The 181,859-nt window shown below is 38.5% G+C and carries 152 protein-coding genes, 1 other RNA gene and 3 pseudogenes; 100 read left to right on the forward strand and 56 right to left on the reverse strand.

Features of this window, described 5'->3' with window-relative positions:
* Nucleotides 1-851, forward strand: an 851-nt coding sequence (locus R3F25_11210) for a hypothetical protein (GenBank protein ID MEZ5497373.1), incomplete at its 5' end; no start/stop codon positions are given.
* 147 nt (nucleotides 852-998) lie between these two features.
* On the opposite strand, the gene rlmD is transcribed toward R3F25_11210, so the two are convergent.
* Nucleotides 999-2,333 (reverse strand): 23S rRNA (uracil(1939)-C(5))-methyltransferase RlmD, encoded by a 1,335-nt coding sequence (gene rlmD, locus R3F25_11215; protein MEZ5497374.1) that lies wholly within the window; start codon nucleotides 2,331-2,333, stop codon nucleotides 999-1,001.
* A gap of 75 nt (nucleotides 2,334-2,408) precedes the next feature.
* Entirely contained in the window at nucleotides 2,409-2,990 is a 582-nt protein-coding gene (locus R3F25_11220) for a DUF1318 domain-containing protein (GenBank protein MEZ5497375.1), read from the reverse strand.
* A gap of 233 nt (nucleotides 2,991-3,223) precedes the next feature.
* On the opposite strand from R3F25_11220, the gene R3F25_11225 reads away from it, so the two are divergent.
* Entirely contained in the window at nucleotides 3,224-3,661 is a 438-nt protein-coding gene (locus tag R3F25_11225) for a nuclear transport factor 2 family protein (protein ID MEZ5497376.1), read from the forward strand.
* A gap of 110 nt (nucleotides 3,662-3,771) precedes the next feature.
* Here the strand turns inward: R3F25_11225 and R3F25_11230 are convergent, their stop codons facing one another.
* On the reverse strand, nucleotides 3,772-5,427 hold the full coding sequence (locus R3F25_11230; GenBank protein ID MEZ5497377.1) for a hypothetical protein: 1,656 nt from the start codon (nucleotides 5,425-5,427) through the stop codon (nucleotides 3,772-3,774).
* A 219-nt stretch (nucleotides 5,428-5,646) separates the two neighbouring features.
* Here R3F25_11230 and R3F25_11235 point away from each other — a divergent pair, with 219 nt between their 5' ends.
* Together R3F25_11235 and R3F25_11240 are read left to right on the forward strand one after the other, a co-directional pair.
* The gene (locus R3F25_11235) at nucleotides 5,647-7,494 is read left to right on the forward strand and encodes a tetratricopeptide repeat protein (GenBank protein ID MEZ5497378.1); all 1,848 of its coding nucleotides are present in this window, start codon (nucleotides 5,647-5,649) and stop codon (nucleotides 7,492-7,494) included.
* A 267-nt stretch (nucleotides 7,495-7,761) separates the two neighbouring features.
* Entirely contained in the window at nucleotides 7,762-8,358 is a 597-nt protein-coding gene (locus tag R3F25_11240) for a hypothetical protein (GenBank protein MEZ5497379.1), read from the forward strand.
* Between the two features lie 274 nt (nucleotides 8,359-8,632).
* Here R3F25_11240 and queG read toward each other — a convergent pair whose 3' ends face one another.
* Together queG and R3F25_11250 are read right to left on the reverse strand one after the other, a co-directional pair.
* Nucleotides 8,633-9,586, reverse strand: coding sequence for a tRNA epoxyqueuosine(34) reductase QueG (queG, locus tag R3F25_11245; protein MEZ5497380.1), 954 nt, complete (start codon nucleotides 9,584-9,586; stop codon nucleotides 8,633-8,635).
* Entirely contained in the window at nucleotides 9,573-10,553 is a 981-nt protein-coding gene (locus R3F25_11250; protein MEZ5497381.1) for a serine/threonine protein kinase, read from the reverse strand. The genes queG and R3F25_11250 overlap by 14 nt, the downstream gene beginning before the upstream one ends.
* Before the next feature lie 51 nt (nucleotides 10,554-10,604).
* On the opposite strand from R3F25_11250, the gene R3F25_11255 reads away from it, so the two are divergent.
* Nucleotides 10,605-11,387, forward strand: a complete 783-nt coding sequence (locus tag R3F25_11255; GenBank protein ID MEZ5497382.1) for a tellurium resistance protein TerC — start codon at nucleotides 10,605-10,607, stop codon at nucleotides 11,385-11,387.
* Here R3F25_11255 and R3F25_11260 read toward each other — a convergent pair.
* Complete coding sequence (locus R3F25_11260) at nucleotides 11,384-12,373, reverse strand: NAD-dependent epimerase/dehydratase family protein (GenBank protein MEZ5497383.1); 990 nt, start codon at nucleotides 12,371-12,373, stop codon at nucleotides 11,384-11,386. The genes R3F25_11255 and R3F25_11260 overlap by 4 nt on opposite strands.
* A gap of 49 nt (nucleotides 12,374-12,422) precedes the next feature.
* Here R3F25_11260 and R3F25_11265 point away from each other — a divergent pair, with 49 nt between their 5' ends.
* The 6 genes from R3F25_11265 (at nucleotide 12,423) to R3F25_11290 (ending at nucleotide 19,935) form a co-directional block, all read left to right on the forward strand.
* The gene (locus R3F25_11265) at nucleotides 12,423-13,763 is read left to right on the forward strand and encodes an MATE family efflux transporter (GenBank protein MEZ5497384.1); all 1,341 of its coding nucleotides are present in this window, start codon (nucleotides 12,423-12,425) and stop codon (nucleotides 13,761-13,763) included.
* A gap of 637 nt (nucleotides 13,764-14,400) precedes the next feature.
* A complete protein-coding gene (locus R3F25_11270; protein MEZ5497385.1) occupies nucleotides 14,401-14,703 on the forward strand; it encodes a type II toxin-antitoxin system HigB family toxin in 303 nt (100 codons plus the stop codon).
* Between the two features lie 12 nt (nucleotides 14,704-14,715).
* Nucleotides 14,716-15,075: a transcriptional regulator gene (locus R3F25_11275; GenBank protein MEZ5497386.1), complete on the forward strand. Its 360-nt coding sequence runs from the start codon at nucleotides 14,716-14,718 to the stop codon at nucleotides 15,073-15,075.
* A gap of 17 nt (nucleotides 15,076-15,092) precedes the next feature.
* Nucleotides 15,093-15,347 carry a hypothetical protein gene (locus tag R3F25_11280; GenBank protein MEZ5497387.1) on the forward strand — a complete coding sequence of 85 codons (255 nt, stop codon included), beginning with the start codon at nucleotides 15,093-15,095 and terminating at the stop codon, nucleotides 15,345-15,347.
* Between the two features lie 353 nt (nucleotides 15,348-15,700).
* Nucleotides 15,701-18,511, forward strand: a complete 2,811-nt coding sequence (locus R3F25_11285; GenBank protein ID MEZ5497388.1) for a ribonucleoside-diphosphate reductase subunit alpha — start codon at nucleotides 15,701-15,703, stop codon at nucleotides 18,509-18,511.
* Nucleotides 18,512-18,765: 254 nt separating this feature from the next.
* Entirely contained in the window at nucleotides 18,766-19,935 is a 1,170-nt protein-coding gene (locus R3F25_11290; GenBank protein MEZ5497389.1) for a ribonucleotide-diphosphate reductase subunit beta, read from the forward strand.
* Nucleotides 19,936-20,537: 602 nt separating this feature from the next.
* Here R3F25_11290 and R3F25_11295 read toward each other — a convergent pair.
* Both R3F25_11295 and R3F25_11300 read right to left on the reverse strand, forming a co-directional pair.
* Nucleotides 20,538-21,737 (reverse strand): 2-oxo acid dehydrogenase subunit E2, encoded by a 1,200-nt coding sequence (locus R3F25_11295; protein ID MEZ5497390.1) that lies wholly within the window; start codon nucleotides 21,735-21,737, stop codon nucleotides 20,538-20,540.
* Nucleotides 21,737-23,827, reverse strand: coding sequence for a thiamine pyrophosphate-dependent enzyme (locus R3F25_11300; GenBank protein ID MEZ5497391.1), 2,091 nt, complete (start codon nucleotides 23,825-23,827; stop codon nucleotides 21,737-21,739). Before R3F25_11300 ends, R3F25_11295 begins: the two co-directional genes overlap by 1 nt.
* Nucleotides 23,828-23,968: 141 nt before the next feature.
* Here R3F25_11300 and R3F25_11305 point away from each other — a divergent pair, with 141 nt between their 5' ends.
* A complete protein-coding gene (locus tag R3F25_11305) occupies nucleotides 23,969-24,430 on the forward strand; it encodes an Lrp/AsnC family transcriptional regulator (GenBank protein ID MEZ5497392.1) in 462 nt (153 codons plus the stop codon).
* 15 nt (nucleotides 24,431-24,445) lie between these two features.
* On the opposite strand, the gene R3F25_11310 is transcribed toward R3F25_11305, so the two are convergent.
* Nucleotides 24,446-25,165, reverse strand: coding sequence for a DUF481 domain-containing protein (locus tag R3F25_11310; protein MEZ5497393.1), 720 nt, complete (start codon nucleotides 25,163-25,165; stop codon nucleotides 24,446-24,448).
* Nucleotides 25,166-25,289: 124 nt separating this feature from the next.
* On the opposite strand from R3F25_11310, the gene R3F25_11315 reads away from it, so the two are divergent.
* The 4 genes from R3F25_11315 (at nucleotide 25,290) to R3F25_11330 (ending at nucleotide 30,374) form a co-directional block, all read left to right on the forward strand.
* A complete protein-coding gene (locus R3F25_11315) occupies nucleotides 25,290-25,643 on the forward strand; it encodes a rhodanese-like domain-containing protein (GenBank protein ID MEZ5497394.1) in 354 nt (117 codons plus the stop codon).
* Between the two features lie 24 nt (nucleotides 25,644-25,667).
* Nucleotides 25,668-27,542: a signal peptide peptidase SppA gene (sppA, locus tag R3F25_11320; protein MEZ5497395.1), complete on the forward strand. Its 1,875-nt coding sequence runs from the start codon at nucleotides 25,668-25,670 to the stop codon at nucleotides 27,540-27,542.
* A 146-nt stretch (nucleotides 27,543-27,688) separates the two neighbouring features.
* Nucleotides 27,689-29,518, forward strand: coding sequence for a Na/Pi cotransporter family protein (locus R3F25_11325; protein MEZ5497396.1), 1,830 nt, complete (start codon nucleotides 27,689-27,691; stop codon nucleotides 29,516-29,518).
* A 256-nt stretch (nucleotides 29,519-29,774) separates the two neighbouring features.
* Nucleotides 29,775-30,374, forward strand: coding sequence for a hypothetical protein (locus R3F25_11330; GenBank protein ID MEZ5497397.1), 600 nt, complete (start codon nucleotides 29,775-29,777; stop codon nucleotides 30,372-30,374).
* 85 nt (nucleotides 30,375-30,459) lie between these two features.
* On the opposite strand, the gene R3F25_11335 is transcribed toward R3F25_11330, so the two are convergent.
* Entirely contained in the window at nucleotides 30,460-31,737 is a 1,278-nt protein-coding gene (locus R3F25_11335) for an FAD-dependent oxidoreductase (protein MEZ5497398.1), read from the reverse strand.
* A 149-nt stretch (nucleotides 31,738-31,886) separates the two neighbouring features.
* On the opposite strand from R3F25_11335, the gene R3F25_11340 reads away from it, so the two are divergent.
* The 4 genes from R3F25_11340 (at nucleotide 31,887) to R3F25_11355 (ending at nucleotide 34,552) form a co-directional block, all read left to right on the forward strand.
* Nucleotides 31,887-32,657 (forward strand): sulfite exporter TauE/SafE family protein, encoded by a 771-nt coding sequence (locus R3F25_11340; GenBank protein MEZ5497399.1) that lies wholly within the window; start codon nucleotides 31,887-31,889, stop codon nucleotides 32,655-32,657.
* A gap of 64 nt (nucleotides 32,658-32,721) precedes the next feature.
* The gene (locus tag R3F25_11345) at nucleotides 32,722-33,198 is read left to right on the forward strand and encodes an isoprenylcysteine carboxylmethyltransferase family protein (GenBank protein ID MEZ5497400.1); all 477 of its coding nucleotides are present in this window, start codon (nucleotides 32,722-32,724) and stop codon (nucleotides 33,196-33,198) included.
* The gene (ubiG, locus tag R3F25_11350) at nucleotides 33,198-33,908 is read left to right on the forward strand and encodes a bifunctional 2-polyprenyl-6-hydroxyphenol methylase/3-demethylubiquinol 3-O-methyltransferase UbiG (protein ID MEZ5497401.1); all 711 of its coding nucleotides are present in this window, start codon (nucleotides 33,198-33,200) and stop codon (nucleotides 33,906-33,908) included. Before R3F25_11345 ends, ubiG begins: the two co-directional genes overlap by 1 nt.
* Nucleotides 33,905-34,552 (forward strand): HAD-IA family hydrolase, encoded by a 648-nt coding sequence (locus tag R3F25_11355; protein MEZ5497402.1) that lies wholly within the window; start codon nucleotides 33,905-33,907, stop codon nucleotides 34,550-34,552. The genes ubiG and R3F25_11355 overlap by 4 nt, the downstream gene beginning before the upstream one ends.
* On the opposite strand, the gene R3F25_11360 is transcribed toward R3F25_11355, so the two are convergent.
* Nucleotides 34,545-35,465, reverse strand: a complete 921-nt coding sequence (locus R3F25_11360) for a pyridoxal-phosphate dependent enzyme (protein MEZ5497403.1) — start codon at nucleotides 35,463-35,465, stop codon at nucleotides 34,545-34,547. The two genes, R3F25_11355 and R3F25_11360, sit on opposite strands and share 8 nt — an antisense overlap.
* Before the next feature lie 220 nt (nucleotides 35,466-35,685).
* Here R3F25_11360 and R3F25_11365 point away from each other — a divergent pair, with 220 nt between their 5' ends.
* From R3F25_11365 to R3F25_11380, 4 genes and pseudogenes are all read left to right on the forward strand, one after another.
* Nucleotides 35,686-37,641: a lamin tail domain-containing protein gene (locus R3F25_11365; GenBank protein MEZ5497404.1), complete on the forward strand. Its 1,956-nt coding sequence runs from the start codon at nucleotides 35,686-35,688 to the stop codon at nucleotides 37,639-37,641.
* Nucleotides 37,642-37,731: 90 nt separating this feature from the next.
* A complete protein-coding gene (locus R3F25_11370; GenBank protein ID MEZ5497405.1) occupies nucleotides 37,732-39,003 on the forward strand; it encodes a nucleotide sugar dehydrogenase in 1,272 nt (423 codons plus the stop codon).
* A gap of 3 nt (nucleotides 39,004-39,006) precedes the next feature.
* Nucleotides 39,007-40,009: pseudogene (locus tag R3F25_11375) on the forward strand (NAD-dependent epimerase).
* Between the two features lie 4 nt (nucleotides 40,010-40,013).
* The gene (locus R3F25_11380) at nucleotides 40,014-41,045 is read left to right on the forward strand and encodes a nucleotidyltransferase family protein (GenBank protein ID MEZ5497406.1); all 1,032 of its coding nucleotides are present in this window, start codon (nucleotides 40,014-40,016) and stop codon (nucleotides 41,043-41,045) included.
* On the opposite strand, the gene R3F25_11385 is transcribed toward R3F25_11380, so the two are convergent.
* From R3F25_11385 to zntR, 3 genes are read right to left on the reverse strand one after another with little or no spacing between them, the layout of a single operon-like run.
* The gene (locus tag R3F25_11385; protein MEZ5497407.1) at nucleotides 41,038-42,447 is read right to left on the reverse strand and encodes an aminotransferase class I/II-fold pyridoxal phosphate-dependent enzyme; all 1,410 of its coding nucleotides are present in this window, start codon (nucleotides 42,445-42,447) and stop codon (nucleotides 41,038-41,040) included. The genes R3F25_11380 and R3F25_11385 overlap by 8 nt on opposite strands.
* 14 nt (nucleotides 42,448-42,461) lie before the next feature.
* A complete protein-coding gene (locus R3F25_11390) occupies nucleotides 42,462-43,607 on the reverse strand; it encodes an SO_0444 family Cu/Zn efflux transporter (protein ID MEZ5497408.1) in 1,146 nt (381 codons plus the stop codon).
* Complete coding sequence (gene zntR, locus R3F25_11395; GenBank protein ID MEZ5497409.1) at nucleotides 43,600-44,004, reverse strand: Zn(2+)-responsive transcriptional regulator; 405 nt, start codon at nucleotides 44,002-44,004, stop codon at nucleotides 43,600-43,602. The genes R3F25_11390 and zntR overlap by 8 nt, the downstream gene beginning before the upstream one ends.
* A 762-nt stretch (nucleotides 44,005-44,766) precedes the next feature.
* Between zntR and R3F25_11400 the strand changes: the two genes are divergently transcribed.
* From R3F25_11400 to R3F25_11440, 9 genes are all read left to right on the forward strand, one after another.
* On the forward strand, nucleotides 44,767-45,192 hold the full coding sequence (locus R3F25_11400) for a hypothetical protein (GenBank protein MEZ5497410.1): 426 nt from the start codon (nucleotides 44,767-44,769) through the stop codon (nucleotides 45,190-45,192).
* A gap of 156 nt (nucleotides 45,193-45,348) precedes the next feature.
* The gene (locus R3F25_11405) at nucleotides 45,349-45,630 is read left to right on the forward strand and encodes a hypothetical protein (GenBank protein MEZ5497411.1); all 282 of its coding nucleotides are present in this window, start codon (nucleotides 45,349-45,351) and stop codon (nucleotides 45,628-45,630) included.
* Nucleotides 45,631-47,479: 1,849 nt separating this feature from the next.
* Nucleotides 47,480-47,683, forward strand: a complete 204-nt coding sequence (locus R3F25_11410) for a helicase-related protein (GenBank protein MEZ5497412.1) — start codon at nucleotides 47,480-47,482, stop codon at nucleotides 47,681-47,683.
* Nucleotides 47,684-49,212: 1,529 nt separating this feature from the next.
* The gene (locus R3F25_11415) at nucleotides 49,213-50,280 is read left to right on the forward strand and encodes a DNA-processing protein DprA (protein ID MEZ5497413.1); all 1,068 of its coding nucleotides are present in this window, start codon (nucleotides 49,213-49,215) and stop codon (nucleotides 50,278-50,280) included.
* Nucleotides 50,281-51,199: 919 nt separating this feature from the next.
* Nucleotides 51,200-51,382 (forward strand): hypothetical protein, encoded by a 183-nt coding sequence (locus R3F25_11420; protein ID MEZ5497414.1) that lies wholly within the window; start codon nucleotides 51,200-51,202, stop codon nucleotides 51,380-51,382.
* Nucleotides 51,383-51,636: 254 nt separating this feature from the next.
* Nucleotides 51,637-53,631, forward strand: coding sequence for a transketolase (tkt, locus tag R3F25_11425; GenBank protein ID MEZ5497415.1), 1,995 nt, complete (start codon nucleotides 51,637-51,639; stop codon nucleotides 53,629-53,631).
* Nucleotides 53,632-53,633: 2 nt separating this feature from the next.
* Complete coding sequence (gene fba, locus R3F25_11430; GenBank protein MEZ5497416.1) at nucleotides 53,634-54,674, forward strand: class II fructose-bisphosphate aldolase; 1,041 nt, start codon at nucleotides 53,634-53,636, stop codon at nucleotides 54,672-54,674.
* Nucleotides 54,675-54,717: 43 nt separating this feature from the next.
* Complete coding sequence (locus R3F25_11435) at nucleotides 54,718-55,470, forward strand: HAD-IA family hydrolase (GenBank protein MEZ5497417.1); 753 nt, start codon at nucleotides 54,718-54,720, stop codon at nucleotides 55,468-55,470.
* On the forward strand, nucleotides 55,463-56,350 hold the full coding sequence (locus tag R3F25_11440) for a phosphoribulokinase (GenBank protein MEZ5497418.1): 888 nt from the start codon (nucleotides 55,463-55,465) through the stop codon (nucleotides 56,348-56,350). Before R3F25_11435 ends, R3F25_11440 begins: the two co-directional genes overlap by 8 nt.
* 35 nt (nucleotides 56,351-56,385) lie before the next feature.
* Here R3F25_11440 and thrA read toward each other — a convergent pair whose 3' ends face one another.
* The 4 genes from thrA to R3F25_11460 all read right to left on the reverse strand — a co-directional run bounded on the left by thrA (nucleotide 56,386) and on the right by R3F25_11460 (nucleotide 60,978).
* Nucleotides 56,386-58,845 (reverse strand): bifunctional aspartate kinase/homoserine dehydrogenase I, encoded by a 2,460-nt coding sequence (gene thrA / locus R3F25_11445; protein ID MEZ5497419.1) that lies wholly within the window; start codon nucleotides 58,843-58,845, stop codon nucleotides 56,386-56,388.
* A 75-nt stretch (nucleotides 58,846-58,920) separates the two neighbouring features.
* On the reverse strand, nucleotides 58,921-59,769 hold the full coding sequence (locus tag R3F25_11450) for a hypothetical protein (protein ID MEZ5497420.1): 849 nt from the start codon (nucleotides 59,767-59,769) through the stop codon (nucleotides 58,921-58,923).
* A 142-nt stretch (nucleotides 59,770-59,911) separates the two neighbouring features.
* A complete protein-coding gene (locus tag R3F25_11455; protein ID MEZ5497421.1) occupies nucleotides 59,912-60,370 on the reverse strand; it encodes a DUF6491 family protein in 459 nt (152 codons plus the stop codon).
* 20 nt (nucleotides 60,371-60,390) lie between these two features.
* Nucleotides 60,391-60,978, reverse strand: a complete 588-nt coding sequence (locus R3F25_11460; protein ID MEZ5497422.1) for a nitroreductase — start codon at nucleotides 60,976-60,978, stop codon at nucleotides 60,391-60,393.
* A gap of 90 nt (nucleotides 60,979-61,068) precedes the next feature.
* Between R3F25_11460 and R3F25_11465 the strand changes: the two genes are divergently transcribed.
* The 4 genes from R3F25_11465 to R3F25_11480 all read left to right on the forward strand — a co-directional run bounded on the left by R3F25_11465 (nucleotide 61,069) and on the right by R3F25_11480 (nucleotide 64,265).
* Nucleotides 61,069-62,184: an NAD(P) transhydrogenase subunit alpha gene (locus tag R3F25_11465; GenBank protein MEZ5497423.1), complete on the forward strand. Its 1,116-nt coding sequence runs from the start codon at nucleotides 61,069-61,071 to the stop codon at nucleotides 62,182-62,184.
* A 1-nt stretch (nucleotide 62,185) separates the two neighbouring features.
* Entirely contained in the window at nucleotides 62,186-62,494 is a 309-nt protein-coding gene (locus tag R3F25_11470) for an NAD(P) transhydrogenase subunit alpha (GenBank protein MEZ5497424.1), read from the forward strand.
* Nucleotides 62,494-63,882: an NAD(P)(+) transhydrogenase (Re/Si-specific) subunit beta gene (locus R3F25_11475; protein MEZ5497425.1), complete on the forward strand. Its 1,389-nt coding sequence runs from the start codon at nucleotides 62,494-62,496 to the stop codon at nucleotides 63,880-63,882. The genes R3F25_11470 and R3F25_11475 overlap by 1 nt, the downstream gene beginning before the upstream one ends.
* Before the next feature lie 161 nt (nucleotides 63,883-64,043).
* The gene (locus R3F25_11480) at nucleotides 64,044-64,265 is read left to right on the forward strand and encodes a hypothetical protein (GenBank protein ID MEZ5497426.1); all 222 of its coding nucleotides are present in this window, start codon (nucleotides 64,044-64,046) and stop codon (nucleotides 64,263-64,265) included.
* A gap of 349 nt (nucleotides 64,266-64,614) precedes the next feature.
* Here R3F25_11480 and R3F25_11485 read toward each other — a convergent pair.
* Nucleotides 64,615-65,594, reverse strand: a pseudogene (locus R3F25_11485) (IS5 family transposase).
* Between the two features lie 99 nt (nucleotides 65,595-65,693).
* On the opposite strand from R3F25_11485, the gene R3F25_11490 reads away from it, so the two are divergent.
* Nucleotides 65,694-65,948 (forward strand): GFA family protein, encoded by a 255-nt coding sequence (locus tag R3F25_11490; protein MEZ5497427.1) that lies wholly within the window; start codon nucleotides 65,694-65,696, stop codon nucleotides 65,946-65,948.
* Here the strand turns inward: R3F25_11490 and R3F25_11495 are convergent, their stop codons facing one another.
* Nucleotides 65,949-67,892, reverse strand: a complete 1,944-nt coding sequence (locus R3F25_11495; GenBank protein ID MEZ5497428.1) for an acetoacetate--CoA ligase — start codon at nucleotides 67,890-67,892, stop codon at nucleotides 65,949-65,951.
* A gap of 196 nt (nucleotides 67,893-68,088) precedes the next feature.
* Between R3F25_11495 and R3F25_11500 the strand changes: the two genes are divergently transcribed.
* The 16 genes from R3F25_11500 to R3F25_11575 all read left to right on the forward strand — a co-directional run bounded on the left by R3F25_11500 (nucleotide 68,089) and on the right by R3F25_11575 (nucleotide 83,958).
* Nucleotides 68,089-68,313 (forward strand): hypothetical protein, encoded by a 225-nt coding sequence (locus R3F25_11500; GenBank protein ID MEZ5497429.1) that lies wholly within the window; start codon nucleotides 68,089-68,091, stop codon nucleotides 68,311-68,313.
* A 569-nt stretch (nucleotides 68,314-68,882) separates the two neighbouring features.
* Complete coding sequence (locus tag R3F25_11505) at nucleotides 68,883-69,983, forward strand: pre-peptidase C-terminal domain-containing protein (protein ID MEZ5497430.1); 1,101 nt, start codon at nucleotides 68,883-68,885, stop codon at nucleotides 69,981-69,983.
* Nucleotides 69,984-70,117: 134 nt separating this feature from the next.
* Entirely contained in the window at nucleotides 70,118-71,764 is a 1,647-nt protein-coding gene (locus R3F25_11510; GenBank protein ID MEZ5497431.1) for an electron transfer flavoprotein-ubiquinone oxidoreductase, read from the forward strand.
* A 5-nt stretch (nucleotides 71,765-71,769) separates the two neighbouring features.
* On the forward strand, nucleotides 71,770-72,300 hold the full coding sequence (locus R3F25_11515) for a chalcone isomerase family protein (GenBank protein MEZ5497432.1): 531 nt from the start codon (nucleotides 71,770-71,772) through the stop codon (nucleotides 72,298-72,300).
* Between the two features lie 3 nt (nucleotides 72,301-72,303).
* On the forward strand, nucleotides 72,304-75,276 hold the full coding sequence (locus R3F25_11520; GenBank protein MEZ5497433.1) for an amidohydrolase family protein: 2,973 nt from the start codon (nucleotides 72,304-72,306) through the stop codon (nucleotides 75,274-75,276).
* Complete coding sequence (locus tag R3F25_11525; protein ID MEZ5497434.1) at nucleotides 75,273-76,541, forward strand: amidohydrolase family protein; 1,269 nt, start codon at nucleotides 75,273-75,275, stop codon at nucleotides 76,539-76,541. The genes R3F25_11520 and R3F25_11525 overlap by 4 nt, the downstream gene beginning before the upstream one ends.
* Nucleotides 76,542-76,570: 29 nt before the next feature.
* On the forward strand, nucleotides 76,571-77,665 hold the full coding sequence (locus tag R3F25_11530) for a DUF2066 domain-containing protein (GenBank protein MEZ5497435.1): 1,095 nt from the start codon (nucleotides 76,571-76,573) through the stop codon (nucleotides 77,663-77,665).
* Nucleotides 77,662-78,240 (forward strand): CDP-alcohol phosphatidyltransferase family protein, encoded by a 579-nt coding sequence (locus tag R3F25_11535; protein ID MEZ5497436.1) that lies wholly within the window; start codon nucleotides 77,662-77,664, stop codon nucleotides 78,238-78,240. The genes R3F25_11530 and R3F25_11535 overlap by 4 nt, the downstream gene beginning before the upstream one ends.
* 5 nt (nucleotides 78,241-78,245) lie before the next feature.
* The gene (locus tag R3F25_11540; protein ID MEZ5497437.1) at nucleotides 78,246-79,370 is read left to right on the forward strand and encodes an AI-2E family transporter; all 1,125 of its coding nucleotides are present in this window, start codon (nucleotides 78,246-78,248) and stop codon (nucleotides 79,368-79,370) included.
* On the forward strand, nucleotides 79,336-80,067 hold the full coding sequence (locus tag R3F25_11545; GenBank protein ID MEZ5497438.1) for a DnaA/Hda family protein: 732 nt from the start codon (nucleotides 79,336-79,338) through the stop codon (nucleotides 80,065-80,067). Before R3F25_11540 ends, R3F25_11545 begins: the two co-directional genes overlap by 35 nt.
* A gap of 34 nt (nucleotides 80,068-80,101) precedes the next feature.
* Nucleotides 80,102-80,197: signal recognition particle sRNA small type (gene ffs, locus R3F25_11550), an RNA gene on the forward strand.
* Nucleotides 80,198-80,313: 116 nt separating this feature from the next.
* Nucleotides 80,314-81,339, forward strand: coding sequence for a low specificity L-threonine aldolase (locus tag R3F25_11555; GenBank protein ID MEZ5497439.1), 1,026 nt, complete (start codon nucleotides 80,314-80,316; stop codon nucleotides 81,337-81,339).
* On the forward strand, nucleotides 81,336-81,803 hold the full coding sequence (gene ybaK / locus R3F25_11560; GenBank protein MEZ5497440.1) for a Cys-tRNA(Pro) deacylase: 468 nt from the start codon (nucleotides 81,336-81,338) through the stop codon (nucleotides 81,801-81,803). The genes R3F25_11555 and ybaK overlap by 4 nt, the downstream gene beginning before the upstream one ends.
* A gap of 105 nt (nucleotides 81,804-81,908) precedes the next feature.
* Entirely contained in the window at nucleotides 81,909-82,298 is a 390-nt protein-coding gene (locus R3F25_11565) for a hypothetical protein (protein MEZ5497441.1), read from the forward strand.
* Nucleotides 82,295-82,483, forward strand: a complete 189-nt coding sequence (locus R3F25_11570) for a helix-turn-helix transcriptional regulator (GenBank protein ID MEZ5497442.1) — start codon at nucleotides 82,295-82,297, stop codon at nucleotides 82,481-82,483. Before R3F25_11565 ends, R3F25_11570 begins: the two co-directional genes overlap by 4 nt.
* A 170-nt stretch (nucleotides 82,484-82,653) precedes the next feature.
* Entirely contained in the window at nucleotides 82,654-83,958 is a 1,305-nt protein-coding gene (locus tag R3F25_11575; protein ID MEZ5497443.1) for a hypothetical protein, read from the forward strand.
* A 190-nt stretch (nucleotides 83,959-84,148) separates the two neighbouring features.
* On the opposite strand, the gene R3F25_11580 is transcribed toward R3F25_11575, so the two are convergent.
* Nucleotides 84,149-85,150, reverse strand: coding sequence for a hypothetical protein (locus R3F25_11580; protein MEZ5497444.1), 1,002 nt, complete (start codon nucleotides 85,148-85,150; stop codon nucleotides 84,149-84,151).
* Nucleotide 85,151: 1 nt separating this feature from the next.
* Nucleotides 85,152-86,573: an MBOAT family O-acyltransferase gene (locus R3F25_11585; protein ID MEZ5497445.1), complete on the reverse strand. Its 1,422-nt coding sequence runs from the start codon at nucleotides 86,571-86,573 to the stop codon at nucleotides 85,152-85,154.
* 382 nt (nucleotides 86,574-86,955) lie between these two features.
* Here R3F25_11585 and R3F25_11590 point away from each other — a divergent pair, with 382 nt between their 5' ends.
* The 7 genes from R3F25_11590 (at nucleotide 86,956) to R3F25_11620 (ending at nucleotide 91,357) form a co-directional block, all read left to right on the forward strand.
* On the forward strand, nucleotides 86,956-87,651 hold the full coding sequence (locus R3F25_11590) for a hypothetical protein (GenBank protein ID MEZ5497446.1): 696 nt from the start codon (nucleotides 86,956-86,958) through the stop codon (nucleotides 87,649-87,651).
* Complete coding sequence (locus R3F25_11595) at nucleotides 87,641-88,387, forward strand: sulfotransferase (protein MEZ5497447.1); 747 nt, start codon at nucleotides 87,641-87,643, stop codon at nucleotides 88,385-88,387. The genes R3F25_11590 and R3F25_11595 overlap by 11 nt, the downstream gene beginning before the upstream one ends.
* A complete protein-coding gene (locus R3F25_11600) occupies nucleotides 88,387-89,199 on the forward strand; it encodes a polysaccharide deacetylase family protein (GenBank protein ID MEZ5497448.1) in 813 nt (270 codons plus the stop codon). The genes R3F25_11595 and R3F25_11600 overlap by 1 nt, the downstream gene beginning before the upstream one ends.
* Before the next feature lie 138 nt (nucleotides 89,200-89,337).
* Nucleotides 89,338-89,775, forward strand: coding sequence for a 30S ribosomal protein S6 (gene rpsF / locus R3F25_11605; GenBank protein MEZ5497449.1), 438 nt, complete (start codon nucleotides 89,338-89,340; stop codon nucleotides 89,773-89,775).
* Nucleotides 89,775-90,008 carry a 30S ribosomal protein S18 gene (gene rpsR / locus R3F25_11610; GenBank protein ID MEZ5497450.1) on the forward strand — a complete coding sequence of 78 codons (234 nt, stop codon included), beginning with the start codon at nucleotides 89,775-89,777 and terminating at the stop codon, nucleotides 90,006-90,008. The genes rpsF and rpsR overlap by 1 nt, the downstream gene beginning before the upstream one ends.
* Before the next feature lie 14 nt (nucleotides 90,009-90,022).
* Nucleotides 90,023-90,475 (forward strand): 50S ribosomal protein L9, encoded by a 453-nt coding sequence (gene rplI, locus R3F25_11615; GenBank protein MEZ5497451.1) that lies wholly within the window; start codon nucleotides 90,023-90,025, stop codon nucleotides 90,473-90,475.
* A 219-nt stretch (nucleotides 90,476-90,694) separates the two neighbouring features.
* Nucleotides 90,695-91,357, forward strand: coding sequence for a sterol desaturase family protein (locus R3F25_11620; GenBank protein MEZ5497452.1), 663 nt, complete (start codon nucleotides 90,695-90,697; stop codon nucleotides 91,355-91,357).
* Here R3F25_11620 and gspF read toward each other — a convergent pair.
* From gspF to gspD, 3 genes are read right to left on the reverse strand one after another with little or no spacing between them, the layout of a single operon-like run.
* Complete coding sequence (gspF, locus tag R3F25_11625) at nucleotides 91,347-92,558, reverse strand: type II secretion system inner membrane protein GspF (GenBank protein ID MEZ5497453.1); 1,212 nt, start codon at nucleotides 92,556-92,558, stop codon at nucleotides 91,347-91,349. The two genes, R3F25_11620 and gspF, sit on opposite strands and share 11 nt — an antisense overlap.
* 10 nt (nucleotides 92,559-92,568) lie before the next feature.
* The gene (gspE, locus tag R3F25_11630; GenBank protein ID MEZ5497454.1) at nucleotides 92,569-94,029 is read right to left on the reverse strand and encodes a type II secretion system ATPase GspE; all 1,461 of its coding nucleotides are present in this window, start codon (nucleotides 94,027-94,029) and stop codon (nucleotides 92,569-92,571) included.
* Nucleotides 94,029-95,879: a type II secretion system secretin GspD gene (gene gspD, locus R3F25_11635; GenBank protein MEZ5497455.1), complete on the reverse strand. Its 1,851-nt coding sequence runs from the start codon at nucleotides 95,877-95,879 to the stop codon at nucleotides 94,029-94,031. The genes gspE and gspD overlap by 1 nt, the downstream gene beginning before the upstream one ends.
* A 290-nt stretch (nucleotides 95,880-96,169) precedes the next feature.
* On the opposite strand from gspD, the gene R3F25_11640 reads away from it, so the two are divergent.
* The 3 genes from R3F25_11640 (at nucleotide 96,170) to R3F25_11650 (ending at nucleotide 101,372) form a co-directional block, all read left to right on the forward strand.
* Nucleotides 96,170-97,150, forward strand: coding sequence for an IS5 family transposase (locus tag R3F25_11640; protein MEZ5497456.1), 981 nt, complete (start codon nucleotides 96,170-96,172; stop codon nucleotides 97,148-97,150).
* 385 nt (nucleotides 97,151-97,535) lie between these two features.
* On the forward strand, nucleotides 97,536-99,335 hold the full coding sequence (locus tag R3F25_11645; GenBank protein MEZ5497457.1) for a S8 family serine peptidase: 1,800 nt from the start codon (nucleotides 97,536-97,538) through the stop codon (nucleotides 99,333-99,335).
* Nucleotides 99,336-99,464: 129 nt separating this feature from the next.
* On the forward strand, nucleotides 99,465-101,372 hold the full coding sequence (locus R3F25_11650) for a hypothetical protein (protein ID MEZ5497458.1): 1,908 nt from the start codon (nucleotides 99,465-99,467) through the stop codon (nucleotides 101,370-101,372).
* Nucleotides 101,373-101,404: 32 nt separating this feature from the next.
* On the opposite strand, the gene R3F25_11655 is transcribed toward R3F25_11650, so the two are convergent.
* From R3F25_11655 to leuS, 5 genes are read right to left on the reverse strand one after another with little or no spacing between them, the layout of a single operon-like run.
* Complete coding sequence (locus R3F25_11655) at nucleotides 101,405-102,118, reverse strand: 2OG-Fe(II) oxygenase (GenBank protein ID MEZ5497459.1); 714 nt, start codon at nucleotides 102,116-102,118, stop codon at nucleotides 101,405-101,407.
* 5 nt (nucleotides 102,119-102,123) lie between these two features.
* Nucleotides 102,124-103,347: a phosphopentomutase gene (locus tag R3F25_11660; GenBank protein MEZ5497460.1), complete on the reverse strand. Its 1,224-nt coding sequence runs from the start codon at nucleotides 103,345-103,347 to the stop codon at nucleotides 102,124-102,126.
* A gap of 15 nt (nucleotides 103,348-103,362) precedes the next feature.
* On the reverse strand, nucleotides 103,363-104,367 hold the full coding sequence (gene holA, locus R3F25_11665) for a DNA polymerase III subunit delta (GenBank protein ID MEZ5497461.1): 1,005 nt from the start codon (nucleotides 104,365-104,367) through the stop codon (nucleotides 103,363-103,365).
* Nucleotides 104,364-104,834: an LPS assembly lipoprotein LptE gene (gene lptE, locus R3F25_11670; protein MEZ5497462.1), complete on the reverse strand. Its 471-nt coding sequence runs from the start codon at nucleotides 104,832-104,834 to the stop codon at nucleotides 104,364-104,366. The genes holA and lptE overlap by 4 nt, the downstream gene beginning before the upstream one ends.
* Before the next feature lie 19 nt (nucleotides 104,835-104,853).
* Nucleotides 104,854-107,310, reverse strand: a complete 2,457-nt coding sequence (gene leuS / locus R3F25_11675) for a leucine--tRNA ligase (protein ID MEZ5497463.1) — start codon at nucleotides 107,308-107,310, stop codon at nucleotides 104,854-104,856.
* A 155-nt stretch (nucleotides 107,311-107,465) separates the two neighbouring features.
* On the opposite strand from leuS, the gene R3F25_11680 reads away from it, so the two are divergent.
* From R3F25_11680 to R3F25_11710, 7 genes are all read left to right on the forward strand, one after another.
* The gene (locus R3F25_11680; protein ID MEZ5497464.1) at nucleotides 107,466-107,852 is read left to right on the forward strand and encodes a DUF1304 domain-containing protein; all 387 of its coding nucleotides are present in this window, start codon (nucleotides 107,466-107,468) and stop codon (nucleotides 107,850-107,852) included.
* A 72-nt stretch (nucleotides 107,853-107,924) separates the two neighbouring features.
* Nucleotides 107,925-108,764, forward strand: coding sequence for a 23S rRNA (adenine(2030)-N(6))-methyltransferase RlmJ (gene rlmJ, locus R3F25_11685; protein MEZ5497465.1), 840 nt, complete (start codon nucleotides 107,925-107,927; stop codon nucleotides 108,762-108,764).
* Nucleotides 108,765-108,880: 116 nt separating this feature from the next.
* The gene (locus R3F25_11690) at nucleotides 108,881-110,449 is read left to right on the forward strand and encodes a type I restriction-modification system subunit M (GenBank protein MEZ5497466.1); all 1,569 of its coding nucleotides are present in this window, start codon (nucleotides 108,881-108,883) and stop codon (nucleotides 110,447-110,449) included.
* Between the two features lie 10 nt (nucleotides 110,450-110,459).
* Complete coding sequence (locus tag R3F25_11695; protein MEZ5497467.1) at nucleotides 110,460-111,497, forward strand: virulence RhuM family protein; 1,038 nt, start codon at nucleotides 110,460-110,462, stop codon at nucleotides 111,495-111,497.
* Nucleotides 111,494-112,258, forward strand: coding sequence for a restriction endonuclease subunit S (locus R3F25_11700; protein MEZ5497468.1), 765 nt, complete (start codon nucleotides 111,494-111,496; stop codon nucleotides 112,256-112,258). The genes R3F25_11695 and R3F25_11700 overlap by 4 nt, the downstream gene beginning before the upstream one ends.
* Nucleotides 112,248-112,787: a restriction endonuclease subunit S gene (locus R3F25_11705; protein ID MEZ5497469.1), complete on the forward strand. Its 540-nt coding sequence runs from the start codon at nucleotides 112,248-112,250 to the stop codon at nucleotides 112,785-112,787. The genes R3F25_11700 and R3F25_11705 overlap by 11 nt, the downstream gene beginning before the upstream one ends.
* A 68-nt stretch (nucleotides 112,788-112,855) precedes the next feature.
* Nucleotides 112,856-115,969 (forward strand): type I restriction endonuclease subunit R, encoded by a 3,114-nt coding sequence (locus R3F25_11710; protein ID MEZ5497470.1) that lies wholly within the window; start codon nucleotides 112,856-112,858, stop codon nucleotides 115,967-115,969.
* A 37-nt stretch (nucleotides 115,970-116,006) separates the two neighbouring features.
* On the opposite strand, the gene R3F25_11715 is transcribed toward R3F25_11710, so the two are convergent.
* Entirely contained in the window at nucleotides 116,007-117,209 is a 1,203-nt protein-coding gene (locus R3F25_11715) for a diaminopimelate decarboxylase (GenBank protein MEZ5497471.1), read from the reverse strand.
* Nucleotides 117,210-117,211: 2 nt separating this feature from the next.
* Nucleotides 117,212-117,682 carry an SET domain-containing protein-lysine N-methyltransferase gene (locus R3F25_11720; GenBank protein MEZ5497472.1) on the reverse strand — a complete coding sequence of 157 codons (471 nt, stop codon included), beginning with the start codon at nucleotides 117,680-117,682 and terminating at the stop codon, nucleotides 117,212-117,214.
* 373 nt (nucleotides 117,683-118,055) lie between these two features.
* On the opposite strand from R3F25_11720, the gene R3F25_11725 reads away from it, so the two are divergent.
* Nucleotides 118,056-118,382, forward strand: a complete 327-nt coding sequence (locus tag R3F25_11725; GenBank protein MEZ5497473.1) for an iron-sulfur cluster assembly accessory protein — start codon at nucleotides 118,056-118,058, stop codon at nucleotides 118,380-118,382.
* A gap of 12 nt (nucleotides 118,383-118,394) precedes the next feature.
* Here the strand turns inward: R3F25_11725 and R3F25_11730 are convergent, their stop codons facing one another.
* The 4 genes from R3F25_11730 to R3F25_11745 form a co-directional block, all read right to left on the reverse strand.
* Nucleotides 118,395-121,424, reverse strand: coding sequence for an efflux RND transporter permease subunit (locus R3F25_11730; GenBank protein MEZ5497474.1), 3,030 nt, complete (start codon nucleotides 121,422-121,424; stop codon nucleotides 118,395-118,397).
* A 21-nt stretch (nucleotides 121,425-121,445) separates the two neighbouring features.
* Nucleotides 121,446-122,165 carry an efflux RND transporter periplasmic adaptor subunit gene (locus R3F25_11735; protein MEZ5497475.1) on the reverse strand — a complete coding sequence of 240 codons (720 nt, stop codon included), beginning with the start codon at nucleotides 122,163-122,165 and terminating at the stop codon, nucleotides 121,446-121,448.
* Nucleotides 122,162-122,803, reverse strand: a complete 642-nt coding sequence (locus R3F25_11740; protein MEZ5497476.1) for a TetR/AcrR family transcriptional regulator — start codon at nucleotides 122,801-122,803, stop codon at nucleotides 122,162-122,164. Before R3F25_11740 ends, R3F25_11735 begins: the two co-directional genes overlap by 4 nt.
* 95 nt (nucleotides 122,804-122,898) lie before the next feature.
* Entirely contained in the window at nucleotides 122,899-123,852 is a 954-nt protein-coding gene (locus R3F25_11745; GenBank protein ID MEZ5497477.1) for a YafY family protein, read from the reverse strand.
* Nucleotides 123,853-124,056: 204 nt separating this feature from the next.
* Between R3F25_11745 and R3F25_11750 the strand changes: the two genes are divergently transcribed.
* A complete protein-coding gene (locus R3F25_11750) occupies nucleotides 124,057-124,593 on the forward strand; it encodes a DUF924 family protein (protein MEZ5497478.1) in 537 nt (178 codons plus the stop codon).
* Nucleotides 124,594-124,605: 12 nt separating this feature from the next.
* A complete protein-coding gene (locus R3F25_11755) occupies nucleotides 124,606-125,034 on the forward strand; it encodes an HIT domain-containing protein (protein MEZ5497479.1) in 429 nt (142 codons plus the stop codon).
* Between the two features lie 47 nt (nucleotides 125,035-125,081).
* Here the strand turns inward: R3F25_11755 and R3F25_11760 are convergent, their stop codons facing one another.
* Both R3F25_11760 and R3F25_11765 read right to left on the reverse strand, forming a co-directional pair.
* Complete coding sequence (locus tag R3F25_11760; GenBank protein ID MEZ5497480.1) at nucleotides 125,082-125,561, reverse strand: glutathione peroxidase; 480 nt, start codon at nucleotides 125,559-125,561, stop codon at nucleotides 125,082-125,084.
* Between the two features lie 84 nt (nucleotides 125,562-125,645).
* Nucleotides 125,646-126,062, reverse strand: a complete 417-nt coding sequence (locus R3F25_11765) for an OsmC family protein (GenBank protein ID MEZ5497481.1) — start codon at nucleotides 126,060-126,062, stop codon at nucleotides 125,646-125,648.
* 93 nt (nucleotides 126,063-126,155) lie between these two features.
* Here R3F25_11765 and R3F25_11770 point away from each other — a divergent pair, with 93 nt between their 5' ends.
* The 5 genes from R3F25_11770 to R3F25_11790 all read left to right on the forward strand — a co-directional run bounded on the left by R3F25_11770 (nucleotide 126,156) and on the right by R3F25_11790 (nucleotide 135,112).
* Entirely contained in the window at nucleotides 126,156-127,523 is a 1,368-nt protein-coding gene (locus R3F25_11770) for a CPBP family intramembrane glutamic endopeptidase (protein ID MEZ5497482.1), read from the forward strand.
* Nucleotides 127,524-127,831: 308 nt separating this feature from the next.
* A complete protein-coding gene (locus R3F25_11775) occupies nucleotides 127,832-129,007 on the forward strand; it encodes a DUF3667 domain-containing protein (GenBank protein MEZ5497483.1) in 1,176 nt (391 codons plus the stop codon).
* Nucleotides 129,007-129,966 (forward strand): threonine/serine dehydratase, encoded by a 960-nt coding sequence (locus R3F25_11780; protein MEZ5497484.1) that lies wholly within the window; start codon nucleotides 129,007-129,009, stop codon nucleotides 129,964-129,966. The genes R3F25_11775 and R3F25_11780 overlap by 1 nt, the downstream gene beginning before the upstream one ends.
* 78 nt (nucleotides 129,967-130,044) lie before the next feature.
* Nucleotides 130,045-132,501, forward strand: a complete 2,457-nt coding sequence (locus tag R3F25_11785) for a choice-of-anchor Q domain-containing protein (GenBank protein ID MEZ5497485.1) — start codon at nucleotides 130,045-130,047, stop codon at nucleotides 132,499-132,501.
* A 97-nt stretch (nucleotides 132,502-132,598) separates the two neighbouring features.
* Nucleotides 132,599-135,112, forward strand: a complete 2,514-nt coding sequence (locus tag R3F25_11790) for a choice-of-anchor Q domain-containing protein (GenBank protein ID MEZ5497486.1) — start codon at nucleotides 132,599-132,601, stop codon at nucleotides 135,110-135,112.
* Nucleotides 135,113-135,125: 13 nt separating this feature from the next.
* On the opposite strand, the gene mnmC is transcribed toward R3F25_11790, so the two are convergent.
* Genes mnmC through R3F25_11810 form a run of 4 tightly spaced genes read right to left on the reverse strand, consistent with a single transcriptional unit; the run spans nucleotide 135,126 to nucleotide 140,962 of the window.
* A complete protein-coding gene (mnmC, locus tag R3F25_11795; GenBank protein MEZ5497487.1) occupies nucleotides 135,126-137,066 on the reverse strand; it encodes a bifunctional tRNA (5-methylaminomethyl-2-thiouridine)(34)-methyltransferase MnmD/FAD-dependent 5-carboxymethylaminomethyl-2-thiouridine(34) oxidoreductase MnmC in 1,941 nt (646 codons plus the stop codon).
* Nucleotides 137,059-139,404, reverse strand: coding sequence for a hypothetical protein (locus R3F25_11800; protein ID MEZ5497488.1), 2,346 nt, complete (start codon nucleotides 139,402-139,404; stop codon nucleotides 137,059-137,061). Before R3F25_11800 ends, mnmC begins: the two co-directional genes overlap by 8 nt.
* Before the next feature lie 12 nt (nucleotides 139,405-139,416).
* Nucleotides 139,417-140,514, reverse strand: coding sequence for a TRAP transporter substrate-binding protein (locus R3F25_11805; protein ID MEZ5497489.1), 1,098 nt, complete (start codon nucleotides 140,512-140,514; stop codon nucleotides 139,417-139,419).
* 4 nt (nucleotides 140,515-140,518) lie between these two features.
* Nucleotides 140,519-140,962, reverse strand: coding sequence for a DUF4124 domain-containing protein (locus tag R3F25_11810; GenBank protein ID MEZ5497490.1), 444 nt, complete (start codon nucleotides 140,960-140,962; stop codon nucleotides 140,519-140,521).
* A 164-nt stretch (nucleotides 140,963-141,126) separates the two neighbouring features.
* On the opposite strand from R3F25_11810, the gene R3F25_11815 reads away from it, so the two are divergent.
* From R3F25_11815 to R3F25_11825, 3 genes are all read left to right on the forward strand, one after another.
* The gene (locus R3F25_11815; GenBank protein ID MEZ5497491.1) at nucleotides 141,127-142,863 is read left to right on the forward strand and encodes a DUF885 domain-containing protein; all 1,737 of its coding nucleotides are present in this window, start codon (nucleotides 141,127-141,129) and stop codon (nucleotides 142,861-142,863) included.
* Nucleotides 142,864-143,317: 454 nt separating this feature from the next.
* On the forward strand, nucleotides 143,318-143,518 hold the full coding sequence (locus R3F25_11820) for a hypothetical protein (GenBank protein ID MEZ5497492.1): 201 nt from the start codon (nucleotides 143,318-143,320) through the stop codon (nucleotides 143,516-143,518).
* A gap of 117 nt (nucleotides 143,519-143,635) precedes the next feature.
* Nucleotides 143,636-143,824: a hypothetical protein gene (locus tag R3F25_11825; GenBank protein MEZ5497493.1), complete on the forward strand. Its 189-nt coding sequence runs from the start codon at nucleotides 143,636-143,638 to the stop codon at nucleotides 143,822-143,824.
* 1,066 nt (nucleotides 143,825-144,890) lie between these two features.
* On the opposite strand, the pseudogene R3F25_11830 reads toward R3F25_11825, so the two are convergent.
* Nucleotides 144,891-145,896 (reverse strand): annotated as a pseudogene (locus R3F25_11830) (transposase).
* Between the two features lie 47 nt (nucleotides 145,897-145,943).
* Nucleotides 145,944-146,201 (reverse strand): hypothetical protein, encoded by a 258-nt coding sequence (locus R3F25_11835; protein ID MEZ5497494.1) that lies wholly within the window; start codon nucleotides 146,199-146,201, stop codon nucleotides 145,944-145,946.
* A gap of 171 nt (nucleotides 146,202-146,372) precedes the next feature.
* Between R3F25_11835 and R3F25_11840 the strand changes: the two genes are divergently transcribed.
* On the forward strand, nucleotides 146,373-146,762 hold the full coding sequence (locus R3F25_11840) for a hypothetical protein (protein MEZ5497495.1): 390 nt from the start codon (nucleotides 146,373-146,375) through the stop codon (nucleotides 146,760-146,762).
* Between the two features lie 258 nt (nucleotides 146,763-147,020).
* Nucleotides 147,021-148,889 (forward strand): hypothetical protein, encoded by a 1,869-nt coding sequence (locus R3F25_11845; protein MEZ5497496.1) that lies wholly within the window; start codon nucleotides 147,021-147,023, stop codon nucleotides 148,887-148,889.
* A 32-nt stretch (nucleotides 148,890-148,921) separates the two neighbouring features.
* On the opposite strand, the gene R3F25_11850 is transcribed toward R3F25_11845, so the two are convergent.
* The 3 genes from R3F25_11850 to R3F25_11860 form a co-directional block, all read right to left on the reverse strand.
* Complete coding sequence (locus tag R3F25_11850) at nucleotides 148,922-149,347, reverse strand: histidine phosphatase family protein (GenBank protein ID MEZ5497497.1); 426 nt, start codon at nucleotides 149,345-149,347, stop codon at nucleotides 148,922-148,924.
* Nucleotides 149,348-149,428: 81 nt separating this feature from the next.
* Complete coding sequence (gene trxC, locus R3F25_11855; protein MEZ5497498.1) at nucleotides 149,429-149,854, reverse strand: thioredoxin TrxC; 426 nt, start codon at nucleotides 149,852-149,854, stop codon at nucleotides 149,429-149,431.
* An 11-nt stretch (nucleotides 149,855-149,865) separates the two neighbouring features.
* On the reverse strand, nucleotides 149,866-150,510 hold the full coding sequence (locus tag R3F25_11860; GenBank protein MEZ5497499.1) for a response regulator: 645 nt from the start codon (nucleotides 150,508-150,510) through the stop codon (nucleotides 149,866-149,868).
* Between the two features lie 254 nt (nucleotides 150,511-150,764).
* Here R3F25_11860 and R3F25_11865 point away from each other — a divergent pair, with 254 nt between their 5' ends.
* Both R3F25_11865 and R3F25_11870 read left to right on the forward strand, forming a co-directional pair.
* Entirely contained in the window at nucleotides 150,765-152,225 is a 1,461-nt protein-coding gene (locus R3F25_11865; GenBank protein MEZ5497500.1) for a glyceraldehyde-3-phosphate dehydrogenase, read from the forward strand.
* A gap of 18 nt (nucleotides 152,226-152,243) precedes the next feature.
* The gene (locus R3F25_11870; protein ID MEZ5497501.1) at nucleotides 152,244-153,455 is read left to right on the forward strand and encodes a patatin-like phospholipase family protein; all 1,212 of its coding nucleotides are present in this window, start codon (nucleotides 152,244-152,246) and stop codon (nucleotides 153,453-153,455) included.
* 77 nt (nucleotides 153,456-153,532) lie between these two features.
* Here R3F25_11870 and R3F25_11875 read toward each other — a convergent pair whose 3' ends face one another.
* Nucleotides 153,533-154,324 (reverse strand): MBL fold metallo-hydrolase, encoded by a 792-nt coding sequence (locus R3F25_11875; protein MEZ5497502.1) that lies wholly within the window; start codon nucleotides 154,322-154,324, stop codon nucleotides 153,533-153,535.
* A gap of 225 nt (nucleotides 154,325-154,549) precedes the next feature.
* Here R3F25_11875 and R3F25_11880 point away from each other — a divergent pair, with 225 nt between their 5' ends.
* The 3 genes from R3F25_11880 to R3F25_11890 are packed head-to-tail and all read left to right on the forward strand — an operon-like array spanning nucleotide 154,550 to nucleotide 162,028.
* Nucleotides 154,550-155,662 carry an efflux RND transporter periplasmic adaptor subunit gene (locus tag R3F25_11880; GenBank protein ID MEZ5497503.1) on the forward strand — a complete coding sequence of 371 codons (1,113 nt, stop codon included), beginning with the start codon at nucleotides 154,550-154,552 and terminating at the stop codon, nucleotides 155,660-155,662.
* A gap of 1 nt (nucleotide 155,663) precedes the next feature.
* Entirely contained in the window at nucleotides 155,664-158,912 is a 3,249-nt protein-coding gene (locus tag R3F25_11885; protein ID MEZ5497504.1) for an efflux RND transporter permease subunit, read from the forward strand.
* Complete coding sequence (locus R3F25_11890) at nucleotides 158,909-162,028, forward strand: efflux RND transporter permease subunit (GenBank protein MEZ5497505.1); 3,120 nt, start codon at nucleotides 158,909-158,911, stop codon at nucleotides 162,026-162,028. The genes R3F25_11885 and R3F25_11890 overlap by 4 nt, the downstream gene beginning before the upstream one ends.
* A gap of 58 nt (nucleotides 162,029-162,086) precedes the next feature.
* On the opposite strand, the gene R3F25_11895 is transcribed toward R3F25_11890, so the two are convergent.
* A complete protein-coding gene (locus R3F25_11895) occupies nucleotides 162,087-162,449 on the reverse strand; it encodes a response regulator (protein ID MEZ5497506.1) in 363 nt (120 codons plus the stop codon).
* A 229-nt stretch (nucleotides 162,450-162,678) separates the two neighbouring features.
* Here R3F25_11895 and R3F25_11900 point away from each other — a divergent pair, with 229 nt between their 5' ends.
* Genes R3F25_11900 through R3F25_11915 form a run of 4 tightly spaced genes read left to right on the forward strand, consistent with a single transcriptional unit; the run spans nucleotide 162,679 to nucleotide 166,982 of the window.
* Complete coding sequence (locus tag R3F25_11900; protein MEZ5497507.1) at nucleotides 162,679-162,900, forward strand: glutaredoxin family protein; 222 nt, start codon at nucleotides 162,679-162,681, stop codon at nucleotides 162,898-162,900.
* 42 nt (nucleotides 162,901-162,942) lie between these two features.
* Nucleotides 162,943-165,483 carry a M14 family zinc carboxypeptidase gene (locus R3F25_11905; protein ID MEZ5497508.1) on the forward strand — a complete coding sequence of 847 codons (2,541 nt, stop codon included), beginning with the start codon at nucleotides 162,943-162,945 and terminating at the stop codon, nucleotides 165,481-165,483.
* Nucleotides 165,484-165,487: 4 nt separating this feature from the next.
* Entirely contained in the window at nucleotides 165,488-166,393 is a 906-nt protein-coding gene (locus R3F25_11910; protein ID MEZ5497509.1) for an esterase-like activity of phytase family protein, read from the forward strand.
* A gap of 1 nt (nucleotide 166,394) precedes the next feature.
* On the forward strand, nucleotides 166,395-166,982 hold the full coding sequence (locus R3F25_11915) for an NUDIX domain-containing protein (protein MEZ5497510.1): 588 nt from the start codon (nucleotides 166,395-166,397) through the stop codon (nucleotides 166,980-166,982).
* A 2-nt stretch (nucleotides 166,983-166,984) separates the two neighbouring features.
* Here R3F25_11915 and trmL read toward each other — a convergent pair whose 3' ends face one another.
* Nucleotides 166,985-167,449 carry a tRNA (uridine(34)/cytosine(34)/5-carboxymethylaminomethyluridine(34)-2'-O)-methyltransferase TrmL gene (gene trmL / locus R3F25_11920; protein MEZ5497511.1) on the reverse strand — a complete coding sequence of 155 codons (465 nt, stop codon included), beginning with the start codon at nucleotides 167,447-167,449 and terminating at the stop codon, nucleotides 166,985-166,987.
* Nucleotides 167,450-167,513: 64 nt separating this feature from the next.
* On the opposite strand from trmL, the gene ubiA reads away from it, so the two are divergent.
* Nucleotides 167,514-168,383 carry a 4-hydroxybenzoate octaprenyltransferase gene (gene ubiA, locus R3F25_11925; protein ID MEZ5497512.1) on the forward strand — a complete coding sequence of 290 codons (870 nt, stop codon included), beginning with the start codon at nucleotides 167,514-167,516 and terminating at the stop codon, nucleotides 168,381-168,383.
* 3 nt (nucleotides 168,384-168,386) lie between these two features.
* Here ubiA and R3F25_11930 read toward each other — a convergent pair whose 3' ends face one another.
* On the reverse strand, nucleotides 168,387-168,761 hold the full coding sequence (locus R3F25_11930; GenBank protein ID MEZ5497513.1) for a hypothetical protein: 375 nt from the start codon (nucleotides 168,759-168,761) through the stop codon (nucleotides 168,387-168,389).
* A 194-nt stretch (nucleotides 168,762-168,955) separates the two neighbouring features.
* Nucleotides 168,956-169,402, reverse strand: coding sequence for a DsrE family protein (locus R3F25_11935; protein MEZ5497514.1), 447 nt, complete (start codon nucleotides 169,400-169,402; stop codon nucleotides 168,956-168,958).
* A gap of 86 nt (nucleotides 169,403-169,488) precedes the next feature.
* Here R3F25_11935 and R3F25_11940 point away from each other — a divergent pair, with 86 nt between their 5' ends.
* From R3F25_11940 to R3F25_11965, 6 genes are read left to right on the forward strand one after another with little or no spacing between them, the layout of a single operon-like run.
* Nucleotides 169,489-170,484, forward strand: a complete 996-nt coding sequence (locus tag R3F25_11940) for a MoxR family ATPase (GenBank protein ID MEZ5497515.1) — start codon at nucleotides 169,489-169,491, stop codon at nucleotides 170,482-170,484.
* Nucleotides 170,485-170,493: 9 nt separating this feature from the next.
* Nucleotides 170,494-171,435 (forward strand): DUF58 domain-containing protein, encoded by a 942-nt coding sequence (locus R3F25_11945; protein ID MEZ5497516.1) that lies wholly within the window; start codon nucleotides 170,494-170,496, stop codon nucleotides 171,433-171,435.
* Nucleotides 171,428-171,943 (forward strand): DUF4381 domain-containing protein, encoded by a 516-nt coding sequence (locus tag R3F25_11950; protein MEZ5497517.1) that lies wholly within the window; start codon nucleotides 171,428-171,430, stop codon nucleotides 171,941-171,943. Before R3F25_11945 ends, R3F25_11950 begins: the two co-directional genes overlap by 8 nt.
* Entirely contained in the window at nucleotides 171,936-172,904 is a 969-nt protein-coding gene (locus R3F25_11955; GenBank protein MEZ5497518.1) for a VWA domain-containing protein, read from the forward strand. Before R3F25_11950 ends, R3F25_11955 begins: the two co-directional genes overlap by 8 nt.
* Before the next feature lie 8 nt (nucleotides 172,905-172,912).
* The gene (locus tag R3F25_11960; protein ID MEZ5497519.1) at nucleotides 172,913-174,751 is read left to right on the forward strand and encodes a VWA domain-containing protein; all 1,839 of its coding nucleotides are present in this window, start codon (nucleotides 172,913-172,915) and stop codon (nucleotides 174,749-174,751) included.
* Nucleotides 174,752-174,754: 3 nt separating this feature from the next.
* Nucleotides 174,755-176,443: a BatD family protein gene (locus R3F25_11965; GenBank protein ID MEZ5497520.1), complete on the forward strand. Its 1,689-nt coding sequence runs from the start codon at nucleotides 174,755-174,757 to the stop codon at nucleotides 176,441-176,443.
* A gap of 55 nt (nucleotides 176,444-176,498) precedes the next feature.
* Here the strand turns inward: R3F25_11965 and R3F25_11970 are convergent, their stop codons facing one another.
* The 4 genes from R3F25_11970 to dnaG all read right to left on the reverse strand — a co-directional run.
* The gene (locus R3F25_11970) at nucleotides 176,499-176,669 is read right to left on the reverse strand and encodes a hypothetical protein (GenBank protein ID MEZ5497521.1); all 171 of its coding nucleotides are present in this window, start codon (nucleotides 176,667-176,669) and stop codon (nucleotides 176,499-176,501) included.
* 161 nt (nucleotides 176,670-176,830) lie between these two features.
* Nucleotides 176,831-178,210 carry an L-serine ammonia-lyase gene (locus R3F25_11975; GenBank protein ID MEZ5497522.1) on the reverse strand — a complete coding sequence of 460 codons (1,380 nt, stop codon included), beginning with the start codon at nucleotides 178,208-178,210 and terminating at the stop codon, nucleotides 176,831-176,833.
* A gap of 137 nt (nucleotides 178,211-178,347) precedes the next feature.
* Entirely contained in the window at nucleotides 178,348-180,291 is a 1,944-nt protein-coding gene (gene rpoD / locus R3F25_11980) for an RNA polymerase sigma factor RpoD (GenBank protein ID MEZ5497523.1), read from the reverse strand.
* Between the two features lies 1 nt (nucleotide 180,292).
* A partial coding sequence (dnaG, locus tag R3F25_11985; protein ID MEZ5497524.1) for a DNA primase occupies nucleotides 180,293-181,859 on the reverse strand: 1,567 nt, incomplete at its 5' end.

Below are 181,859 nucleotides of genomic sequence, written 5' to 3' on the forward strand. Positions count from 1 at the left end.
GTCCTGTGGCTCCTTGTGTGGACTGTGAGTCTCTATCAAAACGAACCGAACCTCATAATGGGATGTGGTATAATCCGGATCAATCAGGAAGCGGAATGACTCTTGATGTTCAGGATGGCAAACTGTTTGGCGTGGTTTTTGGATACGATGATGATGGAAAGTCCAGATGGTGGACATTTGTAAACGATTTATCACCTTCTAATGAACCCAATATCATGTGGACACTCAATGCTGATTTGATGCAGTTTGAGAATGGCAATAGTTTCAATAATGATTATATTTTTCCCACTCAAACCAATTATGAGGGACAAATTTCACTCAAGTTCACACAAAAAAATCATGCTCTGTACAGTATCAATGGTGGTGAAGAGCAAAATATCGTGCCAATTATCTTTGGTGTTACAAAAAGCAGAGATTTTCCTGAACAAACATCCTATTTAATTCCAGAGCTAGAGGGAGTTTGGACTTTTGTTTATCAATACAATGAGAGTCATCCAGATGTTCCTCCAGAGCCATATAATATATTTTCAGAAGCGGTAGTAATATCTTCTAAAAATATTGGTGATATCACACAAGATGGTATTATTGATATTGGGTTTTCTGTCAGTAGATATGACTTTTTCCCAAACAGTCACCATATTGGCTTTATTTATTGCTATGTTACTGAAGAAAGTAATGAGGTTGTCGGTCCATCATGTGAGTTTCTGGACACAAGAGGATTGTTGGGAGATATTGAAATCAAACCCGTTTATAAAATGAAACTTGGTGGAATAGGTGCATTTAGATTGTTTGGTGAAGATGTTGGAGGCCATACATTTGAAGGTATAAGAATTAATGCTAAAGACTATTAAAATTGATAATATAAAATATTGTCTCTGAAAACAGCTATGAATGATGAGTTTTCAATACTGCTACAATCATTGTAATACCGATTATAAATGATGTTGGCTCATTTGGTCAGAGCCGACATCATGAAAGTTGAAGAAATTATCAATATCTTATCTTTTAAATAATGCCATGGATTCAACATGTGAGGTGTGGGGAAACATGTCCATCACGCCGGCACTGATGAGTTTAAAACCAAGTTCATTCACCAGATAATCCGTGTCTCTTGCCAGACTTGCGGGATGGCAGGAAACATAAAGCAATGTGTCTGCTTTGGTTCGTGCAATTAATGGCAGTATTTCAAAGGCTCCACTGCGAGGCGGGTCAATCAGAACTTTGGTGTATTCTTTTTGAAACCAGTCAGAACTTTCATGATTTAAACGCAAATCAGCAACGTGAAATTCGATATTTTGCAAATTGTTAATTTTTGAGTTGTGCTCAGCTCTTTCAACCAAAGACTTTTCACCTTCAACACCAACCACTTGTTTCACCTTTGTTGCCAACGGCAATGTAAAGTTGCCTAAACCGCAGAATAAATCCAGAATCACATCGTTTTCAGAGATTTCCAATAATGATAATGCCTGCGCAATCATTTTTTCGTTCATTCTTTTGTTAACCTGAATGAAGTCGCTTGGCAAGAATTCCATCTTTATTTTGTATTCAGGAATTTCAAAAAATAATGGTTCGGACTTTTCCGGATTGTCGGTTAATTCGATGATGGTTTTTGGACCTTTGGATTGCAGGAAAACCCTGACTTTGTGGTTGCTGGAAAAATTCAAAAAGACACTTCTGTCTTTGATTCCAATTGGTTTGAGGTGGCGAAAAATCAAAGCTACATCATTGTCGGCAATAGATGCTTCAACTTGTGCGATATGCTGTTTGATATCCAGCTTTTCAATCATTTCAGCGATGGGTTGCAGCAATTGATCTAATGGTTTTTGCAGAATTTTGCATTCATCCATTTCCGCAACATAACGTCCGTTTTTCTCTCTAAAGCCAACTAAAACCTTATCTTTGGCAATCACCCAACGCACCGATAAACGAGCACGACGGCGATAATGCCATGAGGAGTCGGTTAATGGCGACATCCAGTTTTGTGGTTGAATCTTTGCCATTTTTAACAGATTTTGTTTGAGGGTGTTTTGTTTAAACTCAATCTGTTTGTCCGGATGCAAGTGCATCATACTACATCCATTGCAGAGGTGATAGAACTGACATTCCGGCTCGATTCGATCGGCCGATGGAGTAATAACTTCTGTTGTGATTCCTTCTTCAAAATTTTTATTGCCACCGGTATGTTTGACGACGACTTCTTCACCCGGCAAAGCACCATTGACAAACATTACCTTGCCATTCACGCGAGTAATGCCACGTCCGTCATGGCTGAGATCTTCGATTTTTAGTGTTATAGGTTGTTCGATGAGTTTTCTTTGGCGTCTTCTGGACATTTTCTAAGGCAATAAAAAAAGTGGCATTTTAGCTGAAAACACCACTTTTGTTGATTAAACTTTGTTTAAAATGGCCTATTTCGTTTGCCAAACACCTTCAGCATCCTGATATTTCCAACCGCTGTGTGCTTTTTCTTTCCAAAGTCTGATGAAAACATTGGTGATTTCTTCTTCCCAATCCGCATGACCATTGGCAACTGCCAGTTCACGATAAAGTGCTTTGCGATCACGATTTTCATCAGCAACCAGTTTTTTCAGTTGTTGTCTGTCTTTCAAACCAAGGCTGTCAGTTGCTAAAATATCAATAAATCCTTCATTGGTGAAACCGATTATTGCAGTATCTAAGTAAGCTTGCAGACTTTCATCAAATCGTTGCTTCATGCGATCAGTGATTTCTACAATTGCAGGTGATGAAATATTGATGTTCACTTCGGCGTGAGCGGACGAAATAATCCAGTTTAAAGGATTTAAATCAAAACGATGGCTTTGCGGGTTATTTCCTTGTGTCTCTTCAGAATTCTCATCACCAATAATTTTATTGATGATTTTTTCAGCAGCATCTTCAGCTTCAGCGGCGGGGAAATAAACATTAATCGTGACGCAAGCCGTCATGAATAACAAAATTGATGATAAAACAGGGATTTTTAGCTTTTTCATAAAAGTTTCCAAAAGAAATAATGACTGCTATTATACAACTGAAAAATAAATATTAGCTGAATTAAATGTAGATTGAACAATCTTGTTAAATATTGCAATTGCATTTCTTTGATGAGGCTTTGGAAATAGGATCTCTAAATCTCTGTATTTTGATGTAAAATGTATTTATGATATTCGTATTGGCATTTTTTATTAATCCGTTTAACTCAATAATACCGGAACATACAATAACTATGAAACTATTAAAAATAATAAGTCTCCAGCTTTTTCTGTATTCGCAGTTTGGAGTCGCTCAAGAGACTGCCTACACTGAGCAGGAGCAGGAAGTTCTTAAGGCTCAATCTGACAGAATTTCCGCAATGATTATTGCAGATGTGGAAACATTGAATCTTCTGCTCGCAGAAGATCTCTCGTATGCGCACACAACCGGCTGGACTGAAACAAAGTCCGGGTATCTTGAAACTGTAAAATCCGGAAAAATTGATTATCAAAAGTTTGTTCCAGGAGATATAAAAGTGAGGTTCTATGGAGAAACAGCTGTGTTAACCGGAAAAGTCGATGTCAATTTAGGGAGAACAGACTTTACTATCAGGTTTTTGGAAGTTCAACGAAAGGTGAACGGAATATGGAAGTTAGCCGCCTGGCAATCAGTTTTGAGTAAAGTGGATTAACATAACTAACTGGTAGTAGATATATCTCCGAAACCTTAAATTCTCAAAAAGATATATGAATCTGTTTCTGAGGTTAACTTAAATTTTCCACACTTGTTCTGTTATCTTCATCAGCGATTTTTCCAATAGTTATTACAAGTTTGCAAGGCACCTTTCTTTCTAACACTGTATTTCAAAGCTCTGAATTTATCTACTTTAACACTAAAAGGTGTTGCATTGCCTGTACTGCCTCCGCCTTTCCATGATGCTATTCCCGAAAAACTTCCCTCCACAAAACCGGATTTGCGATCGTTGTCAATTGCCGTGATTTGTATTTGAGCATCATCACTCTCCCAGTATTCTACACACCCCCCGGGACATTCAGGACGATCGACTTTAATAGCGACTGCCTCAAAGGTAGTTTTGAAAGTCCCTGTCGTTTTTGCCGGTATTTCAACATGTGCTTCCCATCCGGTTTTAGGGTCGCTTAAAACCATCAAATTTCCGATCATGCGTGCCGGACCTTCGTGATAACCTGCCATTGGGACACCTGATCCTACTTCGGCTTTAAATCCACAAGGTAAAGGCTGTAATTCCCTGAGTGTGACTTTCATTGTAAAGTCTCTATTTTTAGACAATTTAACATCTTTTGCTACTTCGGCAACAACCACTTCGAAGCTTTCCATGTTTTCATTAACTTGCTGAACAAAGACATTGCGTTGTGGTTGTTGTTGATTCAGTTGCAAGGTTTTATCAACAATAAGGTGTAAATCACTGTCATTACCAACAAATTCAATTCGAACCTCAACAGGTAATTCGGACTGATGAGCTACTGTTAGCATACTTGCGGTAGCTGCAATTTGTTGAACGGAACCATTGAAGTTTTTACTTATCTCCTTTTGGTTTGGTGGTAATTTAAGTTGCCATTGACTGGGTTCACCAAAGGATATGTCAAAATCAATTTTTGCCATATAGAGTGGAAATATCTTATACATACCTCCATGGGGTTTGAGGAAATCATCCACGCCAGCTATACCGGTGTCTTTAGCCAATAATTCATTCTGAAACATTTCATGCAAATAAACTGTTCGGGGGCGTGCCCCCAACTGATTTCCGACGAATATCCAAAAGCCGGCGGTTAAGTAGTTGTCCATTAATTCAAAGGGTTGATCAAGTGGACGAGTATGATTCCCTCTCATGTACAATGCATCCGTATCAGTTTCAATTTCTATTGCATAATCCAACTGTACGGCAACGGCAGTACCTTCACGTATCCACCTGTGTTTTTCATCAAAAGGTAAGTGATACTCACTGGCGTTTTGCACAGCATGAAACAGTTCATGAACACCAACAACTGTTTTTAAATTATCCAGTTTATAATATGGATCATCATGTGTAGAACCCGATGCTCCTACATTAAAGTAATGATTGCTGGTTAACCAAATCAACTCCTCATCGGTATCGTAACGCCCGGTGAAGTCCACGCCCAATTGCGATACTTTTTCATCTGATATGTTCGCAATCCAATGCGTTAATTCAGGTTCTCCCAGTTCGAGGTTACTAAAAGACGCTGGACCTTCAAAACCTAAACCCTTCAGCCATACACTGCCTTTTTTTAATTGACTCGCCAATACCTCATTGGCAGGTTCACAATTGACAGGATCAATGCACTCAACCACCCAGTCGGTGGTTAACCAACGTCCTGCATAGCTGTTGGAAGAGATTAAAGCAATAATCAGCAGCAATAATAACGTGTTGATTTTAAGTTGATGTCTTGGTTGCTGCATATTGAGTTCCCTAGTTTTTATATGAATGTTTAATCAATATAGCATCTTTCTATGTTGTTAACAGTAAATTTTCTACATTCTGTGAGTGTACTTAATCTTTATTGTTTTCTCGGGTGAGTTTTTCTTTTGCAAAGGTCTCTTTTATTAACAAAAATCAAAGTATATATCTTCATGATAAGTTATATTTGAAAATTCGGATGAGAGTGTATAAGCAAATTAATGAAATTTAAGTTACTTGATGCGGTTTTTAAAATCAATGGCGATCAGCTGGAGGTAAACAACCAACCGTATGAGTGTAAAAAGAATACATTAGATACTCTATTGATATTCTTGCAGAGTGACGGAGAAGTTATCAGCAAGGATGATATATTGAGTCAAGTTTGGAAAGATGTGATTGTCAGTGATGCTTCGGTTTTTAAACAGGTTCAATTGGTTAGGGAGATTTTTGTTGATTCAGGGATTCCGCGAGATGTGATTGAAAATGTTTATGGACGTGGTTATAAAATCAAATACACTATTGAAACAACTGATGATATCAACACAACTCATCATAGCTCTTCGCAGTTCAAAAAAACAAAATCAGGAAAGAAATGGTTCGTTGCTATAATAGCATTATTAGTGTTGGCAGTGACCGCCTTTTTTTATATCAAACCGCAGGATAAGCAGGATTTTTTTAACGAAGCAAAGAAAGAATCGCTCAATAAAATGCTAAGAAGTGATTGGGAAGGCGGGCTAAAACATTTTCAGGAATTACTGAAAAATGATACCGATAAGTATTCAAAAAGAGACTTGGCTTTTTTGTATAATAAAATTGGATTAAGTCAATATCACTTGCAAAACTTCAAAGAAAGTAACGAAAATTATCTGAAAGCACTAAAGTTGTATCAAGAAACCAATCGTCCTGAATGGGTTGGACAGATTCATTTGAATCTAGCGACCAATTACGGTTATTTAACCGACGAGCCGGATTTCATTGAGAAAGAGAAATCACATATTTTCTCAGCAATCGAAATTCTTAAAGAGGCCAATGACACAATTAAATTAATAGATGCCAAGATGGTATTGGCAGCATTTTATAAAAAGCATTCAAGCATTAAAGAGTCGATGGATTTGTATGAAGAAATTATCAATGATGCCAAAGATGCCCGAGATAATGTCGGTGAAATGATTGCTATCAATAATCTGGCGGCGACGTATGTGATTGTCAATGATTATGACAAGGCCATTGAGCTGGGACAACAAGGTTTGCAAATGGCTTTAGCAACAGGAACGGGTCGGTATATAGCGAATTCATATAGTTTTTTGAGTGATTTGTACCAAAATCAATATCAAAGTGAAAAAGCACTGGAAATGATTCAACAAGCAATCAAGCATCAACTGGCAAATAATGAATTTTCCTATCTCAGCCCAAAAATTTTCACCTTGGGATTTGTGTTGGTTCAAACTTTTCAGTTTGAAAAGGCAAATGTGCTTTTGGACACTTTATTGAACTATCTGGAGGTCATGAAAAACACAAAAACACAAAGTGTAGCCTATTTGTATAAGGGCATGAATGCAGCTCGCCAAGGTGATTGGAAAAATGCAGAAGATTTTTTCAAACAATCAAGAACCATTGCTCAAAAAGGCAATTTTATTTATAAACAACCACTGAATTTAGCATACTTATCTCTGTCTCTCTATTTCAATCAAAACTACATCCAAGCCATAGAACCGGCAACCGAAGTTGTCAATAATGAAGAAAGCGATGAACAGTCCAAAGCGATTGCGGCACTATCTCTGGCATACACCTATTTTCTGATGGAAAGGCAAGAACTTGCCGATAAATGGTTTTCACAGGCTCAAAACGAACTCAACCCTAAATGGTTGTTTGAGTATAAATTATTTCTACAATTAAAACTCGAACGTCAGCATCAAAGCAATTCGGTATTAATCCCTCAAACCGAACAGGAAATTGCTGACTTGGATTTGCAGATACAGAATTTGTCTCAAATCATCAAAGTTGATGAGGAGATTTATCAGAATTTGTTAAAACAGATTGCGAAAAAGATGACATCAGAGGAAAAATAAAGTTTTGTCATCCACAGGTAAGTACAAAATATTTGGACTCACATCGAAAAAGTTTTAAAACTCCTCATTCTTGCGGTTTGCTTAGTTGAGAGTTAAAGGAATAAGCTGCTTTCCAGTTGTATATTAAATCAGAGTTTGTTTGACTGGTTAATTGAGTTCTCTTAAACTTAACTTAAGAAAAAACGGAGCAAATTATATGATTGAGCGTTTAAATCGTCGTTCCACTTGTTAAGAAATCAATACACTACCTAACACAAAAGTATGTCTATGTCGGAGTATAGTCGAGAAAAAGCCCTTCAGGCTAGAATTAATGAGTTTTTAACTGAGCAATTCGATCTTCCTGCTATCGATTATTACAGCAAGTTGGATATTACCGGCTTTCTGAAGTTTAAGCTGGCGCTATCGGATATCAACAACATACTTACGTTGAAACTTACGAGTGTTTTTGCGGAGATGCTAGGGGCGGCATTGCATTTTGATGCAAAGCAAATGAGTGCAATTCGGAGTCAAATTGACTTAACGAAGCCTAATGCAAACGGATTTGATATTGAACTATCATCACCGTTCTCTGTTGTGGTAGAAGTAAAGTGTGTCATTCCAATCAATCAGGGTGAGGTCTATGGTTCGGCTCAACGAAAGGGGATAGAAAAGGATCTGGATGCACTTAGTAAAGGAAAATCGAAATCTCCAATTGATGTAACAAAAGCACTTAGATTTATGGTGTTTCTCGATATACCAAAAGTGCGTGCTGCAACTAGACATTTTCTCGCATCTTCAGTTGTAGATTCCAGTCTTATAGAAATCGTTAAAAGCACAACAAATTTCGTAGTTGGGAAAATCTATATATGGTTCATTAAGATTTAGACATTACAGATTTATTGTACTGCAATAAAAATTCCAACGAAGGAATAACCTCCCTTAACTCTCACCGAGATATTTTTGAAAAATTTGGAAATAAGTTTGCAAGTGTTTGAACATTGCTTGCAATGTGATTTTTTGCAAACGCCAAATTTAAGAAAATATTGAGGGTAGCCAAAGGCTGAGAGTTTGGGGCGTGCTTTTGAGTTACTTTTACACGAGTAAAAGTAACAAAGAAAAGATGCTGAAATAACGGCACGACTATAGATATAATCTAAAACTATAACTCAGAATTCTTTTTAGCTATTCTCAAATTCCTTTGCCAAGATTCAAAACCAATTCGCCGAATCGGCGAACCTTCGGTATTTTTTAAGAATGTTTTTTCATCCCATGATAACAAATCCTCAATATCAGGTTCATCAAATTGATGTCGGGGCATGAAGTCCAGTGTTTGCGATTCGCAGGTGAACTTGTTCCATGGACAAACCATTTGGCAGTCATCACAGCCGTAAATGCGGTTGCCCATAGCTTCGTGGAACTCTTCCGGAATTTCTCCTTTATTTTCTATGGTGAGGTAAGAAATGCAGCGGCGGGAATCGACTTGAAAAGGTGCGACGATGGCTTTTGTCGGGCAAGCATCAATGCATTTGGTGCAGGTTCCGCAATGAAACGTGGCTTTTTCACTGACAGGCAACGGAATATTTGTGTAAATCTCTCCCAAAAAGAAATAACTCCCTGCTTGTGAATTTATTAAGTTGCTGTGTTTGCCAATCCAGCCTAGACCGGCTTTTTCGGCGATGGCTTTCTCCATCACCGGAGCGGAGTCGGTAAATACCCGATAGTCCATGTCTTGTACTTCAGTTTTGATTTTTTCAGCGAGGAACTTTAGTTTTTTTCGGATAATCTTGTGATAATCTTTGCCCATGGCGTAGCGAGAAATAGCAGCTTTGTTTTTCTGTTTTAAAACCTCTTCATAAGGAACTAAAGATTTGTAAAAATAATCAAACCGCAAGGAAACAACTCGAACTGTTCCCTCGACCAACTCTTGTGGATTGGTTCTTTTGCTTCCATGTTTGTGCATAAAGTCCATGTCCGCATGAAAGCCTTTAGCTATCCAGTTTTTTAAATGTCCTTCCGCTTCCGATAAATCAACGTCAGAAATTCCGACTTGGGAAAAGCCTAGCTCACTTGCCCAGTCCTTTATCTTCTCCAATAAATCGCTATAGAGTCCCATTGTTTTGCTGTAGAGCATCTAATTGATTTCTCAAGTCCTGAATGTGTTGAAGCCAGTAACTGTTTTCATCAAACCATGGAAAAGCAGTTTCAAAAGCCGGGTCGTCCCATCTTCTGGCGAGCCATGCACAATGGTGTAGCATTCTGAGGGTGCGAAGGGATTCAATCATTTTGATTTCGTGATGTGGAAAATCTCGGAATTCGCTATAAGCACTAATGATTTTATGCAGTTGATTTTGTTGTTCATGGGATTCTCCGGATAACAACATCCAAATATCCTGTATTGCAGGAGCCAGACGAGTGTCATCAAAGTCAACCAGAAAAGGAATATCATCCCGCATCAAAATATTGCCGATATGCAAGTCGCCGTGAACTCGAATATTATGAGCGTTTTGCAGTCTGGACTCCATGACTTCCAAGAGTTGTTTGGTTACAGAGTCGTAGGATGATTTATGCTCAAATGGAATAAACTCGTTGCTGATAAATTCAACTGAATATCTACCAAAAGTCTGAATGTCGAGTTTGGGTCGATGTTTAAAGAGTTTCTTCTCGCCAATGTTATGCAATCTTGCCAGCATTCTCGCCATAATTTGCAAGTTATCTTTGTGATCTAATTCAGGAGTATATCCACCTATTTTTGCAAAAAGGGCAAAATAAAACCCTTCATAACAATGAAGACTTTCACCATTTGTGTTTTTTATCGGCATAATGGCGGGAATTTCATGTTCTGCCAGTTCAAAACAGAAATCATGTTCTTCCTGAATTTGTTCCAAACTCCAGCGATTTGGTCTGTAGAATTTAGCGATAATTGATTCTTGCGAATCTTCCACACCAATTTGATAAACACGGTTTTCATAACTGTTTAAAGCGAAAACGCAACCATCGCACTCAAAGCCGTGCTCTTCAACTGCATCCATTATGAGCTCAGGAACCAGTTTTTCAAAAGGGTGTAATTCTGAATTTGTCATGCCAGCATTATAATGTATAATCAGTTTTTTTAAACAAATGTGTGTTTGGGTATGGAATTATTGACGATTGAAAATCTTTTGACTTTAGTGATGCTGATTATGCTTCAGGCCGTTTTGGGTTTTGATAATTTGCTTTATATCTCACTGGAATCTCAAAGAGTGGAAAAGCCGAGGCAGGCTTCATTGCGTCGTTTGGGAATTGGTTTGGCGGTGATTTTACGTTTGATTCTTCTATTCGCTTTGATGAAGTTAGTCGCATATTTTCAAGATCCATTTGCGCATCTCAGTTGGCTTGGTGTGGTTGAAGGAACTTTTAATGTTCACAGCACGATTGTTTTATTCGGTGGTGTCTTTATTATGTACACGGCAATGAAAGAAATCTGGCACATGCTTTCTTTAGAAGATGAAATGCACGAAGAAAAAAAGCCACAGTCATTCAATAAAGTATTGACGATGATTGTGGTGATGAATCTGATATTTTCATTCGATTCCATATTGTCGGCAATGGCATTAACAGATAGTTATATCATAATGGCAACAGCGATTCTTATCAGTGCCGCTTTGATGATTTGGCTGGCAGACAGAGTGGCTGAGTTTTTGCAGAAAAACAGAATGTACGAAGTATTAGGACTTTTTGTGTTGTTTATTGTGGGAATCATGCTGATTACTGAAGGTGGTCATTTGGCTCATTTGAAATTCTTTAATCAAGCGATTGTACCAATGAGTAAAACAACATTCTATTTCGTATTGGGAATATTAGTCATTGTGGAAATTGTCCAAAGTCGTTATGCCAGAAAATTATCAAAATTGAAAATTCAGGAAAAACAGGATTAAATCAACTTTTCTTTAGTTAAAAAATCCAGAGTATCGGTGAGTGTTTCGTCGATGCTTCTGGTTTGATAATGGAGCTCTTTTCGGGCTTTTCTGGCATCACATCCGTACAAATCTGAAATTAATGCAACCGATTCGGGCGTGATGTTGGGTTCTTTGTTGTTGATGCGGGAAATGCTGTTTTTAATATGAGCCAGAGCTTTCAACAGGAAGTTGGGCAACTGAACTTTTGTTGGTTTGACCTCCAGTTTATCTGCAACTGTATGAACAAATTGTTTGAAGTTCATGTCCGTTCCACCCAGTAAATAATTCTCACCTGGTTTACCATGATGAAAAGACTGAATGATTCCTGCAGCAACATCTCTGACATCAACAAAAGAACCGGCTCCATTGGGAATACTGGGTAGCTTGTTTTTTGCAATCATTTGAATCAATCTCGCCCAATTGTGTGTATCGCCGGGTCCGATGATATGTGTCGGATTGATAATAACAGAGTTTAGTTTGTTCTGAGACAGTACATAATTTTCCGCAGCAGTTTTGGTTTTAACGTAGTTAATCCAACTGTCAGCACCTGATTTTGACAGATTCTCAGTGATATTTGTCAGAGTTTTATGGATTCCAAAAACCACAACCGAAGAGATGTGAATGTATTTTTCGACACTCTTTTCCTGAGCCAGTTTTAAAATATTTTTTGTTCCCTCAATATTCGTTTTTGTCTGCATGTCATTGTTTTTAAACCAGGTATTGGTACTGGCAGCGGTATGAAAAACAGCCGTTAAATGTTCCGGAAGGTTATTTGAGAAACTATCAACATCCAGAATATCGCCTTTAATCAGAGTGATTTCTTTGTTAAGTTCGGTTGCTTTCTGTGGATTTCTGCAAAGAGCAAAGACTTGCCAGCCTTGTTCTTGTAATTGATTGCATAGATGAGTTCCCAGAAATCCGGTGGCACCTGTGACGAATGCTGTTTTTGAGATTATAGCTGTCATTTGTTTTTTTTTTCTTTACATTAACTTCATGATTATAAATGATAGCTCCATGCAAGAACAATCAATAAAACATCATATAAAACAAACGATTAAATTATCCACTCCTTTGGTGATTAGTCAAATTACTGTCATGCTGATTGGAGTGGTTGATACCGTCATGTCCGGTCGTCTGGGAACAATTCCGTTGGCGGCAGTTTCCATTGGAGGTGCTATTTGGGCGATTGGAATAATGTTTGTTTTTGGAATTTTGATGGCAACCCCGCCGATGGTTTCAGAATTGGATGGTGCCGGAAAACGAAAAGAAGTTGGTCCATTGGTACGTCAATTGTTATGGTTGGCACTGTTTATAGGAATCATTTTCTTTATTGTTTTAAGGAATTTAACGCCATTATTCAAACTTTTTGGCACCAGACAGGAAGTTATACCTGATGCCATCAACTATTTGTATGCAATATCTTGGGGTATTTTAGTTTTTCCGTTTTTCCTGGTGTTCAGATATGTCGCCGATGGTTTATCTCACACTCGTATTACGATGTATATTAGCTTTTTGGGTTTGTTTTTGAATATTCCGTTCAACTACATTTTAATGTTTGGTAAATTTGGTTTTCCTGCACTTGGAGTTCAAGGTTGCGGATATGCTTCTGCATTGGTCATTCTGATTCAAACTGTTGCTTTTGGCTTGGTTATGTTGAAACACCGATGGTTTCGTGATTTGGAAGTCTTTTCGCACTTTGAAAAAGTGGATAAACAAGTAATTTTTAAGGTTCTGTCGATTGGAGTTCCAATTGGAATTGCGCTTTTTGCTGAAGGTGGTTTTTTTTCCGCTGTGACAATGATAGCATCCAGTCTTTCACCGGACGTGATAGCAGCTCATCAAATCTCACTTAATTTTGCCTCGTTCATGTTTATGATTCCTCTAGGGATGTCAATGGCGATTACTGTTCGGGTTGGGAATGCTGTCGGCAGAAAGTCAGCGATCGAAACAAGAAGAGCCGGTATGATTGGAATTGGTATGATTTTTATCGTTCAGATCATTACAGCGATGACGATTTTTTTGTTTAAAGGGTCGATTGTAGAACTTTATACAGGAGCAGAATCGGTTCAGGTTGTCGCAGTGCAATTATTGCTTTTCGCGGCGGCATTTCAGATTTCTGATGGAGTGCAAGTTGCCGGAGCCGGAGCATTGCGCGGAATTCAAGACACAACATTTTTGATGTATGCAACAACAATTGCTTACTGGGGATTTGGGTTGGCCTGTTCATGGTGGTTTTGTTTTGAACAAAACATGGGCGCTGAAGGTCTTTGGTTGGGTCTGATTTTAGGATTGACTGTTGCTGCGATTTTAAATTTTGGGCGTTTCTATTTCAAAACAAAAATAGATGAAAGTTAGAGCCAAATTTGCCCATATCACGCGAGAAAAATCAGCTAACCTGTTGATTGCATTTTGAATTGACAGCTATTTAAAAAAATGCCAAAAATTGATTCAAAAAAGCACATTAAATTAATAGTTCTTTATCTTCAATTTCAACTTGATTTAGTCCAATTTTATCATTAAGATAAAAGCGGATTGAGCCGAAATTACTGGCTTTATCTCACGAACTGAAACTTGTGTAGCAGGTATTAAAAAAACCTGCAAGCTGATCGTTCAAATAAGCTTACAGGTTTTAGATTTTTTTTAAAAATTGGCTATGAACCAACTGGATTTAGAATAAAAGCACAGCTTTGTTTTGTCAAGATAAGATGTCATAAATAGATCTATTTTCTGGCTCTGGTGGACTTTCAGTTGGTTTCATGGCTATCCATAAAGGTGAAACAAATGGAAGAAAAAAAAGCAAAGTCCTTCAGGGACTATATTTTCATCTTAGGTCAGTCCATTGACTGGATGATAAGATTATTTAGGTTGCATCAGATACTTAAATAGCAATGGTGATCGAGACTGTATTTTTAAAGTCTCGATCACTAAACCCTCAAAATTATAAAAACAAATACCCCTTGCATTAGTCCCGATACGGGACTATAATCACCGTATGAGAATAATTGCACTATCCACACTTAAGTATTTTTGGGAAAATGCTCCTGAATATTTGGATGCCAAGAAACAGACATTAGCTTGGTATAGATTTGTAAAAAAAGCTGACTGGTCGGTACCGGCTGATGTTAAAGCTGACTTTGGCAATGCCAGTATTCTTAAAGATAGCAGGGTGGTATTCAATATTGCCGGCAACAAATATCGTTTAGTAGTGAAGATTAATTACCCCTATGGTGTGGTATATATTCGTTTCATTGGTACACACGCTCAATATGATGCAATAGACGTACAAAGTATTTAGAGAATAGAGATTATGAATATTAAACCAATAAAAAATGAAAGTGATTATCGGGAAACTCTTAAAGAGATTGACAAATTAATGATGGCAGAAAAGGATACGCCAGATGGTGATATGCTAGACATCCTGGTTACGTTGGTTGAGGCTTATGAAGCACAGAATTACAGTCTTGAGTTGCCTGATCCAATTGAAGCTATCCGATTTGAAATGGAGCGACAAAATTTAAGTGTTAAAGACCTCGTTCCTATGATTGGAAAATCAAACAGAGTGTATGAAATACTGAATAAGAAAAGATCTCTTACGCTCCCCATGATTCGCAATCTTCACAATAGTTTAGGAATACCGGCTGAGTCTTTGATTAGTGCAACTAAATAATAGAGAGGAGAGACCTAATGTTTGAAATCATTCAATTACCCATAGCAGTTGCCGGAGCCGGAGCATTACGCGGAATTCAAGACACAACATTTTTGATGTATGCAACAACAATTGCTTATTGGGGTTTTGGGTTGGCCTGTTCGTGGTGGTTTTGTTTTGAAAAAAATATGGGTGCTGAAGGTCTTTGGTTGGGTCTGATTTTGGGATTGACGGTTGCGGCGATTTTGAATTTTGGGCGTTTCTATTTCCAAACTAAAATAGATGAAAGTTAGAGCCAAATTTGCCCATATCACATGAGAAAAATTTGCTAACTTATTGATTGCATTTTGAATTGATAGCTATGTAAAAAAATGTCAAAAATTGATTCAAAAAGGCACATTAAATTAATCGTTCTTTATCTTCAATTTCAGCTTGATTTAGTCCAATTTTATCATTATGATAGAAGCGGATTGAGCGAAAACTTTTCTATAAAATAATAATAAAAAAACAGTTTTGAAATGGTGAGAGATTCATCGCTGTTTTTTATTTTTGAAAGTTTTTGTGATAAGAATGGGTCAATACAAACGCTTCCGGAGTCAAAATGCAAAATACTGAAACACATGGGTCAGATACACCAAAAAATCAAATGATTGAAGACAAAAAATCTGTACAAAATGATGTAAAAACATCAGCACCGGGAGAATACAGAGTCATTCGTAGAAATGGGATGATTACCGGTTTTGATAAGTCCAAGATTTCAGTCGCAATGACAAAAGCATTTTTGGCGGTCGAAGGTGGTCAGGCAGCTGCTTCACGCAGAATCAGGGAAATTGTTGAAAAACTGACTGAAGATGTGGTTCGTGGTTTATTCAGAAACCTAGATGACGGCGGAACCATTCATATCGAAGATATTCAGGATCAGGTTGAATTAGCATTGATGCGAGCCGGTGAACACAAGGTCGCCCGTGATTATGTTTTGTATCGTGCCAAACAAGCCGAGAAAAGAGAAAAAAATAAAGCCAAATCCAAGAAAAAATCAACCGGTCCTGCAATTCATGTTATAGGTAATGATGGTGAGAAAAAACTTCTTGATGCCGGTCGTTTGGAAGTCATTATTTCAGAATCTGTTGAAGGACTTGCCGGCGTTGATAAAGAATTGATTCTGAAAGATGCTTATCGCAATATTTTTGATGGTATCGCTGAAAAGGACTTGAGTTCGGCAATCATCATGAGTGCCAGACAACACATCGAGAAAGACCCGAATTATTCACGAGTTGCAGCCAGATTGTTGCTAGACAGCCTTAGAAAAGAGGCATTATCTTTTCTTTATGGGGAAGAAAGAGAAGCGACTCAATCACAAATGGTTGAACTTTATCCGTCCAGCTTTAAAAAATACATTCACAAAGCGGTTGAATTGGAATTATTGTCGCCTGAATTGACTAATTATGATTTAGATAAACTCGGTCAGGCTATCAAACCGGAACGAGATTTGAATTTCACCTATTTGGGTTTTCAAACTCTGTATGACAGATATTTTATTCATAGTGGCAAAAATCGTATCGAGCTTCCGCAAAGTTTCTTTATGCGCGTGTCCATGGGACTGGCAATCAACGAAGTTGACAGAGAAGAACGCGCCATTGAGTTCTACAACTTGCTGAGTTCGTTTGATTTTATGAGCTCAACGCCGACTTTGTTTAACTCGGGAACTTTACGTCCACAGCTATCAAGCTGTTATCTGACAACTGTTCCTGATGATTTGAAAGGAATATTCAGTGCGATTACCGATGATGCTTTATTGTCTAAATATGCCGGTGGCTTAGGAAATGACTGGTCACGGGTTCGTGGTTTAGGGGCTCGTATTAAAGGTACAAACGGCGAATCGCAAGGGGTTGTGCCATTCCTTAAAGTGGCGAATGACACAGCAGTTGCTGTTAATCAAGGCGGAAAACGCAAAGGTGCTATGTGTGCTTATTTGGAAAGCTGGCACATTGACATCGAAGAGTTTCTGGATTTACGTAAAAACACCGGTGATGATCGTCGCAGAACTCATGATATGAATACAGCCAACTGGATTCCGGATTTGTTTATGGAAAGAGTGGCGGAAGAAAAAAGCTGGACATTGTTTTCGCCGGAAGAAGTTCCGGAACTGCATGATTTATACGGTCAGAAATTCCGTGAAAAGTACGAAGAGTATGAGCAAAAAGCTCAAGCCGGAGGAGTTACAAATTTCCGAGTGATTCAGGCGAAAGACTTATGGCGTAAAATGTTGGGAATGCTGTTTGAAACTGGTCATCCTTGGTTGACTTTCAAAGACCCTTGTAACATTCGTTCGCCACAGCAACACATGGGTGTGGTTCACAGTTCCAATCTCTGTACTGAAATTACATTAAATACTTCAGATGATGAAATAGCAGTTTGTAACTTAGGTTCTGTCAATTTGCCACATCACACAACTGAAAACGGAATTGACTATGAAAAGCTGGAAAAAACCGTAACAACAGCCATGCGTATGTTGGACAATGTGATTGATTACAACTTCTACAGCGTGCCACAGGCGAGACGTTCCAATTTGAGACACAGACCGGTTGGAATTGGTTTGATGGGTTTTCAGGATGCATTGTACAAACAACAACTAGCCTACACATCAGAACAGGCGATTCAATTTGCTGATGAATCAATGGAAGCAGTTTCATATTATGCTTTATCCGCATCCAGTGATTTGGCAGCAGAAAGAGGAACTTATCCCAGTTATGAAGGTTCATTGTGGTCGCAAGGAATCTTACCGATTGATTCCATAGATATGCTGGAAAAAGAAAGAGGACATTTTATTCAAATGGATAAATCCTCGACAATGGACTGGGATCAATTGCGCAAGAAAATTAAAAAACAAGGAATGCGTAATTCCAACACCATGGCGATTGCACCAACCGCGACCATTTCCAATATTTCCGGTGTTTCGCAATCAATCGAACCGATTTATCAGAACTTATTTGTTAAATCGAATTTATCCGGTGAATTTACCATTGTGAACCCATATTTGGTTCAGGACTTCAAGGATTTGGATATCTGGGATGATGTGATGATTAATGATTTGAAATATTTTGACGGTAGCGTGCAGAAAATTGACCGGGTACCGGATCATTTGAAACAGAAATATGCCACAGCTTTTGAAGTGGATGCGGGTTGGTTGATTGAAGCGGCTTCGCGCAGACAAAAATGGATTGATCAGGCACAATCATTAAACATCTATATGAAAGAGCCGTCAGGCAAGAAATTGGATGCCATTTATAAACTGGCATGGGTGAGAGGACTCAAAACCACTTATTATCTGCGTTCGCTGGGTGCAACTCAGGCAGAGAAAAGTGTCGATGAGAGAGGGGACAAGCAACAACAACTCGGATCGGTCGCACCGGCAGCGTGCTCGATATTGGATCCGGACTGTGAAGCCTGTCAATAGAGAGACCTATGTCTCGATTCGTATGACATGAAAAACATGACACTAAAACAGCATCATTGCGTTATAAATCTTGTTAATAATTGATTATTAACTGCGATTTAAGCCTTAGTCTGCTGCTCTATCGTCAGTTTTGTCAAAGTCATAGAATCGAACATAGCTCTCAAAATTTAAATTTTAAAAAATAAATACTATTACTATTCGGTAGCCTCTGATATGATGCTACGGATGTTTTGGCAACTTCGTGGGAGTGATAAATGTATAATTGGGATGATCCTTTAGGTCTTGGCAAAAAAGAAACCAAAGAACAGAAACAGGAAGTCAAAGCTGCTGAAAAGTTTGAATCTAAGCAGCAAAAAGAGAAACAACAACCGGTGGTTAATCACACTCCTGAAAACAAGGAGATTAATGCCCGTGTTGCGGTTGAACCTGTTCATGCCGAAGACAAAAGAGTCATCAATGGTCAAACTGACATCAACCAGTTAGCTCCTTTCAAATATCCTTGGGCTTGGAAATACTTCCTGAATGCCAACAAAAATCACTGGACACCGCTGGATATCAACATGACTAGCGATGTTCATGACTTTCATCACAAACTCAATGATGATGAACGCCATGTTTACACCAATGTTTTATCCTATCTGACAACCTCCGATGTCCTCGCTATGCGTAATATCGGCTTGGCGGTAATGGAAAAAATGTCAGCTCCTGAGTTGCAAATTTATCAGGCAAGACAGGTTTATGAAGAAGCCTTACATACCTGGACTTACCAACATTGCATCGAAACCATTGGTTTGGATCAAGGTGAAATCTATAATCGCTATCGCGTTGTCCCTGAAATCAACAAAAAAATTCAAATCGCCAATCGCAGACTGGATTCTGTTTTGCGTGTTGATATGGATTTAAGTAAAAAAGAAAACCTCCATGAATTTGTTATGGCCTATATTTTCTTTGCGGCCATTTTTGAAGGATGCTGGTTTTACAATGGCTTTTCACCTATATTCTCGCTACAAAGACGCGGTTTGATGAAAGGCACAGCCGAACAACTGCAATACATCATGCGTGATGAAGTCATGCATGCCAGTTTCGGAATTCGCGTGGTGAAACAAATCTTCGCCGAAAACGACATCACCCTCGATCCGAAAGAAGTCAAAGACATGTGGGAAGAAGCCGAAGCCGCCGAAATGGGTTATGCCAAATACATTTTGCGTCGTCCGATTTTAGGCTACTCTGCATCCGATCACAGTGAGCAATTCCGCTATATCGCTAACAGAAGAGCCAGAAGCCTTGGTCTGGAAGAACCATTCCCGGGAGCTGAATCACCACTCAACTGGTTGGACGAACAAGCTAACTTACGGAAAGAAAAGAACTTTTTTGAAACTAGAGTCACAGAGTACCAAACCGGCGGAGCATTAAGCTGGGATTGATGTTTGTCGTGAATTGCCAACAAGATTGGGATTTTTGCTAATGCGCAAATTTAAACAAAAAAAAGCCTGCCGAGAAGCAGGCTTTTTTGTATGGCTCTAAAATCAATGACTCCGACCCTATTGAATAAAACAGATGCCCAAGACATTGATACCTGGGAATCCTGGTCGATTAAATTTTATAAAGCCATCACCCGATACAATTAAAAATTTTCAAAACTTAACTGCTTTTGGAATGACTTTTGAAGTAACTGTTGCTGGTGGAGCAATATATTCTTATTTTGAAGAATTTTATTTTAAGTGATAAATGAGGTAAATATGAAAATCATCATTACAGTTTTTCTATTTCTATTTGTAGCTATCTGTTTTATTTCAATAAAATATAATAGCAATAAATTTAATTTAACCAAACGAAAAAAGTACCTAAACTTGGTTCTATTTCTCGTTATATTATCGACGGTTGTACCTTTTTTTATAACTTATAAGATTTTACCTGAGTCATTAAATCATCCACTAAATGGGTTGCTTTCTTTGATTGTAATCATTTTTGGATGGACATTGATTCCAAAGGGAAGATAAATCAATGGAGTCAGAGTCATTGATTATTATTTCCAATTCTCCAAAGTCTCTACAAAAACGCTTAAAAACTGATTGCATTGATGTGCATCGAGAACGCGATGATCGATGGTGAGTGTGACATAGCACATCGGTTTAATGGTGATAACATCTTCACCGGCTACTTCTTTGACAATCACTCTTTTTTCCATTTTGCCGATTCCAAGAATTGCGGATTGAGGTTGATTGATAATGATTGGTGTCGCAATTAATGAGCCACTGACGCCGTGATTGGAGATGGTGAATGTACCGTCTTGCACATCACTTGGTTTGAGTTTATTATTCCGAGCTTTATCAGTCATTTCAGTGAGGTTTCTTGAAATTATCAATAAGTCTTTGTTTTCACAGTTTTTTATGACTGGAACAATGAGTCCTTTATCTTCAAGGGCTGTTCCAATACCAATGTTGATATGATTAAAAATCTCGATGCTGTCTTTATGCAATTGTGAGTTGATTAACGGTTGTTGTTTGATTGCGGCAACAGATGCGGCGATGAAATAACTGGTGAATGTCAGATTTGCACCTTGTTGTTTAAAACTTTCCTTGTTGGCTTTTCGATGGGCGATAATGGATGACATATCCAGATTAAAAACTGAAGTGACATGAGGTGCAGTGTGAAGCAAACTTTCGACCATGTGGTCAGCAATGCTTTTGCGCATGTTGCTGATTGGAATATGCTTACTGGGTTTTAAATCGTTTTGATACTGAGGGTTTTTCAAATAAGCCTCAATATCCCGACTGGTGATCCGACCGTCTTTTCCTGTGCCTCTGACCAAATTCAAATCAATTGGATGTTGGCTGAGCAAACGACGGACAGAGGGGCTGATAAATAGGGATTTTTGAGAATAATCGAGCTTGTTATTTGATTCAATTGGCTCATCATTGATTGGTTGTTTTTCGGCAATTGACTCAATCGGAGTTTTTGGAGATGAGCTGGTTGCGGTGGTATTGTTTTGATCAATAATTCCTAAAATAGTTGAACCGGAGACCTCGTCACCGGAGTTGAGTTTGATTTCAACCAGCTTGCCAGTCGCCGGTGCGATGATTTCCATCATCACTTTGTCGGTTTCAATTTCCACGATGGGTTCATTCGCGGTCACAACATCACCAACCTGATAAAGCCATTGGCTGACCGTTGCTTTCGTGCCTTCGCGTTGCTCTTCACTGAGCGTAATGTTTACATTTGACATCAGGCTTGATCCAGATTTTTGATGGCTTGATGAATTTTCTCCGCTGTGGGAACAGCAGCGTTCATCAATCCGGGTTCGTGCGGATTGGCAATATCGGGCATTGTCAGTCTTTCAATCGGAGCATCCAGATAGTAAAAAGCCTCTTTTGCTAAAATTGCAGCAATTTCTGCACCGAAACCGGCTGATAAATTGTCTTCATGAACAATCAAAATACGATTGGTCTTTTTGACCGATTCAATCACCATCTCTTTATCCCAAGGCTTAATAGTACGCAGGTCAATCAAATCGACACCCAGTTTGGAATCTAAAACCGCTTGATGGCAACGTGAAACCATTCCTCCCCAAGTCACCAGTGTGAGGCGATCACCTTCGGTGATTTTCTTGCCTTTGCCAAACGGAATAATGTATTGATCTCCGGGATATTCACGGCGTGCCCAGATATCATCGAGCATTCGACGATGTTCAAAGAATATGGTCGGGTTGTTATCACGCAACGCATAGCGTAACAAGCCAACAGCATCTTCGGCATTGGATGGCATGGCAACTTGCCAACCGATTGCATGAACCCATTTGGCCTCGGCAGTTTGAGAATGCCAAGGATCGCCGCAACCGAAATATCCACCCGCCATCCGAACCACCATTGGTGCGGCGAAGCGATTGTTGGTTCTCCAACGCATGGAGCCAATATCGTTGAGTTGTTCTTCGGCCGGATCGGCATATTTGCGGAACTGAATTTCTGGTACGGGAAGTAATCCGGCAAGTGACATGCCAAGTGAGCGACCGATGATGCCTTCCTCAGATAAACTCGTGTCGAATACACGTTGCTTGCCGTATTTTTCCTGTAGCCCCAATGTCACCGCATGAACACCGCCTTTGGCTCCGACATCTTCGCCAAAAACAGACATTCTTTTGTTGTGTTGTAGTTCAAAATCAAGTGTTTTGCGAATCGCTGTCACCATGTTAATTCGACCCGGTTGAGCAATCACTTCCTGAGATGATGGGGGAAATAGGGGTTTGGAAAGATGAATTCCACCTTGTTTTTGCAAAATCATTTCGCCATTTTCGTCATATTCGCAGAACACATTTTTTGTGATATTATCAGGATTGGCAAAAGGCTTATTATCAGCTTTGATAAAGGCTTTATTGACGGTACTTTTGGCATTTTTTTGAATCTCATGCCATTTTTCTTCGGTTAATATCGAATTGGCCAGCAGGAATTTCTTCAACTTTGGAAGCGGATCATGTTGTTGTTCAAAGGTGATTCTTTGTGATGATTTATAGGCTTGAGTATCCTGTGCCGAGTGTCCGTTGAGTCGGGGAACTGTTAATCGCAATAAGACCGGTTTTCTTTCGTAACGAACAATAGAATGAGCCTGTGCGACCAATTCGCTGGCTTGTTGCGGATTGGTTCCATCACCACTGATAATGGTTAATCCTTTGAAACTTGCCAAATTGGCAGCAATATTTCCACCCGGAGTTTGAAATTCTGAAGGAACAGAAATTCCATAGCCATTGTCTTCAATATAAAAAAGCTGAGGAAGCTGTTGGGTGGTTGCTATTGTGAGTGCCGACCAAAAACCATTGGTTGCCACCGAACCATCACCACCTAAAACCAAACCGATGGCATCTTTCCAACGATTATCTTTTAAAACTTCAGTATGATATTTTGCAGCCTGAGCCCAACCCGAAACCGGAGTGTATTGAGCGCCAACTGCACCTGACATAGGAAAAATACAAGCACCGTCTGTTTTTGGATTATTGAAAACAACGCCAATATCACGACCATCTGAAAAACCACCTAGTTTCATCATTGATGCTTCTAATGCTTGTTGAGGTGGCAGTCCCATCGCCAAAAGCAAAGGTCGCGATCGGTAATAACCGGAAACCGCATCTCGTTGACCAATAATACACTGTCCGAGAATAATCTGTGCCAAATCATGTCCGCGTGCGGAAAATTGATAAAGAACCTTTTTGTTCTTAACTAAGGTGTATTCTTCCAGATCGTCCAGTTCTCTGGAGATAAAAAGTTTGAAAGCGATTTCTTCCCAGTTGAATTCAAATTTGGCTTCAATATTTTCTGCGGTATTCATGATGGTTTGGTAATTATTATAGACCTGATACATTATGCGATAGTTTTGCTGAAATGTGCTTGCTAAATAAACTCAAAATTTATACTATTAGGCAATAAAAAAGTAATATATGGTATAAATAAGAAATTAAATTTTAAAATTATGGATTTGCACGATATAAAAATTCTACAAGAGATTCAAAAAAATGGTCGTGTCAGTAACAAAGAACTTGCTGAGAAAGTAAATTTGTCACCGGCTCCATGCTGGCGCAGGATGAGTGCCTTAGAGGAACAAGGCGTGATAAAAAGCTATACAGCTTTACTCAATCACGAGAAAATTGGTTTGACAATCACCGCTTTTGCTCATGTGAGTCTGGAAAATCATCACACCGATACGGTGAGATCATTTGATAAGGCAATTTCTGAATGGGCTGAAATTCAAGAGTGTCATGCGACATCAGGATCCTATGACTATTTGCTGAAAATTGTCACGGTTGATATGAAAGCCTATAACAATTTTATGTATGAGAAATTACTTCGGCTGAAAGCGATACGTTCAGTCAATACCAGTTTCTCCATGATGCAGAAAAAGGTATCGACTGAATTGCCATTATCACATTTGTGATCAGATTGGTTTGATTTAGAAGTCGTAAACCAGATTGGCAGAAACTAAAGTATCAGTTTTTTTCTTACCTGCAGGAACATCGGTATTGTGACGATATTGATGAGCGAGTTTCACTTTGAATTTATCAGAAACCGTAAAAGCAAAACCGGCATCGTTTTGTAAAAACGTATTGTAATCAGTTGATTCCACCGTCAGTACATTCTCAAAGTTGGTGGTTTCAGTCACTTGTCTCATGTAGTCCAATTTCCCCAAAAAGACTGCACCGGTATTCTTTGAACGATCAATATCCAGAGCTTCTGTTTTATAGCCAACCCCTAACTCGGTAATTAAACGGCCTGTCTCGGTATCTTCAAATTTATGACCCCAACCAAAACCATTGGACATCACATAATCAAAGCCTGAGAAATTATCATTTTCATAACGCGATCCGTAGTAAATGTAATTTTTCTCATCAAATTTATAACCGGTTTTCGTTGTCAGTGTATAGCGCTCAGCAGTATCAACTCCATCGCTAGAAGCATTTAACAAGTCCAAGCCCATATCGCTCACCCATTTGCCGGTTTCCAGTTTAATTTTTAATCCGGCAGTGAGTGATTCAGAATCACTATTCCCTGAAGCTGAAGTAAATCCCAATTGTCCGGAACCTGACCATATACGGCTGCTTTCTTCTTCCCCTGCAAACGCACTTGTTGATAGTGCCAAAATCAAGGAAGTTGTAAGTCCAATTTTTTTCATGTTAGTCTCTCTAAATTATCCAAATCGGCAATATTAATGATAATTTCGCTGTATTTCAACCTTTTAACCTGATAGAAATCTTTTAAAATCAGTATAATAACGAACTTTTATTGAATTCATGGCTATGGCAGAAATAGGAAACCTATCACCTCAGCAGTTAATTGATGCAGAAGCACGAGGTGTGAAAATCATTGATATCCGAACAAGTCCTGAGTGGCAACAAACAGGAGTGATTAAGAGTGCAAATAAAATCACATTTTTTAATGCTTCCGGCACGCCAATGGTTGACTCTTTTATGTCTGAGTTTCAAAAAATTGTAAGTGATAAAAATCAGGAGTTTATATTGGTTTGTCGCTCCGGTGCCAGAACGGCTGCGGTAGCAAACTTTTTATCCGAACAATTGGGCTATTTGAATGTCTCACATTTAGCACATGGTATGAATTCTTGGTTAGCATCTAACTTACCGGTCGAATACTAAAAGAAAACCCGAAGGAAAATATTTATGAGTGGAAATACTGTAAACACACAATCTTCTTTTTTATCGAAATTATTCTGGTTGATTCCTAAATCTTTGGTCAAGGTGGCGAACTTTACCAGGCATATTTTATTGTTGCTTGTATTTGTGTTTATAGTCTCTTTTTTCATCGGTGATGATGGTATTGAATTGAAAGATAAAACAGCATTAGTGATTGCTCCTAAGGGTGTTGTTGTAAATCAATATACCGGAACACCATCAGAAAATTTCATTCGTGAATTACAAGGCACGGACGTTCCTGAAACGCAAATGCGTGATATTCTCAAAGCAATTAACTATGCAGCTTCAGATAATCGAATTAGCGTATTGGTGTTGAATCCGGATTATATTTGGGGTATTGGATTAGCAGATTTAAAGGAATTGGAAACGGCTGTAGATAATTTCAGAGAAAAATCAAACAAACCGGTGATTGCTATTGCCGAAGGAATGTCGCAGAATCAGTACTATTTTGCAAACTTAGCCGATGAAATCATTCTTGATCCTCGGGGAATGATGTTTTTTGAAGGATATGGAAATTACCGTAATTTTTTCAAAGATGGTTTGGATAAACTGGGCGTGGATGTTCACCTTTTTAGAGTCGGAGAATATAAAGCGGCTGCCGAACCTTTTATCCGAAATGATATGTCCCAAGAAGCCAAGGATGCTTCATTGCATTATATGAAAGACTTATGGGAAACCTATGTAAAGGGAGTTGCAAAGCATCGCAATATTTCAGTTGAGGATTTCAATTCGGTTGTGGAAAACCAAGCCTCCTTGCTCAAAAATGTGGAAGGAAATATGGCACAAATGTACAAAGATGCAGGAATGGTTGATCAGTTGATGAACAGCCATTTCAAGGGCAAATATCTGGCAGGGTTGTCCACATCTGAAAAAACTGAATCCGGTTTCAGAAATATAGGCATGCACGATTATTTGACAGTTGTCAAAAATGAAAACAGTAAAGTCAATGCGGATAAAATAGCTGTTGTTGTTGCCGAAGGAACTATTCTGGACGGCGAACAAGAACCCGGTGCTATCGGAGGAGTCAGTACCAGTCAGTTGTTGAGACAGGCGAGATTGAATCCTCAAGTCAAAGCAGTAGTTTTGCGAGTGAATTCCGGCGGTGGTTCCGTGTTTGCATCTGAACAAATTCGCAGAGAAATTGATGCTCTCAAGGTTGAGAGCAAACCTGTTGTCGTTTCTATGGGAAATGTTGCTGCTTCCGGAGGTTACTGGATTTCAATGACATCCGACAGAATTTTTGCCAGTGAGGCAACGATCACCGGCTCAATTGGTATTTTTGGCTTGTTTATGACGTACCCGAATACACTTGAAAAAATTGGGGTTCACACAGATGGAGTGGGAACATCATCTTGGGCAGGAGCTTTTCGAGCCGACAGAAAGTTGAATGAAGATTTGGCAGAATTGATTCAATCCAATATTGAATATGGTTATCAACAATTTATTTCTGCGGTTGCTATGTCACGAGGACTTGAGGTGGAGATGGTCGATACCATTGCCAGAGGCCGAGTTTGGACTGGCAGACAAGTTAAAGAGTTTGGTCTGATTGATGAAATTGGTGGATTGGATGATGCCATTCAATATGCGGCTGAAAAAGCCGGGATTGCCGATAAATATGATTTGGTTTGGGTTGAACAAGAGCTCAGTTCTCTCGATCAATTTCTAATGAGTGGTGTTGCAAAAGCAGCAAATTTCGCCGGGATAAAGTTATTCAACAATCAAACTCAGTCCATAGAAAAAATCATAGAACCCATGAAACCAGCGCTTAGTTTAGTTATGAACACAAAAAACGGAGTCCCCACTCCTTATGCTCATTGTTTCTGTGAAGTGAATATGAAGTAGGGCGATTTATTACTCTTCCTTGTTATCTCCTTTATTCAATATCAGTTGAATAATATTACAAAAATTACAAACTTAATGAAAAATATGACTATTTTGTAATTTTTGTAAAATGTTACAATATCCGCAGTTATCTATTGGTTGAAAAAATGTTCAATAAGTTGTTATTGCCATTGGTTTTGATTCTTCTGGGTCTTGTTTTCTGGTGGAGTCCGAACTTTAAAGACATTGCTGCAGGAGTTGCTATTCTTCTTTTTGGCATGTTGTCGCTGGAAAAAGGTTTTAAATCTCTGACCGAAGGTCCGTTGCAAAAACTGCTGTCAATGATGACCAACCGATACTACAAAAGTTTTCTTTTTGGCGTGATTTCAACTGCAATCCTGCAATCCAGTTCTTTAATTTCGGTGATTGCAATTTCCTTTCTTAGTGCCGGAATGGTTCAGCTATCCCAAGCAGTTGCAATCATCTTTGGTGCGAACGTCGGAACAACGGCAACGGCATGGTTAGTGGCATCTTTGGGATTGAAAATTAAAATTTCGGCTTTTGCAATGCCGATATTGGTTTTCGGTACACTTCTGGCCTTTCAAAAAAATAAATCACTTAAAGGCATTGGCAATGTTTTGGTCGGATTGGGATTTATATTTCTGGGAATCCACTTCATGAAACTGGGATTTGATGCTTATAAAGATGCAGTGGATATTACTCAATACTCAATGGATGGTGTTGACGGTTTGCTGGTTTATACCGGTTTGGGAATGCTAGCCACCATGATTTTACAATCCAGTAGCGCGACGATGGCGATTATATTGACCGCTTTAGCAGCCGGACAGGTGAGTTATGCCAACGCACTTGCTTTAGCAATTGGTGCCAATATCGGAACGACAATTACAGCAATAATTGGCTCAATTGCTTCGAATGCAGCCGGAAAGCGTCTGGCTGGAGCTCACTTGGTCTTTAATTTGGTAACCGGATTGATTGCATTAATCTTTATCAATCAGCTCGCTCAGTTAGTCAATTATATTGCTGTGCAGATGAACATTGCAGACACAAATTACACCATTAAACTCGCTATTTTCCATACCTTGTTTAATATGGTAGGGGTGATTGTAATGTTTCCCTTTATCAATTTACTTGTTAGATTCATGGAGAAAGTGATTAAGGATGAGAAAGCAGATGTCCTGGAACCCAAGTACTTGTCAATGGCTGCTATCGCTTTTCCTCAGTCAGCAATGTCAGCATTGATGAAAGAAACCAAGTTTTTATTCGATAATGTGTTTGAAATTGTGTCTCATGGTTTGGGATTACACCGTCGTGAAATTTTACGGAAAAAGTATGGAAAATTAAACTTGAAACCGATTCCACGAGTCGATATTGATGCCAGTTATTACAGAAACGTAAAAACAATTTATGGAAAAATTCTGGAATATGCAACTCTGGCGCAAGAGAAACATGCCAATGCCAATTACATTAACAATATTGATAACATCAAACAAGCCAATCGTTATTTCGTGAATGTTGTAAAAGATATAAAAGATTTGCAATCCAATGTTTTGAAATACACAAATTCGAGTAATGAATTTATTAAAACCGAATACAATGAATTGAGAATGAGGATTGGCAAAGTACTCAGGCAAGTCATCAAATCGCAGAAATTTGAAGTTTCTGATGAAAATGCGGATAAGAGTTTAAAAGAAAGAGCAAATCACCATATTGAAAAGCGCAAAAACAAACTGGAAGCCTTGTTACAACTAACCAAATCGGGCGATGTGCTTTTTAACGGCATATTGGATGATTTGATTCGCCATCATAAAATCACCAACGAAATGGCGTCATCACTCATTAACGATAGTGCAACCGTGGCATCAATTTGTAAACACTTGATTTATGCCGCTGAGCTTTTGTATTTAAGCGAAGAAAACTTGTTGGCTGATGTTCCTTCGCAGCATGAATTGCTCAGCCTTGAATATACTTTGAATTGATAAGAATCACAACTCCAAGGTCATTTCGTTGCTTTAATAAAAAGTAAAGGCTGTTGGAGTTTTTCTTGTGGACAAATTCCGTCCTAAAGATTTTTTTACCATGAAGAACATGAAGCTCATGAAGGTAATTCAAAAATACTTATCAACCTTTATACTCTTCAATCCATAAAGGGATAATCCATCAGTATTCTTCCACATTTGACACTTCTTCTATTCTTTGGTATTTTATAGGTTCACATTAATTGAGGAGTAACCCATGAAGAAAACATTAATCTTGTTTGTTCTATTGTTTTTGTCACTTGCCACTTTTGCAAAACCATACAAACTAAAAATTGATGATTTTAACAACCAGAAAACATACATTGGAAATAAATTTGCTGATGCAGGTTCTGCTGCTGGTGCAAGGATGTTCGGCGGTCAAGATGGTAAGTTGTGGTCTGCATATATTATTCCTGGGGATGATTTTGAAATCGAAGAAAGTCCCGAATTACTAGAAAAATTAGAGATTGAATCATTGTCAGATGGTTTTTTTGCCATCATGGGCGAGTATTACACTAAAAAAATAAATACTATCAATGATAAAGACTCTCTTATTATCAAAATTAACAAAGACTTTCATAAATTTGATTTGATTTATCAGGATCGTGTAGCTGAAGTTCAATCTGAATTTGGGGGTTGGAGAACTAAATTCGGATTCATGGTGCCAAAAAGCATATTATTAAAAATGATAGATGAAAAAAACAAATCAATGATTCGTGTCAAAGGCGATGCCAAAGACCTTACTATTGAAGTGAAACATAAAAAACTCAAAAAACTGTCTGAGTTTATAAAAGCAGTTGAAAAAGATATTAAATAACTATGGCTAAAATCTTGGAAATCAATATGACAACTCCAAGGTCTTTACTGTGAATAAGCGTAAAGACCTTGGTAGTTGTGAGGGTTTATTGGTTTTTCAAGCGTTTGATTTTTAACATTCCAAGAATGTAACGCTCAAATAATGAATCGGTTGAACCAGATTTCACTTTGCGTAAGAAATATTTTTCAAAAGCAATTTTCGCCAGATGCACCCATTTACCTTTTTTCGCCCAGGTTGTATTTCTTGGCGGAATTTGTGGCAGAGCAACAAATGCCACGCCGGTATCACCCAAGTCCGCCAGACAGATTGCGTTCCAGGTTGCTTTCGCATAAGGTTCTTCACCAGCCAGTTCTGCTTTAATGTTTTTCATAGCGGCAGTGACCATGGATTCAATCATATAACCGGTTTTTGGTGCACCGGTTGGAACAGGCGTTGCTTCTACGGGTGGAATTGCCACACAAACGCCGGCTGAATAAATGTTTTTGTACTTCGGATTGCGTTGATGTTCATCAACAACGACAAAACCACGAGGATTGTTCAATCCTTCAACTGCCATGACAGCATCTACACCAAGGAAAGCAGGAAGCATCATGGAGAAACCAAAGTTCAACTCGTGTGACATGTATTTTTCACCTTTGTCATCAACTTGAGTGACAAACATTTTGCCTTCTTCCACTTTGTCAACTTTTGCGTTGGTTATCCACTTGATATGGCGGTTGCGCATTTCTGACTCTAAAAGACCTTTTGAGTCACCGACTCCTCCTAGTCCTAAATGTCCGATATATGGTTCAGCGGTTACAAAAGTCATAGGAACTTGGTCTCTAATGCCTCTTTTACGCAAATCGGTATCGACAATCATGGCAAACTCGTATGCCGGACCATAACAGCTGGCACCCTGAACCGCGCCAATCACAATTGGACCTGGGTTTTCGAGAAATTTTTGATAATCTTCATAAGCAGTCATTGAATGTGCCAATGTACATATCGAGTGTGTGTGTCCACCTTCAGGGCCTAAACCTTCAACCTCGTGAAATGCCAGTTTTGGACCAGTAGTAATGACTAAGTAATCATATTCGACAACTTCACCATCTTCTAATTCCAAACGGTTGTTTTCAGCATCAATTTTCTTGGCACCGCTTGTTTTAAAGTCGATTTTCTTTCGTCCCAGATATTTTGTTAAATCCAAAGAAATTTTCTCAGGCTTTGACCAACCCACAGCAGCCCAAGGATTGGACGGAGTAAAGAAGAATTTTTCTCCTTTGTTGACTAAAGTCACTTTATGCTCTTTGCTGAGCTCTTTGCGTAAATCATAAGCAGCAGGAACTCCTCCGATTCCAGCTCCTAAAACTACAACGTGTCCCATAACTTTTACCTCTTTATTGATTTTTGTTTTTGATTTAATCTCAACTCGGGATTAAACATCTTTTTGAGTATATCACAGAATGCTAATTTATGAAGTTCTAATATTGGAATTTTTTCAGTAGAATAACGCTTTTTTTTAAACAGGTTTTTATGACTTTAGGAATTATAGGTGCAGTTTTTATTGGTCTCTCACTGGGTTTAATGGGTTCGGGTGGATCAATACTAACCGTTCCGGTTCTGGTTTATCTTTTTGGACAGGATGAAAAGGTTGCGATTGCGGGTTCTTTAGCTATTGTCGGAAGCATCGCTTTGGCAGGAGCTTTGACCTACTTAAAGGATAAGTTGATAGACTGGAAAGTGGCTTTTCTGTTTGGTATTCCAGGAATGTTGGGAACTTATTTGGGTGCGTGGATTGCTGTGTATATTTCCGGAATCATTCAGTTGGTTTTATTTGCAATGGTAATGGTCGTTGCTGCCGTTATGATGCTTCGCAAAAGTAATCAAATCCCAAACGATTCTCAAAGACATTTGACCAAAATTATGGTTGATGGCTTGGTGGTGGGTGTGATTACCGGAATTGTCGGAGTCGGAGGAGGATTTATGATAGTTCCGGCTCTGGTATTGCTTGGCGGATTAAACATGAGAAACGCCGTTGCGACTAGTTTGATGATTATTGCGATGAAATCATACTCCGGGTTTTATAAATATTTGAGTGTACTGAAACAACAAGGTTTGGAATTAGACTGGAAAGTTATTGGTCTGGTTACTTTTATCGGAATTTTAGGAACATTTGCTGGAAATTATTTGTGTCGGATTATTCCGCAAAATAAGTTGAAGAAATATTTTGCCTACTTTTTGATGTTGATGGCGGTTGTGATTTTTTATAAAGAAATACCGAATGTTGTGAATTCTTTTCAATAGTTCTGTCAAAGTCCTAGAATCGAGCCAAGGTCTCTACTAAAATGAAACCAAAAAGTGATGCTTCATGACAGAGATAGAAAAAGATAGTGCTAAAGTAAAAACGATACCACCGTTGATTCCTTTGTTTTTTATCGGGATTTCGTGGTTGTTGGATAAATATGTTTATCATTTAGGCATCAATATCAATCAACAGGTTCAAACTTATGTTGCTTATGTTTTAATAGCTATTGCTGTGGTGTTATTTAGCTTTAGTTTGTATTTTTTTGCTAAAACCCGACAGAACCCAGAACCTCATACCCCCACAAATGCACTTTACACCGGTGGAATCTATCTCATCACTCGTAACCCGATCTATCTTGGTTTTTTAGTTTCTCAAGTGGTTGTTGCGATTCATTTGAACAATTTATATGTTATTTTGACCATGCCTTTTGTTTGGTGGTTTCTGGTGAAATGGGTGATTGAGCCGGAAGAAGACTATTTGCAAAAGTTGTTTGGTCAGGAATATCTGGATTATAAGAAAAGAGTAAGAAGGTGGATTTAATGTCTGAAAAGAATCTGAATGTTGCCCAAAACGAAATCGAGCATTTTAACGAGCAAGCCTCGTTCTGGTGGGATGAAAATGGTCCTTTTAAAACTTTGCATCACATCAATCCTGTCAGAACAGAATACGTTAAACAATTTGTTGATTTAAAAGGCAAAAAAGTGCTTGACGTGGGATGTGGCGGAGGAGTTTTTTCCGAAGCGATGGCACAATCCGGTGCCGAAGTGACGGCGATTGATTTGGCAGAAGATGCTCTGGAAGTAGCAAAGCTGCATTTGCTCGAAAGTGGACTGGATGTGAATTATTTTTGTCAAAGTGTTGAGGAGTTTGCCAAAGATAACGAGGAAAAATTCGATGTTATTGTTTGTATGGAAATGCTGGAGCATGTTCCTGATCCTCAGTCAATAGTTGATTCGTTTGCGAAAATACTGAAACCTGATGGTTTTCTGTTTTTATCAACTATAAACCGTCATCCAAAAGCGATGATGTTTGGAATATTTGCTGCTGAGCATGTTTTGGGAATTGTTCCGAAAGGCACGCACCATTATGAGCAGTTCATCAAACCTTCTGAACTTGTAACCGGTGTGGAAAAAGCGAATTTACAAGTGATTGATGTGAGTGGTATGAAATACAATCCAATTTCCCAAAAAGCATGGATTGACAAAACAGACGTAACTATTAATTATCTTGTGGCTGCAAAAAAAGCATGAGTGGAGTTTTATTCGACCTTGACGGAACCTTGGTTGATACCTCGATTGACATGGTTTTGGCATTACAATCTCTGGCAAAGGAAAATGGCATCGAAATTGAGGCTGATTTTGTTAAATACAGAGAACTGATTACTTATGGTTCCAGAGCTTTAGTCACATCAATTTTCGGAGAGATTGATAGAAACGAATTGTCGCAACTGCAAAAACGCTATTTGGAGATTTATGAAAATTGTTTAACTCAAAACACCATTCTTTTTGATGGTATGAAAGAAGTGATTCAATATTTGGATAGCAACCAAATCAGTTGGGGAATTGTCACCAACAAGCCGGTATTTCTGGCGCAACCTTTGGTTGAGAATATGCCCGAGTTGCAGAATTGTAAGGTTCTTGTGGGCGGAGGAATGACCGAACATGCAAAGCCACACCCGCAATCCATATTGTTGGCAATAGAAAAATCTCAAATCAAACCCGAATATTCATGGTATATCGGTGATGCTTTAACAGATATTCAGGCAGGAAGATCGGCGGGTATGAAATCAGCCGGAGCGTTGTGGGGTTATATTGCAGAAACAGACAATCCGAATCTCTGGCAGGCTGATAAATTGCTTAATCACCCAACTGAAATTTTAAATTTTTTTAAGTAACTATTCCCCCTTGTAAACCTCCCGTGTGTAAAATCACAACTGTACTATTTGCGGGGATAACTCCTCTGTCAATTAAGTCAAAAGCAGCATAAAATGATTTGATAGTGTAAATCTTATCTAAATCTATCTTTTTGTTTTTAATAAAATTTCTTGCAAAATCAATCATTCTTTCATCATTGAGTTTTGCATATCCACCGGCGTGATAGTCGTGATACAGTTTCCATTGAACAGAGCGGTTGTGATTTGTTAGTTTGGCAATATCATCGACTAAGAATTCCGAACCTTTAAGTACCGGAATGCCGATAACTTGGGTATTCCAGTTCGCCTTGTTAACTCCCTCAATCAAACCGGCAAGAGTTCCACCGGTTCCACAAGCAGAAATGATATGAGTGGGTTCGGATGTTTGTTGAGTCAGTTCGCCAATAACTTCGGCAACACCTTTTAAAGCTAAAGAGTTGCTTCCACCTTCGGGAATAAGGTAACAACTTTCATCAACAGTTGATTTAACAAAGTTTGAATTGGCTTTTTTACGATATTCTTCACGGTTAAGAAAGATAAACTTCATGCCATAGGAATGTGCTTGATGAAGTGTGTCAGACCATTTTTCAGGTTGGGACTCTAGCTCGTTTCCACGAATAAACCCAACGCTCTCGAAATTTATTAGCTCCGCACATTTTGCAACAGCAATTAAATGATTCGAGTATGCGCCACCAAAGGTTGCAATTCCTGTAAATCCATTCTCAATGGCGTATTTGATATTGTATTTTAACTTCCTGAGTTTGTTACCCTGAATAATTGGATGATTTAGCTCATCACGTTTGACCAAAATTTTTATATTCTTATTGTTCAGAACTTCTGTTAGTGGTGTCGAGTCATTGCAAAATATTTTGGACCAATTATCAAAGTGTTTCATTTCAAAGAATGCAGAATTTGTTGTACAAGAATTATAGTTGGATTCTCATATTTGGTGCAAATTTCTGTCATATTCAATTTGTTCTTGTCATATTAGTTAAGCATCCATAATAAAAAAACAGTCAATTTGATTAATATGTTGAAACTAAATGCAAAATTGTAATAAGATGTGCATGGGTGCATCTATGCCTGATGCATAATGGGAAAGTGGGATTATCATTATGAATAAACTTTTAAATGTGAAACTATTCTTGGTTTCGCTCTTAGTTATTACAAACTCAAAATCTTTAGCTGATGACTATCAAGGTGTTCAGGCTGATTTGAATAACGGTTTGTTGCCTGTTGAGGCGGCAAAAAGAGCGCATGAAAATGAATTGTTTTCTGCCGATGTTGTTCAACAAATGGTCGACTCTGATGTTGATATTGTCAAAGCGGTTCAAACTGTCGCTCGTGAGTGGTCATCTTGTGATGATACTTATGCTTCTGTAAGAAAAGGTGTGCAACTTTCTTCAGACAGAGCGGATGAGATTGTCGCATCAGTCGCAACTATCAATGGATGTAAATGTAATGCTCAAAGTTTTTGGGCGCGCTCCAGACTGGAACAGCGTTTACGTCCGAGAATTCAAAGAGCATTGGCTGAAATCAGTGCCAGTTGTAGCTGTGCATCTGCCGGCATAGAAGCTGCGATTGAAATTGTTCCTGATAAAGTTGAAGACATGGTTGATGCTGTCATCGTGGCTAAAAACAGAGCCGAACGTACAATTGACTCTATCGGTCAGGTTGGTGTGCTTCCGGAGCAAAAATTCTGGGGTGATCAAATTGTCAGAACTAAGGATACAAACCTTATAAGAAATACCGAAGTCTGTTCAGGTGACTACAATGAATTGGATGAATTTGATCCAAACAGCAGTTGGTCCAATCAAGACAAACAAACTGACAGTGCAACTTTTGCTTATAACCGTGACTTAGGAACTCATAAATTAATCTGTGAAGAGGAAGAGACTAAGGACGAGGAAGAAGAAAAAGAAAATGACAGCGAAAAATTAATTATTTCTCAATACATCGAAGGTCAAGGTAGCGATCAAGCTTTGGAATTATACAACGGAAGTGACAAAGAGATTGATTTGTATGCCGGTAATTATCAGTTAGAAGTTTATTTTCATGGTTATGATTTTCCTGGTGAAGTCATTCAGTTGAAAGGATTAATGGCACCACAATCCACTTTTGTTGTTGCAGATGCACAAGCATCTTCAGATATTTCTGCAAAAGCCAATCAAAAAGTGAATGGCTTGATTTTTAAAGGAGCTGATGCGGTTGTTTTAAAAGCCGGATTTAACAACAGTCCTTGTGAATGTGCCGTTGCAACAATCGCTTCTGCTGTTAATGGAATTGAAAAATCTGAAGACAAGAATGCTGAAATGTCTCAGGAAAAAGAAGATTTTATTAAGAGAATTGAGCACCATTACGACAACACCAATGTACAGGCGACTGTTGTTGACAGCTTGGGACGGATTTTGGCAAATAAAGACGGTGAACAAAAAGATGTTCCTGTTATTGAGGATGCAACCATTCGTCGTGTGGAAACCGTTTGTAAGGGTGATCGAATTGAGATGGATGAGTTTGACTTGAATAAAGAATGGCAAACTTATGCTAACGACAACTTTATTGATTCCGGTAGTTTCAGTACCAAGGATTGCAAGGCATCACGCAAGGATTTGCTACTTTCAGAGTATATTGAAGGAACTGAAAATAATGCAATGATTGAGTTGTACAATGGAACTGACCGTCCGATTGATTTCAGTTCAGAAAAATATTTCTTGGAACTGTATAATGATGATGACGATGATCCTGAAAGCGTGATTTACTTGGACGGTAAGGTTGATCGTGGAGGAGTGTTTGTAGTTGCTCATTCTGATGCCGAAGAAGCATTAAGAGATATTGCAAATCAGAAAACATCGGAACTGGATTTAGAAAATACCAGAGCTGTTGTTTTGAAAAAAGTGGTATTACCAGCGTATCAGTCTTGTTATGCTGATATTGCAAACTGGATTCAAGGTAATGACTTGAAAAACATAGCTTATATACTTCCGCCTCAAAGAGATCCGGGTACAGGTCCTGACCCATCGGATGATCCGCGTGATGGTCCGGACGGTGGAGAATTGGCAAGTCCAAACTAAATAAATTTCAAAAGATTTGAAGAAAAGGGTAAAATTAAATTTTTACCCTTTTTTTATTTAATAGTCATAAACATCATTTACAATATCTGCATGAATAATAAAAATAAAATTGCAATAGTTGGTCTGGGATATGTTGGTTTGCCATTGGCGGTTGCATTTGCCAAATACTATGACACCATTGGTTACGACATCAATCAAAATCGAATTGATGAGCTGGAACAGTTCAAAGATTCCACTTTAGAAACATCATCTGAAGAATTGAAATCTGCAAAATATCTGTCTTACACCAGTGACTTACAAAAAATTAAAGAAGCCAATGTATTTATCATAACCGTTCCCACACCGGTGGACTCCAATAACTTACCCGAACTTTCTCCGCTTAAAAATGCATCTGAAGCGATTGGCTCAATATTAAAGAAAGGCGATATCGTTGTTTATGAATCCACTGTTTTTCCCGGAGCTACAGAAGAATATTGTGCAAAGATTTTAGAAGAAGAAAGTGGTCTTAAATTAAACTCTGACTTTTCATTGGGATATTCTCCGGAACGAATCAACCCGGGCGACAAAGTTCACACCTTACAAACCATCACAAAGGTCGTTGCAGCTTCTAATTCTGAGACAGAAAGTGTGCTCACAGAGCTTTATTCTAAAATTATTAATGCCGGTGTTTTTCTTGCCAGTTCCATCAAAGTTGCGGAAGCATCAAAAGCAGTTGAAAACACTCAAAGAGACATGAATATCGCATTCATGAATGAATTAGCTGTAATGTTCAATCACATGGGAATTGATACCTTGGATGTGATTAAAACAGCATCCACAAAGTGGAATTTCTTACCATTTACGCCAGGGTTGGTTGGTGGTCATTGTATCGGAGTGGATCCTTATTATCTGATTCATAAATCGCAGGAAAGTGGATATTATCCACAACTCATCACAACTGCCAGACGCATTAATGAAAGCATGAGTCAGTACGTTGTTGATCGTTTCTTGAAAAAATTGGCACTGAGCAAAGTCCATATTGTGAATGCCAATGTTCTGGTTATGGGAATCACTTTTAAAGAGAACTGTCCTGATTTAAGAAATACAAAAATTGTCGAAATTATCAGCGAGCTTGAAGCCTGTCATGCTCGTGTTGATGTTCACGATCCATGGGCGGATGTCGATGATGCTAAGCGTTTTTTAAATGTTGATATTCAGATGAATTTACAAAATGGATTTTATGATGCAATTATTCTGGCTGTTTCACACAAACAATTCATTGAAATGGGCGAAAAGAAAATTCGGAATCTGCTTAAACCCAACGGTATCATTTTTGATTTGAAAGGAATGTTACCATCAGATGCCGTGGATGAAAGGTTGTAAGTTATGACAATTTTAGTGACTGGAGCAGCAGGGTTTATTGGTTCACATGTGAGTCGTTATCTTTTGAATCGCGGTGAACAGGTTCTCGGTATAGATAACATCAACGATTATTACGATGTCAATTTAAAATATTCCAGACTTGAAAATCTGCAACACGAAAATTTTGAGTTCGTAAAAGTGGATTTGGCAGACAAGGATCGGATTGCAGAGTTATTTCAATCACACGGAATTAAAAAGTGGTTAATTTGGCAGCTCAGGCAGGAGTTCGCTATTCATTGGAGAACCCTTGGTCATACTTGAATAGCAACTTGACCGGTTTTTGAGTATCTTGGAAGCCTGTCGCCATAATAAGGTAGAACATCTGGTTTATGCTTCATCTAGTTCGGTTTATGGAGCCAACACCAACTTACCGTTTCGGGTGGAAGACAATGTCGATCATCCTCTGTCTTTGTATGCAGCCACTAAAAAATCCAATGAATTGATGGCTCATTGTTATTCCAATTTATATAAGTTGCCAACCACAGGTTTGCGTTTTTTTACCGTTTACGGTCCTTGGGGTAGACCGGATATGGCTCTGTTTTTGTTTACTAAAAATATCTTAGCAGGCAAGCCCATAAAAGTATTTAATTACGGCAATCACACTCGTGATTTTACCTATATTGATGATATTGTCGAAGGGATTATCCGGGTTTTGGATAACACGCCGCAACCAAATCCTGATTACGACTTTTCAAATAGTAATCCGGCCGGTAGTTCAGCTCCCTATCGTGTTTACAATATTGGCAACAACAGCCCGGTTAAGTTGATGGACTATATACATGCAATTGAAAATGCTCTGGGCATGAAAGCTGAAATGGAGTTGTTGCCATTACAAAAAGGTGATGTCCCTGATACCGAAGCCGATGTTAGCAAATTGGTGAAAGATGTAGGATTTAAACCCGATACAACTGTTCAAGACGGTATCAATCGCTTTATTGCCTGGTACAGAGATTATTACAAAGTGTAATCAGATGATTGAGTTTTTGCTGAATCTTGTTGAAAGGGACTGCAAACTCGCTGGTTTTAAGTCAGATAAGCAAATTATTCTTAATGGTTTAGCTCCACTCTTTGTTGAATACAAGCATTCCAACTCTGTTAACTTAATCAAAGCCTCGTTACTTGAAAAGGCAAAATTCCAAAACTGGCAGGAAAAATCTCAAACGATATTTAAACTTTTTGATAATAGTGGAATTCGTTTTCTTGTATTTAAAGGTTTTGCGTTAACGCATTGCGTTTATCAAAATTCCTACATTCGGCCCTATTCAGATATTGATATGATTGTTGATGTCGAAGACTATAAAATGGCTGAACAACTTCTTTCTGAGAATGGTTTTAGTAAAGTGTCTTCCAGAGAAGGACAATTCGTCAGTTTTCAAAATAGTTTTTATGACAATGATTCTCCACAATGTGTGATTGACCTGCACTGGCAGATTAATAACCGTATAGAGTTTCATAAAAACTTTCCCTTCGGATATTTGTATAAACACTCGAATACTATCAATCAGGATGATAGTCAGTTCCATGTTTTAAGCTCTGTTGATGGATTTGTATTGAGTTGTTTCCATTTTCAGGCTCATCGCCCGGAAGACCGCAAGCACATTTGGCTTTATGATTTAGCCTTGATGTGGAATCAGATGTCTGATGTTGAAAAACAAACTTGTATCGAAAAAGCAAAAGCAACGTCTCAGTATAAAGTTGTCAGTTCTTGTTTACACTTGGTGAATCAAGTGTTTGGAAAACTTTACAACCTTGATGGTTTTATCGTTGAAAATAACTTTGAAGATACCGAATTGTATTTGGGTGAACGCAAAAGAAAAGCCACTGATATTAAAATCAGACTCAAAAACATTGACGGCTTTTCCAATAAAATCAAATATTTATCTGAATATATTTTCCAAAGCCGTGACTATGTAAAAAACCGCTATCAATTGAAAACAACAAACTGGATATGGTTATATTTTCCAAGAATGTGGGTTGAGGATTTTCTCAAATTATTCAAATAGTTTTTGCTAGTTGACAGATTTTTTCCAGCAAACGTTCCAGATGTTTTTCAGTTGTCAGTGGATTCATAATAGTCACTCTGAGATAGTGCGTATCATTCAAAACGGTTTGAACAATGTAAAATTCGTTATCTTCAAGCAATTGTTGGCGAATCTTTTTATTTAACTGATTAAGTTGGTCTTCCGTTAAATCCTCCTCAATATAACGAAAGCACACAATATTGGTTTGTGGTTCAAGTGCCAATTGAAAAGAATTGTGTTGTTTAACCATTTCCGAAAAGGTTTTACCCAACCCATAAAGATAGTCGATATTTTCTTCAAAAATTTTTATTCCGTAAGTTTTCCAAAGAATGTAGAACTTCAGACAAATCATAAATTTGGTGCATTCAAAAGTTCTCAGTCCACCGTTATACCATTGCTCTTCCAAAGCCTGATCTTCAAACAAATACTGAGCTTTTTGGGTGAATGTCCGGCTTCCGTGTCTCTTGTCTTTGAATAGAACGACCGTTGATAATGCCGGAGTCATCATCATTTTATGCGTATCAATAATAATTGAGTCTGCCAATTCCAAGCCTTTTAATAGGTTCTTGTGCTGATGTGAAAAGATAGCAGCTCCGCCATGAGCGCCATCAACATGTAACCAAACTCCGTTTTGTTGACAGAATTGTCCGATTTGTTCCAAATCATCATAAGAGCCGGTTGCTGTGGAGCAAGCACTTCCGACAATGGCAATTACTTTGAATCCCGAATCAATGGTTTCCGCATAGCAGCGTTTCATTTCCTCAATATCCATAGAAAATCCCGAATTAACCGGAACCAGAACAACTCCGTCATCTCCTAACCCCATAACTCGTGCGGCCCGATCGACTGAATAATGTGCTTGTGAGGAAACCAGAATAGCTAGTTTATCTTTGTTGCCGTTTTTCCAGATATCCTGACCTTTTAAAGACCGACGAGCCGCCAATAAACCTGTGAGATTAGCTAAAGTTCCACCGGATGTCATGACACCATTCGCATTAGAATCATATCCAACCTGATTGCAAAACAGTTCAATAATGCATTTTTCGATGGCAGTTGCAGCAGGTCCCATTTCATAAACAGCCATGCCATTATTGAGAACTCCCGAAACCAAATTCATCAATGCTGAAAGTGGTGCCGGCACGGAAACCTGATGCCCAATATATTTAGGATTGTGCAAATGAATCGAATGATTGATTAAATCCTCAATAAAATTTTCGACATTGCTAAATTCAAAACTCTGCCAAAAATTTAATTCCGAATTTGGATTTTTCCAATTGTTTGCTTTGACATCACCTTGCTGGTTTTGCAGGTATTCAGTCAATTGATCAAGTATTTGGTGCCCATTTTTTTGGAAATCTTCAAAATTATAGGCTTGTTTCAGCAAAGGTTATTCTTTCATTAGTTTGAACTACAACAGTTATCTTTCGGTGGTTTATTTGAAAACTTACTTATAAATGTTCTTAAACTAAATAGCAATAAAATTATTAGCGATATCAGCTGAATATACTCAGGGATATGACTATGCTCCGGTTGTAGATGTTGTTGAATATTGATGCTCCATTTTGTTACCAAATAATCAACCACCAGACCTGAAATCAATGCTGTGCTCATAATTCCACACAGATATAAAACCATTGTCCTTTTCCCCATTTGTTTATTAATAATACCTAATGTCGCCATATTGGTTGCCGGTCCTGCCAAAAGAAAAACAATGACAGCACCCGGCGAGATACCGGCAAGCAAAAATCCGGCTGCCAAAGGTGTTGAAGCCGTCGCACAGACATACATCGGAATCCCAACAACCAACATAATCAGCATTCCGCTCCAACCGCTTCCATACTCAATCAAAATGTCATTGGAAACAAAAGTTTGAATAATCGCTGCAAAGGCAATCCCTATCACTAACCAGCCGACAATATTGTCCAGTAGCTCGGTAAAAGCATATTTGATTCCGGCATAAATTTTTTCTATAAGTGACTCACTTTTTTCATCATGTTTTTCGGAAGAGCAACAGCTCGTTTTTTTAGTTTGAGTTTCACAACAAGAGGTCTTTGCTACTTCCACTTCAGGATCACAGCAAGAAGATTCTTTTTTACTAGAGCAACAATTTTCATCAGGTTTTACTTTGGGCAAGTCACTTTCATAATCAAAGAAATTAACCAATGTTCCGGTTGTAATTGCAGAAAATACAGCAATGATTGGTCGAACAATTGCCATAAATGGTCCCATCATCGCATAGGTGATAAAGACAGAATCCACACCGGTTTCAGGAGTTGAAACCAAAAACGAAGTTGTTGCCGATTTAGAAGCTCCGGCATCGCGTAATCCCATTGCTGCCGGAATCACGCCACAAGAACATAGCGGTAATGGAGCACCAAGAATGGCAGCTTTGATTACAGAACCAAAACCACCTTGACTCAGGTGTTTGTGTAAAAACTCTGTCGGAATTAGAGTTTTGAATAAACCACCAATAAATAGACCAATAACCAGCCAGAAAGATGCATCCAATGCAATGTAATAAAAATTCTCAAGTAAGTTAATCATCACTATTCTCCAACGCTGATAATATGGAACAATGCTCGGCAGACTCAAATCCGCCACAGCAAGTTTGATGGATTTTTGACAGAGCTGATTTTATCTTTTGTAATTCATCAATTTTTTGATTGATTTCATCCAGTTTCATTTGTGTGTACTCCTTGACTTCATGACATGTGTGTTCATCCTTGGTGACTTTAAGTTCCAGCAATTCCCTGATTTCTTTCAGGGTAAATCCCACCAACTTGGCCTTTTTAATAAACTGCAAAGTTGAAACTGTATCGTGTGAATAATCACGATAGCCATTGGGTAATCTTTTTGGTTTTGAAATCAGATTTTGTGATTCGTAATATCGCAACGTCTGAATATCAATTCCGGTTGTATTTGAAAGCTCGCCAATTTTCATAGTTCGGTTTTTTATATTGGATTGGTGTATTCTAAACCCTAAAGTATGCTATAGAGTCAAGGGTTTGGTTGGAATTCTGAAAAAATAATCGACTATGATTTTTTCTTCATAAAAGTTAAATCCTCCCAGGGAAAAGATAGGGGCAAAAAAGAATATCGTCATGCTGAGCGCCGTCGAAGCATCTCCTCAATTCACCGTGATATATTTTGAAACTAATAATGTCCCCTTTTGAAAGGGGATTGAGGGGTATGTTATTATCAAGTTATGTGTGGAGTAATTGAATATAACCAGAGTTTGTTTGACCATCAATATGATTTGGCTTAAACTAATTTGAACTAAATCAAAGCGGAGAAAATTTTGACAATCAGTATCAAATCGACTGGCCATCTATCAAAAGGCAGAACATGGACAAGACTTTTCATAGCTAATTCTGACCATGAAAAGGCTAGCGGGTTGGCTCCGCATTAGGTTAATCAAAAACATGATTAATTTAGTATAAAGGGAGTAATTCAATCAAGCAAACTGTTTCTGGATTATTAACAAGCACAAGTCGAACATAAGCTAAAGAAGATACAGAGAAGGTAAAAAAAGCATGTAAGTCTCATTCAGGGACGTACAGCGTTGGCTACTATCCAACAACTGAACTAAAAAAAGTTGCAGAGCCAGAACCAAAGAAAATTGTATCTTTAGATACACTAAGCGTAATGCATGGGGTAAATAGCAAAAATAAAGTGCTTATCAAGTAGACAAAGAGGAAGATAAATGGGAATTTGGGGCAACTTATTTAAATCTAATGTAGAGATTATTCGAGAAAAAAAGAAGATAGTCGAATCTTCAAAAGATGACATGATTATTAAAAACCTGATGGGGCTAACTGAAAAGCAAAACGAAATCCCATTACTTAAAGCAAGAAACAAACTTACTCTAACCTTATCTATATTTGAAAGAAAACGTGATGAACTCAATTCGACATGGGATGCAGCATACGAAAACTTCTCATGGTGGAACAAGCTAAAATATGACGAAAAATTAGACCTTAGTGATCTTGATAGGCAAATATACGAACTCAAAGTGGCGATAGACAAGTTTGACTCAAAATACCAAGAAGGGCTCACGAAATTAGATCATTACTTTGAAAATTTAGAAAAACTAATGTGCAAAGAATGGAGTCAGTTATACAGCTTTTAAGTGCTATAGATAAATCATTAATCAAAGAAGTCAATAATGACTCTTTAAAAGCCGCATGGCTTGCCGCACTTTCGGTTCCGGTATCAAACATTTGATCTTGTAGCCGCGAATCAGGTCTATGACTCTCTTAGAGCTGTAAACAGCAATTTCGAAGGAATGTCGAACTCAGAAATTTGGTGGGAAACACTGTGGATGTCACCTGAAAGCCATGCTGGTTTAGTTAGTTTAACTAAAGGCGCTTATTTCGAGCAGTTAGTTGCTTCTGATACAGGTGGTCAGCTGCATGAACACTTTAATAATCCTGATACTGATATAGTATTGGGTGGTGTTGAGTTTCAACTAAAAGCTACCGAAAGTGTTACCTATATCAATTCTGTGGATGAAGAAATCCCGATAAATATCCACCTCAGAGGTTGCAAGACAAACAAATGCAATTGACAGTGGCTTTTCCAATGATGAGCTAACAACAACTGTCGATACGGCACTGGGTGGAAGTGTCATAGATGCGAAAGAGACAGCCGTAGATGCTTTATTAACAGGGGTTGGTTCTTTAGAGTATTTGCGACGATTCGAGGGAATTAATCATGCATTTAAAGGATATGAAGAAGGTGTTGACGGCGAGTTAGCGTTTTTGAAGGAGCTGGTGTTGCAATAGAAGGCACTGCAAAGGGGCTAGTGGATGCAAGTGAAATGATTTACAAGGTATTTATGTCTCGACCTAGTCGTTTCATAGGTCGAGCATTGTTAAAAGGATTGATAAAGTTAGATGAAAAGTTGATGGAAGGGCCAACTAAAGAAAGAAAAAGATGAAGCATATTGCATTAGCATATTTAGGAAAATGACAGGAAGGCCATTAGCTGAGTTCCATGAAGACCAGTGGGAGTCAATTGATGAACTGATAAATAAACAAAACCAATTATTATGATTGTTCAACGCACAGGTTGGGGTAAGAGTGCCGTCTATTTTATTGCGACAAAAAATAAGACGTACCCAAGGATTTGGGAACGTTGATAATATCACTTTTTTATCCTTGATCCGAAACCAGATAGATTCCCGCCGCTAAACTCGGTTTAAAAGTCGTCTCATATAACTCCTCTATGGATCAAAACGAAAGGCAAGTGGCGGAAAATAAAATTCTTGCTAGCCAAGTTGATGCTGTGATTATTGCTCCTGAACAACTTGGACCGGAGTTATTTTCGAAAATATTCTAAGTAAAATAAGCAGCAACATCGGTTTGTTGTAGATGAAGCCTGACTGGGGACTGATGGTCATCTTGAAAAATATGCCCCCCACTGTATAATCCGTGTGTTAAACCCGGTGACCGTTTAACCATTATTTGGTCTGAAACATGTTTATGACAGAAGAAAGTTTTCAAGAATTTTAAATTATCCTATCAAAGTGTTTCCCTGAGTGAACTTGAACTCGCTGAATGTGATTGTCGTTCGAAAATGGCCGAATCAGTGATTTTTTAAAGCAGTGTTTAAGAGGTAAATCTTGCGATATATCCAATGATTAAAAATATGCCTGCAAACAAGCGGACAATACCATTTGCTGGGAAAAAAATCATTATCGTTCGCCAAGGATGACAGAAAAATTTGGTTATTCTTGTAGTCCCAATCGGCAGGCTTTGAAGTCAAATCAAATATCCCGCAAAAAATGGCTATCCAAAAAACAACCTCGTCAACAAAATCTTTGCAAATTAATACATCACACGGGCTGTTATCTTTGTGTAGTGGGTTGGTCAATGAGTCAAAAATTGTTGATGTTTGGCAAAGGGAAATCAAAGATTTTACTCTGACAGCCATGACTATAAATTTTTATTTGATAACAATGTTATTTGCTCAATGAGTGCTGTTGGTAGTTTATGGTGTTATGAAGTAAATCTAAAACTACAAACCAGATCAAGCTGATATTTTTGATTATTGAACTTCCATAATCCGGTAAAAACGTAAACTAGAGAAAATAAAATATGAAAAATTTTTAAAAGTAAAATCAGGGGAACGCATAATAACCCGAAAGAGTTTAGAACTTCATAATATTAGGATTAGCAATAAATCTGAACGCTTAGCATGGTTAGCTGACAACACCTACCTCGTATTGAAGGTACAGGAATTGTCTATGCGAAAACCACTAAAGATTGTGAAATAGTCGCAGGTTTTTTTCAAAAGCAAGGAATAAATGCCCATGCGTATCATAGCCAAATAGATTCAGATAAAGCTAAGGCTGATTTAGAAATAGCATTGATCAATAACAAAATAAAGCGCTAGTCGCAACCTCTGCATTGGGTATGGGATTCGATAAACCAGATCTAAGTTTTGTAATACATTATCAATCGCCTGGAAACGTTGTTGAGTATTATCAACAAGTTGGCCGTGCAGGACGTGGTATAGACAAGGCCATAGGCGTTATGATGCTGGGGCAAGAAGATGCCCGTATTCACAATATTTTATTGAAAGTGCTTTTCCAAAAGAACACCAAATTAACCAGCTAGAAGTAATCGAACAAAAGATGGATGTCGGTTGACCGATTTAGAACCAGAAGTGAACTTTTCGCTAGGTACAATTAAAGAAATAATTAAATTCTTAATGATCGAATATCCTTCACCAATTTTAAAGGATGGTAACCTGTATTTTAGGACGCAATTTGATTATCAATTACCTAAAGAAAAAGATTGAGAGATTAAACTCAATTAAACAAGGAGAATGGGAAAGCTTAAACCAATATCATCAGCACAATGGCTGCTTGATGCAGTATTTATCAGATGAATTAGATGATCCCGATTGTGAACCGTGCGGCGAAGTAGAATTGCAAACCAGAATCAAAACTATCTGAAGATATAAAGCATGATTTTAGTGTTGCAAGCTAACGATTATTTGCGACATAGGTATATCAAAATAAACCCTAGAGCTAGGTTTGCAAGTTCAGGAAACAACGCAAGAAAAGCTTTTCTCTGATTATCAATTACCTTATCGAAATGATAACCTCAAAATTGACTCAGGCTTAGCACTCTCTTCATGGAAGGATGGGGGCTGGGGGCGATATCGTTGCACAAGGTAAAAAGCAAGGCTACTTTAGTGATAATTTGATTCCGCCAATGGTAAAGATGATAAACAGCTTGAGTTATGAAGTTCGACCTACATGGCTAACTTATATTCCATCATCAAGGCATCCCAATCTCGTAAGAGTTTTGCACATATAGCGTTCTAAACTGACGTTGAATGTAAAGATACATTATTCGTGGCAGACATAAGGCCCCCAAAAAACTATGGGAAAACAGTTTTTTTCAAGTAAAAATTTGGATGGTGCTTTTGGGATAGACACATCTCAGGGTTATGTAGCTCCTGTATGGCTTCTCGATGATGCTGTTGACTCACGGTGGACATTCACTATTGCAGGAGCACTTTTGCGAAAGAATGGCGCGCCTAAAGGGATACCAATTGCATTAACTAGTACGAGTAAAAATGACTAGTATGACTAAATTTGATAAGAAGATAAATTAATGATAAGTGAAAACATTAAAGCAAAAATTGCTACTAACAAGTCACTTTAACGCTAATGAAGTTAAAGAATATAAAATATTTTCAATAAATGAATATGGATATTTCTCTTATTGGTTGTATCGAAATAATTTTAAGCCAGAAAGTTTGCTTAATGATGCTACGTTCAATGATGAAAAGGGTGTTATGGAATAATCAATCAAGCCATATTGAAGCAAAGAAAATCATTGATTTTAAAAGATTAGATAAAACTATATCTAATATTACGTTTGAGCGAATCCAGCACTTATTAAACAGAGGTGCAAAGCCTAGGTTTAGCATTAGATAAGTGGCAGAGTGCTGGAGTTTGGATCTTGGACAGGCAGCATTCGCATTATCCTCAGTCCTTCAGAAAACAGTTAAAACATCAAAGTCCAGCTCTTTTATTTGGTGTCGGTAACAGTGAGTTACTGATGAAAAAATCAATAGGATTTGTTGGCTCAAGAGATTGCACCATTGACGATAAACAAGCAACAAACAATGTATGTTGAAAAAAATAAACAGGCTTGGTTTTCAAGTTGTATCAGTGCAGCTAAAGGTAGACACTTGCGCCATGCTCGCATCGTTGGAGAATAATAATCAAGCCACTGGAATAATGGCAGACAGCTTGTTTAGAGCCAGTGCCTCAAGCAATTGGCGACAGCACCTAAAAAATAACAAGTTAGTTCTAATTAGCCCATTTTTTCCAGAATCTAGATTTACTCCAGCCAACGCAATGGCGAGAAATAAATATATATACTTGCTGTCTACGGCCACGGTTGTCGTTATATCGGGTGAGAAAGGTGGAACTTGGGAAGGAGCTAAAGAAAACCTAAAAAAAGAGTGGGTACCAACTTTGGTTTCAACTCATCAACATCCTCTCCAAGCTGGAAACAATGCACTGTTATCAGGTGTCGGTCTAACGAAAGGTCACGCCAAGCCTCTTCCTTTATCACTTGAATTGAATAATGAACAAATTTCAAATCTGATAAAAGGACAAGAGATAGAGCAATCAAAAGAGGTTTCTGTATCTAATAAAGATGTTCCTGAAATTTCTCAAAATAGCCAATCGAGTTTACAGAGCAGTGTATTGGCTATGCCAGTTAAAGATAAGTCACAAGAACCAAGTCAAATGATTGAACAACAATCTGAGCTATGGGGAAACCAAACAATAGCAGAGTTTAATACCACAGAATCTACTGATAACAAAGCATTAAATACCGAAAAAGCAGTAGATTTTGATGAGACTGAGCAAGATAAAAATTTAGGAATCGAAGCTGCTCCAAACGAAAATAATACTGAAGGATCAACCAAAAAATGTTCAGACCTTTCTAACATTCATACAATGAGTCTGATTGACCTTTTTTATGAAAAACTATCTGTTTTGATTAAACAAAAGCCCAATAATTTAATTGATAAGACACAGCTGGATGAATACTTTCCTGAGTTAGAAATCATTAGCAAGACAGCACTCGATAAATGGTTAAAACATCTGGTTGATGAAGGCAAAATACTGCGACCATCTACAAAGATAAAACAGTTCTCATTACCTCAAATTTCGCTAAAACAGTGATACCAATAATAAACAGCGAAAACAAAACTCAAAGATAGAAAAATTTCATCAAGCATGGGGCAGCAATGAAGAAGCTGACGAAAAAGTGCCAAAAATTTCTAACTCGGAAGAAATATGGAAGTTATTAAGTAAGCCAAATATTTGGTTATCTAATGAATATATAGACCTTAGTATTTCTTTCGAGACAACATGGGATCCAGAACATGGAATTACATTTCTATTCAAAAATGAGAAACTATTTAAAATCGAATAAAAAACCTAATTAATGTATTAATTCGTCCACTTCGCTTCGTATGACGGTGTTCTTTTATACCCCTTCCATTTCGCTAAGACGCACAGAAATATTCGGAAATAAGCTACATACTGTCTGAGCGAAGCGAGTTTATGAAGCGCCGAATATTTTGAGTATCGAAGGAAGCCGCCGGCCGGAATGTCGGGTCGTGTTTTCTTTTGCTGGCTTTGCTTTACACGAGTAAAGAAAAGTAACATTATCTGCTGGATTCCCGCCTTCGCGGAATGACGACTGTGTAACCAATGGGTTCAGAGTCGTTGATTCTGTGACCTCATTGATTAATGACTTAACTAAATATTCCTTGAAATTTAATAAATAATTGGTTTAGAATGCGCAACACTTTTGAAATCATTGCATGTTGCAGTGATAAATAACATCCTGATTCGGAGGAAAAACAATGAAACAACTACAACGAGATAACAACAGCTAAGCCTTCGAAAATTCAATTTTTTTGGAAGGCAGTTTATGGATAATGCCTTTCAGATAGAGATAAAAGCCTGAATTGCATTATGTTTTTCAGGCTTTTTTTATGCCTGATAATTTTAACAAATTAACAAAGGTCGGGTTTCGGTCAAATCTATACGAATGTTATAGACTCCAAGGCCATTGACAAAAAAGGAGAAAACTATGAAAAAAGTCAGAAACACAGTCGCAAGACTTGCCATTATGCGCAAAGGCGGAGTTCATGACAAAACGAACAAAGCCAAACGCCGAAGAGAGAAGCAAAGCTTCAAGAAACAAATAAGGACCAAGGATTTTGGTCCTTTTTGTTTATGTGGTTTGAAAGTCGATTTTAGTTTAGTCGGTTAGTTGGCTTTAGCCAATCTATTTTTCGTGGACTGAAGTCCACTACCCAATTATTCAAATAGCTTCAAAGGTTTGTTATTCTAAGGAGTGATGCAAGGAAGATTCTGCATTGATTTAAGAGATCCTTTGCTTTTTGCTCAGGATGACGGAGTGTTTATTCATAAGCAAATCTTATATTTGATATAAATATTAGTGACTTTTGTTTATCTTTGTCCTGCTATAATATGGGCTCAGAAATTTCAAAAGAGTTACAAATCATGACGAACAGAACCACTCTTGCTAACGCCATCCGCGTTTTATCTATGGATGCGATTCAAAAAGCAAATTCTGGTCATCCGGGTGCTCCTATGGGCATGGCGGATTTGGCCGAAGTATTATACAACGATTTCATGAAACACAATCCGAAGAATCCGAAATGGTTCGACCGGGATCGTTTCGTTTTGTCCAACGGACATGGCTCGATGCTGATGTATTCCTTGCTGCATCTGACAGGCTATGATTTAAGTATGGATGACATCAAAAATTTCCGTCAACTTCATTCCAAAACTCCGGGACATCCGGAATACGGTTACACGCCGGGTGTAGAAACAACAACCGGGCCATTAGGTCAAGGGATTACTAATGCGGTCGGTATGGCTCTAGCTGAGAAACTATTGGCGGAAGAATTCAATCAGGACAAATTGGATATTGTTAATCACTTTACTTATGTGTTTTTGGGTGATGGGTGTTTGATGGAAGGGATTTCGCATGAGGCTTGTTCATTGGCAGGGACGTTGAAATTAGGCAAGTTGATTGCTGTTTATGATGATAACAATATTTCTATCGATGGTGAAGTGGATGGTTGGTTCACCGATGATACGGCAAAACGATTTAAGGCTTATGGTTGGCATGTGCAAAAAATTGACGGACATGATTCCAAGTCCATCAAAAAGGCAATTAAGAAAGCCAGAAGAGTTAAAGACAAGCCATCCATCATTTGTGCAAAAACAATTATTGGAAAAGGAGCTCCGAATAAAGCAGGCTCGCATGATTGTCATGGTGCGCCACTTGGTGATGAAGAGATTGCATTGACTCGCAAAGCATTGGGCTGGGAATCTCCGGCTTTTGAAATTCCGCAAGATGTTTATGACGGCTGGAATGCCGTTGAATCAGGAGCCAAAGCGGAGAAGAAATGGAATAAAAAATTCGCAAAATATTCTAAAAAATTCCCTGAAAAATCCGCCGAATTTGCATTAAGAATGAAAGGTGAATTACCGGATGATTTCGAATCAAAAGCACAAGCAGAGATTAAAAAAGCACAAGCTGAAGCTCCGGCAATGCCAACTCGAAAAGCCTCCAAATATGCTCTGGAAGCACTAGGTCCTCTGGTTCCCGGTTTGTTTGGTGGTTCTGCGGATTTAACACCATCGAATAACACATTCTGGTCGCAATCCAAAGCCTGCAATGATGGAGAACTTGATTTCAGTGGCAACTACTTATCTTATGGTGTGCGTGAATTCGGCATGACAGCAATGATGAATGGCATGATGCTGCATGGTGGCTTGATGCCTTATGGTGCAACATTTTTGATGTTTTCTGAATACGCCAGAAATGCGCTTCGCATGGCGGCGTTGATGAAGATTCGTGGTTTGTTTGTTTATACTCATGATTCGATTGGTGTCGGTGAAGATGGTCCGACTCATCAGCCTGTTGAACAAACCTCAACCTTACGTCTCATTCCGAATATGGATGTATGGCGTCCTTGTGATGCAGTGGAATCAGTTGCAGCGTGGAAATCAGGCCTTGAAAAAGCCGATGGTCCGACTTGTCTGACATTCACCCGACAAAATACCGATAAACAAGAAAGAACAGACGAACAAGTCACTAATATTTCGAAAGGTGGTTATGTTTTAAAAGATTCAATTGGAACGCCAGAGGTAATTATCATAGCAACCGGGTCTGAAGTTGGTTTGGCAATGCAGGCAGCCGAACAAATAGGCGATAAGGTTCGTGTGGTTTCCATGCCTTGCACTAATATTTTTGATAAACAGGATCAGGAATATAAAGAAAGCGTCTTACCGGCATCAGTCACGATAAGAGTCGCTGTGGAAGCTGGACATGGTGATTTCTGGTACAAATATGTGGGTTTGAATGGTTCTGTTGTGAGTCAGAATACATTCGGAGAATCCGCTCCGGGAGCTCAGTTATTTAAAGAATTTGGTTTCACCGTTGAAAATGTGGTGAAAGCAGTCAAACAAACTATGGGAGAGTAACAATGGCATTAATTTCATTAAGACAATTATTGGATCATGCGGCAGAGAAAGGTTATGGAATGCCGGCGTTTAATGTGAACAACATGGAGCAAATCCATGCAATTATGGAAGCAGCTGCGATCACAAACTCTCCTGTAATTCTACAAGGTTCAGCCGGAGCCAGAAAATATGCAGGGCCGGCTTTCATCAAAGGTTTGGTGCAATCTGCGGTTCAACAATGGCCGGATATTCCAATTGTTCTGCATCAGGATCATGGTGCATCACCGGCAGTTTGCCAACAATCGCTGTATTTGGGCTTTACATCGGTGATGATGGATGGTTCTTTGAAAGAAGATATGAAAACACCTTCTGATTATGAATACAATGTTGAAGTGACGCGTAAAGTTGTTGATATGGCTCACGCTTGCGGAGCCTCTGTCGAAGGCGAATTAGGTGTTTTGGGTTCTTTAGAAACCGGCATGGCGGCTGAGGAAGATGGTTCGGGAGCGGAAGGAAAGCTATCAATGGAGCAGTTGTTAACCGATCCGAATGAAGCGAAAGATTTCGTTGAAAAAACAAATGTGGACGCTCTGGCAATTGCTTGTGGAACTTCTCATGGAGCTTATAAATTCTCCAAGCCACCGACCGGCGATATTTTATCGATACAAAGAATTAAAGAAATTCATCAAGCGATTCCAAACACGCATTTGGTGATGCATGGCTCTTCCGCTGTTCCTCAGGAATGGTTGAAAGTTATTAATGAATTTGGTGGCGAAATCCCTGAAACCTACGGTGTTCCGGTTGAAGAAGTTCAGGAAGGCATTAAACATGGTGTGAGAAAAGTCAATATTGATACCGATTTGCGTTTGGCATCAACCGGTGCAATTCGTAAGTTTTTATATGAAAATCCATCAAACTTTGATCCTCGTAAATTCTTTAGAAAAGCAACAGATGCGATGCGTGATGTGTGTATCAATCGTTTTGAGGCTTTTGGTTCTGCCGGAAATGCCTCCAAAATCAAACCGATTTCCATGGATGATATGGCTGAAAGGTATAAAGGTTAGTTGTGTTGGGTAGTTGGCTTTAGCCAACCTTTAGAAATAATAAATGATTTCATTGGTGGGCTTAAGCCCACTACCCGGAGACTTTATTATGAAACTCAAATGCATAATTTTTGATGTGGACGGAACGATGGCTGATACCGAACGTAATGGTCATCGGGTTGCCTTTAATCTGGCATTTGAGGAAAAAGGATTGAATTGGAACTGGGATGAGGAGTTATATGGAAGACTTCTTAAAATTACAGGTGGCAAAGAACGCATCAACTATTACCAAACTGATTTTCTTAAAAAGCAGGTTTTATCAGATGAACAAATCAAGAATTTGCATGCTTGTAAAACCAAACATTATGTTGAACTGCTTCAGTACGGGAAAATTCCTTTACGAAGTGGAGTGAAAGAGTTGATTGAACAAGCTCTGCAAAACAATATCAAAGTGGCAATTTCAACCACCACCACACCGGTTAATGTCACTACTTTGTTGCATGCAACTTTAGGTAAAGACTCAAAAAAAATGTTTTCAGAAATAGCAGCCGGAGACATTGTTCCGAATAAGAAACCGGCTCCGGATATTTATTTGCATGCTTTGAATAATCTCAATTTAAGAGCGGACGATTGTATTGCCATTGAAGATTCAGAAGCGGGACTTGAATCGGCGGTGAATGCCGGAATCAAAACAATCATCACCACAAATTTATACACACAAAATCAGGATTTCTCCAAAGCTGAACTTGTCACAAACAGTCTCGCTGAAGTGAATCTCAATCAATTAATAAATATTTTAGGAGAGAATCATGTCTAAAAAACATCCGATTATCGCTGTTACCGGTTCTTCAGGAGCAGGTACAACCACGGTTAAATCTGCATTTGAACATATTTTTCACAGACAGAATATCAATCCTGTTGTGGTTGAGGGTGATTCTTTTCATCGTTATGATCGTGTAACCATGAAGAAGAAAGTTCAGCAGGCTCAAAAGGAAAAGCGGAACTTTAGTCACTTTGGTTTTGAGGCAAATATTCTGAAAGATTTGGAAAATATGTTTAAGACCTACGGTGAAAATGGTGTGTGTAAACGACGTTTTTATTTGCACTCTGAACAGGAAGCTGCTCCCTATGGGCAAAATCCGGGTGAGTTCACGCCTTGGGAGGATGCCGGTGAGGGAAGCGATTTGATGCTTTATGAAGGACTCCACGGAGCGGTTGTGAATGATAAGCACGGAATTGATATTGCTAAATATGCAGATTTAAAAATCGGTGTTGTTCCCATTGTGAATTTGGAATGGATTCAAAAAATTCACCGTGATACAGCTCAAAGAGGTTATAAACCCGAAGAAGTAACGGATACCATTTTGAGAAGAATGAGGGACTATGTCAATGTCATCACTCCGCAGTTTTCACAAACTGATATTAATTTCCAGAGAATTCCATTAGTTGATACCTCAAATCCTTTTATATCTAGAGATATACCGACCAGTGATGAATCAAAAGTTGTAGTTCGTTTTAAAGATTCTGTAGCACTAAAAATAGATTTTCACTATTTACAATCCATGTTGAAAGATTCGTATATGTCAAGACGTAATACGATTGTCGTTCCCGGAGGAAAGATGCAGCTGGCTATGGAAGTGATTCTGCATTCAATTATTGAACGTATGTTGCAAAAGTCGAAAAAATTACGCAAATAGTATCAATTCAGAATGGTTGAAAGCAGTTTTGAAGTTTAAACAAAACTGCTTTTTGCCGGCAGGATTTTCATAACATCTGCAAAAATTCCTGCCGCTGTGACATTAGCACCGGCACCATATCCACGCAGAACCATCGGAATCGGCTGGTAATAATGGCTGTAGAATGAAATGGCATTCTCACCATCTTTTACCGCATAAAGAGCAGAATCAGCAGAGACTTTGACAATTTTTACCGAGCAATTTTCTCCATCTACAATACCAATATATCTTAGTACACAATTATCTTGTGCGGCTTCTTGGGTGAGTTGGTTGATAGATTCATCTAAAGACGGCAGCTTTTGCATAAACTCATCGGTGGTTTTGCAAGCATTGAGCTCATCGGTCAATAATGATTCCACATTAACATTTTCCAGTTCCAGATTGAGTCCGGCTTCTCTGGCAATAATCAGAACTTTACGGGCGATATCCATCCCGGATAAGTCATCTCTGGGATCAGGTTCGGTGAAGCCTTTTTCTTTTGCTTTGGTAACGGCCTCTGATAATGACATGCCTTCATCCAGTTTGCCGAAGATATAAGACATCGATCCGGATAAAATTCCTTCAAACTTAATCAACTTATCACCGGCACGAAGCAAATTTCTGAACGTATCAATAACCGGCAACCCAGCACCGACATTGGTTTCGTAATTAAACTGACGATTCGTTTTAAGAGCTGTATTTTTGAGTTTTATGTAATAAGAGTAGTCTAAAGTGTTCGCTTTTTTATTGGCGGCTACGACATGATAACCGGCTTTAAAGAAGTCAAGGTAAGCAGAGGCAACGCTTTCAGATGATGTGCAGTCAACAATGATTGGATTAATCATGTTTGTTTGCTGTCTGAAAGTTTTCAGTTTCTCTCTGCTTATATCTTGCAAATCGGTTTTCATCAGCTCTCTGTAATTGGCAATGTCAATTCCTGTGCCATCGAGTAAAGCTCCTTTGGAATTGACAATTCCGCAGACTTTGATATTAATGTTTTGTTTTTGCAGATACTCATGTTGCTTCTCAATTTGTTTCAGGAACGCTTCGCCAACTAATCCGCAACCGACGAGAATGATTTCGACTTGTTGAACCGAATTAAAAAATAATTGGTGACAGCTATTTAAAGCTCGTTGGGTGCGATTTTCTTCAATCACTGCGGAAATCGAGCGTTCATTGGAGCCTTGCGCAATGGCTACAATGTTGACGTTGGCAACGGCGAGAGACTGAAAAAATTGAGCGGCTGTGCCACGGCGTTTTTTCATGTTGTCGGAAATCAAGGTTATTACCGAAAGGTTGTCTCTGAAATTGATTGGCTCCAGCATGTTGTTTTTGATTTCAAGTTCAAAAGCCTTTTGCAGACATGACTGGGCTTTGTCTTTGGATTGAGTATCAATACAAAAACTGATTGAATATTCTGAGGAAGACTGGGTAATCAAGACAATACTGATATTTTGTTCGGACATCGCATCAAAAACTCGTGCTGCCATGCCGACCATGCCTTTCATTCCCGGACCACTCACAGTCACCATAGTGATGTTATGTAAACTTGAAATAGCAGTCGCAAAATTTTGTGTTTGGTGTGATTGGTGGCTAATGAGTGTTCCTTGACAATCTACATTAAAAGTGTTGCGAATAGTGCAGGGAATATTCGCTTGCATCAATGGCGTGATGGTTTTCGGATGCAATACGCTGGCTCCGAAATAGGAAAGCTCCATGGCTTCGTGATAACTGAGTTGCGGTATCAGGTATGCAGATTCAATCTCGTTGGGATTGGCATTGAAAACACCGTCAACATCGGTCCATATCTGGCAATTTTCGGCATTTAACGCAATTGCAAGAAGTGCTGATGAATAGTCCGAGCCATTCCTGCCAAGAGTGGTCGGCTGTCCGTATTGATCCGATGCAGTGAATCCAGGCATCAATAATACGTCTGCTTGAGTGTCTTTGCGTTTTGACAAATTGACTTTTGTTTTTTCAATATCAACATCGCCTTTAAAAATATCATTACCAGTTTTTATGCATTCTCTGGCATCTATGATTTCAACTTTTAATCCTTGTGAAAACAGCAATGAATACATAATCGCAATTGACAATTGCTCACCTAGCGTGACTAGCCAAGCGTAAATATTGTCGGGACATTGCTGAAGCAGCTCAATTCCTTGTAACTTGGCTTCGGCTTCTCTAAACAGATAATTGATGCTAGTTAGTTGTCTTTGGGCTTCCAATGCACAGGCACAATTGAGTTGAACGAGTGTTTGTTGGTGATTGTTTTCTAATATCTGCAAATGATGCTTCCAGTCATCACCACACTTAGCCATTTCGATAATTGAAATTAACTCGTCAGTTGTTTTACCCATTGCGGAGAGTACAACAGCTGTTTTGCTGTTTTTTGATGATTCTAAAATGATGTTTGCAACAGTTTGCAGTCTCTCGGAATTGGCTAACGATGTGCCTCCAAATTTATGAATTAGCATCTTCTAATATACTTTTGGTTAAAAATCGAACTATAGCAAATGCAGCAAGCAATCACTATGGGAAAATTGAAAATGTTATAAATTGTGCTGGAATTTGATGTACTGCACGTTTCCTGTCATGCTTTCGAATGACGAGGAATTGTTGCTTGATGAATCTTTATTAAATCTTTTTTTAGACCCGAGAGAGATTGTGGTTTCATCGGAAAAGTGCCAGTCGAGTTCAAAACCTAATCTTGAGTTTTCCATAAAGTTTTCAGTATCATCTTCAACAAAAAAATCGGTATTGACTGATGCTCCAAATTTATTGTTTCTGATACCGAAACCGAATGATGTGGTTGTGACTTCTTCGTTATTGAAGCCAATGGAATCAGCACCATCTATTTGTCCGTAATCAAAGTTCAGGTTTAATTTATACTCGTCACCTAATCCCAGTTCAGATGAAATACCCAGTTTGTAGCCTGAAAAATTCCGGTTAAGATCTGAGGAAAGATTTAAACCATTTTGGCTAATATTCAAGGATTTATTCAAACCTGGAAAGTAAAGAGATTTAGAGTTGACAGGATTGAAGGAATCAGAACCACGACCAGGCTCATTTGATACCAGATAATTATCAAACACATTCAGGCTTAAACTGACTTTATCTCTAAAATTCCATGCGAATGATATTTCATTATTCAATAAAACATCTTCATTGTTTAAAACTTGAAAACTCTTGTCGGCCTGAGTGACTTTGGTTTTAATCCAATCTGAAGTGTTGTCTTTTCTCGTGAAAGAACCTATAGGGTTATATTGTACTTGTTTTTCAAGAGAGGATTCTGTTGTGTCATTAACTAATATTATTGAGCTATTTTCAGCATAAGCAGCACCATTGCCCAGCAATGCAAGAGCAGATAGAGTGCATATTTTGAAAAAGGTTCTGTTCATATCTAAATGTTAATAATTACAACAAGTTACAATAAGTATTTAATCTTTAACTATATGTTTCTTTGCGATACTACCAATTATACACATAAAAATCAACTAAAACGTGAATTGGTTCAAGTAATTTAACATTTGTTAAAAATCGTTATTTTTCATCACTTTGCTTCATAACTTTTCCTAAATCTAATATTTCTTGTTTTTGCTCTTTAGTGATTGGATAGATTTCATCAATGGTACATTTAAAATGCGGATTATTTGGTACAATGATGCTGTCAAATTTACTGTTGAGTTTTGTGCTGAAAGACTGATTCAAGGCAATGTTATGGGTAATGTCTAAATCATTACAGTAACTTGCCAGTGTCAATAAATAGGATTTTTTATGGTTGCTATCAATAATAAGATGTTTGTTATCTAATTCAGCCCAACCCATAAATTTAAAAGTGTTAATACTTTTAACCGATTGTAAATTATTATTGCTGATATATTCTGCATAAGGCATATAGCTTTTATTTCCTTTGTTTTGCGTATTTGCGCATGCAGAAATAAAAACTACTATAAAGCTTATCAATGAAATTGTTAGAATTTTCTGACTTGTTGTGTTCATCTTGATTCTCGCTATTTGATTTAAATTGATCTGTAATATGTTACTTTTTCATCGATGTTAGGGCGGGTTCGATCTTTAGGAATACACTCCGGAGTTCCAATGTGAAAGAATCCAGCTATGGATTCATGAGCTTTTAACCCTAACTGATTCTTTGCTTCCTTATCAAATGCGCACCAGTTGGTCACCCACTGACTACCAAATCCCAAGGCGGAGCTTGCAATGTTAATATGTTGACAAACCGCACCACATGATAAAAGTTGCTCAAAAACCGGAGTTCTGTGTTCGACCGGTGAAAATACCACCACAATCACCAATGGTGCATGTGAGTAACGCATTTTCTCAGCCTGAATTTGTTCTTCTGTTAAATCACATTGCTTTTGGCGGATAGCACAGAAGGTTTCTCCAAGTTTCTTGCGCTCTTCGTCTTTGACAATTATAAACCTCCAAGGTTCCAGTTTTCTGTGATCGGGGACGCGACAGGCAATTTCAAGAATGGTGTTTAATTGCTCATCAGATGGACCCGGTTTTGTAAGGTTTCTGGACAGAACTGAACGACGGTTCAACAACAGTTCTAATGCTGATATGTTTTGGTTGGTAGATGTATTCATAAGTAATCGCTAATATAATCGAATAAGGGTTTGCATCATTGGCTAAATACTAGCATAATAATGTGTGATTAAAACAAGAAAGGGTAGTTTATGTCAATAACTGTTGGATTTGTTAGTGAGGTGACAGAACTGGAGCGAAGAGTTGCGCTGGTGCCGGAAACCGCTAAAAAAATAATAAAAGCAGGATGGAAAGTTCTCATGCAATCAGGGGCCGGAAATGCTGCCGGATTCTTGGATGCAGATTATGACGGATGTGAAATTGTAAAAGATGCAAACGCTGTCTTATCTAAAGCAGATGTGATTGTATGTATCTCAGCACCATCCAATGAAACAATCACAAATATGAAGAATGACTCAGTCCTGTTAGGAATGATTGCTCCATTTGCTGATAAAGACCGTTACGAAACGGCAAATAAGAAAAATATCACCATTTTTTCAATGGAGTTAGTTCCAAGAACTTCAAGAGCTCAGTCAATGGATGCGTTATCTTCGCAAGCCTCAGCAGCCGGTTACAAAGCGGTTTTGATGGCAGCTGTTGAAGCTCCCAAATTTTTGCCAATGCTGACAACGGCAGCCGGTACAATCAGACCTTCTCAGGTATTGGTTATTGGAGCAGGTGTTGCGGGACTTCAAGCCATTGCAACTGCAAAAAGACTGGGTGCAATGGTTATGGGCTATGATGTTCGCCCGGAAACCGTTGAGCAGGTTAAATCTTTAGGTGCGAAATTCCTCGATTTAGGCGTTGAGGCCGTTGGTGAAGGTGGCTATGCTCGCGATTTAACCGATGAAGAGAAACAGCAACAACAAAACGCTTTAAGCGATTACTTGAAAAAGGTTGATATTTTGATTACAACGGCGGCGGTTCCCGGCCGTCCGGCTCCTCGTTTGATTACTGAGGAAATGACAAAAAATCTGAGACCGGGTACAGTTGTTGTGGATTTAGGAGCAGAGGGTGGCGGAAATGTCGCATTAACCGAAAAAGGCAAAACCGTCGTGAAAAACGGTGTGACTTATGTTGGTCCGGTTAATTTGGCTGGGACATTAAGCATTCATGCGAGTGAAATGTATTCACGAAATGTGTGGAATTTACTGTCTTTGATGAACAAAGATGGTGGATTTGAAATCAATTGGGAAGATGATATTTTGGCAGGAAGTAACGTAACAAAAGATGGGCAGACCGTTCATCCAATGGTAGTGGGGAAATAATATGATTGACGGATTTGTAGCACTTTATGTTTTTATGTTAGCGGCATTTGTCGGGAATGAAATTATTTCCAAAGTGCCGGTTGTATTGCATACGCCTTTGATGTCCGGCTCGAATTTTATTCACGGTATTGTGCTGGTTGGAGCTATGGTGGCATTGGGACATGCAGATACACAGCTTGAAAAGGTATTTGGTTTTATTGCTGTGTTTTTAGGAGCCGGTAATGCTGCCGGAGGTTACGTTGTGACGGAACGAATGCTGGAAATGTTCAAGAGTAAGAAAAAAGATAAAAAAGCAGAGGGAGAGAAATAATGGGTGGTTTTTTCAGTATGTCTCTGTTGATTAAAGTCAGTTACTTTGTCGCAGCGGTGTTATTCATTGTTGGTTTAAGACGTATGAGTGCTCCGGCGACCGCTCGTGGTGGTATTGTTTGGGCCGGTGTGGGAATGGTAATTGCCACATTGGCTACGTTCTTTACTGATGGAATGCATAATCAGGTTTTAATTATTTCAGCTCTAGCCAGTGCCACAGTTCTTGCGTGGATTAGCGGTAAAAAAGTAGCAATGACCGATATGCCACAAATGGTGGCTCTATATAACGGTATGGGCGGTGGTTCAGCTGCATTTATTGGCGCAATGGAATTATTCAAAGCAGCGAATACGGCACACTCCATGTCTCCGGTTGCGACAACTCTGGCATTGGTTGGTGTGTTTATTGGTGGGATTTCATTGAGTGGTTCTTTGATTGCATTTGGAAAACTACAAGGTCTCATTGATAAGCGTTATACATTTCCGGGACAAAATATTTTCAACGCGTTATTCGCAATTGCTGTAATAGCAGCCGGTGTTTATACCTACATGCACATGGAAACCATGAATATCTGGATATTTTTCGGTGGCGCTTTGGTTCTAGGCATTTTAATGACCATGCCGATTGGCGGTGCAGATATGCCGGTTGTGATTTCGCTTTATAACGCATTCACCGGACTGGCTGTGTCTTTCGAAGGTTATGTGCTACAGAATGAAGCCATGATAATTGCCGGTATGCTAGTTGGTGCTGCGGGTACTTTATTGACCCAACTCATGGCGAAAGCTATGAACCGCTCTTTGGGCAATGTACTGTTTGGTTCAATGGGTGGCGGAGAGTCTGCCTCCGGCGGTGAACAAGGCGAAATGAAAGAAGTTGAAGGAACTGATGCTGCAATTATGATGGCATACTCAGAGCGCGTTATTATCGTTCCCGGCTATGGTTTGGCTGTTGCTCAGGCTCAACATAAATTATGGGAACTAACACAAATGCTGACAAATAACGGTGTAGATGTTAAATTTGCTATTCATCCGGTTGCAGGTCGTATGCCGGGACACATGAATGTGTTACTGGCTGAAGCCGGTGTTCCTTACGATATGATTGAAGATATGGAAGATATCAATCCTCAATTCAATCAGGCTGATGTTGCCTTGGTTATCGGGGCAAATGACGTTGTTAACCCGGCAGCGCGTGATGATCCCGGCTCAACTATTTACGGAATGCCAATTCTGGAAGTGGATAACTCAAAAAATGTGATTGTTATCAAACGTGGTCGCGGAACTGGTTTTGCCGGGATTCAAAATGGCTTGTTCTTCAAGGATAATACCAAGATGCTATTTGGCGATGCACAAGATGCTGTCAGTGAGCTCATTCAAGGAATGAAAGAGCTTTGATTGAGTAGGTGTCATGAATCAAAAAAGGGCAGGCAATTCTGCCCTTTTTTATATGCAATACTCAATTTTCTTATCCAATTTCCACTAATATAAATTGACACCTATCAAGTAAATTCTAAATTCCAACTGCAACCCGTTCAATTGTTGATGATCCTGTATTTGTGAATCCAGGTAATAGGGATTTTCATATTGACTCGGCTCTTTCACCGGCTGTTGACTATTGTGATAATTCAAAAGCAGGGACTTTGCAACAAGATATAGACTATGAAATTCGAGGTTGGGATGATCCCAATGTACCGGGGAATGTTTTTGGAGCTTTTGATGTTGGTGCCGATGAAACTTATGAGAATGATGTGATTTTCAGAAACGGATTCGAACCATAACAAGATTTGTTAAAAAATAACCTTAAACTTACTTTACAAAGATATAATAGAAATCTCAAGATAAGGTCAGAGGAGTGCTTTGGATAAAAAACAAGTGAAAGGCAGTTGTTTATGTGGTGAGGTTAGTTATCAATATTCAGGTGATGCAATGGTTTTTCAATACTGCCACTGCTCCAGATGTCGGAAATTTACAGGTTCGGCTCATGCTTCAAATATTATTATAAGAGACCTTTGCTTGATTCATAAAAATTTCTGATTTTTTCGATTTTCGATAAAAAACCACTATTTGTTCCGATTTTCTTAATCCCGACTAGCTTTTTGAGGGCTAATCGGGGTGTTTTGCCATATTTCAGGCACAACTATTTTGTATTTTTACCGCTCTTTTAAGGTTATATGCCATGGCAGCAAAGCCTATTGATGTATGTAATTGCATTAATCCTCCATGTCTGCTTTGGCAATGCCATAATGTAGCTTCAGAATGCCGAACACACTTTAACACGGTTCCTAACTTGAGACCTCCAAGTATTTGCCAGCCTTTGTTTCTCCAGTCAGAGGCTTGTTGCGGTGGGCTCGCTCGTGTATTTCATTTTTTATTTTGTTCCTTTGAAGATACTCATCATGTTCCTTGCTTTTATAGGCACTATCAGCATAAGCTTGAGATTCCTCTCCTGTAGTGTTCTTAAATTGTTTAGAATCAATGCTCATTGGCAGGCAGTACAGGTGTATTTTGTAAAAAAGGCATCTTCATCACTGTTACCATGAAGTTTAAAACCATAAGTGGTTTTGAGCTTCTCATCTGAACCTTTTTACTGGTATAAGCAGCATCTTTATCCTGTGTATTCTCACCGCTTTTTCCATTTTTAGGACGAGAGTTTTTTTGGCTTCGATTATTGTGGCGTCAATAATACTGACTCCTCCGGCTCCTAATCATAATGTTTTGTTCCAAAGTTGTTGGTTGATTTCTTCAAATAAAACTTCTGCCAGTTTTAATTTTCCAATCAGTTTATGGAAACGCCAGATAACAGTATGATCCGGTGTTCCATCACTTAAACCAAGTCCGGTAAAACGACGAAATAATAAATCTCGTGCCAATTGTTTTTCCATGCCTTCATCACTCAGTCTATACCATTGTTGCAGTAACATGATTTTAAACATTAATAGCGGAGGCCATGCCGGCTCTCCTCGTTTGGATGAAAACATATCTCTCAGATGAGCTTCAATTCGACTCCAGTCCAGTAATTCATGAATATCATCGAGTTCTTCAAGGGATTTATGGTGACTAGCTAATGAGTCGGCTAAGCTTGATTGGCTAAGTTGTTTCCAAGACATGATTTTAATAAATTTTGTGAACTATGGTAGTTTAACATTTTTTCAAATTTCTTGTGTTTCGAGCAAAGGTCTCTATAAGTCCGGAACAGTTATCAGTGGATAACCGGTGAGGAAATGGTCGGAAGGTATGAACTCCCTGAAACGAAACATTTTGCCACATCTTTTTGTAAGAAATGTGGTTCTTCATTACCATGGAATACTCAGAGTGGAAAGGCGGTTGTTGTTCCGGCAGGCACATTGGATGATGATCCTGATATAAAACCAAGGCACAATATCTTTTATGCAAACAAAGCACCGTGGTACGAAGAGGTCGGTTGCCTGAATAAATTCGATGCTTCTCCAGTAAAAGATTAATTAACTTTGTAACTGCTTTAAATTTCGATACTGTTCCAATGCTTCCGGATTTGCGAGTGCGTCGGTGTTGTTTACAGGGCGATTGTGGATAACATTACGAACTGCTATTTCAACAATTTTGCCGCTCAAGGTTTTTGGAATCGCTGTCACCTGAATCACTTTCGCTGGGACATGGCGTGGAGTGGTGTTACTGCGAATTGTGGTTTTAATTTTATTTGTTAATTCTTCATTGAGTTGCATCTTATTTTGAAGAACAACAAATAATATCACGCGAACATCTCCATCCCAGTCTTGGCCAACAGCGATAGATTCTATCACTTCCGGTAATTTTTCCACTTGGCGATAAATTTCGGCAGTACCGATTCGTACTCCACCTGGGTTGAGGGTGGCATCAGACCGACCATAAATTGTTAATCCGTGGTTTTCAGTAATTTTGGCTAAATCGCCGTGACACCAGATATTGTCAAATTTGTCGAAATAGGCACTTTTGTATTTTTCATCATTGCTATCGTTCCAGAATTTCACCGGCATCGCAGGAAAAGCATTCATACAGGATAGTTCTCCGGCTTCATTAAATACTCTTTCTCCGTCATCGCTGAGAATAGCGACGTCCAAACCCAGCCCTAAACATTGGAGTTCACCTTTGTAAACCGGAAGTGCGGGATTTCCAAGAGCAAAGCAAGAACAAATATCTGTCCCACCGGAAATTGAAGACAAACAAACATCCGATTTCCAGTTGTTATAGACGAAATCGTAGTTTTCCGGCATCAAAGGTGAGCCTGTGGAAAAGATAGTTGTTAGATTTTCAAACTGACGGTTATGATTCGGAATCACTCCTGCTTTCTCAATCGCAGAAATCCACTTGGCACTGGTTCCAAAATGTGTAATTTTGTATTTTTCAACCATATCCAGCAAGCGATTGCCATCGGGATAGAATGGAGAACCGTCATAAATAAACAAACCCGCACCTGTTGTCAGTGTCGAAACCATCCAGTTCCACATCATCCAGCCGCAAGTGGTGAAATAAAACAGTTTGCTTTCCTCTGTCACATTACTGTGCAGAACCAGTTCTTTCTTGTGTTGCAGTAGAATTCCACCATGTCCATGAACAATACACTTTGGCTTACCGGTTGTTCCGGAAGAATAAAGAATATATAAAGGATGTTTAAACTCGACCGGCTCGAAATAAACCTCTTGATTGTTGTTATTTAGAGCGTTACTCCAGACAGTTACATCGCTATTTTCGGTTTTGGGGTTCACAAATGGAATTAAAATAACATCTTCAATCGACGGGATTTTCTCTCTGATAATTTTAACTTTTTCGAGGCAATCATGAGCTTTGCCATTGTAATAATAGGCGTCAGTAGTGAATAAAATTTTTGCTTCCACTTGTCCAAAACGATCCACTACACCTTCAAAACCGAAATCCGGTGAGGTCGAAGTCCAAATGGCTCCGAGCGAAGTTGTTGCCAGCATGGCAATGATTGTTTGTGGAATGTTCGGTAAAAAACCGGCAACCACATCGTCTTTTTTGATACCTTTTTGTTTCAGAAAAAACTGTAATCGCGCAACTTGAGAATAAATATCCTGATATGAATATTGGCAATATTCTCTTTTTTCATTTTCAAACTCAATAGCGATTTTGTCGCTACGGTTTTTTAGAATGTTCTGAGCATAATTTAATGTTCCACCAACAAACCACTCGCTATCGATTTTGTGACTCCCTTCGACAAAAACAGTATCAGATTGCCTGATAAAATCAATTTCACAAAACTCAACAACAGCCTGCCAGAAATGACTGGCTTCATTGATTGAAAATTGATGCAACTGCTGATAATTGTTGATGTTCAATTCATATTTGCTATTTACAAACTCTATAAATTTGGTGATTTGTAAGTTACTGATAGATTCTGAATTGGGTTTCCAAATAGCTATTTGTGACATGAGTTGTATGCTGAATATCTGATTTTCGCTATTTTATCAGAGCTGGTATTGTGTGTCATTATTCATAAATTATGAAACTTAATCTTTAAGATTTAAAGAAAGCTTGATTAAGGATTAAGTTTATATCAAATATTATTTTTCTAAATGGAATAAATAATCCTTGGGTGATATAATTTTTCCTTTTGGGAGGAATGTAATGAGGATTATCAACACATTATTTTTATTGATGTTAGTCATTTTAGTGTCTGCGATTAAAGCAGAAGTAGTAGATGTTGAAGAGGACTTTCTAAAGCAAAATTATAAGCCGGCTCCAAACCCGCAGGGCCGTGTTTATACTTCGATTGAAACTGCAGATGAGGAGCAAAGAAAAGAAGCCGCTTATGATATTAGAGCAGTATTTATGAAGTTAAACCATTTGTAGAAAAGCCTCAAATGACCGCCTGATTCTGGGATAGGAACTGCTCAATTAGCGGCGAAGCTCTTTATTCTGAGAGTTTAGAAAATACTTTAGGTGTAGGTCCAACAGCTCCGACCCCATATTTGGATACAACCAGCTATCCATGGAATACCATCCTAAACTGGTGACGATGCGTTTTAATGTTGGCGGTACTGATTATTATTACAATTGTAGTGCTTGGTCAGCAGGTAACTTTCATCTTGTGACCTGGGGCATTGTATTTATAACTTTGATCCCAATGATGATGGTGATCGGATCAGAAATGGGCTGATGATGTTTGGGCAATTCCGGCACAAACGGATAAGGTTGCTCCTTTGATTGCGGAACGGGCTATTGTGGTGATTGGCCTTATGGGCATGCAAGGGCGACTCGCGAGATCTTATTCTGGTTGGACTGTCGATCATAATCATGATCATGATTGGGGTGTAATTATATGGATCGAGGAAATATGGGTCAAAGAACCGGTTGGATGGGCAGAGACAGCACTCCGGGTGCTTCTGTTAAATTTTAATTGGTTATCATTGAAACACCGTATGTCCCAGATGGCTACAGTTGTTCAATATAAAGGTTTTGATTCCAATAATGTAGTTAGTACTACCGATTTTCGTATTGAACTGAGTGCATTTATTTATGGAGGCCATAGTGGCGGACCATCGTGGAAATACGTTGATGGAAATAGATACGTTGTCGGTATTCATTCAACATCCAATCGTGTGGGATCGGCTCACGATACTCTGTTAACGACCGGGAAGAGAACTGATTTGGACAATTTTATGACAGCCGATGTAACAATACGTCCACCAACAAACATGGTTGATATTACGGAATATTTGTTTGATGGAGTTCCTCATAAAAGTATTAGTAAGACGCTAGTTGGAAAAGGGGAGCATTTGACAATGGACTATTCTGTTTTGAATGCAGGTTTTACCAATTTAACCAACGATATTCCTGTTTTTATTATGGCATCAACGAATGAGTTGATTTCGACAAGCGATACCTTGATTGGCTCAGATTTACACTCAGATGATATCTCAACTTATACTTTTCGTACATTTACAAGTGATGTAACTATTCCAAATAGTTTGGCAGCCGGTGATTATACTTTAGGTGTTTTGATGTCGGTGAATGGTGAGTATGGTAACGAATTGTTATGTAATGGAACAGCTTGTTCGAACAATATTGCGGTAGCTAATCAAGTTTTGACGGTAGAAGATTGTATTGTTGATGCTTATGAGGATGATGAAATTGCTCTGTTGGGTACAGTTTTGAATTCAGGGACACCTCAAGCACATAACATTTGTGCAACAGGTGATAAGGACTGGTATCGATTTACCATTCCAAGTGGTGATAATGCAGATGTTGTTCTTAGAACTTTTGGGACTTCTGGTGATACCGAAATGTTTTTATATAGATATAATCCTTTTCCAACTCTTGAGCTAATTGAATCAGATGATGACTCAGGCCCATCGTTATTTTCAACAATCGACAGAACTTGCGATACAGATCCTTTGTCACCGGGAACTTATTATGTGAAAGTTGAAGAGCATCTAAATAATTCCAGAATAGCAGAATACAATATGGTTGCTGATTATGTTCATTGTGGAGATTTAATATTCAAAGATGGCTTTGAATAATTTTTAACACAATAAAAGAAACATGATAAAGCCGGTTTGATATGAACCGGCTTTTTTTGTTGTTTAATTTTCTGTAAATTACAAACAATCCAGTTATAATGTGAAACTTGGTTTTTTGTTTGTGAGAAAAGGTAATGACACGAGAATCGATGGAGTTTGATGTTGTAATTGTTGGAGGTGGTCCATCAGGGCTTTCAGCAGCGATACGGTTGGCACAAATTTCACAGGAAAAAGGCAAAGATTGGCAGATTGCTTTGGTTGAGAAAGGCTCGGAGATTGGAGCTCATATCATTTCCGGAGCGGTTATTGAACCAACAGCTTTGAATGAATTGTTTCCCGATTGGAAAAACATGGGAGCACCACTGACAACCGAAGTGAGTGGTGACGAATTTTACTATTTGCGTTCTCAACAAAAATCCACAAAAGTTCCTAACTTTTTAATTCCAAAACCGATGAGAAATCACGGTAATTACATCATTTCTCTTGGCAATCTATGCCGTTGGTTGGGTGAACAGGCGGAGAACCTTGGTGTAAATATTTTTCCGGGCTTTCCCGCATCAGAAATCGTTTATGATGAAAACAACCAAGTTAAAGGGGTGATTACCGCCGATATGGGCATAGACTCAGAAGGGAATGAAAAAGCCGGATTTGAACCCGGATATGAGCTTTTAGCGAAGCATACTATTTTTTCTGAGGGTTGTCGTGGGCACTTAGGAAAACAACTCATTGAGAAATTTGAATTAGACAAAAACGCTGATCCGCAACATTATGGCATTGGCATCAAAGAAATCTGGCAAATTGATGAAGATAAGTCACACCCCGGAAAAGTTGTCCATACGTTGGGTTGGCCTTTAAATAATCACACTGAAGGCGGCGGATTTTTGTATCACTATGAAAAAGGCAAGGTGGCATTAGGCTTTATTGTTGCTTTAAATTATGATAATCCTTATCTCAGTCCGTTTGAGGAGTTTCAGCGCTGGAAACACAATCCGGTGATAAAAAATGTGATTGAAAACGGCAAAAGAGTTTCCTACGGTGCCAGAGCGCTGAATAAAGGCGGAATGCAATCTCTCCCGAAACTCGAAGTCCCGGGTGCTTGCTTGACCGGTTGTGATGCCGGCTTTTTGAATCCTGCGAAAATCAAGGGAACTCACACCGCTATGAAAACCGGAATGTTAGCAGCCGAAAGTATTGCGGAAAATTTATTGAGAGAAGATTCGCAAGATGTTTCCACAAATTATTCGGAATCCGTGCAGAATTCATGGGTTTATTCAGAGTTGAAAACATCGAGAAACTTTGAACCCTCCTTGAATAAGTTCGGAACATTTTTTGGCGCTGCTTTTACATTTATTGATCAAAATATTTTCAGAGGAAAACTGCCATTCACGCTGCATAATCGCAAACCTGATTACAGTTGTTTGAAATCGGCACAAGACTCTAAGAAAATTGAATATCCAAAACCGGACAATACAATCAGTTTCGATCGATTGTCATCGGTTTTCCTGTCGAGCACCAATCATGAAGAAAACCAACCGTGTCATTTGCAGCTAACTGACGAAACGATACCGGTTAATGTAAATTTGGCAAAGTGGGATGAGCCGGCACAAAGATATTGTCCTGCGGCTGTATATGAAATTGTTGAAGAAAATAATGTGACAAGTTTTAGAATAAACTCGCAAAATTGTGTACACTGCAAAACCTGTGATATCAAAGACCCAAGTCAGAATATTACTTGGGTGACTCCGGAAGGTGGCGGAGGTCCGAACTACTCAAATATGTAATGCTGATGATGAAACGAATTTGCTTTATTTTCTTCCTGATTTTTTCAGCATCACTATATGCTGAGAGGGATACTCGTTGGGTCGAAATTGGTGAAGGAACCTACGAACAAGGCTTTCTTTTTCCATACAAGATTAAGCTGTCAGTTCCATACGGAGTTAAAAATATTGACGAAATCAAACAAGGACTTTTTCCTGTAAAAATAGAATTAGACTGGTTATTGATTCAATATTCCAAAGAAGATGTCAGTAAACTGTTTTATCGTCAGTTCAAAGACAAGTTTAAAGACAGGGAAGAAAGTTTCAGGCTTTCACAACATATGATCAATATGTTTCTGAATAAACTTCCATCAGTACAAAAACATGATCATTGGACATTTATCTATTATCCTGATGAAGGAATGAGATTGTTCATTGATGATAAAAAAATATATCATTTGGTCGGAGCGGAATTAAACAGAGCTCTCCTTCAATCCTGGTTAAGTAATAACCCTGTATTAACCTCCAAACTTTTTAGTAGAATCCTTAAAATCAAATAAAATATGAAATCTAAATTTATCGCACTCACATTATTGCTTATCTGCTTTAATACTCTAGCAAAAACAATTCCTACTGATCGTATCAATGGTGTAAAAGATGAACGTAACACAATTTATGCCCTAACAAATGCTGAAATATATCTAGACTCAGAAACCCTTGTTTCTAATGCAACACTTCTTGTTAAAGATAATAAAATCATAAATATCAGTAATGGAATTAAGGTGCCGGAAAATGCTGTTGTTCATGACATGAATGGGGCTTATATTTATCCCGGTTTTATCTTGATGGATAGTGATTATGGATTGAAAGAAGCTCCGAAAACGGAACCATTTTCTTTTTTTGGAAAAGAAGTTTGGGACAATACTTTGCCAGGTGCGGTTAATACCAATGAAGCGATAAAGAGTTCCTTTAACGCGGTGAGTGAGTTTAATCACGACTCAAAAAAAGCAGAAGAATTAAGAAAATCCGGCTTTACAACAGCACTCATTTCAAAACACGATGGAATTATGCGTGGAACATCTGCTTTAGTGAGTTTGGACGATGATTCTGAGCAACAAAGTATTTTAAATTCTCAGCAATCATTTCACTTGTCATTCAATAAGGGTAGCTCGAAACAATTATTTCCAATTTCACTCATGGGAGCATCCTCACTTGTCAGACAAACATGGCTAGATGCTCAATGGTATGCACAGCAAAATGGAATGTATGTGGACTTGGACTTACAAGCATTGAACGAAGCTGAAAATTTGCCGACAATTTTTCATACCTCAAATTGGCAACAAACAATGTTGGCAGATAAGTTGGCAAGAGAATTTGGTAAAAATATCATTATCAACTCTTCCGGTGATGATTACAAACATATTGATTCCATCAAGAAGCTGGGCAGAAGTTTAATTGTTCCAATCAACTACTCCAAAGCACCGGATGTAAGTAATGATCTTGACGCTTGGGATGCCTCATACGAAGAGATGAAGGAATGGGAATTATCACCGTATAATTTTTACTATTTGCATAAAAACGACATTGAATTTGCAATCACACCGGCAAGTGGAAACCTCAAAGACTTCATCAAAGACTTACGCAAAGCTGTTGAGAAAGGACTTCCAAAAAGTTCAGTCTTGGCTGCACTGACTCGTGTTCCTGCCAAAATATTGAATAATAAGAACTTGGGTCATTTGAATAAAGGAGCGTATGCTAACTTTGTGATTTCACAGGGTGATTTATTTTCAAAAGACGGTCAATTGGTCGAAAGCTGGATTAATGGACAGCGATACGTCCTTTCAGATTTTGTCAAACTTTCATCCGGAAAATACCAATTGGTGCAAGAAGATAATAAGATCGAATTGGAATTGACGATATCTGAAGGAAAGACCAATCTGAAATCAACCGATGAAGAAAATAAGGATAAGTTTTCTTTCAAAAGCGAAGGAGACTTCGTGACTCTGGAGATAAAATCAGAAGACAAAACCGAGAAGTTATTTGGGTTGATTGAGAATAATTTGGCAAAAAATATTCCCGGGCAACTTCCGGAATGGCAACTCCAAAGAATTGATGATGTCCAAGATGTCAAGAAAGAAGAAGTTGATAAACTCAATATTCCTCAGATTCCCAAGCCATTTTCAGCTTATGGAATGCATCAGATACAAGATTACGGCAGTGTTTTGCTAAAAAATGCAACTGTCTGGACTAATGAATCAGATGGAGTTCTGACAGAAGCCGATGTGTTTATCAAAAATGGCAAAATCAGTGATGTTGGGCAAAAACTCAAAGTAAAAGCAGATAAAGTGATTGATGCCAGCGGAAAACACATCACGGCCGGAATTATTGACGAGCATTCACACATCGCTCTATTGTCAGTCAATGACATTGCAGTCAATTCATCAATGGTTCGCATGGAAGACTCTTTAGACTCAGATAACATTAATATCTATCGGAATTTGGCTGGTGGTGTGACTGCCGCTCAATTATTACATGGTTCGGCGAATCCAATTGGCGGACAATCGGCTTTAATAAAAATGCGTTGGGGAGCTGTCGGTGAAGAGTTGTTGATTGAAGATGCTGATGAATATATTAAATTCGCGTTGGGTGAAAACGTCAAACGCTCACGTTCTGAAAACTCAAGCAGGTATCCGCTCACCCGTATGGGAGTTGAGCAAGTTTATCGAGATGCTTTTACAAATGCCAAAGCTTATGAGAAACAATGGCAGGATTACAATAAGCTGAGTAAAAAAGCGAAAGCAAAGACACCGCCACCTCGAAGAGATTTAATGCATGAATCCACTTTGGAGGTGGTTAACAGCGAAAGATTTATTTCTTGTCACTCTTATGTTCAGTCAGAAATCAATATGTTGATGGATGTGGCTGAAGATTTTGATTTCAAAGTGAATACATTTACACATATACTCGAAGGATATAAAGTTGCTGATAAGATGTTGGAACACGGTGTGGGGGCTTCGACTTTTTCCGATTGGTGGGCGTATAAATGGGAAGTGAATTATGCGATTCCCTACAACCCCACAATATTAACCAAGGTTGGGGTGACGACTGCGGTCAACTCCGATGATGCGGAAATGTCCAGAAGACTCAATCAGGAGGCAGCCAAGTCTATAAAATATGGCGGTCTATCTGAAGAAGAAGCATTGAAAATGGTAACTTTGAACCCGGCAAAACTACTTCATCTGGATGATAGAATGGGAAGTATCAAAGTTGGAAAAGATGCCGATATTGTGCTTTGGAATGATAACCCAACAAGCATTTACGCAATAGCAGAGAAAACCTTTGTTGATGGGCGTTTATTGTTTGACAGAGAGCAACAAACAGAAATTGAATCATCAATTGAGAAAGAAAGGCAACGTCTTATCAAAGCCATCAATGAATCATCAGAACCGAAGAAACCATCTGCAAAACCACCGGCTAAACAAATGCATTGTGACAGTATCACCGGCTATGAATATTTAACGGAGGAAGTGCTATGAAAAAACTCATATTTTTAATCGTATTTTCGGCAGCCGTTTCAGCTTTACCACCGGCTCCATCAGATCAACAGGAAAGTGTGGTTTATCACAATGCGAACATTCATGTGGGTAACGGACAATACCTTCCAAATGCAACCATTGCTTTCGAGAATGGTAAGATAACCCGAGTTGGATATTTCAAAATGGCATGGAAACCAACTGATATTGACTTAAAAGGCAAACACGTTTATCCGGGGTTTATTTTGCCTGTGACAAATTTAGGATTAACCGAAATCGGTGCCGTTAAGGCGACAAAAGATGATGCGGAAACCGGATTAATCAATCCGAATATTCGATCCATTTCAGCGTATAACACAGACTCGGAAATCACTCCGACTCTGAGATTTAACGGAATATTGCTGGCACAAGTCACACCACAAGGTGGTTTGGTCAGTGGCTTATCTTCAATCGTTCAACTGGATGCCTGGAATTGGGAAGATGCTACTGTGGTTGCGGATGATGCATTGCATATTAATTGGCCGAATCATGTACAGAATAGGTTTGATTTCTCCACTTTTACAATGAAAAAAGAAGAGAATAAAGAATTTCAAACTCAGGTCAACTCAATTAAATCATTGTTTATAGATGCTAAAAATACAGCTAACTCAAAATCTCAAAGTGATAATTTGAAACTGAAAGCAGTAGAGCCTGTTTTTACATCAAGCAGAAAGGTTTATGTTCATACTGATAACCCTGTAGCAATCATAGAATCAATTACTTTCCTGCAAGAAGCCGGAGTGAAAAATATTGTTTTAGTGGCAGGGCAGGGAGTTGAGCCGGTGATTGATTTTCTTAAAAAGTCCGATGTTTCAGTTATCGTCAACGGAGTACACAAACTGCCGGATCGTTCGGATCATTCTGTTGACAATGGTTACATCACAGCAATTAAGCTGCAAAAAGCAGGCGTTCCAACAGCTCTTGGTTATCCATCAGTAATGAGTGGCAGAAATCTGGCTTTCACTGCCGGAACCTTGGTTGGATATGGCATGGAGAAAGAGCAGGCACTACAAATGATAACATCAGCAACAGCAAAAATTCTGGGAATTGATAAGTCTTACGGGACATTGGAAACAGGTAAAAGTGCTACACTGATAATCACTGAAGGAGATGCTTTGGATATGAAAGGCAATATTCTTACCGATGCCTATATTGATGGTAGAAAAATTAATCTCGAGGGAAGACAACAGGAACTGAACAAGAGATATATGGAAAAATATAATTTATGAGAATAATGTTCTTATCAAGAGGGAAACTTATGCAAAGAAAGATAACTTTTTTGTGTTTATTGCTTTGTATAAGTATTTCATTAGCTTTTGCAAATTCAATTGATGCAACCCGGACATTTATTTTATCAGAGGATACTAATCTCGATGATCCGATAAAACTTCGTCAGGCTTTTGCCCAGATTTTGGCAATGAACACGGGTGAGAATATTTTTGATATTTTGCAAAATCCGCTTTTTCTTGAAACCAATCCAAAACCGGCAGTCAAACGAGCTTATTTTGAAAAAATCGAACGTAAATATTTATCAAGCGATGTGAGCAAATACTGGTTTCATGTCGTTATGGATGAAGATTTTATATTGCAAATGGTACAAAAAGCCGGGTTTTCACTGCTTCCTCATGAAAGACAAGAAATTATGTTGTGGGCAGTAAAAGAAGAATGGATTGAACATGATGAAGAATTTAGTCTGTCTCGTGAAAAAGGACTGGACTATGCATACAATGATGAAAAGTTCACTTATTGGTTTAACAAGTGGAGTCAATCATTAGGTTTGATTTTCACAAATCCTGTACTTGATGAAAGTGATATGCTTGAAGTTTCACAAGAGTCGGTTAAAACTTTAACTTATGATGCCAGCCAACAATCGCTTGAGAGATATCATACCGAACAAAGCTCACTGATCTATTTTGAAAGAGATGAAGGTATTGTCAAAGTGCGTTCCGGTTATTTTGATAAAAACGGCAATATGACTTTAAAGCACTTCCAGGAAACCTCAGAAAACGAAGACATTGTTTGGTTTTCGGTAATGGCTGATATTTTTGATAAGTATGCATCCTTGCGCCGAATTAACAGCTCAAGTTTGCAAAATCACTCTGTTCAAATCGAAGTTCATTCGATTCAAGGTTATGATCAGGTCAGAGAAGTTGAAAAATACTTACAGAAGTTATCGGTTGTCAGGCAACTGGATATCATCGCCGCTTCAAAGGGAAGTTTGATTCTAAAAGTTGATTTAATCGTATCAAGTGATACATTTTTAGAAATACTTGAAAATGATAACTTCCTTGAACGCAATCAAAATAACCCCATAAACAGACTTATATTTGATGTAATTAATCAGGAATTATGACTTGGCTAAGCTATTTACCGAACGCTATTACAATTGGAAGAATTTTGGCAATGATTCCGTTGGTTTGGTTTATGTTGGAAAAACAATATGAATATGCTTTGTATGTTGCATTAGCGGCCGGTTTTTCAGATGTACTGGATGGATTCCTTGCTCGTAAATTCGGCTGGGAAAATTGGCTCGGTGGTGTGCTTGATCCGTTAGCTGATAAGTTTATGATGCTTTGTTGTTTTCTTGTTTTTGCAGTTCAAGGTATTGTTCCGCATTGGCTTTTGATTCTGATTCTGGCAAGAGACGTCGTTATCATAACCGGAGCGACTTTTTATCACTTTACAATAGTAAAAGTTGACAAGGCCAAACCCAGTATTGTCAGTAAATTAAATACGGCTTTCCAAATTTTATTGATATTAGTTTTATTAGCTCATCTATCAGTTTATCAGGTTGAGTCATTTATAATCAAAGCATTTATTTATCTTGTTACATTTTTAACCATTGCCAGTGGCTTTCACTATATTTATTTTTGGGGAAAGAAAGCTATTGTTGAACATGAAAAACAAATGCAAAATAAAGGGGAATAAAGATCATGTTTTCTAGCTCGAACCGTTGGTATTTTATGGCAGTTTTTCTGCTATTGGGATTCTTTATTTATCTACTTTCTCCAATACTGACTCCATTTGCAGTGAGTGCTTTGATTGCTTATTTGTTTGACCCTCTGGCTGATAAACTCGAAAGTTGGAAATTAAGCCGAACCCTTTCAGTTGTTATTGTGTTTTTTATGATGACATTGATTGTATTTATTATTCTGTTATTTTTAATTCCAACTCTTGAACATCAAATCAGCAAACTGATTACCAATTTACCACAGTATTTTGTCTGGATGAGTGAGCATATATCTCCCTGGTTGAAAGAAAAATTTGGTATTCAGACCGATATTTTTAATATGTCTGAGGTAACTGATTTATTGAAAGGTCATTGGAATGAAGCGGGTGGTATTGCTAAAAATTTATTAGCATCACTCTCAAAGAGCAGCTTAGTTGTAGTTAATTGGTTGATGAATTTGTTGCTGATTCCTGTTGTAACTTTTTATTTGTTGAGAGATTGGGATATCTTAACAGCAAGAGTCGGAGAGCTGATTCCTCGTCCGGTTTATCCGACAATTAATAAATTGGTGACAGAATCGAACTCTGTTCTGAGTGCTTTTTTGCGTGGTCAGTTCTCAGTGATGCTGGCATTGGGAATTATTTACACTATTGGTCTATGGATAATAGGACTTGATTTTTCATTGCTGATTGGAATGGGAGCCGGTTTGGTTTCGTTTATTCCTTATCTTGGAGCCATTACCGGGATGGTTGTAGGAGTGATTATTGCTTTCATTCAATTTGGTGATGTCACTTATGTGATTTATGTTTTATTGGTATTTGGTATTGGGCAATTACTTGAAGGCATGGTTTTGACTCCTTGGCTGGTTGGCGACCGAATCGGGCTTCATCCCGTTGCTGTCATATTTGCGGTGCTTGCGGGTGGTCAGCTTTTTGGTTTTGTTGGTATTTTGCTTGGTTTGCCTATTGCAGCTGTTGTGATGGTGTTGTTGAGATTTGCCCACCAAAACTATATCAACAGTAAAATGTATGGAGACGAACAAGAAATTAGACTATCCAGCAAGGAAGAACTCGATGAAAACAGCGAATCAGATGATGAGCAAAAATAATGCACAAATTCCTCTGAATTTTCCAAATCAGAATTATCAAACATTAGAAAACTTTGAAGTTGGTGAAAATGATTCGCTAGTTGAATCAATAAATAGTTTTTTAACAGCTGACTCTGAAAATTTATTTTATTTTTATGGCGCTGAAGGAAGCGGGAAATCCCATCTATTGACCGGATTGGTTGAAAAGCTGAAACGAGATGGTATCTCTGTGGTTATTCCAACAACTACAGATATCGCCAATCGCTCACATGTTTCTCTGATTCAAATGTTTGATGTTTTATGTCTTGATGGTATTGAAAAACTTGCCGGCGATAGTTTGCTTGAAGAATCACTGTTTTTCTGGATTAATGAGGTTCGGCAGTACAATAAAAAATTAATACTTTCATGTCAATTCTCCGCTAAAAACGAGCTGTGGAAGTTGCCCGATTTGCGATCTCGCTTATTATCAGGTCGAACACACCAAATAAAACCGTTAAACAGAAAACAAACATGGAGCATTTTTTTCAAAATGGCTGCACAAAAAGGAATTAACTTTGATGAAAAAGCAGAAAGTTACCTGCAAAAACAATTAAAGGTAAATATAAAGTTTCTAATGAATGTTCTGGATGCACTTGAAAGTGCCATTCATGCAGAGAAGAGAAAAGAAAAAATTTCAATTCACTTTATAAACAAAATATTACCAACAGTGCTTGAGTAATCTTGTTGTTTCATAGATAATACCAACCGACTTTCGCCGGTCACCCGGCAACGACTAACAGCGGACTTGGTCAGGCCCGGAAGGGAGCAGCCACAGTTGTGAATTCGTGTGCCGGGAGCGGCTGGCGGAAGTCACTATTCCTTTCTCTCTTCAATTCAAAGTAGATTTATTTTCTGGATGTAAAAGGCTTGGATGTTGTTATCCAATGTTTTATAGTTAGTGCTTTTTTTATTATTCGGCATATTTATGAACTTCAGAAGCGATAACGAAGCACCGGTCAATCCAATAATCATGCAGGCAATCATTGATGCCAATCAAGGTTATGATGAATCTTACGGCTATGATAAATACACCGAAAAATTAACCGAAGAATTTAAACAACTTTTTGGTTGCTGGTGTGAAGTGATTCCTCTTACAACAGGAACTGCTGCAAATTCGCTGGCAATTGCTTTGGCAGCACCACCCTATGGAAGTGCATTTTGTTTTCATCGTTCACACCTAAATGCGGATGAATGCGGAGCACCAGAATTCTTTTCCGATGGAGTCAAACTGATTGGAATCGAAGGAGAAAATGGAAAAATAGATTTAGATAAACTGGAAAATACATTGGCAAATAGTGGTGTTCACGGAGAACATGAGTGTTTACCATCAGTCATAAGTATCACGCAAAGTACAGAAGCAGGAACCATTTACTCTTCAGAAGAAATGGATCGGCTCTTAGAAATTAAAAACAAATACGGACTTTATCTGCATATTGATGGAGCAAGAATTGCAAATGCGGTAGTAGCACTCAATCAACCCATTGCCGAAATGACATGGAAAAAAGGAGTGGATCTATTATCTTTTGGGGCAACAAAAAACGGTGCGATGATGGCTGAAGCATTAGTCATTTTTAATCCGAAAATTATCGGAGATATTAAACGCCGAAGAAAAAGAGCCGGTCATTTAATTAGTAAAATGCGTTATGTGTCTGCTCAATTATTGGCTTACCTTAAAGATGACTTGTGGTTGAACCTTGCTAATCATGCTAATTCGCAAGCTCAATATTTTTATGAGTCTCTAAAAAACTCCCACAAATTTGTTTACCCGGTTCAAGCCAATGAAGCCTTTTTGCAACTTCCGGTATCTGTCATCTCAGAATTGCGAGCCAGAGGCTTTGAATTTCATATCTGGCCGGGAAGCAACGATATTATCCGCTTGGTATTTTCTCATTCGACAAAGAAAGAAGATGTTACCAATTTGATTAATACTATTGTGAACCTTTGCAAATGACACCTTGTATCAATTACCTAATCAAGGCGAAAGTCCCATATCAGATTCATGAGTACGAACATGATTCGGACTCTAAATCTTATGGATTGATGGCTGTTGAAAAGCTCGGACAACCTGACACAAAAATATTTAAAACTCTGGTTATTGATTGTGGAGCAAACGACCTTGCGGTTGCAGTCATTCCGGTTGCCAAAAGTTTAAATTTAAAAAGTTGTGCCAAATTCCTGAAAACCAAAAAATCCACAATGGCTGATGCAAAACTTGTGGAAAGAGTGACGGGTTACATTCTTGGTGGAGTGAGTCCGTTGGGTCAAAAGAAGAGACTTAAAACCATTGTTGATATTTCTGCAATGAATCAAGAAACAATTTTTATCAGTGCCGGTCGTCGAGGACTGGAAGTGGAAATCTCGCCTCACGACCTAACAAAATTAATTTCCGGTTCATTCTGTGATATTTCTCAATAGTTTTTCAAATAATTACAAGAAAATGTAAATAACACTTTACATTTTCAAGAATTACACTAGACTATATGTAAAGTTTAATTTACATTTAATTTGAGGTGAGTTCGTATGTCACATTGGAAACCAAAATATTTAAAACAATTTATTGCAGGAATTTTCGGATACTCGGTATTGATTCCATTTGTTATGATAGCAAAAAAACAGGAATACTTATCTTTAACAACAAAAATGTTAATCGTATTGATACCAATCATTCCGTTTATATTGGCAGTCAATGCCTTAGCAAAAAACTATCGAGAAATGGATGAGTTCTGGCAGAAAGTTATCGCTGAATCCTTTATCTGGACGCTCTCATTAACTGCAATAAGCAGTCTTGGTTTAGGGATGTTGCAATTGTTGGATTATGTACCGAGAGTTTCTTTAATATTTGTTTTTCCATATATGATTTCGATGCTGGGATTAAGTCTGTTTTTTGTTAAGAAAAAATACCTCTCATGAAAAACAGAATAAAGGAATTAAGACAGGAGAATGGTTGGTCACAACAAGATTTGGCAGAAAAACTTCAAGTCTCCAGGCAGTCAATTATCGCAATCGAGAAAGGCAGATTTGATCCCAGTCTACCTTTGGCTTTCAGAATATCAACTCTGTTCCAACTATCAATTGAAGAAATTTTCGAGAATTAAATTAATCAAAGATACACATATTTTTTTCAATCTAATTTAAATGAATCATGTTTATCTAAAATTGCATGTAAAGGCAAACAATTCAAAGTGAACTATAATCATTGCTAGGATATTGATTAATTAAATTTTTAAGAATAGAATATGCGTACAATAAAAATTGGGTGTTAATAATGAAAAATTTAATTATTTTGTTGGCTTTATCAATTCCTTTTGCTTTACAAGCTGAAGTCGATTGCGAAGCTTTATATAGAGATCAGTCTGCTCTAGCTGAGCCTCTGGAGTGTACTGGCTTTGTTCCTACAGTAAAAAAAATGAATGCACCAGGAGCAAAAGATGCAGTGACTGATGTTGCGAATTTCTTTGAGATGAGAAACAATGATTCCTTTGGAACACATCAGATGGGGGATTTATCAAATCAAACAGTTGGTAATCCTGCATTGGCTGAGACATATTATGCTATGGAGTATGAAGAAACAGGAACGACTTTATATGCAGTCGATTCTAGCACAGGTAATATGGTTACCTTGAATCCGGTTGATGGAACTGCGACTGTAATTGGACCTGTAAATGCTTTGGCGGGTCATACGGTTTCCGGAATCACATTTGATGGAAATGGAAACTGTTATGCAAGTTCTACAGATGCTGTTGAATCTGCTTTATATAGTTGTAATACTGCAACAGGTGCATTTACAGTTATTGGTACACAAACGACCACTCCACTGTTGATTGATATCTCTGCAAGTTGTGAAGGAACAGTGTATGGACATGATCTTTCATCTGACAGTTTTTATACTATAAATACAGCAGATGGGTCTGCGACTTTGTTGGGTTCTCATGGTTTAGCAGCTAACTTTGCTCAAGGTATGACTTATGACCGTGAGGCAGGAGAACTTTATGCTTATATTTACACCGGTGGTGGCACAAATACATATGCTAGAGTAAACCAAACTAATGGTTCTATCACTGCATTGAATGTGGATAATCCATTAGGTGAGTTTACAGGAGCATCACAAACATCATGTGGAGTTGTTGATTTGAGTTTAGTTAAGACAGTTTCTGCACCGAGTCCTTTGTATGTCGGTAGTCAGATTGTTTATACATTAACAGCTGAAAGTATCGGAGCTTTGCCAACTACAGGTGTTGTTGTTACTGATAATCTGCCTGCTGGATTAACATATGTGTCAAACACTTGTGGTGCTTCAGTTGCAGGCTCAGTTTTAACATGGAATATTGGCAATATGAGTGGAGGTCAAGTTTTATCTTGTGATGTAACAATGACTGTTGATGTAGAGGGTGATTTTACAAACTCAGCATCTATTTCATCAAATGAAACTGATACTATTCCATCTAATAACAGTAGCCAAGTGACTGTTACCGGACAAGTTCCTCCGGTTATTCCAACTCTGGGGTTTTATGGATTGTTAGTTTTGATATTAACACTGGGTATATTTGGTAAAAAATTCATCAAGAATTAATACTAAAAAAATATCATATCTTATAAAAAAGGAGGCTACGGTCTCCTTTTTTATATTTACGGGTTAACCAAAGCTTATTAAAGCGTTAATTTATTAATAATATACCATTCATTCACAAACTAATTGAACAGTGGTTTTATATGAAAATCGAAAATATTCATAATCGATAATTTCAAAGAACTTTATTAGTCTAGTTCCTTAAATTTAAATAATTACTCATAATCAAATAATTAAATAAAACTTCCGTGAATTCAACAGTATCTTTTTGATCTATATGTGAACTGTCTGGAGAGTTAAATATTCCTAAACCAGTAACATCATTGAAATGTACAGCGTGTAAGTTCGGACTATCTTCGATCAGTTTCCAGTATTTTTCTCTGGGATAAAATTTTTCATCAAGGTTCCAGTGCTCCTTAAATGTTGGAAATCTAACCAGTATGACTTTGCCACCCCTGTTTTCGATTATCTTTGAATAATTGATTAATAAATCGACATTACTTTTCCACTTATCAAACTCTGTAGGTGGTTCATCACTATAGTTTTTTTCTTTTTGTTTGACGAAGTGATTATAAAGATTCTTTTTATTGACTAAATCATAATTTCCTGATGATGATTGATCCAAATGGGTTGAAATATAAAATGCTTTTGGAAAGGCATGATTCTTATCGTAATAATTGATGATATCTTCCAGTCTTAATGTTGGATGAAGAAACCGGATATTAGCTTTTAAAGTAGCTGTTAAAAAGGCATCAAAAGACTTATAAAGCGTTGATTCTTTCTCATAATACAGGTTTTGTTCTTCCTGCATATCAAGATATCTATCTTCCATTGCTTGAGCATTAATTGAAGCAACTATAATTCCTCTAAAGTTTTGATCCTCGGCTAAAGACTTCAAAGTAGCCATAGGATAATGTCCATTGATGCTAAGCTGTGTGATGTGATAATTTCTTAGTTTTTGTTTGAGGTAAGGAATATTTATTCCAAGCTGGCTTCTGGACGCTCCTACTATAACTAATTCATTTTGCTTGCTAGTGATACTCGATCTATACCATGACCATAAGTCGTTATTGCTTTCTATAGATGCATTAAATCCTCTTTGTTTTAGAAAATACTCGTATCCTCCCAATAATCCAATGACTAATAGGATTGTAATTATCCAGGTTTTTATCCAAACTGAGTCATTTTTATTCATATTAAAACTGGAAATATATAAAGGCATCCGAGTTTCCGGATGAAATAGAAATTAGAATTATACAAAGCGATAAATATATTGCTCTTATAGTAACCGGCAGAGAAACAATTAAGTCAAGAATAGATCGGTTTCTAAATGTATATTGCAAAATAAACATAGTAACAAAAGTATATGTTACAACTTGTGTCCAAAGAGTCCACTGAATGATAGATTCTCCATTGGTCGGTTTGAACATACTTAGAATAATAGAATTGGCTTGATTTATGTTTTCTGCTCTGAAAACCACAAATGCAATCATTACCAAGATAAAAGTCATGAAACTGATAATTAGCTTAAAAAAATGATTATCAGTAATTTTTCCAGACATAGGGATGCTACGAATCCATCGCTCTGCAATTAAATAAAAACCATGAATCGCTCCCCAGATTACAAATGTCCAAGCTGCCCCATGCCATAAGCCGCCAAGAAGCAAAGTTATCATTAAGTTTCTAAAAGTGAGGATTTTTCCTTTTCTATTTCCTCCAAGTGGGATGTATAGATAATCTCTTAACCATGATGAGAGAGAAATATGCCACCGCCTCCAAAAATCTGAAAAACCATGAGCTGCAAATGGAGCTCTAAAGTTCAATGGAATTACAAAGCCTAACATTAATGCCGTCCCAATTGCACAAAGCGAGTAACCTGCGAAATCACTAAATATTTGGGCATAAAAAAAGACTCCGGCTAACCATGATGAAAGAGTGTCAACTGGTTGAGTGCTAGCAAAAACTTTATCAACAAATGGTGCGAAAAAGGCGTCAGCTAATACTGTTTTAGTAAACAAGCCTATTATTAATAAACTCAAACCGGTAGAAAATTTATCGAAGTTAATGAGGTTTTGAACGCGTAATTGGGGCAAAAAATCTTTTGCTCTGACAATTGGACCAGCAACTAATTGCGGAAAAAAACTGACAAATAGTGCATAATCGAGAAAGCTATGATGCGTTTTTAGTTTTTTATTATAGACATCAATCGTGTATGATAATGTTTGAAATGTGTAAAAGGAAATTCCCATTGGTAAAATAATTCCCGGGTCAAATGATTGAAAACTAACTCCAAAGACACTGAGTAAATTTTGAAAATTTTCGAGGATAAAGCCACTATATTTGAAAATTGACAGAATTCCTAAATTAAAAGAAAGACTGATCACCAGCCATCGCTTTCTAATAATTTGTGATGTACTTTCATCAATTTTTTTTGCAACTTTCCAGTCAACAAGCGTTGATAAAAATAACAGAAGTATAAACGGTGGGTTCCAAGCCGCATAAAATATGTAACTCCCAATTAACAGATTGGTTTTTTTTACATTCCAGCTGATTCTTGAATAATGAAGAATCGTGATTAATGTAAAAAAAACTATGAATGTAATTGAGTTGAATAGCATGTATTTTGTCAGTAATAAATGATTGAAATATTAAGTTAGCATTTTTAAGTATAATCAAACTCTATACCAATAATTAAAAATAATTGATTAAATGATGCTAATTATAAAACCAAAATTATCTCGTGTATTATTATTAATAATTAAGTAGAATCAAACCGATTTAAATATACAGTACAGTGTGAGTTTTTTCAGTAATATATTCAGAGAAATCAAAAATCTGTTTGAATTTTATATAATCCCTTTATTGGTAGTCATACTTCCTTACAAAGTGTCATTTTATATATTTAAATTTATCTGTCGATATACTTTTTTTTACAATAAGTATTCTAATGGGTCATTACATAATGCAGAGAAATTTTTAAACAGAAAGTTTGCAAAGGCCTTGTGGATAAGAAATGTTAAGTTATTATTTTTATATGATATAGCAGACTATTGGTTAGCCACGCTTAGACCAAATAAAATGAAGAAGTTAAATATCTTCAAAGGTGAATGGGCAAATAACAATAATTTATTACTTTTGGGATTACATTATGGTCCGGGCTATGTGATGTTGATGGATTTGAAAGAAAAAAAATATTCACCTCACTTTGTTTTTGTAGTTCCGGAAGTAAGTTATAAGTATCAGAGCTTCATTGAAGATAAATATCGTAAGGCAAGAGTTAAACACTTGAATAATATCTCCGGTGGTTCAACAATAACAACAGGCGGAGGATATCAGCTTATCCTCGATACAGTTGCAAATAAGGGAACGCCGATAATTCTGTATGATGCTCCAAAATATGAAACAAAAACCAAATATTGCTTACAAGTTTTTGGAAAAAAATATCCAGTTGCCAGTGGTTTTATAAATTTAATTTGTAAAGAAGGAATCGATTTTCAGTTGTATAATGTACAACTCGATTTTGAAACAGGAATGAGAAAAATTACAATAAGCGATTTAAAAAGTTATGATAGTGAGGAAAAATTGTTAGAAGAACTATCAAGTTATTTTGAGAAAGTCATTCAATCAAGTCCTGAACAATGGTTTTTCTGGCGGCAAAGTTCAGCATTATTTCAGGAATTAGATAATGAAAAATGATTCATTTTTTTTTATTCTCGGTAGTGTCCGTTCAGGAACGACGCTATTACGAGATTTACTGAAAAAGAGTTCAAATCTTTTATGCCCTGAAGAAACACATTTTTTCAGGTGGGCTGAACCATTTGAATCAACTGATTATAACTATGTCAACAAGTCTGCTGAAACGCTTGTTATGCATCGTAAAATGGATAGGGTGAACGAGAATGAGTTTTTGGAAATATTAGAATCCAGTAAAGATAGGAAAGAGTTGACTTTGAATTATATGAGTTTGTTCAGAAAAGCTCACAATAATTTTACAGGAACTATTTTCGATAAAACCCCACAAAATGTGTATGGTCTTCCTCTGATAAAATCTTATTTTCCTGACTCTAAAATTGTGCATATTATCAGGAACCCCCTCAATGTTATTTCAAGTTTAAAAAGAGGCAGAGGTTTGTTGCCTCAGAATTTGACTGGGGCAATTAATTTTTGGAAAGAAGCTATTTTAATAATAAATACTATGAAACCAATTCTAGGTGAAAGTTTATACGAATTGAAGTATGAGGATTTAACAAAAAATCCCGATATTGAAATCAATAAATTACTTGACTTCCTCGGTGAAGAAAAATTTGAAAATATAAATATTGCTACAAATGTTCATGCTTCCGAAGATTCTTATCTGTCAGTTCTTGATAACAATGAAGTTGAAATAGTTAAATCTGAACTTTCAAATTTGATGAAAATTTATGGATATTAATGATGCAGATTCCGGTTCTAACTTATCACTCTAATAATGTTGATGGCAATGAATATCATAATAATGATCATGTTGCGTTTGAGTTGGATTTACAGCTTATATCAAAGCTGGGATACGAAATTATTTCCACGCATGAACTTGTAAGTATCCTAAAAGAGAAAGCAGGTTCATCTAAAAAAAAATATGTCTGTTTGACTTTTGATGATGGTTCAGATATGGACTATCATGACTGGGAACACCCCTTTCATGGATATCAGAAATCTTTTCTAACCATGATGCAAGAATTTAAGAATCAAACTGGTCAATATATACATGCCACTTCATTTGTTATTGCAGATCCACAGGCAAGAGCTGAACTTACAAATACATGCACAGCAGGTTATCCAATTTGGAATAGTGACTGGTGGAAAGAAGCAGAAAAAAGTGGAATGTTATCTATTGAAAACCATTCTTGGGATCATGTCCACTCAACATTGAAAAACACCAAAACTCAAAAAAATATCAAAGGTGACTTTTCAGGTGTGGATAGTTTTTTAGATGCAAAAACACAAATAGCAGAGGCTTCTAGGTTTATCAATTCTGTTATAGTTGGAAAGAAAATCTCACTATTTGCTTATCCTTATGGTCATTTTAATGATTATCTGGTGAAACAGTATTTCCCTTATGAACAATCAGAAATCATTGCTGCATTCACATGTGAACCTCAATTCGTCACTCAGGATACGAATCTGTGGCTAATTCCTCGTTTTGTCTGCGGTAGTCATTGGAAAAGCAGTAATGGTTTAAGAAAGATACTCCAAATGCAATCGTGAATACGTCAAATCCTTGCTATTGATTATGGTTTTGCTATAATCCGCCGTTCGGTTCTTTGAGCCGATTTCCTTGCTGCACTGATAATGTGTCTGTGAACATTATGCAGGTGGCTTTATTTAATCCATAAGGAGACAAAAATGAGACATTATGAAATTGTTTTTCTGGTTCATCCGGGCCAGAGTGAACAAGTACCTGCCATGGTTGAAAGATACCGTGCAATGGTAGAAAAAGACAACGGAACCGTTCACCGTTCGGAAGACTGGGGTCGTCGTCAGTTGGCATATCCAATCCAAAGACTTCACAAAGCGCATTACTACCTGATGAATGTTGAGTGTACTGTTGAAGCACTTGAAGAAATTCTGGAAGCTTTCCGTTTTAATGATGCTGTTCTTCGTCACATGGTTATCAAAATGAAACATGCCGTGACTGAAGAGTCTTGTTTGATTAAGAAAGACGAAAAAGAAAGCAAAAAGCACTCCTCAAGATACTCTAATGACGATACTGATTTAGATGATGATTCAGAAGACGAAGAAGATCTTGACGATGACAATGATGATGAGGACGGAGAAGAATAATGCAACAAAGAAGACAAGTTAATCGCAAACGTTTTTGCAAATTCACTGCTGATGGTGTTTCTGAAATCGATTATAAAGATTTGGATACATTGAAACAAAATGTTGGTGAGACAGGGAAAATCATCCCTAGCCGTATCACAGGTACAAAAGCTAAATATCAAAGACAATTAACTACCGCTGTTAAACGTGCGAGATATATTGCATTGTTGCCATATTGTGATCAACATTATTAATCAGGAGTAAGCACATGCAAGTTATATTATTAAAGAAAGTACAAAATCTTGGTGAGTTGGGCGATATCGTTAATGTAAAACCTGGTTATGCCAGAAATTACTTGATTCCTAAAGGTCATGCGTCAATGGCGACGGAATCAAATATTCAATCATTTGAAGATCGTAAAGCAGAACTGATTGCAAAAGAAAAAGACACTTTGGCGGCTGCAAATGCAAGAGCTGAGTCAATCAATGGTTTGGAAATTACAATCACTTCCAATGCATCTCCTGAAGGAAAATTGTATGGTTCAATTGGTCCTCGTGAGATTGCTGAGAAATTAACAGCCAGTGGTTTCCCTGTTGATAAAAGTGAAGTTATCATGCCTGACGGTCCGATTCGTGAATCCAGCCAAGTTGAAATTGAATTATCTTTACATGCAGATGTGAAAACCAAATTCAATTTAAATGTTGAAGGTGTTGAAACTTAGAAAACACTTTTTCTAAAACTTTAAAACCCGGTTTGATGCCGGGTTTTTTGTTTTTACGAAATTTATTAATTTTCAAGGGTACTCCTTAGCGATTGACTGCTATTTTGAGATTATGAGATGTTGTAGTAAAATCAGTTTAGTATGGGCGATGATTAATCATTAATATGATAAAACAGTCTTTTGGAGAGACACTGACGATTAGTAGAGGTTAATTGGAGTATGCAAGAAAACTCGGAGTCTGTGAGAATATTCAGACAGAAGTATAGAGAGGAAAAAATCTCAAAACACTATTATGGCTGGCTTCATTTTACTCTCACAACAGTAATTTCGATTGCTATTATTTCCATTTCTTTTTTTAGGCTGAGAGATGTTCAGTCGTTGGAGTGGTTGACCATTCCTATTACATTTTTATATGCAAATATTGCTGAATATTTTGGACATAAAGGTCCGATGCATCATTTGCGAAAACCTTTTGGGTTAATGTATCAAAGGCACACCAAGGAACATCATGTGTTCTTTACTGATAAATATATGGAATTTGATAGTTCCAAAGATTTTAAAGCGGTGCTTTTTCCTATTGTTCTGGTTTTATTCTTTTTTGGCTTGATTGGAGTTCCAAGCTGGATGTTGTTTTATTGGTTGTTTTCATCCAATGTCGCTTGGCTTTTTTCAATGACGGCTGTTGCCTATTTCCTCAATTACGAATGGCTTCATTTTGCTTATCATTGTTCGGAAGAGTCGTGGCTCAGGTACATTCCCGGGTTTAGGAAATTAAGACAATTACATCTGCATCACCATAATCAAAAACTAATGTCTCGTTATAATTTTAATATTACTTATCCGATTGGTGATATTTTGTTTGGGACTTATTTTAAGAAATAATGGTATTCATCTGGAAGATTGGTAAAAGCATTGCCAGTACAATGAGTAATATCATCATACCAACAATTAGAATAGCGACCGGTTGCATGACGCTGACAATGGAGCGAAGTTTGTGATTAACATCTCGTTCCTGAGTGTCTGCGGCTCTTTCGAGCATGTCGCTGAGAATTCCTGATTGTTCCCCGGAATTTATTAAACGAATTGTCATTGGTGGAAAATATCCATTATTTTTCAGGGATTGACTGAGGCTGGAACCTTCCCGAACCTGAGAAGCGGTTTTTTCGACCGAATTTTTAATCACCAGATTATTGATAACTTTGCCTGATAACGAGAGGGCTTGCACAATTGGCACTGTGCTTTTGGTGAGGATTCCCAAAGTTCTGGTAAAACGAGCCGATTGCGAAATTCTGATAAAAGAACCAACTAATGGCAATTTGAGTAAAAATTGATGCCATTTGAAACGAAATTCCCTGTTTTGTAAGGCAAAAATAAATGCAACAATCAAAACCAGAAATATGATTGAAACTGTCAATCCGTATTTTCTGACTCCATCGCTGATACTCACCAGAACTTTTGTGATTGTTGGAAGTTCGGCATTGTTGTTCTCAAAAACCTGAATGACTTTTGGGACGATATAAACCATCAAACCGGAAACCACTAATATTGATGTGATAATCAGAATGATGGGATACAAAAGTGCCATCCACGATTGTTTGCCCATATCTTGGCGTTGTTCCAAATATTCAGCTAATCGGAGTAACACCTCATCCAAATTTCCCGATTGTTCACCGGCTTCGACACTGGTCGTTATCAATTCATCAAATGCTTTAGGAAACATTTTCATTGAATAAGCCAAAGGATGACCTTCCATCAGCTTGGAACGTAAAGTGATTAGAATTTTTTTGGAGCTTTTATTTTCTGTTTGCTCGATGATTGTGTTTAATGCTTCAGCTAATGGCAAACCGGCTTTGAGTAAAGTCGAAAGCTGACGAATGAAAACAGGAAGTTCACCACTTTTAAGCCGGGTGTTAAATTTTTGGTCGACAGTTTTATTGCCAGTTGCATTGATTTTCTCAATTTTTACCGGAATCAGATTCTTGTTTCTGAGAATTTGACGGACATGCTTTTCTGTATCAGCTTGTAAAATTCCGGTTTGAGTTTTTCCGGATTGATCCAAACAACTATATTCAAAAGCATCCATGATATTTTAATTAGTTGGTGACTCGGAGAATTTCATCGGTTGTTGTTATGCCTTGGCAAAGTTTCTCAATTCCGTCCTGACGGATTGATTTTGAGAAGTTTCTTGCCAGTCTTTCAATTTGTTGTTCCGAAGCCCCTTGATGAATCAGGGTTTTCATTTCTTCATTAATTGTTATTAACTCGTAAATTCCTGTTCGACCGGTATAGGCTTCGTGAATTGGCAATCTCTCATCAGCTTTATAGAGAGTTTGAGATTGAATGTCAAATAATTGACACTCGTCAGAATTTGCCTGGTAAGCTATTTTTGTTTTTGGGTTCAGAACTTTAACCAATCTTTGGGCAACCACTCCTTTCAAACTAGAGGCTAATAAAAACGGAGCAACGCCCATATCAACGAGTCGTGTGATAGCACCGGCGGCGGTATTAGTGTGCAATGTGGACAATACCAAATGGCCCGTTAAACTGGCTTGAACGGCGATTTCTGCAGTTTCTAAATCTCGAATCTCTCCGACCATTATCACATCGGGGTCTTGTCTGAGAATCGCTCGCAAACCTTTTGCAAAAGTCATGTCGATTTTTGGATTAATCTGCGTTTGGCTGATTCCGGCCAGGTAATATTCAATCGGGTCTTCAACCGTCATGATATTACGACTGCGATCATTAATTGTTTCAATTGCAGCGTATAAAGTTGTAGTTTTACCGGAACCGGTTGGACCGGTTACCAAAATAATGCCATGAGGCAGATTGATTAAATCTTTTGTTTGTTTCAATGTTTGGGAATTCATTCCCAAGTGGCTTAAATCCAATTGCCCTGCTTGTTTATCCAGCAAACGCAATACTACACGTTCTCCAAATGCTCCAGGAATGGTTGAAACCCTGACATCAACGGAACGCCCGGCAATTTTGATTGAAATCCGTCCATCTTGAGGTAAGCGTTTTTCAGCGATGTCTAGTTTGGACATGATTTTGATTCTCGAACTGATAAGTGGTGCAATGGCTTTTGGTGGCGCAATCACTTCTTGTAAACTACCGTCAATGCGATAACGCACGGAAACAATATTCTCATAAGGTTCGATATGAATATCCGAGGCATTCAGTTTGACAGCATCGGATAACATGGCGTTAATCAAGCGAATGATTGGAGCATCATCGTTGCTTTCCAATAAATCATCAGGTTCGCCTAAGTCATCGGCAATTTCAGCCAGTCCGGGTTGATTATCAAAGTCAATAACATCATTAGACAACGATTGTTGCTGCTGATAAATTTTTTGAATAATCTTATGATATTCAGCCTGTGGATAGAGATTGATTTCACAAGGAACTCCGGCAAAACGCTGAAGCTCGTCAATAGTTTGTGTGTTTGCTTGTTCTGAAACTGCCAAAATGGCTTTATCATCCTGCCATGACTCAATCGTTCCACCTTGTTTTCGGGCAAAACCGTAATGCGGAATGGATCCCTTTGCAATACTCATTATTGGTTATAATTCTCAGGGAGGGTTAAATTGCCTTTTTCAAATTCCTTTTTATCAATTTTTTGTAATTGCTGATTACGAATATCCTGATATTTATCCAGTGTTACTTGCTGCTGATTGCCACTGTCAAGAATCAATGGGTGTATAAAGACCATTAGATTGCGTTTGACACGGCTTTTCTTCTTGTGTCTGAATAGATTTCTGACAACCGGAATGTCTCCTAATACTGGAACTTTCTTAATATCTTCCTGCATGGATTCATCAATCAATCCACCTAAAACGATGATTCCATCATTTGGAACCATGACTGATGTTGTCAAGGTTCTTTTATTGGTGATGACATCCACTGCTGTTGATGCTGCTGCAAGGCTGGAAACCTCCTGAGCAATATCAAGAACGATTTGTTCACCTTCATAGATATGAGGTGTCACTGTTAATGAAATACCAATTTCCTTTCTTTGAATGGTCGAGAAAGGATTGACTGAACCTTCATTCGCTCCTGTATTGGAAAATTGCCCGGTTAAGAATGGTACTTCTTGCCCAACAGATAATTTTGCCTCTTGATTATTTAATGTCACCAAAGAAGGTGTCGATAAAATGTTATTGTTGGTATTTGCATTTAAGGCAGAAAGTAAAGCCCCAATTTGTGGGTTGTTATCACCATCCAAATGTACATATCCTACATTGAGTCCGTTGTTAACACCATTGTCGGGATTTAGAATATTGCCGATGATTCCATAGTTGGTTCCGCCAACCAAACCTTCGGCACCGTTCAGTTGATCAAGTAAACCCTGCCATTGAACACCGGCTTCCTTAGTATGATCAATTGTGAGTTCAACGATAATTGCTTCAACCAAGATTTGTGGACGTTTGACATCCAGTTGTTCGATGGCATTCAGTAAATTCTTGAAGATAGTTGGCGGCGCATTAATAACCAAAGAGTTGGTTTCCACATGTGCCTGAATCGTTGCAGATTGGTTCGCCGTTGTGGTTTGACCTTCGGCTTGTAGAGTTTTATTTGCCAGAGTTTCAAGTATCGGAACTAACGATTCAGCATTAGAGTGCTTGAGTTTTATTACTTGTGACTGAGTATTCGTTTCCAGTGGGTTGTCCAGCTGCGCAATCAAAGTTTGGATTTTTACTTTGGTAGAGGGCGGTGAATTGATGATAACTGAGTTTGTTCTTTCATCTGCAACAATTTTGGTTTTGCCGTTTAAAGTGGTGTTTCCGGTATCCATCAAGCTTTCGATAGTGCGTGCAACTTCAGTGGCATTGGCGTGTTGCAGCGAAATCATTTCAATGCTGGAATCAGATTTTTTATCAATACGATCGATGATGCCAATCATTCTTTCCACATTTTTCGCGCGATCCGAAATAATTACCATATTACTGTCTTTGTGAGAAATGACTTTGGCTTTTTGGTTAATGTTCTTCAACATTGTAACAATTTCGTCAGCCGGAACATAGTTTAGTCTCACAATACGAGTCACAAAATCACTATCTCCGGTAATATTGAAATCACCAAGAATTCCGGCTGCTTCGGCTTCATTGACAATTTTAATGCTGTTGCCTTCGCGAACCGCAGCTAATCCGTGAACACTCAGTACTGATAGGAAAATGTTATAAACTTCTTCTTTACTGACTGGATGTCCTGAGATTACTGTAACTTTTCCCTGAACCTGAGGGTCGATAACAAAGTTCTTTCCTGTCATATCAGAAACGGTTTCGATGAGTAGTCGGATATCAGCATCCTGAAAATTCAAACTGTGCAGGTGGTTATCTGCATAAAGTTGAATAGTGAAAATACAGTTGAGGATAAAAGCAACGATTATTTTTCTGAAATTTATCATTCTTATAGCTGTGATTTAGTTGTAATTGCGAAATGCAGTAGATTTTAACCCATAAATTTGAAAAATTCTTCATTAATTTGGATTTCAATTTCACTAGAAAATTTTATAGATTGAGATTGAATGGAATTTATGACTCTTTATATTTATGAAATTTATTACAAAATTATTGATGAATGTCAATTTTTAAAAAAAGTAGTTGATTTTTTTAACTCAAGTAGAGACCTTTGCTCGAAACACAAGAAATTTGAAAAAATGTTAAACTACCGTAGTTCACAAAATTTATTAAAATCATGTCTTGGAAACAACTTAGCCAATCAAGCTTAGCCGACTCATTAGCTAGTCACCATAAATCCCTTGAAGAACTCGATGATATTCATGAATTACTGGACTGGAGTCGAATTGAAGCTCATCTGAGAGATATGTTTTCATCCAAACGAGGAGAGCCAGCATGGCCTCCGCTATTAATGTTTAAAATCATGTTACTGCAACAATGGTATAGACTGAGTGATGAAGGCATGGAAAAACAATTGGCACGAGATTTATTATTTCGTCGTTTTACCGGACTTGGTTTAAGTGATGGAACACCGGATCATACTGTTATCTGGCGTTTCCATAAACTGATTGGAAAATTAAAACTGGCAGAGGTTTTATTTGAAGAAATCAACCAACAACTTTGTGAACAAAACATTATGATTAGAGCCGGAGGAGTCAGTATTATTGACGCCACAATAATCGAAGCCAAAAACTCTCGTCCTAAAAATGGAAAAAGCGGTGAGAATACACAGGATAAAGATGCTGCTTATACCAGTAAAAAAGGTTCAGATGGCAAGCTCAAAACCACTTATGGTTTTAAACTTCATGGTAACAGTGATGAAGATGCCTTTTTACAAAAATACACCTGTACTGCCGCCAATGAGCATGATTCTAAACAATTTAAGAAACTGCTTACAGGAGAGGAATCTCAGGTTTATGCTGATAGTGCCTATAAAAGCAAGGAATATGATGAGTATCTTCAAAGGAATAAAATAAAAAATAAAATACACGAGCGAGCCTACCGCAACAAGCCTCTGACTGAGAAACAAAAGCAGGCTAACACATGGAAGTCTCAAGTTAGGAACCGTGTTGAAAGTGTGTTCGGCATTCTGAAGCTACATTATGGCATTGCCAAAGCCAGACATGGAGGATTAATGCAATTACATACATCAATAGGCTTTGCTGCCATGGCATATAACCTTAAAAGAGCGGTAAAAATACAAAATAGTTGTGCCTGAAATATGGCAAAACACCCCGATTAGCCCTCAAAAAGCTAGTCGGGATTAAGAAAATAGGCACAAACAGTGGTTTTTTATCGAAAATCGAAAAAATCAGAAATTTTTATGAATCAAGCAAAAGTCTCAAGTAGTTTAATCCTGTGAGCAATTTTTGCTAAGCAACTGACGAATTGGTTAGATAATAATAAAAATAATTCAAATTTGGGTTGAATTTCTAGTAAATGAAAGGATTTGTTTCACGATTTGACGGCGAGATTTGAAAAAGCGTTTTGTGATAAGAATTCTTTGATAATTCCTCAAGTAATCGCCTTAGAGTTTGAATTTATTATTCAGACTGTGAAACTTCCTTGTTTTTAAAATATAAAAGAGAAGGTGATTTTTAATAATGAAATTTAAAATGAAGACGGCTTATGCGGCCACGTTATTAGCTTTAAGTGGATACGCTAGTGCAGAAAGAATGATTGTTACTCATGACTCAGCGAAGTCAAACAGTTTGAAAGCAGGGCATCATGTTCTGGTTGAAGGTAATGGCTGGTTTGCTGTTGACTTAGATGAAAATGCACAAAGAACCATGAAAGCTATGAACGGATTCAGAAAAATGGAAGTGGATGCAAAGCGTTTTCCTTTATCATTATACAATGATGATGCCGGCGATCCAACAGCACAGCAATTAACCCCGTATGCGGTTTATCAATCACAAGCTAATCAATTGTCGCTTCAATCCGGTCAAAAAGTTTGTATTATTGACTCTGGTTTAGATCGTTCAAATACTGATTTTAACTGGGGTGCGATTACTGGTGATAATGATTCAGGTACAGGTAACTGGGATGAGCATGGTGGACCTCACGGTACACACGTTGCCGGAACTGTTGGTGCAGCAGATAACGGATATGGTGTTGTTGGTATGGCACCGGGTGTCCCAATGCATATCATTAAAGTTTTTAACGAATCAGGATGGGGATATTCTTCAGATTTGGCTTATGCTGCTAACAAATGTACAGCAGCCGGTGCAAATATCATCACTATGAGTTTAGGTGGAGGCGGTGCCAGCTCAGTTGAAGAAAATGCTTTTAATACATTCACTGATAATGGTGGTTTAGTATTGGCAGCAGCCGGTAATGATGGCAATAATGTTCGTTCCTATCCAGCCGGTTACAAATCAGTAATGATGGTTGGTGCAAATGATGCTAACAACAATATTGCCAGTTTCTCGCAATTCCCAACAAACACTGTTACAACAGGTCGTGGTAAAAATCAAAGAACAGAAACTGATGACGGTTATGGAGTGGAAGTAACAGCCGGTGGTGTTGATACACTTTCAACATATCCAGCAGGACTAGCAACACTTTCATCTGTTACAGTTGATGGAGCCGGTGTGGCTTCTGCAGCAACTGATAATACAGGAGATGCTACAGGTGCAACTTATTTCATGGGAACAGCTGAGGCAGTTGATGGTGGTGCAAATGGTAAAATTTGTGTGATTGATCGTGGAAACATTTCATTTGCCGATAAAATTAACAACTGCGGTAACTCTGGTGGTATTGGTGCAATCGTAATAAATAATGTGGCCGGTGATGGTGTTATCTATATGGATATTACTGATGTAACTACAAGTATTCCTGCAGTTGGAACCGCTTTTGAAGATCGTGCAGCAATTGTTGGTTCAAGCACTGCATCAATTTCAATTGGAACAGGTGATTATGGCTATATGAGCGGAACTTCAATGGCAACTCCTGCTGTTGCTGGTGTTGCTGCATTGGTTTGGTCAAACAATCCGGATTGTAACGGTACTGAAATTCGTGAAGCTTTGAAAGCGACAGCTCAAGATCAAGGCGCATCAGGACGTGATGATTACTTCGGATATGGAATTGTTAAAGCAGCTGATGCTCATGCTTATTTGCAAACTAATGGTTGTGAGGGCGGCGGTGTAACACCTCCACCACCACCTCCACCAAGCGGTGATATTGTATTATCCGGTAGCCGTAGCAGCGGTGGAAGAGTTGCAGATTTAACATGGACAGGTGGTTCAACTGCAAATGTTGATGTTTATGTAAACGGTAGTTTCAATAATACTACAACTAACGATGGTGCTATTTCTTTCAATGTGAACAAACGAACAACATATACGTTTACAGTTTGTGAAGAAGGCTCAACGACTGCATGTTCGAATGATGTAACTTTATAATTTACATTTTCAAATGAACAGAGAAAACCCGCACTTGTTGCGGGTTTTTTGTTTTTATAATTTTCTTTTGTCCTATTCCCTATAAAAACGTCGTTAATAGGTTATTAACTTAGTTTTATGGGGAAAACAATGGAGAATAAACTTAAATCAATAATTTTAGTGACCGGACTTCTGCTTGTACAATTTTTGCCTTTCGCATCAATTGCTAATGCAGGTGGAACGGCTTATGTGGGAGATTCCGGCGACTTTCAATGCACACATAATACGATTCAAAGTGCGATTAATGATGCTAACAATTACACATCTATTTTGGTTGCAGCCGGACCAGAAAATAATCGTATCACCTATCAGGAAAATTTAACTATCAGCCGCCCGATGGTTCTTACCGGTGGCTATGAAACTTGTGGAGACGCAATTAGCGGAATCATTTATATTGATTCACCAATGGTGTTTCTCATGGGAACAGGAAATGGCAATGTGATAACGACGAATACAGGTAATGGTACGGGAGTTGATTTCTATCGTTTTGAAATTTCAAATGGACTCGGTAATTTTGGTGGCGCTATAAGCAGTACAAACACTGGGTTAAGGTTGATTAACTCTTTTGTTCATAGTAGTAATACAAACTCATTTGGCGGAGGTATATATTCATATAACAATACGTTAGATACACAGAATTACCAACTAGAATTGAGAAATACTGTTGTTGTTGGGAATCAGGCATTGTTAGGTGGTGGTGGAATTTATGCTGAGAATACCAATGTGTTAATGGACGAAGATTCTGGTGTCTCTCTGAATTGGGTGAATCATGCAGATGGTAATGGAGGAGGAATATATTTAAAGAACTCTAGTATGGACTTTTATGGTGGAACCAATGATGAACCGAACCCTGTTGATATCAGAAGTTACAGAGGGATTAGTTTAAATACTGCTCCTCAGCATGGTGGCGGCATTTATGCATTAAACACCTATGTGAATTTGTTAGGAAGCCATTATCAAGGAGGCCAAAACAATGTATTTGGAAATCATTTTACACCGTTAAATATCAACAATAATACTGCAGATTCTGATAACGATAATAATGGTGATGGTGGTGGAATTTATATCACTGGAGGTTTTTTGGCCCCGGCATCATTGAGACTCCATAGAGCAAAAGTTGTCAATAATTCTGCTTGGAGAGGTGGTGCTTTTTATGTCGGATACAATACGACTTTTAAAATGCAGCGCACTCGAGATCAAGGTTTGGTTCAAGGAGAAAATGATTGTTGGAGTTATGAATGCAGTGTTTTAAAGGGGAACACTTCTAATTTTAAAGGTGGTGCGTTATTTGTTGAAGACGGAGCCACCGCCCTAATTAGTCAAACTCATATTACTGATAATCGCTCTGATTATGGAACTGTGCTCTATGTGGACTCAACTGATAGTGTGAACACTATTAATCTCGATCAAAACCTGATTGTTCACAATGGTCGTGATGGAACAGGTGGTTTTGAAGACAGGTATGTTATTGATATGTATAACAACTCTGAAGTCATTTCAGGAAATGATTTAGCAGTCAGATTGATGTTCAACACAATTTCGGATAATCATGCCACACAAGCGGTATTTGCAATGAACGGTGTGTTGAATTATCTTGGAGTTTTCAGTTCTATCATCCATGACCCGACATCAACAAAACTAGGCGATTTGTTTGGAGCATTCAGCAGTGCAGAATTTGATTGCGTCAACGCCAATGAAACGACATCCATCGGTGTTGCTTATGCAACTCTGACTCGGATAAGTGCTGATAATCCCGGATTTATTGTCAGAAACTATGATTATCATTTAAAGCCAACTTCAGCTATGAAAGATTATTGTGATAACAGTCGAACTGACGGAATTGTTAGTATCACCAATGATATTGATGATGATACTCGAGCCGTAAATGATACCGGTATTCCGGATTTTTATGGAGCATGGGATTTGGGCGCGGATGAAAATACAAATTCTCACACAGACATTACTGATGTGATATTTATTGACTCCTTTGATTGGTAAAATAATTACACTTAAAAAATGTATCAGCAGTTTTATTTAGGAATGGACTGTTGATACATATCTGCCGCTCTTTGAAACATAATCCAACTGGTGAAAATATACTTATCATTGGAAATTGGCATATTTCCACGATGGGTATGGGTGAAATCAGCCGGAGCAATGACCAAAGTGCCTTGCTTCGGTTTTGATTTCAGATTTTGATAATAAAACTCGGTTTCACCACCTTCTTCCACATCATTCAGATAAAACATATAAAGCAAAGCCCGGTGCAATGAGTCCTGATGAGGATCGGACGGATGAGGATAAAATTCCGAGTGCCAATGAAAGTAACCACCTTGTCCTTTAAGATATTGTTGCATGTTCACCGAACCAAGGCGGTAAACAGCACTAAGAAGCCCCGAAATCTGGGCATCATCCATTGCTGCAATATCTTTATAGTTAACAGGCTTGACTTCTCCGACGGAATTTTTATACATCATAGAGACAGCCCCTGAAAGCAAAAACGGAAACTTGCGAGTGTATTGAATAAATCCTTGTAAAACAGCATTTTGCACAACCATCATTTCATTTTGCCATTCACTGGCAAAATTGGTAACGGTGATGTCAATACTGTTTTTCTTTACCAAATCCACTCCGTTTCCGGTGCGGCCTTGGTGTTTGTTTTGGCTTTTATCAAATTTTGCGATGCAACTTTCGCAAAACTCTTTGCTCAGAGCATTTTCGTACATTTGAATAAATTCACTCATAGTTTTTACTCCAGATGGATGGCTTCTCCATGTTTCAATGGAAGCAATTGGAAGTGTTTGGCGATGGTCTGTCCCATATCGGCAAAAGAACTTCGTTTACCTATTTGTTGTGGTTTAACTTTATCACCAAAAAATAAAACAGGAACGTGCTCCCGTGTGTGATCCGAACCTTTAAACGTCGGATCGCAACCATGATCGGCAGTAATCAAAGCAATGTCATCTTCCCGCATTAAATCTAATAATTCAGGGATTCGTTTGTCAAACTGTTCAATCGCATGAGCATAACCGGCAACATCTCTTCGATGTCCGAAATGGCTGTCGAAATCAACAAAATTGACAAAAATCAGGGTTTTGTCATCGGCCATTTTGAGTTCATCAAGCATGGCATCAAACAGTTCCATATTGTTCTTTGCTTTGACGGTTTTAGTAATGCCTTGATTGGCAAATATATCGGTAATTTTCCCCACTGCTGTTACTTTTCCGCCTTGAGCCACTAATTTGTCAAGCAATGTTGGTTCTATGGGCTTAGTGGTTAAGTCTTTACGATTAGCGGTACGGATAAAATTTGCGGCATTATTGCCAATAAATGGTCTAGCAATCACACGAGTGATGTTGAGTTCTTCCGTCAGACCTTTGGCAATTTTGCAAATTCGATACAATTCATCCAAACCGAAATGCTCTTCATGGGCTGCAATCTGAAAAACCGAATCTGCTGAAGTGTAACAAATTGGTTTGCCTGTTTTTATGTGTTCTTCACCTAATTGTTTAATGATTTCAGTACCGCTGGCATGGCAATTGCCCAGAATCCCCGGAATTTTTGTCAAAGTGATAAAATCCTTGATGAGTTGCTCAGGAAAACAAGGCTCTGTTTTTGGAAATGTCGACCAAGCAAAAGGAACCGGCACTCCGGCCATTTCCCAATGACCGCTGGGTGTGTCTTTATCCTTGCTTTGTTCTTCAGCAAAACCGTAACAATATTCTGGTTGAATAGTTTTATCCAATCCTGCCATCGTTTGACCGCAACTGTCATGTAAAGCGTGTGCCATGCCCAATCGTGTTAAATTGGGAATATGCAATGCACCAGAACGGTTTTCGTTATCAGCCTTGCCTTCATAACACGCCTGAGCAATGTGTCCAAGCGTATTGGTTCCTTCATCGCCATAAAGATGAGCATCGGCGCTGGCTCCGATTCCCAGAGAGTCCATAACTAAAATAATTGCTCTTTTCATAGCTTTAGTAACAAATCAGTAACAAAATTTCATTGTCCATTTTTCAAATTCAAGCCAGGCATCTCCTTGTGCCTGACCTTTAATAACTTTATCCAGCTGAGCCAGTCCGACCATAAGATTTTCCAGTTTCAATGCGTTAAGGCGATTCAGAGTTGATTGAATAAGTGCTTGCTGATTTTGCCAGATTCCGTGTTTGCGATAATCAGCCGGTGAAGCTCTTTGTCCTCTCTGTTTCAAATAAGCAAAATACAAAAGGATTCGTGTTTGACGTTCCAAAGCCCAATGCAGAACAACAGTTGGTGTGTTGTTTTGTTTGAGTGAACGAAGCATTTTCAAAACTCTGGGTGCTTTGTTTTCCATCAGTGAATCCGTTAGTTGAAAAACATCAAAACGTGAGCTGTCAGCAACCACTTGAGCAATTTCCTTTGCAACAATCGTTTGGTTGCCATATCGCATTTTGAGTTTATCCAGTTCCTGAGCGGCTGCCAGTAAATTTCCTTCCAGTCGTTGGGCTAAAATGGCGATGCTGTCATTATCGGTATTCAAACCGATTTTGCGACATCGGTTTCGTAACCATTGAACAAAATCATTGGCTTTCGGAAGATACACACGCATGAATGTTCCCAGTTGCTCAATGGTTTTGACCCACTTGGTTTTATCATTGGCCGCCGTCCATTCTTCACATTGAATCAGCAGACAAATATCCGGCGGAATATTCTCAACGAATTGAATAATGGCTTTGGAACCGGCAGCTCCTGGTTTTCCTGTGGGAAGATGCATTTCCATCAATTTTTTTTCAGCAAACAGCGACATATTCCCCATGCTGGCAAAAAGAATGTCCCATTGAAATTTATTATCGACATGCAATACTTCTCGTTCGACAAAACCTTCCAGTTTGGCTTTGTTGCGAATCAAATCGGCGGCTTCTTTCAGTTGTAATGGTTCATCACCAACGATCAGATAGCAGGATTGTAAACCTTGTGCCAGTTGAGATTCGAGTTGGTTGGCGTAGATTTTCACTGAGTTTCGGAATCGGCATTAATCTGACGAATAATCGCCCAAGCCATATCTTCTGCCAATTGTTTGCGAAGTGTTTGTTCTTCTTGTTGTCCGCCACTAATCTGCTGAACATCAAAAGAGTAGTCTTGTTCAAGATGAAGTTCTCTGATTTCGCTATCAGCAATGCGGTATTCGACATCATATTCCAGACGGTATTCCTGAACCTGGTTATTGACACCGACCGATTGGATGATTTTTGATAGACTATCTTTAGTAATCACTAAATGACTAGCTGTTTCGCTGTTTTTATCAGCTAATTTAACACCGGAAGCGAGTAAAGCCTGCACCAAAGGTCGTTTGAGTAACGATTGAGCGGAAATATCAATTTTTATCAGCGGATAATTTTGTGCCAGCGAGTTTGCTGAACGCAGGTGATAACCACAACTACTGACTGTTATTACTAAAATTAAAATGAATAATCTTCTCATAAAATATCTCAAATAAATGTTACCCGACAACAATGTTCACCAGGCGTCCCGGTACAACAATGATTTTTCGAATCTGGAAACCTTCGGTGAATCTTTGAACATTTTCATCAGCAAGAGCGGTACTCTCAATGGTTTCCTTATCAGCATCAGCGGACACATCAATTTTGCCACGAAGTTTGCCATTGACCTGAACCATCAGTTGAATTTCATCTCTGACTAATGCTTTTTCATCGACTTGTGGCCAGCTGACATCAACCAACAATTCTTTATGACCCAATTGATACCATAATTCTTGGGTGATATGCGGAGCGATTGGAGACAACATTTTGATGATAGCTTCCCAACCTTCATTCGATACTGCTTTTCCAGCATCGCTACTGTCATCAAATTTCACCAACGCATTAGTGAGCTCCATACAGGCTGCAATCGCTGTGTTGAACACCATTCTTTTACCATAATCATCAGAAACTTTTTTAATGGTTTCATGAGTTTTTAAACGCATGGCTTTTTGTTCAGAAGTTAAATCATCCTGTACAAATTCAGTTGTTTTTTTGCCGGTTTCAACAAAGTTGGTGATATTGGTCCAGATTTTGTTCAGATAACGAAACGAGCCTTCCACACCTTCATCCGACCATTCCAGAGAATGCTCCGGCGGTGCGGCAAACATGGAAAACAACCGTACTGTATCGGCCCCGTATTTATCAATCAAATCCTGAGGATCAACGGTGTTGCCTTTGGATTTAGACATTTTTGCTCCGTCTTTCAAAACCATACCTTGTGTCAACAGATTTGTAAATGGTTCATCCGATTTGACATAACCAAGGTCTCTGAGGATTTTGTGATAAAAACGAGCATACAATAAATGCAAAATCGCATGTTCGATTCCGCCGATATACTGATCGACCGGCAACCAATAATCAGCCGAATCATCAAGAATGCTTTCGTCATTGTGTGGATTGGCAAAGCGAGCGTAATACCATGACGATTCCATAAAAGTATCGAAAGTATCGGTTTCACGTTTTGCAGGCTTTTGGCAACTTGGACAAGTGGTTTGGTAGAACTCCGGCATTTGTTTAATGGGGGAACCGCCTTTTTCATCAAATTCCACTTCCTCGGGTAACATAACCGGCAAATCATTCTCAGGAACGGCAACTGTCCCACAGTCGTCACAATAAATCACCGGAATTGGACATCCCCAATAGCGTTGACGGGAAACGCCCCAATCACGCAGACGGAAATTGATTTGCTCTTTGCCGATTCCACGGGTTTCCAGTTCATTTTTAATCGCTTCAAAGGATTGTTGGAAATCCATTCCGTCAAAACTTTCAGAGTTAATGAGCTTGCCTTTTTCAACATAGGCTTCTTTGGATAAATCAACTTCGTCGCCGTTAGTTGATTCGATAACCTGTTTAATTTCAAGATTGTATTTGGTTGCAAATTCCCAGTCGCGTTGATCATGAGCCGGAACTGCCATCACTGCACCGGTTCCATAGCTGAACAGCACGAAATTTGCAATCCAGACCGGAACTTTATCACCGGTCAAAGGATGAACAGCATAAAAACCGCTGAACTTACCTTTTTTCTCCATGGTTGCCATTGCCGCTTCATTGCTTTGCTCTTTTTTGCAATTATCCAAAAATGTTTGTAATTCGGCATTATTCTCTACAGCTTTTTGAGCCAAAGGATGTTCGGGTGCGACAGCCAGATAACTCACGCCGAATAAAGTATCAGGACGTGTGGTATAAACCGAAACCTTGCCAAAATCTTCAACTTCAAAATCCAACTCGATGCCTTTGGATTTACCAATCCAGTTACGTTGCATGGTTTTAACCGAATCCGGCCAGCCTTCAAGGTTATCAATTTCGGATAACAGTTCATCGGCATAATGCGTGATTTTCATAAACCATTGCGGAATGGTTTTCTTCTCAACAATCGCTCCGGATCTCCAGCCACGACCGTCAATCACCTGCTCATTGGCCAGAACGGTTTGATCCACAGGATCCCAGTTAACTGTTGAATCTTTGCGATAAACCAAACCTTTTTCCATCAATTTGGTAAAAATTAACTGTTCCCATTTGTAGTATTTGGGATCGCATGTTGCCAGCCTGCGTGACCAGTCATAAGCCAGACCCATTTGCTCAAACTGATCCGCCATATAATCCATATTGGCATAAGTCCACTTTGCCGGAGCGGTATTATTTTTGATGGCAGCATTTTCCGCAGGCAATCCAAACGCATCAAATCCCATCGGTTGCAGAACATTTTTTCCGAGCATTCTCTGGTAACGTGTGATGACGTCACCAATGGTGTAATTACGCACATGACCCATGTGCAGGTTTCCACTGGGATAAGCAAACATGCTGAGACAATAGAATTTTTCTTTACTGCTGTCTTCTGTGACTTCAAATGTTTTTTCATCGCGCCATATTTTCTGAATGGCTTTTTCAAGAATTTGCGGATTGTATTCTGCGCTCATTGATTCAATTAATTTAGAGTAATCGCTTATTATAATTTAATTTGGGAATATAACCAGAATCCATAGAGAAGTTTCTATCTTTATCGACAAATGTACGAATTTGAGAATGAACCGTGATAAAGTATGTTTGACAGAATTGAAAAGGGGATAAAACAATGAATTTAAGTGTGCAAGTTTTTGCATTGATAGCAGCATTGCTACATGTTTTGATTTTTTGTATGGAAAGTCTGTGGTTTATGAAACCCGGAGTTTATAAACGATTTGGTGCAAAAACAGTTGAAGATGCTGAATCAAAGCGATTATTTGCTTTTAATCAGGGTTTTTATAACCTTTTTCTCGCCATAGGAATTTTTATAGGATTAGGGTTGCTTCATAGTGGTGGCTATCTTCAAGTTGCTCAAACTTTGATACTGTTTTGTACGGCCAGTATGCTTTTTGCCGGAATCGTATTGATTATATCGGGTGGAATACGCATGTTACGCGCCGGAGTGATTCAGTTACTATTTCCATTACTCACATGGGTCTTTTGGGCCTGGTTTTAGTTGATAAATTTCAGGTGAAAATTTTCAAGTGGTTCTTCCAAAATTAGTTGATACTTTTAGCGGGCACTTTCCTTGTTAAGTTACAGACACTCCTTTCATGCCGGTAATTTTGCTGATTTGCTCAAACATATTGTGTTGGTGGAAATCCTGCAACATCTGACACATAAAGATACTGCTTTTGAATACATCGACACGCATTCAGGCGTTGGTTTGTATGATTTACAGAGTTCAGATTCGCAAAAACTACATGAATATACCGAAGGTATCGGAAAGCTCAATTTTGAAGAATTCCCGGAATTGAGTCGTTATTTCGATGTCATAAAGTCTTTTAATGACTCCGATACTATCAAGTTTTATCCCGGTTCACCGTCGATTGCACAATACTTTCTGCGTATGCAAGATCGTGGCTGGTTGTTTGAACTTCATCCTAAAGATTATGAATTACTGCAAAGTAATTTTTCTCGTTGTCGAAATATCCGAGCCCGGTATCAGGATGGATTTAAAGGACTAATGGCACTCGTTCCACCTAAAAGCAGGCGCGGTGTTGTGTTGATTGATCCATCTTACGAGATAAAGTCCGATTATAATCAGGTGATTGATGCTGTCATCAAAGCTCATAAAAAGTTTGCTCAAGGCATTTACTGTATCTGGTATCCCGTTGTCGATCGGCAAAATATTCAGAAAATGGAGAAAAAAATTATCCAAAGCGGAATTAAAAATATTCAGAGGTTTGAGTTGGGAGTTACAGAGGATTCTTCACAATCAGGCATGACTTCATCAGGAATGATAGTTATCAATCCGCCATGGAAACTTTTTGATAAAATGTCACAGCTATTACCCAAACTTTCCCGGCATCTCAGAGATAATAATCAACCCATCTTTAAATGCGAAGTGCTAGTGGGTGAATCATAGTCTATTTTTCCTAGTGTTAAAAACCAGAAATCATGCTTTCTTCTTTATGATTTTTACTTATAATGATATTTTATCAGGCACATATTTCAAATATTTAGGAAAAGGATAACAACATAATGACAAGCACCCAACAACGCGCCGCCCTGCAACGCCAGATCTGGGCCATTGCCAACGATGTACGCGGTGCTGTCGATGGCTGGGATTTTAAACAATACGTATTGGGTACGCTGTTTTACCGCTTTATCAGCGAAAACTTTGCCGCCTACATTGAAGGCGGGGATGACAGCGTTAACTACGCCGAATTGCCCGATAGCGTGATCACGCCCGACATCAAAGACGATGCCATCAAAACAAAGGGCTATTTTATTTACCCCAGCCAGTTGTTCGTAAACGTTGCCAAAAATGCCAATACCAACGAAAGCCTGAATACCGATCTGGCGGCCATCTTTGCGGCTATCGAAGCCTCGGCCAGTGGTTACCCTTCCGAGCAGGATATTAAAGGCCTGTTTGCCGATTTTGATACCACTAGCAACCGCCTAGGCAATACCGTAAAAGACAAAAACAAGCGCCTGTCCGATGTAATCAAAGGCGTAGCAGGGCTGGAATTCGGCGACTTTGAAGGCAGTCATATTGATCTATTTGGTGATGCCTACGAGTTTTTGATCTCCAACTATGCTGCCAATGCCGGTAAATCCGGTGGTGAATTTTTTACCCCGCAGCATGTCTCCAAACTCATTGCCCAGCTGGCGATGCATAAGCAAGAAAAGGTTAACAAAATCTTCGATCCTGCTTGCGGTTCCGGTTCACTGCTTCTGCAAGCCAAAAAGCATTTTGACGCGCACGTAATTGAAGAGGGCTTCTTTGGCCAGGAAATCAACCACACCACATTCAACCTGGCGCGGATGAACATGTTTTTGCACAACATCAACTACGACAAGTTCAATATTCAGCTGGGCAACACGCTGATAGCCCCGTACTTTGGCGACGACAAACCCTTCGATGCCATCGTCTCCAACCCGCCTTACTCGGTAAAATGGATCGGCTCAGACGACCCGACCTTGATTAATGACGAACGCTTTGCCCCCGCCGGCGTGCTTGCCCCAAAATCCAAAGCCGACTTTGCTTTTGTGCTGCATGCGCTCAGTTACCTATCGAGCAAAGGCCGCGCGGCGATTGTCTGCTTCCCCGGTATTTTTTATCGCGGCGGCGCTGAGCAGAAAATCAGAAAGTACCTGGTGGACAATAACTATGTGGAAACGGTGATATCGCTGGCACCCAACCTGTTCTTTGGTACCACCATTGCCGTGAATATTCTGGTGCTGAGCAAGCACAAGACGGATACCCACACCCAGTTCATCGACGCCAGCGCCCTGTTCAAGAAGGAAACCAACAACAACGTACTAACTGACAATGATGACGAGGAAAATCCGGGGCATATACAGCAGATCATGCAGGCCTTCGACAGCAAGGCCACTATCGACCACTTCGCCCGCTCGGTGCCGTTCGAGGAAATCGCCGCCAACGACTACAACCTGTCGGTCAGCAGTTATGTGGAAGCCAAAGACACCCGCGAAGTGGTGGATATTGGTGAGCTCAATGCCGAGCTGAAAATCACCGTCGCCAGAATTACCCAGCTGCGCCAAGACATTGATGCGATTGTGAGCGAGATCGAAGGGAGCGAATAAGGAAGGAGCCATGAGCAAAACAACCAAACATTCCCCCACCATACGCTCGTCTGCTGCTGAATATCTCACCTTTGTGGCTGCCAGCGGCGAAGGCGGTGTTGAAGCAATTTATGTGGATGAAGATGTCTGGCTCAGCCAGAGGATGATGGCGGTTCTGTATGATGTGAACGTACGAACCATCAACGAACACCTGAAAAAAATCTTCACTGACAATGAGTTACAGGAAGATGCAGTTATCCGGAAATTCCGGATAACTGCCACCGACGGTAAAACCTACAACACCCAGCACTACAACCTCTCGGCCATCATCGCCGTGGGCTACAAGGTAAACTCCGAGCGAGCCGTACAGTTTCGCAAATGGGCGACCCATATTGTTAAGGAATACACCATCAAAGCCTATGTGATGGATGACGAGCGCCTGAAAAATGACGGCTCTATTCTTGGCAAAAAATACTTTGAAGAACAGCTGCAACGTATTCGTGAAATACGCCTGAGCGAGCGCAAGTTCTACCAGAAAATTACCGACATCTACGCCACTGCCATTGACTACGATGTCACCGCAACCGCCACCCAACGCTTTTTTGCCACCGTGCAAAACAAACTGCACTGGGCTATCCACGGCCAAACCGCCGCAGAGGTGGTTTACAACCGCGCCGATGCCGACAAAAAAAATATGGGGTTAACCACATGGAAAGACGCCCCGCAAGGCAAGATTCAGAAGTTTGATGTCACTGTAGCCAAAAATTATTTAACCGAAAACGAAATGGCGCAGCTCTCAAGATTGGTGAACGCCTACCTCGATATTGCCGAAGATATGGCACAGCGAAACATACCCATGACCATGGCCGACTGGGAAGAAAGGCTCAACCGCTTTATTACCGCCACCGACCGCGACATTTTGCAAGACGCCGGCAAAGTTACCGCGGAAATTGCCAAAGCCCGCGCCGAAAGCGAATTTGAAAAATACCGCATTGTGCAGGATCGCCTTTACCAATCCGATTTTGATAAATTGGTGAACCAGCTTTCTGAAAATGGGGATGATGCATGAGCGGCGTGAGTTTTCACCCTAAAGGGCACATGATGGAGAAGCTGCTGGATGGGGTTGAGGTGGAGTGGAAAGCTCTAGGAGAAGTGTGCGACTTCAAAAATGGATTCGCGTTTAAGAGTAGTTTGTTTAAAGAAGCTGGCTTACCGATTGTTAGAATTACCAATGTGGATGGAAAAAACATCTCCTTGGCCGACGTAAAGTATTTTGATCCGTCGGACTATAAGGAAAATACAGCTTCTTATGAAGTTAACAAAGGCGATATTTTAATTGCCATGTCTGGAGCGACTACCGGAAAAATTGGCTTTTACGCTCATGAACATCCCGCCTACCTGAATCAACGAGTAGGAAAATTTTTACCCAAACCAAAAATTCTCAACAATCGGTATTTATATCACTATCTTCTTTCAAAAGTTGAGCAGATTTATGTGATTGCGGGTGGCGGTGCACAGCCAAACCTTAGTTCAAATGCACTAATGGCAAAGATTCAAATCCCCATCCCCTGCCCAGACAACCCAAAAAAATCGCTGGAAATCCAGGCCGCTTTCGTGCGTATTCTGGACGCATTTACCGCCATGACCGCCGAGCTGACCGCCGAGCTGACCGCCGAGCTTAACCTGCGCAAAAAACAATACAACCACTACCGCGACCAGTTGTTGAGTTTTGCATTCCCCTCCTCTGGAGGGGTGCCCGAAGGGCGGGTGGTCAAGAAGTGGAGTGGAGGACGTTGGGGAAGTGGCAGAGTATTCAAAAATGCGCATTAGCTCTGAACAGCTTAATAAAACGAATTATGTAGGTGTTGACAATCTTCTACAAAATCGAGCAGGAAAAATAGACTCTAATCATGTTCCAACCTCTGGAAACTCAACAGAGTTTTGTGATGGAGATATTCTAATTGGGAATATTCGCCCTTACTTGAAAAAGATTTGGCGTGCAGATTGTAGAGGTGGAACAAATGGTGATGTACTCGTGGTACACCCAACGAGCGGAGCCGTAAGTTCCCAATATTTATATCAAGTTTTAGCTGACGATAAATTCTTCGAATTTAATATGCAGCATGCTAAAGGCGCAAAGATGCCGCGTGGAAACAAACCTAAAATAATGGAATATAAAATTCCAGTTCCCTCGCCAGAAGAACAAGCCCGCATCGTCGCCATTCTCGACAAATTCGACGCGCTCACCCACTCCCTCACCGAAGGTCTACCCCGCGAAATCGAACTGCGCCAGAAGCAATACGAATACTACCGCGATTTGCTGTTGAGCTTCCCTAAACCAGAAGCCGCCGCCGCTTAAGATGAACAAGATGCTGATGGTCATAACCAAACAACAAAGAGACACTACACAGGTGTCAAGGAATACCTATGACAGAATATAAAGCCATCGCTGAATCTAAAAACTTCATCGTACTCGATAAGTACAGCAAGGAATGGCAGGTAGCTGAGACGTACCAAAGCGAAGATGCTTTAGAGCGCGAGCTGATTCAGGATTTGGTCAATCAAGGTTATGAATACCTACCTGCGCTGATTAACCCGGAAGCCATGCTTGCCAATGTTCGTGTGCAATTACAGGCACTTAATAACGTCGAGTTTTTAGAGGGCGAGTGGCAGCGCTTTGTCGAGACCTATCTGGATAAGCCCAGCGACACCATTGTTGATAAAACTCGAAAGATTCACGATGACTATATCCACGATTTTGTGTTTGACGATGGCCGCATTCAAAATATTTATCTGTTAGATAAAAAGAATATTACACGCAACAAGGCGCAGGTGATCAAGCAGTTTGAGCAAACAGGTAGCCATGCCAATCGCTACGATGTCACCATTCTGGTAAATGGCCTACCGCTAGTACAAATTGAGCTGAAAAAGCGCGGCGTGGCGATTCGTGAAGCCTTTAATCAGGTTCATCGTTACAGCAAAGAGAGCTTTAACAGCGAGCATTCGCTGTATAAGTACTTGCAGCTGTTTGTTATTTCTAACGGTAGCGATAGCCGCTATTTTGCCAACACGACGAAGCGCAATAAAAACAGCTTCGACTTCACAATGAATTGGGCGAAGGCCGATAACAGTCTGATTAAAGACCTAAAAGACTTTACCGCTACCTTCTTTCAGAAAAATACTTTGCTGAATGTACTACTACATTATTCGGTGTTTGATGTTAGCGACACGCTGCTGGTCATGCGCCCCTATCAGATAGCGGCCACCGAGCGCATTTTGTGGAAGGTGAAAAGTTCGTTTGAAGCGAAAAACTGGAGCAAGCCAGAGAGCGGCGGCTATATCTGGCATACCACAGGCTCTGGCAAGACCTTAACCAGCTTTAAAGCGGCACGGCTGGCCACAGAACTTGAATTTATCGACAAGGTTTTCTTTGTGGTCGACCGCAAAGACCTCGATTATCAGACCATGAAGGAATACCAGCGCTTTTCACCCGACAGCGTGAATGGTTCCGATAGCACCGCTGGCCTCAAACGCAATCTGGATAAAGACGATAACAAAATCATCGTCACCACGATTCAAAAGCTCAACAACCTGATGAAGAGCGAAGGTGATCTGGCTATTTATAACAAGCAGGTGGTGTTTATCTTCGATGAATGCCATCGCAGCCAGTTTGGTGAGGCGCAGAAGAACCTGAATAAGAAATTCAAACGCTTCTACCAGTTCGGTTTTACCGGTACGCCAATCTTTCCGCAAAACGCCTTGGGTGCTGAAACCACCGCCAGCGTGTTTGGTCGGGAATTGCATTCTTATGTAATCACTGATGCCATCCGCGATGAGAAGGTGCTCAAGTTCAAGGTAGACTACAACGATGTACGCCCTAAGTTTAAGGAAATAGAAACCGAGCAGGACGAGGAAAGGCTGAGTGCCCTCGAAAACAAACAGGCCTTGCTACACCCAGAGCGTATCCGGGAAATCTCCCAATACATTCTGAATAATTACCGCCAGAAGACCCATCGTCTGCAAGCGAATGCGAAGGGCTTTAATGCCATGTTTGCGGTCAGTAGTGTTGATGCAGCGAAAGCGTACTATGAAACCTTTAAAACATTGCAGGCCGAGGCCGAAAATGGACCTACAAGTAAACCTCTGCGTATTGCGACTATCTTCTCATTTGCTGCCAATGAAGAGCAGGACGCAATTGGTGATATTTTAGATGAGAGTTTTGAAGTCAGTTCCATGAACAGCAGCGCAAAAGAGTTTTTGAGCGCCGCGATTAACGATTACAACGCCATGTTTAAATCTAACTATGGCGTGGACAGTAATGGTTTCCAGAACTACTACCGCAATTTGGCCAAGCGGGTAAAGTCCAAGGAAATTGATTTACTGATTGTGGTAGGTATGTTCCTGACCGGTTTCGACGCGCCAACGCTTAACACCTTGTTTGTGGATAAAAACCTGCGTTATCACGGCTTGATGCAAGCCTACTCACGCACCAATCGTATTTATGATGCCACCAAGACCTTTGGCAATATCGTGACCTTCCGTGATTTAGAGCGGGCTACAGTTGATGCAATTACCTTGTTTGGCGATAAAAACACCAAAAACGTGGTGTTGGAAAAGAGTTACAAGGAATATATGGAGGGCTTTACCGATGTAGTCACTGGTGAAGCGCGGCGTGGTTTTGTGGAGGTAGTCAGCGAGCTGGAGCAACGCTTTCCTGATCCGGCAAATATTGAAAAAGAGTCTGACAAGAAAGCTTTTGCCAAACTATTTGGTGAATACCTGCGGGTTGAAAACATCCTGCAAAACTACGATGAATTCGCCAGTTTGAAGGCACTACAGAGCGTAGACATGAGCGACCCGGAGGCGATAGAAGCATTTAAAGCCGAGCACTATCTGGATGATGAAAAACTGGCAGAGCTACAAACCATAAGCCTGCCTGCCGAGCGCAAGGTTCAGGATTATCGCTCGACCTACAACGACATCCGAGATTGGCAGCGCCGGCAAAAATCAGCCGAGGACAAAGAGCAATCCACTATCGACTGGGATGATGTGGTCTTCGAGGTCGATTTGCTCAAGTCTCAGGAAATCAACCTCGATTACATTCTGGAGCTGATTTTCGAGCACAACAAAAAGAACAAGAGCAAAGTGGATCTGGTGGACGAAGTGCGTCGCGTGATTCGCGCCAGCCTGGGCAACCGTGCTAAAGAAAGTCTTGTGGTCGATTTTATCAATCAGACTGACCTCGACAATATAGGCGATAAAGCCAGTGTGATCGAAGTCTTTTTTGCATTCGCCCAAGCAGAACAACAACGTGAAGCTGAAGAGCTAATCAGTGCAGAAAGTCTTAATGCTGAAGAAGCCAGACGTTATATCGGCGCTTCTCTTAGGCGAGAATATGCAAGTGACAGCGGTAAGGATTTGAATGATATTTTGCCTAAGATGAGCCCATTGAATCCTCAACACTTAATTAAAAAGCAAAATGTGTTTCAAAAGATCTCTGCTTTTGTCGAAAAGTTTAAGGGCGTAGGTGGAAAAATTTAGCAAGCATTTAAAACTAACCATCTGAGGGAAGATTAGCTTAAAACAACAAATACTCGCTAAACTTCCCACGCATACAATGATTGGAGGACATGGATGATGAATAAGCTCCAGCGTTGATGATTGCAATATGCGTCATATCATCGGATACTGTAAACTCCAAATTTTCATACCAGACATCCAGAGCTTCGTTAATATTGCCGACAATGCTGAGTTTTTGAGTGATTCCGTTGGTTGACATTGCTACAGGAAGAAAAGGCATGTCGTAATAAGCCGGTTCCGGAGCCAGATTGAATCCGGCATTGACACCGAGAAAAAGTTTGTCCTTTTTGTATTCCAGATAAGTGGTTTCCAATAGCAATAATCCGGCATCCTTGGCAATGTATTCACCCGGTTCAACAGCCAAAGTGATATCAAATTGACCCAGGTTTTTATGAATAGTGGCTGCCCATTTGTTTAAATCGAGTGATTTTTCGGTTTCAGTATGAGGAACGCCCAAACCTCCACCAATATTTATCATATCCAAGTCCGGTAATTGTTCAATAAACCAATGGCTGGCTTTTAGCACGTTGGATAATTGTTCCAGTTCGGCATCGAGATAACCGCAACCGGTGTGGAAATGTAGTCGAGTGATTTTAAGCCCATGTTTTTTGGCAATTTGCAGAGCTTTTTCAAATTGTTCCCGATAGATTCCGAATTTGGTGATATTTTCACCGCAGTATTGCAGTTTTTCATTATTGGTACGGCAAATTCCGATGGCTGGATTGATACGAATACCAATCTCGCTATTCGGCTTTAGTTGTCCCCAACTATCAATGCTGTGCAAGCTGTCGCAATTCATCAGGAGTCCTGATTTCATTGATAATGATTGCAAGTCCGCTTTGGATAAACTGCTTCCTGTATAAGAAATTTCATTGGCACCAAAACCACAAGAAATTGCTAAATCGGCTTCTGCCGGAGAACAAGCATCAATTCCGCAAAGCCCTGATGTTTTTAAAAATGTCAGCAAAGGAGCAAAACGATTCGCTTTCATTGCGTAAAAGATTTTGTGCTTGTTTTTAAAACCATTCTCGTTAAGAGCTGATTTCAGCCTTTGCAGATTATTGATGACTCTTTTGGAATTGTAAATAAAACAGGGTGTTTCCAGTTGGTTTGCCAGTTGCTGAACTTGTCTCTCAGCAAATTGCAAGTTGTTGTTGTGATAGTGCAGGTCATTTCTTTCCCACCATTGCATGGATTTCATAGCTAGGGTCCGCTCAGTTTTTTCAAGGATGATAAGGTTTCATTCGTCAAAGGCATCTCTTTTCTGCCAAGAATTAAACCACGACAGTTGGCTGAACCACAGGAACAATGAAACTGTTTGTAAAGAACATCTTCAGTACTCGCATAATCCATATACAAAAAACTATTCGCTTTGATTTGGCGTAAGGCTCTTACAGTGCGGTTTTTCATATCGACAATGACATTCGGATTGCAGGAATGCAGCAGATATCCGACAAAGTATAAATCCAACAAGTGATTGGTTTCATCAATTTGTAAAGTGTGTTGAGTGATTTCTTGAGTTACTTCCCCATGTATTTTGGCTAGTAATTCTCCTTTTTTAAAAGGTTTATAACAAAATACTCCTTTGCCTTCGATACCATTTTTATCAACGACTTTAAAGTCTTTTGCTTGTGGAAACCATGGGTCGTCTCCGTATTCTTTAGGATATAACATGATGTTTTCTCATAAAATGTTAGTAAAAATACCCTTTCTGTGAATTGGAATTATTTCAGCCAAATCAATTTCGCCTTATACTCTTAAAAAAAAAATAATTAAAGTAAAATTTCATCTGCGATATCATTTTATTTACAATTTTTTTGCGTATTTTTTGGCAAGAAAAAGCTTTAAAAAACTAATGATTTAACATGTTGATTTTAAATGGATTTAATTAATAGAAGATAATGGAGTAAAATCAAGGTTGCAACCTCGAAATTTTATGTGATAGAAAATGTCACAGCTTCAAAATCAGTAGATTTTTATTATAAATACAGGAAGTATTTTGAAAATCAAATTATAATATCGGCTTTATAAATTTTAAATTGAAAATATGGCATTACATTTAACTCAAGCAGCAGCGGAGCGAATTGTAAAATTCCTGCAAAAAGATTCTGAATCCGTGGGTTTTCGCGTGAATGTGGTTAAAACAGGATGTTCCGGTTGGGGTTATGAAGTGGAAATTGCTCATCAAATTTCTGATGATGAGGTGGTTTTTCAGGATAAAGGAGTTGATTTGATTGTTTCACAAGAGGCTTTGGAATTGATTGACGGAACAGAAATTGATTTTGAACAACAAGGTATCAATCACGTTTTTGTTTATCACAATCCTAAAGCCACTGGTGAGTGTGGTTGTGGTGAGAGTTTTACAGTTAATTAATTCTCAAAATACTTAAATCTTCCCAACTTCATACCATTTTCTCAACCAGCGATCCAGCGGATAGAGAATTTTATAAAATGCCGGTACAACCAGAAGTGCCAGTATGGTTGAACTAATCAGTCCACCAATGATTGATAATCCAACCGGAGAGTTTAATTCGTGTCCGGCACCACTTCCAAAAGCTAATGGAATCATTGCTCCGACCATTGCAAAAGTGGTCATCAAAATAGGTCGGAGTCGTTTTTCACCCGCCTGAATCAATGCTTCATCAATCGTTTTACCTTGTTTAATGGCTCTGTTGGCAAAATCAACTACCAAAATAGCATTTTTACCAACCATTCCCAAAAGCAAAATAATCCCAATCATGACAAATAGTGAAAAATTATTGCCACTCAAACCCAACGCCGTTATAACGCCGGTAAATGCCAATGGCATGGTAATCATAATAATAATCGGTTGCACCAGAGATTCGTACAATGCGGCAAGAATCAGATAAATCAGAATGACCGCCAAGCCAACCGCTGTGCTGAATGAAACAGCAGTTTCTTTCATTCTTTCAACATCCCCTGAAAATGTGTAGTTATAACCTTTTGGAAGAATTTCGGGAAGTTTTTCTTCGACTTGCTCAACAATGCTATTGAGGGGAACTTCTTTCAGGTTGCTGCTAATCATGACTTTTCTTTCCCTGTCAAAGCGATTGACAGAGGCTATAGAACTCCCTTGTTCGATATTAATTAAGCCATCGAGGAAAACATATTCACCATTCGCACTTCTGATTTGGAGTTTTTTAAGGCTTTCCATATCGGCTCTGTTTTGGTCATCAAAACGTAAAGTGATGTCATATTCGCGACCTTTTTCCTCATAGTTGCTGATTTCAATATCGCTGGAATAGTTGGACGATAACAGAGTTGCAATTTGTGCGGCAGTAATTCCAAGTCTGGCAGAATTATGTCTGAGAATAGAAATGGTAATCTCTGGCTTGCCATCCTGATAATCGCTGTCAATATCAACAGCGCCTTCAAAACCACCAAGCATTTGAGAAACTTCATTTGAAATTTCCTTGAGTTTATCAAGGCTGTCACCTGTGATAACGATTTGTACCGGAGCGTTACTGGTTCCTGTATTTATTGGCGGAATTTTCTCAACCGCTAAGGTCATGTCTTTAATAAAGTCTAACTTTTCGCGGTATTGGTTGATAATTTCAACTTGTCCAATGCTACGCTCAATCACCGGTTTTAATTTGATGTAAAGCAAACCTTTGTGTGATTCGTTGGAATCGGTATAGCCAATGCTCAATGCATAGTATTCAACATTTTCATCTTTCTTGATCAGTTCAATGATGGGTTGCATCTTTCTTTGCATTTCCCCTAAAGATGTTCCGACTTCAGCTTTGGCGGTGATTTGAAACTCGCTGTTATCTTCGGTAGGTACAAAATCCATCCCGACATTAAATATTTTACCGGACAGAATTAACAAGGCAAAGGTCACTAAAACAGTGATATATTTAAAACGAATCAACGGCTTGAGAATGGCAACATAGCCGTTATCCAGTTTTTTTAGGTATTTCTCTGTCACCGCATGAAATTTGGATTCTTTGTGTTGTAACACTCTGGCACTCACTGATGGAATCAGCATGATTGCGACCAAATAAGAAATCACCACGCCGGAAGCTACAGTGATCGCAAAAGCGTTAAAAAACTTACCAACCATTCCGCTCATAAAAGCGATGGGAATAAATACAGCCAATAACATTGCAGAAATTGCCAGTAATGAAAAGGCAATTTCATGGACTCCTTCATAAGTGGCTTTGAAAGATTCGACGCCGGATTCCATCTTTTTGCTGATGTTTTCAATCACCACAATGGCATCGTCAATAAAAATACCAATTGCCAATGTTAAACCTATTAATGTGAGTTTGTTCAAATCATAACCAAGATAATTGATAATGGCAAAAGTTCCGATAATTGATGTTGGAATCGCCAGAGCAGAAACAATGGTCGCCGTGATATTTCTAAGAAAAGTGAACACAATAACAATCGCCAGAATAGCTCCAAATATCAAGTCAAATTTAACCTGATTGACGCCTTGCAGAATTTTATCGGATTGATCTTTAATGAGTGTGAGTTCAAAATCATCACCTGCAGTCTCTTTCAAGTTCGGAAAGATTCTTTTGGCTTCATTGATGATTTCGATGACGTTGGTTCCCGGTATTTTCATCAGGTTTAGCATCACACCTTGCTTTCCGTTAAAAGTGGAAATACTCACTTCGTCACTCAATCCATCATAAACCTGAGCGATATCTTGAAGTCGTAAACCGGGGCGAATTTCAATGTCTCTCAATGTTTGAATTGATTTGGCATCTCCCTGAAATTTAATAATTAATTCCTGAAGATTGTTAATGCTCTTACCTGAACTGGACTGAAAGTTTGCCGATGCAATAATTGTCTGTAATTCTGAGGAAGAAATTTTGTACTTGTTGAGAAGATAAGGGTCAACCATAATGCGTATCTCACGATCACGGTAACCATCCATATCAACATCGCCGACATTGGGAATTCTTTGCAATTTCGGTTTGATTTTTTCATCCACTAATTGCATTAATGTTGATAAGTCTCCGCTTTTGCTACTAATGAAAACACTTATCGCTTCACCGGCAGTACTGATTTTTTGTACTAACGGAGCTTCACTGTCATTTGGAAGAACGACCCCTCCAATCTTTTCCCTGACATCATTTGCAGCAGCTTCCAAATCTCTTTCCAGTTCAAAATGCACCACTACAAAACTCACTCCGGCATAACTGGTTGAAAACAGTTTGTCGATTTGGTTAATACCGGAGACAGCCTCTTCAATTTTGTCAGTAATTTTCGATTCTACAGTTTTAGCATCCGCACCCGGGTAAACTGTTTTAATGGTGATAATAGGAAAGTCAACATTTGGAAATAATGCCAACGGCATAGTTGTGTAGGATTTCAAGCCAAAAATAATTAACGCCATTACTGCCATTAAGATGGTAATTGGTCTGTTTATTGCAAACTTATACATAATTTAACGATTCCTGATTATTTATTCAGTAGCAGACGTAATAATTTTTCCTTCACCAAACATACCGACTTTGATGCCCTCTACAAAAACTTGAGCATATATTTTTCGGTTGTCTTCATTGGCCTGAGGATAAATTCGGTCAATTTTGGCTTTGTGTTGTTTGGAATCACCGTCAACGGTAAATATGAATGAATCACCTATCTTGACTTGATTGTTATACTTTTGATCAAACTCGGCAACGAGAACTCTTTGACTCGGACTTTGTATGGTGAAAGCAGTTTTAATCATCTGTCCGCTGACAACATCTCCCGATTCAATATATCTGTGAGTGATCACTCCATCGAAAGGGGCTGTCAAAATGGTTTTGGCAAAAATTGTTTTTTCATACTCAATTTTTGCAAGAAGACTTTCGTATGCAAGAGCATATTTATCCAGCTGAGATTTGTCGATGAGCTTTTTTGCATACAAATCTTTATGGCGTTCATATTCCAGTTTGGCGTACTTCAGCTCAACCTTGGTTGCGTTGTGTGTAGCAATCAAGTCATCGCTGACCAAAGTGGCAAGAACATCGTCTTTTTTCACTTCGCTCATGATATCCGCATTGATGTCTTTGACAATTCCACTATAACTAAAAGCCAAGTTGGCATTTTGTCTGGCGTGAACGGTAAATGTTGCATAAACCTCTTCTGCAAAGAGTTGATGGCTGAAAAGGAACAGGATAATTAATAATGATTTCTTCATTTTTTTATTTCGATAAGATTAAACAGGGTGTTGATATAATTTTTAAATTCTTTTTTGGTGTCTGTGTTGGTCAGCCAAGCTCTGAGCATAGCTCCGGACTCACTAATCATGATGCCGCCGATGAGGTTTTTGGACTCAGGAATAATTTCATTCTTCTCGATTCCTTCATTAATGATGTCGGTCAGCATGGATTTCATAAATGAATTGCACTCGGCATTAAATTGATGCATTTCATCCGCATTTGAATCAGACAAAGTGATACTGACAAACTCTTTGTAGGTTTCTAAATGTTTGGAATAATCTTTATCCTCTTGGAGTAAAAAATCCATGAGATAAAAAACTTTTTGTCTGGTTGATGTGTTTGAATCAGTTCGAGAAGCGATATCCTGCTGATGCTCAGCCATCAAGTTTCTGATGATTTCATAGACAACATCTTCTTTTTTTGAGAAGTATTCATACACCGTTCCTTTGCCAATTCCTGCGGTTTTTGCAATTTCAGCGACGGTTAAATTCTTTAAACCTTTTTCCAAAAGTAATTCTGTGCATGCAATTGCAATGTCTCTGCGTTTTTTGTCTTTATCTACAATTATAGCCGTAAATAGTTTATCCAAAATAATAAATGACCGATGGTCGGTCATTTTTAAATTTTACAGATTCAGAATCTAAATTCAATATTTATTTTGAAATATAAATCAATAACTGAAATTTAACTTGCTGATTAAAGCCGGAGAGATTATTGATAATTCTTTTGCATTTGCTCGATGGTTAATTTGACTTTTTCTCTGAGAGAATCCGGGCTAAGCACCGTGATATTTTCGCCATAGCGTAAAATATCCATCACCAACTCAGTGTCGTTGTTATAAGGCACTTCAAGGAATAACGAACCATCTTTCAATTCCATCAAATTTTGTTTGGAGTGCCATTGCTCTTTGGCAACCCAACCTGCGACTTGCTCCGACACTTTGAGGCGTGCGGTGTACTTCGGTTCACCGGAGAAAATTCCATAAGAGCCACTAAAATGCTCTTTCAGAAGTTTTTGATTGACCTCAATTGCGGGTTCATCGCAAATTTTACAACTGACAATTTGTTCTAATGCAAAGCTACGAATCGCTTCGCGTAAATGACACCATGAATCCAGATACCAGGCGTTTTTGTAGTTCGTTAATTTCAATGGTGAAATGCTTCTTTGGCTGGTTTCTTTTGTTGAGCGAGCCAAATATTCGATTTGTAGTTTTTTACCGTTCTGCAATCCTTGAAAAACTTGTGAAAAAATTTCCGGATCGGCTTTTCGGAACAGTGCATAAATGATTTGAATGTTTCTCTTATCCTTGATGCCGTGTTCTTTCAGCAGATTGGAGATGTTATTTAGCAAGCGTAAAAGAGGTTCTTTCAACAGACCTTTTTGTATATCTTCAAGAAGATGACTTGCCATTAAAAGAGCTTCAATTTCATCAGATTGCAATCTCAATCCGGGCAGTTCAAAGGAATCATCACCATGATAATAAAATCCACCGTTGTTGGCATCGGTCTCAATAGGAGCACCGTAACCATCGCGTAGGTCACCAATGGTTCGATAAACCGTTGCAATGGAACACTCAAGGCGTTCGGCAATGTATTCCTTGCTTATCGGATATTTCGCAGCTTTCAACATTTGATCCAAAAGATAGATTTTATCGTGTTTTTTCATAGCAAACTAAGTTTGGTTTCATTTTGAATTACTAGGCATTTTATACCATAAGTTTACAATGATGTTGTAGAAAAACTTTGCTAAGGTTTGAATTGGTAAATATTATTTTGAAACATAAGAGAGGTTTATACGCATAAGCGATATTGACCGAATTTAAGTAATATCGTAAACTCAAAGATTAAGAATGAAGAGGGATGGAGTCAAATGTACAAAGAAATTATCGATTTCTGGTTTGAAGAAATTGAGCCCAAACAATGGTGGCAAAAAAGCGAGGAATTTGACTCGTTGATTGAAAATCGTTTTGGAACGATACATAAACAAGCCATTTCGGGAGAATTGTTTCAATGGCGAGAAACATCTGTAGGAAGTTTGGCTGAAATCATTATTTTGGATCAATTTTCTCGTAACATGTTTCGTGATAAACCAGAGTCATTTGCTTATGATGCAATGGCTTTGACTCTTTCTCAAGTTGCAATTTCCAAAGGTTTTGATACGGAATTATCTCAAGCTCAGTGTGTGTTTATGTATATGCCGTTTATGCATAGTGAATCTCAGCTGATTCATGAAGAAGCTGTCAAACTTTTTACAGCTTTGGGAGTTGAAAGTAATCTGGAATTTGAGTACAAACATAAAACAATTATTGATCGGTTTGGTCGTTATCCTCATCGCAACGCAATATTAGGTCGTCAATCGACTGAACAAGAGATTGAGTTCCTTAAACAACCCAATTCCAGTTTCTGATTTTTTTAGCGTATGACAACAATCACTATAAATCCAAAACTCAAGGCCGATACTTTTGAACTTGGTCAGCTTAACGAACAAACATTATTGTTGATGAATAATTCTTTAGTTCCGTGGTTTATTATTTTACCAAACACACAAGAAACAGAACTTTTTAAATTGGATAAGGCTGAAAGAGCCAAACTGGATAAAAATATTGACTTACTTTCAGGGCTTCTTGTTAATCATTTCAAAACCGACAAACTGAACATAGCAACAATTGGCAATATTGTTTCGCAGATGCATGTTCATATTATTGGCAGAAGTGTTGATGATGCTTTCTGGCCGGGAGTGGTTTGGGGTCGTGTTGAAAAAACCGAGTACAAAAAAGAAGAAGTAGAAAGACTGATACAATTATTATTGCAAGAGTTTACGAATCATTTCTGTAAAGCTCACATCTAAATTTGCAAAGATGAAGAGCAGAAAATACTGCTCTTCATTTTAGAGATTTATGCAAGTGCCTTACTGATATATTTTTCAATATCTTTCGGTTTGGTGGTTGGAGCAAAACGCTTAATCGGTTGTCCGTCTTTACCAATTAGAAATTTGGTGAAGTTCCATTTGATTTTTTTCCCAAGTGTTCCTCCCAATTCATCTTTGAGATATTTGAATACAGGATGAGCATCATCACCATTGACGTCGATTTTATCGAACATTTTGAAGTCAACACCATAATTTTTGACACAAAAACTGGCTATTTCTTCATTACTGCCCGGGTCTTGCGATGCAAATTGGTTGCATGGAAAACCGAGAATTTCCAATCCCTGATCTTTGTAGTCCTCATATAATTTTTGCAAACCTTCAAACTGTGGCGTGAGTCCACACTTGCTCGCTGTATTAACAACGAGAACCACTTTATCTTTGTAATCGGACATTGAAACATCGTTGCCTGAAATATCGGTTGCGGAAAATTCGTAAAACTTACTCATAAATGTCTCCAAAAAGTTTAAGTTCATTATATGGGGAGAGATTCTTACAAATCAATAATGAGAATCAATTGCAATTAGAAAGCTCTAAACAATTTCAAAATCGTGAGTGATTTCGACAGTTTTCTCTAGCATTGCTGAAACCGAACAATACTTTTCAGCAGAAAGTTTAATCGCGCGTGAGACTGACTTCTCATCCAAATCTTCACCGGAAACTATAAAATGAAGGTGGATATCCGTAAAAATACGCGGGAACTCATCACGACGATTGGCAGTTGCCTTGATTTCGAGTTTAGTGATTTCCTTTTTGGATTTGGATAAAATTAATTTGACATCAATTCCGGCACAACCCATTAAACCCAGAAGCACCATTTCCATTGGTGAAGGTGCGCACTTTTCTCCGTCTTTGACAGTTGGTGCATCCATTATAACAGACTTGTGACTATCGGTTTTTCCGACAAAAGTATAATCTTGAAGCCAATGTGCTGTGACCGTTTGAGCCATTTTAATATTCTCCGATTGATTTAAAACTGAATATAGCGATAATAGTTCCAATAATTTTTTCTACAAGTCCTATCTTTCAGAAAGTGAAAAAAGTTGATTAAAATCAGATATATTCTTCCTGTTTTGATAATAATTTTTAGCTCCTGGTTGGTTTCGGTTTCTTTGACTCGAATACGAATTCAGACCGAAGCTGAAAATAAATTATTGAATTTACAAAAAGAAATTTCACCGTTTGTGTGGAATTTTGAGAGTGATTCTGATGTGGTATCATCGTATTACAAGTACTGGCAATATCGACAAGAGAAAGGTCTGTTGGGTGCCAAAAAAGGTAGTAATCCGCGAATTTCACTGAACTTTTCTTCCGAAATTATCAATAGTGGTATTCATGGAAACATAATCATCAAATCACCGCAAAACATAGATGCGAAGCTGCTCCTTCAAGCGAAACAACAACTGGATGATGATTATTTTTATTACAGCTATAACATTCCGTTGCAAGATAAAGAAAACCATATTGATTTAACAAAGTTGAGTTGGATTGGTCTGAGTGATATTTCAGAAGAAAAGAAACCCTTTAAATGGGGTAATCTGTCGCAAAAGATTTCTTCAATTGTTCTAATATTCGAAAATCCCAATGCGGATATTATACTTGATGAAATTTTATTACCATATTCTTCAACACCAATGACTGAGGCGACAACAGCAATTAATTGTGATGGTGATAATATCGAGACTAAAAATATACTTTTGTCAGATATCAATATTTTTGAATTGCAAGAGTACTGTCTTTTTCCGTCAAAATATATGTGGCTGAAAAGTCATTTGATAGAGAAATTTCCTGAAAGTATTCTAACAATTAAAGGCATAAGTTCATGGCAAAGTCCGAAATTACATAAAATCAATCATCAGTATAGTTCAATAGAGTCAATAAACGCTGTTTTGTATGCGTATGTACTACTTGTGTTGATTATTGTTTATTGGGTCTTTAGCAGAAAGCCAAAAGTCATAGACTCTTGGGTTTCAACTATTAGTGAACCTAATTTATTAAAATCCTGGCTATTTATTTTATCACCAACAATTCTGCTTTTCATTCCGATGCTTTGGATGAATCAATTTAACTTGGCGTTTTTGAATGCATTTCCTCAATACTTTGTTTGGGCAATGGTTCAGCAGTTTTTTCTGGGGTTTATACTGTCAGAAAAAATCTTTTTCACAAAAACATGTCATCGTTTTTATTCGGCTTTGGCAGCCTCTTTAATTTTTGCAACACTCCATTTGCCATCTTTTGCCATGTTTGGATTAACATTTGTTGCCGGATTATTTTGGGCTTATAGCTGGCTCAAATTTAAGAGATTGCTGCCTTTGGCTCTGTCTCACTCTTTGCTAGCACTAGTCTTGTATGCAATTATAGATGAATCGGTGCTCTATTCAGCAAAAGTGTTTCAATGGTTCTGGAAATAATTTGTGCAAATTTACACATTGATAATTATTCTCATCTCCTTATAATTTGAAGCTCGTGGGTAAACGCTACGACTTAGGTCTGGTCAAAGCCTAGACAGTAGCTATTTTAGTGGGATTGCACGGCTCCACGGCTGTGCGTTAGCCAGTTACACCGCCCGGTGTAGCTGGCTTTTTTATTTCCGGCATTTGTAAAAATCCAGAAAAAATTTGTAACCTTAAGCCTTATCTTTCGTCATTTATTTATAAATATTTCATACATCTTCTGTTTTTGTGTATATTTCATGTACATACGTTTATGAATAATAAAAATGACAAACTCTTCAAATACTTGTCCTAATTGTGAAAGTGTCAATTCACCGGAAGCTAATTTTTGCCTCAACTGTGGGCAAAAAAGAAAACTAAGAATACTCAGTGTCTGGTCGATTATTTCCGATTTTTTCTCAAGTATTTTTAATTATGACTCCAAAATCTTTACCACCTTGCGTGGTGTCTTTATCCCGGGGTTTTTAACAAATCAATTTCTAACCAATAAAAGAGTTTCCTACTTTCCTCCGGCACGGACTTTTATCTTTCTGATGTTTATATTTTTTGCCATGTTGTTTAAGGAATCCGGGCAATTAACTCTACAGAGTTCAACCAATGAAAATGATGATGTGGTGATTACAGGCGGTGGTGATGATAGTATTTATGACCTTATGGAACAAGGATACGTTGAACTGAGATACGATAAACTTATCTCAAAATTACGATATGAATTTAATAATCAAATTGAACTCTCTGAGAAGAAAATAAAGGTTTTGGAAAAAAGCCAAAGTGAGAAAGTTAAAAGTGTTCTAAAGTCCTCACCGGAGTCATTAAAAGAACAAATCCAACAACTGAAAGAGTCGATTGTAAAACTGGATGAAATTGAGAAGGACCTGAATATTGATCGAACAAAAACAACCAACATTAAGCTCGTATCAACAAAAACTTATGATATTAACATTTTTGATATCAGTAATATGCCTATCAATCAGTTGATTGAAAAATATGAAGTGAGTGGTTTTTTTGAAACTTTATTAATGAATCAGGCCTTGCGACTCAATAAAAATGCCACTGCATTTCGGGATTTCATAGTAAAAAATCTTCCTTGGGCTATATTACTTGAAGTGCTGTTAATCTCAATGGTTGGCAAGCTGTTTTATATTCGTACAAAGAGAAAATATGTCGAACATTTTGTTTTCTTTTTGAACCTCCGATCGATGATCTTTGTCACAGGAATTATAGCAATTCTGCTTCCATTGAGTTATGGATATTGGTTTTGGAGTATATTGGCAGCACTCATTTGGCTATTCAGTTTTATATCCATGCTAAAAGTTTACCGCCAATCAATTTTTATGACTTTACTAAAAAACATTGGGTTGGTCTTTTTTGATACGGTTATTTTATTCCTCTCTATCATTTTGGTCGTGATAGCCAGTTCACTCTTATTTGGAAATATTTAATGTACGATAAAATTACAATCAAGGACATCATCAAAGCTAGTCATGATGTTTATAAATTTCTTAAACCAACTCCGTTAAGACATTATCAGATTCTCAGTGATATGCTGGGTACAGATGTATGGCTCAAACATGAAAACCACAACCCAACCTGTGCTTTTAAGGTTCGGGGTGGAATTCATTTAATGTCCACTCTTACTGAAGAACAAAAACGTAACGGTGTATATACAGCTTCTACTGGAAACCATGGGCAATCGATAGCATTTTCAGCCCAAAAGTTTGGTGTAAAAGCCAATGTTTTTGTCCCAAAAGGTGCAAACCCCGGTAAAGTGGAATCCATGCGAGCTTTTGGAGCCAATGTTGAATTTTACGGAGATGATTTTGATCAGGCGAGGGCAGGAGCACTACAAGCGGCACAAGAAAACAAAGGAATGTTCATCGGCCCGACTGATGATGTTTTGATAAAAGGTGTCGGAACTTATGGTTTGGAAATCATCAATGAATTACCGGATGTGGACGTCATTATTGTTCCGGTTGGAGCCGGAAGTGGCGTTTGTGGGACAGCGATTGTTGCAAAGTCGATTAATCCTAAAATCAAAATCATCGGTGTTCAATCCGCACAAGCCCCGGCTCAACAACTGAGTTGGAAGATCTCAAAGCTCATAGAAGCCGAAAACCACACAATTGCAGAGGGCGTGGCGACCGGTGTACCGTTTATGAATACACAGGAAATTATGTGGGAACTGGTTGATGATTTTGTGCTGGTTGATGATAAAGAAATTATTTCAGCCAATAAAACTCTAATTGAAACCACTCATAATTTAATTGAAGAAGCATCGGCGGCAACTTTTGCCGCTGCTTTGAAATTAAAGTCAGCACTCAATGGCAAAAAAGTTGTCCTGGTGATGAGTGGCGGAAATATTTCAATGAAAAATTTATCAAGTTTATTCTCAATGGCATAATTCAGAAAGATTTCAGAAGTTATACAGGTTTAAAAATTACCAATTTTTATAATTGATTCATTTTTAACAGTCAAAACCATGAAATTCAAAATTCTTCTTTCATTATTATTGGTTTCACCAATTATCTTTTCTGCAACAATTATTGTTGATGATACTGTCGGCGGTTCTATCAACTCTAACGGGTTGTGTTCGATTACTGAGGCTATTGTTGCTGCTAATACAGATTCTGCTGTGGATAGTTGTCCGGCAGGTGATTCGGGAAATGATACTATTGAGTTGAGTGTTAATATTGTTCTAACGGAGCAGTACGAGAATATTGACACCGGCAGTCCAGGTGACTCAGGACGAACCGGAACGCCGGGCATCACTTCAATAATTACAATTGATGGCATGGGACATACACTGGAGCGAGATAACTCACTGGCTTGTAATGAAGATTCAGTTTCTGATGCTACAGAATTCAGGCTTATGCGGGTCTCACCAAGTGGCGAATTATATTTGCAGGATATTACTTTGAAATATGGTTGCGTGAACGCGGATACAAGTCTATTCAAATTTTATGGTGGCAGCATATTAAATGATAATGGAATCCTCGAAATCACCAGAAGTAAAATATCAGAAAATCAGGCAAAATTTGGCGGTGGTGTATATAACACAGGTGACATGGAAATTAGAGATAGTGACTTTTCGTCCAATTACGCCGAAACAGGTGGAGGAGCTATTCACCATGCATCCGGAGTGATATCACAGATCAATAATAGCAGGTTTTATAATAACCAAGCAGGTAACAATGGAGGTTGTATAAGGAATACAGCATCTATTACCAATATAAGCCAGAGCGTTTTTACAAATAATACTTCATTCTATGGAGGTTGTATTAGAAATGACTTTAACGGTACTATAACAAACCTATACAACAGTACTTTTTCAGGAAATATAGGTTCAACATCTGGTGGTGGAATCTCAAATACGAGCGATATTGTTCTTATGAAGAATATAACCTTCTCAAATAATTCATCAGGAATCTTAGCCGGTGGCGCAATCAGCAATCTGACCGGAGGTGTTATCCAGTTGTTTGCCAACTCATTATTTGTGAATAACGTGAGTGGCTCGGGAGGTGAAGATTGTGAGAATAGTGGAAGTATAGTCACAAGTAATAACAATATGTCCGATAATTTGTCAGGAGGTTGTCCCGGGTTATTAGGTACAGCTCTTTCAGCATCAACTGTTGGTTCTTTGGCAGATAATGGCTGTGTCACCCAGCTAGCGGGTGATAGGTGTGTCGGAACTCATGCCTTACTTGCTGGCAGTGAGGCAATTGATGCAGCTGTCAGTGGAACGGCATTCGATCAGAGGGGGTTTTCGCATGATGGCATGCGGGATATTGGAGCATTTGAATTCCTGACGGGCGAAGAGCGTTGTCTGAATTTAGGAATGGATACTTCAGGAGTTTTTAGCAAGTCCGTGGCTTCTGCTCATGAATTCAATCAATCTATTTTTTGTGCGAATCTGAATTCATCGACTACTGACACGATTAATTTCACAGCCGATATTGTCCTAAGCCAACTTATAGAAGATGATGTCACTTATGGTCATACCGGAACCCGTGCCGTGAAATCTCCAATGATTATTGATGGAGCGGGACACAGTTTGGAAAGAGATAATTCGCTGGCTTGTAATAATGATGATATTCAAAATGATTCTGAATTCAGATTACTAAGAGTGGATAGTAGCGGAGATTTGCAGCTGAAAAACATAGTGTTGAAGAAAGGTTGTGTCAATGGAGCTTTCAACGAGAACTGGTTCTATGGAGGCGCTATCTACAATTCAGGTTCGCTAGCGATGGCAAAGACTGCAATCTTATTCAACAAAGCGAATCGCGGAGCAGGGATTTATAATACCGGAACTTTGTCAACTCTCAGAAACAGTACTTTTTATAGTAATAACTCTGAATCCGGCGGAGGAGCAATGTTTAATGATAATGCTGTAACAACAATGAGAAATAATACCTTTTCCGGAAATGATTCCGGCAATGCTGCGGGTGGAGCAGTAGGGAATTCAGGAACCATTGACAGCATCAAAAATAATACATTTTCCGCAAATGGCAATAGTTCAGCCGGAGGAGCCATTGCAAATGTATTGAGCGGTACGATTTCATCATTGGAAAACTCCTTATTTCACAATAACTCAAGCAGTTCAGGTAATGATGATTGCTTTGACGATGGCAGTACATTCAGCGGTAGCAATAACATGTCTGACAATATTGCAGGAGGTTGTCCCGGATTACGTTTGACAACATTGACACCTTCTACTTTGGGGATTCTTGAAGACAATGGTTGTTCTACACCTTTAGCCAACGGTAACTGTATTCAGACTCATGCCTTATTGGCTGGGAGTGAAGCTATTGATGAAGGAGATGTGAATGCAACAACTCATGATCAAAGAAGTTTTCTTGCTAATGGTATTCGTGATATCGGAGCGTTTGAATATGAAGGAATCAATGATGTCATTTTTACAAATGGGTTTGAATTGTAAGATTTCTAATAAAAAATTCATAACTTTTTCAGAATTAAGTCAGGTTTGAATTTTTTAGAATTTTTATAATACAATGAATTTTTAAACGGTCAGAACTATGAATTATAAGTTTATATATTTTTTACTGCTGGATTCATCCACTGCATTTTCTGCAACGATTACTGATGATGACTCAGCAGGCGGAGCTATCAATTCGAACGGATTGTGCTCCATCACCGAAGCAATCGAAGCGGCAAACACAGACACTGCTGTTGGTGATTGCCCGGCTGGTGATGCAGGGAGCGATACCATTGAATTGACTGTGGGTGTTGTTCTGACTGAAAGGTATGAAAGTAGTGTCACTCATGGTGGAACAGGGACACCGGCTGTTGTGAGTGAAATTACAATTAACGGGAATGGATATACTGTTCAAAGAGATAGTTCACTTGCGTGTAATGATGACAGTGTTTCAGATGCATCGGAATTCAGGATATTCAGAGTCAGCGATTTAGGAACATTGAGTCTGAATAACATTAGGTTAAAGCATGGTTGTGTCAACGGAAATGGCGGTTCAATAAATAAATTTAAGGGTGGAGCTATTAAATCGGAAGGGACTTTGTCGATAGAAAATAGTGAAGTCAAATTCAGCTCAGCAAATGTCGGAGGAGGTATTTACAGTTCGGGTCCATTACCAGTTGTCAACAATAATATCATCTCAGATAATTATGCTTTTGCTGATGGTGGAGGAATACAAAACTTCGGTTCAATTACAATGTTCAGTAATAATATTGTCTCAGATAATAGTACTGGCAGTACAGATTCTGAAGGTGGTGGAATTTATCAGGGTAATGCAACCGTTGCATTATTTGATAACAACACGATTTCAAGAAATGGTGCTATTTATGGTTCAGGATTAATGAACAGAGGGATAATCAATGCATTGAATAATAGCACTTTCTATAACAATGAAGCATTGTATGGAGGAGGAATTCGTAATGCAGGAACCATTGTTGCAATTAATAACAGCACTTTTTCAAATAATGAAGGTGATGATAATGGTGGTGCTATTTCTAATATTGGCTCGATAGACAATATCAACAATTCATCATTTTTTGGAAACTTTGGAGGTCTGGCATCGGATGGAGGAGCAATTTACAACAGTGTTACGAATGCTATCACCTTAAACAATTCACTTTTCCACAATAATTCCGCCGATAATGGGGATGATTGTTACAGCACTCCGGGAAATATATTTACCGGAACAAATAATATGTCTGATAATAACTTTGGCGGTTGTCCGGGTCAATTACCAACCTTGTTGTCAACATCAACGGTAAATCCCATTGCTGATAATGGTTGTGTTGTCCCGACTGCCGATGGAAGTTGTACCAAAACGCATGCTTTGAACATGGATAGTGAAGCCGTTGATGAAGCCGTATCGGGAACAGCTAATGATCAAAGAGGGTTTGGTAATTTAGGTACACGGGATATTGGTGCTTTTGAGTATATGTCCCCAGCAGTACGATGTCTTGCACTAGGGATGGATGTGACTTCCGATTTTAGTAAAACAGTAACCTCTGCTCATGAACTGAATCAGGCAATTTATTGTGCCAATATCTTTACAGCAACAACTGATACTATCATTTTTGGGAATGATATAGTTTTAAAACGTGTTGAGGATAATGATGCAACTTATGGTCATACCGGAACCAACTCGATAAATAGTTCTGTGATTATTGATGGCATGGGCTATATTCTGGAAAGAGATAGTTTCCTGGGTTGTAACAATGACGGAATAACGAATGATTCCGAGTTTAGACTGCTTAGAGTGGGATCTGCCGGTGATCTGGACTTGAGTAATCTTGTTCTTAAACGTGGCTGTGTGGATGGAAATTCAAACACTGAAACTTTTTATGGTGGAGCCCTATTAAACTCAGGCGATTTGGTCATCGCAAAAACAGCGTTCCTAACCAATAAAGCTCATCGAGGAGGGGCTGTTTATAATGAAGGACTGGCTACTGCAATCAGGAAAACAACATTTTTTAATAATCAGGCAAATGCCGGTGGTGCCGGGTTCAATGCCGGAACTTTAACCAAATTAAGCAACAGCACTGTGTCAGGAAACTCGGTTGATAATCTTGGCGGAGGGTTCGCAAATACCGGAACACTCACCGAGATTCTCAATGTTACTTTTTCGGGGAATTCAGGAAATAATGGTGGTGCTGTATCAAACAGTTTAACCGGAGTGATTTCAAGTCTAAACAATTCTTTGTTTCACAGTAATTCAGCAACGACAAGCGGGGATGATTGCTATAACAACGGAGGCACTCAAAGCGGTAGCAACAACATGTCAGATAACGCATCCGGAGGATGTAACGGAATGTTAGCCACGATTTTAACACCTACAACCTTGGGTGGTTTGGAGGACAATGAATGCGTCACACCTTTTGCAAATGGAAACTGTGTAAAGACACATGCTTTACTGGATGGAAGCGAAGCCATTGACTTGGGTGATGCCAACTCAACAAACCAAGATCAACGAGGTTTTGCTGTCAATAATATTCGCGATCTTGGTGCTTATGAATATGACAGCCCTGATGATGATCGTATTTTTAAAAATGGTTTTGAGTAAGTACTTATTTGAATTAGTTATCGGTTTTTAATTTCCGATACAAAAACCGATTCGGGTGAACAGACTTTTGTAGTTGTTTGTTAAGTGCTAAGGGTTGTCCCAATATTTGATTACAAAGATATTCTGCAAGCAATGGGGCAGAGCAGAATCCACGAGAGCCCAATCCTGTCAAAATATATAAGTTATTGATTGGATTGGGTTTTGGATATTGCTTCCAATGTCTGCCGTGATGAATATCATGATAATCTTTGCAAAATTGCTTCTGGTCAATAACTGCACCGCAAACCGGCAAATGATCCGGTATGGTGACGCGAATCCCGGCACGAGTTTGATGGCTTTGGAATCTTAATAGTTCGGAATAGTGGTCGGTATCTTTCCAAAATTCAATATTTCTCTGCCAGTGGTCTTCTCCAGGAAAAGCCGGCTGAAACCATTGATTCTCAGGCAAATGATCAAAAGTTGCACCACAAGTTTGAACTCCATTCGATTGCGGAGTGATATAACCATCCGCGAGCTGAACATGAGGGCTTTTGGCAATAATAGAGTCTGAATTCTCAGTTTTAAAATAACTGATTTGACCATGCTTTGCCGTTAAAGGCAGATGATAATCAATGTCAGAGTTGGCTAAAAGCTGAACGACATTAATACCATTTGCCAGTATTAACGTCTTACATTTGTGTATTAATTCACCATTTGAAAAATGATGCCAGAGTCCATCTTCAAACAGAATTTTATCTATCTCAGCATTGATATAGTTGTCAATTTTTTTGAATTTATCTTCTGCATGACCTTGAGTATCCAACCAACCGGCTGAGGGATAAAGAATGCCTCTATCATGATATTTGATCAGTAATTCCGGCAGGTTGAATTTGTTCAGCAATTTATCCTGCCAGCTTTGTTGTTTCTCTGTGAAAGCCAGATGATGAACTCCAACCGGATGATAAAACTGATTTGAATAGTATCTGACAGCATATAAAAAAGCCGTGAGATAAAAACGAGCTTCTGGCGAATCATTCAAATCAAAAGAGGGCATGACCATCGCCTGGGGATTTCCCGAAGTTTCCAAACAAGGTTTAACTTGCCTGTCAATCATGGTGGCTTTTTTGCCATAAGAATAAAAACAATCGGCAATGCTCAACCCTGCAATTCCAGCGCCCAGAATGGTAATTTCATCTTTTTCCTTGACTGAAAATGTTTGCGCCCAAGGTTGTTTATCGAATATTTCGGTTTGTTCATCTTGAAATGTGGCAGTCAGCATTTCACGTTTTTTACCAAAACCTTTTTTCTTTTGAATAACAAAACCATTTTCCGTCAGTTGTTTTTTTAATGGTGCTGCAACAGAATATGTTGATAAGGTGGTTCCTTGATGTGAAAGTTGAGAAACTCTTTTAAAAAGTTTTTCAGACCACATTTGTGGGTTTTTACTCGGAGCAAAACCATCCAGAAACCATGCATCAATTTTGGCATCCAGGTTTTCAAAAGCATCGACACAATCACCGAAAATCAACGTTAATGTGCAGTTAAATTCTTCAAAGCGAATGCGATGAAAACCATAGGTTTTGATTTGGGGATATTTCTCCAGAAATATTTTTGTAAAAGGTTTGAGGGTTTCTATCGGTGATAAAATATCATCTAACTGCTGAATATCAAAAGGAAATAACTCACAGCTGATGTAGTGTAATTGCTGGTTTTTTTCATGGGTTTCATGCCAAAGTTTTAAAGTGTTTAGAAAATTAAACCCAACCCCAAATCCGGTTTCAGCAATGGTAAATACCGACTTTTTTTTCCAGTTCTGAGGTAAGTTATTTCCATCAAGGAAAACGTATTTTTTTTCTTCTAAACCATTGTTTGGTTGGAAATAGATGTCTTTGAAGTTATTTGAAAGAACAGAGTCGTCTTCGATTTGAACAATTGGATTTGTTGTAACTGCCAAAGGAAAAGGATTTTTATTCATGGATATTTATCGAAGCTTCAAATTTGATACTGTTATCAGATTGTTCAAAAACAGTATTGATAATCTCCGGCTGATTGTGAGCCTTTTTTAAAATATTCCCTAAAACTTCAAATTCTTTTTCATGATTTTTATTGCCTTGTAGTTTGAGTTTTTCTGACATTTCGTTGAGTTGTTTATCAACTTCTTTCGGGTCTCTTTTCAGCCTAATTATTTTCTCACGAATGCTATCAAACCATATTTTCTGTTCGTTAGTTGCATAAACAGCCCGGGATTTTATCAACGCTGCGTGTTCCCACAGCCATGCATGGTTGAACTGATAATCTTCAAATCCGGATTTGGTGACTACAGCTGTTCCAGAGTTTCCGTTTGGTCGCAATTGCATGTCAATTTGGTAAAGTGAGCCATAATAAGTTGGCAACGATAACATATTGATAATTCGTTTTATCCAGCGTATGACAAAACGATAATCCTCACCCGGCAACTCGTTTTGGGAAATAAAGACAATATCAAAGTCGGAGTTCAGATGCATATTCCCAACTGCGAGTGAGCCATAAGCAACTACTATTAAATCATTATTGCAAACTGAGGAAGGTAGTCTTTTTTGTGTTTGTTGCCATGATTGTTCAATCACATTTTTGAGAATAAACTCAGCAAGATTTGTTAATATTTTTGAGGCTTGAACAGCATTGATGATTTCATCAAAAAAAGCGGAAACAGTTTTAAATTGAATCATTTGCTTGAACTGACAAAGCAACTCATGGAACTGCTCTTCATCCTGAGATTTCTGTTTTCTGATTAATAAATCCCATTGCTCAGAAATGTGAAAATCATTGTTGTCAATAGTGTGAAATAAACTCTCCAGCAGCATCGGGTTTTTGGCGATGGAATCTGAAAAATAATGACTTTGGGAAATTTGATGAAGTAATTTTTCCAAAATTAAAGGCGATTCAATCAACATAGAAAGATAACTGCTTCTTTTACTGATGGCATTGATGATTTTCTGAAACCGCCCAATGATTTCATCTTGTTGGTTAAATGGAGTCAGTAATTGAGACATTGCATCCCATGTATCATAAATTTTATGTTTGATTGATTTCGGAAAATTTTTCTCAGCAACCTGGTCTTTGATTTTTTGAATTTCCGGGTTGTTTGTCGTTGGTTTGTTATTCTTTTCAGAGAACAATTGTTGGAAAATCTCGTTAACATTTGCTCGGTGAGTGCGCAATTCTTTTAACAAATCATCGGTATTTTTGAAATTCAAAGATAGCGCCAGAGTTTGTTGATCGTTTGGTAAATGATGAGTGCTGGTGTCATTGATGATTTGGCAAAGATTTTCCAACCGACGAAGAAACATCCATCCATCTGACAGCTTTTCAAATTCCTCAGAGTTGAGGTGTTTATATTGCTTCAACTGCTGAAGTTGAAACCACAAATCATTGCCGCGAAGTTGTTGATTTCTGCCGGCAAATGTCAGTTGCAAGGTTTGTACAATAAATTCGATTTCGCGGATTCCGCCTTTTCCGAGTTTAATATTGTCTAAATCTTCAAGCTGTTTTCTGATAATTTGCTGTTTGATTTGCCGTAAGGACTCATAAATATTGTAATCCAGATATTTACGATAGATGAAAGGTTGAATACTTTGTATGGTTTTCTCACCGTTTTCAATATCTCCGGCGATGCAGGAAGCCCGAAGCCAGGCATAACGCTCCCAGTCTCTGCCTTCGGATTCGAGATAACGGATTAAATAATCCGTGGTACAAACCAAAGGTGAAGCACTGCCGAAAGGACGCAAGCGCATATCTACCCGATAGACAATTCCATCAGTTGTGGTTGTTTCCAGAATTTGAATAATTCGTTGTCCCAAGCGCTGAAAATAGCTCTGAGCATCAGTGCATTTCCGACCATTGGATTCACCGTTTGCGGTGTAACAAAAAACCAAATCCACATCCGAAGAATAATTCAGCTCATTGCCTCCGAGTTTTCCGAGAGCAAAAATAATCAGTTTGGCAGTATTGCCATCATTGATAATTTGTCCGAATTTCTCTTCATGTTCGGTGAGTGCGTAATCATAAGCCTTGCGAATTAGAAGTCGTGCCAATTGACTGGCGAGTTTTAAGGTTTTCAGTAAATCGAAGTGCTTTAAATCCTGAACGGCAATCAAAGCCAATCGTGATTGCCGATAGTTTCGCAACAGAGAAAAAATATCAAGGTGCGTATTTTGCCGTTGAAAATCATCCCAATCAGATTGCAGATTCAACTCATTACTCGACATTCCATTTAATGCCGGATATTTATCAAACTGATTCTTTACAAATGGGCTAAGTTCGAAAATTTCCATGGAAAAGAAATTTTACCGAGCTTGCAAGTACGCTTTCTCAGATACTTCCAACCATTTTCGGATTTTCTCAGCAAAGGTTTTATAAGATTGATAAATCTTTTTGCCCATTTCGGATTGATTACCTAACTCTTCAGCAACATCATGAGCATGTTTTTTCAGCTCTTCTAAAACTTCATCGGGAAACTTACGGAGATCAACTTGATGTTCGTTGACGAGGGTTTCCAAAGCGGTGTTATTCTTCGCTGTATAATCTGCCAGCATATTTTGTGTGGCAGCCATACAAGCGATACGAATAATTTCCTGCAAGTCATTAGGCAGGGAATCATAAGCCTGCTTATTAACAATTCCTTCTAGACATGCTGTTGGTTCGTGCCAACCCGGATAATAGTAGTATTTTGCCGCTTGATACAAACCAAACGCCAAATCATTATAAGGTCCAACCCACTCAGTGGCATCGATATTTCCGGTTTGCAAAGAAGTGAATAATTCCGAGCCGGGTAGTAATTTGGGCGAACCACCGGCGCGAGCAAGAACATCACCGCCAAGCCCGGGAATTCGCATCACCAATCCTTTCAAATCGTCTTTAGTGTTGATTTCCTTGTTAAACCAGCCACCCATTTGCACGCCGGAATGACCCACCGGGAATGGAACCAAATTATGCGGTTCATAAAGTTCTGTCCATAACTCCATACCACCACCGTGATAAATCCAGCCGTTCATTTCTTGTGCGTTCATGCCAAAAGGAACAGCTCCGAAAAATTGAGCCTCCGGCACTTTACCTTTCCAGTAATAACTTCCTGCATGTCCCATTTCAGCGGTGCCGCTGGAAACAGCATCAAAAACTTCCAAAGGTGGAACAAGCTCACCACCTCCATAAACAGTTATTTGCAGTCGTCCACCACTCATGGAATTGATGATTTCTGCCAGAAAATTAGCTCCAGTTCCCAAACCCGGAAAATTCTTGGGCCATGCAGTCACCATTTTCCACTTGTAGGTTTTTGTATCAGCTGTGGTTGAATTCGTACAATCCTGAGCTTTCGGTTTACAAGCTGAAATCGCTCCTGCAACAGCACTCACGCCAAGAGCTTTGACTAAATTTCTTCTTTTCATTGTTTTATTTACACAAATTTCTGATGGATTGTTTAGCCACATTAATCATTTTTTCAACTTCGGTGTTATCCATATAAATTTCCTCACCTGTTGCCGGGTTGACTCGTTTGACACGGCTTCGACTTTCTAAAGTTTGCAAGTTTTTCTTTGCAATCTCACAATTGGCTTGATCCTGAGCTTCTTTGGCTTTGGCTTGTTCATTGCGATTGAAATCTTCAACAGCTTGTTGATCGGGAGGTAATTCCTTATCTGTACTGGCTTCTTCGCTTACTGTTTCCTGTGGTTTTGGAGCTTTTGAGCGGATTTTTAATTCCTGTGCCTCTTTATTCTCCGGTTTTTTTTCGGAATAATGCACATTACCGTTTTCATCGGTCCATTTATAGTATTTCTGCTTGGCATTGGCAGTTGTGAATAATAAACAAAGTGATACAAAAATAATGATTCTCATAGCAATCCTCAATAGAACGTGAATTCAGTGCTAGTTATAGCATAAATTGATAATAAATGTCTCTAGTCTATTGATTTCTGGTTAATTTTAAATTTTTCAGTAAGTTTTTTATTTAGATTTTGAATGGTGCTATGATAGCTGATAGTAAATATTTTGGAACTTCTATGAAACTGTTTTCTCTTCGCTTTTTAATGATTTTTTTGCTTTTATTTTCCGGACTTTGTATTGCGGGAAATACTCGATATGATAAAAAAATGTTGAAATTTCTGGAGTCCGGCTGGCAGGAAATTCAGGATTTGAGTTATGAAAACAAGGATGGAGAGCTGGTATCGGCGAGTGAGGCTTATCATTTGCAAGTCAAAGCCAAACTTGAAGAGTTACAGAAAGGTTTGCATAAAATCAAACGCTCAAAACTCAGTTCTGAACAACAAATCAACTATGATATGTTTGCACAAAAATTACATGACGAAATTGCTGATATAGACTTCAAGGAATACCAAATGCCCATCAATTCCGAAGGATCTTTTCATGTCAATCTGGCATTTATGGCTCAATATGCCAATCTGAAAACTGAAAAGGATTTTAAAAATTACCTCTCCAAACTCTCACAGGTGGACGATGTGATGCAGCAGAATATCGACAATATGCGAGCTGGTTTAAAAGAAGGAAGAACTCAACCCAAAGTTATCATTGAGCATTATCCGCAATTTATTCAGAAATATATTGTTGATGATGTTGAGGATTCGATTTATTTCAGTCCACTGAAAAACAAACCACAGTTCATTGATGAAAAGACATTCACAGAGTTTCAAAAACAGGCAAAAGATATCATTTCACAACAAATCCAACCATCTTACGCGAATTTCAAGGATTTTATGGTGAATGTGTATATTCCCAATGCGAGAGAGGATATTGCTGCAAGATCACTTCCTGATGGCAAAGCCTACTATCAGCAGCAGATTAAAGAATACACCACGCTGGAATTAACACCTGAGGAAATTCATCAAATCGGTTGGCAGGAAGTCAAAAGAATCCGCGCCGAGATGGAAGAAGTCATAAAACAAGTCGGATTCAAAGGCAGTTTTGCTCAATTCCTCGAGTTTCTACGAACTGATGAACGATTTTATGCCAAAACAGCGGAAGAACTTCTCAAAGAAGCCAGTTATATTGCCAAGCGTATGGATGGCAAATTACCGGAATTATTTACTAAACTACCGAGGCAGCCTTACACAGTCAATCCGGTTCCTGCAAGCATTGCTCCCAACTACACCACCGGTCGATATGCCTCGGCTCCATTGGATTCCACTCGTCCCGGGCAATATTGGGTCAATACTTACGCGTTGGAGAAGAGGCCACTATACAATCTTGAAGCACTCACTTTTCACGAAGCCGTTCCGGGTCATCACTTGCAAAGTGCCTTGAGTAAGGAGTTGGACTTTTTACCTGATTTTCGTCGCTACAGTTATATTTCCGCTTATGGCGAAGGCTGGGGTTTGTACTGTGAAAAACTGGCAAAAGAAGTTGGTTTTTATCAAGATCCATATTCAGAATTTGGTCGCCTGACCTACGATATGTGGCGCGCTATGCGTTTGGTAGTGGATACAGGAATGCACGCCATGGGCATGAGCCGTGACGAAGCCATCAAACTGATGGAAGAAAACACAGCCCTGTCCAAACACAATGTCCGCACTGAAATCGATCGTTATATCGGCTGGCCGGCACAAGCCTTATCCTACAAACTCGGTGAAATCAAAATCTGGGAACTGCGTAGTAAAGCGGAAAAAGAATTGGGCGAAAAATTCGACATCCGCACTTTCCATGATGCGATACTATCGCAAGGGTCTGTGCCTTTGAATGTATTGGAGGGGATTGTTGAGGAATTTATTCGGGAGAATTTGTGATATTCAATAGTGTGTTGTCATACTGAGCGGAGTGTGCGAACGCACACGAAGTCGAATGTATCTCAGCAATCATTGGTCATGCTGAATTTATTTCAGTATCTTTTCTTTGCTCCTTTTGCTCGTGCAAAAGGAGCGCAAAAGCACGCCCCGAACTCTCGGCCTTTGGCTTCCCTCACTATTTTCTTAAATTTGGAGTTTGTAAAAACTCACATTACAAGCAATGTTCAAAGACTTACATGCTTTTTTCCAAATTTACGAAAATATCTCGGTGAGAGTTAAAGGTTTATTGCCCCATTGATTAAGATTAATAAACAGGTCTTTTTCTATTTTTAAATATTCTTTGTAGTAAACTTTTCTGTACTTCATCTCTTTCAATATTTTTGCTGAAGTGTAGTGGTCTAATAAACTCGGACACATTTTTAGCCTATATAATACTGAAAACAGAGGTTAGATAATGTCAAAGAAACAAAGATTATCATTTACGGTTGAGCAGCGTCGTGATTATGCCAAATTGATGGTTGAAGAAGGTTATACCTACAAGCAAGTCATGGATATATCAGGTGCTGGTCAAACAGCGGTCAGTCGCTGGAAAAAGCAATATATTGATGAAATTCACTTGAAAAACACCCCAAGGAACTCAAGCAATGACAGCTGAGCAACAAGAAATCCAAAGGCTGAAAGAATTATGGCGTAGCCAAAAGAGACAATGAAATACTAAAAAGGCCTACCTATCTTTGTTCGAAAGGATTAAGTCAAATGATTAAAAATAAAGATGGCGCACCCAAAATATCAGACCAAAGAACTTTGCGAAGTGTTTAGTTCAACCAGTACGTATTACGACCAAGTCAAAGAAAAAGCCCATATCTGCGAAAAGCAACAAATGCTTCGTATCATCAAAACAAACGCTATTGAAACCACCCAAAGATGGCAAACGCAGAATGAAAAAGCAACTAAACAATGAAGGATTCAATATTGCTATAAATACAAAGCAACAGTCTCATAAGAGGCAAACATTGTAGCAATCAGGGTTTAAGAAAAGCACCAATACCTGATGGTGGCATCAGTAATAAAAGTTGGAAACGTCTTAAATCGACAGTTTAATCAGCCACAGGCCAACACTCATTGGTCACATTATCTACTTATATACGAAACCACCAATGCTGGAGCTAGTCGCCGTACTTGATTTGGGTGCCAAAGAAATTGTAGGCTGGGCACCGTCAAAGACAACAGATGCACAGCTACACCTTGGCATTGAAAATGCCATCAATCGTAAGCGACCAATGACCAGCAACTGCGCACATTCAGATCATAAGAAGGCAATACACATCAAACATGTTTGATGTGCGTATTGCGACCAACCCGCATTAACCAGAAGTATGGAGTCAAGAGGAGGTAATTGCTGGGACAATGCAGTTATGGAACGTTTTTTTGTGAAATCTGAAAACAGAAAGGTTGAACACATTAAGCTTTATTAATCATGAAGCAGTGATTGCTGGTTGAGAGTTATATCTACTTACAACTACAAAAGGCTGAACCAGCAATTGATACCAACACCAAACAAAAATATAACGAATTAAAAGCAAAATTCTTTAAAAATGTGTCCGGAAAAAACTTGACCATTACAAAGGGTAATAACCTAGTGCATCACTGATGTAAAAAATTAACATTTGGGACACTCTATTTGCTTTAAATAGCAAGTACCCTTTAAACATTGTAAAACTAATGATTCAAATAATTATTCTCACTTTTCTTATTTTCACAATCGAGCAAAAGAATCAATAAAATTATTATTTTTTATTAGGGATATTAATTTAAGGATATCATCCTTCTCATAAAATACTTGACCATTAAGAAAGTAATATTGTATTAAAATTTGTACTATAGTAATAGTATCTAAACCTCTACACTACTAATAAAAAATTTACCGAGACCATAATTTTTAATATTAGAGACCTTTGCTTGATTGATTAAAACTTCTAATTTTTTCGATTTTCGATAAAACCACTATTTGTTCCGATTTTCTTTTCTTAATCCCGACTCAGCTTTTTGAGGGCTAATCGGGGTGTTTTGGCTATACGGGCACAACTATTTTGTATTTTTACCGCTCTTTTAAGGTTATATGCCATGGCAAAGAAAGCCTATTGATGTATGTAATTGCATTAATCCTCCATGTCTGGCTTTGGCAATGCCATAATGTAGTTTTCCAGAATGCCGGAACACATTTCAACACGGTTCCCAACTTGAGACTTCCAAGTACTTGCCAAATTTTGTTTCTTCAGTCAGAGGCTTGTTGCGGTGGGCTCGCTCGTGTATTTCATTTTTTAGCTTTGTTCCTTTGAAGATACTCATCATGTTCCTTAAGCTTATAGGCACTATCAGCATAAGCTTGAGATTCCTCCCAGCAGTTTCTTAAATTGTTTAGAATCATGCTCATTGGCAGTACAGGTGTACTGTAAAAAGGCATCTTCATCACTGTTACTACAGTTTAAACCATAAGTGGTTTTGAGCTTGCCATCTGAACCTTTACTGGTATAAGCAAAGTGATTCTTATCCTGTGTATTCTCACCGTTTTTTCCATTCTTAGGACGAGAGTTTTGGCTTCGATTATTGTATGTCAATAATACTGACTCCCTGGCCTAAATCATAATGTTTTGTTCACAAAGTTGTTGGTTGATTTCTTCAAATAAAACCTCTGCCAGTTTTAATTTTCCAATCAAGCTTCTATGGAAACGCCAGATAACAGTATGATCCGGTGTTCCATCACTTAAACCAAGTCCGGTGTGACGAAATAATAAATCTCGTGCCAATGGTTTTTCCATACCTTCATCACTCAGGCTAATACCATTGTTGCAGTAACATGATTTTAAACATTAATAGCGGAGGCTTATGCTGGCTCTCCTGTTTGGATGAAAACAGGCCTTTCAGATGGGCTTCAATTCGACTCCAGTCCAGTAATTCATGAATATCATCAAGTTCTTCATGTAGAGGTGACTACAGTGAGTCGGCTAAGCTTGATTGGCTAAGTTGTTTCAAGACATGATTTTAATAAATTTTGTGAACTACGGTAGTTTAACATTTTTTCAAATTTCTTGTAAGCCTGAGCAAAGGTCTCTATTATATGAAATCGAATCTTCAATATTTATCTCTTCTTCAACACAAATGTCTTCAAATTTGGCTAATAAGCCTTTAATAAAATCAGAATGATTATTGTCCAAATTAACGCCTTTGCAAATATCATCAAATAGAAAAAAACATTTTTGTTCTTCTATGACATAGCGTATATTATTTTGGGGAATGTGAAATACCCCAGAGAACTCTATATAATCATAATCTATCATAAGTCGAAATTATCAGTATTGTCTAATGGATGGAATTTTTCAGTAATCTTAATTAATGGGTTAAATATATCATAGTTTAGGTTATGATTGTTGTATATATTTATGAAGATAATGTCACAAATCCCCCCAATACTCCGTAATAAGAATAAACACACACGTTCCGGAGTTTCAATGAAACAATTCATATCTTTATCACTTCTACTATTTTTAATAATTACCACGACTTCCCAAGCTGGAAATTTCAGTGAAGAAGCAGGTATCATGTATATCCAGTCGCATATGGCAAATGAGATGCTGTATTCTTGCGAGAAATTATCGCCTGAGTTTGCCAAAGTGAATGAAATGCTGATTGCTAACTGGAAAGCAAATAACAAAAACACTCTGAAAGTTGGTAAGAAGTTTTCTGATCATGATGCTAAAACACAAGGGTATAAGTTTGAAGATATGCTGGCAAAACAGAAAAAACAGATTTTGGATAAAACCAATAAAATGGAAGGTCAGAAACTCGCTGACCAATGTGCTTTGGCTCTGAGTGTTTTTATGCGTGAGACTTTCAAGTAAATGACTATAGCCTTGACAGACTATATGTTGGTTGCAGGGGAAATTTAATATTATTTGATTCTTTCCATATTATTTGGAAAATAATTTTTCAAAAATCGATAAAAATCAGCTGGTTATTACGATAATTTAATTCATCGACGCTAGATATTGCTCTACTATTCAAACTTAATCAAACTTAATCAAACTTCATTCAAGATTCAGAAAGATTTATTTGTTATCTTAAAACCTGACATAATTTACAATTAATCGGGGGCAAACATGAGATTTTCATACCTAATATTTATTTTATTTTTTTCTATCAATTCTCAGGCATTTGTGACAGTTGGAACAGATGCCGGATGTGATTATTCGCCAGTGCAATTCCAAACGGCAGTTAATAATAATTCTGAGGTCAGAGTAACAAAACAACAAATTCTGACTCCATTTCAAATTATTGATAAGTCCGTCCAAATTATTGCCGGTTACGAAAATTGTAGTGATGCAGAAGTGGATGCTCAACGATTTTTTGAAACTGAGGTCAATGGTGGCAACTCGGAAACGGTTATCATTGTGAACACAACCAGTGGTAATGGGCATGCTCATCAGGCGGTTGTTCTTGACGGTTTGCATGTCACCGAAGGAGCAACATCTGCAGGATATTTGGCTGGAGGAGTTGACATTTCTGGTAATGTCAGTGTTTCAATTATAGATTCATTAATTAATTATAATTCAGCGGCTACACATGGCGGTGGGATTTACATTTTCGGAGGATTGGGTGCTTCTTTACTACTCGACTCAACTTCAATTCAGAATAATAGTTCAGCTGTAGGCGGAGGAATTGCTGCTTCTCAAGGTGCGGTGATAACAATGAATAGAGGAGATGTTAGAAACAATAATGCCAGTGGTAACGGGGGAGGAGTTTCTTTGTCTTCTCAAAGTAGGTTAGTCTCGCTTGATGCATTAATTGGTAGTAATGATTCATCTCTTTATGGAGGTGGAGTCTACTGTTCAAATTCATTCCTGCAAATGGATCTGACTTCAAGACTCAACAATAACCAATCGCAAACAGGAGGAGGGATATTTGCAACTAGTAATTGTGATGTGTTAATTGAGAGTGGAACGACTAGTACTAGACCCAATAATGGTGTAGGAATCAAAGCCAATTATGCAGACTTTGCCGGTGGAGGAATGTATATTGAAAATAGTACAGCGGTATTGAAAGGAACTACTGATAACTATGTCAATATCTATGGCAACTGGACTGATGAAAATAATATTAATGCACATGGTGGAGCAATTTATGCCAGGGGCTCAAGTACAGTTGTTACTATAATTAATGGTAGCTTTGCAGGAAATGATTCAAAGTTTGGTTCTGCAATTGCTAGCACAGGCGGAGCAAAAGTGAAAATTCGTCGGGTACCAGGAAATTGTTTTGCCGATGAAGAATGCTCATTGATATACGATAACCAATCGGAAAGCGGAACTCTTTTTACAGATGACTGTGGAACTATTGATGTCTTTCAAACCACTATCAGGGGGAATATATCGACACTCGCTTCTGTAGCCCATTTTAATGGTGACAATACAAGTTCTTGTATTAATACAATGGAAGGCAACCTATTGTTTAACAATAAGGATGAATTTGATGAATCTGATTCAATGTTTTTCCTTGATAATAAAGCGACATTGGATTTTGCATTTAATACGCTGACAGATAATTTATCGTTAAGCGTATTTTTCATGAGTAATACTGATGCTACCAATCAGACACTTAAAGTTAATAGTTCTATATTATGGAATTCTCCGTCTTCGTTATTTCTGGAAGTTTCTAATACTAACAATTACAGCGGAAATTGTTTCATCGTTCATGACAATCAAAACTTGCCGGTAGGATTTGGAGCATTAACCCCGATTTCTAATCCTGGTTTTATCAATGCAGCTAACAATGATTATCTTATAGACTTTGATTCTGCAGCCATTGATATGTGCGATACTAGTCTGTATCAACCAAAACATCATGATATTATGAGTGTACCCAGAGGTTATCAATACACAGTTCCACAATTAGGGTATTATGATATGGGAGCGTATGAATATGATGATGGAGTTCATATCAATGATGTGATTTTTTATAATCACTTCGATTGAAACAAATGGAAGCTATAAGGTTTGTAATGGCTTTATTTTGATTTCTTCGGGTAATCATAATCGAGTAATATCGCTGGATTTGGCATATCCACAATTGCACTCCAACTATCAATATCTAACTCAAAAGTAACCAACCCGGCTGTTGGAATATTCGGAAAATGGTATTCGCCCATCAAGTCATTAGCAAGTTCGGTTAATCCAGGGTTGTGACCAACTATCATGATGTTTTGGTAGTTGTCTGACACTTTAGAAACAATATTTAGAATTTCATCAGGATAAGCATGATACAAATCTTTCAGAAATTGAATCTCGTATTTTTGCGGAATTTGATCCAATACTTTTTGAGCAGTTGCCTGTGCTCGCGCCGCCGTACTGCAAAGAACTATTTGAGGTTGAATTGATTTCTTCGATAATCGCTGCCCCATAATTGGTGCAGAATTCTTTCCGCGTTGATTCAATGGGCGATCATGGTCTGAAAGTGATAAATCACTTCAACTGGATTTCGCATGTCTGAGGATTATGAGGTGTTTCATTAAATGTTAGGTGTTATGAATCCATTGCAACAATTGCGGTAGTTGCAATGCTCCGGACATGCGATTGACTTCACGGCCATTTTTGAAAGCCATGAGCGTCGGAATGGAGCGGATTCCGAATTGTCCTGAAAGTTGTTGTTCCTGTTCGGTGTTCACTTTTAGCAAAATATATTGCCCTTGTAGTTGAGCTGCTGCTTGGTTAAAAGCCGGAGCCATCATGCGACAAGGACCACACCAGCTTGCCCAAAAATCAACAATGACGGGAATATTGCTTTTACTGATGATTTTATTGAAGGTTCGTGTGTCCACTTCGATAGCTTTGTTGGAAAATAAATCTTCATGGCATTTTCCACAGTTTGGATTATCCTGGATTCGATTGTCAGGGACTCTGTTTACAGCCAGACATGTTGGACAAACGACATGTTTACTCATAAATATTCTCGTTATTTTTTGTTATCTTCAATGATTCCGTGTCGAATTGCCAAATGGGCGAGCTCAATAACATTTGTCAATCCTAATTTTTCTAAAATTCTGTATTTGTATGTGGCAATTGTTTTAGGGCTGAGGAAAATGGTATCACCAATTTCTTTGGGTTTCTTACCTTGTGCCAGTAGCATCATCACTTCCATTTCGCGAGTTGATAAATCATCAAATGGTGAAGATTCGCCTCCGGGCATCATAGACAGAGCCATTTGCTGAGCAATATCAGCACCAATGTATCTCCCTTTTTCAGCTACAAACTTTATTGCCTTTTCCAGTTCTTCGGCAGCACACCCTTTGGTTAAATAACCACTGGCACCGGCCTCGAGCAACTGAGCCGGGAAAGGGTTTTCGGCATGAACGGTGAGTATTATAACCTTTGAATCAGGATAAAGATGTGAAATTCGTCGAGTGGCTTCAATTCCACTCAGTATTGGCATGTTGACATCCATCAGGACAACATTGGGTCTGTGTTTGGATACCAAATCGACAGCTTCTTGACCATTACTTGCTTCGGCAATAATGGATATGCCGAACATTTTGTCAATAATCATTTTCAATCCGGTACGGACAATTTCGTGGTCGTCAACTAAAATAACTTTTATCATCAGTGTCTCCGCTGTGAGATAGTTCAGTTTTCTGTAGCAACAGATAACGAAGCTATTACTTTACCTAAAAAACATCCTAATTACAATTATCTATTTCGCTTTTAGTGCTCTATTAGAAATTGCTAATATAAGTTGCTTTATTTCTCAAATACCGGAATATAACTTTAATGAAACTGTAAAAATATGTAATATACACGGGTTATTCAAAATAGTAATTGGTATATCAATTAAATCAGAAAATCACCGGAGTTGTTATGAGCGAAGAAAATAGACCTGTCCCCGAAGAGTTTTTCAAAGACTGGAAAGAAAGAGAAGCATTAGCAGAAAAAATGATTCCTCTCATCGGTCGGTTATACAGAAGAAACAATGTATCACTTTATATGTATGGCAAAAGACTAATCAACCAAAAAGTGACGGATATCATGAAAGCACACAGATATGTGCGTCAGGTTGAAGGTAATGAATTAAGCTTGTTCGAGACTTTTCCATTTGTAAAAGCCATTTCAGAACTGACTCTTGGACCGGCACATGTTGATGTTGGTAAGATGGTTTATCAATACTTACAAGATGGAAATAATGAAGACGTTTTTGAGTATGTGAAGAGAGAGCTTGCCGATTTAATTGGTTCAGAAACTAAACCAATTCCAGAGCCACAAGATGTTGTTTTATACGGATTCGGACGTATTGGTCGTTTAGTTGCCCGTTTGCTGGTTGATAAAACCGGTGGTGGTGATGTTTTGGTGTTGAAAGCAATTGTTCTCAGAGACTCAAAACATGTCAATGATATTGAAAAAAGGGCTTCGCTATTGCGTAAAGATTCCGTTCATAAAAGTTTTGACGGTACAATTCGTGTTTTGGCATCTCAGAACAAGTTAATCATAAACGGAAATGAAGTTAAGATTATTTACGCAAACTCGCCATCTGAAATTGATTACACTGAGTATGGTATAAACAATGCGATTGTCGTTGATAACACGGGTGTGTGGAAAGATAAAGCCGGATTGAGCGAGCATCTTCGCCCCGGGGTTTCCAAAGTGTTACTGACGGCTCCGGCAAAAGATGATATACCGAATATTGTTTATGGTGTGAATCAGGATGATATCAAACCGGACCATCAAATTATTTGTGCGGCTTCTTGCACCACCAATGCAATTGTTCCTGTTTTGAAATGTTTGAATGATGAATACGGCATTGAAAATGGTCATGTGGAAACTGTTCACGCTTATACGAATGACCAAAACTTAATTGATAACTTTCACAAAGGTGACAGAAGAGGAAGAAGCGCTGCTTTAAATATGGTTCTAACGTCAACCGGGGCAGCAAAAGCAGTTGCGAAAGTTCTACCGGAATTGGAAGGAAAACTCACAGGAAATGCAATCCGTGTGCCAACTCCTGATGTTTCTATGGCAATCTTAAAAATTCGTCTTGAAAAAGAAACAAACTTGCAGGAGTTGAAAGAGTTTTTGAGATATAAAGCACTGCACTCCAGACTCCAACAACAAATTGGTTACACAAATTCGACTGAAGTTGTATCATCGGACTTTATCGGAACCAGAGAAGCATGTATCATAGACTCAACTGCAACAATCTGTAATGGTAAAAATATTGTGGTCTACTGCTGGTATGATAATGAGTTTGGCTACTCATGTCAGGTTGTCAGATGTCTGGAAAAATTTGCCGGCGTGAATTGGCCATCTTATCCAAAAAGAAGATAAAATAACAAAAAGGGCGTTATGATAACAATTAAGAGGGCTTCCAAGCCTGTTAAAAGCAACCTGAAGTCCGGCCTGGCACTTGCCGGTGGCGGACCTTTGGGTGGTTTTTATGAATTGGGTGCATTATGTGCATTAAAAGATAGCGTCAATGCACTCAATCTCAACAACCTGGATGTTTATGTTGGTGTTTCATCCGGTGCATTTTTAGTATCAGCTTTGGCTAATGGAATCAGTACTGAAGAAATTGCCAATATCTTTGCATACAATAAAAACGCTGAGACACCGTTTAACCCTGATCATTTTTTACGCCCGGCGTATAAACAGTTCATCAAGAAATTATCGACAAGCCCGTTTGTAACATCTGAGGCAATTTTGTCTTGGCTGAAAAACCCTTTCAAAACTAGTGTGGTTGATGTTTTGGAGAAATTGGGAACTATTCTTCCCAACGGAGTGTTTGATAACTCCAGTCTTGAGAAGTTTCTCAGTAAGATACTAACCACTAAACACTGCACCAATGATTTTCGCAAACTGAAACACAAACTGTATATTGTTGCCTGTGACATCAATACCGGAAAAATCGCTACATTCAGTACCGATGAAAACTCAGATGTGCCGATTTCAAAAGCGGTTCAGGCATCTTCTGCATTACCTGGTTTATATGAGCCGGTTAATATTAAAGGGCGATTTTATGTGGATGGTGCTTTGAGACGAACAATGAATGCATCTGCAGCTTTGAATCAGAATGTTCATCTGTTATTTGCAGTGAATCCAATAGTTCCATTTGCCAGCAAACAACGATTGCATCAGAAGTCAAAACTTCTCAAAGGTGGTTTACCGTTGGTTTTATCTCAGACGTTCAGGTCAATAGTCCAATCTCGGTTGAAATCAGGTCTTGATAAGTATCACACTCAATATCCCAAGGCTGATATCATTTTGATTGAACCTTATAAAGATGATGAAATGTTGTTTAGTACCAATTTGTTTAGTTATTCCAACAGAGACAAATTGTGTGAGTATGCTTATCAGCAAACCCGCAGACAAATCCGAGAGCAGATAAAGGATATTCAACCGATATTGGAACGCCATTCGTATACAATTAACGAAACCAATTTATATTCTCGTAAACGCCAGATGAAGGATTTTCTCAATCAGGAAAAAATGGCTAACTCTCGAGTGATGCTAAGACTGGACGAGACATTAAATAAACTCTCCAGGGCAATTAATCATTAGATTTCTATAAATAATTCCTCATACAAAAAAAGCTGAATTATTATCAGCTTTTTTTGATTTGGTTGAATTGAAACGGATTATTCAGGAATTTGATAATCTCTGCGGCGCAGCAAATCAACACCACACTCCAACTTGGAGAACCAATCATAAAATTTTTCAATCATTTCTTTCCCTTTAAAAACTTTGCCATGTTGAGGGACAATCATTTCAACATCAAGTTCGCGCACCATTTCGACCCAGAAAGCGGTGACCTTGCCGGAAACCATATAACGCTCGTGAAATCCTTGCATGGATGGCAAATGAGCCTCAAAATCTTCAACATAGACAGAGTCAGTCATATCCACAAGAGAGGCACCAACATCTCCGGTGAAAAGAATTTTACTAACCGGATCATAAACTTGAATATTGCCCACAGAGTGTAAAAAATGAGCCGGTAGAAATACTAATTCATTATTCCCGAAAGTCATTCTGCGACCGGGATCAGGAATCTCAATAATGCGTTTGGCAATATCAGCACCACTTTTGTCCATGAAAGTTGAAACCAAATGAGGTAAAAAACGTCCCCATAATTTGGAAATAATGACTTTACATTCAGTATGGAGCAGCCAGCGATCAATTGAAGCAATAATATCCGGGTCTTGATGCGATGCAAAAATATAATTCAACTCTTTGGTTTTCATAAACTGACCAACTGAAATTGTCAAAGGCATGTAAGTTAAATCCCCGCCCGGATCTAATAACATGGTTTTGCCATTATCTACAATCATGAATTGGTTAGCCTGAACACCGTGACCTGTTACCAGATCAGGAAACATCAGAAAAGAATGACTATTATCTTTGTACAAAGTAATGGGTTTAGAATGCTGCATTGTTTCTTCTTTTTATTATTAACAAAATTGTGTATCGTTAAGTATATTATAAACAAAGTCTGTTTTTTGCAAGATTCTATAGACTTTAAATTTATTTTGACAGAGGTCAAAACTCATTGATTGTCTGTATTATTCAAAAAAATGACTTATTGCCTATTGGTTAAAACCTTTATTAAAGCTAGAATTCCGATGTTAATTCAGAAAAATTAAAGGCTCTTGCAATCAATGAAAAAAATAATTTTACTAGTGTGTATTACACTTTTGGTCTCATGCGGTGATAAATCTGGTCAACCTGTGGATGCAAAAAACACAACAGGAAATAACGCATCCCAGAGTGGTAATAAAGATTCCCAAAAAGGCAAATGGGGAAACAAGGATGATAATACACCTGAAAAAAATGCAATCAATGTTGAAGCCTCTCAAGTTTATACAGGTGAAGCTATTTCAATTTTCAACACCACCACGATTCTTGAAGCTGATTTGGAATCAGCTGTCACTTCAAAAGCCAGTGGAATCGTTTTGGATATTAATGTTGAGGTTGGAGATAAAGTCAGTGAGGGTGATGTCTTAGCTGTTTTAGAGTCAGATGTTCAAGAACTCCAATTCAAAAGTGCAGAAGCCAATTATCAAAAATCTTTGAATAATTACGAAAGAGCTAAAGCACTGATTGGCAAAGGTTTAGCAAATCAAGAGCAAGTGGATAATCTCAAATTTGAAACCAAAGCTCTGAAAACCAAACTGGATGAAGCACGACTGGATTTGGAATTTACCAAGGTACAGGCTCCGATTTCAGGATTAATCACCAAAAGAAACATCAAAAAAGGCAATTTAATTCCGCAACACAGTGAAGTTTTTGAAATTGTTAACTTTGAGTCGATTCAGGCCATTGTTAATATTCCGGAAAGCAAATGGACACAAATGCGTAATGGACTCGAAGCCAGAATTAACTTTGCCGGAATTGAAGAAGTGGTTTCAGGGAAAATTCTGAGAATTGATCCGGTGGTTGACAGCTCGACAGGAACATTTCGTGTGACGATAGAAATCAATAATACCGACTTGGAAAAACTTCGTCCGGGTTTGTTTGGCAAAACACAGATTATTCTGGATAAACATGATAATGCAGTTCTGGTCAGTAAAGACGCAGTGATTCGCGAAGATAAAGACAATTATGTTTATGTCATTAACGATGATAAAACTGTTTCCAAAGTAGTGATTGAAACTGGATATGAGATGGATGACAGCATTGAAGTTTTATCTGATTTAGAGATCGGGCAAAAGGTTGTGACAACAGGTAAGAACAATATTTCTGAAGAATCATTGGTTGAAGTTGTAGAATAATATGATTTCCGCGCTTATAAAATTTGCCACAAACCGACGGGTCACCGTCCTGATGCTGGCATTGACATTGATTCTTTTCGGAAGCATTGCTGTTAAAGAAATGCCGTTGACACTTTTGCCGGATTTGGAATATCCGACATTTACTGTGAGAACAAACTATGAAAATGCCGGTCCTGAGGAAATAGAATTGCTAATCACTAAGCCTGTTGAAGAGTCAGTTGGTGTGGTCAAAGGTTTATCACGGATTTATTCGGTTTCTACAACCGGTCGTTCGGATGTCAAACTCGAACTAGGTTGGGATGCAGATATCAAACAAGCTGCTTATGAAATACGGGACCGAATTGACTCTGTGCGCTTGCCTTTGGATGCAGAGTCGCCTTATTTATTACGATTCAACCCATCAACAGCTCCGATTATGCAAATTGCCTTAACTTTCTCTGCTGAGAACAGTTCAATGGAAAGTTTGCAGGACTTGAGAACTTTGACTGAACAGTTATTCAAAAAGAAACTGGAACCGGTTAAAGGCGTTGCGGCAGTGAAAGTCAGCGGAGGGCTGGAGCAAGAGGTTCAGGTTGAACCCGATCAATATAAATTAGCTCAACTTGGAATATCCATCAATGATATTTCCAACCGTTTAAAACAAGAAAACATCAACCTTTCAGGTGGTGCAATCAAACAAGGAACGCAACTTTATCTGGTAAGAACCGTCAATCAGTTTGAAAACGTCGAGTCGATTCAAGAGATTGTTGTCACAATCAGGGACAATAAGCCGGTTAAACTAAAAGATGTCGCAAAAGTTAGTAAACATCATAAAGACAGAGATTCCATCAATCGTCTGGATGGTAAAGAAGCCATCGAAGTGGCAATTTACAAAGAAGGTGATGCCAATACCGTTGAAGTTGCAGATAATGTAAAACTAAAGCTCAAGGAACTTGAGAAAAGTTTGCCGGCGGACTCATCAATTGCAATTATCAATGACCAATCGGTGTTTATCTCCGATGCGATTGGCAATGTTGTGACATCGGCAATCATTGGAGGTGTTTTGGCGGTTCTGATTATTTATTTGTTCTTGCAGGAGTTTTCAGCAACAGTCGTTATTTCGACATTAATTCCGGTTTCTGTGATTGCCGGGTTCTTCCTCATGTATCAGGCAGGGATTTCATTCAATATCATGTCACTGGGAGGAATCGCACTTGCCATCGGTTTGTTGGTAGATAATGGAATTGTAGTGTTGGAAAACATTGCATCCAAACGAAATCAGGGTGAAGGCAAACTTGAAGCAGTGCAAAAAGGCACGGTCGAAGTTGGAAGTGCCATTGTTGCTTCCACTTTAACAACCGTCGCTGTTTTCCTGCCTTTGGTTTTTGTAAAGGGAATTGCCGGGCAGTTGTTTAAAGATCAGGCGTTAACGGTGACTTTTACATTGATTGTCTCGTTGTTCATTGCCTTGACTTTAGTTCCTATGCTGATGAGCTTAGGTACAAAGAAAACCTACAGCATGGAAATTGATGAAAAAGAGTATCAACCGAAAACCCAATTAGGCTACTATTTAAGAAAAGATAGAAAGTTTTTATTTAATGTTTTAGTTGGAGATTTAGTGAGTTTAATTAAGGGCTTACTGGTACTAATTTCCAAAGGATTGCACTACTTCTTCCTGCCGGCATCAAAATTAATTAACACAGTTTTTAATGCTATTGCTTCAATTTATCATAAGTTATTACCTTGGAGTCTGAAACATAAAGCCCTTGTTTTGTCTGTTACCTTAACTGTTTTCCTCTTGACGATTATGATTATTCCAAGATTGGGAATGAATTTGATTCCGGATTTGGATGCCAATACCATCAGAATCAACTTTAAATTGGCTGAGGGCGAAGTCATTGAAAGAACTGACGAAACAGTCCAATTACTGAGTGAAAAAATAAACAACATCGAATCGGTCGAATTTGTTTATGGAATTGGTGGTGAGGGTTCAAAACTCGATGTGTCGGCATTATCAGCCGGAGAGAATACCGGGCAATTATTGATACGAACATCTGCAAACAGCAATAAGTCAAACATAGAAAGTCAGGTTTTGCAAATTCTGGAACAACATCCCGGACTGAGTGCAGAATTACAAGCCGGTGAATATTTCGAGCTAAGCAATCCGATTGAAATTGAACTTTCCGGATTTGATGTCGAATTGTTAAAAAAACAAGGCAGAAAGCTGCGTGATTTATTGATGCAAAATGAGCACTTTATCAATGTGGATGACGGGCAAACGGACGGAAACCCGGAAATTCAGATTCACTTTGATCAGGAAAGAATTGCCTCATTGGGAATGACCAATCGCCAGGTGGCTGATGTTGTTGTCAATAAGGTTTTGGGTAAGTCTGAAACGACGGTGCATTGGCAAGATCAAAAAATTGATGTCCTCATTCGGAATCCTTTATCACAAAGAAACTCTATCCAATCGGTTTCACAATTGATTATTAACCCGCAAGCCAATAAACCGGTAACACTCGGTGATGTTGCAGAAATAAAAATCACTCGCGGACCCGGCCAAATTTTACGTCGTGACCAGGATCGGGTTGTAGTGATTACAGCAGATATTGTAGGAATTGACTTAGGTAAAGCCGTTGAAGTGGCTCAACAAATTATTGATGAAGCCAATATTCATTCCTTAGTTGCGGTCAAAGTGACCGGACAAAACAAAGATTTAGAAGAATCCAATAACTCCATGATATTTGCATTGTCTTTGGCGGTATTTTTAGTTTATATGGTTTTGGCGTCGCAATTTGAATCCTTTATTCATCCTTTCGTGATTCTTTTCAGTATTCCACTGGCAATGATTGGCGCAGTTTGGGCATTGTATTTAAGCCGAACCGATATTTCCGTTGTGGTTTTTATCGGACTGATAATGCTGGTTGGAATAGTGGTGAATAATGCCATTGTGCTACTGGATAAAATTAAGCAACAGCAAGCCTCAGGTGACAATTTAATTCAGTCTATTATTCATGCCGGGAATGCCCGTCTCCGACCAATTATAATGACTACTATAACAACCGTGTTAGGTCTTTTGCCAATGGTGATTTCGTTTGTTGGTAATCAGTCAGCAGGCGCAGAAATTCGAGCGCCGATGGCAATCACCGTGATTGGCGGTTTGTTGGTTTCGACATTTCTGACGTTAATTGTCATTCCGGTTATTTATGCACTGGTCACTAAAGAAACTTCAGTTAGTTCAAATGTTAATCAGTCAGCAGGTTCTGTATGAAACAAAGTGAGCCAAAAACCAAAAGCAGTTTCAGTGCTTTAGCTGAATTTTCGATTCGTCGTCCAATTACTATAACCATGATATTCTTAAGCATGGTTGTCATTGGGCTGATTTCATCTCGAATGCTTCCCTTGGAGCAATGGCCACAGGTTAATGCTCCGTTTATCAATGTCAATGTTTCCTATCCGTCATCAACTCCTCGTGAAGTGGAACAAAATATCACCCGACCGCTGGAAGAGTCTTTATCAACCATAGGTGATATTGAGGGAATCAACTCAAACTCAAACACCGGAGGCGCAAATATTCAGATTCGCTTCAAATCAGGCATAGATGTTGATGAAAAGCAAATGCTGGTCAAGGAGCAAATAGACCTCACCAAACCTGATTTGCCCGATGATGTTCGCCGGATTGATGTCAATAAAGCGGATATGGGTAGTGGTGCCATCATGGAGTTACGTATTACCGGTGATTTGGATTTGGAAAATGCTTATGATGTCATCAACAAGTATTTGGTAAGACCGGTTGAGCGGGTTCCCGGCGTGGCGAGAGTTGATTTACAGGGGCTTGAGCCTAAAGAGATGCGTATAATGATTGATAACGATGCTATGAAAATGTACGGCATTGGTTTCAATGAATTGACGCAAAAGTTAACAGACTCGAATTTTGCTATTGCCTCAGGAGATTTAAAAACCGGTTATTCCAGCGATGACAAACAAATTCGGGTTGTTCCAAAAGGTCAAATATTGAAACTCGAAGACTTCAAAAACATTTTGCTCAATCAAAGTGGAGTAAAGTTGTCTGATGTCGCTTCCGTCAAAGTCGTCAATGGGGAACGCAACTACGCTCGTCATTTGGATAGAAAGTATTCAGTTGGTTTAGAAATTTACAATGAATCAACCTCTAATTTGGTTGATGTTGCCGAAAGAGTGCTTGAAAAGATTGAAGAAATTTCAAAATCACCGCAAATGAAAGGCATTAAACTGGTGTTTTTGAATAATCAGGCGCAAACAGTCAAAGACTCATTGCATGATGTGGTGATGGCGGGAATTATCGGAGCTTTGCTCAGTTTGATTGTTCTTTATGTTTTTATTCGTGATATTCAGACAACTCTGCTGGTTTCTTTGTCAATTCCAATTTCCATTGTCATCACTTTGGGAATTCTTTATTTTCTGGGTTTGACATTAAATGTACTTTCTCTCATGGGATTGATGCTGGCAATCGGGATGTTGGTTGATAACTCGGTGGTTATTAGTGAAAGTATTTTTACCCGAAGGAGTAGTGGCAAATATGATATTTTGACAGCAATCCGAAAAGGAGTGTCAGACGTGATGGTTCCTGTGATTGCAGGAACAACCACATCAATTTGTGTGTTTTTGCCGATTGTTTTTAATTCCGAAGATATGATTTCAGTCTTTTTGACCCATGTTGCTGCATCAATTATTGCTGCATTGGTCATATCATTATTTTTATCTATTACAGTTGTTCCATTAATCATTTCATATCTTAACAAGAATAAAGAGAACCAAAAGACCGTGAAAAAAACTTGGGTGGACTCGCTCAAAGAAAAATATGTCCGTATTTTGAAGTTCACCCTTGCTCATCGTTGGGTGACGTTCTTTTCAATTGTTATTATTGTGATTTCCGGTTTGGTGGTCAATTCACTTTGGGTTGAGAAAGAAGATGGAATCCGTGGTGGAGACGGGGATTCTCGTGATTTTTGGATGCCTTATCATGTCGATGGTTCTTTCACATTAGAACGATTAAAGAAAGATGTCGATAAGGTTGAGGACTATCTTTACGCCAATAAAGATAAATATGATATTGATACTGTTTACAGCTATTATCAGGAGAATGGTTTTGTAGGCACCAAAGTGTATCTGGTTGATGAATCTGAAGCTACACGTCCGCTTGCTGAAATAAAAAAAGAAATTATAGAAAATTTACCTCAAATAACCATTGGAAAACCCAGCCTGAGATTTGGACGAGGGCGAGGAAATGATGGGATGAGTGTTTATCTACTGGGTGATTCACAAGAAGTGATGCTTGATATGGTTCCTTCTATTTTGCTAGAGCTGAATAGAATCGAAGGAGTGATTGGAGCTCAAGTGGATAATAGAAACCAGCGAGAGGAGTTGCGAATTCAGGTCAATAGAGAACGCGCTTATCGACTTGGTGTTGATCCAAATACAGTTGCTCAAAGTGTCAATATAGCCATGCGGGGGATGAATCTACGTGATTTGGTAACAGAAACCGGAGAAATGCCGGTGATTGTGCGATTTTATGAAACAGGTGAATTTAAGTTGGAGCAATTATTAAATTTGCCAATTAAAACTCGCAATGGCAATCAAGTTTCGTTGGAAACAGTGGCAGATGTCATTAATACCAATTCACCTCAGCAGATCAGACGATATGACCGAATGGGAGCGGTTCAAATTGATGTGGACTTGGAAACGGATGTGAATCAGACTGAAATTAAAAATAAAGTTTCAGCAATTATGTCTCAATTTTATTTTCCAAGCGGATATAGCTGGACGTTTGATAATGACACACGCAATCGAGGTGGGCAAAGTGATTCTATGGCATCAAATATCAAAGTTGCCATTGCCTTGATTTTTATTGTGATGGCGGCGTTGTTTGAATCCTTGTTATTTCCACTCTGTGTAATTAGTTCGATTCTTTTTTCATACATTGGAGTCTTTTTCTTTTTTGCTATTACCGGAACCAACTTCACAATCATGGCAGCGATTGGAATGCTGATACTAATTGGTGTGGTGGTGAATAACGGAATTGTGTTGATTGATCATATTAATCAACTCCGAATAAGGGGTCTTAATCGCTATGATGCTGTTTTACAAGCCGGGCGGGATCGTTTACGCCCGATTTTAATGACGGTATTTACGACTGTTGTCGGGTTGATTCCGCTGGCGATGAGTGTTTCGCAAGTTGGAGGACGTGGACCTGCCTATTTCCCGATGGCAAGAGCAATCATCGGCGGTTTGACTTTTTCGACGGTTGTTAGTTTGTTGGTATTGCCCAGTTTATATTGCTGGCTGGATGATTTAAGAGCATGGACAAAAGAGCGACTGAAAACCGGGACGATGGTAAAAAGTAATTAAAATGGTAAATAAAAAAGGTGCAAAACTGCACCTTTTTTAAATCCGGCTGGAATAAAATCTACGGTAAATACTCGTTAATTGCTGCAATTAACGCTTTCTCTGAAACAGGCTTAACCAAATAATCTTTAGCACCTTGGCGCATCCCCCAAACCTTATCCGTTTGCAAATTCTTGGTTGTGACCATAATAATTGGAATGTGTGAAGTCCGCTCATCTTTGGAAATCTTTCTGGTTGCCTGAAAGCCATTCAGCTCCGGCATTACCACATCCATCAAAATCAAATCAGGAATTTGTTCCTTCGCTGTGCGAACGCCTTCTTCACCGTTTGTCGCTGAAAGAACCTCATGTCCTAACTTTTCAACAATTTTTTGCATACCAAATAACTGAGATGGTGAGTCATCAACAATTAAAATTCGTGCCATTTTGTGTACCTAAATTTTATTATTCTTCAATATAATAATCGAAAAAAAGCAAATGTTAAACATTATCAAGTAAAAATTTGCATTTCATAAATTGTAAGAGACCTTCATTAGTTTCATGAAGTGTGTAATTCATGCCTTTAAAACCGCAAAAAAGTTATAATTATTTTACCTCTAAATTGACATCATTAAAAAATTATAAGTAAATGGTTCAAATTTTTTTGAGTTGTAAATGCTAGTTCTATACGGAAGAAGCGATTGTCCCTTGTGTGAAGATGCAGAGGATGTCTTAAACAGATATAATATTCGTTATCATTTTCTTGATATTGACGAAGATGAAGAGTTGTTAAGAAAATATCATACCAAAGTTCCTGTTTTGTCTAAGAATGAAGAAGAGCTTTTCTGGCCATTTACAGAAGAGAGAATACTCAAACTGATTTCCCTGAAAGAATAAATAAAGAAGTCTGAAATAACTAAAGACTTGCTGAGATAAATTATGAAAATAAAATTATTAGTGTGTGCGTTGTTCGTTGCTGTACATTTTGTCAATGCCGAACCAAATCAAAAACTGCCAAAAGAAGAAAATGGCCCTTGGATTGTTGATGTTCATTACCAAGATATCAAACAAGTAAGAAACTATGCCTCATACAATCAACCTTGGCATGTCAATACCAAAGATGAGTATTTTACTGTTTCAGTTGACAGTATTCAGGAATATGAAAATCTTTTTGCTTATGGGTTTCAAGTCGAAATCAATCAAAAACAAACTCAATCTTCACTGAGAATCAGCGATGCCATTAAAACTGCAAAAGAAAAAAATATTCCGCTAGGAACAAAAAGTATTCCGGGATTTGATTGTTATCGCACTGTAGAAGAAACATTCAATACCATGGATAATTTGGTTGCAACCTATCCTAATTTGGCAAGCATTGTTGATATTGGTGATAGTTGGGAAAAAACAACTCCCGGAGGTTTGCCGGGTTATGACTTAAGGGTTATAAAGATTACCAATTCATTAATTCCGGGTCCAAAACCTATCTTTTTTGCAATGAGTTCCATTCATGCCAGAGAGTTAACACCGGCTGAATTGAACACAAGGTTCGCTGAATATCTTTTGAATAACTATGGATCCGATGCCGATGCCACCTGGCTTGTGGACCATCATGAAATACATTTATTGTTACAAGGAAATCCGGATGGTAGAAAAATTGCAGAAACCGGTGTTTGGCAACGTAAAAATACTAATAATATTGAAGGATATTGTAATCAACCTGAGCAAACACATGGGATAGATATGAATCGTAATTTTGGCTGGAAATGGGGAGCTGGCTCTTGCGGTGGTTTCGGTTGCTCTAGTGGTTCAGTTTGTGATGAAACCTACAGAGGTCCATCTGCACAGTCCGAATATGAAAATCAGGCGATAGATGCTTATATGAAGGACTTATTTGATGATAATCGCGGAGAAGGACTGAATGATCCGGCTCCCAATGATACTCCGGGAATCTTTCTTGATATTCACAGTTATAGCGAATTAGTGATGTGGCCTTATGGTTATGATAGTCCCGGCGTCATTCCACTCGCTCCAAATCATGTACAATTTCAAACACTTGGAAGAAAACTGGCATGGTATAACGATTATCTTCCACAGGTTTCTAATGAGCTTTATGGAGCTGATGGGGCATCTGATGATAATGCTTATGGACAACTCGGTGTCGCTGCTTATGTCTTTGAGCTGGGAACATCATTCTTCCAAAGTTGTAGTGCTTTTGAAAGTACCATTTATCCCGATAATTTACACGCATTAATTTATGCGGCAAAAGTTTCCAGAACGCCTTATATCACTGCATCCGGTCCTGATGTGGAGAATTTGCAACTTTCATCCAGCGGAGTTATTGCCGGGAATAGCTTGACAATTTCAGGAACAGCAACCGACTTACACTTCTCCGCAAACAATGGAAATGAAGCGACCCAAAATATCAGTTCCGTTCAAATGTATGTCGATGAGTTACCTTGGGATGGAGGTTCAACACCTGTTACCATAGCTGCCGGAGATGGAGTTTATGATTCAAAATCGGAGTCATTTTCTGCCACAATTGACACAACCGGAATGCCCGTTGGACAACATGTAGCGTATTTTATTGCGACTGATACAGATATGGTAAAAGGTGTACCCTATGCGAAATTCTTTGAAGTTTGGGATGTTAATGATGTTGGAATTTTATCAGGAATTGTTACAGATGCTTTGAGCTCTCAGCCAATAGCAGGAGCGCAACTCATAATTAATGATATGAGCATAACTTCAAATTCCCAAGGCGAATACAGTTTTGATTTGTTACAAGGCAGTTATACTTTAACGGCAGAGAAATCCTTTTATGCAACAGCTACGTTTAATAGTCTGGCAGTTTCGGGTTTATCGACCACAACTCAAGATATTCAGTTGCAACCACTTTGTGCGTTGATTGATGATGATGTTGAAAGTTACAATTCAATTTCAGATGCAGAAACAGCCGGGTGGTCGCATGGTTCGACTCAAGGTATTGATGACTGGGGTATCAGTCTGACAGCAGGTATGAATAACAGTCAATCCTTTTATACCAATGACGTCAATACTTTTTCCGATAAGTTTTTAATATCACCAGAAATCAATATTTCGGCAAATACCACATTGGAGTTTTGGCACAAATATTCTTTTGAAGGAAGCAGTCCTTATTATGACGGCGCCGTGCTGGAAATTACTACCAATAATGGTTCAAACTGGCAGGATTTAGGGTCAGCAATGACAGAGGGTGGTTATAACGTCACTTTGGCAAGTGGCAACCCACTCGGAAGTCGTTCCGGTTGGGGTGGTTCGATCAGTTATACCAAAGTGGTAGTGGATTTGTCAGCTTATACCGGTACAACAGCAAAAATCAGATGGAGATTTGCTTCGGATGTGAGTGTCGGAGCCGGTGATTGGGATATTGATGATGTTCAAGTCTTAGATCCTTCAGCTTGTATTCCGCTACCGGATTTGATTTTTGAAAATGATTTTGAATAAAAAAATGATGAAATTTAATTTTTTTGTTATTTTGGCATTTGCACTCGCTCTTAGTTCTTGTGATAAAAATGTTCGTTATACAACGAATGGAATCAAAGTCCAGAATCTGAAACTGGTAAAAGCTTATGAAGTGGAAACTTTGGGAAAATTTGACCCTTCCGGTCTGACATATTGGGATGGTCAGTTTTATACCGTTTCAGATAAAGACAATTTTATCTTTAAACTCAAATTTGAAGATAATAAAGTCAGATTGATACCGTTTTTGGAAATTGAAAACGATAAACCCGGCAAACTTGATTTTGAAGGCATCACACATGATGATGAGTATTTTTATCTGATAAGTGAACTGCATTTTCAAATCTTAAAAATTTCCAAAGACGGCAAAACTCAGCAATGGATTCCTGATGATGAGAGTTTGAAAATCGCTGGTAAAGAATCCGGATTATTTACGACTCATAATGCCTATATTGAAGGAATTTGTTTATTGGAAGAACAAAAATTTCTTCTGGCTGCCGAAAGACAACCTCGAGGTTTTGTTGAATTTGATTTACCAAATAACGAAATCACAGCCTATCAGCAAAACGACGCTGTTTTTGAATATCACTTAAACCGATCCACTGATTTTTCGGGTTTGAGTTGTAATATAGATAAGGTATTCGTTTTAGACAGAAATGCAGAAACAATTGCTCAGTTAGAACGCCAAAATGGTCAGTTTGTTGAAACATCAGGGTTTAGTTATAGTGAAGTCATCAACCGACCAGAGTTTAGCTATCTTGACAAAGAATTTGGACTCGCCGAAGGTCTTTATGTCTCTGAAGACAGGTTCTATATCCTTCTTGACAATAACCGCATTGGCATGACAAAAGACCCTGAAAATAATAACTCATTGTTTTTGGAATTGAAAAAATAATATGCAACATATCATTTGTACCGAAAAATCAGTCGTTGATATAGAAATCAAAGCCAACGGCTTTATCAAAACTGAAAAAGATATTTTTGATGTCAGCAAAATCTGGGTGGGTCCCAGAGAGACATTAGAGACCAATGAAGATTTCAAACAAATCATTCCCTATGTGATTCTTTCATATCAGGGAAAAATAGCACTCTATCAACGCACCAAAAAAGGCGGAGAAGACCGCTTACATAATATGCATTCCATCGGCTTCGGCGGTCATATTGATGCTTTCGATCTGGCTTATCAAGATAACGGAGTTATTAATCTGGATAAAACCATCGAAAACTCAGCCCAGCGTGAAATTGATGAAGAACTCAATGTTTCAGAAATCGTTTCCAAACAACATCTCGGGTACATCTACGATGATTCCAATCCCGTCGGCCGAGTCCATATCGGCGTGGTCGAACTATGGGAACTGGCAACAAACGAAATCACCAGCAACGAAGATGAAATCCATGTTGTCGGCTTGTTTACGATTGAAGAATTAAAAGGCTTTGAAGGCGAAATGGAAAACTGGAGCGAGCATATTGTGAATGGCTTATAGATTTATTCCAAATCTCCAAACCCAACCTGTCTCAGGGCTTCAAACAACATCACCGCAACGGTATTGGATAGATTCAGGCTTCGGGAGTCGGCTTTCATCGGAAGTCTGAGTTTTTCGGTTATGCTATTCAGTTCAAGAATATCTTTCGGTAAACCTCTGGTTTCCGGACCGAAGATAAAATAATCGTCTTTTTGAAATGGAACTGTTGTGTAATTGACACTGCCTTTTGTTGTCAATGCAAACAACCTTTCGGGTCTGGCTTTGAGCATAAAATCGGCGAAATTGTCATATTCTTTGACATTGGTAAACTCGTGATAATCCAGTCCGGCACGGCGCAGAGCTTTGGTTTCCATCGCAAACCCCAATGGATGAATCAGATGAAGCTGAGCTCCGGTATTGGCACAAAGGCGAATGATGTTTCCGGTGTTGGGTGGAATTTCAGGTTCAAACAGAACGATATTAAACATAATTTTTATTGAATCAGGTCAGGTAATGGTAAAATAAAAAGCTGATAAAATACAAACATTTTTGATGTCACAAAAAAACTTTCTCAGCACAATTGATCCCTATTTGAAATTAATTCGTTTTGATCGGCCGATTGGAACTTTGTTGTTATTGTGGCCAACATTATGGGCTTTGTGGCTGGCAGCTGATGGAATTCCACCGATTAAGTATTTGGTTATTTTTTCTTTAGGTGTTTTTTTAATGCGTTCCGCTGGTTGTGCAATTAACGATATTGCTGACAGAAAATTTGATGCCAAAGTCAAAAGAACACGCAACCGACCATTAGCTCAGCAACAATTACCGGTTGTCAATGCGTTGATTATGTTTGTGGTATTGCTTTTATGTGCAGTGTTGTTGCTAACGTTTTTGAATGCGTTAGCGATTCAAATTGCAATGGTAGCAGCATTTTTTGCCATTACTTATCCGTTTATGAAACGCTATACCTATTTACCACAGGTTTATTTGGGCATTGCTTTTGCGTTATCCATTCCGATGGCTTACGCGCAGATTCAGGGGAAAATTCCAGCAGAGGCTTGGTTGTTGTTTATTGCCAATATATTCTGGACTACGGCTTATGATACGATGTACGCAATGGTTGATCGTGAATGTGATGAAAAAATTGGCGTGAAATCAACGGCAATTTTGTTTGGTGATTTGGATATTGTTATCACCCATATTATTCAGGGATTTATGATGCTGGTTTTGCTTCTGCTCGGCAGAAAACTGGATCTCAATATGTATTTTTATTTTGGCTTGCTGGCAAGTGTGGTTTTATTTGTTTATCAGAATAAATTATTACGAAGCAGAAAAACTTACAATTATTTCAAGGCATTCTTGAATAATAATTGGGTGGGAATGATCATTTTTATTGGTATTGCTATTGCAACAACAATCTAAAAATTATTCTCTGACGTTGGCAATTCGATTGAATTTGGCAACTTCTTTCAAACCGTAAATTTTAGTCACAGAGTCACTCGAAATTGAAGCGTTATGTTCTCGGATAAAGCCATCAATACTATATTGCCAGCGGGTTGATTGACCACCAATGGTAATATCTATAAAAAATTTGAAATCCGGAGCTGCATTTGGTGTTTCTTCCTTGTTGTAAAAAATTCGCTGTAATTCCTCAACAGTTTCAGCATCGGTTGCATCCAAAACCACACCATGAGCACTGCTGCTAACAACAATTTTTTCGATTGCCGGGTTTGAATCACCACAAGAAACCAGTAATGTTGCCAATATGCTAATCAATGTCAAGGAATAAAACTTTTTCATTTTTCTTCTCAATAATTTTTATAACTTTGCGAAATTGAGTGTAACTGTGAGATTGAATATTACATTCTTCTAATGTAATCTAACATATTGAGAACTGTATCACAATATCTCAATTTAAAAATTTGAAATTATCTGTGATACTTTTATTTATTAAATTTGGAATCAACGGTAATAAATCAGTGTTTGTTTCAACCCTAAGGACTAAAGTAGGTATAACCTTTTTCTTGTAAAAGCATAATGTGAGGAATGCCGTTTGGAACGGTTTCAACACCATCAATTAAGTCCAGTTCAAGTCCCTTGGTGCGTTTCAGTGTGTTGATGGTGTCGCCACAAGCCGTGAAAACCACATCTTGCATCATCAAACTCTCAATTCTGGCTCTTAATGGACTTTCTTTGGTGAGAAAATAAATCCCTTTTCCGTAAGCAACCAGCTCAATTTCGACATTATCGACCCCGAAATACTTTGAAATATTAACAATATTGGTGATGACTTCTGATTGTAAATGCTCATCACCTTTATTCATTTGAATGACCAGGCGATGGACTTTAAAATCATCATCTTCTGCGGCTTGAACCGTATTTTTTAAATTGCAGGCATTGATTAGTAAAACTAAAAGTATAAAAATTGCTTTTTTGTACATCTAAATTCCTCTGGCTTGATTTCAAATATTTTGAACCTTATTATATTGCATCTGTCGTAATACGGTCAAAAATAATAAACATGAGCATGGAAAATAATAGTCAGCAAGAAATATCAGAAACAGCAAAAATATTCCAACAGGTTAAATCATCTCTCTCACAAGAAATCTTCGGACAGGAAAAACTGGTTAACAGGTTGTTAATGGCACTATTAACTCATGGCCACTTATTAGTAGAAGGTGCTCCGGGTTTGGCAAAAACCACTGCGATCAAGGCTTTGGCAGATCGTTTGGAAGGAGATTTTAAACGCATACAGTTTACACCGGACTTGCTTCCCTCAGATTTAACAGGGACTGAAATTTATCGAGCTCAAACCGGAAGTTTTGAATTCCAGAAAGGTCCATTGTTTCATAATCTGATTCTGGCAGATGAGGTCAACCGTGCACCTGCAAAAGTCCAGTCTGCTTTGCTTGAAGCGATGGGAGAACAACAAATCACCATTGGCAGTACCACTTATCAGCTGCCCAAATTGTTTTTAGTTATGGCAACACAAAATCCGATTGAGCAGGAAGGAACTTACCCGCTTCCTGAGGCCCAATTGGACCGTTTTCAAATGCATGTAGCGATTGATTATCCCGATGCCGATACGGAAAAAGATATTCTCAAATTGGCGCAGGATAGAGATAAAGTGGGTTATCAGAAGCCATCCAAAGATTCAGTCAATTTGACTCAGCAAAATGTGTTTGATGCTCAACAGCAGGTTTTGAATTTGTATGTTGCAGAAAATCTGCAAAATTATATGGTAGAATTGATTCTTGCAACCCGCAATCCAATTAAATACGATAAATCTTTGGCTGAAATGATTAGTTTTGGTGGTTCTCCACGTGCCACAATTGCCTTGGATCGTTGTGCAAGAGCTCATGCGTTTTTACAAGGTCGTGAGCATTTATTGCCGGAAGATATTCACAATGTGATTTATGATGTTTTAAGGCATCGTTTGATTCTTAGTTTTGAAGCCGAAGTTGAAGGTATTACACCTGATAAAGTCATTGACAGATTATTGAAGGTTGTTCCAATCGCATAGTCATTGATTATGAATTCATCCACTCGTGTCACAACACAAGCATTGGTTCAACAGCAACCGCATGCAAAAAACCTGTCATTGTCAGGGCGAAAAAAAGCCAGCTCTGCGATTTCAGGTTTGCATGATTCACGATTCAGAGGTCGTGGAATGGACTATCTGGAATCGCGTGTTTATCAGGCAGGTGATGATATTCGTAACATGGATTGGTTGGTGACAGCCCGAACCGGTGAACCTCATACAAAACTTTTTCAGGAAGAAAGAGAAAGACCGATTCATATCGTTATGGATAACAATCGCTCCATGGCGTTTGGCACAAAAAACGAATTCAAATCTGTAACCGCAGCGAAGGCAGCATCGTTGTTGTCATGGGCTGCTATCAAAAATGGTGATAGAGTAGGAGTTTTAAGTTTCGGCACTCATGGAATTCATCACGAAAAACCGGTGGGTGGCAAACGTGGAATGATGCGATTGATTGCACATTTGGTAAAAACTGACGCTGCAAAAAGTGCAGATGATAAGGAAACGCCTTTAGAAGATGCTTTGCAAAGATTAAGAACCATCATCAGACCCGGTTCTTTGGTGATTATTGTCAGTGATTTTTATCATTTGGGAAAAGAAGTGAAAAGGCATTTGATTCAGCTCACCAAACATAATGACGTGATGGCTGTATTTGTTGCTGACCCTTTTGAAATCAATACGTTGCAACCCGGAACTTACGGAATCGATCAGGGACAAAGTACTGTTGTTTTAAATACCAAAAAAAGTAAAGATGTCGGAAACATGCGAAGCTATCAGAATTCGCATTTGGAAAGTGTGTTTGAGAATATTCAGAAGTCTGCTGTTTCAGTCATTCCAATTATGACTAATGATAATTTGCAGGAAAAGCTCAAGCAGTCATTGAAATCACCGGCATCTGCGTGGAGTAGTTGGAGGAATTCAATCAATGAATAGCACCGCTCCGGCTCTACAACTTCGTGATATTCACCTGCCACAAGAACCCGGATTCTGGCCTTTGGCTCCCGGTTGGTGGGTTTTGTTGGTTCTATTTTTAATTTCGTTGTATTTCGTCATCAAATGGTTTGTTGCCAGAAACAAACAAAATCGTTTGATTCAAGTTTTGCAAAACTCTTTAAATGACTCCAGAAATCGTTTTGATCAACATAAAAACAAGCATCAATTGGCATCGGAAATTTCGGTATTGTTGAAACGCTTTGTGAAACATGTTTTAGGAGATACACAGGCTGCATCTTTGAGTGGTCAGTCATGGATTAGTTACCTCAATCAATATTCAGAATCGCTTGTGTTCGACCAATATTACAATGAATTGTGCGAAGCCCAGTATTCTCCCAAAGCCGATTATGATGTTTCAGGTTTAATTGCGGTGGTGAAAAACTTTTTTCCGCAAGCATTGAAACATCAAAAGAAACTCAATAAAAAAACAAAGGTGAAAAATGTTTGAGTTTGAGTGGATTTGGGTTTTAACGCTAGCAGTTTTGCCATTGTTTGTATGGCTATTGCCAAAAGTCAGACAAAGTTCGGTCATGGCGGTACGAGTGCCTTTTTTTAGCGGATTCTGGAAATCGCTTTCCGGTGTTTCTGCTCAAAACAAATGGTGGTTGAAAGTATTGGCAATTCTTTCTTGGTTACTTTTTATCGTGGCGGCTGCCAAACCGGTTTGGATTGGTGATGCGGTTTCTTTGCCGGTTGAAGGCAGAGATTTAATGATGGCTGTCGATGTTTCCGGTTCCATGCAAGAAACAGACATGAAAATTAATGGCAATGAAGTGGATCGTTTAACCATGGTAAAACACGTTGCCGGAGATTTCATTGAAAGAAGAAAAGGCGACCGGATTGGTTTGATTTTATTTGGTCAACAAGCCTATCTGCAAACGCCTTTGAGTTTTGATTTAAAAACTGTTAACACATTACTTTCCGAATCCATGATTGGAATCGCCGGGAAAGCGACTGCAATTGGTGATGCCATTGGTTTGGCAGTCAAAAGAGTACGTGCAACAACGGATAATAACCGAATTCTGATATTACTCACCGACGGACAAAACACCGCTGGAGAGATTCACCCTTTGAAAGCGGCTGAACTGGCTGCTCAGGAGGGTTTGAAAATTTATACAATCGGAATTGGTGCGGATGAAGTTTATCGTCAGACTATTTTCGGTAATCGGCGTATAAATCCGTCTTTGGACTTGGATGAAGCGACTTTGAGAAAAATTGCCAACCAAACCGGCGGGCAGTATTTCCGAGCCAGAAACACCAAAGAGCTGGATAAAATTTACGCCATGCTTGATGAATTGGAGCCGCTGGCAAAAGAAGAACAGTTTTATCGCCCGACGGAACAGTTGTTTTTCTGGCCTTTGGGCTTTTCGATGTTGATTCTGTTAACAGTTTTAAGGTTGAAGGTGTAGCAATGGAAATGATAAGCAGTTTTTTTTCCAATTTGCACTTTATCAGACCCCAGGTGCTTTATTCTTTGCCGATAGTTTTGGCAATTATCTGGTTTTTACAGAGAAAACAAAAAGGTGGCGATAGCTGGGAAAAAGTTTGTGATGAGCATTTGCTAGCAGAGATTAAATCAAAGTCTTCTGAAAAAGGTAGTGGTTGGATGAAATTGTTATGGTTGATTTCAATTCTTGCAATTTTGGCAATATCTGGTCCTTCGTTTCGTAAAATTCCAACACCGGTGATGAAAAATCAATCGGCATTGGTAGTTGCATTGGATGTTTCCAAGAGCATGCTGTCGGATGACATTAAACCCAATCGTTTGGAACGTGCCAAGTATAAACTGAATGATATTCTGGAAAAAAGAAAAGATGGACAAACCGCCTTGCTGGTTTATGCGGGTGACGCATTTATTGTCACACCATTAACTGATGATACAGAAACAATCTCGTTATTAGTCAAAGCCATTTCGCCAGAAATTATGCCGGTTCAAGGTTCCAGAGCCGATATTGCATTACTTAAAGCGAAAGACTTATTGAAACAAGCCGGATATTCGCGAGGTGAAATCATCTTGATGACCGACGGAGTCAATCTGGATTCCGCGATGAATGTTGCAGAAGATTTAGCTGATGAAAAAATTAGCACTTCAGTTTTAGCCATCGGAACAGAAGCCGGAGCTCCGATTCCGACGCAACAAGGGTTTGTTAAGGACAGAAGCGGAAACATTGTTGTTCCCAAGTTGAATATTAGCGAATTAAGGCAATTGTCATCAGCTGGTAACGGAAGATTTTCTCAACTGACGGGTGATTCTGCGGATATTGATTTTTTAGTTCCGACTGATGCCGAAAAGAATGAAGATGAAGCGACAGATAACAGCGAGTTGGATTCTGAAAAATACATTGATGAAGGTCCTTGGTTGGTATTAGCCATACTTCCGCTTTTCGCATTATTATTCAGAAAAGGCTTGTTGCTGAGTTTGTTTTTGGTCGTAGGACTGCAAACTCCGCAGGTTTCTCAAGCCTTTGAATGGAAAGATTTATGGTTGAATTCAGATCAGCAAGCTGCTGAATACATCAACAACGAAAATCCGCAAAAAGCCTTTGAGAAAGCCAAATCTAATTCCTGGAAAGCTACAGCTGCATACAAAAAAGGAGATTTTCAAAGTGCAGGAAACTTGTTTAACGATGGAAGTGCCGATGGTTTGTACAACCAAGGAAATGCTTTTGCTCAAAGTGGTAAATTACAGGAGGCTTTGGATGCTTATAATCAGTCTCTGGAACTCAGACCCGATGATGAAGATACACTTTACAATAAAAAACAGGTCGAAGAAGCTCTGAAACAACAACAGCAGGAACAACAGCAAAATCAGGATAATCAGAAACAGGACTCCGAAGATCAACAACAAAATCAGGAAGACCAACAGCAAGAGCAAGAAAATAAGGATCAGGAAAACCAAGATCAGGAAAACAGTGAGCAACAGCAACAGGAAGGGCAACAGAACCAAGATTCTCAGGATAATCCTGAACAACAGGAGCAGAAGTCTGAACAAGAAGAAATGACGGAAGAGGAAAAACGTCAGCAAGAACAAGAACAAAAAGAACTGGAACAAGCAGATAAGGAACAGCAAGAACAACAAAAAGAGCAACAAGCTCAAGTGTCACCGGAAGAGCTTCAGGAAAAAGCTGAAAATAAAGAGGCCATTGAACAATGGCTGAGAAGAATTCCCGATGACCCGGGCGGTTTATTGCGAAGAAAATTCTACTACCAGTATAACCAACAGAAAAATAAACCAGATGAACAACAGGATTGGTAAATTATGAAAAACTTACTACTAATTGGTTTACTTTTAATCAGTTTTAATAGCTTTGCTGAAGTGACTGCCAGTGTTGATCGCAACCGAATTATTATTGGTGAAACTCTGACATTGACAATTTCAGTTGATGAAAATAGCAATGAAGAGCCGGATTTAACAGAGTTAGAAGATGTTTTTACCGTTTTGGGAACCAGCAAGTCTTCATCAACACAAATTATCAATAACAGTTATTCAACACAAACCAGTTGGCAAATTTCATTGATGCCAAATGGTGTGGGTGAAAATACCATTCCGCCAATTAAAGTAGGTAGTCAGCAAACCAAACCCATTCAAATTTCGGTGACAAAATCAGACCCGAATGCTAAAGCAAACGGAGATGTTTTTATTGAGGCAGAGACAGATAAAACCGAAGCCTTTGTTAAAGAACAAATTATTTTAACAGTGAGACTTTTCTATGGAATTGCATTGAGTGAAGGAAGTCTGTCTGATCCGATTGCTAGTGATACCATAATTACACAGCTTGATAAAGGAGCTAATTATCGAACAGTCAGAGACGGACGAGCTTATGAAGTGGTTGAACGACGATATGCAATGTTTGCTGAAAAAAGCGGAAAACTGGAACTGAATCCAATCATTTTTAATGGCCGTGATAATTCATCCCGAAGAAGTTTTAGCATGTTTGCGACAGGAAAACCGGTTCGAGCAGTTTCCAAACCTGTAGAAATTGAAATTAAACCGATACCACAAACTTCTATTGGCAAGGATTGGCTACCGGCATCCAATGTTCAGATTTCACAGGAATGGTCCTCGCAACCTTACAAAGTGGGTGAGCCAATCACACGAACAATTACTCTTTATGTTGAAGGTCTGAACGAGACACAAATCCCTGAAATTGACCTTGGCGAAATTGACGGAATCAGGGTTTATCCCGAACAACCATTATCTCAAACCGAAAAAGAAACAGAAAACCTGAAAAGTTGGAAACAAGTCAAGCTGGCAATGATCCCAACACAATCCGGGAAAATCCGAATTCCTGAATTTCAATTGGAATGGTTCAATACTAATACAGGGCAAGTTGAGTTTGCAAAATTACCACCTGTTACGTTAGATGTTGAAGCCGGTGATTTTGCTTTGGAAAAACCACCTATTGGAAATTTGTTTGAAACCAAGCCAACTGAAAGTGTTTCAAGTGCTTCTGAAAAAGGAGTCTCCAGAGATGAAACTCCATTAACTGAAGTGAAAGTGGTAGAAAAAGAATCATGGTTTTGGAAACTCATTGCTTTAATTTCAGTATTGCTCTGGTTGGTTACTTTGGCAATTTTACTTTCCTCGAGAAAGAAAAAAAGAGTATCTGATTCATCTGATAAAGCTAAAAAAAGTATAAGTAAACAAGATATTATCAACTCAATCAATAATAAAGATTTATCGGGATTACAAGAATCCTTGATTCACTGGTGGAATCAGCAATACCCCGAAAATCAAGTGAATAATTTATCGGCAATAACTCCACTTGTTACTGATGAAATGCAAAGTTTAATCGAAAATCTGGAATTGCAACTTTATTCTTCATCAACACAATTAACAGAGTTTGATACTGGTTCCTGGTTAAAACAAGTTAAGGGAAAAGGTTTGACTATTCATAATTTCAATCAAATCAATCCTAAGAACGAACTTCCTGAACTTTATAGTTAGGCATAAAAAAACCTGAACCGGAAAGTTCAGGTTTTCCCTCAATGAAATGTTTTTGTTAGAGCCCTTTGAGTAGATTTCCTGCTGCCAATACCACAAAAGCAGCTGTCATTACCCAATAAGCATTTGCTGAAACAACCGGAATCGCAACAAAAGCTGATACAACTGATAACACAGCTAAAATTACTGCAATCATAAATACCAAAGCGGTAGGTGCGTTTGTTTTCATAATAATCTCCCCTTATTTAAGATTTGAAATAGTGGAAAAACCCACTGCATATTATCATGCCATATTTCACTAAAGAATAAAACATTAATTCTTTTCATGATATGAAATGTAACAATAGTTTATCTTATGGAAAGGTTGTAGTGAATGTAATGTCAGTGCAATTAGCACTCAATGATATTCACTGCCAAACCACCTCGAGAAGTTTCCTTATACTTCGATTGCATGTCGTGCCCGGTGATTTTCATGGTTTTAATCACTTTATCCAATGAGACCCAATGACTTCCATCGCCACGACAAGCCATTCGATAGGCATTGATAGCTTTGACCGCTCCCATGGCATTTCTTTCAATACAGGGAATTTGCACCAATCCGCCAATCGGATCACAGGTCAACCCTAAATTGTGTTCCATAGCAATTTCAGCCGCATTCTCAATATGTTCGGGAGATTCGTTACAAGCCGCAGCTAAACCGGCAGCAGCCATTGAGCAGGCGACACCAACTTCACCCTGGCATCCAACCTCAGCGCCTGAAATAGAAGCATTTTCTTTGTATAGCATACCGATAGCACCGGCTGTTAAAAGAAAATTACGGACTCCTTGAATATTTGCTTGAGGACAAAAGTGATAGTAATAATGCAAAACCGCAGGAATAATCCCGGCAGCACCATTTGTTGGTGCGGTCACAACACGTCCACCGGCAGCGTTTTCTTCACTCACAGCAAGAGCATAGACATTCACCCAATCTAAAATTGTAAGAGGGTCGCGTAAAGCGGCTTGTGGCATATTTCTTAAGGAGTCATAAAGTTCCGGAGCACGGCGTTTGACTTTTAAACCTCCGGGTAATACGCCTTTGGTGTTTAAACCTCTTTCCACACACTGTTTGAAAACCTGCCATAAAAAATCCAGTTGTTTGTTGATTTCAGATTTCTTTTGCCAGAATTTTTCATTCTCATACATGATTTCTGCAATTGATTTTTTGTTAGATTTGCAGATTTCCAGAAGCTGATCGCCGGATTTAAAAGAAAAGGGTAAGACGGTGCTGTCTTCGACAATGGTTTTTTTTGCCAGTTTTTTGTGTGAAAGAATAAATCCTCCACCGACTGAATAAAAGTCCTTACTGAGTATTATTTCACCATCTTTTTTGCACGCAATAAATCGCATCCCATTTGAGTGTAGTGGCAGTAATTTTCTTTTATGAAATTTAAGATGCTTCTTGTAATCAAATGAAACGTATTGCTTTGGACTAATCTCAATGGCTTTGTTTTTTTCAACCTTTAGCAATAAATCGTCAATGATGTCAGGATCTATTTTATCGGGCTCATAACCGCTTAATCCCAATATAATGGCTTTGTCGGTTCCGTGTCCGCGCCCTGTATGCCCGAGAGAACCAAATAGTTCGGTTTGAATAGTGTCAATTTCATCAAGCAGATTTCTATGCTCCAGCTGACGGCAAAATAAGAATGCCGCGCGCATAGGTCCAACCGTATGCGAACTTGAAGGACCAATTCCGACTTTAAATAAATCAAATACACTGACAGCCATTGAATGAAATTTTGTTAAACCTGAGGAATTGTAAAATTTTTATGGTTAAGAGTATATGATTTGATGATTTTTTCTGAAATAAAAAAACTCCTGTCGGATAACAGGAGTTTTGTAAGAGCAAATTAAGTTTATGAGCTTTACAAACTCATAAATCCGCGTAGAAGTTCAGAACGACTTGGATGTCTGAGTTTACGCAGAGCTTTTGCCTCAATCTGTCTGATACGCTCACGAGTGACGTCAAACTGTTTTCCAACTTCTTCCAATGTGTGATCCGTATTCATGTCAATACCAAAACGCATTCTTAATACTTTGGCTTCTCTAGGAGTTAACCCCTCAAGCAAAGCAGAAACTGTATTTGTCAAACCATTGACGGTCGCTGAATCCAGAGGTGAAAGAATGTTTGAGTCTTCGATAAAATCTCCCAAGTAACTATCTTCATCGTCACCTATTGGAGTTTCCATGGAAATAGGCTCTTTAGCGATTTTTATCACTTTACGAACTTTATCCACTGGCATTTCCAGAATTTTAGCCAGTTCTTCTGCTGTTGCTTCACGACCATTCTCTTGTAGCAATTGTCTGGAAACCCGATTGAGTTTGTTAATGGTCTCTATCATGTGTACCGGAATACGAATTGTTCTTGCTTGATCGGCAATGGAACGAGTGATAGCTTGACGAATCCACCATGTAGCATAGGTAGAGAATTTATAACCACGACGATATTCGAATTTCTCAACCGCCTTCATCAAGCCAATATTTCCTTCCTGAATCAAGTCAAGGAACTGTAAACCACGATTGGTGTATTTTTTCGCAATCGAAATAACCAATCTTAAGTTCGCTTCAATCATTTCTTTTTTCGCACGGCGAGACTTGGCTTCGTTAACCGTGATGTTACGATTGATTTCTTTAATTTCCGGAATGGTTAATTTATAACGCTTCTCCAGATATTGCATTTTTTGTTGCAGTTTGACGATTTCATCTTTGTAAATTGCCAGCAAGGTTGAATAGTTTTCGCCTTTTTCGATCACACCGTCTATCCAACTGGTATCGGTTTCTTTCCCGATAAAAGAGCGAATGAATTTACCACGAGGCATATTACATTGTTCGGTACAAATATTCATGATACGTCTTTCGATGTAACGAATATTTTCTTGAGCAATTTTTACCTGCATGTTGAATTTATCATACAAGCGAGGAGAAAATTTGAATTCAACTAATACATCTGAAATTTGGTTTAAATAGTCTTTTTGATCATCTTGATCAAGACCTTTTTTATCAACAGATTTTACAAATTTGCTATAAATCTCACGAACTTTATCTAACCGAAGCTTAACTTCAACAGGATCGAGTCCGGAGTCCTCAAATGAAGCTGTGCTTTCATCCTCATCTTCATCATCACCATCATCATCGGTATCACTATCATTATCTTCATCGTAATCCGTATCATCATCAGAGCTACTATTTCCCTCTTCCTCGTCTTCCTCTTCTTCTTCATCAACATCTGTTGGCTTTTTAACTTTAGGAATGACAGCTTCTTCATGAGGGTTGTAAATGTCGGTGATAACATCGTTAATTTTGAAGCCTTCTTCTTCCATTTCTTCCAATTCCTCGATCAAAGCTTCAGTCGTTTTCGGGAATTTGGCAATCGCTTCGACGATAAAATGCGAACTACGTTCAATCCGTTTGGCAATTGCAATTTCTTCTTTACGGGATAAAAGTTCAACGGAGCCCATTTCACGCATGTACATACGAACAGGATCGGTTGTACGACCAATATTGGCATCAACTGCGGATAATACAGCCATTGCTTCTTCAGTAGCAGTATCATCATCTTCTTTTGCAGCATCGTCATTCAGAAGGATTTCATCTTCATCCGGAGCTTCATCAAAAACCTGAATCCCCATGTCGTTAATCATCTGAATAACGTCTTCAACCATTTCTGTTTCAACGATATCATCAGGAAGGTGATCGTTGATTTCGGCATAAGTCAGATAGCCTTGTTCCTTGCCTTTCAGTATCAAATATTTCATTTGAGACTGCGGGTTCATTGTTGGTTCTTGTTTTGTTTCTTGCTGTTGATCCATATTAGTTCTTGTTAATTTGTTTTGTTAGTAATTCAACCAAACGCTGTTGTTCATTCTGAGTTAAACCGGATTCTGATTGTTTTCTTCTCAGAGTTTCTATTTCATTTTTCTCAATTGTTTTTGCAAAGTAACTCAAAATATCATCCAGTTCAAATATCAATTGATCGCTATTTAAATCGAGTGGTATAGCTGCCAATTGACTGAGATGTTGAGAGGCTTTATGTTGCTGAAAACCTTCGATAATACCAGCTGTGGTAATATGAGGGTTAGAACGACAAAAATCAATAATATCAGTCAGAATTTTTGTACCATTTTGGTTTAAAAGTGCTAAATCTGTTGTTTCAGGGATTTTCTCGACTAAATGCGGGCTGTTAAGTAAGATTGCAATGGCTTTCCTAACCGGGTTCCATTGTTGTACCGGTTGGATTTTAACCTCTGTAGAGTGATTAAAATCAGTCTGAGATTTGCTTAAATTATTGATTTCGGCAATCAATAGTTTTTTAAATTCACCTTTCGGCAATTGATTGACATATTGTTTGCTGTTTTCGATGAATTTGGCTCTGCCGTCAATGCTTGATAAATCCACATCTCGTGAAATAGTCTCAATGAGAAAAACAGATAAAGTCGTGGCATTATCAATTTTGTGTTTGAAATTTTCTGTTCCAAACTCCTGAATATAAGTATCCGGGTCATGTGACTGTGGCAGGAATAAAAAGCGAATACTTTTATCATCCCGATAGTTCGGTAACGAAGTCACTAAGGCTTTCCAGGCTGCTTCTCGTCCGGCTGTATCGCCATCAAAGCAAAAAATGATTTCATCATAAGCCCGTAAAAGAGTGATGATATGCTGGCTGCTGGTGGCGGTTCCCAAAGTGGCAACAGCATTTTTTACGCCTGCTTGGTGAAGCGCAATCACATCCATATAACCTTCTACGACAATAATTTGCTTGGAGTCACCGTATTTACGGGCAAGATTGTAACCGTAAAGCTCTTTGCTTTTATGAAATAAAGGAGTTTCCGGTGAGTTCAGATATTTGGGTTTTTGGTCTTGAGTTATGGCTCTTCCGCCGAATGCAATCACTCGCCCTCGTTTGTCTGAGATTGGAAAAATCACTCGATTTCTGAATTTATCATAAACTTTTCCATGATCATTCTTAGTGACTAATCCAGCTTCAAAAAGATTGTTGATTTCTTGATGAGGAAAACTTTTAAGCAACCCATCCCACAGATCAGGTGCATATCCTATCTGAAATAAATCCAGAACCTCCTGAGAGATATTTCTTTGCGCCATATATCGTTTGGCAACTTCAGAATGTTTGAAGTGATAGGTGAAAAAACGATTGGCTCGGCTAGTTAATTCGTATAAATTTTTGCTTTTATTATTTTGCTGAAAAGATGTTTTAGGAATTGCTAAACCTGCCGATTGTGCCAGAGTTTCAACGGCATCAACAAATTCCATTCCTTCAAAATCCATTAAAAACCGAATGGCCGAACCATGCTTTCCACAACCAAAACAATGATAAAATTGCTTATGCTGGCTGACAGTGAATGAAGGGGTATTTTCTGTA

The organism is Gammaproteobacteria bacterium, assembly GCA_041395445.1.
Taxonomy (GTDB): domain Bacteria; phylum Pseudomonadota; class Gammaproteobacteria; order Xanthomonadales; family Marinicellaceae; genus NORP309.

What these genes read in the sequence shown, in the direction of transcription:
- rlmD (MEZ5497374.1), bottom strand. Translation starts at nt 2,333, where the DNA reads ATGTCCAGAAGACGCCAAAGAAAACTCATCGAACAACCTATAACACTA.
- R3F25_11220 (MEZ5497375.1), bottom strand. Translation starts at nt 2,990, where the DNA reads ATGAAAAAGCTAAAAATCCCTGTTTTATCATCAATTTTGTTATTCATG.
- R3F25_11225 (MEZ5497376.1), top strand. Translation starts at nt 3,224, where the DNA reads ATGAAACTATTAAAAATAATAAGTCTCCAGCTTTTTCTGTATTCGCAG.
- R3F25_11230 (MEZ5497377.1), bottom strand. Translation starts at nt 5,427, where the DNA reads ATGCAGCAACCAAGACATCAACTTAAAATCAACACGTTATTATTGCTG.
- R3F25_11235 (MEZ5497378.1), top strand. Translation starts at nt 5,647, where the DNA reads ATGAAATTTAAGTTACTTGATGCGGTTTTTAAAATCAATGGCGATCAG.
- R3F25_11240 (MEZ5497379.1), top strand. Translation starts at nt 7,762, where the DNA reads ATGTCGGAGTATAGTCGAGAAAAAGCCCTTCAGGCTAGAATTAATGAG.
- queG (MEZ5497380.1), bottom strand. Translation starts at nt 9,586, where the DNA reads ATGGGACTCTATAGCGATTTATTGGAGAAGATAAAGGACTGGGCAAGT.
- R3F25_11250 (MEZ5497381.1), bottom strand. Translation starts at nt 10,553, where the DNA reads ATGACAAATTCAGAATTACACCCTTTTGAAAAACTGGTTCCTGAGCTC.
- R3F25_11255 (MEZ5497382.1), top strand. Translation starts at nt 10,605, where the DNA reads ATGGAATTATTGACGATTGAAAATCTTTTGACTTTAGTGATGCTGATT.
- R3F25_11260 (MEZ5497383.1), bottom strand. Translation starts at nt 12,373, where the DNA reads ATGACAGCTATAATCTCAAAAACAGCATTCGTCACAGGTGCCACCGGA.
- R3F25_11265 (MEZ5497384.1), top strand. Translation starts at nt 12,423, where the DNA reads ATGCAAGAACAATCAATAAAACATCATATAAAACAAACGATTAAATTA.
- R3F25_11270 (MEZ5497385.1), top strand. Translation starts at nt 14,401, where the DNA reads ATGAGAATAATTGCACTATCCACACTTAAGTATTTTTGGGAAAATGCT.
- R3F25_11275 (MEZ5497386.1), top strand. Translation starts at nt 14,716, where the DNA reads ATGAATATTAAACCAATAAAAAATGAAAGTGATTATCGGGAAACTCTT.
- R3F25_11280 (MEZ5497387.1), top strand. Translation starts at nt 15,093, where the DNA reads ATGTTTGAAATCATTCAATTACCCATAGCAGTTGCCGGAGCCGGAGCA.
- R3F25_11285 (MEZ5497388.1), top strand. Translation starts at nt 15,701, where the DNA reads ATGATTGAAGACAAAAAATCTGTACAAAATGATGTAAAAACATCAGCA.
- R3F25_11290 (MEZ5497389.1), top strand. Translation starts at nt 18,766, where the DNA reads ATGTATAATTGGGATGATCCTTTAGGTCTTGGCAAAAAAGAAACCAAA.
- R3F25_11295 (MEZ5497390.1), bottom strand. Translation starts at nt 21,737, where the DNA reads ATGTCAAATGTAAACATTACGCTCAGTGAAGAGCAACGCGAAGGCACG.
- R3F25_11300 (MEZ5497391.1), bottom strand. Translation starts at nt 23,827, where the DNA reads ATGAATACCGCAGAAAATATTGAAGCCAAATTTGAATTCAACTGGGAA.
- R3F25_11305 (MEZ5497392.1), top strand. Translation starts at nt 23,969, where the DNA reads ATGGATTTGCACGATATAAAAATTCTACAAGAGATTCAAAAAAATGGT.
- R3F25_11310 (MEZ5497393.1), bottom strand. Translation starts at nt 25,165, where the DNA reads ATGAAAAAAATTGGACTTACAACTTCCTTGATTTTGGCACTATCAACA.
- R3F25_11315 (MEZ5497394.1), top strand. Translation starts at nt 25,290, where the DNA reads ATGGCAGAAATAGGAAACCTATCACCTCAGCAGTTAATTGATGCAGAA.
- sppA (MEZ5497395.1), top strand. Translation starts at nt 25,668, where the DNA reads ATGAGTGGAAATACTGTAAACACACAATCTTCTTTTTTATCGAAATTA.
- R3F25_11325 (MEZ5497396.1), top strand. Translation starts at nt 27,689, where the DNA reads ATGTTCAATAAGTTGTTATTGCCATTGGTTTTGATTCTTCTGGGTCTT.
- R3F25_11330 (MEZ5497397.1), top strand. Translation starts at nt 29,775, where the DNA reads ATGAAGAAAACATTAATCTTGTTTGTTCTATTGTTTTTGTCACTTGCC.
- R3F25_11335 (MEZ5497398.1), bottom strand. Translation starts at nt 31,737, where the DNA reads ATGGGACACGTTGTAGTTTTAGGAGCTGGAATCGGAGGAGTTCCTGCT.
- R3F25_11340 (MEZ5497399.1), top strand. Translation starts at nt 31,887, where the DNA reads ATGACTTTAGGAATTATAGGTGCAGTTTTTATTGGTCTCTCACTGGGT.
- R3F25_11345 (MEZ5497400.1), top strand. Translation starts at nt 32,722, where the DNA reads ATGACAGAGATAGAAAAAGATAGTGCTAAAGTAAAAACGATACCACCG.
- ubiG (MEZ5497401.1), top strand. Translation starts at nt 33,198, where the DNA reads ATGTCTGAAAAGAATCTGAATGTTGCCCAAAACGAAATCGAGCATTTT.
- R3F25_11355 (MEZ5497402.1), top strand. Translation starts at nt 33,905, where the DNA reads ATGAGTGGAGTTTTATTCGACCTTGACGGAACCTTGGTTGATACCTCG.
- R3F25_11360 (MEZ5497403.1), bottom strand. Translation starts at nt 35,465, where the DNA reads ATGAAACACTTTGATAATTGGTCCAAAATATTTTGCAATGACTCGACA.
- R3F25_11365 (MEZ5497404.1), top strand. Translation starts at nt 35,686, where the DNA reads ATGAATAAACTTTTAAATGTGAAACTATTCTTGGTTTCGCTCTTAGTT.
- R3F25_11370 (MEZ5497405.1), top strand. Translation starts at nt 37,732, where the DNA reads ATGAATAATAAAAATAAAATTGCAATAGTTGGTCTGGGATATGTTGGT.
- R3F25_11380 (MEZ5497406.1), top strand. Translation starts at nt 40,014, where the DNA reads ATGATTGAGTTTTTGCTGAATCTTGTTGAAAGGGACTGCAAACTCGCT.
- R3F25_11390 (MEZ5497408.1), bottom strand. Translation starts at nt 43,607, where the DNA reads ATGATTAACTTACTTGAGAATTTTTATTACATTGCATTGGATGCATCT.
- zntR (MEZ5497409.1), bottom strand. Translation starts at nt 44,004, where the DNA reads ATGAAAATTGGCGAGCTTTCAAATACAACCGGAATTGATATTCAGACG.
- R3F25_11400 (MEZ5497410.1), top strand. Translation starts at nt 44,767, where the DNA reads ATGGGAATTTGGGGCAACTTATTTAAATCTAATGTAGAGATTATTCGA.
- R3F25_11405 (MEZ5497411.1), top strand. Translation starts at nt 45,349, where the DNA reads ATGTCGAACTCAGAAATTTGGTGGGAAACACTGTGGATGTCACCTGAA.
- R3F25_11410 (MEZ5497412.1), top strand. Translation starts at nt 47,480, where the DNA reads ATGGGATTCGATAAACCAGATCTAAGTTTTGTAATACATTATCAATCG.
- R3F25_11415 (MEZ5497413.1), top strand. Translation starts at nt 49,213, where the DNA reads ATGTTGAAAAAAATAAACAGGCTTGGTTTTCAAGTTGTATCAGTGCAG.
- R3F25_11420 (MEZ5497414.1), top strand. Translation starts at nt 51,200, where the DNA reads ATGAAAAAAGTCAGAAACACAGTCGCAAGACTTGCCATTATGCGCAAA.
- tkt (MEZ5497415.1), top strand. Translation starts at nt 51,637, where the DNA reads ATGACGAACAGAACCACTCTTGCTAACGCCATCCGCGTTTTATCTATG.
- fba (MEZ5497416.1), top strand. Translation starts at nt 53,634, where the DNA reads ATGGCATTAATTTCATTAAGACAATTATTGGATCATGCGGCAGAGAAA.
- R3F25_11435 (MEZ5497417.1), top strand. Translation starts at nt 54,718, where the DNA reads ATGATTTCATTGGTGGGCTTAAGCCCACTACCCGGAGACTTTATTATG.
- R3F25_11440 (MEZ5497418.1), top strand. Translation starts at nt 55,463, where the DNA reads ATGTCTAAAAAACATCCGATTATCGCTGTTACCGGTTCTTCAGGAGCA.
- thrA (MEZ5497419.1), bottom strand. Translation starts at nt 58,845, where the DNA reads ATGCTAATTCATAAATTTGGAGGCACATCGTTAGCCAATTCCGAGAGA.
- R3F25_11450 (MEZ5497420.1), bottom strand. Translation starts at nt 59,769, where the DNA reads ATGAACAGAACCTTTTTCAAAATATGCACTCTATCTGCTCTTGCATTG.
- R3F25_11455 (MEZ5497421.1), bottom strand. Translation starts at nt 60,370, where the DNA reads ATGAACACAACAAGTCAGAAAATTCTAACAATTTCATTGATAAGCTTT.
- R3F25_11460 (MEZ5497422.1), bottom strand. Translation starts at nt 60,978, where the DNA reads ATGAATACATCTACCAACCAAAACATATCAGCATTAGAACTGTTGTTG.
- R3F25_11465 (MEZ5497423.1), top strand. Translation starts at nt 61,069, where the DNA reads ATGTCAATAACTGTTGGATTTGTTAGTGAGGTGACAGAACTGGAGCGA.
- R3F25_11470 (MEZ5497424.1), top strand. Translation starts at nt 62,186, where the DNA reads ATGATTGACGGATTTGTAGCACTTTATGTTTTTATGTTAGCGGCATTT.
- R3F25_11475 (MEZ5497425.1), top strand. Translation starts at nt 62,494, where the DNA reads ATGGGTGGTTTTTTCAGTATGTCTCTGTTGATTAAAGTCAGTTACTTT.
- R3F25_11495 (MEZ5497428.1), bottom strand. Translation starts at nt 67,892, where the DNA reads ATGTCACAAATAGCTATTTGGAAACCCAATTCAGAATCTATCAGTAAC.
- R3F25_11500 (MEZ5497429.1), top strand. Translation starts at nt 68,089, where the DNA reads ATGAGGATTATCAACACATTATTTTTATTGATGTTAGTCATTTTAGTG.
- R3F25_11505 (MEZ5497430.1), top strand. Translation starts at nt 68,883, where the DNA reads ATGTCCCAGATGGCTACAGTTGTTCAATATAAAGGTTTTGATTCCAAT.
- R3F25_11510 (MEZ5497431.1), top strand. Translation starts at nt 70,118, where the DNA reads ATGACACGAGAATCGATGGAGTTTGATGTTGTAATTGTTGGAGGTGGT.
- R3F25_11515 (MEZ5497432.1), top strand. Translation starts at nt 71,770, where the DNA reads ATGATGAAACGAATTTGCTTTATTTTCTTCCTGATTTTTTCAGCATCA.
- R3F25_11520 (MEZ5497433.1), top strand. Translation starts at nt 72,304, where the DNA reads ATGAAATCTAAATTTATCGCACTCACATTATTGCTTATCTGCTTTAAT.
- R3F25_11525 (MEZ5497434.1), top strand. Translation starts at nt 75,273, where the DNA reads ATGAAAAAACTCATATTTTTAATCGTATTTTCGGCAGCCGTTTCAGCT.
- R3F25_11530 (MEZ5497435.1), top strand. Translation starts at nt 76,571, where the DNA reads ATGCAAAGAAAGATAACTTTTTTGTGTTTATTGCTTTGTATAAGTATT.
- R3F25_11535 (MEZ5497436.1), top strand. Translation starts at nt 77,662, where the DNA reads ATGACTTGGCTAAGCTATTTACCGAACGCTATTACAATTGGAAGAATT.
- R3F25_11540 (MEZ5497437.1), top strand. Translation starts at nt 78,246, where the DNA reads ATGTTTTCTAGCTCGAACCGTTGGTATTTTATGGCAGTTTTTCTGCTA.
- R3F25_11545 (MEZ5497438.1), top strand. Translation starts at nt 79,336, where the DNA reads ATGAAAACAGCGAATCAGATGATGAGCAAAAATAATGCACAAATTCCT.
- R3F25_11555 (MEZ5497439.1), top strand. Translation starts at nt 80,314, where the DNA reads ATGAACTTCAGAAGCGATAACGAAGCACCGGTCAATCCAATAATCATG.
- ybaK (MEZ5497440.1), top strand. Translation starts at nt 81,336, where the DNA reads ATGACACCTTGTATCAATTACCTAATCAAGGCGAAAGTCCCATATCAG.
- R3F25_11565 (MEZ5497441.1), top strand. Translation starts at nt 81,909, where the DNA reads ATGTCACATTGGAAACCAAAATATTTAAAACAATTTATTGCAGGAATT.
- R3F25_11570 (MEZ5497442.1), top strand. Translation starts at nt 82,295, where the DNA reads ATGAAAAACAGAATAAAGGAATTAAGACAGGAGAATGGTTGGTCACAA.
- R3F25_11575 (MEZ5497443.1), top strand. Translation starts at nt 82,654, where the DNA reads ATGAAAAATTTAATTATTTTGTTGGCTTTATCAATTCCTTTTGCTTTA.
- R3F25_11580 (MEZ5497444.1), bottom strand. Translation starts at nt 85,150, where the DNA reads ATGAATAAAAATGACTCAGTTTGGATAAAAACCTGGATAATTACAATC.
- R3F25_11585 (MEZ5497445.1), bottom strand. Translation starts at nt 86,573, where the DNA reads ATGCTATTCAACTCAATTACATTCATAGTTTTTTTTACATTAATCACG.
- R3F25_11595 (MEZ5497447.1), top strand. Translation starts at nt 87,641, where the DNA reads ATGAAAAATGATTCATTTTTTTTTATTCTCGGTAGTGTCCGTTCAGGA.
- R3F25_11600 (MEZ5497448.1), top strand. Translation starts at nt 88,387, where the DNA reads ATGATGCAGATTCCGGTTCTAACTTATCACTCTAATAATGTTGATGGC.
- rpsF (MEZ5497449.1), top strand. Translation starts at nt 89,338, where the DNA reads ATGAGACATTATGAAATTGTTTTTCTGGTTCATCCGGGCCAGAGTGAA.
- rpsR (MEZ5497450.1), top strand. Translation starts at nt 89,775, where the DNA reads ATGCAACAAAGAAGACAAGTTAATCGCAAACGTTTTTGCAAATTCACT.
- rplI (MEZ5497451.1), top strand. Translation starts at nt 90,023, where the DNA reads ATGCAAGTTATATTATTAAAGAAAGTACAAAATCTTGGTGAGTTGGGC.
- R3F25_11620 (MEZ5497452.1), top strand. Translation starts at nt 90,695, where the DNA reads ATGCAAGAAAACTCGGAGTCTGTGAGAATATTCAGACAGAAGTATAGA.
- gspF (MEZ5497453.1), bottom strand. Translation starts at nt 92,558, where the DNA reads ATGGATGCTTTTGAATATAGTTGTTTGGATCAATCCGGAAAAACTCAA.
- gspE (MEZ5497454.1), bottom strand. Translation starts at nt 94,029, where the DNA reads ATGAGTATTGCAAAGGGATCCATTCCGCATTACGGTTTTGCCCGAAAA.
- gspD (MEZ5497455.1), bottom strand. Translation starts at nt 95,879, where the DNA reads ATGATAAATTTCAGAAAAATAATCGTTGCTTTTATCCTCAACTGTATT.
- R3F25_11640 (MEZ5497456.1), top strand. Translation starts at nt 96,170, where the DNA reads ATGTCTTGGAAACAACTTAGCCAATCAAGCTTAGCCGACTCATTAGCT.
- R3F25_11645 (MEZ5497457.1), top strand. Translation starts at nt 97,536, where the DNA reads ATGAAATTTAAAATGAAGACGGCTTATGCGGCCACGTTATTAGCTTTA.
- R3F25_11650 (MEZ5497458.1), top strand. Translation starts at nt 99,465, where the DNA reads ATGGAGAATAAACTTAAATCAATAATTTTAGTGACCGGACTTCTGCTT.
- R3F25_11655 (MEZ5497459.1), bottom strand. Translation starts at nt 102,118, where the DNA reads ATGAGTGAATTTATTCAAATGTACGAAAATGCTCTGAGCAAAGAGTTT.
- R3F25_11660 (MEZ5497460.1), bottom strand. Translation starts at nt 103,347, where the DNA reads ATGAAAAGAGCAATTATTTTAGTTATGGACTCTCTGGGAATCGGAGCC.
- lptE (MEZ5497462.1), bottom strand. Translation starts at nt 104,834, where the DNA reads ATGAGAAGATTATTCATTTTAATTTTAGTAATAACAGTCAGTAGTTGT.
- leuS (MEZ5497463.1), bottom strand. Translation starts at nt 107,310, where the DNA reads ATGAGCGCAGAATACAATCCGCAAATTCTTGAAAAAGCCATTCAGAAA.
- R3F25_11680 (MEZ5497464.1), top strand. Translation starts at nt 107,466, where the DNA reads ATGAATTTAAGTGTGCAAGTTTTTGCATTGATAGCAGCATTGCTACAT.
- R3F25_11690 (MEZ5497466.1), top strand. Translation starts at nt 108,881, where the DNA reads ATGACAAGCACCCAACAACGCGCCGCCCTGCAACGCCAGATCTGGGCC.
- R3F25_11695 (MEZ5497467.1), top strand. Translation starts at nt 110,460, where the DNA reads ATGAGCAAAACAACCAAACATTCCCCCACCATACGCTCGTCTGCTGCT.
- R3F25_11700 (MEZ5497468.1), top strand. Translation starts at nt 111,494, where the DNA reads ATGAGCGGCGTGAGTTTTCACCCTAAAGGGCACATGATGGAGAAGCTG.
- R3F25_11705 (MEZ5497469.1), top strand. Translation starts at nt 112,248, where the DNA reads ATGCGCATTAGCTCTGAACAGCTTAATAAAACGAATTATGTAGGTGTT.
- R3F25_11710 (MEZ5497470.1), top strand. Translation starts at nt 112,856, where the DNA reads ATGACAGAATATAAAGCCATCGCTGAATCTAAAAACTTCATCGTACTC.
- R3F25_11715 (MEZ5497471.1), bottom strand. Translation starts at nt 117,209, where the DNA reads ATGAAATCCATGCAATGGTGGGAAAGAAATGACCTGCACTATCACAAC.
- R3F25_11720 (MEZ5497472.1), bottom strand. Translation starts at nt 117,682, where the DNA reads ATGTTATATCCTAAAGAATACGGAGACGACCCATGGTTTCCACAAGCA.
- R3F25_11725 (MEZ5497473.1), top strand. Translation starts at nt 118,056, where the DNA reads ATGGCATTACATTTAACTCAAGCAGCAGCGGAGCGAATTGTAAAATTC.
- R3F25_11730 (MEZ5497474.1), bottom strand. Translation starts at nt 121,424, where the DNA reads ATGTATAAGTTTGCAATAAACAGACCAATTACCATCTTAATGGCAGTA.
- R3F25_11735 (MEZ5497475.1), bottom strand. Translation starts at nt 122,165, where the DNA reads ATGAAGAAATCATTATTAATTATCCTGTTCCTTTTCAGCCATCAACTC.
- R3F25_11740 (MEZ5497476.1), bottom strand. Translation starts at nt 122,803, where the DNA reads ATGACCGACCATCGGTCATTTATTATTTTGGATAAACTATTTACGGCT.
- R3F25_11745 (MEZ5497477.1), bottom strand. Translation starts at nt 123,852, where the DNA reads ATGAAAAAACACGATAAAATCTATCTTTTGGATCAAATGTTGAAAGCT.
- R3F25_11750 (MEZ5497478.1), top strand. Translation starts at nt 124,057, where the DNA reads ATGTACAAAGAAATTATCGATTTCTGGTTTGAAGAAATTGAGCCCAAA.
- R3F25_11755 (MEZ5497479.1), top strand. Translation starts at nt 124,606, where the DNA reads ATGACAACAATCACTATAAATCCAAAACTCAAGGCCGATACTTTTGAA.
- R3F25_11760 (MEZ5497480.1), bottom strand. Translation starts at nt 125,561, where the DNA reads ATGAGTAAGTTTTACGAATTTTCCGCAACCGATATTTCAGGCAACGAT.
- R3F25_11765 (MEZ5497481.1), bottom strand. Translation starts at nt 126,062, where the DNA reads ATGGCTCAAACGGTCACAGCACATTGGCTTCAAGATTATACTTTTGTC.
- R3F25_11775 (MEZ5497483.1), top strand. Translation starts at nt 127,832, where the DNA reads ATGACAAACTCTTCAAATACTTGTCCTAATTGTGAAAGTGTCAATTCA.
- R3F25_11780 (MEZ5497484.1), top strand. Translation starts at nt 129,007, where the DNA reads ATGTACGATAAAATTACAATCAAGGACATCATCAAAGCTAGTCATGAT.
- R3F25_11785 (MEZ5497485.1), top strand. Translation starts at nt 130,045, where the DNA reads ATGAAATTCAAAATTCTTCTTTCATTATTATTGGTTTCACCAATTATC.
- R3F25_11790 (MEZ5497486.1), top strand. Translation starts at nt 132,599, where the DNA reads ATGAATTATAAGTTTATATATTTTTTACTGCTGGATTCATCCACTGCA.
- mnmC (MEZ5497487.1), bottom strand. Translation starts at nt 137,066, where the DNA reads ATGAATAAAAATCCTTTTCCTTTGGCAGTTACAACAAATCCAATTGTT.
- R3F25_11800 (MEZ5497488.1), bottom strand. Translation starts at nt 139,404, where the DNA reads ATGGAAATTTTCGAACTTAGCCCATTTGTAAAGAATCAGTTTGATAAA.
- R3F25_11805 (MEZ5497489.1), bottom strand. Translation starts at nt 140,514, where the DNA reads ATGAAAAGAAGAAATTTAGTCAAAGCTCTTGGCGTGAGTGCTGTTGCA.
- R3F25_11810 (MEZ5497490.1), bottom strand. Translation starts at nt 140,962, where the DNA reads ATGAGAATCATTATTTTTGTATCACTTTGTTTATTATTCACAACTGCC.
- R3F25_11815 (MEZ5497491.1), top strand. Translation starts at nt 141,127, where the DNA reads ATGAAACTGTTTTCTCTTCGCTTTTTAATGATTTTTTTGCTTTTATTT.
- R3F25_11820 (MEZ5497492.1), top strand. Translation starts at nt 143,318, where the DNA reads ATGTCAAAGAAACAAAGATTATCATTTACGGTTGAGCAGCGTCGTGAT.
- R3F25_11825 (MEZ5497493.1), top strand. Translation starts at nt 143,636, where the DNA reads ATGGCGCACCCAAAATATCAGACCAAAGAACTTTGCGAAGTGTTTAGT.
- R3F25_11835 (MEZ5497494.1), bottom strand. Translation starts at nt 146,201, where the DNA reads ATGATAGATTATGATTATATAGAGTTCTCTGGGGTATTTCACATTCCC.
- R3F25_11840 (MEZ5497495.1), top strand. Translation starts at nt 146,373, where the DNA reads ATGAAACAATTCATATCTTTATCACTTCTACTATTTTTAATAATTACC.
- R3F25_11845 (MEZ5497496.1), top strand. Translation starts at nt 147,021, where the DNA reads ATGAGATTTTCATACCTAATATTTATTTTATTTTTTTCTATCAATTCT.
- trxC (MEZ5497498.1), bottom strand. Translation starts at nt 149,854, where the DNA reads ATGAGTAAACATGTCGTTTGTCCAACATGTCTGGCTGTAAACAGAGTC.
- R3F25_11860 (MEZ5497499.1), bottom strand. Translation starts at nt 150,510, where the DNA reads ATGATAAAAGTTATTTTAGTTGACGACCACGAAATTGTCCGTACCGGA.
- R3F25_11865 (MEZ5497500.1), top strand. Translation starts at nt 150,765, where the DNA reads ATGAGCGAAGAAAATAGACCTGTCCCCGAAGAGTTTTTCAAAGACTGG.
- R3F25_11870 (MEZ5497501.1), top strand. Translation starts at nt 152,244, where the DNA reads ATGATAACAATTAAGAGGGCTTCCAAGCCTGTTAAAAGCAACCTGAAG.
- R3F25_11875 (MEZ5497502.1), bottom strand. Translation starts at nt 154,324, where the DNA reads ATGCAGCATTCTAAACCCATTACTTTGTACAAAGATAATAGTCATTCT.
- R3F25_11880 (MEZ5497503.1), top strand. Translation starts at nt 154,550, where the DNA reads ATGAAAAAAATAATTTTACTAGTGTGTATTACACTTTTGGTCTCATGC.
- R3F25_11885 (MEZ5497504.1), top strand. Translation starts at nt 155,664, where the DNA reads ATGATTTCCGCGCTTATAAAATTTGCCACAAACCGACGGGTCACCGTC.
- R3F25_11890 (MEZ5497505.1), top strand. Translation starts at nt 158,909, where the DNA reads ATGAAACAAAGTGAGCCAAAAACCAAAAGCAGTTTCAGTGCTTTAGCT.
- R3F25_11895 (MEZ5497506.1), bottom strand. Translation starts at nt 162,449, where the DNA reads ATGGCACGAATTTTAATTGTTGATGACTCACCATCTCAGTTATTTGGT.
- R3F25_11900 (MEZ5497507.1), top strand. Translation starts at nt 162,679, where the DNA reads ATGCTAGTTCTATACGGAAGAAGCGATTGTCCCTTGTGTGAAGATGCA.
- R3F25_11905 (MEZ5497508.1), top strand. Translation starts at nt 162,943, where the DNA reads ATGAAAATAAAATTATTAGTGTGTGCGTTGTTCGTTGCTGTACATTTT.
- R3F25_11910 (MEZ5497509.1), top strand. Translation starts at nt 165,488, where the DNA reads ATGATGAAATTTAATTTTTTTGTTATTTTGGCATTTGCACTCGCTCTT.
- R3F25_11915 (MEZ5497510.1), top strand. Translation starts at nt 166,395, where the DNA reads ATGCAACATATCATTTGTACCGAAAAATCAGTCGTTGATATAGAAATC.
- trmL (MEZ5497511.1), bottom strand. Translation starts at nt 167,449, where the DNA reads ATGTTTAATATCGTTCTGTTTGAACCTGAAATTCCACCCAACACCGGA.
- ubiA (MEZ5497512.1), top strand. Translation starts at nt 167,514, where the DNA reads ATGTCACAAAAAAACTTTCTCAGCACAATTGATCCCTATTTGAAATTA.
- R3F25_11930 (MEZ5497513.1), bottom strand. Translation starts at nt 168,761, where the DNA reads ATGAAAAAGTTTTATTCCTTGACATTGATTAGCATATTGGCAACATTA.
- R3F25_11935 (MEZ5497514.1), bottom strand. Translation starts at nt 169,402, where the DNA reads ATGTACAAAAAAGCAATTTTTATACTTTTAGTTTTACTAATCAATGCC.
- R3F25_11940 (MEZ5497515.1), top strand. Translation starts at nt 169,489, where the DNA reads ATGGAAAATAATAGTCAGCAAGAAATATCAGAAACAGCAAAAATATTC.
- R3F25_11945 (MEZ5497516.1), top strand. Translation starts at nt 170,494, where the DNA reads ATGAATTCATCCACTCGTGTCACAACACAAGCATTGGTTCAACAGCAA.
- R3F25_11950 (MEZ5497517.1), top strand. Translation starts at nt 171,428, where the DNA reads ATGAATAGCACCGCTCCGGCTCTACAACTTCGTGATATTCACCTGCCA.
- R3F25_11955 (MEZ5497518.1), top strand. Translation starts at nt 171,936, where the DNA reads ATGTTTGAGTTTGAGTGGATTTGGGTTTTAACGCTAGCAGTTTTGCCA.
- R3F25_11960 (MEZ5497519.1), top strand. Translation starts at nt 172,913, where the DNA reads ATGATAAGCAGTTTTTTTTCCAATTTGCACTTTATCAGACCCCAGGTG.
- R3F25_11965 (MEZ5497520.1), top strand. Translation starts at nt 174,755, where the DNA reads ATGAAAAACTTACTACTAATTGGTTTACTTTTAATCAGTTTTAATAGC.
- R3F25_11970 (MEZ5497521.1), bottom strand. Translation starts at nt 176,669, where the DNA reads ATGAAAACAAACGCACCTACCGCTTTGGTATTTATGATTGCAGTAATT.
- R3F25_11975 (MEZ5497522.1), bottom strand. Translation starts at nt 178,210, where the DNA reads ATGGCTGTCAGTGTATTTGATTTATTTAAAGTCGGAATTGGTCCTTCA.
- rpoD (MEZ5497523.1), bottom strand. Translation starts at nt 180,291, where the DNA reads ATGGATCAACAGCAAGAAACAAAACAAGAACCAACAATGAACCCGCAG.